This window comes from Giesbergeria anulus, assembly GCF_900111115.1.
Taxonomy (GTDB): Bacteria; Pseudomonadota; Gammaproteobacteria; order Burkholderiales; family Burkholderiaceae_C; genus Simplicispira; species Simplicispira anulus.
The window spans coordinates 288358-513960 of sequence record NZ_FOGD01000002.1; the positions used below are offsets into that span (position 1 = coordinate 288358).

Annotated in this window: 222 protein-coding genes, 3 tRNA genes and 5 pseudogenes (2 of these 230 cut by a window edge); 75 read left to right on the forward strand and 155 right to left on the reverse strand. The window is 58.7% G+C overall.

From position 1 onward, the window contains the following. The 5 genes and pseudogenes from BMX55_RS16915 to BMX55_RS05220 form a co-directional block, all read right to left on the reverse strand. Positions 1 to 748: pseudogene (locus tag BMX55_RS16915) on the reverse strand (methyl-accepting chemotaxis protein) (its annotated part extends 170 nt beyond the left edge of the window); the annotation flags it as partial. A gap of 465 nt (positions 749 to 1213) precedes the next feature. After that, positions 1214 to 1960 (reverse strand): annotated as a pseudogene (locus tag BMX55_RS16920) (PDC sensor domain-containing protein); the annotation flags it as partial. Between the two features lie 30 nt (positions 1961 to 1990). Beyond that, positions 1991 to 2917 (reverse strand): 2OG-Fe(II) oxygenase, encoded by a 927-nt coding sequence (locus BMX55_RS05210; RefSeq protein WP_245751291.1) that lies wholly within the window; start codon positions 2915 to 2917, stop codon positions 1991 to 1993. 19 nt (positions 2918 to 2936) lie between these two features. Then, positions 2937 to 3713 (reverse strand): peroxide stress protein YaaA, encoded by a 777-nt coding sequence (gene yaaA, locus BMX55_RS05215; RefSeq protein WP_091453938.1) that lies wholly within the window; start codon positions 3711 to 3713, stop codon positions 2937 to 2939. 144 nt (positions 3714 to 3857) lie between these two features. Beyond that, on the reverse strand, positions 3858 to 7037 hold the full coding sequence (locus BMX55_RS05220; protein WP_091453940.1) for an Rne/Rng family ribonuclease: 3180 nt from the start codon (positions 7035 to 7037) through the stop codon (positions 3858 to 3860). A gap of 586 nt (positions 7038 to 7623) precedes the next feature. On the opposite strand from BMX55_RS05220, the gene BMX55_RS05225 reads away from it, so the two are divergent. Beyond that, positions 7624 to 8676 (forward strand): RluA family pseudouridine synthase, encoded by a 1053-nt coding sequence (locus BMX55_RS05225; RefSeq protein WP_425432046.1) that lies wholly within the window; start codon positions 7624 to 7626, stop codon positions 8674 to 8676. Positions 8677 to 8766: 90 nt separating this feature from the next. On the opposite strand, the gene accD is transcribed toward BMX55_RS05225, so the two are convergent. The 14 genes from accD to grpE all read right to left on the reverse strand — a co-directional run bounded on the left by accD (position 8767) and on the right by grpE (position 25020). Then, positions 8767 to 9639 (reverse strand): acetyl-CoA carboxylase, carboxyltransferase subunit beta, encoded by an 873-nt coding sequence (accD, locus tag BMX55_RS05230; RefSeq protein ID WP_091453944.1) that lies wholly within the window; start codon positions 9637 to 9639, stop codon positions 8767 to 8769. A gap of 17 nt (positions 9640 to 9656) precedes the next feature. Continuing rightward, on the reverse strand, positions 9657 to 10466 hold the full coding sequence (gene trpA / locus BMX55_RS05235; RefSeq protein ID WP_091453947.1) for a tryptophan synthase subunit alpha: 810 nt from the start codon (positions 10464 to 10466) through the stop codon (positions 9657 to 9659). Beyond that, positions 10466 to 11734: a tryptophan synthase subunit beta gene (gene trpB, locus BMX55_RS05240; protein ID WP_091454869.1), complete on the reverse strand. Its 1269-nt coding sequence runs from the start codon at positions 11732 to 11734 to the stop codon at positions 10466 to 10468. The genes trpA and trpB overlap by 1 nt, the downstream gene beginning before the upstream one ends. Next, complete coding sequence (locus tag BMX55_RS05245; protein ID WP_091453950.1) at positions 11712 to 12461, reverse strand: phosphoribosylanthranilate isomerase; 750 nt, start codon at positions 12459 to 12461, stop codon at positions 11712 to 11714. The genes trpB and BMX55_RS05245 overlap by 23 nt, the downstream gene beginning before the upstream one ends. Before the next feature lie 10 nt (positions 12462 to 12471). Next, on the reverse strand, positions 12472 to 13290 hold the full coding sequence (gene truA / locus BMX55_RS05250) for a tRNA pseudouridine(38-40) synthase TruA (RefSeq protein ID WP_091453954.1): 819 nt from the start codon (positions 13288 to 13290) through the stop codon (positions 12472 to 12474). Positions 13291 to 13304: 14 nt separating this feature from the next. Then, positions 13305 to 16058: a motility hub landmark protein FimV gene (locus BMX55_RS05255; protein ID WP_342707672.1), complete on the reverse strand. Its 2754-nt coding sequence runs from the start codon at positions 16056 to 16058 to the stop codon at positions 13305 to 13307. A gap of 289 nt (positions 16059 to 16347) precedes the next feature. Further along, positions 16348 to 17457, reverse strand: a complete 1110-nt coding sequence (asd, locus tag BMX55_RS05260; protein ID WP_091453964.1) for an aspartate-semialdehyde dehydrogenase — start codon at positions 17455 to 17457, stop codon at positions 16348 to 16350. A gap of 239 nt (positions 17458 to 17696) precedes the next feature. After that, positions 17697 to 18767, reverse strand: a complete 1071-nt coding sequence (gene leuB, locus BMX55_RS05265) for a 3-isopropylmalate dehydrogenase (RefSeq protein WP_091453966.1) — start codon at positions 18765 to 18767, stop codon at positions 17697 to 17699. 42 nt (positions 18768 to 18809) lie between these two features. Next, positions 18810 to 19460, reverse strand: coding sequence for a 3-isopropylmalate dehydratase small subunit (gene leuD / locus BMX55_RS05270; RefSeq protein WP_091453969.1), 651 nt, complete (start codon positions 19458 to 19460; stop codon positions 18810 to 18812). A gap of 10 nt (positions 19461 to 19470) precedes the next feature. Beyond that, positions 19471 to 19596 carry an entericidin A/B family lipoprotein gene (locus tag BMX55_RS05275; protein ID WP_091453972.1) on the reverse strand — a complete coding sequence of 42 codons (126 nt, stop codon included), beginning with the start codon at positions 19594 to 19596 and terminating at the stop codon, positions 19471 to 19473. Positions 19597 to 19617: 21 nt separating this feature from the next. After that, positions 19618 to 21039 (reverse strand): 3-isopropylmalate dehydratase large subunit, encoded by a 1422-nt coding sequence (gene leuC / locus BMX55_RS05280; RefSeq protein ID WP_091453978.1) that lies wholly within the window; start codon positions 21037 to 21039, stop codon positions 19618 to 19620. Between the two features lie 127 nt (positions 21040 to 21166). Continuing rightward, on the reverse strand, positions 21167 to 22312 hold the full coding sequence (dnaJ, locus tag BMX55_RS05285; protein WP_091453982.1) for a molecular chaperone DnaJ: 1146 nt from the start codon (positions 22310 to 22312) through the stop codon (positions 21167 to 21169). Between the two features lie 91 nt (positions 22313 to 22403). After that, positions 22404 to 24380, reverse strand: a complete 1977-nt coding sequence (dnaK, locus tag BMX55_RS05290) for a molecular chaperone DnaK (protein ID WP_091453985.1) — start codon at positions 24378 to 24380, stop codon at positions 22404 to 22406. Between the two features lie 91 nt (positions 24381 to 24471). Beyond that, positions 24472 to 25020, reverse strand: coding sequence for a nucleotide exchange factor GrpE (grpE, locus tag BMX55_RS05295; RefSeq protein WP_091453988.1), 549 nt, complete (start codon positions 25018 to 25020; stop codon positions 24472 to 24474). Positions 25021 to 25251: 231 nt separating this feature from the next. Between grpE and rpsF the strand changes: the two genes are divergently transcribed. From rpsF to BMX55_RS05325, 6 genes are all read left to right on the forward strand, one after another. Beyond that, entirely contained in the window at positions 25252 to 25665 is a 414-nt protein-coding gene (rpsF, locus tag BMX55_RS05300; protein WP_091453992.1) for a 30S ribosomal protein S6, read from the forward strand. Between the two features lie 20 nt (positions 25666 to 25685). Then, the gene (priB, locus tag BMX55_RS05305; protein WP_091453996.1) at positions 25686 to 25976 is read left to right on the forward strand and encodes a primosomal replication protein N; all 291 of its coding nucleotides are present in this window, start codon (positions 25686 to 25688) and stop codon (positions 25974 to 25976) included. Positions 25977 to 25993: 17 nt separating this feature from the next. Beyond that, complete coding sequence (rpsR, locus tag BMX55_RS05310; protein ID WP_044397946.1) at positions 25994 to 26275, forward strand: 30S ribosomal protein S18; 282 nt, start codon at positions 25994 to 25996, stop codon at positions 26273 to 26275. A gap of 12 nt (positions 26276 to 26287) precedes the next feature. After that, positions 26288 to 26740, forward strand: a complete 453-nt coding sequence (rplI, locus tag BMX55_RS05315; protein WP_091453998.1) for a 50S ribosomal protein L9 — start codon at positions 26288 to 26290, stop codon at positions 26738 to 26740. An 83-nt stretch (positions 26741 to 26823) separates the two neighbouring features. Then, positions 26824 to 29295, forward strand: coding sequence for a replicative DNA helicase (gene dnaB, locus BMX55_RS05320; protein WP_091454000.1), 2472 nt, complete (start codon positions 26824 to 26826; stop codon positions 29293 to 29295). A gap of 15 nt (positions 29296 to 29310) precedes the next feature. Further along, positions 29311 to 30393: a GTP pyrophosphokinase gene (locus BMX55_RS05325; protein WP_091454003.1), complete on the forward strand. Its 1083-nt coding sequence runs from the start codon at positions 29311 to 29313 to the stop codon at positions 30391 to 30393. On the opposite strand, the gene BMX55_RS05330 is transcribed toward BMX55_RS05325, so the two are convergent. From BMX55_RS05330 to BMX55_RS05340, 3 genes are all read right to left on the reverse strand, one after another. Further along, entirely contained in the window at positions 30390 to 32240 is a 1851-nt protein-coding gene (locus BMX55_RS05330) for a PhoH family protein (RefSeq protein WP_091454009.1), read from the reverse strand. The two genes, BMX55_RS05325 and BMX55_RS05330, sit on opposite strands and share 4 nt — an antisense overlap. 134 nt (positions 32241 to 32374) lie before the next feature. Next, entirely contained in the window at positions 32375 to 32860 is a 486-nt protein-coding gene (locus BMX55_RS05335; RefSeq protein ID WP_091454013.1) for a peroxiredoxin, read from the reverse strand. Positions 32861 to 32975: 115 nt separating this feature from the next. Beyond that, positions 32976 to 33350, reverse strand: a complete 375-nt coding sequence (locus BMX55_RS05340; protein WP_091454872.1) for an Mth938-like domain-containing protein — start codon at positions 33348 to 33350, stop codon at positions 32976 to 32978. Between the two features lie 84 nt (positions 33351 to 33434). On the opposite strand from BMX55_RS05340, the gene BMX55_RS05345 reads away from it, so the two are divergent. Genes BMX55_RS05345 through thrC form a run of 3 tightly spaced genes read left to right on the forward strand, consistent with a single transcriptional unit; the run spans position 33435 to position 37468 of the window. Continuing rightward, the gene (locus BMX55_RS05345) at positions 33435 to 34664 is read left to right on the forward strand and encodes a pyridoxal phosphate-dependent aminotransferase (protein WP_091454017.1); all 1230 of its coding nucleotides are present in this window, start codon (positions 33435 to 33437) and stop codon (positions 34662 to 34664) included. 26 nt (positions 34665 to 34690) lie between these two features. Beyond that, entirely contained in the window at positions 34691 to 36025 is a 1335-nt protein-coding gene (locus BMX55_RS05350) for a homoserine dehydrogenase (RefSeq protein WP_091454020.1), read from the forward strand. Between the two features lie 15 nt (positions 36026 to 36040). Beyond that, positions 36041 to 37468: a threonine synthase gene (gene thrC, locus BMX55_RS05355; RefSeq protein ID WP_091454024.1), complete on the forward strand. Its 1428-nt coding sequence runs from the start codon at positions 36041 to 36043 to the stop codon at positions 37466 to 37468. A 12-nt stretch (positions 37469 to 37480) separates the two neighbouring features. On the opposite strand, the gene BMX55_RS05360 is transcribed toward thrC, so the two are convergent. Then, a complete protein-coding gene (locus BMX55_RS05360; RefSeq protein WP_091454027.1) occupies positions 37481 to 37810 on the reverse strand; it encodes a hypothetical protein in 330 nt (109 codons plus the stop codon). A 2-nt stretch (positions 37811 to 37812) separates the two neighbouring features. Continuing rightward, positions 37813 to 38067 (reverse strand): hypothetical protein, encoded by a 255-nt coding sequence (locus tag BMX55_RS05365; RefSeq protein ID WP_091454031.1) that lies wholly within the window; start codon positions 38065 to 38067, stop codon positions 37813 to 37815. 91 nt (positions 38068 to 38158) lie between these two features. On the opposite strand from BMX55_RS05365, the gene BMX55_RS05370 reads away from it, so the two are divergent. The 3 genes from BMX55_RS05370 to BMX55_RS05380 all read left to right on the forward strand — a co-directional run bounded on the left by BMX55_RS05370 (position 38159) and on the right by BMX55_RS05380 (position 39310). Then, entirely contained in the window at positions 38159 to 38389 is a 231-nt protein-coding gene (locus BMX55_RS05370; protein WP_091454034.1) for a hypothetical protein, read from the forward strand. Between the two features lie 63 nt (positions 38390 to 38452). Then, positions 38453 to 38529: transfer RNA gene (locus BMX55_RS05375), tRNA-Pro, on the forward strand. 226 nt (positions 38530 to 38755) lie between these two features. Beyond that, the gene (locus BMX55_RS05380; RefSeq protein ID WP_177172826.1) at positions 38756 to 39310 is read left to right on the forward strand and encodes a GNAT family N-acetyltransferase; all 555 of its coding nucleotides are present in this window, start codon (positions 38756 to 38758) and stop codon (positions 39308 to 39310) included. Positions 39311 to 39324: 14 nt separating this feature from the next. On the opposite strand, the gene BMX55_RS05385 is transcribed toward BMX55_RS05380, so the two are convergent. The 8 genes from BMX55_RS05385 to BMX55_RS05420 all read right to left on the reverse strand — a co-directional run bounded on the left by BMX55_RS05385 (position 39325) and on the right by BMX55_RS05420 (position 47837). Beyond that, a complete protein-coding gene (locus BMX55_RS05385; RefSeq protein ID WP_091454038.1) occupies positions 39325 to 39645 on the reverse strand; it encodes an integration host factor subunit alpha in 321 nt (106 codons plus the stop codon). Then, positions 39642 to 42089 (reverse strand): phenylalanine--tRNA ligase subunit beta, encoded by a 2448-nt coding sequence (gene pheT / locus BMX55_RS05390; RefSeq protein ID WP_091454040.1) that lies wholly within the window; start codon positions 42087 to 42089, stop codon positions 39642 to 39644. Before pheT ends, BMX55_RS05385 begins: the two co-directional genes overlap by 4 nt. Positions 42090 to 42146: 57 nt before the next feature. Next, on the reverse strand, positions 42147 to 43199 hold the full coding sequence (pheS, locus tag BMX55_RS05395) for a phenylalanine--tRNA ligase subunit alpha (protein WP_091454042.1): 1053 nt from the start codon (positions 43197 to 43199) through the stop codon (positions 42147 to 42149). Positions 43200 to 43305: 106 nt separating this feature from the next. Then, complete coding sequence (rplT, locus tag BMX55_RS05400) at positions 43306 to 43665, reverse strand: 50S ribosomal protein L20 (protein WP_091454043.1); 360 nt, start codon at positions 43663 to 43665, stop codon at positions 43306 to 43308. A 26-nt stretch (positions 43666 to 43691) separates the two neighbouring features. Continuing rightward, the gene (rpmI, locus tag BMX55_RS05405) at positions 43692 to 43895 is read right to left on the reverse strand and encodes a 50S ribosomal protein L35 (RefSeq protein WP_091454045.1); all 204 of its coding nucleotides are present in this window, start codon (positions 43893 to 43895) and stop codon (positions 43692 to 43694) included. Positions 43896 to 44058: 163 nt separating this feature from the next. Then, positions 44059 to 44670 (reverse strand): translation initiation factor IF-3, encoded by a 612-nt coding sequence (gene infC, locus BMX55_RS05410; protein WP_091454875.1) that lies wholly within the window; start codon positions 44668 to 44670, stop codon positions 44059 to 44061. A 76-nt stretch (positions 44671 to 44746) separates the two neighbouring features. After that, on the reverse strand, positions 44747 to 46666 hold the full coding sequence (thrS, locus tag BMX55_RS05415; protein ID WP_091454048.1) for a threonine--tRNA ligase: 1920 nt from the start codon (positions 46664 to 46666) through the stop codon (positions 44747 to 44749). Between the two features lie 202 nt (positions 46667 to 46868). Next, entirely contained in the window at positions 46869 to 47837 is a 969-nt protein-coding gene (locus BMX55_RS05420) for a chemotaxis protein (RefSeq protein ID WP_091454053.1), read from the reverse strand. Positions 47838 to 48151: 314 nt separating this feature from the next. On the opposite strand from BMX55_RS05420, the gene BMX55_RS05425 reads away from it, so the two are divergent. Both BMX55_RS05425 and BMX55_RS05430 read left to right on the forward strand, forming a co-directional pair. Next, positions 48152 to 48466, forward strand: coding sequence for a BON domain-containing protein (locus BMX55_RS05425; RefSeq protein ID WP_091454055.1), 315 nt, complete (start codon positions 48152 to 48154; stop codon positions 48464 to 48466). A 49-nt stretch (positions 48467 to 48515) separates the two neighbouring features. Further along, on the forward strand, positions 48516 to 48731 hold the full coding sequence (locus tag BMX55_RS05430; protein WP_091454065.1) for a CsbD family protein: 216 nt from the start codon (positions 48516 to 48518) through the stop codon (positions 48729 to 48731). An 82-nt stretch (positions 48732 to 48813) separates the two neighbouring features. On the opposite strand, the gene BMX55_RS05435 is transcribed toward BMX55_RS05430, so the two are convergent. From BMX55_RS05435 to BMX55_RS05450, 4 genes are all read right to left on the reverse strand, one after another. Then, entirely contained in the window at positions 48814 to 49038 is a 225-nt protein-coding gene (locus BMX55_RS05435; RefSeq protein ID WP_091454067.1) for a hypothetical protein, read from the reverse strand. Beyond that, on the reverse strand, positions 49035 to 49193 hold the full coding sequence (locus BMX55_RS05440) for a DUF3309 family protein (RefSeq protein WP_091454069.1): 159 nt from the start codon (positions 49191 to 49193) through the stop codon (positions 49035 to 49037). The genes BMX55_RS05435 and BMX55_RS05440 overlap by 4 nt, the downstream gene beginning before the upstream one ends. 34 nt (positions 49194 to 49227) lie before the next feature. After that, on the reverse strand, positions 49228 to 49467 hold the full coding sequence (locus BMX55_RS05445; RefSeq protein WP_091454070.1) for a hypothetical protein: 240 nt from the start codon (positions 49465 to 49467) through the stop codon (positions 49228 to 49230). Between the two features lie 134 nt (positions 49468 to 49601). Beyond that, a complete protein-coding gene (locus BMX55_RS05450) occupies positions 49602 to 50321 on the reverse strand; it encodes a Crp/Fnr family transcriptional regulator (RefSeq protein WP_091454072.1) in 720 nt (239 codons plus the stop codon). 159 nt (positions 50322 to 50480) lie between these two features. Here BMX55_RS05450 and BMX55_RS05455 point away from each other — a divergent pair, with 159 nt between their 5' ends. After that, positions 50481 to 50930 carry an HIT family protein gene (locus BMX55_RS05455; RefSeq protein ID WP_091454074.1) on the forward strand — a complete coding sequence of 150 codons (450 nt, stop codon included), beginning with the start codon at positions 50481 to 50483 and terminating at the stop codon, positions 50928 to 50930. A gap of 17 nt (positions 50931 to 50947) precedes the next feature. Here the strand turns inward: BMX55_RS05455 and BMX55_RS05460 are convergent, their stop codons facing one another. Then, complete coding sequence (locus tag BMX55_RS05460) at positions 50948 to 52000, reverse strand: adenosine deaminase (protein WP_091454078.1); 1053 nt, start codon at positions 51998 to 52000, stop codon at positions 50948 to 50950. A gap of 167 nt (positions 52001 to 52167) precedes the next feature. On the opposite strand from BMX55_RS05460, the gene BMX55_RS05465 reads away from it, so the two are divergent. Beyond that, a complete protein-coding gene (locus BMX55_RS05465; RefSeq protein WP_091454081.1) occupies positions 52168 to 54066 on the forward strand; it encodes an EAL domain-containing protein in 1899 nt (632 codons plus the stop codon). 20 nt (positions 54067 to 54086) lie between these two features. Here BMX55_RS05465 and BMX55_RS05470 read toward each other — a convergent pair whose 3' ends face one another. The 3 genes from BMX55_RS05470 to BMX55_RS05480 are packed head-to-tail and all read right to left on the reverse strand — an operon-like array spanning position 54087 to position 60119. Beyond that, positions 54087 to 55526 (reverse strand): efflux transporter outer membrane subunit, encoded by a 1440-nt coding sequence (locus BMX55_RS05470; RefSeq protein WP_091454085.1) that lies wholly within the window; start codon positions 55524 to 55526, stop codon positions 54087 to 54089. 3 nt (positions 55527 to 55529) lie between these two features. Beyond that, positions 55530 to 58784, reverse strand: a complete 3255-nt coding sequence (locus tag BMX55_RS05475) for an efflux RND transporter permease subunit (protein ID WP_091454088.1) — start codon at positions 58782 to 58784, stop codon at positions 55530 to 55532. Between the two features lie 12 nt (positions 58785 to 58796). After that, the gene (locus tag BMX55_RS05480) at positions 58797 to 60119 is read right to left on the reverse strand and encodes an efflux RND transporter periplasmic adaptor subunit (protein ID WP_091454091.1); all 1323 of its coding nucleotides are present in this window, start codon (positions 60117 to 60119) and stop codon (positions 58797 to 58799) included. 178 nt (positions 60120 to 60297) lie between these two features. Here BMX55_RS05480 and BMX55_RS05485 point away from each other — a divergent pair, with 178 nt between their 5' ends. After that, complete coding sequence (locus BMX55_RS05485; RefSeq protein WP_091454094.1) at positions 60298 to 60996, forward strand: TetR family transcriptional regulator; 699 nt, start codon at positions 60298 to 60300, stop codon at positions 60994 to 60996. Here the strand turns inward: BMX55_RS05485 and hflC are convergent. The 19 genes from hflC to surE all read right to left on the reverse strand — a co-directional run bounded on the left by hflC (position 60990) and on the right by surE (position 79660). Continuing rightward, on the reverse strand, positions 60990 to 61889 hold the full coding sequence (hflC, locus tag BMX55_RS05490) for a protease modulator HflC (RefSeq protein ID WP_091454097.1): 900 nt from the start codon (positions 61887 to 61889) through the stop codon (positions 60990 to 60992). The two genes, BMX55_RS05485 and hflC, sit on opposite strands and share 7 nt — an antisense overlap. Before the next feature lie 9 nt (positions 61890 to 61898). After that, a complete protein-coding gene (hflK, locus tag BMX55_RS05495) occupies positions 61899 to 63266 on the reverse strand; it encodes an FtsH protease activity modulator HflK (RefSeq protein WP_091454101.1) in 1368 nt (455 codons plus the stop codon). Positions 63267 to 63293: 27 nt separating this feature from the next. Then, entirely contained in the window at positions 63294 to 64451 is a 1158-nt protein-coding gene (gene hflX / locus BMX55_RS05500; RefSeq protein ID WP_483866617.1) for an HflX GTPase family protein, read from the reverse strand. Positions 64452 to 64502: 51 nt separating this feature from the next. Continuing rightward, positions 64503 to 64751, reverse strand: a complete 249-nt coding sequence (gene hfq, locus BMX55_RS05505) for an RNA chaperone Hfq (protein WP_091454108.1) — start codon at positions 64749 to 64751, stop codon at positions 64503 to 64505. 119 nt (positions 64752 to 64870) lie between these two features. Beyond that, positions 64871 to 66211 carry a ribosome biogenesis GTPase Der gene (der, locus tag BMX55_RS05510; protein ID WP_091454110.1) on the reverse strand — a complete coding sequence of 447 codons (1341 nt, stop codon included), beginning with the start codon at positions 66209 to 66211 and terminating at the stop codon, positions 64871 to 64873. A gap of 14 nt (positions 66212 to 66225) precedes the next feature. Then, positions 66226 to 67389: an outer membrane protein assembly factor BamB gene (gene bamB / locus BMX55_RS05515; RefSeq protein ID WP_281242821.1), complete on the reverse strand. Its 1164-nt coding sequence runs from the start codon at positions 67387 to 67389 to the stop codon at positions 66226 to 66228. Further along, a complete protein-coding gene (locus BMX55_RS05520) occupies positions 67386 to 68069 on the reverse strand; it encodes a YfgM family protein (protein ID WP_091454111.1) in 684 nt (227 codons plus the stop codon). The genes bamB and BMX55_RS05520 overlap by 4 nt, the downstream gene beginning before the upstream one ends. 15 nt (positions 68070 to 68084) lie before the next feature. Next, on the reverse strand, positions 68085 to 69416 hold the full coding sequence (hisS, locus tag BMX55_RS05525; RefSeq protein ID WP_091454113.1) for a histidine--tRNA ligase: 1332 nt from the start codon (positions 69414 to 69416) through the stop codon (positions 68085 to 68087). Between the two features lie 34 nt (positions 69417 to 69450). Then, on the reverse strand, positions 69451 to 70716 hold the full coding sequence (ispG, locus tag BMX55_RS05530) for a flavodoxin-dependent (E)-4-hydroxy-3-methylbut-2-enyl-diphosphate synthase (RefSeq protein ID WP_091454115.1): 1266 nt from the start codon (positions 70714 to 70716) through the stop codon (positions 69451 to 69453). Then, positions 70716 to 71672, reverse strand: a complete 957-nt coding sequence (locus tag BMX55_RS05535) for a helix-turn-helix domain-containing protein (protein WP_091454116.1) — start codon at positions 71670 to 71672, stop codon at positions 70716 to 70718. The genes ispG and BMX55_RS05535 overlap by 1 nt, the downstream gene beginning before the upstream one ends. Further along, positions 71665 to 72477, reverse strand: coding sequence for a type IV pilus biogenesis/stability protein PilW (gene pilW, locus BMX55_RS05540; RefSeq protein ID WP_091454118.1), 813 nt, complete (start codon positions 72475 to 72477; stop codon positions 71665 to 71667). The genes BMX55_RS05535 and pilW overlap by 8 nt, the downstream gene beginning before the upstream one ends. A 1-nt stretch (position 72478) precedes the next feature. Beyond that, a complete protein-coding gene (gene rlmN, locus BMX55_RS05545) occupies positions 72479 to 73618 on the reverse strand; it encodes a dual-specificity RNA methyltransferase RlmN (RefSeq protein ID WP_091454120.1) in 1140 nt (379 codons plus the stop codon). Between the two features lie 96 nt (positions 73619 to 73714). Next, positions 73715 to 74140, reverse strand: coding sequence for a nucleoside-diphosphate kinase (ndk, locus tag BMX55_RS05550; RefSeq protein WP_091454122.1), 426 nt, complete (start codon positions 74138 to 74140; stop codon positions 73715 to 73717). A gap of 97 nt (positions 74141 to 74237) precedes the next feature. Beyond that, positions 74238 to 75488, reverse strand: coding sequence for a pseudouridine synthase (locus tag BMX55_RS05555; protein WP_091454882.1), 1251 nt, complete (start codon positions 75486 to 75488; stop codon positions 74238 to 74240). A gap of 78 nt (positions 75489 to 75566) precedes the next feature. Next, positions 75567 to 76178, reverse strand: coding sequence for an SMC-Scp complex subunit ScpB (gene scpB, locus BMX55_RS05560; RefSeq protein ID WP_091454124.1), 612 nt, complete (start codon positions 76176 to 76178; stop codon positions 75567 to 75569). Continuing rightward, positions 76175 to 77215, reverse strand: coding sequence for an RluA family pseudouridine synthase (locus BMX55_RS05565; RefSeq protein WP_245751292.1), 1041 nt, complete (start codon positions 77213 to 77215; stop codon positions 76175 to 76177). Before BMX55_RS05565 ends, scpB begins: the two co-directional genes overlap by 4 nt. A gap of 19 nt (positions 77216 to 77234) precedes the next feature. Then, complete coding sequence (locus BMX55_RS05570; RefSeq protein WP_091454126.1) at positions 77235 to 78077, reverse strand: peptidoglycan DD-metalloendopeptidase family protein; 843 nt, start codon at positions 78075 to 78077, stop codon at positions 77235 to 77237. Between the two features lie 12 nt (positions 78078 to 78089). Then, positions 78090 to 78881 carry a protein-L-isoaspartate(D-aspartate) O-methyltransferase gene (locus BMX55_RS05575; protein ID WP_091454127.1) on the reverse strand — a complete coding sequence of 264 codons (792 nt, stop codon included), beginning with the start codon at positions 78879 to 78881 and terminating at the stop codon, positions 78090 to 78092. After that, a complete protein-coding gene (surE, locus tag BMX55_RS05580) occupies positions 78881 to 79660 on the reverse strand; it encodes a 5'/3'-nucleotidase SurE (RefSeq protein WP_091454128.1) in 780 nt (259 codons plus the stop codon). Before surE ends, BMX55_RS05575 begins: the two co-directional genes overlap by 1 nt. Positions 79661 to 79810: 150 nt before the next feature. On the opposite strand from surE, the gene BMX55_RS05585 reads away from it, so the two are divergent. The 4 genes from BMX55_RS05585 to BMX55_RS05600 all read left to right on the forward strand — a co-directional run bounded on the left by BMX55_RS05585 (position 79811) and on the right by BMX55_RS05600 (position 85024). Beyond that, positions 79811 to 81355: a GGDEF domain-containing protein gene (locus BMX55_RS05585; protein ID WP_091454130.1), complete on the forward strand. Its 1545-nt coding sequence runs from the start codon at positions 79811 to 79813 to the stop codon at positions 81353 to 81355. Between the two features lie 22 nt (positions 81356 to 81377). Further along, the gene (locus tag BMX55_RS05590; protein WP_245751294.1) at positions 81378 to 83246 is read left to right on the forward strand and encodes a gamma-glutamyltransferase family protein; all 1869 of its coding nucleotides are present in this window, start codon (positions 81378 to 81380) and stop codon (positions 83244 to 83246) included. A gap of 163 nt (positions 83247 to 83409) precedes the next feature. After that, on the forward strand, positions 83410 to 83709 hold the full coding sequence (locus tag BMX55_RS05595; protein WP_091454136.1) for an H-NS histone family protein: 300 nt from the start codon (positions 83410 to 83412) through the stop codon (positions 83707 to 83709). Positions 83710 to 83818: 109 nt separating this feature from the next. Next, positions 83819 to 85024, forward strand: coding sequence for an FAD-dependent monooxygenase (locus BMX55_RS05600; RefSeq protein WP_091454140.1), 1206 nt, complete (start codon positions 83819 to 83821; stop codon positions 85022 to 85024). Positions 85025 to 85052: 28 nt separating this feature from the next. Here BMX55_RS05600 and kynB read toward each other — a convergent pair whose 3' ends face one another. Genes kynB through BMX55_RS05620 form a run of 4 tightly spaced genes read right to left on the reverse strand, consistent with a single transcriptional unit; the run spans position 85053 to position 88140 of the window. After that, positions 85053 to 85679 carry an arylformamidase gene (gene kynB / locus BMX55_RS05605; RefSeq protein WP_091454143.1) on the reverse strand — a complete coding sequence of 209 codons (627 nt, stop codon included), beginning with the start codon at positions 85677 to 85679 and terminating at the stop codon, positions 85053 to 85055. Between the two features lie 8 nt (positions 85680 to 85687). Then, positions 85688 to 86008, reverse strand: coding sequence for a YkgJ family cysteine cluster protein (locus BMX55_RS05610; RefSeq protein WP_091454147.1), 321 nt, complete (start codon positions 86006 to 86008; stop codon positions 85688 to 85690). After that, a complete protein-coding gene (gene argF, locus BMX55_RS05615; protein WP_091454150.1) occupies positions 86005 to 86928 on the reverse strand; it encodes an ornithine carbamoyltransferase in 924 nt (307 codons plus the stop codon). The genes BMX55_RS05610 and argF overlap by 4 nt, the downstream gene beginning before the upstream one ends. 15 nt (positions 86929 to 86943) lie before the next feature. Then, on the reverse strand, positions 86944 to 88140 hold the full coding sequence (locus BMX55_RS05620) for an aspartate aminotransferase family protein (protein ID WP_091454887.1): 1197 nt from the start codon (positions 88138 to 88140) through the stop codon (positions 86944 to 86946). A gap of 229 nt (positions 88141 to 88369) precedes the next feature. Between BMX55_RS05620 and BMX55_RS05625 the strand changes: the two genes are divergently transcribed. Beyond that, positions 88370 to 88702 carry a DUF3579 domain-containing protein gene (locus BMX55_RS05625; protein ID WP_091454153.1) on the forward strand — a complete coding sequence of 111 codons (333 nt, stop codon included), beginning with the start codon at positions 88370 to 88372 and terminating at the stop codon, positions 88700 to 88702. 98 nt (positions 88703 to 88800) lie between these two features. On the opposite strand, the gene rpsT is transcribed toward BMX55_RS05625, so the two are convergent. Next, on the reverse strand, positions 88801 to 89100 hold the full coding sequence (gene rpsT, locus BMX55_RS05630) for a 30S ribosomal protein S20 (protein ID WP_091454156.1): 300 nt from the start codon (positions 89098 to 89100) through the stop codon (positions 88801 to 88803). Between the two features lie 86 nt (positions 89101 to 89186). On the opposite strand from rpsT, the gene murJ reads away from it, so the two are divergent. Further along, on the forward strand, positions 89187 to 90752 hold the full coding sequence (gene murJ / locus BMX55_RS05635; protein WP_091454890.1) for a murein biosynthesis integral membrane protein MurJ: 1566 nt from the start codon (positions 89187 to 89189) through the stop codon (positions 90750 to 90752). Positions 90753 to 90775: 23 nt separating this feature from the next. Here the strand turns inward: murJ and BMX55_RS05640 are convergent, their stop codons facing one another. The 3 genes from BMX55_RS05640 to BMX55_RS16550 all read right to left on the reverse strand — a co-directional run bounded on the left by BMX55_RS05640 (position 90776) and on the right by BMX55_RS16550 (position 93167). Then, complete coding sequence (locus BMX55_RS05640; RefSeq protein ID WP_425432047.1) at positions 90776 to 91837, reverse strand: AI-2E family transporter; 1062 nt, start codon at positions 91835 to 91837, stop codon at positions 90776 to 90778. An 81-nt stretch (positions 91838 to 91918) separates the two neighbouring features. Beyond that, a complete protein-coding gene (gene purM / locus BMX55_RS05645) occupies positions 91919 to 92965 on the reverse strand; it encodes a phosphoribosylformylglycinamidine cyclo-ligase (RefSeq protein ID WP_091454161.1) in 1047 nt (348 codons plus the stop codon). Between the two features lie 58 nt (positions 92966 to 93023). Continuing rightward, positions 93024 to 93167, reverse strand: a complete 144-nt coding sequence (locus tag BMX55_RS16550) for a hypothetical protein (RefSeq protein WP_218144460.1) — start codon at positions 93165 to 93167, stop codon at positions 93024 to 93026. Between the two features lie 49 nt (positions 93168 to 93216). On the opposite strand from BMX55_RS16550, the gene hda reads away from it, so the two are divergent. Genes hda through folK form a run of 4 tightly spaced genes read left to right on the forward strand, consistent with a single transcriptional unit; the run spans position 93217 to position 96737 of the window. Next, the gene (gene hda / locus BMX55_RS05650) at positions 93217 to 93912 is read left to right on the forward strand and encodes a DnaA regulatory inactivator Hda (RefSeq protein WP_091454164.1); all 696 of its coding nucleotides are present in this window, start codon (positions 93217 to 93219) and stop codon (positions 93910 to 93912) included. Positions 93913 to 93955: 43 nt separating this feature from the next. Continuing rightward, positions 93956 to 94657 (forward strand): histidinol-phosphatase, encoded by a 702-nt coding sequence (locus BMX55_RS05655; RefSeq protein WP_091454166.1) that lies wholly within the window; start codon positions 93956 to 93958, stop codon positions 94655 to 94657. After that, positions 94654 to 96225, forward strand: a complete 1572-nt coding sequence (gene pcnB / locus BMX55_RS05660) for a polynucleotide adenylyltransferase PcnB (protein WP_091454168.1) — start codon at positions 94654 to 94656, stop codon at positions 96223 to 96225. The genes BMX55_RS05655 and pcnB overlap by 4 nt, the downstream gene beginning before the upstream one ends. Next, positions 96222 to 96737 carry a 2-amino-4-hydroxy-6-hydroxymethyldihydropteridine diphosphokinase gene (gene folK / locus BMX55_RS05665; protein WP_091454171.1) on the forward strand — a complete coding sequence of 172 codons (516 nt, stop codon included), beginning with the start codon at positions 96222 to 96224 and terminating at the stop codon, positions 96735 to 96737. Before pcnB ends, folK begins: the two co-directional genes overlap by 4 nt. On the opposite strand, the gene BMX55_RS05670 is transcribed toward folK, so the two are convergent. Then, complete coding sequence (locus BMX55_RS05670) at positions 96712 to 96939, reverse strand: sulfurtransferase TusA family protein (RefSeq protein ID WP_091454174.1); 228 nt, start codon at positions 96937 to 96939, stop codon at positions 96712 to 96714. The genes folK and BMX55_RS05670 overlap by 26 nt on opposite strands. Before the next feature lie 17 nt (positions 96940 to 96956). Next, positions 96957 to 97862: a cysteine synthase CysM gene (cysM, locus tag BMX55_RS05675; RefSeq protein ID WP_091454178.1), complete on the reverse strand. Its 906-nt coding sequence runs from the start codon at positions 97860 to 97862 to the stop codon at positions 96957 to 96959. 41 nt (positions 97863 to 97903) lie between these two features. Between cysM and BMX55_RS05680 the strand changes: the two genes are divergently transcribed. The 3 genes from BMX55_RS05680 to BMX55_RS05690 all read left to right on the forward strand — a co-directional run bounded on the left by BMX55_RS05680 (position 97904) and on the right by BMX55_RS05690 (position 98818). After that, a tRNA-Leu gene (locus BMX55_RS05680) sits at positions 97904 to 97988 on the forward strand. Between the two features lie 177 nt (positions 97989 to 98165). Further along, on the forward strand, positions 98166 to 98588 hold the full coding sequence (locus BMX55_RS05685) for an Arm DNA-binding domain-containing protein (RefSeq protein ID WP_091454181.1): 423 nt from the start codon (positions 98166 to 98168) through the stop codon (positions 98586 to 98588). A 35-nt stretch (positions 98589 to 98623) separates the two neighbouring features. Continuing rightward, a complete protein-coding gene (locus BMX55_RS05690; protein ID WP_143059580.1) occupies positions 98624 to 98818 on the forward strand; it encodes a hypothetical protein in 195 nt (64 codons plus the stop codon). A gap of 1935 nt (positions 98819 to 100753) precedes the next feature. Here the strand turns inward: BMX55_RS05690 and BMX55_RS05695 are convergent. The 6 genes and pseudogenes from BMX55_RS05695 to petA form a co-directional block, all read right to left on the reverse strand. Next, a tRNA-Thr gene (locus tag BMX55_RS05695) sits at positions 100754 to 100829 on the reverse strand. 38 nt (positions 100830 to 100867) lie between these two features. Beyond that, entirely contained in the window at positions 100868 to 101392 is a 525-nt protein-coding gene (locus tag BMX55_RS05700) for a ClpXP protease specificity-enhancing factor (RefSeq protein WP_091454187.1), read from the reverse strand. A gap of 33 nt (positions 101393 to 101425) precedes the next feature. Further along, the gene (locus tag BMX55_RS05705; RefSeq protein ID WP_091454191.1) at positions 101426 to 102037 is read right to left on the reverse strand and encodes a glutathione S-transferase N-terminal domain-containing protein; all 612 of its coding nucleotides are present in this window, start codon (positions 102035 to 102037) and stop codon (positions 101426 to 101428) included. A gap of 122 nt (positions 102038 to 102159) precedes the next feature. Continuing rightward, positions 102160 to 102906 (reverse strand): annotated as a pseudogene (locus tag BMX55_RS05710) (cytochrome c1); the annotation flags it as partial. Between the two features lie 7 nt (positions 102907 to 102913). Continuing rightward, complete coding sequence (locus BMX55_RS05715; protein WP_091454194.1) at positions 102914 to 104329, reverse strand: cytochrome b; 1416 nt, start codon at positions 104327 to 104329, stop codon at positions 102914 to 102916. 11 nt (positions 104330 to 104340) lie between these two features. Further along, positions 104341 to 104940 carry a ubiquinol-cytochrome c reductase iron-sulfur subunit gene (gene petA / locus BMX55_RS05720; RefSeq protein ID WP_091454197.1) on the reverse strand — a complete coding sequence of 200 codons (600 nt, stop codon included), beginning with the start codon at positions 104938 to 104940 and terminating at the stop codon, positions 104341 to 104343. A 118-nt stretch (positions 104941 to 105058) separates the two neighbouring features. Here petA and mscL point away from each other — a divergent pair, with 118 nt between their 5' ends. After that, on the forward strand, positions 105059 to 105496 hold the full coding sequence (gene mscL / locus BMX55_RS05725) for a large conductance mechanosensitive channel protein MscL (RefSeq protein WP_091454895.1): 438 nt from the start codon (positions 105059 to 105061) through the stop codon (positions 105494 to 105496). 5 nt (positions 105497 to 105501) lie between these two features. Here mscL and pdxA read toward each other — a convergent pair whose 3' ends face one another. Then, complete coding sequence (gene pdxA, locus BMX55_RS05730) at positions 105502 to 106551, reverse strand: 4-hydroxythreonine-4-phosphate dehydrogenase PdxA (protein WP_091454200.1); 1050 nt, start codon at positions 106549 to 106551, stop codon at positions 105502 to 105504. Between the two features lie 2 nt (positions 106552 to 106553). Continuing rightward, positions 106554 to 107315 (reverse strand): Nif3-like dinuclear metal center hexameric protein, encoded by a 762-nt coding sequence (locus tag BMX55_RS05735; protein WP_091454204.1) that lies wholly within the window; start codon positions 107313 to 107315, stop codon positions 106554 to 106556. A 96-nt stretch (positions 107316 to 107411) separates the two neighbouring features. On the opposite strand from BMX55_RS05735, the gene BMX55_RS05740 reads away from it, so the two are divergent. Beyond that, positions 107412 to 108566 (forward strand): S1C family serine protease, encoded by a 1155-nt coding sequence (locus BMX55_RS05740; RefSeq protein WP_091454207.1) that lies wholly within the window; start codon positions 107412 to 107414, stop codon positions 108564 to 108566. Positions 108567 to 108575: 9 nt separating this feature from the next. Here BMX55_RS05740 and tatC read toward each other — a convergent pair whose 3' ends face one another. Genes tatC through galE form a run of 10 tightly spaced genes read right to left on the reverse strand, consistent with a single transcriptional unit; the run spans position 108576 to position 114645 of the window. Further along, positions 108576 to 109370 carry a twin-arginine translocase subunit TatC gene (tatC, locus tag BMX55_RS05745; protein WP_091454209.1) on the reverse strand — a complete coding sequence of 265 codons (795 nt, stop codon included), beginning with the start codon at positions 109368 to 109370 and terminating at the stop codon, positions 108576 to 108578. 54 nt (positions 109371 to 109424) lie between these two features. Next, positions 109425 to 109895 carry a Sec-independent protein translocase protein TatB gene (tatB, locus tag BMX55_RS05750; protein WP_091454212.1) on the reverse strand — a complete coding sequence of 157 codons (471 nt, stop codon included), beginning with the start codon at positions 109893 to 109895 and terminating at the stop codon, positions 109425 to 109427. A gap of 20 nt (positions 109896 to 109915) precedes the next feature. Then, the gene (tatA, locus tag BMX55_RS05755; protein ID WP_091454216.1) at positions 109916 to 110155 is read right to left on the reverse strand and encodes a Sec-independent protein translocase subunit TatA; all 240 of its coding nucleotides are present in this window, start codon (positions 110153 to 110155) and stop codon (positions 109916 to 109918) included. A gap of 43 nt (positions 110156 to 110198) precedes the next feature. Continuing rightward, positions 110199 to 110555, reverse strand: coding sequence for a histidine triad nucleotide-binding protein (locus tag BMX55_RS05760; RefSeq protein WP_091454219.1), 357 nt, complete (start codon positions 110553 to 110555; stop codon positions 110199 to 110201). A gap of 27 nt (positions 110556 to 110582) precedes the next feature. Then, on the reverse strand, positions 110583 to 111608 hold the full coding sequence (locus BMX55_RS05765) for a patatin-like phospholipase family protein (protein WP_091454222.1): 1026 nt from the start codon (positions 111606 to 111608) through the stop codon (positions 110583 to 110585). Then, positions 111601 to 111987 carry a DUF4870 family protein gene (locus tag BMX55_RS05770; RefSeq protein ID WP_091454225.1) on the reverse strand — a complete coding sequence of 129 codons (387 nt, stop codon included), beginning with the start codon at positions 111985 to 111987 and terminating at the stop codon, positions 111601 to 111603. Before BMX55_RS05770 ends, BMX55_RS05765 begins: the two co-directional genes overlap by 8 nt. Further along, positions 111984 to 112352, reverse strand: coding sequence for a phosphoribosyl-ATP diphosphatase (locus tag BMX55_RS05775; protein ID WP_091454898.1), 369 nt, complete (start codon positions 112350 to 112352; stop codon positions 111984 to 111986). Before BMX55_RS05775 ends, BMX55_RS05770 begins: the two co-directional genes overlap by 4 nt. Positions 112353 to 112370: 18 nt before the next feature. Then, the gene (gene hisI / locus BMX55_RS05780) at positions 112371 to 112760 is read right to left on the reverse strand and encodes a phosphoribosyl-AMP cyclohydrolase (RefSeq protein WP_091454228.1); all 390 of its coding nucleotides are present in this window, start codon (positions 112758 to 112760) and stop codon (positions 112371 to 112373) included. Between the two features lie 23 nt (positions 112761 to 112783). After that, on the reverse strand, positions 112784 to 113584 hold the full coding sequence (gene hisF, locus BMX55_RS05785; protein WP_091454230.1) for an imidazole glycerol phosphate synthase subunit HisF: 801 nt from the start codon (positions 113582 to 113584) through the stop codon (positions 112784 to 112786). A 50-nt stretch (positions 113585 to 113634) separates the two neighbouring features. Next, the gene (gene galE / locus BMX55_RS05790; protein ID WP_091454233.1) at positions 113635 to 114645 is read right to left on the reverse strand and encodes a UDP-glucose 4-epimerase GalE; all 1011 of its coding nucleotides are present in this window, start codon (positions 114643 to 114645) and stop codon (positions 113635 to 113637) included. 224 nt (positions 114646 to 114869) lie between these two features. Between galE and BMX55_RS05795 the strand changes: the two genes are divergently transcribed. The 8 genes from BMX55_RS05795 to BMX55_RS05830 are packed head-to-tail and all read left to right on the forward strand — an operon-like array spanning position 114870 to position 128604. Next, on the forward strand, positions 114870 to 117629 hold the full coding sequence (locus tag BMX55_RS05795; RefSeq protein ID WP_091454237.1) for a bifunctional glycoside hydrolase/polysaccharide deacetylase family protein: 2760 nt from the start codon (positions 114870 to 114872) through the stop codon (positions 117627 to 117629). After that, entirely contained in the window at positions 117595 to 121518 is a 3924-nt protein-coding gene (locus BMX55_RS05800; RefSeq protein ID WP_091454242.1) for a tetratricopeptide repeat protein, read from the forward strand. The genes BMX55_RS05795 and BMX55_RS05800 overlap by 35 nt, the downstream gene beginning before the upstream one ends. A 21-nt stretch (positions 121519 to 121539) precedes the next feature. Continuing rightward, entirely contained in the window at positions 121540 to 122091 is a 552-nt protein-coding gene (locus tag BMX55_RS05805; protein WP_091454245.1) for a penicillin-binding protein activator LpoB, read from the forward strand. Positions 122092 to 122103: 12 nt separating this feature from the next. Beyond that, positions 122104 to 123477, forward strand: coding sequence for a PelD GGDEF domain-containing protein (locus tag BMX55_RS05810; protein WP_091454248.1), 1374 nt, complete (start codon positions 122104 to 122106; stop codon positions 123475 to 123477). Next, complete coding sequence (locus BMX55_RS05815; protein ID WP_091454251.1) at positions 123467 to 124483, forward strand: hypothetical protein; 1017 nt, start codon at positions 123467 to 123469, stop codon at positions 124481 to 124483. Before BMX55_RS05810 ends, BMX55_RS05815 begins: the two co-directional genes overlap by 11 nt. Next, positions 124483 to 126030 (forward strand): GT4 family glycosyltransferase PelF, encoded by a 1548-nt coding sequence (gene pelF, locus BMX55_RS05820; protein ID WP_091454901.1) that lies wholly within the window; start codon positions 124483 to 124485, stop codon positions 126028 to 126030. The genes BMX55_RS05815 and pelF overlap by 1 nt, the downstream gene beginning before the upstream one ends. Continuing rightward, positions 126030 to 127403 carry an exopolysaccharide Pel transporter PelG gene (gene pelG, locus BMX55_RS05825; RefSeq protein WP_091454254.1) on the forward strand — a complete coding sequence of 458 codons (1374 nt, stop codon included), beginning with the start codon at positions 126030 to 126032 and terminating at the stop codon, positions 127401 to 127403. The genes pelF and pelG overlap by 1 nt, the downstream gene beginning before the upstream one ends. 40 nt (positions 127404 to 127443) lie before the next feature. Beyond that, positions 127444 to 128604 (forward strand): spherulation-specific family 4 protein, encoded by a 1161-nt coding sequence (locus tag BMX55_RS05830; protein WP_091454300.1) that lies wholly within the window; start codon positions 127444 to 127446, stop codon positions 128602 to 128604. Here the strand turns inward: BMX55_RS05830 and hisA are convergent. The 3 genes from hisA to hisB form a co-directional block, all read right to left on the reverse strand. After that, positions 128601 to 129344: a 1-(5-phosphoribosyl)-5-[(5-phosphoribosylamino)methylideneamino]imidazole-4-carboxamide isomerase gene (gene hisA, locus BMX55_RS05835; protein ID WP_091454304.1), complete on the reverse strand. Its 744-nt coding sequence runs from the start codon at positions 129342 to 129344 to the stop codon at positions 128601 to 128603. The two genes, BMX55_RS05830 and hisA, sit on opposite strands and share 4 nt — an antisense overlap. 104 nt (positions 129345 to 129448) lie before the next feature. Next, entirely contained in the window at positions 129449 to 130114 is a 666-nt protein-coding gene (gene hisH, locus BMX55_RS05840) for an imidazole glycerol phosphate synthase subunit HisH (RefSeq protein ID WP_091454306.1), read from the reverse strand. Then, the gene (gene hisB, locus BMX55_RS05845; protein ID WP_091454308.1) at positions 130114 to 130701 is read right to left on the reverse strand and encodes an imidazoleglycerol-phosphate dehydratase HisB; all 588 of its coding nucleotides are present in this window, start codon (positions 130699 to 130701) and stop codon (positions 130114 to 130116) included. Before hisB ends, hisH begins: the two co-directional genes overlap by 1 nt. Positions 130702 to 130820: 119 nt before the next feature. Here hisB and hisC point away from each other — a divergent pair, with 119 nt between their 5' ends. Further along, a complete protein-coding gene (gene hisC / locus BMX55_RS05850; RefSeq protein WP_091454310.1) occupies positions 130821 to 131894 on the forward strand; it encodes a histidinol-phosphate transaminase in 1074 nt (357 codons plus the stop codon). Positions 131895 to 131945: 51 nt separating this feature from the next. Here hisC and hisD read toward each other — a convergent pair whose 3' ends face one another. The 10 genes from hisD to BMX55_RS05900 form a co-directional block, all read right to left on the reverse strand. After that, positions 131946 to 133259, reverse strand: coding sequence for a histidinol dehydrogenase (gene hisD / locus BMX55_RS05855; RefSeq protein WP_091454313.1), 1314 nt, complete (start codon positions 133257 to 133259; stop codon positions 131946 to 131948). Between the two features lie 31 nt (positions 133260 to 133290). Next, the gene (hisG, locus tag BMX55_RS05860) at positions 133291 to 133956 is read right to left on the reverse strand and encodes an ATP phosphoribosyltransferase (protein WP_091454316.1); all 666 of its coding nucleotides are present in this window, start codon (positions 133954 to 133956) and stop codon (positions 133291 to 133293) included. Between the two features lie 3 nt (positions 133957 to 133959). Continuing rightward, positions 133960 to 135240 (reverse strand): UDP-N-acetylglucosamine 1-carboxyvinyltransferase, encoded by a 1281-nt coding sequence (murA, locus tag BMX55_RS05865; protein WP_091454318.1) that lies wholly within the window; start codon positions 135238 to 135240, stop codon positions 133960 to 133962. Positions 135241 to 135250: 10 nt separating this feature from the next. Then, positions 135251 to 135502: a BolA family protein gene (locus BMX55_RS05870; RefSeq protein WP_091454321.1), complete on the reverse strand. Its 252-nt coding sequence runs from the start codon at positions 135500 to 135502 to the stop codon at positions 135251 to 135253. 9 nt (positions 135503 to 135511) lie between these two features. Next, entirely contained in the window at positions 135512 to 136267 is a 756-nt protein-coding gene (locus BMX55_RS05875; RefSeq protein ID WP_091454323.1) for an ABC transporter permease, read from the reverse strand. Next, positions 136264 to 137184, reverse strand: coding sequence for an ABC transporter ATP-binding protein (locus BMX55_RS05880; protein WP_091454325.1), 921 nt, complete (start codon positions 137182 to 137184; stop codon positions 136264 to 136266). The genes BMX55_RS05875 and BMX55_RS05880 overlap by 4 nt, the downstream gene beginning before the upstream one ends. 63 nt (positions 137185 to 137247) lie before the next feature. Beyond that, a complete protein-coding gene (locus tag BMX55_RS05885; RefSeq protein ID WP_091454326.1) occupies positions 137248 to 137682 on the reverse strand; it encodes a DUF1841 family protein in 435 nt (144 codons plus the stop codon). Positions 137683 to 137709: 27 nt separating this feature from the next. Beyond that, complete coding sequence (locus tag BMX55_RS05890) at positions 137710 to 138348, reverse strand: trimeric intracellular cation channel family protein (protein WP_091454328.1); 639 nt, start codon at positions 138346 to 138348, stop codon at positions 137710 to 137712. Beyond that, the gene (gene trmL, locus BMX55_RS05895) at positions 138335 to 138829 is read right to left on the reverse strand and encodes a tRNA (uridine(34)/cytosine(34)/5-carboxymethylaminomethyluridine(34)-2'-O)-methyltransferase TrmL (RefSeq protein WP_091454330.1); all 495 of its coding nucleotides are present in this window, start codon (positions 138827 to 138829) and stop codon (positions 138335 to 138337) included. Before trmL ends, BMX55_RS05890 begins: the two co-directional genes overlap by 14 nt. Beyond that, the gene (locus tag BMX55_RS05900; protein ID WP_091454903.1) at positions 138736 to 139527 is read right to left on the reverse strand and encodes a ComF family protein; all 792 of its coding nucleotides are present in this window, start codon (positions 139525 to 139527) and stop codon (positions 138736 to 138738) included. The genes trmL and BMX55_RS05900 overlap by 94 nt, the downstream gene beginning before the upstream one ends. Positions 139528 to 139567: 40 nt before the next feature. On the opposite strand from BMX55_RS05900, the gene BMX55_RS05905 reads away from it, so the two are divergent. The 3 genes from BMX55_RS05905 (at position 139568) to BMX55_RS05915 (ending at position 143144) form a co-directional block, all read left to right on the forward strand. Next, on the forward strand, positions 139568 to 140482 hold the full coding sequence (locus tag BMX55_RS05905) for a methyltransferase domain-containing protein (protein WP_091454331.1): 915 nt from the start codon (positions 139568 to 139570) through the stop codon (positions 140480 to 140482). A gap of 8 nt (positions 140483 to 140490) precedes the next feature. Continuing rightward, a complete protein-coding gene (locus tag BMX55_RS05910) occupies positions 140491 to 141114 on the forward strand; it encodes an SCO family protein (RefSeq protein WP_177172827.1) in 624 nt (207 codons plus the stop codon). A gap of 191 nt (positions 141115 to 141305) precedes the next feature. Beyond that, positions 141306 to 143144: a putative bifunctional diguanylate cyclase/phosphodiesterase gene (locus tag BMX55_RS05915; RefSeq protein WP_091454334.1), complete on the forward strand. Its 1839-nt coding sequence runs from the start codon at positions 141306 to 141308 to the stop codon at positions 143142 to 143144. 43 nt (positions 143145 to 143187) lie between these two features. On the opposite strand, the gene BMX55_RS05920 is transcribed toward BMX55_RS05915, so the two are convergent. From BMX55_RS05920 to BMX55_RS16390, 5 genes are all read right to left on the reverse strand, one after another. Next, on the reverse strand, positions 143188 to 144198 hold the full coding sequence (locus BMX55_RS05920) for a Bug family tripartite tricarboxylate transporter substrate binding protein (protein WP_091454336.1): 1011 nt from the start codon (positions 144196 to 144198) through the stop codon (positions 143188 to 143190). A gap of 3 nt (positions 144199 to 144201) precedes the next feature. Next, on the reverse strand, positions 144202 to 145131 hold the full coding sequence (gene rpoH / locus BMX55_RS05925) for an RNA polymerase sigma factor RpoH (RefSeq protein ID WP_091454338.1): 930 nt from the start codon (positions 145129 to 145131) through the stop codon (positions 144202 to 144204). An 89-nt stretch (positions 145132 to 145220) separates the two neighbouring features. After that, complete coding sequence (locus BMX55_RS05930) at positions 145221 to 146321, reverse strand: hypothetical protein (protein WP_091454340.1); 1101 nt, start codon at positions 146319 to 146321, stop codon at positions 145221 to 145223. 72 nt (positions 146322 to 146393) lie between these two features. After that, positions 146394 to 147539, reverse strand: coding sequence for a signal recognition particle-docking protein FtsY (gene ftsY, locus BMX55_RS05935; RefSeq protein WP_091454342.1), 1146 nt, complete (start codon positions 147537 to 147539; stop codon positions 146394 to 146396). 54 nt (positions 147540 to 147593) lie between these two features. Further along, positions 147594 to 147755 carry a hypothetical protein gene (locus BMX55_RS16390; RefSeq protein ID WP_177172828.1) on the reverse strand — a complete coding sequence of 54 codons (162 nt, stop codon included), beginning with the start codon at positions 147753 to 147755 and terminating at the stop codon, positions 147594 to 147596. Between the two features lie 27 nt (positions 147756 to 147782). Here BMX55_RS16390 and BMX55_RS05940 point away from each other — a divergent pair, with 27 nt between their 5' ends. From BMX55_RS05940 to coaD, 4 genes are read left to right on the forward strand one after another with little or no spacing between them, the layout of a single operon-like run. Continuing rightward, on the forward strand, positions 147783 to 149237 hold the full coding sequence (locus tag BMX55_RS05940; RefSeq protein ID WP_091454344.1) for a M16 family metallopeptidase: 1455 nt from the start codon (positions 147783 to 147785) through the stop codon (positions 149235 to 149237). A gap of 18 nt (positions 149238 to 149255) precedes the next feature. After that, positions 149256 to 150605 (forward strand): M16 family metallopeptidase, encoded by a 1350-nt coding sequence (locus BMX55_RS05945; protein WP_091454346.1) that lies wholly within the window; start codon positions 149256 to 149258, stop codon positions 150603 to 150605. Further along, positions 150602 to 151279, forward strand: a complete 678-nt coding sequence (gene rsmD / locus BMX55_RS05950) for a 16S rRNA (guanine(966)-N(2))-methyltransferase RsmD (RefSeq protein WP_091454348.1) — start codon at positions 150602 to 150604, stop codon at positions 151277 to 151279. Before BMX55_RS05945 ends, rsmD begins: the two co-directional genes overlap by 4 nt. 26 nt (positions 151280 to 151305) lie before the next feature. After that, positions 151306 to 151806 carry a pantetheine-phosphate adenylyltransferase gene (gene coaD, locus BMX55_RS05955; protein WP_091454350.1) on the forward strand — a complete coding sequence of 167 codons (501 nt, stop codon included), beginning with the start codon at positions 151306 to 151308 and terminating at the stop codon, positions 151804 to 151806. Between the two features lie 140 nt (positions 151807 to 151946). On the opposite strand, the gene BMX55_RS05960 is transcribed toward coaD, so the two are convergent. From BMX55_RS05960 to gpmA, 3 genes are all read right to left on the reverse strand, one after another. Further along, positions 151947 to 152699, reverse strand: coding sequence for a HesA/MoeB/ThiF family protein (locus BMX55_RS05960; RefSeq protein ID WP_091454352.1), 753 nt, complete (start codon positions 152697 to 152699; stop codon positions 151947 to 151949). After that, complete coding sequence (locus BMX55_RS05965; protein ID WP_091454354.1) at positions 152696 to 154135, reverse strand: S41 family peptidase; 1440 nt, start codon at positions 154133 to 154135, stop codon at positions 152696 to 152698. The genes BMX55_RS05960 and BMX55_RS05965 overlap by 4 nt, the downstream gene beginning before the upstream one ends. A 121-nt stretch (positions 154136 to 154256) precedes the next feature. Further along, positions 154257 to 155000: a 2,3-diphosphoglycerate-dependent phosphoglycerate mutase gene (gene gpmA, locus BMX55_RS05970; RefSeq protein ID WP_091454355.1), complete on the reverse strand. Its 744-nt coding sequence runs from the start codon at positions 154998 to 155000 to the stop codon at positions 154257 to 154259. Between the two features lie 72 nt (positions 155001 to 155072). Between gpmA and BMX55_RS05975 the strand changes: the two genes are divergently transcribed. The 4 genes from BMX55_RS05975 to BMX55_RS05990 all read left to right on the forward strand — a co-directional run bounded on the left by BMX55_RS05975 (position 155073) and on the right by BMX55_RS05990 (position 157390). Then, positions 155073 to 155480 (forward strand): rhodanese-like domain-containing protein, encoded by a 408-nt coding sequence (locus tag BMX55_RS05975; protein WP_091454357.1) that lies wholly within the window; start codon positions 155073 to 155075, stop codon positions 155478 to 155480. A gap of 38 nt (positions 155481 to 155518) precedes the next feature. Further along, positions 155519 to 155779 (forward strand): glutaredoxin 3, encoded by a 261-nt coding sequence (grxC, locus tag BMX55_RS05980; RefSeq protein ID WP_091454358.1) that lies wholly within the window; start codon positions 155519 to 155521, stop codon positions 155777 to 155779. A 78-nt stretch (positions 155780 to 155857) separates the two neighbouring features. Then, entirely contained in the window at positions 155858 to 156325 is a 468-nt protein-coding gene (gene secB / locus BMX55_RS05985) for a protein-export chaperone SecB (RefSeq protein WP_091454359.1), read from the forward strand. Between the two features lie 54 nt (positions 156326 to 156379). Then, the gene (locus BMX55_RS05990; protein ID WP_091454360.1) at positions 156380 to 157390 is read left to right on the forward strand and encodes an NAD(P)H-dependent glycerol-3-phosphate dehydrogenase; all 1011 of its coding nucleotides are present in this window, start codon (positions 156380 to 156382) and stop codon (positions 157388 to 157390) included. Between the two features lie 22 nt (positions 157391 to 157412). On the opposite strand, the gene BMX55_RS05995 is transcribed toward BMX55_RS05990, so the two are convergent. Next, positions 157413 to 157667 (reverse strand): hypothetical protein, encoded by a 255-nt coding sequence (locus BMX55_RS05995; RefSeq protein ID WP_091454361.1) that lies wholly within the window; start codon positions 157665 to 157667, stop codon positions 157413 to 157415. 163 nt (positions 157668 to 157830) lie between these two features. Between BMX55_RS05995 and BMX55_RS06000 the strand changes: the two genes are divergently transcribed. After that, positions 157831 to 158367, forward strand: coding sequence for a phasin family protein (locus BMX55_RS06000; RefSeq protein WP_177172829.1), 537 nt, complete (start codon positions 157831 to 157833; stop codon positions 158365 to 158367). A gap of 18 nt (positions 158368 to 158385) precedes the next feature. Here the strand turns inward: BMX55_RS06000 and BMX55_RS06005 are convergent, their stop codons facing one another. The 8 genes and pseudogenes from BMX55_RS06005 to panC all read right to left on the reverse strand — a co-directional run bounded on the left by BMX55_RS06005 (position 158386) and on the right by panC (position 166270). After that, positions 158386 to 159246 (reverse strand): CheR family methyltransferase, encoded by an 861-nt coding sequence (locus BMX55_RS06005; RefSeq protein WP_091454363.1) that lies wholly within the window; start codon positions 159244 to 159246, stop codon positions 158386 to 158388. Next, positions 159246 to 159785, reverse strand: a complete 540-nt coding sequence (locus BMX55_RS06010) for a chemotaxis protein CheW (RefSeq protein ID WP_218144463.1) — start codon at positions 159783 to 159785, stop codon at positions 159246 to 159248. The genes BMX55_RS06005 and BMX55_RS06010 overlap by 1 nt, the downstream gene beginning before the upstream one ends. Before the next feature lie 15 nt (positions 159786 to 159800). Continuing rightward, positions 159801 to 161201: a methyl-accepting chemotaxis protein gene (locus BMX55_RS16925; RefSeq protein WP_425432052.1), complete on the reverse strand. Its 1401-nt coding sequence runs from the start codon at positions 161199 to 161201 to the stop codon at positions 159801 to 159803. 78 nt (positions 161202 to 161279) lie between these two features. Next, positions 161280 to 162281, reverse strand: a pseudogene (locus tag BMX55_RS16930) (MCP four helix bundle domain-containing protein); the annotation flags it as partial. 25 nt (positions 162282 to 162306) lie between these two features. Further along, positions 162307 to 164493, reverse strand: coding sequence for a chemotaxis protein CheA (locus BMX55_RS06020; RefSeq protein ID WP_091454365.1), 2187 nt, complete (start codon positions 164491 to 164493; stop codon positions 162307 to 162309). A 29-nt stretch (positions 164494 to 164522) separates the two neighbouring features. Beyond that, positions 164523 to 164675 (reverse strand): annotated as a pseudogene (locus BMX55_RS06025) (response regulator); the annotation flags it as partial. Positions 164676 to 164772: 97 nt separating this feature from the next. Then, positions 164773 to 165369 (reverse strand): pseudouridine synthase, encoded by a 597-nt coding sequence (locus BMX55_RS06030; protein WP_245751314.1) that lies wholly within the window; start codon positions 165367 to 165369, stop codon positions 164773 to 164775. A 43-nt stretch (positions 165370 to 165412) separates the two neighbouring features. Next, positions 165413 to 166270 carry a pantoate--beta-alanine ligase gene (gene panC / locus BMX55_RS06035; RefSeq protein ID WP_091454367.1) on the reverse strand — a complete coding sequence of 286 codons (858 nt, stop codon included), beginning with the start codon at positions 166268 to 166270 and terminating at the stop codon, positions 165413 to 165415. A gap of 189 nt (positions 166271 to 166459) precedes the next feature. On the opposite strand from panC, the gene BMX55_RS06040 reads away from it, so the two are divergent. Beyond that, on the forward strand, positions 166460 to 168004 hold the full coding sequence (locus BMX55_RS06040) for a methyl-accepting chemotaxis protein (RefSeq protein WP_091454368.1): 1545 nt from the start codon (positions 166460 to 166462) through the stop codon (positions 168002 to 168004). 23 nt (positions 168005 to 168027) lie between these two features. Here BMX55_RS06040 and panB read toward each other — a convergent pair whose 3' ends face one another. Further along, on the reverse strand, positions 168028 to 168903 hold the full coding sequence (panB, locus tag BMX55_RS06045; RefSeq protein ID WP_091454911.1) for a 3-methyl-2-oxobutanoate hydroxymethyltransferase: 876 nt from the start codon (positions 168901 to 168903) through the stop codon (positions 168028 to 168030). 112 nt (positions 168904 to 169015) lie between these two features. On the opposite strand from panB, the gene nadC reads away from it, so the two are divergent. Both nadC and nadA read left to right on the forward strand, forming a co-directional pair. Then, positions 169016 to 169882, forward strand: coding sequence for a carboxylating nicotinate-nucleotide diphosphorylase (gene nadC, locus BMX55_RS06050; protein ID WP_091454369.1), 867 nt, complete (start codon positions 169016 to 169018; stop codon positions 169880 to 169882). Beyond that, a complete protein-coding gene (gene nadA / locus BMX55_RS06055; protein ID WP_091454370.1) occupies positions 169883 to 171001 on the forward strand; it encodes a quinolinate synthase NadA in 1119 nt (372 codons plus the stop codon). Between the two features lie 5 nt (positions 171002 to 171006). On the opposite strand, the gene BMX55_RS06060 is transcribed toward nadA, so the two are convergent. Both BMX55_RS06060 and queE read right to left on the reverse strand, forming a co-directional pair. After that, positions 171007 to 171369 carry a 6-pyruvoyl trahydropterin synthase family protein gene (locus tag BMX55_RS06060; RefSeq protein ID WP_091454371.1) on the reverse strand — a complete coding sequence of 121 codons (363 nt, stop codon included), beginning with the start codon at positions 171367 to 171369 and terminating at the stop codon, positions 171007 to 171009. Positions 171370 to 171378: 9 nt separating this feature from the next. After that, complete coding sequence (gene queE / locus BMX55_RS06065) at positions 171379 to 172017, reverse strand: 7-carboxy-7-deazaguanine synthase (protein ID WP_091454372.1); 639 nt, start codon at positions 172015 to 172017, stop codon at positions 171379 to 171381. A gap of 146 nt (positions 172018 to 172163) precedes the next feature. Between queE and pabB the strand changes: the two genes are divergently transcribed. Continuing rightward, entirely contained in the window at positions 172164 to 173945 is a 1782-nt protein-coding gene (gene pabB, locus BMX55_RS06070) for an aminodeoxychorismate synthase component I (protein ID WP_091454373.1), read from the forward strand. A 44-nt stretch (positions 173946 to 173989) separates the two neighbouring features. Beyond that, on the forward strand, positions 173990 to 174397 hold the full coding sequence (locus BMX55_RS06075) for an ankyrin repeat domain-containing protein (RefSeq protein WP_091454374.1): 408 nt from the start codon (positions 173990 to 173992) through the stop codon (positions 174395 to 174397). Between the two features lie 15 nt (positions 174398 to 174412). Here BMX55_RS06075 and BMX55_RS06080 read toward each other — a convergent pair whose 3' ends face one another. The 5 genes from BMX55_RS06080 to BMX55_RS06100 all read right to left on the reverse strand — a co-directional run bounded on the left by BMX55_RS06080 (position 174413) and on the right by BMX55_RS06100 (position 177978). Continuing rightward, the gene (locus BMX55_RS06080) at positions 174413 to 174772 is read right to left on the reverse strand and encodes a 5-carboxymethyl-2-hydroxymuconate Delta-isomerase (RefSeq protein ID WP_091454375.1); all 360 of its coding nucleotides are present in this window, start codon (positions 174770 to 174772) and stop codon (positions 174413 to 174415) included. 18 nt (positions 174773 to 174790) lie between these two features. After that, positions 174791 to 175171: an aspartate 1-decarboxylase gene (panD, locus tag BMX55_RS06085; protein ID WP_091454913.1), complete on the reverse strand. Its 381-nt coding sequence runs from the start codon at positions 175169 to 175171 to the stop codon at positions 174791 to 174793. A gap of 17 nt (positions 175172 to 175188) precedes the next feature. Next, a complete protein-coding gene (nadB, locus tag BMX55_RS06090; RefSeq protein WP_091454376.1) occupies positions 175189 to 176769 on the reverse strand; it encodes an L-aspartate oxidase in 1581 nt (526 codons plus the stop codon). Positions 176770 to 176820: 51 nt separating this feature from the next. Continuing rightward, positions 176821 to 177690 (reverse strand): segregation and condensation protein A, encoded by an 870-nt coding sequence (locus tag BMX55_RS06095; RefSeq protein WP_091454377.1) that lies wholly within the window; start codon positions 177688 to 177690, stop codon positions 176821 to 176823. Between the two features lie 72 nt (positions 177691 to 177762). Continuing rightward, positions 177763 to 177978 (reverse strand): DUF3460 family protein, encoded by a 216-nt coding sequence (locus BMX55_RS06100; protein ID WP_091454378.1) that lies wholly within the window; start codon positions 177976 to 177978, stop codon positions 177763 to 177765. A gap of 46 nt (positions 177979 to 178024) precedes the next feature. Here BMX55_RS06100 and BMX55_RS06105 point away from each other — a divergent pair, with 46 nt between their 5' ends. The 12 genes from BMX55_RS06105 (at position 178025) to BMX55_RS06160 (ending at position 189995) form a co-directional block, all read left to right on the forward strand. Then, positions 178025 to 178537 (forward strand): outer membrane protein assembly factor BamE, encoded by a 513-nt coding sequence (locus BMX55_RS06105; RefSeq protein WP_091454379.1) that lies wholly within the window; start codon positions 178025 to 178027, stop codon positions 178535 to 178537. 323 nt (positions 178538 to 178860) lie between these two features. After that, positions 178861 to 179043, forward strand: a complete 183-nt coding sequence (locus tag BMX55_RS06110; protein ID WP_245751299.1) for a type II toxin-antitoxin system RelE/ParE family toxin — start codon at positions 178861 to 178863, stop codon at positions 179041 to 179043. Beyond that, positions 179030 to 179317: a helix-turn-helix domain-containing protein gene (locus BMX55_RS06115; protein ID WP_091454380.1), complete on the forward strand. Its 288-nt coding sequence runs from the start codon at positions 179030 to 179032 to the stop codon at positions 179315 to 179317. The genes BMX55_RS06110 and BMX55_RS06115 overlap by 14 nt, the downstream gene beginning before the upstream one ends. A gap of 51 nt (positions 179318 to 179368) precedes the next feature. Beyond that, positions 179369 to 179773, forward strand: coding sequence for an alternative ribosome rescue aminoacyl-tRNA hydrolase ArfB (arfB, locus tag BMX55_RS06120; RefSeq protein ID WP_091454381.1), 405 nt, complete (start codon positions 179369 to 179371; stop codon positions 179771 to 179773). Positions 179774 to 179877: 104 nt separating this feature from the next. Next, positions 179878 to 180795 carry an MBL fold metallo-hydrolase gene (locus BMX55_RS06125; protein WP_091454382.1) on the forward strand — a complete coding sequence of 306 codons (918 nt, stop codon included), beginning with the start codon at positions 179878 to 179880 and terminating at the stop codon, positions 180793 to 180795. Positions 180796 to 181019: 224 nt separating this feature from the next. After that, a complete protein-coding gene (locus BMX55_RS06130; protein WP_091454383.1) occupies positions 181020 to 182411 on the forward strand; it encodes a phenylacetate--CoA ligase family protein in 1392 nt (463 codons plus the stop codon). A gap of 315 nt (positions 182412 to 182726) precedes the next feature. Further along, on the forward strand, positions 182727 to 184541 hold the full coding sequence (locus tag BMX55_RS06135) for a PHA/PHB synthase family protein (protein WP_091454384.1): 1815 nt from the start codon (positions 182727 to 182729) through the stop codon (positions 184539 to 184541). Then, positions 184531 to 184959 carry a hypothetical protein gene (locus BMX55_RS06140; RefSeq protein ID WP_091454385.1) on the forward strand — a complete coding sequence of 143 codons (429 nt, stop codon included), beginning with the start codon at positions 184531 to 184533 and terminating at the stop codon, positions 184957 to 184959. Before BMX55_RS06135 ends, BMX55_RS06140 begins: the two co-directional genes overlap by 11 nt. An 81-nt stretch (positions 184960 to 185040) precedes the next feature. Beyond that, positions 185041 to 185820: an enoyl-ACP reductase FabI gene (fabI, locus tag BMX55_RS06145; RefSeq protein ID WP_091454386.1), complete on the forward strand. Its 780-nt coding sequence runs from the start codon at positions 185041 to 185043 to the stop codon at positions 185818 to 185820. A 53-nt stretch (positions 185821 to 185873) separates the two neighbouring features. Continuing rightward, positions 185874 to 187304, forward strand: coding sequence for a bifunctional enoyl-CoA hydratase/phosphate acetyltransferase (locus BMX55_RS06150; protein WP_091454387.1), 1431 nt, complete (start codon positions 185874 to 185876; stop codon positions 187302 to 187304). A gap of 9 nt (positions 187305 to 187313) precedes the next feature. Next, complete coding sequence (locus tag BMX55_RS06155) at positions 187314 to 188552, forward strand: acetate/propionate family kinase (protein WP_091454388.1); 1239 nt, start codon at positions 187314 to 187316, stop codon at positions 188550 to 188552. A 165-nt stretch (positions 188553 to 188717) separates the two neighbouring features. Beyond that, entirely contained in the window at positions 188718 to 189995 is a 1278-nt protein-coding gene (locus BMX55_RS06160; protein ID WP_091454389.1) for an MgtC/SapB family protein, read from the forward strand. A gap of 48 nt (positions 189996 to 190043) precedes the next feature. Here the strand turns inward: BMX55_RS06160 and BMX55_RS06165 are convergent, their stop codons facing one another. From BMX55_RS06165 to BMX55_RS06185, 5 genes are all read right to left on the reverse strand, one after another. Next, positions 190044 to 190772 (reverse strand): ABC transporter ATP-binding protein, encoded by a 729-nt coding sequence (locus BMX55_RS06165; RefSeq protein WP_091454390.1) that lies wholly within the window; start codon positions 190770 to 190772, stop codon positions 190044 to 190046. Then, positions 190769 to 191572 carry an ABC transporter ATP-binding protein gene (locus BMX55_RS06170; RefSeq protein ID WP_091454391.1) on the reverse strand — a complete coding sequence of 268 codons (804 nt, stop codon included), beginning with the start codon at positions 191570 to 191572 and terminating at the stop codon, positions 190769 to 190771. The genes BMX55_RS06165 and BMX55_RS06170 overlap by 4 nt, the downstream gene beginning before the upstream one ends. Beyond that, complete coding sequence (locus tag BMX55_RS06175; protein WP_091454917.1) at positions 191569 to 192669, reverse strand: ABC transporter permease subunit; 1101 nt, start codon at positions 192667 to 192669, stop codon at positions 191569 to 191571. Before BMX55_RS06175 ends, BMX55_RS06170 begins: the two co-directional genes overlap by 4 nt. 13 nt (positions 192670 to 192682) lie before the next feature. After that, positions 192683 to 193615, reverse strand: coding sequence for a branched-chain amino acid ABC transporter permease (locus BMX55_RS06180; protein ID WP_091454392.1), 933 nt, complete (start codon positions 193613 to 193615; stop codon positions 192683 to 192685). 66 nt (positions 193616 to 193681) lie between these two features. Then, positions 193682 to 194794, reverse strand: coding sequence for a branched-chain amino acid ABC transporter substrate-binding protein (locus tag BMX55_RS06185; RefSeq protein WP_091454393.1), 1113 nt, complete (start codon positions 194792 to 194794; stop codon positions 193682 to 193684). 155 nt (positions 194795 to 194949) lie between these two features. Here BMX55_RS06185 and dbpA point away from each other — a divergent pair, with 155 nt between their 5' ends. Genes dbpA through dtd form a run of 3 tightly spaced genes read left to right on the forward strand, consistent with a single transcriptional unit; the run spans position 194950 to position 197838 of the window. Further along, positions 194950 to 196356, forward strand: coding sequence for an ATP-dependent RNA helicase DbpA (gene dbpA, locus BMX55_RS06190; protein ID WP_425432049.1), 1407 nt, complete (start codon positions 194950 to 194952; stop codon positions 196354 to 196356). Positions 196357 to 196387: 31 nt separating this feature from the next. Next, positions 196388 to 197356, forward strand: a complete 969-nt coding sequence (locus tag BMX55_RS06195) for a cation diffusion facilitator family transporter (protein WP_091454394.1) — start codon at positions 196388 to 196390, stop codon at positions 197354 to 197356. After that, positions 197353 to 197838, forward strand: a complete 486-nt coding sequence (gene dtd, locus BMX55_RS06200; protein WP_091454395.1) for a D-aminoacyl-tRNA deacylase — start codon at positions 197353 to 197355, stop codon at positions 197836 to 197838. The genes BMX55_RS06195 and dtd overlap by 4 nt, the downstream gene beginning before the upstream one ends. Here dtd and gspD read toward each other — a convergent pair. From gspD to BMX55_RS06280, 16 genes are all read right to left on the reverse strand, one after another. Then, positions 197826 to 200321 carry a type II secretion system secretin GspD gene (gspD, locus tag BMX55_RS06205; protein ID WP_091454396.1) on the reverse strand — a complete coding sequence of 832 codons (2496 nt, stop codon included), beginning with the start codon at positions 200319 to 200321 and terminating at the stop codon, positions 197826 to 197828. The genes dtd and gspD overlap by 13 nt on opposite strands. Then, a complete protein-coding gene (locus BMX55_RS06210; RefSeq protein ID WP_091454397.1) occupies positions 200321 to 200974 on the reverse strand; it encodes a hypothetical protein in 654 nt (217 codons plus the stop codon). Before BMX55_RS06210 ends, gspD begins: the two co-directional genes overlap by 1 nt. After that, positions 200971 to 202326 carry a hypothetical protein gene (locus tag BMX55_RS06215; protein ID WP_143059582.1) on the reverse strand — a complete coding sequence of 452 codons (1356 nt, stop codon included), beginning with the start codon at positions 202324 to 202326 and terminating at the stop codon, positions 200971 to 200973. Before BMX55_RS06215 ends, BMX55_RS06210 begins: the two co-directional genes overlap by 4 nt. 51 nt (positions 202327 to 202377) lie before the next feature. After that, positions 202378 to 203319: a hypothetical protein gene (locus BMX55_RS06220; protein WP_091454399.1), complete on the reverse strand. Its 942-nt coding sequence runs from the start codon at positions 203317 to 203319 to the stop codon at positions 202378 to 202380. After that, the gene (locus BMX55_RS06225) at positions 203319 to 203978 is read right to left on the reverse strand and encodes a PilW family protein (protein WP_091454400.1); all 660 of its coding nucleotides are present in this window, start codon (positions 203976 to 203978) and stop codon (positions 203319 to 203321) included. The genes BMX55_RS06220 and BMX55_RS06225 overlap by 1 nt, the downstream gene beginning before the upstream one ends. Then, positions 203975 to 204484: a prepilin-type N-terminal cleavage/methylation domain-containing protein gene (locus BMX55_RS06230; RefSeq protein ID WP_177172830.1), complete on the reverse strand. Its 510-nt coding sequence runs from the start codon at positions 204482 to 204484 to the stop codon at positions 203975 to 203977. Before BMX55_RS06230 ends, BMX55_RS06225 begins: the two co-directional genes overlap by 4 nt. After that, on the reverse strand, positions 204441 to 204944 hold the full coding sequence (locus BMX55_RS06235) for a prepilin-type N-terminal cleavage/methylation domain-containing protein (RefSeq protein ID WP_091454405.1): 504 nt from the start codon (positions 204942 to 204944) through the stop codon (positions 204441 to 204443). Before BMX55_RS06235 ends, BMX55_RS06230 begins: the two co-directional genes overlap by 44 nt. Continuing rightward, complete coding sequence (gene gspG / locus BMX55_RS06240; protein WP_091454925.1) at positions 204941 to 205393, reverse strand: type II secretion system major pseudopilin GspG; 453 nt, start codon at positions 205391 to 205393, stop codon at positions 204941 to 204943. The genes BMX55_RS06235 and gspG overlap by 4 nt, the downstream gene beginning before the upstream one ends. A 16-nt stretch (positions 205394 to 205409) precedes the next feature. Beyond that, positions 205410 to 206618, reverse strand: coding sequence for a type II secretion system F family protein (locus tag BMX55_RS06245; RefSeq protein ID WP_091454407.1), 1209 nt, complete (start codon positions 206616 to 206618; stop codon positions 205410 to 205412). Further along, the gene (locus tag BMX55_RS06250) at positions 206618 to 208216 is read right to left on the reverse strand and encodes a GspE/PulE family protein (protein WP_091454409.1); all 1599 of its coding nucleotides are present in this window, start codon (positions 208214 to 208216) and stop codon (positions 206618 to 206620) included. Before BMX55_RS06250 ends, BMX55_RS06245 begins: the two co-directional genes overlap by 1 nt. 121 nt (positions 208217 to 208337) lie before the next feature. Then, complete coding sequence (locus tag BMX55_RS06255) at positions 208338 to 208658, reverse strand: STAS domain-containing protein (protein WP_091454411.1); 321 nt, start codon at positions 208656 to 208658, stop codon at positions 208338 to 208340. Beyond that, positions 208642 to 209286, reverse strand: a complete 645-nt coding sequence (locus BMX55_RS06260; RefSeq protein WP_091454414.1) for an MlaC/ttg2D family ABC transporter substrate-binding protein — start codon at positions 209284 to 209286, stop codon at positions 208642 to 208644. The genes BMX55_RS06255 and BMX55_RS06260 overlap by 17 nt, the downstream gene beginning before the upstream one ends. Before the next feature lie 35 nt (positions 209287 to 209321). Further along, positions 209322 to 210086 carry an MlaA family lipoprotein gene (locus BMX55_RS06265; RefSeq protein WP_091454417.1) on the reverse strand — a complete coding sequence of 255 codons (765 nt, stop codon included), beginning with the start codon at positions 210084 to 210086 and terminating at the stop codon, positions 209322 to 209324. Beyond that, complete coding sequence (gene mlaD, locus BMX55_RS06270) at positions 210086 to 210571, reverse strand: outer membrane lipid asymmetry maintenance protein MlaD (protein ID WP_091454421.1); 486 nt, start codon at positions 210569 to 210571, stop codon at positions 210086 to 210088. Before mlaD ends, BMX55_RS06265 begins: the two co-directional genes overlap by 1 nt. 39 nt (positions 210572 to 210610) lie before the next feature. Continuing rightward, positions 210611 to 211393 (reverse strand): lipid asymmetry maintenance ABC transporter permease subunit MlaE, encoded by a 783-nt coding sequence (gene mlaE / locus BMX55_RS06275; RefSeq protein ID WP_091454426.1) that lies wholly within the window; start codon positions 211391 to 211393, stop codon positions 210611 to 210613. After that, a complete protein-coding gene (locus BMX55_RS06280) occupies positions 211390 to 212232 on the reverse strand; it encodes an ABC transporter ATP-binding protein (RefSeq protein WP_091454430.1) in 843 nt (280 codons plus the stop codon). Before BMX55_RS06280 ends, mlaE begins: the two co-directional genes overlap by 4 nt. Before the next feature lie 138 nt (positions 212233 to 212370). Here BMX55_RS06280 and speD point away from each other — a divergent pair, with 138 nt between their 5' ends. Next, positions 212371 to 212781, forward strand: a complete 411-nt coding sequence (speD, locus tag BMX55_RS06285; RefSeq protein WP_091454434.1) for an adenosylmethionine decarboxylase — start codon at positions 212371 to 212373, stop codon at positions 212779 to 212781. 18 nt (positions 212782 to 212799) lie between these two features. Here the strand turns inward: speD and BMX55_RS06290 are convergent, their stop codons facing one another. The 9 genes from BMX55_RS06290 to aroB form a co-directional block, all read right to left on the reverse strand. Then, positions 212800 to 214374: a methyl-accepting chemotaxis protein gene (locus tag BMX55_RS06290; RefSeq protein WP_091454436.1), complete on the reverse strand. Its 1575-nt coding sequence runs from the start codon at positions 214372 to 214374 to the stop codon at positions 212800 to 212802. 123 nt (positions 214375 to 214497) lie between these two features. Beyond that, the gene (locus tag BMX55_RS06295) at positions 214498 to 214956 is read right to left on the reverse strand and encodes a cache domain-containing protein (RefSeq protein WP_091454928.1); all 459 of its coding nucleotides are present in this window, start codon (positions 214954 to 214956) and stop codon (positions 214498 to 214500) included. Between the two features lie 203 nt (positions 214957 to 215159). Next, on the reverse strand, positions 215160 to 216638 hold the full coding sequence (locus BMX55_RS06300) for a glutamate synthase subunit beta (RefSeq protein ID WP_091454440.1): 1479 nt from the start codon (positions 216636 to 216638) through the stop codon (positions 215160 to 215162). 45 nt (positions 216639 to 216683) lie between these two features. Beyond that, entirely contained in the window at positions 216684 to 221411 is a 4728-nt protein-coding gene (locus BMX55_RS06305) for a glutamate synthase-related protein (protein ID WP_091454931.1), read from the reverse strand. Positions 221412 to 221589: 178 nt separating this feature from the next. Then, positions 221590 to 222306: a transposase gene (locus tag BMX55_RS06310; protein WP_091454443.1), complete on the reverse strand. Its 717-nt coding sequence runs from the start codon at positions 222304 to 222306 to the stop codon at positions 221590 to 221592. Between the two features lie 33 nt (positions 222307 to 222339). Next, entirely contained in the window at positions 222340 to 223230 is an 891-nt protein-coding gene (locus BMX55_RS06315; protein ID WP_091454448.1) for a class I SAM-dependent methyltransferase, read from the reverse strand. Next, positions 223227 to 223853, reverse strand: coding sequence for a DUF1415 domain-containing protein (locus BMX55_RS06320; protein WP_091454454.1), 627 nt, complete (start codon positions 223851 to 223853; stop codon positions 223227 to 223229). The genes BMX55_RS06315 and BMX55_RS06320 overlap by 4 nt, the downstream gene beginning before the upstream one ends. Before the next feature lie 11 nt (positions 223854 to 223864). Continuing rightward, positions 223865 to 224512 (reverse strand): hypothetical protein, encoded by a 648-nt coding sequence (locus BMX55_RS06325; protein ID WP_091454457.1) that lies wholly within the window; start codon positions 224510 to 224512, stop codon positions 223865 to 223867. 46 nt (positions 224513 to 224558) lie between these two features. Next, positions 224559 to 225603: the 3' portion of a 3-dehydroquinate synthase gene (aroB, locus tag BMX55_RS06330; protein WP_091454460.1), read on the reverse strand. It continues 104 nt past the right edge of the window; only the last 1045 of its 1149 coding nucleotides appear in the window; its start codon lies off the right edge, out of view; it ends in the stop codon at positions 224559 to 224561.

Genomic DNA, 225603 nt, shown 5'->3' on the forward strand with positions numbered 1-225603 from the left:
CAGTGTGATGGGTGTTGAGCTTGAAAACGCCCACGGCCTGCACCAACTCCTGTGCTTGGCCCTTCAGGCTGGTGGCAGCGGCGGCCATCTCTTCAACCAAGGCCGCATTTTGCTGCGTTACTTGGTCCATCTGCATCACGGCATCACTCACTTGGCCCACCCCAGTACTTTGCTGCCCGCTGGCGCTACTGATCTCACCCATGATGTCGGTAACGCGCTGGATGGCACTGACCATCTCGGTCATGGTGCGCCCTGCCTGATCGACTTGGCTGGCACCCACCTCGACACGGTTCACGCTGGCGTTAATCAGCTCCTTGATTTCTTTAGCGGCATTGGCCGAGCGTCCGGCAAGGTTGCGCACCTCAGAGGCCACCACCGCAAACCCTCGGCCTTGCTCACCAGCGCGGGCTGCTTCTACCGCCGCATTGAGCGCCAGAATATTGGTTTGGAAGGCAATACCGTCAATCACGCTGATGATGTCGGCAATTTTGCGCGAGCTGTCATTGATCTCGCGCATGGTCTCAATCACCCGGTTCACGGCTTCACCGCCCTGCACCGCGACACTTGAGGCATGGCGGGCTAGCTCGTTGGCTTGGCGGGCGTGGTCGGCATTTTGTGTCACTGCCGAGCCTAGCTGCGACATGGAGGCCGCCGTTTCTTCCAGCGCACTGGCTTGGCTTTCGGTGCGCCCAGACAGATCGTGGTTGCCTTGGGCAATTTCGGTACTGGCAGTAGCCACGCCTTCAGCCCCTTGGCGCACTTTGGCCACCACACCGGCCAAGCCGTTTTGCATTTTTTGCAGTTGTGCCATTAAGCTGTCGTGGTCATGCGGGTGCACGGTAATCGGCTGGCTCAAATCGCCGTCAGCTACACGCGCAGCAATGGCTGTGGCGTGCTCTGGCTCGCCACCCAACGGACGCAACACCATGCGATCCAACGCTACGGCCAAGCCCACTGCCACCAACAGAATGCCCAACAGGCCCAGCCCAGCAGCCAGCCAGCGCTGCTGGTGGATTTTGTCCATGATTTCACTGTTAGGCACGCTAACAGCAAAAGACCAAGGCGTTTTGCTGGCCCCAATATGCAAAGGCATATAAATACGGGTTAGGCTCTGGTTCAGGCGCTCGCTGTGTACTTCAGTGCGCAACATCTGCCCTGCGGCAATAGCTGCTCGTGCTTGGTCGGTGTCGGCACCCTTAGCCATTTCTTTACCTACGTTGGCTGGGTCTTGGTCGGCCAAAAAGATACCTGTGTGCGACAGCAGGCTGGCGTAGCCGCTTTCAAAAATACGCACTTGCGAGGTGATTTTTTGCAGGCTCTCTAGCGTCAAATCGACCCCAGCCACCCCGACAAAGCGGCCATCTACCACAATTGGAACCACCAAACTGGTAATGAGCATTTCTTTGCCACTCACCACGTATTTGTAGGGCTCGATCAGCGTTTCTTCGCCGGTCTTTTTGGGCAGTAGGTAATAGTCACCAGCAACGGGCTTTTCATAATCCGTCAGCGGCTCCACAATCAACTGACCGCTGCCCCGGTTCCAGTAAGGGATGTAACGGCCTGTGGCATCGTGCCCCGGCTGGTTAACATATTCGCTGTCTTTGCCATCAAAAGCATTGGGCTCCCAGCCAGACCACACCGCGAGCAGAGAAGAGTTACCTGCCAACACCCCCTTGAGCAGCGCATCAGCACTGGCACGGTTGGCCAGTCCGGCAGTTTTGAGTTGCCCCAAACCATGGGCCAAGGTACGCGCTGCGTCCATGCCACGTTCTAGGTCTGTCGTCGCTTTGTGACCTTGGCTGGTAGCCAGCTCTTCGGTATAGCGCAATACGCCTTCGTGTTGGAGCTTGCCAGCTTGGTGTGCTAGCACAGTGAGTGTGAGGGCGTAGCCCAAAAACACAATCAGCGCTACCAGCAGCAACAGCCGGACGCGCAGGCTACTCTTGTGGGATGTGGGCATCTTTATCAACTCCGGTAAATCAACAATCAATCAGGTGAACTCGCGCTCACGCATCCATTTGGTGGCTATCCATTTTTCACCCGCCAGCACAGGGGCACCGCCGTGGAGGGTTCGCGTGGAAGGAACGGGTTGGGGGTAACTAAAAAATACTGCGTTACCCTTTTGCGCCGCCACGTTCAGGCCGATCTCTGGGAAGGTCGTACCCCCGCCTTGCTCTGGGGTGTTGAGGTACAGCACAAATGTGCCCACCCGCTGGCCGCCACGGGCCAAAATGCGCGGTGTGCCGGGCTGGCTGGGATCAAAATAATCGTAATGCGGTTTGTACTCTGCACCGGGGCCGTAGTGCAGCACCTGCACGCCCTCGCCGTTTTCTACCGGCCAATGGGCAATTTTGGCTAGCCGCGCTTCAATGCGCGCGATCAGTTCGCTCTCACCACGCTGGAAGAACATGCCATTGCTGGTGCGGTCGGCATTGATTTCTTCGCCGCCGGTTTGGGTGGCTACCGTCAGGGAACGGGCCATGCGTGGGCGCGCTGCCTCGATCAGGGCATCGCATTCTTCAGGCGAGAGCACATTGCCCAACACCACCACACGGGGCAAAGTGATGGACAGCAACACATCGACGTGGCGGTCGCCTGCATCCAAGCGTGCCGGTTCGCCTTGCAGAGCGGGTTCTGGCACAGCCGGGCTGGCGAGGGCGGTTGTGTCGCCAGTGCTACCGATGTCGCTCAAGTGCCCACGCAAGGTGTCTTCTAGGGCTTGCATGGCTACGGCTTCGCTCCAACCGGCCGCCGTCATGGCTTGTATCAGTGCCGGAGCACCAATGTTAGTTTGTGCTTGGCTGATGATCCAAGCGCGCAGCTCAGGCGTAATGGCCGGTGCAGCAACCACACGGGTGGCCGAGGTGGACGCGGAAGTAGTAGCAAAGGTTTCTTGTGCCATGATAGTTTCGCCCATGTAACATTCTCTTACATTCTTACATTTTGCGCCGCCGGAACACTAGCCGGTTTGGTTCCGAGGCATGTGGATCGAAGGCATAGCCTTCAGCACCAAAGCCTAGCAGGTCTTCTGGCTGGGTAGCACGCTGCACGATGGCATGGCGCGCCATCAGACCCCGGGCGCGTTTGGCATGGATACTGACGATTTTGTAGGTGCTGCCTTTCCACTCCTCAAACACACAATCGACCACTCTGGCTTGCAAAGCAGGGCCATCGACCGCCTTGAAATACTCTTGTGATGCCAAGTTGAGTACCACGGGTGCCGGATCACTGGCTTGCTCATTGCGCAAGTGCTTAGCAATTTTTGTACCCCAAAACTGATACAAGCTATGGCCGCTGGCAGTAGCCAAGCGCGTGCCCATCTCTAGCCGATAGGGTTGCATCCAATCTAGTGGGCGCAGTACGCCATACAGGCCACTGAGAATGCGCAGATGCTGCTGCGCCCATTGCAGATCAGCCGCTGGCAGGCTGCGCGCATCCAGCCCCTCATAGACATCACCATTAAAGGCAAGTATGGCTGGGCGGGCATTGCTGGCGCTGAACTGTGGCGACCAAGCGGCATAGCGGGCGACGTTGAGTGCGGCCAAGGCGTCGCTGATTTTCATCAGGGCAGCGAGGTCTTGCGGGGCCTTGGTACGCAGCAGCGCAATGAGTTCGGTGGTCTCTGGCAAAAAGGCGGGCAAGCTGTGCCCCAGCCCGGCGGGCACCGGGGTGTCGTAGTCCAGAGATTTGGCAGGAGACAGCAAGATGAGCATGGCTAAAGAAAGAAGAAATGGGCCGCAACAGAAAAGCGCCGGTCTGTAGGGCACAGACCGGCGCTGGGAAGGACGGTTCAAGTCGGCAAAGCAACAAACAGTGCGGGTGAACGCACTGTGCGCCTTGCCACTTGTGGGGCCGTTTTAGGGTTGGGTGGGCTGTTCTGGCTGTTGTGGCTGCTCACGCTCAAAGGGCAGCACCAACTCGCGCAAGTCGCGGCGGGTTTCTACCAGCACCAGCGGGCCTTCGTCTAGCAGCACCAGCGCCGGGCGTTGGCGCGGCACATGCACAGGACAAGGCTCGGCGGCAATAGCGGCCTGCACGGCAGCTACTTTGGCAGGGTCAGACTGCACCCATTGCAGCCCCACGCTCTCAGCCAAGGCCTGCATTTCACCCACTGGCAGCACAAAAGGCTGCACTGGCGCTGGGGCGCTGCTCTGGGCTGGCACCGAGATGGCTGCCGCAGCCACTGGGGTAGCGGCGGCAGGCTCGGCAACTACTGACACAAGCGCTACTGGCACAGGCGCTACTGGTGCAGGTGCTGCCACGGGGGCCGCTTCAACATGGTTGGCTGGTGCTACCAACGTGACCACTGCGGGCGTAGCCTCGGCTGCTGCCACCTCTGGCGTAGCTGGGGCTGGCTCGGCCACAGGCGGCACCGCTACGGCCACAGCAGGGGCTGGAGCAAAGTAGCTGCGGCGCACGGGCGGCTCGGTGCCTTCAGCGCTAGGAGCTTGGACGGGCAGGTCTTCGCTAGCGCTAGCAGCAGGTGCAGTGGGCTGCTCTTGGCGCTCTTGGCGCTCATCGCGTTCAGCACGCTCGCCACGCTCTGGGCGCTCACCACGCTGGCGGTCACGACCATAGCGGTCGCGGGAGCGGCGCTCGCGGCGCTCTTCGCTAGCCACAGCAGGTGCGGCGGTAGGTTCAGCGCGCTCATTGAGTGCCACCTCCGCCCCAGCGGCTGCTGGAGTCAAAGGCTGGCTCAAGTTGGCATCAGCGGTTTCAGTGATGCGCGCATTGCGCTCACGGCCTTCACCACGGGGGGGACGCTCGCTGCGTTCGCGGCGTGGTTGCTCACTGCGTTCACCACGGTCGGCGCGTTCGCTGCGTTCGCTATTGCGGGGTGGGCGTTCGTTGCGCGGCTCGTTGCCATTGGCCTCGTGGGGCTGCACAGACAGGTTGTGTGCCAGATCGGTGTCTAGGGCTTCGTCGTTGAGCGGGCGGTTGTCCGCTTCGCGGCCACGGCCTCGGTTGGCATTACGCGGCTCGCGGCGCTCGCTGTCAAAGCGCTGTTCGCGTTCGCTATCGCGTGGTGGGCGGGCCTCACTGTTGCGCTGGTCGGCACCGCGCTCATTGTTACGCTCTGGGCGCTCATGGCGGCGGGCGCTGTTGCCGTTGCGCTCGGTACGGTCTGTGCGCTCGTAGCGGTCATTGCGCTCGCCGCGCTCTGCGCCACGGCGTGGGCGGGCCTCGCCGGTGTGGTTGCGTTCGCTGCGCTCGTTGCGGCGGGCCTCGCGGGTGCTGGCCGGGGTGGGCGCGGGTGCCGCTACGGGGCGGCGGGCCACACGGCCAAAGCCAAACAAGCGCTTGAGCCAAGCAAAGAAGCCGCGCTCTGGGGGAGTGGGTGCTGGTGCTGGCTCAGGGGCCGGAGCAGCCGCCGGACGACCACCACGGGGAGGGCGGCTTTCGCCTTCGGCGCGGGGAGCCGCTTGCGGTGCGGGCGCATCGGGCAACACGCCACGAATCAGCGGTGTTTGCTTGTTGGTTGGCTCTTGCGAGCGACGTGTGACGGCGGTGGGGTCTTCAAAGTCTTCGGCCAGCTTGTAGCTAGGCTCGATACCATCCAAGCGCGGATCGTCGTGCTTGAGGCGCTCCAAACGGTAGTTGGGGGTTTCTAGCGTCTTGTTTGGCACCATCAGCACATTGACGCGCTGTTTGAGCTCAATTTTAGAAATCTCAGTGCGCTTTTCATTGAGCAAGAAGCTCGCCACCTCAACCGGCACTTGGCAGTGAACGGCGGCGGTGTTGTCCTTCATGGACTCTTCTTGGATGATGCGCAAAATTTGCAGCGCCGAGCTTTCGGTGTCGCGGATGTGGCCGGAGCCACCGCAACGTGGGCAAGGGATAGACGAGCCTTCAGACAAGGCGGGCTTGAGGCGCTGGCGGCTCATTTCCATCAGGCCAAACTTGCTGATGGTGCCAAACTGCACACGGGCGCGGTCTTGACGCAGTGCGTCGCGCAGGCGGTTTTCGACCTCGCGGCGGTTTTTGCTCTCCTCCATGTCGATGAAGTCGATGACGATCAGGCCGCCCAAGTCGCGCAGACGCATCTGGCGAGCCACTTCGTCGGCGGCTTCCAAATTGGTGCGCAGCGCCGTTTCTTCGATGTCGCCGCCCTTGATGGCGCGGGCCGAGTTGACGTCTACGCTGACCAGCGCTTCGGTGTGGTCAATGACGATGGCTCCGCCGCTGGGCAGTTGCACCGTGCGCGCATAGGCCGATTCAATCTGGTGCTCGATTTGGAAACGCGAGAACAGTGCGGCATCGTCGCGGTAGCGTTTCACGCGGCTGGCGTGCTCAGGCATGACGTGGGCCATGAACTGCTGTGCCTGCTCGTAAATGTCGTCGGTGTCGATCAGGATGTCACCGATGTCGGCATTGAAGTAATCGCGGATAGCGCGAATCACCAAGCTCGACTCTTGGTAAATCAGGAAGGCACCCTTGCTCGACTTGGCCGCGCCGTCAATGGCGTTCCAGAGTTTGAGCAGGTAGTTCAAGTCCCATTGCAGTTCTGGGGCTGTGCGGCCAATGCCCGCCGTGCGGGCAATGATGCTCATACCATTGGGGTAGTCGAGCTGATCCATCGCCTCTTTGAGTTCGGCGCGGTCTTCACCCTCAATGCGGCGCGAGACGCCACCGCCACGGGGGTTGTTGGGCATCAGCACGACATAGCGACCGGCCAAACTGATAAACGTGGTCAGGGCTGCGCCCTTGTTGCCGCGTTCTTCTTTTTCGACTTGGATCAGCAGCTCTTGGCCTTCGCGGATGACATCGTTGATGCGCGCTTGGCTGGGCGAGACGCCGGGGGCAAAGTATTGCTTAGAGATTTCTTTGAACGGCAAAAAGCCGTGGCGGTCTTCGCCGTAATCGACAAAGCAGGCTTCTAGGCTGGGCTCTACGCGGGTAACGACCGCTTTGTAGATGTTGCCCTTGCGCTGTTCACGCCCTTCGATTTCGATCTCGTAGTCCAGCAACTTCTGGCCATCAACAATCGCCAGACGACGTTCTTCGGGCTGGGTGGAGTTAATCAGCATCCGCTTCATGATGCGTTTCCTTTTTTTCTGCTGGGCAGCGCAGCACACCAACCTCAATGCTGGGTTGCTGCAGCCCGTGATTCCAAACAAACAACAGGCCCAATACGGGCCAACGATGCCTGGACTGACGCCTTGAAACGAAGGGAATTGCCGGGTATGCCAAAGGCCGCTGGGCTGTAGGTTAGCTCAGCGGGGGAGGCAAGGGCGCGTGGATGGGAGCGGGCCTGAGAATCTGTAGCTTTGCCATTGCAACAATGGCTGCTGGCGCAGGCAGGATGGGTACTGGCAGGCTGTTGTGTGCCCATAGCGGTGGCACGAGCCACCGCCCCAAGGTCTGTAACAACATCGCCAGCATCAACATGTTCGCTTTGATCCGCTGGCAGTTGCACCCCCGTGGGGTGAACTGCCAGATGGGGTATTCCGTATCTGTATTTCAATTGCGTCAGCCTGCCGTGCATCATGCGGGCCAAGGCAGGCGACGGGCCTGCGATTCTTGCGTGCATGACACCCGCTGGCATCGACCGGCCTGCGCGCGGGGAAATGGCCGTGTGGACTAAACTCCAGACGAATCAACCACTGACAAAACGCTGCGCAGGTGAACCAGATTATAGGCGGCAAAACCCCGCAACCCCGGCATATTGCCACCCCCTCCCAGAGCCCTGCTGGCGCTGCTGGCACGCAAGCTGTGCGCTTGCTGCTGGTCGATGCCGACTCCAGCGGCCAGCGGCTCGACAACTTTTTGATGCGCCACCTCAAGGGGGTGCCCAAAACCCATGTGTATCGCATCATCCGCAGTGGCGAGGTGCGTATCAACAAGGGCCGCGCCAGCGCTGACACCCGTGTGCAAGAGGGCGACAGCGTGCGTCTGCCGCCGGTGCGTGTGTCAGAAAAAATGGCCGACAAGGCGGCGCATCCAGCGCCAGCGCGCGAGTTTCCGCTGCTGCACGAGGATGAGCACGTCATCGCCATCGACAAGCCTGCCGGTGTGGCCGTGCATGGTGGCAGTGGTGTGAGTTTTGGCGTGATTGAACAATTGCGCCAAGCACGGCCCCAAGCCAAATTTTTGGAGCTGGTGCATCGCCTTGACCGCGAGACCTCCGGCATCTTGCTGGTAGCCAAAAAGCGCAGTGCGCTGGTGCATCTGCAAGACCAATTTCGCGAACGCGAAACCGGCAAGACCTATCTGGCATTGGTGCAGGGCACTTGGCCTGCCAAGCTCAAGGTGATTGACACGCCACTGCACAAATACCTGCTGCCCGATGGCGAGCGCCGCGTGCGCGTGACCACCCCAGACGACCCAGACGGCATGCGCTCGATCACGCTGGTCAAGGTGCGGGCTACGGCGGCGGCCCGGCCTGTGCAGGGCTTGCCCGCCATGAGCCTGTTAGAAGTGACCATTAAGACGGGGCGCACGCACCAAATTCGCGTCCATTTGGCATCGCAAGGCCACCCGATTGCAGGGGACGATAAATATGGTGATTTTGACCTAAACAAGCGCCTGCAAAAAGTGGGCTTGAAACGCATGTTTCTGCACGCTTGGCGCTTGCAGTTTACCCACCCGGCCAGCAGTGAGCGCCTGCAACTGTTGGCGGAGTTGCCACCGGAGTTGCTGGCTTTTGCGCCAACGTCAACGTCAACGTCAACGTAAACGTAAACCAAGACAGCATCACCCGGCACTAGGCGGGTGGATGCCACAGGCCCAACCGCCTGACCTTAAAAGCAGGTAAGGGGTGGTGCCTTATGCCACTGCGTCTGCTGGCAGCCGCTGCAACATGGCCAAGCTGCTGGCAATGGTGGCGCGCAAATCACGACGGTCGCAAATCAGATCGACAGCGCCCTTTTCTAGCAAAAACTCGGCGCGCTGGAAACCTGCGGGCAAAGTCACGCGCACGGTAGATTCAATCACGCGTGGGCCAGCAAAGCCGATCAGGGCTTTGGGTTCGGCAATGACCAAATCCCCGACAAAGGCAAAGCCAGCACTGACACCGCCCATCGTCGGGTCAGTAAGCACGCTGATATAGGGCAGGCCCTTTTTAGCCAGCCGGGTCAGGGCCGCATTGGTCTTGGCCATCTGCATCAGCGACAGCAGCCCCTCTTGCATCCGGGCCCCCCCGGTGGCAGTAAAGCAAATAAACGGCACTTTTTGCTCAATCGCGGTTTCGACGCCGCGCACAAAGCGCTCACCGACCACACTGCCCATGCTGCCGCCCATGAACTCAAACTCAAAGCAGGCTACGACCACATTGATGCTTTGCACGGCACCGCCAAACACCACCAAGGCATCGGTCTCGCCGGTGCTTTCTAAGGCTTCTTTGAGGCGTTCGGGGTATTTGCGGCTGTCTTTGAACTTGAGCGCATCCACCGGAATGACTTCTTGGCCGATCTCATAGCGGCCTTCGGGGTCTAAAAAGGCATCGAGCCGCGCCCGCGCACCAATGCGGTGGTGATGCTTGCACTGCGGGCAAACACACTGGTTGTGCTCTAAGTCGGTTTTGTACAGCACCGCATCACAGCTGGGGCACTTGATCCACAGCCCTTCGGGCATCTGGCGGCGCTCGGTGGGGTTGGTGGGCTGGATGCGCGAAGGCAGAAGTTTTTCTAACCAAGACATGGTTGCTTCCTTGGGGTTTAAGCGTCAAGGGCTTTGCGGATACCACGCATAAAGTCGATGATGATGGGTACGACTTTTTCGTAGGGCTGGTTTTCTAGCAACTGGATGATGCGCGTGCCAATCACCACGGCATCGGCCACCCTGCCAATGGCTTGGGCGGTGGCAGCATCACGGATGCCAAAGCCCACCCCGACGGGGATTTTCACATGCTCACGGATGCGTGGCAGCATGGCCTCCACCGCCGCAGTATCCAGCGCTGCTGACCCCGTGACGCCTTTGAGCGACACATAGTAGACATAGCCGCTGGCCACCCGTGCCACTTGGGCCATGCGCTCAGGGGTAGAGGTGGGAGCCAACAGGAAGATCAAATCCATGTTGTTGGCACGCAACTGGGCGGCAAACGCCTCGCATTCTTCAGGCGGATAGTCAACAATGAGGACGCCATCCACCCCCGCAGCAGCCGCATCGCGCACAAAGGCACCTTCGCCGTGGAGTTGGTCGTAGCGCTCTACCGGGTTAGCGTAGCCCATCAACACCACCGGGGTAGTGCGGTTGCGTTTGCGAAATTCGCGCACATGGCCCAGCACCTGCACCATACCCACGCCCAAAGCCAGCGCTTTTTCTCCGGCTTTTTGGATCACTGGGCCATCGGCCATCGGGTCAGAAAAGGGCACGCCCAGTTCAATCACATCGGCCCCAGACTCAACCATGGCGTGCATCAGTGCCGGGGTGATGTCGGCAAACGGGAAGCCTGCCGTAACGTAAGGAATCAGGGCCTTGCGGCCCTTGGCTTTCAATTGTTCAAACGTGGTTTGGATACGGCTCATTACTTGCTTTCTCCGCCCTTGACGCTCAGGCCGCGCATGGAGGGGCGGTCGTAAAAATCTTCTCCGGACAGGTCGGCCACGGTGCCAATGTCTTTGTCGCCCCGGCCCGACAGATTGACCAAAATGGATTGGTCAGGGCGCATGGTTTTAGCCAGCTTCATGGCATAGGCAAAGGCGTGGCTAGACTCTAGTGCCGGAATGATGCCTTCGGTGCGGCAGAGGTAGTGGAAAGCGGCCAGCGCTTCTTTGTCGGTAATGCCCACATATTCGGCGCGGCCCAGTTCTTGCAACCAAGCATGCTCTGGCCCGACGCCGGGGTAATCCAGCCCAGCGCTGATGCTGTGCGTTTCCATGATCTGGCCGTTGTCATCTTGCAAGATGAAGGTGCGGTTGCCATGCAGCACGCCAGAGCTGCCTTTTTGCAGCGAGGCCGAGTGCTTGGCCGTATCCAGTCCCTCACCGGCAGCTTCTACGCCAATCAGGCGGGTCTTTTCATAAGGGATGTAGGGGTGGAAAATACCCATCGCATTGCTGCCACCACCCACACAGGCCACCACCACATCGGGCTGCTCGGCGGCCATCTTTTGCTCGGCGAGCATGGCGGGCATTTGTGTCAGGCATTCGGTGCCGATCACGCTTTGGAAATCGCGCACCATCATCGGGTAGGGGTGTGGCCCAGCCACGGTGCCAATGATGTAGAAGGTGTTGTCTACATTGGCTACCCAGTCGCGCATAGCCTCGTTCAGGGCATCTTTGAGGGTTTTACTGCCCGACTCTACTGGCACCACGGTAGCGCCTAGCAGCTTCATGCGAAACACATTGGGGCTTTGGCGTTTGACGTCTTCAGCACCCATATAGACGATGCACTCTAGGCCATAGCGGGCGCAAATGGTGGCAGTAGCTACGCCGTGCTGACCGGCACCGGTCTCGGCAATGATGCGCGGCTTGCCCATGCGCTTGGCCAGCATGGCCTGCCCAATCACGTTGTTGATTTTGTGCGCGCCAGTGTGGTTCAAATCTTCACGCTTGAGGAAGATTTGCGCTCCGCCCATTTCTTGGCTGGTGCGGGCCGCGTGGTACACCGGGGAGGGCCGCCCGACGAAGTGGGCCAATTCGTAGTTGAATTCAGCCACAAACTGCGGGTCGTGCTGGTAGCGGGCATAGGCCTCGCGCAACTCTTGCAGCGCAAAGGTCAGGGTTTCGCTGGCAAAGCTGCCACCGTAACGGCCAAAGTGGCCAGAAGCATCAGGGTACTGGTAGGAAGCCATGAGAGGTATTTGCAAGTTGGGCATCGGCTGCACGCACGGCAGCGACGAAGCGATAAATCTTGTTGGCGTCTTTGACGCCCCGCAGGGGTTTGCCATCGGGGCCGTCTTGTTCGACGCCGGAGCTGACATCAACGGCCAGCGTTTTGCAACGCGGGCGCACCTGCACGATGCCATCGCTCACGTTTGCAGGCGTAAGTCCACCAGACAAGACGAGGTGAGCGTTGACGCTTGGAGGAAGGAGTGACCAATTGAATACCTTGCCGCCACCGCCGTAGCCGTCCACATGGGCGTCGAGCAAAATGGCCTGCGCTGGGGAATAGGAAGCTGCGTATTTTACGAGGTCAAACTGTGCCGCGTCATCGCCTAAGGGTATTCTGGCGGCACGAACAAAGGGCCTAGCACCATTGGCGGTGGCGGCCATGCAATCTGCCAACGATTCATCGCCATGAAATTGGGCCGTGGCCCCCGCGATGTGGGCACAAGCAGCCTGCACCTGCGCCGCAGACTCATTGACAAACAACAGCACTGGGGTGACAAAAGGCGGCAGGCGCTGGGCCAGTTGTGCAGCACGTTGCACGGTCACGGCTCGCGGGCTGGGTGCATAAAGCACAAAACCAATGGCATCGACGCCAGCGGCCACAGCGGCATCTACATCCTGCTCGCGCGTCAGGCCACAAATTTTGATACGGGTGCGGTGCAGCGCAGCGCGAGAAGCAGACAAAGTCATGGTGGCGCGATCAGGGAAGCCAATCAAAGGCGGGGGTGCGTTCTGGCAGGCCCCACACTGGGTCGTACACCGGCCCCAAAAAATACAGCCCATCGGCGGCAAAGGTGGGGGCCGCCACTTTGCGCGAGCGCGCCTGCAATACCTCACTGACCCAATGGGCGGGTTGGGTGCCACGCCCCACGGCCACCAAGCAGCCCATGAGGTTGCGGATCATGTGGTGCAAAAAGGCGTTGGCCTCGAACTCAAAACGCCAGTAGCACACCGGAATGCCCATGCCAGTGCGCCCGGCACCCATGAGCTGCTGGCTGATGTCAAGGCGGCGCAGGGTTTTCACCGGCGACAGCGCCTGACAAGCCGCTGCCCGAAACGAGCTGAAATCATGCTCTCCCAGCAACTGGGCGGCAGCTGCGCGCATGGCATCGCCATCCAAGGCATCAAACACCCAGCCCACGCGCCCAGCCTCGACACTGGGACGCACGGGCGACTGCAACAGCACATAGGCGTAACGCCGTGCTGTGGCACAGGCGCGGGCATGGAAAGCATCGGGCACGGCGTGCGCCCATTGCACGGCAATATCTGGTGGCAAAAAGGCATTACTGCCACGCACCCAAGAGGCGGTAGAGCGCTGCACGGGCGCATCAAAATGCACCACCTGCATCAACCCATGCACCCCGGCATCAGTGCGCCCAGCGCACAAAGTATGCACCGGCTGCGTCGCCAAGCGACTGAGCGCGGCCTCCAGCCGATCTTGCACTGTTTGCCCCGAAGACTGGCTTTGCCAGCCTTGATAGGCCTGACCGTTGTAGCTGACCCCTAGGGCCATTCGCATACCAGGCACGACTTTTAGGACAGATCAGCCAACAAACTTTGCGCCTTGGCCTTGAGCGCCCCAGACGATTCGGCAATCACCTCTTCAATCAGGGTACGGGCACCGTCGCTATCGCCAATGGCATTGAACTCTTCTGCCAAAGCGAGTTTGGTTTCTAGCGGGTCTTCCGATTGGCCTTCAAAGGGACCGTCTTGCTCTAAGGCTGCCACCGCTTCGTTGGTAGCAGTAGAGGCGGCGGGGGCTGGAGCCTCTGCCGACATACTGCCCAAATCAAAGTCCATCATTTGCGAATCAGTGGCTGGGGCGGTGCTGACTTCAAACTCTGGCAAGGGGGCTGGAGCAGGGCTGGCCTGCTCAGAAGGCATATCCAGCGAGAACTCTAGATCGGCCATAGCAGACGTGGCAGGGGCCGTGGGTAAGTCCAGCGCGGCGGGCGGTACTGGCGCAGGCGCTGGCACCGTAGGTAAGTCGGGCACATCCCACGACAAGCCCATATCTTGCGTTGCAGGCGCAGGCGTTGACACTGCTGGCGCTGACACCGGTGGCGGTGGCGAAACTGGCCCAGTATCTAGCATCGGCATGGTCAGTTCGGGCATCTCGGTGGCCGACGCGATAGCGGCGGCAAAGCCACCAGGGTCGGCTGCAGCATCTTCGGCGGGGGTGTCGTGCAGTTCGAGGTCGAGATCGAAATCGAGTTCAGGCGGCAACTGCCCGCCCACACCAGCGGGTGCTGCATCGCTCAAGCTACTGGCAACACTACCCACAACACCTGCTGCTGCACCAGCCAGTGCGGGCTGACCGCCGGGTTGATACATCGGATTGCCCGCATCAACTTCGCGGCCCAATTCGACCATCCGCTCCCAGTCCGGGCCTTGTCCTTTGGTCAATTGGTAGACGTCAGAAGCCACGGCTTGCAGAGCCTTACGATCGTGGCGCTTGGCATAAATTTCACCCAATTTCGTGTGGATGGCGATGCGCTCAGGGGTATGGCGCAAGGCTTCTTTGAGGATTTCTTCAGCCTGCAAATCACGGCCATAAGCCAGATAGACATCGGCCTCGGCTACCGGATCAACATCACCACCAGCGTCAAGCTGGCTGGGGCTGTAAGACATGGACGAAGATGCGCCGGTGCTGGACTGCGCAGCACCGGTGGTATCGACCTGTTGGCCGCCGCTGGTATTGAAGAAAGAATCGGGCTGGAGCTTGCTTTCAAAGAATGAGCTGTCCACCGACTCCTTGGCTTTACGCTTTTGGATGACGCGATAGGCGCCGTAACTGGCCAGCAAAGCCAGTATGCCAATACCACCCAAGGGCACCAGCGGATCTTCTAGCAGGCCACTGATGAAACTGGACTCCTCTGCGGTAGGCGCTGGTGTGGGGGCAGGGGCTGGCGGAGGTGGTGCAGGAGCCTCAACTGGTGCCGGTGCAGGAGTTTCTGCTGGTGCAGGAGTAGGTGCTGGCTCCGGCGCTGGTGCAGGAGTAGGTGCTGGTTCGGGCGTTGGGGCAGGAGCAGGGGTTTCTGGCACTGGCGCAGGAGCGGGTGCTGGTTTTTCTGCCGCTGGAACTGGGGCTGGCGCTGGCTTGGGTGCCAGTGCAGGGGCAGTGATATCGGCGTTGAGCTTGTTCAAATCCTCGATGTTCTTGGCAAGCTCTTGGGCACGGGTGCTAGCCTCGCTCTTTTGCTTGGCTTGCGCTAACTTTTCTTCTGCGGCTGCCTTTTGCGCGCTCATAGCCCCCTTAGACAGCGTGAGCTTGTCGGGTGCGGCATTGACGGAGCGCTTGTCTTCGACGCGAGTTTGCACTGCCCCGGTGGCCGAGCGGTCTGCGGCAGCCACTTGGGCCACTGGCGCAGTGGCGGCCAAGCGGCGGCGGAACTCATTGAAATCACGGCTCTGCGCCGCCATGATCTGGCGCGCTTGGGCTGGTGGCACGGTTTGCGCCTGCTCGGCATTGGGCACTTCTAGCACAGCCCCTGCCTTGAGGCGATGGATATTGCCTTGCGCAAACGCCTCTGGGTTGGCCCGCAATAGGGCCACCAACATCTGATCGAGTGAGACACCGGCGGCACGACGACCCTCGGCAATGCGCCCGGCGGTGTCTCCAGGACGCGCCTTGACCGTCATGTGATCGGCAGTAGGCCCGGCAGCAAGAACAGCTTCGCGGGGGGGTAATGTGGTGCGCGTGGTGCGCGGCGCTGGCGCTGTTACTGGTGCTGGCTCAGGGGCAGCTACTGGTGCTTGCGCTGCGGGCTGTGCTTGGCTAATTGGTTCAATCTCCACCGGGGCTGGCACTGTTGGCGTGGCCGTCGGTGCAGATGCAGATGCAGGTGCAGGTGTGGGCACTGGAGCGGGCGCAGGCGTAATTTGTGGCGCTGCAGCCAAAGTAACCGGCGCACGGCGCAACGCTGGCGGATCAAACAACATGGTGTAGCTGCGCGTGATGCGCCCAGTACCCCAAGAGGCATCAATCACCAGATCGACAAACGGGTCATTCACAGGCCGGTCGCTAGACAGCTGTAACACCATGCGCCCGTTGGCGCGGCGCTCCAGCCGCACACGCATTTGCGTGACGACGGGGGAGTATTCCATGCCCTGACTGCGAAAAATCTCTGCGGCGGCTGGACTAGCACGCAGGGTATCGGCTTCGGCGGGACTGATCTGGGGCAGTTCGATCTCAGCGCGCAAAGGCTCGCCCAGGGCGGACTGCACTGTGATTTGTCCTAGGGCCAGAGCCGAAGCGTCAGCGGCATACAGGCCAAGGGTCGCCACGACCGCTCCTGCCAGCGCAGAGTATTTCCAACGATGCATGGTTGCTATCAACTGATAAGAAAAGAGAGGCCCGATCAAGCGGACTTGCAGACAAGAAAAACTAGCGCTTGTGCCACTTGGAGAACGATCAAAACACCATAGCAGCAATGCCTTGGCCTGACAAGAACAGCTGCGTTTTACGCTGGTCTGGGTCTATCAATCGCGCCCCGTGGCACCCGGTGTGTTGTCCCCTGACAACGGGGCGTAATCGGGTGTTTCCAATGGACACACCCGGTTTTGAGTCCGCCGATCAGGCAGCCAGCAAAATACGCAACATGCGACGCAGCGGCTCGGCAGCACCCCACAGCAGTTGGTCGCCAATCACAAAAGCCGACAGGTACTCAGGCCCCATGTTGAGCTTGCGCACCCGACCCACACCCACTTGCAGGCCACCAGTGATGGAAGCGGGGGTCAGCTCCTTGACGGTGATAGCACGGTCATTGGCTACCCACTTCACCCAAGGGTTGCCGCCTTGGATGATGGCTTCGATCTCAGCCAGTGGCAGGTCTTTCTTGAGCTTGAGCGTCAGGGCCAAGCTGTGGCAGCGCATAGCACCGATACGCACGCACAGGCCATCGACGGGGATGGTGGCTTCAGTGCCCAAAATCTTATTGACTTCGGCTTGGCCCTTCCACTCTTCTTTGGATTGGCCGTTAGGCAGTTGTACGTCAATCCAAGGGATCAGGCCACCGGCCAATGGTGCGCCGAAGAACTCGGTGGGCACATCTTCACGGATGGTCTTAGCGACTTTGCGGTCGATGTCCAAAATAGCCGAAGCGGGGGTAGCCAGCTCATCAGCCACCGCCGCATGCACCACGCCCATGCCTTTGAGCAACTCGCGCATGTGGTTGGCACCACCGCCCGAAGCGGCTTGGTAAGTCATGGAGCTAACCCATTCCACCAGATCGGCCTTGAACAGACCGCCCAAACCCATCAGCAAGATGGAGTTGGTGCAATTGCCGCCAATCCAGTTCTTGCCGCCTGCGGCCAGTGCCTTTTGGATCACGTTGTCGTTGACGGGATCGAGCACGATGACGGCATCTTGCTCCATGCGCAGCGAAGAGGCCGCGTCAATCCAGTGGCCTTGCCAGCCTGAAGCGCGCAGCTTAGGGAACACTTCTTTGGTGTAGTCGCCACCTTGGCAGGTAATGACGATGTCGCACTGGGCCAGTGCAGCGATGTCATTGGCATCTTGCAGCGCAGTGTGTGCCTTGGCTTGCGCTGGGGCCTTGCCGCCTGCGTTGGATGTAGAAAAGAAGATGGGTTCAATCAGGTCGAAGTCACCCTCGGCCTGCATACGATCCATCAACACCGAGCCGACCATACCGCGCCAGCCGACCAAACCTACCAATTTGCTCATTTCAAGCCCCTTCGATGATAAAAAACGTTACCACACCGTAGGGGCTGATCGGTTGCCCGGCTCGTCTGGCCGGGAAGGGGCGCACGACGATACCGGAGCTGGATCAGCCCTTAATGGTCGTGGTTTTGGTGATGGTTGCGCGCACGGCCCCGCCTGCCATGATGGCAGAGGCGTTGTTCAGCAGGAACTGGCGGGCGGCAAACATAGCTTTTCATTGTAGCGGATGACTGGCCTACAAATCAGCCCAATGCCTTGACCACTGCATCGCCCATCTGCACAGTGTTGACCTTGGTGGTGCCTTCACTGTAGATGTCGCCGGTGCGCAGCCCTTGGGCCAGCACGGCTTTCACGGCGTTTTCAATGCGGTCAGCCGCTTCGGGCTGTTTCAGGCTAAAGCGCAGCATCATGGCGGCGCTCAAGATGGTGGCCAGCGGGTTGGCAATGCCCTTGCCTGCGATGTCGGGGGCACTGCCGTGGCTGGGTTCGTACAAGCCTTGGCCCTTGCTGTTGAGGCTAGCCGAGGGCAACATACCGATGGAGCCGGTGAGCATGGAAGCTTCATCCGACAAGATGTCGCCAAACATATTGCCTGTGACCAACACGTCAAACTTTTTCGGCTCTTTCACCAGTTGCATGGCGGCGTTATCGACATACATGTGATCGAGGGCCACATCGGGGTACTGTTGACCGATTTCGGTCATCACATCCTTCCAGAGTTGGAAGGTTTCGAGCACGTTGGCCTTATCGACGCTGGTCACGCGCTTGCTGCGCTTTTGCGCGGCTTGGAAAGCAACGTGGGCGATGCGCTCAATCTCAGGGCGCGAGTAGCGCATGGTGTCAAACGCTTCTTCGGCACCGGGAAAGTGGCCATCAGTGGCAATACGGCGGCCACGGGGCTGGCCGAAGTAAATATCGCCGGTCAACTCACGGATGATGAGGATGTCCAAGCCTGCCACCAGTTCGGGCTTGAGGCTGGAGGCGTGGGTGAGCTGCTCGTAGCAAATGGCGGGGCGGAAGTTGGCAAACAGACCCATCGCCTTGCGCAGGCCCAAAATGGCTTGCTCGGGGCGCAGCGGGCGGTCGAGTTTGTCGTATTTCCAGTCACCCACAGCGCCAAACAAAATGGCATCGGCTTCTTGCGCCAGCTTGAGGGTGGATTCGGGCAGCGGGTGGCCTGCCACCTCGTAGGCAGCACCGCCGACGGGGGCGGTTTCCATCTCAAACTTCAAATCCAAGGCATTGAGCACCTTGACGGCTTCAGCGACGATTTCGGTACCAATGCCGTCACCCGGCAACACTGCAATTTTCATAATTCGCTTTTCTTTGGAAGATTGAATATCTGTGGCGGACGTTTAAGCCACCATGGTGTGGGCCAGCCAAGGCTTGGTCGCCAAACGTTCGGCCTCAAAGGATTTGATCTTGTCGGCATGGCGCAGGGTCAGGCCAATATCGTCAAAGCCGTTGAGCAGGCAGTATTTGCGAAACGGCACCACATCAAACGGGATTTCTTCGCCTTGTGGGCGCACGATGACTTGACGCTCCAGATCAATGGTGAGTTGGTAGCCAGTAAAGGCAGCCACTTCATCAAACAACTGCGCCACCGTGGCTTGGGGCAGCACGATGGGCAACAAGCCATTCTTGAAGCAGTTGTTGAAGAAGATATCGGCAAAGCTAGGCGCAATGATGGCGCGAAAGCCATACTGCTCCAGCGCCCAAGGGGCGTGCTCGCGGCTGGAGCCACAGCCAAAGTTTTTGCGTGCCAACAAGACGGAAGCACCCGCATAACGCGGCTGGTTGAGCACAAAGTCGGGGTTGGACTGGCGGCTGGCCGGGTCTTGGCCCGGCTCGCCGTGGTCAAGGTAACGCCATTCGTCAAACAAGTTCACGCCAAAGCCGGTCTTTTTGATCGACTTGAGAAACTGCTTGGGGATGATGGCGTCGGTATCGACGTTCTCGCGGTCCATCGGGGCCACGATGCCTTGGTGAAGGGTAAATTTTTGCATGGGAAGCCTTTTACTTGGCGGCGCGTTCAATAGCGGAACCGGCTTTGCCGATATCTTGGCCCACACCCTTGACGGTGTTGCAGCCAGTCAGCACAAAGGCCAGCGACAGGGCGATGAAAGTGGCAATTTTTTTCACGACAGTGCTCCTGCGGGGCTATCAAGCAAACGTACGAACATCCACAAAATGCCCGTGCACCGCAGCGGCAGCCGCCATAGCGGGGCTGACCAAGTGGGTACGCCCCCCCGCGCCTTGGCGGCCTTCAAAATTGCGGTTGCTGGTGGAGGCGCAGCGCTCGCCCGGCTCTAAGCGGTCGGCATTCATCGCCAAGCACATCGAACAGCCTGGCTCGCGCCATTCAAAACCGGCAGCCTTGAAAATCTCGTGCAACCCTTCGCGTTCGGCCTGCTCTTTCACCAGCCCAGAACCAGGCACCACCAGCGCCTGTTTCACGTTCTTGGCTACTTTTTGCCCCAGCTTTTTCACCACGGCAGCGGCTTCGCGCATGTCTTCGATGCGGCTGTTGGTACAAGAGCCGATAAACACCTTATCGACAAAAATATCGTTCAGTGGTTTGCCCGGTTGCAGGTTCATGTACTGCAAAGCACGCTCGATAGCCCCGCGCTTGTTGGCATCTTTTTCTTTGTCGGGATCGGGCACGATGGCATCAATGCCCAGCACCATTTCGGGTGAGGTGCCCCAAGTCACTTGCGGCACGATGTCTGCGGCATTGAGCGTGACCACGGTATCAAACTGGGCATCGGCATCGGAGTGCAAAGTCTTCCAGTAAGCCACGGCCTGATCCCATTCCACGCCGGTGGGCGAGAGCGGGCGGCCTTTGACGTAGTCGATGGTTTTGTCGTCCACAGCTACTAGCCCGGCGCGCGCACCGGCCTCAATCGCCATGTTACACACCGTCATCCGGCCTTCGATGCTCATGGCGCGGAACACCGAACCGGCAAATTCAATCGTATAGCCAGTGCCACCAGCGGTACCGATTTTGCCGATGATCGCCAGCACCACGTCTTTGGCAGTCACGCCCTTGGCAAGTTGGCCATCCACCTGCACCAGCATGTTTTTGGCTTTTTTGGCCAGCAGGGTTTGCGTAGCCATGACGTGCTCGACTTCACTGGTACCAATGCCGTGGGCCAACGCACCAAAAGCACCGTGGGTGGAAGTGTGCGAATCACCGCACACCACCGTCATGCCCGGCAAGGTAGCGCCATTTTCAGGGCCAATGACGTGGACGATGCCTTGGCGTTGGTGCATGAACGGGAAAAAGGCCGCCGCGCCCGACTCGGCAATGTTGGCATTCAGCGTGGTGATCTGCTCTTTGCTGATGGGATCGGTAATGCCGTCGTAGCCCAACTCCCAGCCAGTGGTGGGGGTGTTGTGGTCGGCAGTGGCCACAATGGAGCTCACGCGCCAAACTTTGCGCCCGGCTTGGCGTAGGCCCTCAAAAGCCTGTGGGCTGGTCACTTCATGTACCAGATGGCGGTCGATATAAAGAACAGCGGTGCCGTCTTCTTCGGTATGGACGACGTGCTCGTCCCAGATCTTGTCGTACAGGGTGCGTCCCATGGTGGTCTCTTTGCGTTCAGGGGGGAGGGTGATTTTAGGCTGGGCCAGCCAGATATGTCTGGTAGCAATGAAAGAACCGCCTGGGCTAGGCCGCAGGCGGTTGTCGTTGGCGCTTTAAGGCAGCAGATCAGCTAAAAAAACTTTTGAGCTTGTCCGTCCAGCTCTCACCGCTGGGGGAGTGGCGCGCACCGCCCTTTTTCAAAGACTCTTCTAGCTCGCGCAGCAGCTTGCGCTGGTGCTCGGTCAGCTTGACGGGCGTTTCTACTGCAATATGGCAATACAGATCGCCGGGGTAGCTAGAGCGCACCCCCTTGATACCCTTGCCCCGCAGGCGGAACTGCTTGCCCGCTTGGGTGCCTTCTGGGATGTCGATAGCCGCTTTGCCTGCCAGCGTCGGCACCTCAATCTCACCACCCAAGGCTGCGGTGATAAAGCTGACGGGCACTTGGCAATGCAGATCGTCGCCATCGCGCTCAAAGATGTCGTGCTTTTTGAGGCGAATCTCGATGTACAAATCGCCCGGTGGGCCGCCATTGGTGCCCGGCTCACCATTGCCTGTGCTGCGGATACGCATACCATCGTCGATACCCGCAGGGATTTTGACTTCCAGCGTCTTTTGCTTTTTCAGCTTGCCCTGACCGTGGCAAGAGGTGCAAGGTTCTGGAATGATCTTGCCCGTGCCCCGGCAGTGTGGGCAGGTTTGCTGCACACTGAAGAAGCCTTGGCGCATTTGCACCACCCCTGAACCGCTACAGGTAGAGCAGGTCTTGGGGCTGGTGCCGGGTTTGGCACCGCTACCGTGGCAGGTGTCACAGCTCTCCCAAGCAGGGATGCGAATTTCGGCATTCTTGCCACGGGCCGCCTCTTCCAGCGAGACCTCCATGGCATAGCTCAGATCGCTGCCCCGATAGACTTGGCGTCCACCCGCACCACGGCCACCACGTCCACCGCCTTGGTTAAACATGTCGCCAAAAATATCGCCAAAGGCTTCGGCAAAACCACCAAAGCCCTCAGCACCGGGGCCACTGTGGCCCCGATTGGGATCAACCCCGGCATGGCCGTGCTGGTCGTAAGCGGCGCGCTTTTGTGCATCCGAGAGCATCTCGTAGGCCTCTTTGACCTCCTTGAACTTCTCTTCTGCGCCCTTGCTGGCCTCACCCTGGTTGCGATCCGGGTGGTGTTTCATCGCCAGCTTGCGATACGCCTTTTTGATTTCTTCATCGGAAGCGGTTTTTGCCACCCCGAGGATTTCGTAAAAGTCTCTTTTCGACATAGATAGGTACCCGGTTGGAACAGGAACGCCGCGCCGGACTCCCCGGTGTAGGAGCCTGGCGCGGCGGTATGGGTCAGCGCAAGCGCTACCCTTAGCCCTTCTTGACTTCCTTCACCTCGGCGTCCACAACATTGTCGTCATCGGCAGGCTTGGCCGAAGAAGCATGGGCACCATGCCCACTGTGTCCACCGTGGGCACCACCTGCGCCCGCCTCGGCACCCGCAGCTTGCGCTGCCTGTGCGGCTTGCTCATTGGCATACATTTTCTCGCCCAGCTTCTGGCTGGCAGCCATGAGGGCCGTAGTTTTTTCGTCGATAGCGGCCTTGTCTTCACCCTTGAGCGCATCTTCCAAGGCTTTGACGGCAGACTCAATCGCGCTTTTTTCGGTGGCATCAAGCTTATCGCCATGCTCGACCAAGCTCTTGTTGACGCTGTGGACGGCGGCTTCACCTTGGTTGCGTGCTTGCACCAGTTCTAGCTTGCGGTGGTCTTCAGCGGCATTGAGTTCAGCATCTTTGACCATTTGCTGGATTTCTTCTTCAGAAATACCGGAGTTGGCCTTGATGGTGATTTTGTTTTCCTTGCCGGTGGCCTTGTCTTTGGCGCCGACGTGCAAGATGCCGTTGGCATCAATGTCAAACGACACTTCGATCTGTGGCACGCCACGGGCCGAGGGAGGAATACCTTCGAGGTTGAACTCACCCAGCAGCTTGTTGCCCGAAGCAATTTCACGCTCGCCTTGGAACACCTTGATGGTCACGGCAGGCTGGTTGTCATCCGCCGTAGAGAAGGTTTGGGCAAACTTGGTCGGGATCGTGGTGTTCTTGCTGATCATCTTGGTCATCACGCCGCCCAGGGTTTCAATACCCAAAGACAACGGAGTCACGTCCAACAGCAGCACGTCTTTGCGATCACCCGACAGCACTTGGCCTTGGATGGCAGCACCCACGGCCACGGCTTCGTCGGGGTTGACGTCTTTGCGGGGTTCGCGGCCAAAGAATTCTTTGACCTTCTCTTGCACCTTGGGCATACGGCTCATGCCGCCGACCAAAATCACGTCTTGGATGTCGGCAACGTTGATGCCTGCATCTTTAATAGCCATGCGGCAAGGAGCCATCGTGCGCTCGATCAGCTCTTCCACCAACTGTTCCAGCTTGGAGCGGGTCAGCTTGATGTTCAGGTGCTTGGGGCCAGAGGCATCGGCAGTGATGTAAGGCAGGTTGATGTCGGTGGCTGCTGAGTTGGACAGCTCGATCTTGGCCTTTTCTGCTGCTTCTTTCAGGCGTTGCAGGGCAAGCACGTCACGCGACAGATCGACGCCTTGGTCGCGCTTGAACTCAGCGATGATGAAGTCGATGATGCGTTGGTCAAAGTCTTCACCGCCCAAGAAGGTGTCGCCGTTGGTGGACAGCACTTCAAACTGCTTTTCGCCATCGACATCGGCAATTTCAATGATCGAGACGTCAAAAGTGCCGCCGCCCAAGTCATAGACGGCAATTTTGCGGTCGCCCTTTTCGGTTTTGTCCAAGCCAAAGGCCAGCGCTGCGGCGGTGGGTTCGTTGATGATGCGCTTAACATCCAAGCCCGCAATACGGCCAGCGTCTTTGGTGGCTTGGCGCTGCGCGTCGTTAAAGTAAGCTGGCACCGTAATCACGGCTTCAGTCACAGTTTCGCCGAGATAGTCTTCGGCGGTTTTCTTCATCTTGCGCAGCACTTCGGCGCTGATTTGTGGCGGGGCCAGCTTTTGGCCGCGCACTTCGACCCAAGCGTCGCCGTTGTCGGCGCGTGCAATGGTGAAGGGCATCAGGTCGATATCCTTTTGCACTTCTTTCTCGTCAAACTTGCGGCCAATCAGGCGCTTGGCAGCGTAGATGGTGTTTTTAGGGTTGGTGACGGCTTGGCGCTTGGCCGAAGCACCGACCAAAATCTCACCGTCTTCTTGGTAGGCAATGATGGAAGGCGTAGTGCGTGCGCCTTCGCTGTTTTCAATCACTCTGGTGGTGTTGCCGTCCATGATGGCAACACAGCTATTGGTGGTGCCCAAGTCGATACCGATGATTTTTGCCATGATTTCTCTCTCCGCGATCTAAGTAAAATTATTGAATGCGTCTAACGTGTGGCCTGTTGACAAGGCTTCAAGCCGGACAGGCCCACTTTTTTTATTTGGGTGCCGTGACAGTGACCAATGCCGGGCGCAGAATGCGGTCAGCAATCACATAGCCCTTTTGCAACACCGCCACCACCGTATTAGGCTCCTGTTCTGCCGGAACCACGCTAATGGCTTGGTGGAAGTTAGGATTGAATTTTTCGCCTGCTGGGGGGTTGATGGCTACCACCTTGTTGCGCTCTAACGCGGCGGTCAGTTGGCGCAAGGTGGCATTCGAGCCTTCGCGCAACTGCTGCGCCGTGGCGTTGGGCAGAGCCAGCGCCGCATCCAAACTATCACAGACGGGCAGCAGGCTCTCAGCAAAGCCCTCAATGCCAAATTTGCGTGCTTTGGCAATCTCTTCTTCGGCGCGGCGGCGGGCGTTTTCGGCCTCGGCCTTGGCGCGCAAAAACTGGTCGGCCAAATCGGCACTCTTGGCCTTGAGTTCAGCCAGCTCGGACTGCAAACGCGCCATCTCGTCAGAGGCATTGGCGGCCAGCGCGGCCTCGATCTCTTCGGGAGCGGGGGCTACGGCAGGAGCAGAAGTGTGGTTTTCAGACATGTCGGAAACTCTGGTAGAAGAAACTGATAAAACAGTGTGCCCTGCACAGATGGGGCGCTTACCACCCATTTCAAGGGCAGCGGCGCATCACAGGTTTGGGCTACCTACCCCAAATTGGGCAGAATGGCTTGCCAAGTGTACAGGTGCGCTGGCCTAGGGCTATAATCTTGGGTTTTGCCTTGCCACACTGCTACAGGCGCAGCAGGTGGTTCTCATCCAGAAGGAGTATGCATGCGTCATTACGAAATCATTTTGTTGATCCACCCGGATCAAAGCGAGCAGGTTCCTGCCATGCTCGAACGTTACAAGGGCATGATCGTCGCTGGCGGCGGTCAAGTTCACCGTGTTGAAGATTGGGGCCGCCGTCAACTGGCTTACCTGATCAACAAGCTGGCCAAGGCCCACTACCTGTGCGTCAACATCGAAGCTGACCAAGCTGTGATGGCCGAACTGGAGCACGCCTTCAAGTTCAACGATGCCGTGCTGCGTCACCTCACCGTGCAAAAGAAGAAGGCTGAAACCGGCCCCTCTTCGATGATGAAGACCGTTGAGCGCGAAGAAGCCCGCAAAGCCAGCCAAGCCGAATACGCTGCTGCTGGTGAACGCGCTGAGCGTCCAGACCGCGCAGAGCGCACAGAGCGCTAAGCCCTAGGCCTGCCACCGGAGTGGAAAACCGCGTCGCCCTGACTGCCTGTATCGCCGAGGCCGAGCCTTTGCGATTCACGCCTGCCGGACTGCCCGCCATTGCCCTGCGTCTGGAGCACAGCTCGCAACAGCAAGAGGCCGGTCAGCCCCGCGAAGTCAAGGCCAGCATGAAGGCTGTGGCCTTTGGCACCTTGGCCGAGCAATTGGCTCGGCAGCCTGTAGGTAGCCTTTGGCAGTTCAGCGGTTTTTTAGCCACTCCGCGCAACGGCAGGCATGTGGTGCTGCACGTTCAGGATATTCAACAAAACTAATTTTCAAGAGGTCCGCAATGGCCACGTTCAAGAAATTCAACAAAGACAAGCGCCCCAAGCGCAATACCCAATCGCTGCTGTTCAAGCGCAAGCGCTTCTGCCGCTTCACCGTCACTGGCGTCGAAGAAATCGACTACAAAGACGTGGACACCCTGCGTGACTTTATTGCTGAAAACGGCAAGATCATTCCCGCACGCCTGACCGGCACCCGCGCCATCTACCAGCGCCAGCTCAACACTGCCATCAAGCGCGCCCGCTTCTTGGCCCTGGTGCCTTACAGCGACCAGCACAAGATCTAAGGAGCACAACCCATGCAAATCATCCTGCTCGACAAGGTTGTGAACCTCGGTAACCTCGGTGATCTGGTCAAGGTCAAAGACGGTTACGCCCGTAACTTCCTGATCCCCACAGGCCGCGCCCGCCGCGCCACTGCTGCCGCTAAGGCCGAATTCGAAGCCAAGCGCGCCGAACTCGAAAAAGCTGCTGCTGAAAAGCTGGCCGCTGCTCAAGCCGAAGGCGAAAAGCTGGCTGGCAAGGTATTCAAGCTGACGCAAAAGGCTGGCGTTGATGGCCGTCTGTTTGGTTCTGTGACCAACCACGACATCGCCGACGAGCTGAATAAGCAAGGCTTTAAGGTGCTCAAGTCGCAGATTCGTCTGCCCAACGGCCCCATCAAGACCATTGGCGACAACACTGTCAACGTGGCCCTGCACACCGATGTGGTGGCAGAAGTTACCGTGTCGGTGTACGGCGAAACCGCCTGATAGCGCCCTGCGCTGCCTAGCAACCGCCTTCGGGCGGTTTTTTGTTTTCCCGTTAGCATCCCCGGCTTGCTCCAAGGAACCCGATGTCTTCTGACCCCTTCATGCCTATGGATGGTGGCTTTGCCCCCTACGATGACCGCGAGCTTTCGCAACTGCGCGTGCCGCCCCAATCCATCGAGTCAGAGTCCAGTGTGCTGGGTGGCTTGTTGCTGGACAACAATGCTTGGGAGCGGGTAGGTGATCTGTTGATGGAGACCGATTTTTACCGCCACGATCACCAGTTAATCTACTCCAGCATTGGCAAGCTCATCAACGAGAACAAGCCCGCTGACGTCATCACGGTGTATGAAAAGTTGCAAGGCATCGGCAAAGCCGAAGAGGTGGGCGGGCTGACCTATCTGAACAGCTTGGCGCAGTACGTACCCAGCGCCAGCAACATTCGTCGCTATGCCGAAATCGTGCGCGAGCGCTCCATTTTGCGCAAACTGGTCACGGCCAGCGATGAAATTGCCACCAATGCCTTCAACCCCCAAGGACGTCCAGTAGAAAAAATTCTGGACGAGGCCGAGCAAAAAATCTTCAATATCGGTGAAGAAGGCTCGCGGATGAAGCAGGGCTTTCAGCCGATGGAGCAGTTGGTCAGCACCCTAATGGGGCGCGTCCAAGAAATGGCCGACAACCCCAACGATATCACCGGCGTAGCCACTGGCTTTATTGACCTTGATCGCATGACTTCGGGGCTGCAAGCCGGGGACATGGTGGTGCTGGCAGCGCGGCCCTCGATGGGCAAGGCACAGCCACTGGATGCCCAAGTGCGCACCCGCACCGGCTGGAAGGCGATGGGCGACCTAGAGGTCGGCGACGGGCTGGCCTCAGTGGATGGCCGAGCCTCTATCGTTACGGGTATTTTTCCGCAAGGAGTGCGACAGGTCTATCGCCTGAGCTTCTCGGACGGGCGTAGCGCCGAAGCCTGCGCCGAACATTTATGGCGCGTGCATTGCCGACACTGGCAAGCTGCCAAAGTACTCAGTACCGCTGACATCATGGCGTTGCTGGAAAAAACCCGCTACCAAGGGCGCTTATGGATAGATACGGCCAGTGGTGATTTTGGTCACCACGATCCCTTGCCCATCGACCCGTGGGTGCTAGGGGCTTTGTTGGGTGACGGTAGTTTGACAGGTACTGGCACGGTACGTTTTGCCACGGCCTCGCCCCAGATGTTGGCAACCCTAGAGGCCCGTGTCGGTGCCGACATGACCGTGACCCATGCGCAAAACTATGATTACCGCATCGTGCGCCAAGATCGGGGCCACGTGCTGGGGTTGCAAGGCGCACAGGCCAACCCCTTGCGGGTGGCGCTAGAGAGCCTACAGCTGTGGGGCTTGGCCAGCGATGCCAAGTTTATTCCGCGTCTGTATCTGGAGGCCCATCGGGCCGCCCGTTTGGATGTATTGCGTGGCTTGCTCGATACCGATGGTTGGGTAGAGCGCTGGGGCAGCGTGCGCTTTTCTACCGCCAGCCCCCAATTGGCTCAGGATATGGCCGAACTGGTGCGCTCGCTGGGGGGCTGGTGCTCCATCAGCAGCAAAACGCCACATTACCGCAACAGCCACGGCCTGCGGGTGCCAGGGCTACCCGCCTATATTTGCCACATCGCCCATCCGCAGCCACGCTCACTGTTTCTGTTGTCAGAAAAACAGGCACGCTTGCCGGTAGAGCGCCAACGGGCCAAGCGCCTCACCATCACTGGCATTGCTCCTAGCCGCGAAGCACCATGCCAGTGCATTGCCGTGAGCCACCCAGAACACTTGTACATCACCAATGACGATGTAGTCACGCATAACACCGCCTTTGCTGTGAACATTGCCGAGCATGTAGCCCTGCACGAAGGGTTGCCGGTAGCCATTTTCTCGATGGAAATGGGCGCTGCCCAATTGGCGGTACGGATCGTAGGCTCCATTGCCAAGGTAGATCAATCCCACCTGCGCAACGGCAGGCTGACCACCGACGAATGGCCGCGCCTGACCGAAGCCATCGAAAAACTGCGCAATGTATCGTTGCATATTGACGAAACCCCCGGTCTGACCCCGTCAGAGTTGCGCGCCAATGCCCGGCGCTTGGCGCGCCAGTGTGGCCAGTTGGGGCTGATTGTGGTGGACTATTTGCAACTGATGAGCGGTTCGGCAGGCTCGCAAGGTGAAAACCGCGCCACCGAATTGGGCGAGATTTCGCGCGGCCTCAAAATGCTGGCCAAGGAGCTGCAATGTCCGGTGATTGCGCTGTCACAGCTCAACCGCAGCGTAGAGACGCGCACCGACAAGCGCCCGATGATGTCGGATTTGCGCGAATCGGGTGCGATTGAGCAGGATGCAGACATCATCATGTTTATCTACCGTGATGACTACTACAACAAAGACAGCAAAGAGCCCAATGTGGCCGAGATTATCATTGGCAAGCAGCGCAATGGCCCTACCGGTACCGTCAAGCTGTACTTTCAAAAATCCCAGACACGCTTTGAAAGTCTAGCTACGGGTGCCAACGACGGCGATTACTAAGCACGGAGCACAGCCATGCCCTCCTTGGACTTTGAGCTCGAAGAAGCAGCCTTTCACGGCTTTCATGCCCAGCACCGCCAAGGCTTAGAGGCCGCCTTGGCGCAATACCTCGCCACACTGACCGAGGCGCTGGCCCAAGCCGGCGGCATTGAGGTGTCACGGATGGAGGGCCGCATCAAAGACAAAGCCGAGTGTGTGCGCAAGTTCTCGCGCAAATACCGCACGGCACTAGAAGAGAGCAACACCCCCTACACCATCGCCGCCTACATCAGCGACCTGATTGGCGTGCGCGTGGTGTGCCTGTACGAAGACGAAATTGACAAAATCACGCAGGCCGTGCGCCAGCATTTTGAGGTCATTGAGGTCACTGACAAAACCGCTGCCGTCGAGGGCACCGAAAGCGCCTTTGGCTACAAGGGCTTGCACCTCGATCTCAAGCCACGCTGGAGCGCAGAGACGGCACCCCTACTGCATGGCCTGCCGCTGGCCGCCTACCCGTTTGAGCTACAAGTACGCACCATTGTGCAAGACGCTTGGGCGGTGCTAGACCACAAAATCAAATACAAAAAGTCGATTCCGGGCGCGCTCAAGCGGCGCATCAATGTGCTGGCAGCGTTATTTGAACTGGCCGACCGCGAGTTTCGCCAAATTCGCGACGCCACCGAGGCGCAACTGCTGGCAGCCCCAGACGACACCGAGACCACCACCCCCGCCGCGCTGGCGCAGGAGCAAACGCCGGTGGTCAGCAGTGATCTGAACGCCTTCACCTTCCTGAAAATCGCCAGCCACTTTTTTAACGACTACAGCTTTGAGCCGCGCCGTGTGGACAGCTTTGTGGCTGATGTGCAGGGCTGGGCACCCGGCATCACGCGCACCGGCTTTAACACCCTGCTGCGCGAGAACATCGGCACCGTCAAGCGTTACAAGCAGTACATCGAAGAGCAGAGGGGCGGGCGTAAGCTCAACCCCTATGCCGTGATGCGCCACAGCCTGTATCTGGGCAACAAGGAGCAGTTTGCCGCAGCGCTAGGCCGTTTTGCCTGCGACACTTTTGAGGCCTGGCTGCGCGAATACAAGCCCGCTACCGGCCCCAGTTAGAGCACGTCGCTGGCAAAATCGGCCAAGCGTGAGCGCTCACCACGGGCCAGCGTGATATGGCCGCTGTGCGGCCAGCCCTTAAAGCGATCTACCGTGAAGGTCAGACCCGACGAGCCTTCGGTCAGGTACGGGGTGTCAATCTGCGCCAAGTTGCCCATGCAGACAATTTTGGTGCCCGGCCCGGCGCGCGTAATCAGTGTTTTAAGTTGCTTGGGGGTCAGGTTTTGCGCTTCGTCGATGATGACGTACTTGTTCATGAACGTGCGCCCACGCATAAAGTTCATACTCTTGATCTTGATACGGCTGCGGATCAGCTCATTGGTAGCAGCGCGGCCCCATTCGCCAGGGTTGCCGCCTTCGCCCTTGGCCAAGAATTCGAGGTTGTCGTCCAAGGCCCCCATCCACGGCCCCATTTTTTCTTCTTCGGTGCCGGGTAAAAAGCCGATGTCTTCGCCCACGCTCACGGTGGCACGGGTCATGATAATTTCGGTGTAGCGGCGCTCATCAAGCACCTGCGTGAGGCCAGCCGCCAAGGCCATCAGCGTTTTGCCGGTGCCTGCGGTACCCGTAAGCGTGACCAGATCAACTTCGGGGTCCATCAGCAGATTGAGGGCAAAGTTTTGTTCGCGGTTGCGGCTGTTGACACCCCACACCGCATTTTTAGCATGAGCGTAGTCTTTGAGCGTGCGCAGTACAGCGGTTTTATCGCGGATTTCTGTGACGCGCGCATACAGGCTAGGCTCGCCGGGGGCCTCAAAATAGACAAACTGGTTAATCATCCACTGCGCCACCATCGGGCCACTGACGCGGTAGAAAGTGTTGGGGCCGCTTTGCCAACTCTCAACCGCCTTGCCGTGGCGGCTCCAGAAATCAGCAGGCAAGGCCAAGGCACCAGAGTAGAGCAGGTCGTCGTCATCCAGCGCCTTGTCGTTTTGGTAGTCCTCAGCGGGCAAACCCAACGCACGCGCCTTAACCCGCATGTTGATGTCTTTGGACACCAACACCACCTCACGCGGAGCGTGCAGTTTGCGCAGTGCCTCTACCACGCCCAAAATCTGGTTGTCGGCCTTGCCTTGGGGCAGGCTGGTGGGCAGTTGGTAGTCGAGCGCCGAGGTCTGGAAATACAAATGCCCAGTGGCTCCGCGCTGACCGGTGGAATCGAGCTTGAGCCCTTGTCCAATGTCTGCACCTTGGGCCGCAGCCAGCCCGTCCAATGAGCGGCTGACTTGGCGGCCATTACGCGCCACTTCGGTCATGCCCTTCTTGTGCGCGTCCAGCTCCTCCAACACGATCATCGGCAGGTAGATGTCGTGCTCTTCAAAGCGGAACAGGCTGGTGGGGTCGTGCAGCAGCACATTGGTATCGAGGACGAACAGCTTGGTCGGGCCGCTGCTGCTGCGCACCGCCTTGCGGCTGCGGCTGCGCTGGCGGCTCTGGGGGGCTACCGCTGCCACGGCAGGGGGAACCACTACCACAGGGGCAGCACTGGCCGGTACAGAGGCCGCCACTGCGCTTACCACCACCGGTGGTGTAGCCGCTGGCGTGCTTGCTGGCACGGCTGCCACGACCGACACGGGAGCTTGCACCAATGCCGGTGTTTGCACACTGCGGCGGTTGCTGGTCACGGCAGGCACTGCCGCTGGAGCATCGCTTCGACGCCGCCCGCCTTTGCGCGAGGCGGTCGTTACCACCACGGTATCCACCAATGCGCTAGCCACAGCAGTGGCTGGCGCAGCCTCATAGGGTGCAGATTTTTCGGTGGCACTGGCTTTGCGGGCTACAGGCTTGAATGCCTCAGGGGGCAATTGGGCGGCGCGCCGGGTGGGTGCGGGGGGCAAAGGTGGCATGGGCAAAGACCTCAATCAGGCAAGTTCAGAAAGCAAAAAGCCGCCGGGAAACCCAGGCGGCTTGGTGGTCAGAAAGGAGCTTCGCGGAGTTCAGCGGCATTGATCCATTATGCACGCCAGCGATGCCAGTGCAATCAAGCGGCTTTTTTCAGCGCCTTGAGCGATTTGACGGCCTTGAGCACCTCTTCGACATGGCCCGGCACCTTCAGGCCGCGCCATTCGTGGGTCAGAATGCCGTCTTCGTTGATGAGGAAGGTGCTGCGCTCAATGCCCTTGACCTTCTTGCCGTACATGATCTTGTTTTTGACCACGCCAAACATGTGGCACATTTTTTCTTCGGTGTCAGCGATCAGCTCAAAGGGCAGCTCTAGCTTTTCACGAAACTCGTCGTGCGACTTCATGTTGTCGCGCGAGACGCCAAACACCGCAGCGCCCGCTTTGACAAAGTCTTTGTACTTGTCGCGGAACTGCATCGCTTCGGTGGTGCAGCCGGGCGTGTTGTCTTTGGGGTAAAAATACAAAACCATAACCTGCCCGTGATGCGAGGTATTGGTGACCTTGATGCCGCCAGTAGCGTTGGCTTCAAATTCGGGGAGGGGCTTGTTGACAACGATCGCCATATAACTGCAGTCTCTCGGGAGTGTGGTCGTTGGAAGCCGGAGGAACGGATGTGTTGTTCTTGATTGCCTCCGACCGCAACCCGCGATTTTACCCCGAAACGGTTTTTGCTCTGTTTTAGGCCGTTTCTAACAGCAGCGCAGCCACCACATTGCGGCCTTCACCAGCCAAAATGTTGTAGGTGCGGCAAGCCGCTTGGGTGTCCATCGTTTCCAGCCCGATACGCCGGGCCATTAGGGGCTGCAACCACGCTGGCGGCACAAAACGGTTGCGCACACCGCTGCCAAACAAGATCAGTTCAGCCTCTAGCTCGGCCAGTGGCGCAAAGTGGGCGGCAGTCAGGTCCTCAAAGCGGGTGCAATCCCAAGGCAGGCGCAGGCCATTTGCCCCCAGAATCAGGCTAGAAGTCACTTTGTCTGGCCCTACGTTGATCCAGCCGGGGCCGTAGCCGGTAATGCTGTGAATGCTGTGGCGATCGGGCTGAAATTTCATGGCGGTGGCGTACTGCGTTCGCAGGTGCAAGAGGTGGCGGAACTGTGTTCAAATTATAGGTTTCGCCCTGCTGCCCTTGCTGCCATGAAATCCATTCGCAAATCTGCCAAGCTCGCCAACGTCTGTTACGACATCCGAGGCCCGATCATGGACGCGGCCAAGCAGATGGAAGAAGACGGCCACAAAATCATCAAGCTCAACATCGGCAACTTGGCGGTGTTTGGCTTTGATGCCCCCGAAGAAATCCAACAGGACATGATCCGCAACCTGCCCAACTCGGCAGGCTACTCCGACAGCAAGGGCATTTTTGCTGCGCGCAAAGCGGTGATGCACGAAACCCAAAAGCAGGGTGTCAAGGGCGTGACCCTCGATGACATCTACCTAGGCAACGGTGCCAGTGAGTTGATCGCCATGGCCACCAACGCGCTGCTCGACACCGGCGACGAACTGCTGCTGCCCGCACCCGACTATCCGTTGTGGACGGCTTGCACCAGCCTCTCAGGTGGCACCCCCGTGCATTATTTGTGCGAAGAGGACAACGGCTGGATGCCCAGCTTGGACGACATCCGCGCCAAAGTCACACCACGCACCAAGGGTATTGTGGTGATTAACCCGAACAACCCTACGGGTGCGCTGTATTCAGACGAGTTGCTCAAAGGCATTGTGGCCATCGCCCGCGAGCATAACTTGGTGATTTTTGCCGACGAGGTCTATGACAAGGTGCTCTATGACGGCATCAAGCACACGCCACTAGCCAGCCTGAGCGAAGATGTGCTCACGCTCACCTTTAACTCGCTGTCCAAAAGCTACCGCTCCTGCGGCTACCGTGCAGGCTGGCTGGTGGTGTCGGGCGATAAAAAAGCCGCCAAAGACTACATTGAGGGCCTGAACATGCTCTCCAATATGCGCTTGTGCGCGAATGTGCCCGGCCAATGGGCCATCCAAACGGCGTTGGGCGGCTACCAAAGCATTAACGATCTCGTCTGTGAGGGTGGCCGCCTGCGCAAACAGCGCGATTTGGCCCATGCGCTCATCACCGCGATTCCGGGTGTCAGTTGCGTCAAACCACAGGCCGCGCTGTATATGTTTCCGCGCCTTGATCCGGCCATTTATCCGATCCAAGACGATCAGCAGTTCTTTTTGGAATTGTTGCAAGAAACCAAGGTCATGCTGGTGCAAGGCACAGGGTTTAACTGGCCTGCACCTGACCACTTCCGCATCGTGTTTTTGCCGCACGAGGCCGATCTGCGCGAAGCCATTGGCCGCGTAGCCAAGTTCTTGGAGCAGTACCGCAAACGCCATGGCACCGAGTAACCCTTCTTTTTATTGAGTAAATTTTTATGAAACCTATTCAAGTTGGCCTGCTGGGCATCGGCACCGTCGGTAGCGGCGTTTTTAACGTACTGCAACGCAATCAAGAAGAAATCAGCCGCCGCGCTGGCTGTGGCATCCAGATCACCATGGTGGCTGATCTGGACGTAGCACGCGCCCAAAGCGTGGTGGGCGAAGGCGTGCAGGTGGTGAGTGATGCCCGCGCCATCATTGCCAACCCCGATATCGACATCGTGGTCGAGCTGATTGGCGGCTACGGTATTGCCAAGGCGCTGGTGCTTGAAGCCATTGCTGCAGGCAAGCATGTGGTGACGGCCAACAAGGCCCTGCTGGCCGTGCATGGCACGGAGATTTTTGCTGCCGCCTCTGCCAAGGGCGTGATGGTGGCCTTTGAGGCCGCCGTGGCCGGGGGCATCCCGATCATCAAGGCGCTGCGCGAAGGCCTGACGGCCAACCGCATCCAGTGGCTGGCAGGCATCATCAACGGTACCACCAACTTTATCCTGAGCGAGATGCGCGACAAGGGCCTAGACTTTGACGTCGTGCTGAAAGAAGCGCAACGTCTGGGCTACGCCGAAGCTGACCCGACTTTTGATATTGAAGGCGTGGACGCCGCGCACAAGGCCACGCTGATGAGCGCGATTGCCTTTGGTATTCCGGTGCAGTTTGACAAGGCTTATGTTGAAGGCATCACCAAGCTGGGCGCTGCCGACATCAAATACGCCGAGCAACTGGGCTACCGCATCAAGCTGCTGGGCATCAGCAAGCGCACTGACAAGGGCATTGAGTTGCGCGTCCACCCCGCCCTAGTGCCTGCCAAGCGCCTGATTGCCAATGTCGAAGGCGCAATGAATGCCGTGGTGGTGCATGGCGATGCCGTAGGCACCACGTTGTACTACGGTAAGGGCGCGGGTTCCGAGCCTACCGCCAGCGCCGTGATTGCCGACTTGGTGGATATTGCCCGCCTGCACACCGCAGACCCACACCACCGCGTGCCGCACTTGGCCTTCCAATCGCATACGCTGGATGCCGCAATGGACAGCCTGCCAGTGCTGCCGATGAGCGAAGTGGTGACCAGCTACTACCTGCGCCTGCGCGTGGCCGACCAAGCCGGTGTGCTGGCCAAGGTAACGGGCATTTTGGCAGGTGCCGGTATCAGCATTGACGCCATGCTGCAACGCGAAGCCGATGAAGTGGGCGGCGAAGGCTCGACGCAAACCGACCTCATCATCCTGACCCACGACACCCGCGAAGGCACCATGAACGATGCCATCGCCCAGATGCAGCAGCTCCCTACGGTGCTGGCCAGCATCACCCGCATCCGCAAAGAAGAGCTGAACTAAGAGCGAGACACTGCCATGCTGTACCTCTCCACACGCGGCCACCCCGACCGCAAGCATTTTTGCGACATCCTGCTCGAAGGTTTGGCCCCCGATGGTGGCCTGTACCTGCCCGAACACTACCCCCAAGTGGACGACGCCACGCTCACGCGCTGGCGCACCGTTTATCACAAACAGGGCTACTCTGAGCTGGCGTTTGAGATTTTGTCGCTCTACATTGACGACATCCCCGCTGACGACCTGCGTGCCCTGTGCCACAAGACCTACACCGCTGCCGTGTTTGGCACCGGCGAGATCGTGCCGCTGCGCCACATTGAAAACAGCCTGTGGCTAGAAGCCCTGTCCAACGGCCCAACGCTGGCCTTCAAAGACATGGCAATGCAACTGCTAGGCAATCTGTTTGAATACGAGCTCAAGCGCCGGGGCGCACAGCTCAACATTCTGGGTGCTACCAGCGGCGACACTGGTAGCGCCGCAGAACACGCCATGCGCGGCAAAGAGGGCGTGCGCGTCTTCATGACCAGCCCGCATGGCCGCATGAGCGCCTTCCAGCAAGCGCAAATGTTCAGCCTGCAAGACGAGAACATCCACAACATCGCCATTGAAGGCGTGTTTGACGACTGCCAAGACATCGTCAAAGCCGTCAGCAACGATTTGGAGTTCAAGCGCAAGTACAAAATTGGCACCGTCAATTCCATCAACTGGGCACGTCTGTTGGCCCAAGTGGTGTACTACTTTGCCGGTTACATCCAAGCTACCGAGAGCAACGACCAAAAGGTCAGCTTTACCGTGCCCAGCGGCAACTTTGGCAATGTTTGTGCCGGGCATGTGGCACGCATGATGGGCCTGCCCATCGACACCTTGGTGGTAGCCACGAACGAAAACGATGTGCTCGATGAGTTCTTCCGCACCGGCGTGTACCGCGTACGCGCCAGCGCTGATACGCATGAGACCTCCAGCCCATCGATGGACATCTCGAAGGCCAGCAACTTTGAGCGCTTTATTTTTGACCTGCTGGGCCGCGATGGTGCGCAAGTACAAGCGCTGTTTGGCGATGCTCTGAGCAAAGAAGGCCGTTTTGACCTCAGCGGCCACCCCGCCTTTGCCCAAGCAGCGCAGCGCTACGGTTTTGCCAGCGGCAAGAGCACCCATGCCGATCGCTTGGCCACCATCCGCGACACATACGCCCGTTTTGGCATGACGATTGACACCCACACGGCTGATGGCGTGAAGGTGGCACGCGAGCACCGCTGCCCCGGCATCCCGATGCTGGTGCTAGAAACGGCCTTGCCCATCAAGTTTGCCGAGACCATTGTCGAAGCCTTAGGCCATGCGCCTGAGCGCCCCGCCAAGTTCTTGGGCATTGAAGATTTGCCCAAGCGCGTGCAGGTGATGCCTGCCAACGTGGAGCAAGTTAAAGCCTACATCGCCCAGCACTGCGATTGAATGGGATTGAACTCAGCAGGACGGCGCTTGCGCCGTCAGCTCGGGGCACGGCCACTCTAGCAACTCCGCCAGCCGCGTGACGATCCAAGTAGCTTCGGCCACTGAAACGCTCGCATCAGCAGCGCACAGCCCAGCATAGATGCGGCGCAATACCTCAAATTCTGACGGCACTTGCAACTGGTACAGCGTTTGCGCCTGCCCCACCAAGTGCCCGGCCAAGTCTTCACACAGCTCGTAACGCTCTCGCACCAAGGCGGTGCGCTCACGCAGGCGGCCACGGGCATCGCTGTACAGAGCGATGAACGATGGCGGGACAAAAATTTGGTTCTCGATGTCGGACATAGTCAATCGGGGGTAAACAGGCGCTCAAAGCGGGCTAGATCGGCGGGCAGCTCAAACGTGACCAACTGGCCCATTTTTTGATCGGCCAAGCGGCAAGCCGCAAACAAGGTGGCGGCACCGGCTAGGTTGTAATCTGGCAGGTGGATAAGCGCATAGGGGTAGGGCAAAAACAATTCGTGGACGAATATGGTGTTGCTGCTATTGCGCGGCGATGGATAGAGCTGGTAGGTGGCAGTAGTGATGGTAGAGGTAGCCATAGCGTGCCAATGGGCGTTAAAGAGGCGTTAAAGTGCAGCCCATGCTACCGGCATTTGCGCCGGACTTGCACAACAGCAAAGAAAGACAACGATGGCACGGGGAAAAAATGAATGGGCGACCAAGGTGTTTACACTGGTCAAATCGGGGCAACTGCCTGCGGCGGTGGCACAAATCAAGGTAGCGCCTACGGTGGCCGACCTGACCCGGCTGCAAACCCTGCTGGCCGCCTTGCCACCCACGCCAGCGCAAAAGCAACTGGACAAGGTGGTGGAGGAAGAGCGGGCCATGCTGGCTGCCCCGCGCCTGCACCGCTCGCCTTGAATGTGTAGAAAATTGAGCACCTTCTTGAGATGATGGTGTTTTCAGGTATATAATTCAAGTCTTCGGTGTGTGGCGCAGCCTGGTAGCGCACTTGCATGGGGTGCAAGGGGTCGAAGGTTCGAATCCTTTCACACCGACCAACAACCAGAACAAAGCCGTCCAACCTAGTACAGGTGGGCGGCTTTTTCATTGGGTGCATGCATTAGCCACTGTGCAGGCTAGGCTAAGAACACCAAGGCTGGCGGCTTTCACACAGTACCCGCTGCAATCCCCGACTGGCAAGCTCTTTAGACACCCGTTGAATGCAAAAAATACAGCGCACCACCAGCATGTATTAGCAGCGCCATGCGCCATGAATGGAGAAATATGCGTTCATTGAACTTCAAGGCAGCCACGCTGGCCGACCTCGACCGGATCATGGAACTAGAGGCCGCAGGCTTTGACCCCGGACACTGGGAAACACGGCAGGTCTATGCCCAGCGCATAGAGGTCTTTCCCGAAGGCTCTCTGCTAGCCTTTCACGAAGGAGAGAGCATTGGTTGCGTTTTCTGCGAGATGTGGCATGAAACGAGCGATGGCCCGGTACAAGCGGAACACTTTACCCTAGGACACGATATTCTTGAGCGCCACGACCCGGTGCATGGCAACACGCTGTATATCGCCTCCATGGTGCTAGATCCAGCGCTGCACGGGCGCGGCTGGAGCCAGCCACTGTTGCAGGGCTGCCTAGCACAGCTGGCCTCAGCCTATCCCCGGCTGCGCTCGGCGCTGCTGTTGGTCAATACCAATTGGACAGCAGCCCGGCGCACCTACACAGCGGCGGGCTTTCAGGAAGTGGCGCAGTTTCCGGGATTTTTTCAGCCCAGAGCACGGCCCGCCGAAGACGGCATCGTCATGCGCAGTCTACTGCTGCGCCCCTGACACTTGCCGGATGCTCAAGAAGCGGCGCGGGTCTGCACCAACGCTTTGAGCTTGCTGCTGGCGTGGAAAGTCACCACACGCCGCGCCCGGATGGGCGCTGGCTTGCCGGTGCGCGGGTTGCGTCCGGGGCGGGGTGGCTTATCACGCACCTGAAAATTGCCAAAACCCAGCAACTTGACCTCGTCTGCGGCCACCAGATGTTTGGTAATCAAGCCAAAGAAGGCATCGACGAGCTCTTGGATTTCGCGCTTGTTCAGCACGACTTCCTCTTGGAGCAGATCAATGAGCTGGGCCTTGGTCAGCACCGGGGCGGTGCTTTGTTCGGTATTGCTCATACCCGCAGCTTTGCGCCAGTTTGTTCGGCCAGTTGGGCCACCACAGCAGCCACGGCGGCTTCGATCTCGGCATCGGTCAGGGTGGCCTCGCCACTGCCCAAGGTCAGGCGCACGGCCAAGCTCTTTTCGCCCACGGCCAGCCCAGTGGCTGGTGCGGCCTCTGCGCCCTTGACGGGCTTGGGACGATAGACATCAAACAGCACGGCTTGGCGCAGCATGTCGGGCGACACGGCGGCTTCAATGGCAGCCATGAGTTGGGCATGGCTGACCTGTTCGGCCACGACCACGGCCAAATCGCGCTGCACGCTCTGGTGCTTGGGCACAGTTTTGAATTGGGGTACGCTGCGTTGCAGCACGGCGTCCAATTCCAACTCGAACAAGATGGGGGCTTGGGGCAGTTCCCACGACTGACGCCACTGGGGATGCAGTTCACCGACAAAGCCAATCGCCCGGCCAGCCAGCAACACACGGGCGCAGCGGCCTGGGTGCATAGCGGGGTGGGTGGCTGGCTCAAACTGCGCCTTGAGCGGGGCCAGCAGGGCCTCGACATCGCCTTTGGTGTCAAAGAAATCTACCGTTTGCTCTTTGCGGCCCCATTGCAGGCTGTCCGATGGGCCAAAGGCCAAACCGGCTACGCGCATGGGTTGGTCAAAGCCTTCGACGGTGTTGTCGCTGTTGGGCACGGCGGCATCGCGCAAGAACACCCGGCCCAGTTCAAACACGCGCACGCGCTCGGCGCGGCGATCGACATTGAACTTGAGCACCTGCAACAGCGAACCCAGCAAGGAGGAGCGCATCACGCCCATTTGGCTGGCAATGGGGTTGAGCAGCTTGATCGGCTGGACATTGCCTGCCAGCTCGCGCTCCCAGCGCTCTTCAACAAAGCTGAAATTGATGGTTTCTTGGTAGCCCAGCGCTGCCAGTTCGCGGCGCACAGCAAAGGCGCTGCGGCGGTTTTCGGCACGCAACTTGGGGGTGATGGGGGCCAGCGGCGGTGTGGTGGGCAACTGGTTGTAGCCGACCATGCGGGCCACTTCTTCGATCAGGTCTTCTTCGATGGTCAGGTCAAAGCGGTACGAAGGCGGCGTGACGGTGAGCACGCCATCGCCCTCTTGCACTGGCAGGCCCAAGCCCCGCAAAGCGTTGGCGCATTGCTGTTGCGTGACGGCCATGCCTAGCACTTTGGCGCAGCGCGCTACGCGCAGGGTGACGGGGCTGCGCTCAGGCAGGGCGGTTTGCTGGTCGTCGATGGGGCCGACTGTGGTGTCGGGGGTGCCACAGACGTCCATCACCAACTGGGTGATGCGCTCAATGTGCTCTACCGTGTATTGCGGATCGACGCCGCGCTCAAAACGGTGCCCAGCATCGGTAGAGAAGTTATAGCGGCGCGAACGGCCTGCAATAGCTTTAGGCCACCAGAAGGCGGCTTCGATGTAGATGTGGTGCGTATCGTCAGAGACAGCAGTGGCATCGCCACCCATGATGCCTGCCAGCGATTCGACTTGGCTATCGTCGGCAATCACGCCCACTTGCTCATCGACGGTGATGGTGTTGCCATTGAGCAGCTTGAGCTGTTCGCCGGGTTGGCCCCAGCGCACTTGCAGGCCACCGTGGATTTTGTCTAGATCAAAAATGTGCGAGGGGCGGCCCAGCTCAAACATGACGTAGTTAGAGATATCCACCAGCGGCGAAACGCTACGCTGACCGCAGCGGGCCAGCTTGTCCACCATCCACTGTGGCGTTTGGGCGCGGGTGTTGACGTTGCGCACAATACGGCCACTGAAGCGGCCACACAAATCAGGCGCTTGCACCGACACCGGCAGTTGGTCTGGGATGCCAACAGCCACGGCGGGAAACTCGGGTTGCAACAGCGGCGCGCCAGTGAGGGCGGAGAGTTCGCGGGCAATACCAAACACGCTCAGACAGTGGGCCAGATTGGGCGTGAGCTTGAGCGTGAGCAGGGTATCGTCGAGCTTGAGGTACTGGCGGATGTCTTGGCCGACCGGGGCATCCAGCGGCAGCTCCAGCAGCCCGGCGCTTTCTTCGGAGATTTGCAGTTCTCGTGCCGAGCACAACATACCTTGGCTCTCAACACCGCGCAGCTTGCCCAGTTTGATGATAAAGGGCTTGCCATCTGCGCCGGGGGGCAGTTCTGCCCCAACCAAGGCACAAGGGATTTTGATGCCGACGCGGGCATTGGCAGCACCACAAACGATATTGAGCAGCTCGCCCTGTCCGGCATCGACTTGGCAGACGCGCAGGCGGTCAGCATTGGGGTGCTGCACGGCCTCTTTGATTTCCCCGACCACGATGCGTGTGAACGGCGGTGCCACGGGCTGAAGTTCTTCGACTTCGAGGCCAGCCATGGTCAGCGTTTCGGCCAGTTGGGCCGTGGTGAGCGGGGGATTGCAAAATTCGCGCAACCAAGATTCGGGGAATTGCATAGTCAGACTCGGATACTTCAGGGGCCGGGCAGGGGAGCTGGAGGGGCTGGGTTCGCTTTATTGGAACTGCGACAGGAAGCGGATATCGCCGTCAAAGAACAGGCGCAGGTCATTGACGCCGTAGCGCAGCATGGTTAAACGATCCATGCCCATGCCAAAGGCAAAGCCGATGTACTTTTCGGGGTCTAGGCCCATATTGCGCACCACATTGGGGTGGACTTGGCCGGAACCGGCTACTTCGAGCCAACGGCCTGCCAGCGGGCCGGTTTGGAACTGGATGTCGATTTCAGCGCTGGGTTCGGTAAACGGGAAGAAGCTGGGGCGAAAACGCAGCACCAGATCATCGCTCTCAAAGAAGGTGCGGCAAAAATCGGTAAACACCACCTTCAGGTCTTTGAAACTGACGTTCTCGCCAATCCACAGCCCTTCACATTGGTGGAACATGGGCGAGTGCGTGGCATCGCTATCGACGCGGTAGGTGCGGCCCGGCACAATCACACGGATTTCGGGCATGGATTGGCCCGCATCAATCAGGGCGCGGTGCTGCTTGACGTGCTGCACGGCATGGCGCACCTGCACCGGGCTGGTATGGGTGCGCAGCAAATTGGGCGCTGTGGCCGAACCGCCTTCGACATAAAAAGTGTCGTGCATGGAGCGGGCGGGGTGGTCTTCGGGGGTGTTGAGCGCCGTGAAGTTAAACCAGTCGGCCTCAATCTCAGGGCCTTCGGCCACGTCAAAGCCCATCGAGCCAAAAATGCTTTCGATGCGCTCTTGGGTCAGGGAGACGGGGTGCAAACCCCCCATGCCGCGCTGGCGACCGGGCAGGCTGACATCGAGTGCCTCGGCCTTGAGTTGGACTTGCAACTCTGCGTCGGCCAGCGCTTGGCGGCGGGCGGTCAGGGCTGCTTCAATGGCCTGTTTAGCCACATTGATGGCTGCGCCGCGCGATTTCTTTTCTTCTACCGACAGCTGCGCCATGCCCTTCATCAGCTCAGTGATGCGCCCGGCCTTGCCCAAAAATTGGGCCTTGGCATTTTCTAGCTCGGCGGGGGTGGCACTTTGCGCGAACAACTGCTGTGCGCTTTCGACCAGAGAGTCCAACTCGTTCATTTTTTTCTGCTCTTGAAAAGGCACAAGGGCTAGTGCTTTGGCAAGCTCTAGCCCTTGTGGTTAGTGCGCTCACAGCTACTGCGGGCAGTAGCTACGGCTGTGAAACTCAAGCAGCCAGCTTGGCCTTGACTTGTTCCACGATGGCGCCAAAGGCGGCCTGGTCGTGCACGGCCAGATCGGCCAGCACCTTGCGGTCGATTTCGATAGCGGCTTTTTTCAGGCCGTTGGCGAATTGGCTGTAGGTCAGGCCCAGTGCACGAGCACCGGCGTTGATACGGGCAATCCAGAGGCGACGGAACACGCGCTTTTTGGCGCGGCGGTCGCGGTAGGCGTATTGGCCGGCCTTCATCACCGCCTGTTTGGCGATGCGATAGACGTTACCACGACGACCACGGAAACCCTTGGCCAGTTTCAGAACCTTTTTGTGACGGGCATGGGCCGTTACACCACGTTTGACGCGAGGCATGTGTTTACTCCTTGTTCGTCAGTGAATTACAAGCCGCACTTGGGCAGCATTTGCGCCATGTGACCCATATTGGTCTCATGAACGGCAGCCACACCACGCAACTGGCGCTTGTTCTTGGTAGTCTTCTTGGTCAAAATGTGACGCTTGAAGGCATGACCGCGCTTGACGGTACCACCTGGACGAACGCGAAAGCGCTTTTTAGCGCTGCTCTTGGTCTTCATTTTGGGCATGTGAATGCTCCTTTGTTTGTGCTCGTGAGGCGTTTGCAAACGGACTTGCAAACTTGTTGGCCCCGAGACACTTCTAAATGGCAGGCCAAGCCTGCCGCAAAGGGTGCGCTAGGCGCGCCCTTTGGTTTCCTGCACCAGCTTGCGCCAGTGCGGGCAATAGGGTTTAGTGGGCAGCGTCTGCGCCGCCGTCGGCGGGTTTAGCGCCGCCACCGCCACCAGCTTTTTTGCGCGCCGGAGCGATCATCATGATCATCTGGCGGCCTTCAAGGCGGGGGAACTGCTCGACCAAGATGGTATCGGCCAAGTCATCGCGCAAGCGGTTGAGCAAGGCCAAGCCCAGTTCTTGGTGGGTGATTTCACGGCCACGAAAACGCAGCGTGATTTTGCACTTGTCGCCATCGGCCAGAAAACGACGGATATTGCGCAACTTGATGTTGTAGTCGCCGTCATCGGTGCCGGGGCGGAACTTGACTTCCTTGATTTCAATGACCGTCTGCTTGGCTTTGGCTTCAGCAGCACGCTTTTGCTCTTGGTACTTGAACTTGCCGTAGTCCATCAGACGGCACACCGGCGGGTTGGCCGTGGCGGCAATTTCTACCAAGTCCACATCCAACTCGCCTGCCATGCGCAGCGCTTCCATCAGGCTGACTACGCCCAAGGGCTCATTTTCAGGGCCGGACAGGCGCACTTCGGGGGCCGCGATTTCGCGGTTGAGACGGTGCTTGCGCTCTTCGCGGTGGCGACGATCACGAAATTCAGTAGCTATGGCTATCACCTTCAATCAAAATGCTACGAAAAGCGTAGCGGCTTTCAAGCAGTCAGCAAGCGCCACGCCGTGATTTTATTAAAAATCACTGTTTAGCGACAACGGCTTGGGTGATGAGTTCAATGAACGCATCAACCGACATGACACCTAGGTCTTTATTGCCCCGGGCACGCACTGCGACTGTACCGGCTGCACGCTCCTTATCGCCAGCGACAAGGATGAACGGCAACTTCTGCATAGAATGCTCGCGTATTTTATACGTAATCTTCTCGTTACGAAGATCTGTTGCCACACGCAAGGGGTGTTGGGGCAGTGCTTTTTGCAAACGCGCCGCTACTTCACGGCAATAATCGGCCTGATCGTCGGTGATGTTGAGCACCGCCACCTGCACCGGGGCCAGCCACGTAGGCAGGGCACCGGCGTGTTCTTCGATCAAAATACCGATAAAACGCTCTAAGCTGCCCACAATAGCGCGGTGCAAAATCACTGGGCGCTTGCGTACACCGTCTTCGGCCACATACTCGGCATCGAGGCGCTCGCTCAGGTTAAAGTCCACCTGAATCGTGCCGCACTGCCATTCGCGGCCAATGGCATCCTTGAGCGTGTACTCAATTTTCGGGCCATAAAAGGCACCGTCGCCCTCCGAGATCACAAACTCGCAGCCCGAATGGCGCAGGCTGTCCATCAGCGCTTGCTCGGCCTTGTCCCACAACTCATCGGAGCCAATGCGCGCCGCTGGCCGGGTCGAGACTTTGTACAAAATGTTGGTAAAGCCAAAGTCGGCATAGACTTGCTTGAGCACCTTGGTAAAGGTGTCGCACTCAGGCAAAATTTGGTTTTCGGTGCAAAAGATGTGGCCATCGTCTTGCGTAAAACCGCGCACACGCATGATGCCGTGCAAGCCACCCGAAGGCTCGTTGCGGTGGCACTGGCCAAACTCGCCGTAGCGCAGCGGCAAGTCGCGGTAGCTCTTGATGCCTTGCTTAAAAATCAGGATATGGCCGGGGCAGTTCATCGGCTTGAGCGCGTAATCGCGCTTTTCCGACTCAGTCACAAACATGTTGTCGCGGTACTTGTCCCAGTGGCCCGTTTTTTCCCACAGCGTCTTTTCCAAGATTTGTGGGCCTTTGACTTCTTGGTAGCCATTTTGGCGATAGACGGTGCGCATGTACTGCTCCACCTCTTGCCACAGCGTCCAGCCCTTGGGGTGCCAAAACACCAAACCGGGGGCGTGCTCGTCCATGTGGAACAAATCGAGCTCGCGACCCAACTTGCGGTGGTCGCGCTTTTCGGCTTCTTCTAGGCGGGTCAGGTACTGTTGCAGCTCGTCTTTGCTCGTCCAAGCCGTACCATAGATACGTTGCAGCATCTCATTGTGGTGATCGCCGCGCCAATAGGCACCCGCCACCTTCATCAGCTTGAAATGCTTGAGTTTGCCGGTGCTGGGCACGTGCGGGCCACGGCACAGGTCTTCAAAATCGCCTTCGCGGTACAGGCTCACGTCCTCATTGCTGGGGATGCTGGCAATCAGCTCGGCCTTGTAGTTCTCGCCCAAACCCTTAAAGTAAGCCACCGCCTCGTCGCGCGGCAGCACGCGGCGCACGATAGGCTCATCCTTGTTTGCCAACTCGCTCATCTTCTTTTCGATGGAGGCCAAGTCTTCTGGCGTGAACGGGCGCTTGTACGAAAAATCGTAATAAAAGCCGTTGTCGATCACCGGGCCAATAGTGACTTGCGCCTCAGGAAACAACGCCTTGACCGCGTAGGCCAACAAGTGCGCAGTAGAGTGGCGAATCACTTCCAAGCCATCGGCGTCCTTGGCCGTGATGATAGCCAGCGGGCTGTCTTGGGTGATTTGATAGCTGGTATCCACCACTTTATCGCCAATTTTGCCCGCCAATGCCGCCTTAGCCAGACCGGCACCAATCGAGGCTGCGACTTCGGCCACCGTCACCGGGCCGGGAAATTGACGTTGCGAGCCGTCAGGAAGCGTGATGTTCAACATGGGGCAATGGAAAAATAAAAACGCGGCTCTGGGGCCGCGCTAAAAAACAAGAAAGAAAACCGGTGCAGGCGCGAACTGCCGCCCATCAATGGGCAGAAACCAACTCCGTGGTTGTCGTTCGCGGTGTCATAACCTAAGCACCTTTCTTGCACTGAAAAAGGAGAAATCGAAGCCTCCATTCTCCCATAAAACCCAGCGGCCTTTATTTGCTCCGGGCTGGCAATACGCCATGCAAGGTGGCGGCCAAGTCTTCGGCAGAGAACTTAGCCACATAACCATCGGCCCCCACGCCGCGCACATGGTCTTCGTTGGCCGAGCCTGACAGCGAAGAGTGAATCACCACCGGTAGCCCCTTAAAGCGGATGTCACCCTTGATGTTGCGTGTCAAGGTAAAACCATCCATCTCTGGCATTTCCAGATCGGTGAGCACCAAGCACACCTTGTCCATGATGGTTTTGCCTTGGGCAGCAGCCTGATCGGCCAACACCTGCAAGCGCTCCCAAGCCTCTTTGCCTGTTTTAACCATCTCATAGGGCGCATGCAGATGCTGCAACTCTTGCTCGATCAAGGTGCGGGCAACAAAAGAATCGTCGGCGGCCAAAATGATAGTGCCTGGTTTGATATTCAGGTCTGAGCGGGGCCGTTGCGCCTCATGTTGGGTTTGCTCTTGTGGCGAGACCATCTGCAAAATGGCTTCGACATCCAGCACTTGAGCCAAGCGCGTGCCATCGGTGTTGCCATCGAGCCGTGCGATGCTCGTCACCAGCTTGCCAGCAGCACCACTGCTCTCGGCTGACAACACTTGGTTCCAGTCCAAGCGCACGATGTCTTCTACCGACTCCACGGCAAACGCTTGGGTGGTACGAGCAAACTCCGTCACCAACATGATGTTCAAGCCAGTAGCGGGCTTGCAGCCCACAATGGCGGGCAAATCGAGCACCGGGATGACCTGGCCGCGCAAATTGACCACCCCCAAGGAGTGGGCAGTGCCCCCGGCAATCGGGGTAATGCTGGGCATGGCCACAATCTCGCGAATTTTGAACACATTGATGCCAAACAGCTCTGATTGCCCCAGCGCGTTATCAGTCCCTAAACGAAACAGCAGCAGCTCAAACTTGTTGGAGCTGGTGAGGTTGGTCCGCTCATCAATCTCGTGTTGTACAGATTTCATTGAATATCCTTTACGCGGAGTCTCGCGCTGGCAAATTCTAGGTTCTGGCGCGCAGTTGTACGAGACCGATTGCAACAAAAAAATCCTTTGAAACATTTCAAAGGCCACTGGTGCGTGAGCACAGTTTACTTGCAGTACCAGCGCAGCGTCATAAGCAATACCTCTATGTTCGCTAACGCACGGACAACAACGGGCCTAGAGAACTACCCTGCCAGCATCCGTACACTCTTTCTGGAGGCATACCAGTCCATGCCTTGGGGGTGGCGGTTATTTACGAGCCGACACTCGTCAACGACTACGACTGGAGCATCTCTATGATCATTCGCCCCTTCCTTGCTGCCGCCCTTGCCGCAGTGGCCCTGCTCAGTGCCACCGGCTGCGCCGTTGGCCGTGACCAAGAAACGGTTGGTGCCTACATCGACGACGCTGGCATCACCACGATAGTCAAGTCACGCCTGTTTGAAGACAAACGGGTAGCTGGCACCTCCATCAGCGTCGAAACTCTCAACGGCACTGTGATGTTATCGGGTTTTGCCAAGAATGCAGAAGAGAAAAGCGTAGCCGAACACATTGCCCGCCAAGCCAAGGGCGTGCGCTCGGTCAAAAACGAGATTGCCATCCGTCCCTGACACCGTTTTTTAGCAGCGTCCACATCACCACACACACAAGGAGTTCACTATGAACTGGGATCAAATCAAGGGCAATTGGAAACAAGTAGCTGGCAAAGCCAAAGAACAATGGGGCCAGTTGACCGAAGACGATCTGGACATCGTTGCCGGACGCCGTGAGCAGCTCGCGGGCAAAATCCAAGAGCGCTACGGCATTGCCAAAGAAGACGCAGAAAAGCAACTGGCCGACTGGGAACGCAAGGCCAGCGAGTCTTGGTTCAAGTAACTAACCTGCTAATCCATCAAAGCGGCCCCTTGGGGCCGTTTTGCTTTGCACCTATCGCCAGCCCATCGCTGGTAACGCTACCTCACCTCAACGCATGCGCGGCTCTCCCGGTCGGTTGACAGTGAACACCGCCTCCGGTGCTTTGGTCATTAAAACCAAAATGCTCAAAATTGCCGATTTCGCGCTCACTGGTAAAGAAACTCCCGCCAGAGCCCTTGCTTTCAAAAAAGTTGACTTGCGCGCTGGCTTGTTGGGTGGCCAGAGCTACCACGGTGAGGGCGCATGCAGTCTTGAATACGTCTTTCATAAACGCCCTGTCAACAGCATAATGAGGATGACCACCACCACCACACTCAACAAGCCACTGGGGCCATAACCCCAGCCACGGCTGTGCGGCCAAGAAGGAACAACGCCGATCAGCATCAAGATCAGCACAATCAACAATAGGGTACCCAAGCTCATAGAGTGTCTCCTTGCATTGGTAGGTGAAGAACGCTCAATAGGGGGGCGCTGCTGGCGGGGCCACGATCACTGTGGTGCTTTTTCCAGATTGTCCGGTGGCACCTTGCGCCCCCGGTTTGCCATCCGTGCCACTGACTCCCTTGGGCCCAGCAGGGCCGGGTACGGCTGCCGGGGAGGCAGCAGGAACTTGGATCACCACGGGCGGCGGCTTGTCGCCACACGCCACCAAGCCCAGCGTCAGGAGCAGCACTGCTGCCAGTGAAAGGGGAGTCATTCAGGATCCTTTGAACCTAACTGGGAGCACCCAAAACGGCACCTCCGAAGGCTTGAAGGCTAGACACTCACCCCTTATCGGTCGGTACGCTAGCGAACACAGTCCGCTTTTTACCGTGCTTGTAGCCGCTGAGGCTATTGCGCCAGCATTGCTGGCAGCAGCCGGTCGTACTCGCGCTTGACCACGGCATAACACTCGCAGGTGCGCAGTTCAATCCCCTTGCGGTCAAGTACCGTGATACGTCCGCGTGCATAGCGGATCAGGCCCGCCGCTTGCAGCCGGAGCGCCGCTTCGGTCACGCCCTCGCGGCGCACCCCCAGCATATTGGCCATTAGCTCTTGCGTCATCACCAGTTCATTGCCTTGTAGGCAATCCATACTAAGCAGCAGCCAGCGACACAATTGCTTGTCTAGCGAATGGTGCCGGTTGCACGCTGCTGTTTGCGTCATTTGCGAAATCAGCGCTTGGGTGTAGCGCAGCAGCAGCCGCATAAAGGGGCCGGACAGATTGAACTCATTTTTAATTCTTTGCGCATTGAGCCGCATCCCCATCCCAGCGCTTTGCACCACGCCTCGGCTGGGGGTGGTGTCGCCGCCCAGAAACAGTGAGACACCAACCACGCCCTCGCGGCCAATCACGGCAATTTCTGCCGAAGCGCCACTTTCCATGACATAGAGCACCGACACAATGGCGGTGGTAGGAAAGTAGGCATAGGCCATCGGCTGCCCAGACTCATAAAGCACCTGCCCCAGCGGCAATTCCACAGGCTCCAGAAAGTGCCCTATGCGCTGCCATTCGATATCGGACAGCGCGGCAAGCAAATGGTTAGCTTTGGAATGGTTTATCTGGAGCATGGAGCCTTTTTGGTGATGTGGTGGGGCGCAAATGTCTGCAAACCTACCTTACACAGTGCTCGCAGCACGCTGCCCTGAATGTTGCATTGTGCGCGCTTTCGTGGGGCTGCGCACAGACCAAACCGCGTACTATTCCAAAACCACTGCAGGAGTCCTACCATGCCGATGTTTGTCGATACCTCGCCGCCGGGCCAATGTATTTTTTGCCGCCTCGTGGCCGGAGAAATCCCCGCCGCCCGCGTCTATGAAGATGCACTCACCATCGCTTTCATGGACATCGGCCAAGTCAACCCCGGCCATGTGCTGGTGGCTACCAAACGCCATGCCGCCACCCTACTGGACATCACCCCCGAAGAAGCCGCTGCCGTGATGCAAACAGCGCAACGCGTGGCCAGTGCCATCCAAGCCACTTTTGACCCGCCCGGCCTCACGCCGCTGCAAGCCAATGGCCGTGAGGGCGACCAGACGGTGTTCCACTTCCATTTGCATGTGGTGCCGCGCCACGCGCAAGACGGTATCGCACTAAGCTGGCCGCGCAAGAACCCCGATGCTGCCACCTTGCAAGACTATGCTGCACAACTGACTCGCGCCATTGCGCCCACACCTTGAACGGCAGCGGTACCGGCTCAATAGTCGTGCTCGACAAAGAGCTCAAACACCTCTTTGAGCCGGTGCTGCCACAGGCGCTTGTCGGCCTCGGGCGCAAAGCTGGCCTCAAAGCTGTTGCTAGCCAACTGATAGGCATGGCGGGCCGTCATATCAGTGGCCGCAAACACCTGCACCAAGTTGTCGTTGAGGTAGCCACCAAAATAAGCCGGGTCGTCAGAGTTGACCGTCGCGCACAAGCCCGCCTCTAGCAACTGGGGCAGGTTGTGGTCTTTGAGGTTAGGAAACACACACAGCTTTTGGTTCGATAGCGGGCACACCGTCAGTGGAGTGCGGTTTTGTGCCAGCCGTTGCACCAGTGCCACATCGTGCAGGGCTTGCACACCGTGGTCAATGCGCTCGGCCCCCAGCACATCAAGCGCACTCCAAATATAGGCTGGTGGCCCTTCTTCGCCCGCATGGGCCACCACATGCAGCCCCAACTCGCGGCAGCGGGCAAACACGCGGGCAAACTTTTCTGGCGGATGGCCCACCTCGCTGCTATCCAAGCCCACACCAATGAACTTGTCTTGCCACGGCAGCGCCTGCTCTAGTGTGGCAAAGGCATCTTCCTCGCTCAGGTGGCGCAAAAAGCACAAAATGAGCGTGGCGCTGATGCCCGACTCGGCCCGTGCATCTTGGCAAGCACGGTGCAAGCCGTGGATCACGGTTTCCATCGGCACACCGCGCGCAGTGTGCGTTTGCGGATCAAAAAAGATTTCGGCGTGAACCACGTTGTCTTGCACGGCACGGGCCAGATAGGCACGGGCCATGTCGTAAAAGTCCTGCTCGTGCAACAGCACACTGGCCCCAGCGTAGTAAATATCCAAAAAACTCTGCAAATTGCTAAAAGCGTAGGCGCTGCGCAGCGCCTGCACACTGGCATAGGGCAGGGTGACGCCATTGCGCTGGGCCAAAGCAAAAATCAACTCTGGCTCTAAGGAGCCTTCAATGTGAATATGCAGCTCGGCCTTGGGCATGGCACGCAGCAACTCCGGCAAACGGGCGGCAGATACAGGGGGAATCTTGAACATGATGAACGTCTCCTTTGTGCCAGCTTACTGCCAATCGCTACCGAGAGAAACCGTCATAGTTTTTATTGCTTTTTCGGCTTTTAGTTTGCGCCATTTTGGTGTAATAGCACTGTCACTCAAGAACGCTAGGCTCGGTGCATTCTCCCTCATGCACAGGACATCAGCACATGCCTTTGACCGCTTCTATAGCCTGCGAAAGAGTGCTTACCACCCTGTCACCGGCCCTGCGCCAAGGTCAGGGCTTGCTGGCCAAGCTGGTGCGTTCGGGCCAACTGCACTGCGTTTTTCAACCATTGGCCGATTTGCGCTCAGGCACCATCTACGCCCATGAGGCACTGATTCGCGGCCCCGAAGGCACCGCTTGGCACACCCCCGACACCTTGCTCGATCTTGCCCGGCGCGAACATTTGTTACAAGATTTTGAGATCTTTTGTGCCTACACCGCCTTACAGGAGTGGGGAGCCTCCGGCGCAGATGGGCGCGTGTTTGTCAATATCAGTGCCGATGCGCTGGTGCAGGCCCTGTCGTTGTCGGGCACCCAAGGGCTGGTCGGTATGGTGCGCAGCTGGGGCGTCAAGCCGCGCATGGTGGTGCTAGAAATCACGGAACACGAGCGCGTGGGCGATATGGCCCAATTGCGCCACGCCGTGCAAAACGTTCATGCCGCCGGAATGCGGCTGGCCTTAGATGATTTTGGCGATGGGCGCTCTAGCCTGCGGGTGTGGTCTGAGATCAAACCCGATTTTGTGAAAATCGACAAATACTTTGTGCGCGACATCAGCGCCCAGCCGCAAAACCTGCAAATGGTGCAGGCCATCAAGGGCATCGCCCAAGTATTTGGCACCACACTCATTGCCGAGGGCATAGAAACCCCCGCCGACTTGCGCGCCATTCGCGATCTAGACATCACCTATGGTCAGGGCTGGCTGCTGGGCCGTCCGGCCCGCCAAGCGGCCCACGCCCTGCCCACTTTGGCGCAAGAGATCTTGCAAGACCAGCGCGTGGCCGTGTTGCCCCATGCAATGCAAACACCCACCCCGGCTGGCGTGCTGCGCCATATCTCTGTAGTGGCTGCCCCCACCTTGATGCCCGACACCGAAAATGATGCCGTAGCAGCGTGCTTCAAACAGCACAGCCACCTGCACGCACTGGCCATTGTCGAGGACGAGCGCCCCATCGCACTCATCAACCGCCAAAGCTTCATGACCAACTACGCCACACTGTATTTTCGTGAACTGCATGGCCGTAAATCGTGTCTGGCCTTTGCCAATCTACAACCCAGAGTGGTAGAGCGCGACTGCGATGTCGCGCAACTCCTAGGCATCCTGACCTCACAAGACCAGCGCTATTTGAACGATGGCTTTATCGTGACGGACAATGGCCGTTATGTCGGCCTAGGCACCGGCGAGCAACTGGTGCGCGCCGTGACGGAAGCACGGGTAGAGGCCGCCCGCCATGCCAACCCCCTGACCTTCTTGCCCGGCAACATCCCCATCAGCCAGCATATCCAGCGCCTGCTCGACCACCATGTGGCCTTTGTGGCTTGTTATGCCGATCTGAACCATTTCAAGCCCTTCAATGACCAGTACGGCTACTGGCGCGGCGATGAAATGATCCGGCTGCTGGCACGCGTCACCACCAGCCATGCCGATGCCGAGCGCGATTTTGTCGGCCATGTGGGCGGCGATGATTTTTTGCTGGTGTTCCAAAGCCCCGACTGGCTAGCGCGCTGCCACGCCATCGTCAGCGAGTTTGCCCAAGAAGCACGTAAATTGTTTGACCCGGAAGCACAACGGGCCGGAGGCATTCAGGCCGAAGACCGGCATGGTGTGCTGCGTTTCTTTCCCTGCACCACGGTCTCGGTAGGGGCTACCTGCATTGCCCCCGGCCAGCTCACCCAAGCCGAAGATGTGGCCAACCTAGCGGCAATGGCCAAGCACGAGGCCAAGCGCAGCACCCTGCCGGTGGTGGTGCATGGTGGCGGCCAGCGCCCCCACCCACACCTGATGGCCGTGCCACGTAGCACCGACCTAGATGCTGCCCCACGCGAGGCATTGGTCGCCTGAGCCTCTGGGGCTTGCCCCCCCTATCGGGCAGTGGCGGGTGCCGCCTCCGGGGCTTTCCACCCCCCACCGATGGCCTTGTACAGGGCAATCTGGTTTTGCCGCTGTGCCAACTGGGTTTGTGCCAGAGCCTGCTGGCTGGCAAACAGCGTGCGCTGGGCGTCGAGCACCTCTAGGTAATTGGCAACACCATTGCGATAGCGCAAATCGGCTAGCCGAAAGCGCTCTGTCTCTGCCTGTGCCTGCTCTTGCTGCGCCTGCAACTGTGGCCCCAGCGTGGCAAAACCGGCCAGTGCATCGGCCACCTCACGGAAGGCCGTTTGGATAGCTTTCTCATACTGTGCCAGCGCCAAGTTGCGCCCCGCTTGGGCAGCCTCCAGATTGGCCTGATTGCGCCCTGAATCAAAAATAGGCAACAGCGCCTGCGGTGCCAAAGTCCAACCCCAAGAACCGCTTTCGAATAAACCTGACAGCGCGCCACTGGCAGTGCCTGCACTGGCCGTCAGCGCAATGCGCGGAAAGAAAGCCGCACGGGCTGCGCCAATATTGGCGTTGGCAGCCAGCAATTGCTGCTCAGCAGCCCGAATATCGGCACGGTGTATCAACAAATCAGAGGGCAGCCCCACTGGCACCTCGCGCAATACCGGCGCGCCCAGCGTACCAGCACCCGACTCCAACAACGCTTCAGGCGGGGTGTGGCCCACCAACTGAGTCAGGGCATTGATATCTAAGGCGCGCAGGCGCTGCTGCTGGGCCAAGGTAGCTTTGGCCGACGCCAACAAAGACTGGGCTTGGCGCACATCCAACGCTGAAGTCACGCCACGCTCAAAACGCAGGTGCACCAGCCGCAAAGAGTCTTCGCGCGTAGCTAAGGTGTGCTGCGTCAGGGCCAACAGTTCGTTGTTGGTTTGCAAACTCAGCCACGTGCTAGCCACCGAGGCCACCAAGCTAGTCTGCACCGCATTGCGCGCTTCTTGGGTAGCCAAAAATTGCGCCAGCGCCGCATCCTTCAGACTGGCAATACGGCCAAAGAAGTCGATTTCCCACGATGTCAACAGCAAGCCTGCGGTGTAAGCACTGCTAATGTTGCCACTGCCGTCGGTTTTGGGCTGGCGGTTACCTGTGACCCCGGCGTTGATGCTCGGGAGCTGATCCGCGCTACGAATCTGGTATTGCGCCCGCGCCTGTTCGATATTGGCCACGGCCACATGCAAATCGCGGTTGTGCTGCAAGGCCAGCGCCACCAGCTCGCGCAAACGGGTATCGGCAATAAAGTCTTGCCATGCGGCAACATCTGCTGCCGCAGGGGTGTGGGTAGCGATGGCGGTGCCCTGTGCCGGCCACTGCGCCGCCACGGGAGCCTCCGGGCGCACATAATCTGGCGTCATGGAGCAGCCCGCCAGAGACAAGACGGCCAGCAAGCTAGCCCAAGCCAAGGGCCGGAAAGAAAAATTCAGCGGCATGGTTCAGTGCTCCTTGTGATTGATAGCTGGATGTTGCCCTTGGTGCAAGGCACGTTTTTCTGCTTCAGACAAACCTTCTTCCGCTTGGGCCAAGAAGGCAGCGCCTGCTTCGGCAGTGATACCTGCCTCTTCGGCATGGTGCTTAAAGCGCTCGCGCTGGCGCTCGCTGTCCTTAAACAGGCTGCGCACCACGACAAAGAAAATCGGCACCAAAAACACCGCCAACACCGTGCCCACCAACATACCCGAAATAACGCCGGTACCAATGGCACGCTGGCTGGCCGAGCTGGCCCCGGTGGCCATCGCCAATGGCACCACACCCAGCATAAAGGCCAACGAGGTCATGATGATGGGGCGAAAGCGCAAATGCGCAGCCGCCAAAGCTGCCTCCAACACGCTCTCGCCTTGGGCTTGCAAGTCTTTGGCAAACTCAATAATCAAAATCGCATTTTTGGCCGATAAGCCAATAATGGTGATAAGGCCCACTTGGAAATAAACGTCGTTGCTCATGCCGCGTGCGCTCACGCCCAGCAGCACCCCCAACACCCCCAACGGCACCACCAAAATCACGGCCAACGGAATCGACCAGCTCTCATACAGCGCCGCCAGTGCCAAGAACACCGCCAAAATAGCAAAACCGTACAAAATGATGGCTTGCGAGCCAGCCAGCTTTTCTTCGCGCGATTGGCCTGTCCACTCAAAGCCAAAACCCGGTGGCAACTGGGCGGCAAAACGCTCCATCTCGGCCATGGCGTCGCCCGTGCTGTAGCCCGGTGCCGCACCGCCAGAGATACGCATGGCCGGATAGCCGTTGTAGCGCACGGTTTGCATAGCCCCTGAAATCCAGCGCGTGCTAGCAAACGCCGACAGCGGCACCGCTTTGCCCATGTTGTTCACTGCTGTGAGTTTTAAGATGTCTTCAGGCTGCATCCGCTCTTTGGCCTCGGCCTGCACCACCACGCGCTGCAAGCGCCCAGCATTCGGAAAATCATTCACATAGGCCGAGCCTAACGCCGTAGAGATGGTGCTGTTGATGGCCGCAAAACTTACCCCTTGGGCATTGGCCTTGTCACGGTCAATATCTACCTGCAACTGGGGCGCATCCTCTAGGCCATCGGGGCGCACGCCCTCCAACACCTTGCTTTGGCGCGACATACCTAGCATTTGGTTGCGCGCCGCTACCAGCGCATCATGACCATTACCGCCACGGTCTTGCAAGCGGAAGGTAAAACCCGAACTGGTGCCCAGTTCTGGAATCGGCGGCGGATTGAGCGGGAAGATAAAAGCATCGCGCACGCCCATCAAAGCACCCATCGCCCGCTTGGCCAGTGCCTCGGCGCTGTGCGCCTCACCGGGGCGCTCGGCCCAGTCTTTCAGCGTCACAAACGACAGGCCCGCGTTCTGGCCTTGTCCAGAAAAGCTAAAGCCCAGCACCGCAACCATGCTTTTCACTTCGGGCTGCGCCAGCATAAAGGCTTCTACTTTTTCTGCCACAGCGCGGGTACGCTCTTGCGTCGCCCCCGGTGGCAACTGGATATTGACCAGCACATTGCCTTGGTCTTCATTGGGCAAGAAAGAGGTAGGCAAGCGCAAATACAGCACCCCCACAGCCGCCACCAGTGCCACATAAATCACCATCACCCGGCCCGAGCGGCGCAGCAATTTGGCTACCCAGCCCTCATAACCTTTGGTACTGCGGGCAAAGCCCCGGTTAAAGGCTCCAAAAAAGCCGGTTTTGGCATGGCCGTGGCCTGCTTTGACCGGTTTGAGCAGCGTGGCACACAGCGCGGGCGTGAGTGACAGCGCCATGAAAGCCGAGAAGGCAATAGACACCGCCATCACCGCCGAAAATTGGCGGTAGATATTGCCCACCGAACCGGCAAAAAAGGCCAGCGGCACAAACACCGCAATCAGCACCACCGTAATGCCGATGATGGCCCCGGAGATTTGGCTCATCGCTTTGCGCGTGGCCTCTAGCGGCGACAAGCCCTCCTCGCCCATGATGCGCTCAACGTTCTCCACCACCACAATGGCATCGTCCACCACAATGCCGATCACCAGCACCATGCCGAACATGGTGAGCACGTTGATGGAGAACCCCATAGCCAGCAGTGCGCCAAAGGTGCCCAGCAGTGCCACCGGCACCACAATGGTCGGAATGATGGTGTAGCGGAAGTTCTGCAAGAACAGGTACATCACCAAAAACACCAGCACAATGGCTTCGAGCAGCGTCTGCGCCACCTGCTTGATGGAGATTTTGATGAAGTTCGAGCTATCGTAAGGAATAGACCACACTACGCCGGGTGGAAAAAACTTTTCCAACTCTGCCAGCCGCACCTTGACAGCCTCTGCCGCCGCCAAGGCATTGCCCGACGGCGACAACTGCAAGCCCATACCAGCGGCGGGCTTGCCATTGAGCCGTGCGCTGGTGGCGTAAGACTGTGACCCCAACTCAATGCGCGCCACATCCTTCAGGCGCACCGTAGAGCCATCGGCATTGGCGCGCAGCACAATGCTGCCAAATTCTTCTACGCTGCTCAGTTGGCCGGGCACCACCACCGTGGCCGAAATCGTTTGGCCCACCATGTGGGGCAATTCACCCAAGCTACCCGCAGACACTTGGGCATTTTGTGCTTGGATAGCCGCCGCCACCTCTGCTGCCGACAGGTTGTAACCCTGCAACTTGGCCGGATCGACCCACACACGCATCGCACGCTCGGAACCAAACAACTGCACTTGGCCGATACCCGGCAGGCGTTGTAACTCTGGCACCACATTGCGCGAGGCGTAATCGCTCAAGGCCGAAACATCCACCTTCGGGTCATTGGACGAGAGCATGGCAAACAGCAAGAAGTTGGAGCGCGCCTTGTCCACGCGCACACCTTGCTGGTTAACCACCGCAGGCAGGCGCGGCGTAGCGCGCGACAGGCGGTTTTGCACTTCCACCTGTGCCAGCTCGGCATTGGTGCCCGGCTCAAAGCTCAAAGTGATGGTGCCTGAGCCATTGGCTTGGCTCACGGTTTCGACATAGGCCAAACCGGGCGCACCGTTCATCTCGCGCTCAATCACCGCCAATACACTGTCTTCCAGCGTCTGGGCCGAAGCACCGGGATAGGCCGCCGTGACCACGATGGTGGGCGGTGCCACTGCCGGGTACTGGGCAATGGGCAGCTTGGTGATAGACACCGCTCCCAGCACCATGATAAACAGGGCAATCACCCACGCAAAAATGGGCCGGTCGATAAAAAATTTAGCCATACCGTAGGCTCCTTACTGCTTGGCGGCACTGGCCGCTGCCGCTGGTGCTGGTGCTGCTGCGGAAGCAGCCTTATCGGTAGCTGGTGCTGGTGGCTGCGGCGCTGCGGGCTGGCCACCCAGTGCCTGCCACGGCACCGCCTTGACAGGGGTGCCCGGTGGCAACATTTGCAGCTTCTGGAAGCCATCGACCATCACCTGCTCACCGGCCTTCAGGCCATCTAACACTACCCATTGGTTGTTACGGGCGGCACCCACCTTCACGCTGCGTGGCACCAGTTTGCCCTCGGCAGTAACAATCGTCACCTTGTCGCCTTGCTGGGTGCGCGTGACCGCCTGCTGCGGCAGCGTGATGGCATCAGACACTTGGGCTTGCTCTAAGCGCACACGCACATACAGGCCGGGCAGCAACTCCCCCTTGGGGTTGGGCACTTCGGCACGCAGGGTGATTTGGCCGGTAGTAGCATCCACCGTCAAATCAGAGAACAACAGCTTGCCCGCCAAAGGATATTCACTGCCATCATCGAGCACGACACGGATACTGGCGGCATCCTTGCCCCCTGCGCGCTTGAGCTGCCCCGACTCCAAGGCGCGGCGCAGTTTCATCACCTCGGCAGCAGATTGGGTAAAGTTGACATACACCGGATGAATCTGCTGAATCACCGCCAGCGGCGTGCTCTCACCCTGCCCCACCAAGGCCCCCTCGGTCACCAAAGCCCGGCCAATACGGCCCGAAATCGGTGCAGTTACGCTGGCATAGCCTAGGTTGATCTGTGCCGTCTGCACTGCTGCTTGGCCTGCTGCCACATCGGCACGCGCTTGCTGATGCCCAGCCACGGCATTGGCATACTCTTGCCGACTCACGGCATCAGCCTCCACCAGTGGCTGGTAGCGTTCGGCCAGCGCTGCTGCTTGGCTCAAGTTGGCTTGTGCCCGTGCCAATTGGGCTTGGGCCGTTTGCAAGGCAGCTTGGTAGGGGGCGGCATCAATGGCAAAGAGCGGCTGGCCCTGTTTCACCTCAGCACCTTCGGTAAACAAACGCTTTTGCACAATACCTGCGGCGCGCGCCCGCACCTGAGCCACCCGTGAGGCTTCTAGCCGCCCCGGCAGTTCTGTTACCAGCCCCACATCGCCCAAGGCGGCCGTTACTACCCCGACTTCTGGGGGTGGCATCTTGCCTGCCGGGCCGCCCGGCCCCGCAGCGGGAGCCTCTGGCTTACCGCAGCCCGCCAACAACAAAGCAACGGCCAGCCCAGCAGCACTGGCAGCACGAAAAGACCCGCGATGCCAGAACGGCGCAGGAGAAAAAACAGTTTGGGAAGGGCGCACAGCAGGCATGGCAGGAATCCTTTGGGGGAAAAAGGCAGTGCAAGCAAAAAATACCCACCATCTTGGCAAGGTAGCACACGCACTGCACTGTCCTGAGTCCGCAGGACAGTCAAAGAAGGAAAGCAGTATACATACATTCTCGAATGTATGTATAGTGCAACCTTTGCCCTTGACATGGAGATAATTGATGGCACGACGCACAAAAGCCGAGGCGCAAGCCACCCGCAACAGCTTGCTCGATGCCGCAGAACAACTGTTCCAAACCAGAGGGGTCTCGCGCACCTCGCTCAATGACATTGCCACCGCAGCAGGCACCACCCGTGGGGCTATTTACTGGCATTTCAAAGACAAGGCGGATTTGTTCAATGCCATGATGGAGCGGGTCACTCTACCGCTAGAGGAAATTCACGCCCAAGCCAGCGCCATGACCGATGGCCATGCGCTGGGCCAACTGCGTACCGCCCTGCTCAATGCCTTGCATCTGATTGCCACCGATACCGCCACACGGCGGGTGTTAGAAATTGCCACGCAAAAAATCGAACTGACCAACGAGTTGGTGTCCGTACAAGAGCGCCGTTTGCACTCACACCGGCGATGCGTCGAGCAAAACCAATTGGCCTTGGCCTCTGCCAGCAGGGCAACGCAGCAGCCATTGACGATTCCTTTGGACACAGCAGCCATCGGCTTGCAAGCCCTGATTGAGGGGCTGGTGCAACGCTGGTTACTCGACCCACAAGCGTTTGACTTGGAACAGACGGGCCAACAAACCATGGATGTTTACTTGGCCGGACTGGGCTTACCCATCAAACACTTGTCCCCAATAAAAACCCCCTGCCTATCACACAGATTGGCAGGGGGTTTGGGGGAAACACTCAAAGCTCAGTGACGTGCTGCACCGGCCCCGCCACCACGAAACACCTTAAAGAATTCTGATGAATTGGGGTCAAGCAGCAGCACATCGCTCTTCTTACTAAAGCTAGCCTTGTAGGCATCGAGGCTGCGGTAAAACTGCGCAAACTGCGGGTCGCGGCCAAAAGCCTCGGCATAAATGCGCGCAGCCTCGGCATCGCCCTCGCCCTTGACCTTTTGTGCGTCACGGTAGGCATTGGCAATGGTGATTTCGCGCTGGCGGTCGGCATCAGCGCGGATTTTTTCGCCCTCAGCAGCCCCTGTAGAGCGCAACTCGTTGGCAACGCGCTTGCGCTCAGCCTCCATACGGCGGTACACCGACTCAGTGATGGACTCAACATAATCGACGCGGGTAATGCGCACATCGACCACATCCACGCCCCAAGGCTTGGCACCGCCCCGCACCGACTCCAGCACCTCGCGCTTGACATCAGCCATCAACTGCTCACGCTTGGACGAGAGCAACTCCTTGACTGTGCGCTTGTTGATTTCTTCTTGGAAGGCATTGCGCACCACCCGATTGAGCTGGGTGGCCCCGGCGTTTTCGTCCAGCCCGACATTGCGGATGTATTCGGATGGCTCGCTGATGCGCCAGCGCACATACCAGTCAATCACCACCCGTTGCTTTTCTGCCGTCAGCATGGGTTCGGTGTCGGTGCTGTCGAGCGTGAGCAGGCGCTTGTCAATGTAAGACACATTCTGAAACGGTGGCGGCAGCTTAAAGCTCAGGCCCGGCTCAGTAATGACTTCCTTGATCTGGCCCAAGGCATAGACGACACCAAACTGGCGCTGGTCTACGACAAACAGCATAGAGTTAGCCAAAGCTAACAAGGCAAAAATAAAAGACGCAAAAAATCCAACGCGATTCACATCGTTCTCCTAGCGGACTTCACGGTCACGCGTGCGACTGTTGTCGCGGGTGCGCGAATCCACCGGCACATGCGTCGCTGGTGGCGAGGCAGGTGGGGTGGCGGCGGGTGCGCCCAGCAGGTCGGTGGCAGAAGCCACATTCCCCTGCAAAATCTTCTCCAGCGGCAAATACAGCATATTGCCCCCTTGGCGTGAATCCACCACCACCTTGGTCACATTGCTGTAAATTTGCTGCATCGACTCCAGATACATGCGGTCGCGAGTGACTTGCGGGGCCTTTTGGTACTCTGCCAACACAGCGCTAAAGCGCTGTGCATCGCCTTGGGCTTGAGCCACAATGCGGGCCTTGTAGGCATCGGCTTCTTCTTTCAGGCGCGAGGCCGACCCCACCGCCCGTGGAATCACATCATTGGCATACGCCTCGGCCTCGTTCTTGGCACGCTCGCGCTCTTGGCCCGCCTTGAGCACATCATCAAAGGCCGATTGCACCTGCTCTGGCGGACGCACGCCACCTTGCTGCAAATTGATGCCCACAACCTCCACGCCCACTTTGTAACGATCCAAAATGGTTTGCATCAGGGCACGCACGCGGGGAGCAATCTGGTCGCGCTCTTCGGCCAGCGCCGTGTCCATGCGCATTTTGCTCACCACTTCGCGCACCGCTGTTTCGGCAGCTTGGATCACGGCATCTGCCGGATTTTTGCTTTCAAACAGCCAAGCCCGCGCATCATTCAAGCGGTATTGCACAGCAAATTTGATCTCGACGATGTTTTCGTCTTCGGTCAACATGGCCGATTCACGCAGACCTGTGGACTTGATAATCGTATCGCGCCCAACATCAGTAGACCGAATTTGGGTCACAAACACCAGTTCATGGCGTTGCACCGGATAAGGCAAACGCCAGTTAAAACCGGCCCCCACGGTACTGTGGTACTTGCCAAACTGGGTAATCACGGCCTGTTGGCCTTCTTGCACAATAAAAAACCCTGTGCCCAGCCAGATCAACACGGCAATGGTGGCAATCACGCCGATACCCAAGCCGGCACCCTTCATATCGGGGGGAGTATTGCCGCCATGATTGTGACCGTTGCCCGCGCCACCGCCTTGTTTCTCGCCAAATAAACCGGCCAGCTTGCGATTGAGGTCGCGCCACAACTCGTCCAAATCAGGTGGCTGCCCGGCTTGATTGCCCGTATCACGCCCACGCGGGGGTGCGGGGGGTTGCGGCTCGGACGGGGGGCGCTTGGGCTCAGGGGCCTGCTTGTCATCCGCCGAGTTGTTATCACCACGCCCCCAACGGGGATCATTGAGATTGAACATCCCACGCAAGCGCAGCAACCAAGGTGCCCGGCCACGGAGAGAAGAGGGTTGGTTCATGCAAAAATTCTCTGCTTCTGATTTCGGTTAGCTTAAAACAACGCTGCCATCGGGTGCATCCAGCGGCGGGTGCGAAGCATCGGCTGGAGCCGTCGTGCCAGTTAACGCGACCATCATCGCGGCCAGTTGGCTGCGCAGGCCCGCCAACCCAGCCCCTGTGCGCGCACTGACAAAAACTCTGGGCGTCTGGCGGCCATCGAGTTCATAAACATCTTGCCACTGCACAGGCTGTTGGCCATCGGGCAGCACATCTGCCTTATTGAACACCAGCAATTGCGGTATATCGCTGGCACCAATTTCTGCCAGCACCCGCTGCACTTGCGCAATTTGTTCTGGAAACTTGGGGTTAGACGCATCAATGACGTGCAGCAGCAGGTCGGCGTCAATCGCCTCTTGCAACGTGGCTTGGAAGGCATCGACCAAGCCGTGCGGCAAGTCTTTGATAAAACCCACCGTATCAGACAAAGAAACGGAACGCTCTAGCTCACCAATATAGAGCTGGCGCGTGGTGGTATCTAAGGTGGCAAAAAGCTGATCGGCTGCGTAGGCTCTGGCCTTGACTAGCGCGTTGAACAGGGTTGATTTGCCGGCATTGGTGTAACCCACCAACGACACATTAAAGGTTTGGCGGCGCTCACGCTGACGCCGCTGCGTCGTGCGCTGGCGCTTGACCTTGGACAGGCGCTCTTTGAGCCGCTTGATAGACTCGCCAATCATGCGCCGGTCTAGCTCAATTTGCGCCTCGCCGGGGCCACCACGCGCACCAATGCCGCCGCGTTGCCGCTCTAAGTGCGACCAGCGGCGCACCAAACGGGTGCTCAGGTAATTGAGGCGCGCCAACTCGACCTGCAATTTGCCTTCGTGGCTGCGGGCGCGCTGGGCAAAAATTTCTAGGATCAGAAAGGTGCGGTCGTTGACGGGCAACTCTAAGTGGCGCTCCAGATTTCTCTGCTGCGCCGGGCTGAGGGCTTGGTCAAACAATACCTCGGCAGCGCCGTGCATCTGCGCCAACAGACGAATCTCGTCTGCTTTGCCACTACCCACAAAGAGTGCAGCATCCGGTGCCTTGCGCTTGCACACCACAGAGGCCACCGGCTGCATACCTGCCGTTTGCGCTAGCAGGCCCAACTCTTCAAGTTGGGCATCAAAATCGGCTGCACCAAAATCTACCCCAACCAACACCACAGGTGTTGGCTCTGGTTGCTTGTTGTTATCTGATGTCAAATGAGGCCACCATCAAGCCGACTCCGGCTCGACATTTTCAGCAATAGAGAAGTTCACGGCACGCCCCGGAACGATGGTGGAGATGGCGTGCTTGTACACCATCTGCGTCACCGTGTTGCGCAGCAGCACTACATACTGATCGAAAGACTCGATCTGGCCTTGCAGCTTGATGCCATTGACCAGATAAATCGATACTGGCACATGCTCGCGCCGCAAGGCATTCAGAAACGGATCCTGCAAAATTTGACCTTTGTTGCTCACGATATTCTCCGTGTTAAAAATAAAATGGAATGGAATGATAGTAATGGGAAGCAACCTTTACTAGGTTGCCCCCTCGACCGACAGGGTTGCAGATCCGATCCGCAGAAAAACCAGCAAGATCAAGAATCGGTGTTGGCATAGGGATTTTTAGAAGTTTTCATCTCTATGCGCAGTGGGGTACCCACCAAGTTAAATTCTTTACGGAAACGCCCCTCTAGGAACCGCTTGTAAGCCTCGGTGACATGCTCTAGAGAGTTGCCATGCACAATGATGACTGGCGGGTTCATGCCCCCTTGGTGGGCATAGCGCAACTTGGGCCGGAACATGCCTGCACGCTTGGGGCTTTGGAACTGTACCGCCTCTAGCAATAGGCGCGTCAGCACTGGGGTTGGCATTTTGCAGGTAGCCGCCTTGTGCGCTTGCAAGATAGCGGGCCACAGCGGGCCCAAACCTTGGCGCTTGATGGCCGAGATAAAGTGCAGCGCCGCAAAATTGAGAAAGCCCAGTTTGGACTCAATGGCGCGCTCTACCAACTGACGTTGGTAGGCATCCAAGGCATCCCATTTGTTCACGGCCAGCACCACAGCACGGCCACTTTCTAAAATGTAGCCTGCAATATGGGCATCTTGATCGGTCACGCCTTGGGTAGCATCGAGCAGCAACAGCACCACGTTGGCCGAATCAATGGCCTGCAAAGTTTTAACCACCGAGAACTTCTCGATGGCTTCAAACACTCGGCCTTTGCGGCGCAGGCCCGCTGTGTCAATCAGTTCAAACTTTTGCCCGTCGCGCTCAAAGGGCACCGAAATGGCATCGCGGGTGGTGCCGGGCATGTCAAACGCCACCAAGCGCTCTTCACCCAGCCAAGCATTGATGAGGGTGGATTTACCCGCATTGGGGCGACCTGCCACCGCCAACTTGATGGTTGGCTCTGGCTCGGCTTCGGCCTCGCCATCAGGCTCTTCTAGGTGCAAGCGCTCTAGCGCCAGCTCAACCAAACCGCGAATGCCTTGGCCGTGGGCAGCAGAGACAGGATAGACCTCACCCAACCCCAGCTCGTAAAACTCGGACAACTGCACGCCTTCGAGCATGCCTTCGGCCTTGTTAGCCACCAGCAGGCATTGCTTGCCCAAGCGGCGCAGGTATTGGGCGATGTCGTGGTCTTGGCCAGACAGGCCCGCACGGGCGTCCACCACAAAGACCACCACATCGGCTTCGGCCACGGCCTGCTGGGTTTGGCGGGCCATTTCACGGTAAATGCCCGAAGAGGCATCAGGCTCAAAGCCCCCGGTATCAATGACGATATATTCGTGTTTGCCTTGCTTTCCAGTGCCGTAGTGACGGTCGCGCGTCAGGCCAGCAAAGTCGGCCACGATGGCATCGCGGGACTTTGTCAGGCGGTTGAAAAGGGTAGATTTGCCCACATTGGGACGCCCTACCAGGGCAATGACTGGTTTCATTAAAAACTTATTTTTTATTCGGGACGGAAGCCGTAGATTTTTCCTGCCAGCGTCGTGACCACCAAGGTGTTTCCGGCCACTACGGGCTGCGCCGAGATGCCGGAGTCATCGGTGGTCAAACGGTTGAGCAGGCTGCCGTCGGTTTTGGAGAGGAAATAGAGGTTTCCGGCACTATCGCCTACCACTACGGAGCGGCCCAACACCAACGGCGCGGACAGCTTGCGATACTTGAGTTGCTCGGAAGACCATTGCGGTGAACCGTTGCTACGGTTCCAAGCGGTGACGATACCATTGCTTTCAACGCCGTAAAGCGACTGCGCATCGCCATTGACGCCTTGCATTCCTTGGGATTTTTGCGTCCAAAGGATTTTACCGTTGCTGGCATTGAGGCAACCGACCGCCGACTGAAAAGCCCTGGCGCACACCACGCCATTGCTTTTACTGACTGGCCCGACCACATCGACCAAGCGTTCGATTTCATTGGTGCCACGGGGAATCGACAATGGCGACTCCCACAACACCGTGCCGGTATCGGGCTGAACACCGGCCAAACGCCCATAAATGCCTACCAGCAGGGTGTTGTTGATGGCAGTGAGCACGCCTGCTTGGCGCAGTACCAGATTCTCACTAGAGTTGGCTGGCGTTTGCACCCAAAGTTGGTGGCCCGAACCGGCGTCCAGTGCCAGCAGGTTACGGTCTGCGGTGAGCACAAACACCCGCCCGCCCGCCACCAACGGCGGCGTAAACACTGGTGCATTGAGGCGCTGACGCCATTTTTCTTGCCCGGCTACCAGCACAATCAGTTCATTGTGGGCCGACACCACCGCAGCCACATCACCATCGGCACCGACACCGGCGGCCAGTGGCTCTTGCAATGCACGGTGCCACAACGGACGGCCTGTGCTGGCATCAAGAGCGGTTACTTCACCATCGCTGGACGCCAGCGTGAGGACTTGGCCCTTGGCCTGCATCGACAGTGGCGGTTTAAAGGCAGTACCGACTCTGGCTGTCCAAGCCTGTTGCACCCCCAAGAGTGGTGCATTGAGCACCACTTCTTGCGGTTTGTTTTCAGGGCTAGAACTCCAAGAGGAGCAAGCACTGACCAGCAACGCCGCAGCCATCGCGGCTAACAGACGCGACGGGCGGCCAAAACCACGTAGATAGATGCTATTTTTCACCCTGGGCCTCCTTTATCCGACGAAGCCACTGCCGTGCTGTCGGGGTTAAATCCTAAAGCGTTGAGCTTGAATGCAACCAGACGCTTGAACTCAGGATAGGCTCCCAGTTTGTCATGGGCTTTGCGATACTGCTCCAGCGCTTCAGCGGGTTTTTGTTGCAGTATGCGAATGTCGCCTTGGCGATCAGCCACAATGGCCTCAAATTCTGGTGGCACTGGCGCAGACAACTGCTTGAGCGCATCGTCATAGGCCCCTTTTTCTAGCAGCAGGCCCGCCAAACGCAAACGTGCAATGGCTTTTTGGCCCTCATCGGCACCACTTTGCACCACCCACAGCAGGGCCTCCTCAGACTTGGCGGCGTTCTTGTTGTCTTGCCAAGCCTTAGAAGCCAGCAGACCGGCTTGCACCGATTGCTGGGTGCTGGCATATTTGTCACGGATATCTTTGAACGCCTGCTCTAACTTGGCATCATCTTTGGCCCGGATGGCTGCGTTCAATTCTTCCTGCAAAGCTGCAGCTTGCATAGACTGGCGGTTTTGCCAAAATTGATAGCCATTCCAGATGGCTATCGATCCAAAAACGAGCAGCAACACCGAGCTGATCAGATTGCCCCAAGTATTCCAAAAATGCTTGAGCTGGTCTATTTGCTCTTGTTCTTCAAGATCGAGGTGGTTTGCCATGAGGTGAATCCGAATTTAGGGGGTCGATTTTAGGATGGCCGCCCACTCGCTCACTTGGGCCATGGCGTATTCTTGCTGCTGGCCTTGGCCATCGCGCAGGGACTTGACGGTGACGCAACCACGAGAGACTTCATCCTCACCAAAAATCAGCGCATAGCGGGCACCACTGGCATCGGCCTTTTTAAATTGTGATTTCATGCTGCCCATGCCCTCACCCGCTTGGGTGGGAGTGTGCATTTGCACCGAAGTTCCTTGGGCGCGCAATGGTTGTAGCACCCTAAAAGCCGCTGGCAACACACTGGCGCTGGGCAAGATAGCATAGACATCGGGGGCCACCGGCGACGGGGCAGCACCTTGCTCTTTGAGCAGTTCTAGCACCCGCTCTACCCCCAAAGCCCAACCGACTGCCGGTGCGGGCTTGCCGCCAATTTGCTCAATCAGGCCATCATAGCGCCCGCCCCCGCAAATGGTGCCTTGGGAGCCAAGCTGCTCGGTGATGAATTCAAACACCGTCAGGTTGTAGTAGTCCATGCCCCGCACCAAACGCGGGTTGATTTGCCAAGCAACGCCAGCGGCATCCAAAATCGACTGCACGGTGTGCAAATGCGCCAATGAAGCCTCGCCCAGAAAATCAAGCAGGCGCGGCGCGGCCTCTACCAAGTCTTTCATGGCCGGATTTTTGGTATCCAAAATCCGCAAGGGGTTGCTGTGCAAACGCCGACTGGCATCTTCATCAAGCTGATCGGCGTGGGCCTCAAAATAGGTGATGAGTGCAGCACGGTGGGCCTTGCGCTCTTCGGGCTGGCCTAAGCTGTTGAGTTCTAGCCGGACGTTGGTCAGGCCCAGTTCTTTCCAGAGCGCATCAGCGAGCAAAATCAGTTCGGCATCAACCTCGGCCCCCGGAAAACCCAGAGCCTCTGCGCCAATCTGGTGGAACTGGCGATAGCGCCCACGCTGGGGGCGCTCGTGGCGAAACATCGGCCCCATGTAGTACAGGCGCTTGCCGCCTTCGTACAGCATGGTGTGCTCGACCACGGCGCGCACCACGCCAGCGGTGCTTTCGGGGCGCAGGGTGAGCTGCTCGCCATTGAGACGGTCTTCAAAAGAGTACATCTCTTTTTCGACGATATCGGTCACCTCACCCAAGCCCCGAATGAACAGGCCGGTGTTCTCTAGGATAGGGGTGCGAATGTTTTGGTAGGCAAAGCGCGCCATCAATTGGCGCACCTTGTCTTCTAACCATTCCCATTGTGCAGAATGGGGTGGCAGGATGTCATTCATGCCCTTGATGGCTTTGATTTTTCCAGCTTTGGTCACAGTCTTATTGTTTTCGGTACTCACACGCATCTCTCATCCATAAAAACCAGAATCTGCCACCGCTTCAGGCACCAAACCGCTGGGCTACATAGTTGTCCACAATTTGCTGAAACTCGGCAATGATCTGCCCGCCGCGCAGGGTAGTGACTTTTTCGCCATCAATAAACACCGGGGCAGCAGGGGCCTCACCCGTGCCGGGCAAGCTGATGCCGATATCGGCATGTTTGCTCTCACCGGGGCCATTGACGATGCAACCCATCACCGCCACCTTCAGGGTTTCGACCCCACGGTATTGCGAGCGCCACGTGGGCATCTGCTGGCGCAGGTAGTCGTCAATTTGTTTAGCCAACTCTTGAAACGTGGTGCTGGTGGTACGACCACAGCCGGGGCAAGCGGTAACACTGGGGTTAAACATGCGCAGGCCCAAGGCCTGCAAAATCTCAGACGCAATGACCACCTCTTGGGTACGCGACTCGCCAGGCTGCGGCGTTAAAGAGACACGAATGGTGTCGCCAATGCCCTCTTGCAGCAATACTGACAGCGCCGCCGCAGAGGCTACCGTGCCCTTGGTGCCCATACCGGCCTCGGTCAGACCCAAATGCAGCGCATAGTTGCAACGGCGGGCCAACTCGCGGTACACCGAGATCAAATCTTGCACGCCGCTGACCTTGCACGACAGGATGATTTGCTCACCAGGCATGCCCATTGCCTCAGCCGATTGTGCCGATTGGATGGCCGAGGTAATGAGTGCCTCGTACATGATCTGCTTGGCATCACTGGGTACGGCACGCTGGGCGTTCTCGTCCATCAGCCGGGCCAGCAACTCTTGGTCTAAGCTACCCCAATTGACGCCAATGCGCACCGGCTTTTGCCAGCGCATGGCGGCCTCGATCATTTGACCAAACTGGCGGTCACGCTTTTCGCCCTTGCCCACATTGCCGGGGTTGATGCGGTATTTGGACAGGGCCTGCGCACAGGCAGGGTAGTCGGTGAGCAGAGTGTGGCCGTTGTAGTGGAAATCACCAATCAACGGTACGTCAATGCCCATGCGGTCAAGCTGTTCGCGCACGTAAGGCACGGCGGCGGCAGCTTCGGGGGTATTGACCGTGATGCGCACCAGCTCGGAACCGGCTTGGGCCAGCTCTTTGATTTGGATAGCCGTGCCAATGGCATCGACGGTATCAGTGTTGGTCATGGACTGGATGCACACCGGCGCATCGCCACCGATACGCACTTCGCGTGTGCCCCAAACTACCTTGGCTTGGTGGCTGCTGCGTGCCTTGGGCGCAGCAACAGGAATAGCATCTGTACTTGGTTGGAAGTCTTGCATTACTTCACCTCAAATCGGGCTGTGTTTTCGCGGGTGATAGCAGCGAGTTCAAAACGCTCACCCCGAATATAGACATCAGTGACGTCGGCACGGCCCACGCGCACCGACAGGGGTGGCTCGTGGGACACCGTGACGCTCTCGCCTGCACCCAAGGTACGTTGCAACACGGTCGTTCCCTTGGCATCGCGCACCTGAATCCACGAAGAGGCTTTGGCACTGAGTACCAACAAACCTTGGGGAGGCTTGGCTACCAACGATGCACTGGGTGCTGGCGCTGGCAACACTGCGGCTGACGGCTGCTGTGGTTTGGTTTCTAAGGGTACTGGCGGCAATACCGCCGGAAGTGGCGCATTACCCAGCACGGGCACAGAAGCTGACGGGGGCGTAAGCGGCACGGTGGCAGGTGTGGGGCTACTCACTGGGGGCGGCAGGGGAGCCACTGCTGCTTCGGCCTTATTTTCTTCTGGCACCGCAGCGGGCACCGGCACAGCAGCTTCTTCTTCAGGTTCTGACGCCAGCTTTTGCGGCAGAAAAAGCACCACCAAAGCCCCCAACAACAAGGCGACGATGGCTAAAGTAACCCATTTTCCACCCAGCAAGGTCAACAGCGAGCGGCTGCGCTCGTCCCGTAACCGGGTATTGATACCTTCACTGTGGGCTGCCAAACGTGGCTGCAATCCGGGAGGCATGGCCGCAAGGATGGGTGCCGGATCAATTTTGAGCGCTCGGCAAACACTGCCTGCAAAGGCACGAACAAAATTGGCATCAGGAAACTGCGCAAAGTTGTCTGCCTCCAAGGCTTGGAGCTTGGGTACCGACACTTTGAGCGAAGCGGCCAGGACTTCAACATGCAAACCCTGTGCCTGACGTGCTTGGCGCAACAACGCGCCTGGAGAAACAAAAGATGCCGCTGGGGCGTCCGGCACCACAGCCGAAGAGTTAGGCAATTCACTCATCAAAGCGACCTTTATCGTATAGGGCCTGCTCGGCGGAGTCAGGGAAACGCTTACGCAACTGATCGGCCAGTTGCTTCATGGCCACCATGTTGCCCAAAGCGCGCTCGACCTTAACGCCCAGCCACAATGTTTCTGCATTGGACAGATCGCTGTTGTTCAAGCGACGGATATAAAACTGGGCGCGCACCAGCTCCTTGCGCTTAAACAACAGGCTGGACAAGTGGTAAGCGACCACCGGATTGCCGGCATCAAGCTCGTAGGAGCGCATCAGTGCCTGCTCGGCGGCAACGTCATCACCAGCACGGGCATGGCACAGACCTTGCGCCATCAGGGTTTTGCTGCGGGCCATGTAAGCAGGATTGGTAAGCACCTGCAAAAAAATCTCATTGGCCTGTGGATACCTTTGTTGCACGCAGAGCAACCAACCACGGTTGTGCAGCACACCAGAGTCGGCGGGACGCAAATCTAACGCACGCTGAAAGCTGGCATCAGCTTGGGCATAGTCATTGAGCCGCATGTGAATCAGGCCGAGTAGGTTGTAGGCATCGGCATAGGACGAATCAGTGGCCAGCGCCTGCTTGGCCTCGTCCAAGGCCACCGAAGTCTGACCAGATTCAAAATAATTGGCGGCCAACTCTAACCGGATGCGGGCGCGGCGACGCACATCAGTCTCTTGTGCCGACGAGATCGGATCACTGCCGTTGCCCAATGTGCCGGTGGCACAGCCCGACAGGCCACCGAGACAGCACAGCAACATCCCGACACCTGCCCAATAGCGGCCTTTTGTCGTCAGACCTAGGGGCATATCAAGGCTTCTCCGGCCCGGGGGCTACTGGAATCAGTGGGATGGTGCGCCGCTGGGCCATGCGCTCAGTGGCGCGGGTGCGGTCTTGCACCTCACCGGCCAATTGGCCGCAGGCGGCATCAATATCATCGCCGCGTGTTTTGCGCACCGTGGTGATGATGCCCGCATCATTGAGCAACTTACCAAAGGCCAATACCTGCGGCTGTGCCGAGCGCTGCAAGCCCGACGCTGGAAAGGGATTAAACGGAATGAGGTTGAATTTGCACCAAGCCCGACCGTGGGCATAAGAGCGCACCAGATCGATCAATTGCTGGGCGTGCTCTGGCTGGTCATTGACGCCATCGAGCATGCAGTATTCAAAAGTGATGAAATCGCGCGGGGCGTGGGCCAGATAGCGCACACAAGCCTGCATCAATTCATCGAGCGGGTATTTGCGGTTGAGCGGCACGAGGTTGTCGCGCAAAGCATCGTTGGGGGCGTGCAAAGAGACGGCCAGTGCCACGGGGCAATCTACGGCCAGCCGGTCTATCATGGGCACGATGCCGGAGGTAGACACCGTCAGACGGCGGCGCGAGAGACCATAACCGTGGTCATCGAGCATGGCGCGCAAGGCCGGTAGCAGAGCGCCATAATTTTGTAGCGGCTCGCCCATGCCCATCATCACGACGTTGGAAATCACCCGCTCTGACACGCCCAAACGCTGGCGCAAGGTGTGCTCGGCAAACCAGAGCTGGGCCAAAATTTCGGCGGTGCTCAGGTTACGGCTAAAACCTTGGTGTCCGGTGGAGCAAAAACGGCAGCCCACAGCGCAGCCCGCCTGTGAAGAAACGCACAGGGTGCCCCGGTCGTCTTCGGGGATAAACACGGTCTCAACGGCGTTGCCTGCACCCACATCAAACAGCCATTTGACGGTGCCATCGGCAGATTGGTGCTCACTGACCACAGGCAGGGCGCTGATGTGCGCGCAGGTGGCCAGCTTTTGGCGCAGCGATTTGGCCAGATCAGTCATCTGGTCAAAACTGCTGGCACCACGCTGGTGAATCCAGCGGAACAATTGGGTGGCCCGAAAACGCTTTTCGCCCAACTGCTCACAAAAAGCGGTCAGGCCTTCAAGATCAAAATCCAGTAGATTGGTGTTCATGTCTTTGCAAAAACGCTTTCGTGCTTGCCCCCACACACGGGCTGGTCATAAATCCGTACGGCGCTGAATGCCAAGCCCGGTATGGGGTACGCCATTTCAGCGCGAGAAAACGTTCAGGCCAGCGAAGAAGAAAGCGATTTCGACGGCGGCGGTTTCGGGGGCGTCAGAGCCGTGCACGGCGTTGGCATCGATGCTGTCAGCAAAGTCGGCGCGGATGGTGCCAGCTTCAGCCTTCTTGGGGTCGGTAGCGCCCATCAGTTCACGGTTTTTCAGGATGGCGTTTTCTCCTTCCAGAGCTTGGATCATCACGGGGCCGGAGATCATGAAATCGACCAGATCCTTGAAGAAAGGACGCTCTTTGTGCACAGCGTAGAACTGTTCAGCTTCGAGGCGCGACAGGTGGGCCATACGGGCAGCGACCACTTTGAGGCCAGCGGCTTCAAAACGGGCGTAGATTTGGCCGATGACGTTCTTAGCAACTGCGTCGGGCTTGATGATGGAGAGGGTGCGCTCGATGGCCATAGGATTTCCTGATGAAATAAGAGTGGATTTAAGAATTTGTCTCTGCCAAAGCAGAAACAAAGCTTTTGATTCTAACCGGCTGTGTTGGCCGCTGGGCTTAGCGGCGGCCCCGTGTGCCCGTGCCACGGCTGGTGCGGCGCTGCTCTTGGCGGTGGCGTGAGAGGCTATCGGTACCAATGTAGCCGACCGAGGTTTTCATCGGGTCGGGCTGGGCGTTGGCAGGCTGGCGCGCGGGGCTAGGCTTGTCAGGATTGGCCGCAGGCAGGCGACGTCCCATAAAGCTGCGCTGGGCTGGTGCATGAGGCTCTGTTTTTTGTTCTAGTTTTTTCAGGCCGGTAGCTTGCAGCAGGGCGTTGATGTCGCGCTCATCCAGCTCTAGCCAAGCGCCGCGCTTGAGACCGCGTGGCAGCACCATCGCACCATAGCGGATACGAATCAGGCGGCTGACGGCATGGCCCACGGCCTCTAGCATGCGGCGCACTTCGCGGTTGCGGCCTTCAGAGATGGTGACGCGATACCAGCAGTTGGAGCCTTCGCCGCCACCGTCTTCAATCGAGCCAAACGAGGCCATGCCATCATCGAGTTGCACACCGTCGAGCAGGCGCTGCTTTTCTTCTTTGCTCAAGGCTCCGAGCACGCGCACGGCATATTCGCGCTCTAAGCCAAAACGCGGGTGCATGAGTTGGTTGGCCAACTCACCAGAGCTGGTAAACAGCAGCAAGCCCTCGGTATTCAAGTCGAGGCGGCCCACCGATTGCCATTTGCCCTGCATGAGGCGCGGCAACTTGCGAAACACCGTGGGGCGGTTTTGCGGGTCGTCTTGGGTCACGACTTCGCCCACGGGCTTGTGGTAGGCAATCACGCGCGGTGGCGGTGGGTCGATACGGTAGCGGATCGGCTTGCCATTGAGCTTGACGATATCGCCATACTGCACCCGTTGCCCGATATGGGCAGGCTCGTTGTTGACCGAGATGCGCCCTTCCAAAATGAGCTGCTCCATCTCTAGCCGCGAGCCCATACCGGCTTGGGCCAACACTTTGTGCAGTTTGGGCGTTTCTACTTGGGGCAGCAAAACCCGTTTGGTGGGCAGCACCACCTCGGCGCTGGTCTCATCGGCATCAAACTGGCCCGAAACCACGTCGGCAAATTGGTAGCCCTCGGCTTCTGCGGCCAAAGGGAGCGGTGCCGGAGTTGCCTTTTTGGGGGCTGTGCCAGGGCGGCGCTGCGCGGTAGCACCATTGCGCGCTGGACGCGCTTTGCCTGCGGGGCGCTGGGCAGCGCCTCGAGCTGGCTTACGGGGCTGGCCCGGTTGTGCGGCATCACCGCCGAAAGGAGTTTCTGGGTTCATGGATATTTTGCGCAAGGCCAAAGCATTGCCGGAGATAGACAAAAAAAGAATAGCGCCTTTATGCCCGGTGCCTGATGGCTAGTGGACTTGCGGCGATATAGGCGTCATCGTGGGCAAACCATCGTCTGGCACCACCGACGCTAGGGTTTGCAAAACTTGCAAGGCACCAGACGGCTCCGAGGGGCTTTCTAGTGCCGGTAGCTGACTCAGGGACTGTAGCCCCAGATCATCAAGAAACTGGCGGGTAGTAGCCAGCAAGGCCGGGCGGCCTGCGGATTCGCGGTAGCCAATGGCTTCTACCCAGCCACGGTCTTCCAATTGCTTGATGATGAGGCTATTGACGGCAACACCCCGGATATCTTCAATATCGCCGCGCGTGACCGGCTGGCGATAAGCAATGATAGCCAAAGTTTCTAGCGCAGCACGCGAATAGCGGCTGGGCTTTTCGGGTTGCAACCGATCAAGAAACTCGCGCATCTGCGGCCTGCTCTGAAAACGCCAGCCCGAAGCCACCTGTACCAACTCTAGGCCGCGCTGTTGCCAGTCTTGTTGCAACTGTAGCAGCAGCGATTTGAGGGTGTCAGCCCCCAAAGCGCCGTCAAACAAGGCCCGCAACTCACGCAATTGCATGGGTTGGCTGCTGCACAACAGCACAGCTTCGAGAATCCGTTTGGCGTCCGCCGTATTCATGGCTTGGGTAAATCGGGATTGTAGCCCAGCCCCCACAAAGAGAGGGCTTGCTGCATATCGACAGGCAGTGGCGCACGCAAATCGAGCGCTTGGCCCGTGCCGGGATGGGTGAAGGCCAAGCGAAAAGCATGCAGGGCTTGGCGCTGCATTCCAGCACCTTCGCTGCCGCCATACAAGGCATCAGCCAGCAAGGGGTGGCCGATATGCGCCATGTGCACGCGAATTTGGTGTGTGCGCCCAGTATGCAAAGTGCATTGCACCAAACAGCCGGCATCCGCCTTGGCCAGCAATTGCACATCGGTTTTGGCCGTTTTCCCGGCATGGAGGGCCAAATCAACCACCGCCATACGCAGGCGGTTGCGCGGATCGCGGCCTATGGGGGCGTTCACGCTGCGCTGGGCCGCACCTTGCCAAGGCCGGTGCGCCAGCGCCAAATATTGGCGGCGCACCTCACGGGCAGCAATCATTTGCACCAAGGCATCCATGGTGCGGCGGTTGCGTGCCACCACCATCAGGCCACTGGTGTCTTTGTCCAGCCGGTGAACGATGCCTGCGCGCGGCATCAGGCTAGCCTGGGCATCACGGGCCAACAAGCCATTGAGCAGGGTGCCCGTCCAGTTGCCAGGGGCGGGATGCACCACCAGCCCGGCGGGTTTGTGCAGCACCAATAGGTCTGCATCTTCATAGACCACCTCTAGAGCCATCGGCTCAGGCTTGAAGGCTTGGCTTTGCAGCGTAGCCCGCATCTCTAGCAAGACTTGATCGCCCACCTTGATGCGCTGAGCTGCCTTGCTAGCCACTGCACCATTGAGCCGCACAGCGCCCTGCTCTAGCAGTTGTTGCAGATAGCTGCGCGAGAACTCTGGCACCGTGTCGGCCAAGGCACGGTCTAGGCGCTGGCCATGCTGGGCCAGCCCCATGCTCAGGGTGCGCAGTTCTGCTTCTGGCGCGACATCGGTGTCAAAATCAAACTCGGAAGAGGCGTCGGGCAACCCCGGCACTTCAGGCACCGGGGATGAAGGCAGTGTCGGCTTCATGAAACGGGTAGACCACTGCTCAACGGTTGGGCAGGTAACGCGATGGATCAACCGGCTTGCCCTGACGCCGGATTTCAAAGTGCAGCTTAACGCGGTCGGCATCGGTGCTGCCCATTTCGGCAATTTTTTGGCCCTTGCGCACCGACTGGTCTTCTTTGACCAGCAGGGTTTGGTTGTGGGCGTAGGCGGTTAAAAAGGTGTTGTTGTGTTTAAGGATGATGAGGTTGCCATAACCACGCAAACCAGCACCCGCGTACACCACCCGGCCATCGGCAGCAGCCATGACCGGATCACCAGCTTTGCCGCTGATGTCATAGCCTTTGTTGCGCGCCTCGTCAAAACCGGCCAGCAAAGAGCCACTGGCGGGCCAGATAAAGCCGACATCATCATCGCCACCGGATGCGGCGGGCGCTGGCTTGCTGACCACGGGTGCTGGGGTGGCCGCAGGCGCTTTGCTGTTGCTGGCCCCCGGTGCAATCACAGTGGTGACGACGGGGCGCGTGGTAACCACCGCCGGACTGTCAGGGGGAACGACGCGCAACACCTGCCCGACCTCAATCAGGTTGGGGTTATCGAGGTTGTTCCAGCGGGCCAGGTCTTTCCAGCTTTGGCCGCTTTCTAGGCCGATGCGGATCAGGGTGTCACTGGGTTTGACGGTGTAGTAACCGGGTTTACCGGCGTTTTCTGCACCGGGCAAGGGCTTGTCCGCAACGAGCACAGTGCCCGGCTGAGTGATAGCTACTCCGGCGGAGGTTCCCCGGTCTTCGACGGGTGCCTTGGTGAGCCGAGTGCCACAGCCAGAGAGCACCACCCCCGCCAGCGCCACAGAACCCCAGACCTTCAGGCCACGCGATACCAACATAAATCAATCCCTTTAGGCAATGCCTGATTTTAGAGGGACAAAATGCACCGACTCCAGAATGCTTTTTTTTAGCCCTTGGGGGGTTTTGTCCACTACCAGTAGCACCTGCTTGCCACCAGAGACTACGGTGGGCGCTACCAAGCGTCCGCCTACGGCCAGTTGTTCGCACCAGCTAGCGGGCAGGACGTCACCACCAGCAGCAGCAATAATGCCTGCATAGGGGGCCCCCTTGGGGTAGCCCAGCATACCGTCGCCCAACATCAGATGCACATTCATGAGCTGCATGGGGCGCAAATTGACGCGGGCGCGCTCGTGCAGGCCGCGCAAGCGCTCCATAGAATACACCTCACGGGCTAGGCGACTGAGCACAGCGGCTTGGTAACCGCAGCCGGTGCCTATCTCTAGTATCCGCCCTAGACCACCGGCAGATTTGGCGATTTCGGCCCCCAACAGCAGCTCGGCCATACGCGCGACAATGCTGGGTTTAGAGATGGTCTGGCCCAACCCGATGGGCAGGCTGGTGTCTTCGTAGGCTTGGTTGACCAGTCCGCTATCAACAAAACGGTGACGCTCTACCGCACCCATGGCTTGCAACACTGGCACAGAACTAATGCCGGCAGCGGCCAGCCTTTGTACCATGCGGGCGCGCACTGCTGCCGAATCCCTGCCCACCCCCACCGGGGTGGCCAAGAGCGGCAGGGCCGCCCCTGGCTTGCGCGGTGCTGGTGCAGGCACCGCTGCCGGTGTGTTACCCGAGAGCTGCGCAATACGGGCAGGAAACCCAGGCCGACGTGGCTGCTGCATCAGTCCCCCTTGTCTGGCGTGGCCGCCACGGGTGCCATTGCAACCGCTTGCCAAGCACCTAAGTGCTCGTAATCGGTCAAGTCCACGCGCAATGGCGTCAGGGAGACATGACCTTGTGCTGTGGCATAAAAATCAGTGCCTTCGCCGTTGTCTTTGGCAGCACCGGCACCACCAATCCAGTACATGGTCTCGCCACGCGGGCTTTGCTGGGTAATGACGCGCTCTGCTGCATGGCGTCTGCCCAAGCGACACCACTGCGCCGGGCGCAGCGCCTGCAAAGGCAAATTGGGAATGTTGACATTGAGCAACCAAGGCTCCAAACCGATGCGCTGCTGCGCTTGCAACTGCAACACGATCTGGCGGGCCTGTTGGGCCGCTGCTTCTAACTCGCCCCAACCTTTGTCTACCTGCGAGAACGCAATGGAGGGAATGCCAAACAAATAGCCCTCCATGGCTGCGCCCACAGTGCCAGAATAAATGGTGTCATCGCCCATGTTGGCCCCATTGTTGATGCCCGATACCACCAAATCGGGCCGGTAGCCGAGCAAGCCCGTCAGAGCAATATGCACACAATCAGCAGGGGTACCATTGACATAGCGAAACCCATTGGCCGCTGTGTGTACGTACAAGGGCGAATGCAGCGTCAGGGCATTGGATTTGGCACTGTTGTTGTGTTCTGGGGCCACCACCTCGACATCGGCCACAGCAGACAAGGCCGCATGGAGCGCCACAATGCCAGGGGCTTGGTAGCCGTCGTCGTTAGAAATAAGAATTTTCATGGCGGATAAGCTGGGGCAGAGTGACACCAATTGTAGGCGGCCCGTGTGGTAGGGTAACGGCTTGCAGCAACAGTGCTTTGCAAATGGGCAGTTTGTCTGCCACACTCGCTGGCCCTGCTGCCCCACTTTTCTTTGTACCGGTGCCCTGCTATGGCGCAACGCCCCCCTTCGGATATAGCGCGCGAAACCCTCAAACAATTGGCGGTGCGCCGCCTGTCGCCTACACCTGCCAATTATCAAGCACTGTATGACGAGATTGCAGAAGTGCGCTCGCCAGTGCCCTTTCCTGAAGGGCCACTGCGCTATATCCTGCGCGTTATTCCGGGGCAGACCCCAGCGCAAAAACGCCTGCTAGAGCAGTTTGAGTCTGCCGTAGCCCTGCACGATTGGGTCGGACTGCAAAATGTGCTGGTAGCCTATGCCAAGCTGGGCTTGCACCCCCTTGAAGCCAGCAACGCCGAGCCGCCACCGCCACCAGGCACCACCACCGCACTGGCCGTGGTACTGCCCAACGAGCTGGCAGAACAAATCGCTCGCATGGTCGAATACACACTTCCAGCACTAGACTCTGAGGACGCACGCGTACACATGCTGGGCGAGCAGTTGATTCAATTTTTGCGCCAGCCCCAGCCCCCGGCCAGCACGGCACAGCTCATGTTGGCCAACTTTAGCTACCGGCTCTCTTTTGCCACCGAAGACCAAGCCGCCATCCGCAGCACTCTGCTGGAGCTGCTGCACATGATTTTTCAGAACATTGCTGCCCTCAGTAGCGATGACCAATGGCTGACGGGTCAGGCCGAAGCGCTGATAGCCGCTACCTCACAAACTCTGTCACTGCGCCGCTTAGATGATGTGCGCCTGCGGCTCAAGGATGTGATTTTTAAGCAAACTGAGGCCAAGGGCCGCATGGTAGAAGCCCAAGAGCAAATGAAGGAGCTACTGGCGGTGTTTATTGACCGGCTAGCCACCTTTAGCCAAAGCAGTGGTCAATACCAAGAACAGATCGAACGTTGTGCTGCACAATTGGAGAAGGCCACGGCACTGCACGAGATTACCCCGGTGCTCAAAGAAGTGATGGCGGCCACCCGGTCACTGGCACTCGATAGCCGCGTGGCCCACGGCGAGCTGTCCGATCTGCGCCAGCGCACCGAAGAAAAGCAAGCCGAAATGGCCCGACTGCAACAAGAGCTCGATCGCGTCAGCGCCCAAGCCCGCCACGACCCACTCACCGGCACCCTCAACCGTAAAGGACTCGATGAGGTCATGGAGCGCGAGTTGGCCCGTGCCCGTCGCCAAGGCACTCCGCTGTGCTTTGCCCTGCTTGATGTAGACAACTTCAAACAGATCAATGACACCCTTGGGCATGAGACTGGGGATGCCGCACTGGTGCATCTGGCCGACGTGGTGCGTGAAGTGATGCGCCCCCAAGACATGCTGGCACGTTACGGTGGCGAGGAATTTGTGCTTGTGCTACCAGACACCACCCTAGTGAAAGGTATGGATGCTATGCAACGCCTGCAACGCGAGTTGAGCACCCGGTTTTTCTTGCAAGGGCCAGAAAAAGTATTGATTACCTTCAGTGCTGGAGTGGCAGAAATCGAGAGTGGCGAGACCAGCACTGAGGCCCTGCGCCGCGCCGATCAGGGTATGTATTTAGCCAAGCGCACAGGCAAAAACCGGGTCATGGCAGCCTGAACAAAGCCACGCCTCCTTTGCTATGTCCATAAGCCATACTTTGCCAAGGGCGCAAATGGTATGGCGGCGCACCCTCACCACGCTGGCGGTGGCTAGCAGCATGGGGCTGCTGGCTTGTGCTGGTTTGCCCCAACGCAGCCCAGACGGCGGCCCGGCCCCGTTGCAGCCTGAAGCCGCCTCAGGCTATACCCCCAAACCCGGCTGGGCCTATCCGCGCTTTGCCGTGGCAGCAGCCCATCCCTTGGCCGTACAGGCGGGCCAACAAATGCTCCAAGCCGGAGGCACGGCAATAGATGCTGCCGTGGCGGTACAAATGGTGCTGTCACTGGTAGAACCCCAATCGAGTGGCATTGGCGGCGGTGCCTTTTTGCTCTATGCCGATGGAGTGCAGGTACAAGCATACGATGGCCGTGAAACTGCTCCAGCCGGTGTGCATGAGCGCTGGTTTTTACGCCCAGATGGTCAACCACTGGGGTTTCATGATGCCGCAGTGGGAGGCCGAGCAGTGGGGGTGCCCGGCATGGTGCGTATGCTAGAGCTAGCGCACCGCGAGCATGGTCGCTTACCGTGGGGAGCGTTGCTACAACCAGCCATTGCACTGGCCGAGCAGGGCTTTGCCATTGGCCCCCGTTTGCACCAACTACTGGGACAAGATCGTTTTTTAGCCCAAGACCCGGTAGCACGAGCCTATTTTTATGATCCACAGGGCCTGCCTTGGCCCGTAGGGCATGTGCTGCGCAACCCTGAACTGGCCGTGGTGTTGCGGGCCGTGGCCCAACACGGGGCACAAGCCTTGCACGAGGGGGCCATTGCCCAAGCCATTGTGGCCAAGGTGCAAAGCCACGCCCACAACCCCGGCACCCTCAGCCTGGCCGATTTAGCGGCCTACCAGCCGCGCAAACGCCAAGCCCTGTGCAGTAACTACACAGCGCAAACGCGCAGTTATTGGCTCTGTGGCTTTCCTCCACCCAGTGCGGGCGGCATCGCAGTGGGGCAAATTTTAGGCATCCTGCAACACACCGCCGCTGCCACCATGCCATTGCAAAATGGTGCTCCCTCAGCGCAGTGGTTACACCACTACCACGAAGCAGCCAGACTGGCTTGGGCCGACCGGGCGCTGTATGTTGCAGACCCAGACTTTGTCCCGGCACCAGCTAGCCATTGGGCCAGCCTACTGGAGCCCAGCTATTTGGCTGAACGCGCCCGCCTGATTGGCCCACAACCCATGAAAACTGCGCCCGCAGGACAACCAGCCAGCACCAGCACAGCCCGCTACGCGCCAATGCCTGAACAAGCAGAATATGGCACCAGCCACATCAGCATTGCCGACGCTGAGGGCCACACTTTGGCCATGACCAGTTCTATTGAAGACCAATTTGGTGCCCGCCAGATGGTCAGTACCAACCACCAGCGCTTGGGCGGGTTTTTGCTTAATAACCAACTGACCGATTTCAGTTTTACGCCCACAGATATCAACGGACAGCCGATTGCCAACCGCATCGAACCGGGCAAACGACCGCGCTCTTCAATGGCCCCCACCTTGGTGCTTGACGCCCAGAGCGGTCAGGTACTGGCCAGTGCCGGTAGCCCTGGTGGTGCCCTTATCATCCATTACACCGCCAAGGCCCTGCACGGTATGTTGCAGTGGGGCTTGTCACCACAGCAAGCGATTGACCTGCCCAATTTTGGCACCTTGGGCGGGCCTTTATTACTAGAAACCGGGCGTTTTGACACCAGCACGCTGCAAGAACTGCAAACCCACGGTAGTCCATTCAAGTCCACGCCGATGACCAGCGGTTTGCATATTTTGCACCGTGGTCAATCCAATGGCCAGCCAGTATGGCAAGGTGGTGCAGACCCGCGCCGTGAAGGTATTGTGTTGGGCAATTGACCCGTACACACACCTCTTTACAGTTTGTACACACATACACCTTGTGGATGCAGGAACCGGGCATATATCCATCGAGATCCTGTGTATTTGAATGGGTTTATGGTGCAAGGCGCACACTTACGATAATATAATGGCTTCCTTTTAATCCCTTATTGCAAACATCATGTCCAATTACAAAGAACTCCTGAAGAAACGCGACATTCTTGAAGCCGAAATCCAAGAAGCCCGTCGTGCTGAGTTGGGTGCAGCACTGCAAACCGTGCGTGCTTTGGTGAATGAATTCCAATTGACCGAAGCGCAAGTTTTTGCTGCTCCACGTGGCCGTGGTGCGCTGCCTGGTGCCAATGCTGGCACCAAAGTAGCCCCTAAGTACCGTGATCCAGCTACTGGCCAAACTTGGACTGGCCGTGGCAAGGCCCCGAAATGGATTCAAGGCCAAAACCGCGAGCAATTCGTCATTTAATAGCCTGCCAGCCCTGTCCACTTGAGCGGATAGGGCTGTTTTTTCTCCAGTGCCCGCATAAAAATCCTACCAGCACATACAACACACACCCGTGTGGACTCAATTTGGCATGAGAAAACAAGTCTTGATTGCCGGTGGGGGTATTGGCGGAATGGCATCTGCACTGGGGGCTGTGCGTGCTGGCTGGGATGTTCGTTTATACGAACGCGCTTTGACATTCACTGAAGTGGGTGCCGGTGTGCAACTGGGCCCGAATGTCGTGCGTTGTTTACAAGCCTGGGGATTACAACAGGGTTTGCAAGCCGTAGCAGCATTTCCTGATCGTTTACAGGTACGCAGCGCACTCAGTGGCCAAACTTTGGGCACGCTGCCACTAGGCACGCAAACCATACAGTCTTATGGTGCCGCTTACGCGACCATTCACCGTGCTGATTTGCACCAGTTATTGCTAGATGCTGTGCGCACTTGCTCTGAGGTACAACTCAATCAAGGCATCGCTATCGACAGCTATACCCAATCCGATAGCGTAGTACTGGTACGCACCAGCCAAGGTAAAGATATTGAAGGTGATGCACTGATCGGTGCCGACGGCGTACGCAGCCGTATCCGCACCCAATTACTGGCCGATGGCCCACCGCGCAGCACCGGCCATTTGGCCTACCGAGCACTAGCGCGCCAAGCTGCCTTGCCCAAACGCCTGCGCACCCAGCAAGTCACTGCTTGGCTAGGCCCACGTTTGCATGTCGTGCAATACCCGGTACGTCGGGGAGAATGGCAAAATCTGGTGGTCATTGTGCAAGGCCCGGCCCCCGATGATCTGGAGCACTGGAACCATGCCGCCAACGCGGCTGATTTGGCCCAAGCCTTGGCCGGAACCTGCACCGCCTTACAAGACATCATTCGTGCTGTGCCCGCCACCGGCCAAGGCTGGCGGCTCTGGCCCTTGGCCGACCGCCCCCCGGTGCGCCATGCCGACCAAATGGCACAGGGGCTGATAGCCTTGCTGGGCGATGCCGCCCACCCTATGCGCCCCTATTTGGCGCAAGGCGCAGGCATGGCTATTGAAGATGCAGTGCAACTACAAAATGCGCTATCCATGCACGACCTCGAAGTGTCCTTGCGTCTGCGCCGCTATGCGCTCAACCGCTGGCAACGCAACGCACGGGTGCAGGCACGCTCGCAGCGCAATGGGCGCATTTTTCATGCCACTGGGCTGGTGCGCTGGGGGCGTGATCTGTCAATGCGCCTCTTAGGTGAGCGCCTGCTAGATGTGCCTTGGCTCTACAGCGGCGGCCCGATGCAACACCATTTCTAAGGGCTTAGGGCCGTTATCTTTATTGGTATCAGGCAAGGCTACGCAACACAGCGCGCACTGGCGAGGCATCGGCCTGTGTCAAGCGCAAGGGCAGGGCAATCAGCTCATAGTCGCCCTCTGGCACCGCATCGAGCAGCAAGTTTTCTAGCACACGCAGGCCACGCCGCCACAGCACTTGGTGGCAGGGCAATAGAGCGCTGTCTGCCAAGTCCACGCTGGCGCTATCGGTGCCCACCAACAACACACCGGCATCAGCCAAGCGCTCTAACGTGTCTGGCGCAAAGGCTGTTAAGCACGCATCCCACTGCGTCGGGGCTTGATGGTAGGTGCGCACCAACACACGCGGAGGCAAATCAACCAGCGCATGGGCCAAATGCTGCCACTCAATGAACGGGCCACAGGCCATCACATGGATGACGCGGCACGGCCCAATAAAAGGCTCCAGCGCCAGCAGGCCCACGGCAGCGCCATCGACGGCATAGTGCAAAGGAGCATCAGCATGGGTGCCGACATGCGGTGACAGGGTGATGGCGCTGAGATTGACCGGGCCATCGTCGGGCAGGCGAGCGCACCAGCGCTGCGTATAAGCCACATCACCCGGATACACCGGGCTACCCGGATGCACCGGGGCCGAAATATCCCAGAGCTGGCGCATGGCGTGCGTTAAAGCACCGGCCCTTGCAGCGCGGGCAAGCCGTGGCGCTGGCGGGCCTTGTCACAGGCAGGATCACCCGCCGCAAACTCGCGGCAAGGTGACGGACGCCACTCGTAAATGCCGCAGGCCACTTTTTCACCAATCTTGCCCGTCAAGGCAACGCAACGCACCCGCAAATGATCCGTGCCGCGCATCCGACAGAGGGTGTCGGTAATGGTATCGGCCAAGCCATCAGGCACCTTGCCACCGCGCTCTTGCAGCTCGTATACCGAAAAATCGACACGAAAGCTAGCGCAGCAAGCCCCGCAACTCAGGCAAGGATGGCTCATGCGCTTTGGCGTCCCAGCAGCAGATACTCCATCAGGGCCTTTTGCGCATGCATACGGTTTTCGGCCTCATCCCAGACCACCGATTGCGGGCCATCAATCACCTCTGCTGTCACTTCTTCGCCCCGGTGGGCAGGCAGGCAGTGCATAAACAGGGCATCGGGCTGGGCCAGCGCCATCATCTCGGCATTGACGCACCAGTCGGCAAAAGCAGCCTTACGCGCTTCATTCTCAGCCTCGTAACCCATGCTCGTCCAGACATCAGTAGTCACCAAATCAGCGCCCCGGCAGGCATCGAGCGGGTTGCTGAAAAACTGGTAACTGCCCGCGCTGGCACCACTGGCTCCCATCGCCAATTGCTCATCCACTTCGTAACCACGCGGCGTACTCACATGGACTTTAAAGCCCAACAACTGCGCCGCCTGCAACCAGGTATTGGCCATGTTGTTGCCATCACCCACCCAAGCCACGGTTTTGCCAGCAATGCTGCCCCGGTGCTCAATAAAGGTGAAAATATCGGCCAAAATTTGGCAGGGATGAAACTCATTGGTCAGACCATTGATAACCGGCACGCGCGAGTGTGCGGCAAATCGCTCGATTTTTGTCTGCTCAAACGTGCGGATCATCACCAAATCGACCATGCGGCTAATCACGCGCGCTGAATCCTCAATCGGTTCGGCCCGACCCAACTGGCTGTCGCCAGTGGTCAAATGCACCACACTACCACCGAGCTGGTACATACCGGCCTCAAAACTGACGCGGGTGCGGGTGCTGGCCTTTTCAAAAATCATTGCCAGCGTGCGATCGACCAGCGGGCGGTGCTTTTCGTAGGCTTTGAACTTGTGTTTGATGAGGGCGGCACGCTCAAACAGGTAAGCGTACTCGTCGGCGCTCAAGTCGTTAAATTGCAGGTAATGTTTCATCAGATTTGCGCGCTTTCAGGCAGCCAAGAAAGCCTTGACCAACGGGGTCAGTAGGGCGACGATCGAGTCCGCTTCTGCCTCGGTGAGGATCAGTGGTGGCACCAAACGGATCACGCTGTCAGCCGTTACGCTAATCAGCAGACCCGAATCCGCTGCCACCCCGACCAAAGCACCGCAGGGCTTAGCCAACTCGACACCAATCATCAGGCCCATGCCGCGCACGTCAGTGACACCCTCGACATGGCCCAGCGCTTGTTGCAGGCTATTTTTGAGGTAAGCGCCCACTTTGGCGGCGTTGTCTAGCAAGCCCTCTTCTTCAATGATGCTCAGGGTCTCTACACAGGCGCGCATGGCCAGCGGATTGCCGCCAAAGGTACTGCCGTGGTTGCCCGGCTGCAACACATGGGCTGCCTTAGGGCCGGCCACCAATGCACCCACAGGCACACCAGAGCCTAGACCCTTGGCCAACGTCATCACGTCGGGCACGATACCGGCCCACTGGTGGGCAAACCACTTGCCAGTGCGGCCCACACCGGTTTGCACTTCGTCAATCATCAGCAGCCAGCCGCGCTCGTCACAAAGCTGGCGCACCTGTTGCAGGTACTCTAGGCGCATGGGGTGCAGGCCGCCCTCGCCCTGAATGGTTTCCAAAAATACCGCCGTGATGTTCGGATTACCTTCGGTGGCCTTTTTCAGTGCTTCAATGTCATCCTTAGGCACGCGGATAAAGCCTTCGACCAGCGGCGCAAACCCAGCTTGGATTTTGGGGTTGCCGGTGGCCGACAGCGTGGCAATGGAGCGGCCATGAAAGGCTTTCTCATAGACCACCACCTCAGCGCGCTCAATGCCCTTGTCGTGGCCGTATTTGCGCGCCATTTTGAGCGCTGCCTCATTGGCCTCTAGTCCAGAGTTGCAAAAGAAAACATTGCTCATGCCAGTCAATGCGACCAGCTTGGCAGCCAGCGTCTCTTGGTGTGGCACATGATAGTAGTTGGAGGTGTGGATCAGCTGCGTGAGCTGTTCTTGCAAAGCAGACACCAGTTTGGGGTGGTTGTGCCCCAAAGTATTGACGGCAATACCCGCCAGTGCATCCAAATACAATTTTTCATTCACATCCCAAACATGGCAGCCCTGGCCGTGCGAGAGCGCAATGGGCACACGGCCATAGGTGTTCATCACGTGGGGCGAGGTGGCCTCAATGAAAGCGGTCATGCAGAAATCTCCAGACAGGGCAGACAACGGGCCGCAAGCCTTTGCAGCCCCAAAGAACGCTGATTCTAGTGGCGCAAAATGTCTGGCACGGCTGTTGCGTGCAATCTGACCCATCAGGACGGTGCGGTGCAAACGCTTCACTCTTATACAAGAGTTAGAATCACGCACCACGCCACCCCCCCCCGCAGCGATCCTGCCCTGGCCGTTCCACTACCCTTGCTTTACCCAGATGGCTTCTCCTTCCACCCAAGAGGTTTTCATTCAGGGCATCACCCACAGCGGAAAAACCTTTCGTCCCAGCGATTGGGCCGAGCGCCTCGCAGGCGTCATGGGCCAGTTTCGCCCTGGCGGTGCCCAGCCCGGTAGCCACCTCAGCTATTCTCCTTGGTGCGTGCCCACCGTGATCCACGGTGTCAAATGTGTCATTGTCAATCGTGCCTTGCGCGACCACGAGCCTATGGCTTGGGACTTTGTCATGAACTTTGCACGCGACAACGATTTACAGGTGGCCGAGGCTTGCCTGCTACCCGACCCGCCCCCCGCTGCTGCCAAGCGCCCATAAAAAAACCGCCCAAAGGCGGTTTTTTCATTTTGCGGACAGCGCACCCAGTGCAAACGGCAGACGGGCTTAGCCCATCCGTGCGATTTGCCTGAAGAGGCTCAGGCGGCCAGTGCCAGGGCCTTGACCTTGGCAGACAGACGGCTCTTGTCGCGAGCGGCCTTGTTCTTGTGGAAGATGCCCTTGTCGGCCACGTTGTCCACCACAGATTGCATCTTGGCAAACAGTTCGGCAGCCTTGGTCTTGTCGCCAGCCAGAACAGCCTTTTCGACGTTCTTGACAGCGGTACGGTATTTGGAACGCAGCGAGGTGTTGGCTGCGTTCAGTTTGGTGTCTTGGCGGACGCGCTTGCGGCCAGATGCCAGACGGGGGTTCTTTTTCTTGGGTTTAGCGGATGCCATTGTGTGTATTCCTTGTGTTCGAGGATGATGCCAGCAAAGCCCACGATTGTAGCCCATTGCCCCCTGCCAGCGCATACACTGGCGCGGTGTCACTGCTCAAATCCGCCTCCACCGTTTCCCTGCTCACCCTGGCCTCGCGCGTTACGGGGTTGGCACGCGACCTCATCATGGCCTCGATGTTTGGCGCTAGTGCGCTCACCGATGCCTTTAATGTGGCCTTTCGCATTCCCAACTTGTTTCGGCGCTTGTTTGCCGAAGGGGCTTTTAGCCAAGCCTTTGTGCCGGTGCTGGCTGCGGCCAAAACCCAGCATGGTGAGGAGGCCACCCGCCTGCTAATCCACCATGTGGCTACCGTACTGGCGTGGATACTGGTGCTGACTTGTATTTTGGGTGTGGCCGGAGCGCCCATTTTGGTCTGGATGCTGGCCAGCGGCTTGCGCCAAAGTGGCGAAGGTTTTGATGCCGCAGTCCACATGACGCGCTGGATGTTTCCGTACATTGGCTGTATGTCGATGGTGGCACTGTCTGCCGGGGTGCTCAACACTTGGAAGCGCTTTGCCGTGCCAGCAGCCACGCCAGTACTGCTCAATCTGTGCATGATCGTGGCCGCTTGGCTGGGCGCACCACTGCTGGCCGCTCGCGGCATCGAACCCATTTACGCGATGGCAGGTGGGGTGATGGCAGGCGGTGTACTGCAACTGGCGGTGCAGGTGCCTGCGCTGCACCGCTTGGGTCTACTGCCGCATATCGGCCTGACATGGACAGCCCTGCGCACGGCTTGGCAAGATGCCGATGTGCGCCGCATATTGCGCCTGATGGCACCGGCTCTGCTGGGGGTAGGGGTGGCCCAGATTTCGCTGATGATTAACACCCAAATTGCCTCTTATTTGGCACCGGGCAGCGTGACTTGGCTGTTTTATGCCGACCGGCTGATGGAGTTTCCCACCGCCCTGTTGGGCGTAGCCTTGGGTGTGGTGCTCACGCCACAATTGGCCGCTGCCAAAGCAGCCGGTGATGCCGAGCGTTATTCGGCCATGCTCGATTGGGGGCTGCGCATTGTGCTGTTGCTGGCGGTACCCTGTGCCATTGGATTACTGGCGTTTGCCCGCCCGCTGGTGGCTACGCTGTTTCACTATGGCGCGCTGCAAGACAGTGATGTGCAACAAATTGCACTGGCCCTGACCGGCTATGGTGCGGGGCTGCTAGGGCTGGTAGCCATCAAGGTGTTGGCCCCCGGCTACTATGCCAGCCAAGACATTCGTACCCCAGTGAAGATCGCGGTGGTGGTGCTGGTCATCACCCAACTGCTCAATGTGGCCTTGGTGCCTTGGCTGGCCCATACAGGTCTAGCACTGTCGATTGGGCTGGGGGCGTTGGTCAATGCCCTGTGGCTGCTGCTGGGTCTATTGCGCCGAGGCAGCTACCGCCCCCTGCCCGGCTGGGGCCGCTACGCCTTGCAGGTGGGCACCGCCAGCATATTGCTGGCCGCCTTTTTACTGTGGGGAGAAGCGCGGTTTGATTGGATTGCCCTGCGCAGCCACAGTGGGGAGCGAGTGGGCCTATTGGCCTTGCTGCTGTGCGCGTCGGTGGGGCTGTATTTTGGCGTGCTGCGCTTGGCAGGTCTGAATTTGCGCCAAACGCTACGCCGCTGAACGCAGCGGGCAAAGGATCTTTGCTAAACCAGTCTGGCGGTGCTCAATTCTTTTTTCAGATAGGCATAAAACAAGGGGGCAGCCACCAACCCTGCCGGGCCAAACACCGCCTCGGCAACAAACATCACGCTCAAGAGCTCCCAAACACCCATGTGGGTGCGTTGGCCCACCACCTTGGCGTTAATCACGTATTCGGCCTTGTGAATCAACACCAAAAAGCCCAAACAAGCCAAAGCTGCCACAGGCGAGACCGACAAGCCCACCACAGTGATAATGGCGTTGCAAAGCAAATTGCCCACAATCGGTACTAGCCCGGCGATAAAAGTGATGGTGATCAACACTGGGGTATAGGGCAATGCCATATCCCAAAGTGGCAACACCACCAGCAAGAAAATAGCCGTCAGCAAGGTGTTAAAGGCGGCAATCCAGAACTGTGCCGCCACAATCTGCCTAAACGCATCGCCAAACAGGGCAATGCGCAACACCAGCTCTTGGGCCAAAGGGCCTCGCACGCCATGAATGTGGCGCACCGCCGCCAAAGCACCAATCAACATCCCCACATAGGCAAACAGCAAACCGCTCAACCAAACCCGCCCAGCCAGCGCCAGTGCCCCTGCTTTAGCCCCCAAATAGCTGGCAATCGCCCGTTGGATTTCCTGCGCCCCAGCGGGCAACTGTTCAGCCATATCGTGGGGCAACTTTTCGCGCAACTCCAGTACGGTGCGTGCCATGTAATCGAGCAGTTCACGGTACTGCTGCGGGGCTTCGACCAGATAACCGCGTGAGTGTGATAACCCAAGCCCCAGCAAGGCCAGCGGTGACAACATCACCAGTGCCGCCGCCAGCACCTGTGCCCAGCGGGGCACACCGGTGCGCCCCGGCACAGGGCGGGCCAACAGGGCAAAACGCGGGGCCAGCCAGCGGGTGAGCAAAAACCCAAGGCAAACACACAACAGCCCCGGCAATAGGCCACGCCACATGATGAGCAGCAAGGCTGCCGCCATCAGCAGATAGCTACTGAGCACCACCCCCGGCGGGCTGCCTTGTTGTGCAGCAAAAGGAGGCGCTGTGTCGGCAGAGGACACTAAGGCCGGAACAGGGGGCGGCGCAGCAGAGTGCGCAGCCGTGGGTGGCGGCCATTCCATAAGGGGTGAATAAGCCCTAAATTAGCGCACAACCACGGCAGCGCCTTCACCACGCGGCGCGATAGCACCGATGGTAAAGACCTGCTCGCCCGCAGCGCGCAAGGTAGCGGCAGTAGCCTCGGCCTGTTCTGCCGCCACCACCACCACCATGCCAATGCCATTGTTGAAGGTGCGGTTCATCTCGATATCGTCAATGCCCGCCGTGGCCTGCAACCAAGCAAACAACTCGGTTTGAGGCCAACTGCCCTTTTGCAGGTGCGCTGCGGTGCCTTCGGGCAGCACACGGGGAATGTTTTCGAGCAGACCGCCACCCGTGATGTGGGCCAGCGCCTTGATGGGGTGTTGTGCCAATGCTGCCAGCACGTTTTTCACATACAGGCGGGTGGGTTCCATGATGGCCTGCTTGAACGGCTTGCCATCCAAAGTGGCAGGGGCATTGGCCCCGGCACGTTCAATGCACTTGCGCACCAAACTGAAACCGTTGGAATGCACGCCGCTGGAGGCCAGCCCCAACACCACATCGCCGGGCTGCACGCTCTGACCCGTCAAAATCTTTAATTTTTCTACGGCACCCACCGCAAAACCGGCCAAATCGTACTCACCAGGCGGGTACATGCCGGGCATCTCGGCGGTTTCGCCACCAATCAGGGCGCAACCCGACAGCTCGCAGCCCTTGGCAATGCCACCAACGACCGCAGCGGCGGTATCTACATCCAACTTGCCACAGGCAAAATAATCCAAAAAGAACAAAGGCTCGGCACCTTGCACCAGCACATCATTGACGCTCATGGCCACCAAATCGATGCCCACGGTATCGTGCATGTTCCACTCAAAGGCCAGCTTGAGCTTGGTACCGACGCCATCGGTACCCGACACCAACACTGGTTCTTGGTAGCGCTTGGGCACTTCAAACAGAGCGCCAAAGCCACCAATACCGGCCAGCACGCCCTCGCGCATGGTCTTTTTGGCCAGTGGCTTGATGCGCTCGACCAGCGCGTCGCCAGCGTCAATATCGACGCCAGCATCTTTGTAGGAAAGGGGAGTAGGATGGAGTGCAGAGGAGCTCATGGCGGGCGTGGCACGGATCAGCGTGCTAACAGACTAAAATTTGCGCAGATTCTACGGGCTACGCGTGCAGCGCTGTCCAAAGTTGCCCTAAGGGGCGTGCGGTCAACAGCACTAGCCAGCCTGCAACCGCCGCCCACCACAGGCTGTCAGCTTTGCTGGCCGCTACACTGCTCTCGTCACTTTGCCCGCTGATCCATGCCACGATTTGCTACCCTTTCATGTGCCATCCCGCCTGTGCCGGGGCTACAGCCATGAAGCAGCTTGCCTTGGACATCGGTTTAGCGCCCATGCCCACGCTAGAGCGCTTTTTTCCCGGCCCCAATGCAGCGGCCCTAGAGCACCTGCTGCAATCGGTGCATAGCAGCGCCAGCGATGCCCATTCGCCCGTGCCTACGTACCTCTGGGGCGAGCCCGGCAGTGGCAAATCCCATTTGCTCAAAGCCGTGCGTGAAGCCCTGCGTGAGCACGGGGCCAGCGTAGGCTGGCGCGATGCCCGCAGCAAATATGCCCCGGCTTTTGATGAGCGCTGGACAGCGGTCATCCTAGACGACGTACACCTCTACAGCACCTCGCAACAGGCTGTAGCCTTTAACTGGTTTATCAACGCCATGAGCCCAGCCAACGGCGTGCCGCGCTGGGTGCTGGCCGCTGGCAACCTGCCACCATCAGACTTGCCCCTGCGCGCTGATTTGCGCAGCCGTTTGGGCTGGGGCGATGTGTTCCAGTTGCACCTGCTAGACGAAGCCGAACGGCGCTTGGTGCTGCGCCAGCAGGCCGAAGCACGCGGCGTGACGCTGGGGGGCGATGTGGTGGACTACATGCTGCGGCGCTTCTCGCGCGACTTGGGCAGCCTGATGCAACTGCTAGACAAGTTAGACCACCACGCCCTGCGCACCCAGCGGGCCATCACCATCCCGCTGCTCAAGGACATGCTCGACACCGAATGACGAGCCAGTCCATTTTTTCTATTTTCTCTCTGCTTCGAACCGCATGACCCTTGATTCCCCGGCATCGCGCCCCCGGCTGGCCCTGTTTGATCTGGACCATACCCTGCTACCCCTTGATTCTGATTACGAATGGGGCGAATTCACCACCCGTATCGGCTGGACGGACCCGCAAGAATTTAGCCGCCGCAACGCGGAGTTCTACGCCCACTACCAAGCGGGCACTCTGGACATCCACGACTATGTGCGCTTTGCCACCGAGGCCGTGCGCCGCCAAGGCCCGCAAGCGGCAGAAGCGGCCCATGCCCGCTTTATGCAGGAAGTGATTGCACCAGCTATTCGTCCGGCGGCCCTAGAACTGCTGCGCCAGCACCAGCAGGCAGGCGACCGAGTCATCATCATCACCGCCACCAACGAATTTGTTACCCGCCCGATTGCCCAAGCATTGGGCGTACCAGAGATTTTGGCCACCGACCTCGAACGCGGTGCCGATGGCTGGTTTACCGGAGAAATCCGGGGCGAGCCCAACATGCGCGAAGGCAAAGTGCGCCGCATGGCCCAATGGCTGGCGGCACAACAGCTGGGCTGGGACGATGTGTACAGCACCTTCTATAGCGATTCCACCAACGACATCCCCCTGCTGGAACAGGTGAATGCGCCTGTGGCGACCAACCCCGATGCCCGCCTGCGCGCCTTGGCGCAGGAACGCGGCTGGCGCACCCTTGACCTGTTTACGGCCCAACCATGATTAAAAAATTTATCGACAAACTCATCGCCAAGGCCAACCCTGGCGCCCGCCGGGCCGCACCCCGGTTTGGCCAACGGGTGGACGTGCCGCCCGAAGTGCATGGGATTGACCCTGCACTGGTGGACGAACGCGCTGCTGATGTGGTGCGCGTGCTCAAAGATGCTGGCTTTGAAGCCTATATCGTCGGTGGTGCCGTGCGCGATTTGCTGCTGGGCCTCAAACCCAAAGACTTTGATATCGCCACCGATGCCACGCCCGAAGAGGTCAGAGGGCTGTTCCACCGTGCTTTCATTATTGGCAAGCGTTTTCGCATCGTCCATGTCGTGTACGGCCACGGCAAAGAAAGCGACGTAATTGAAGTCTCGACCTTCCGCGCCTTTTTGGACAACAGCGCCGCAGAACAAGTCAGCGGCAACGAGAAAACCAGCCGCCGGGCGCTGGCCGGAATGCAGCACGCCGTCGATGCCAGTGGCCGCGTGCTGCGCGACAACGTTTGGGGGCCGCAGGATGAAGACGCCACGCGACGCGACTTCACCCTCAACGCCATGTATTACGACCCCGAAACCCAAATTCTGGTCGATTACCACCACGGCATTGACGACGCCAAAAAGAAACTACTGCGCATGATTGGCGACCCGGCTACGCGCTACCGCGAAGACCCGGTGCGCATCATCCGGGCCGTGCGCTTTGCTGCCAAGCTCAGTGATTTAGGTTTTGCCCTAGAACTCAAAACCGCTGCCCCGTTGGTGCAATCGCAGCAACTCCTGGCTGACGTGCCCCAAAGCCGCATGTTTGATGAAGTGCTCAAGCTGCTGCAAACCGGCCATGCCTTAGCCACCATTGAGCAGTTGCACAAACTGGGGCTGGCGCACGGCATTTATCCCTTGCTAGATGTGGTGGTAGAGCGCGCCGATACCGATTTTGTCCATGCCGCCCTCACTGACACCGACCGGCGCGTGCGTGAAGGCAAGCCCGTGGCCCCCAGCTTCTTGCTGGCTTGCGTACTTTGGGAAGATGTGCGCAACAACTGGAACCGGCGCTTGCAGGCAGGTGAGTTGTCTCTGCCCGCCTTGTACGAGGCCATTGACGACACCCTCAACCTGCGCATTGGTGATATTTCAGGCCGGGGCAAACTGGCTGGTGATATGCGCGAGATTTGGATCATGCAGCCGCGCTTTGAACGGCGCACAGGCCGCGTGCCCGACAGCATGGTGACGCAATTGCGTTTTCGCGCCGGGTTTGATTTTCTTTGGCTGCGTGCTGAAGTGGGCGAGGTCGATGAAGCCTTGGCTGAATGGTGGCAAGAGTACAGCACCGCCGACGAGCAGCGGCGCTACGACCTGCTAGAGCAAGCCCGCGAAGAGCAAAAAGCCTTACAACGCGCCAAACAACCCGTGGTGCGCCGCATCCCCAAAACCAACGCCACCACGACAGCAGAAACGGCAGCCACCGGGCCAGCCCCTGCCGGCGATGCCGCCAGCGATACAGCACCCGCCAAGAAGCGCCGTCGGCGCAAACGCAAGCCCGGCAGCACAGACGGTGCCCCGGCTGGCCCTATCGAACCATGACCGCCCCTGAAGCCACCCCAGCATGGCTGGGCCTAGGGGCCAACCTCGGTGACGCGGTAACGACGCTGGGTTGGGCCTTAGAACAACTGCACACCCGGCCCGGCCTGCAAGTGCAGCGCATCTCGTCGCTGTACCGCAGCGCCCCGATTGATGCCAGCGGCCCCGACTATGTCAATGCAGTGGCCCAAGTAGCCACTACCCTGGCACCACAAGCCCTGCTAGAGGCCCTACAGGCCCTAGAACAGGCCGCAGGGCGCGAGCGCCCCTACCGCAACGCCCCACGCACGCTGGACTTGGACATTCTGTGGTTTGGCAAGCAGCACATCAGCACAAACACCCTTACTGTGCCGCACCCGCGCATTTACGAGCGCGCCTTTGTGCTGCTGCCCTTGGTGGAACTGGTGCCCGAACGCATCAGCGCAGCGCAATTGCAGCGCGTGCAAGACCAGCGCATTGAGCGCATCGAGCACGCTAGGTGGAGGGTGCCTAGCGGCGGCGCAGAACGTGGATGAACTCATCCCCCACCGTCTCTTGCTCGACCAGCTCATTGCCCGTTTGTTTGGCAAAGGCTTTGAAGTCGCGCAAAGAGCCGGTGTCGGTGGCACGCACCTTCAGGAGCTGGCCACTTTCCATGTCGGCCAGTGCCTTTTTGGCTTTGAGAATCGGAAGCGGGCAATTGAGGCCACGCGCGTCAACTTCTTTATTCGTCAGCATCTGCAATACCTTCTGCGTTAAGCAGGAAAAACCCCGGTAGAAAGATAGCGGTCGCCCCGGTCACAAACCACAAAAACAATCGTGGCATCGCGCTCGCGGGCGGCGATTTGTTGTGCCACCCAGCAGGCCCCAGCGGCAGAAATACCCGCAAAAATACCTTCTTCGCGGGCCAAGCGGCGGCACATTTCTTCGGCATCCTCTTGGCTGACCAAGAGCAGCTCATCCACCGCAGACGGTTCGTAAATGGCGGGCAAATACGCCTGCGGCCACTTGCGGATACCCGGAATGCGCGAGCCCTCTTGCGGCTGCGCACCAATGATCTGGATGGCAGGATTTTTTTCTTTCAAAAAGCGCGATACGCCGGTGATGGTACCGGTGGTACCCATAGCGGAGACAAAATGCGTGATCTGCCCTGCTGTCTGCTCCCACAATTCGGGGCCGGTGGTTTCGTAGTGGATGCGTGGATTGTCGGCATTGGCAAATTGATCCAACACCACCCCTTTGCCTTGCTGCACCATGCTGTTGGCTAAGTCACGGGCGTACTCCATGCCGCCGCTTTTAGGTGTCAGCACCAGCTCAGCACCAAAAGCCTTCATGGTTTGGGCGCGCTCAATGGACAAGTCTTCAGGCATGATGAGCACCATGCGGTAGCCCTTGATGGCCGCTGCCATCGCCAAGGCAATACCCGTGTTGCCGGAAGTAGCCTCGATCAGGGTATCGCCGGGCTTGATCGTGCCACGCTCTTCAGCGCGGCGAATCATGGACAGCGCTGGCCGGTCTTTCACCGAACCAGCGGGGTTGTTGCCCTCTAGTTTTCCCAGTACAACATTGCCACGCTCTGCGTTAGCCTGTGCGGCAATGCGCTGCAAGGCCACCAGCGGGGTGTGGCCGACAGCATCTTCAATGGTTGGATATTTTTTCATGGGCATAAATGTGCCATAATTCAGTCCTAGACAAATTACCCGCCCGGGTGGTGAAATTGGTAGACGCGCTGGACTCAAAATCCTGTTCCGAAAGGAGTGCCGGTTCGATTCCGGCCCCGGGCACCAAATGACAATATCAGGCTATGTCAGGCCACTTCAAAAGCCCCTTACCTCATAGGTACAGGGGCTTTTCTGTTGCTTCACGTCACTTCACAGGGCACCATGACATCGCGGTATTTTTACGGTACTTATTACGGTACCCGGTAGATACCGCGCTTTCAGATACCGTAAGGAGCGCAGACCGTGGCACTAAACGACACCTTCATCAAGAACAGCACCAAGCACAGCGGCAAACCGGCGGGCGATAAACACAGCGATGGTGGGGGGATGTTCCTGCACGTCAAAGCAGCGGGCAAATACTGGCGCATGGACTACGCCATCCACGGCAAGCGCAAAACCCTGTCCATTGGTGTCTATCCTGCTGTCTCGCTGGCACAGGCCCGCAAAGCCCGCGATGATGCCAAGGCCCAATTGGCCCAAGGCGTTGACCCCAGCACCGCCAAGCGCGAAGCCAAGGCCACCAGCGCCAGCGCTGCACAGAACACCTTTGAAGCGGTGGCACTGGCATGGCTCAAAAGCACTTCGGCCAAACGCACCCAGCCCGTGGCCTGTACGCTCCTGTGGCGCAACACCAGCCGCCGCACCCGATCAAACACACATGATTAGCTGATGGCGCAGTCAAAATTGAAGCGGGCGGCAACGTGCTAACACTGATGCCACTAGAGCACAAGACGCTGGTGCGGATGCTGGGGGGAGTGATGGCCGAGGCGATGCAGATGGCAGCCGAGTCAGCAGCGCTATCCCAACTGGCAGTGCAGGGGGCGCAGATTGCCCGCCTTGCACAGCGCCTTAACGAGCGCCACAGCCGCAAGCAGGTAGAAAAGCGTAGGGGCTAAGGGGCCTAACGATTCACACTATCAGCCCGGCCACTGTGGTCGTGATGACCACGCAGATGCACTACGTACGGCAAGCATATTCATAACGACAATGGTTGCTGGCGCTGGGTGTGGATGGAGGTGTGGGAGAAATTTCCCGCATCTTGGCCGGGATTGCCAGCCCGGCGCTATTTATTAAATAGCATGAATGAATACAAGCGTTTGCGTAGTATCCAAGGGCAAGGTATACAATTCGCAATCCATAGAAAAGCGCATTTGAAGGATGGTTACCAAGTCAGTTACCAGCCAAACAGCACTTTTTGAGCTGGTGCGCAGCAAAACCGCTATTCAATCTGTAACCACTGGAATCCTGGTGGTTTGGCGCTGATGCACCAAGACTCGGGGATGATGATGCTACGCAAGGCCACGGTACGCACGGAAAGCGCTATTTCTGAGCGCGTACTTTGGTTAGTGCTGAGCAGGTTAGCGCCATGGTTAACGCAATTTAAGGCGTTAACCAAAGTGGGTTTGCTCTAACCGCCAAGCGGTGGTCTAGCCCAAGCGCACCAGAACGCAACAGCCCAGATGCAGCAAAACGCAGCACGCCCAAGGGGTAGCCGGAAATTAGCCAGTATGCAGGCAGCAACCAACCCAACAAGTTTGTCTTTGATGCGTAGGCGCAGGGTTTTGGTGCAGTCCATGCTGTGCATTATCAATTGGACATCCAAGAGTAGCAAACACCCATGAGGATGCTTACGGCATCCGCGCTCTCAACCTCGGGCTGAACCCCGAGGCTTCCCGCGCACTTGGTGAGAGAATGGCCCGCGAAAGCAGAGAGTACATAGCTAAACTACCATGGTGGCGACGGTGGATGTACCGGACGCTTGAGGATCGGTTGACAGATTGACTCTTTGTGAGGAGGCGCCAGCTTGGTTTGCAAACCGGCTGTGCAATGGCCTGGCCCAACACGCGCACCACATAGCCCGCCACAAGAAAATCTGGGAGGTGCCTTGATCCCGCTGCTGTCGCGAACTTCGCGGAACCTGCATCTAGTACCCACGACGATGTTTCAAAGTCCTCTGCTCCAATGTATCCGATGACGCTGAACTTTGACTTCTACCATCGGTGGCAGTGAGAGCCAACCTTGCAAAATTTTTGCAGAGTCACTGCGGCACTGACCGGCCAATCCAAGCGCCGCACAGAAGTTTGGAGCGGTTTGCACCCGAAGCCTTCGCCAGATTAGAGCTTGGAGAACTATGGCGCCGATGATGAAGATCAACAGGAGACTCAAGTTGCGGCGTCACCCAGAATTTGGGTAACGTGCTTTGTCGCCTACCTGCTTGCTCAACTCGACGACAACGAAAAACGCCAGTCATTGCAAGAAGCGAGGAGACTCTAATTGCCCTTGGGCGGCACGAGTGCCACCATTACCTCAAGCCAAGCGACCGGCGTTAATGAAATCATACGCTCTGAGCGCATGGTTATCGAATTGGCTAAACATCAGCCAATGTGGTGCTGGCTGGAGATGGTTCACTTTTGAGCCATACCCTACACCGGACACCGAAGCAGGAATTCCTGCTTCGAGCGTGCTGCGTGCTAGGTGCTGGCGCTGCTGTCCGCTGTAGCATGCATGCAACAGACCCCAGCAAGGTAGCTGGAAATTTTCCCTGCTATGCCACGGGGAAAAATCCCGCATGTGACACCACTACAAAAACCATAGCTATCAAAGCACACACACTCAGGAGATACTTTTCTTTTTTACGGTAATTTTGCCATTTTTAGGCCATTCTCATAGGAGAGTTCAATTCCGGCCGCGTCCATTTGCTCAACTGGCAATAGGGTCTTTTTGTGTTGTATCGAGGTCTGCCATCAGAGCGTTTTGTTTTTAGTCGGTGTGCGCATCAATAGCAAAAGCAAAAAAGCCACTTGTCACAGTGAACAAGTGGCTTTGAATGCTGGTGCCGATTGTCGGAATCGAACTGACGACCTACCGCTTACAAGGCGGGTGCTCTACCAACTGAGCTAAACCGGCTAAGCTGAAATTATAGCATTAAAATCTACTACTCAATTTTATTTCACACGCTTGAGCGCAGGGCGTCCGCTGCCCGTAGGAGGACGCGGTGGCTCATCATCGTGCAGCCCCAACGCCGCATCAGTGGACACCAGTTGTATGATGCGATCAGCATCTGCCGCTGGATGGCTGGCCACATCGGCCTCAGACAAGGCTTTAGAGATAGAAACCAAGGCATCTGTAGCCTCAGAGCTGTCCTCATCGACTGGGTGGGGAAAAGCCATTCCTTGCCCGTTCTCACGCGCGTAAATAGCCACCACACGCTCCACAGGCACCATGATGTCACGCACCTTGCCCGCAAAACGGGCCTTGAACTCAATGTAGTCATTGCCCAGCAAGAGCCCACTGGTGGCATCCAAGCCCACATTGAGCACAATCTCCCCGTCCTTCACATACTCGCGCGGCACTTGGACAGAAGAGTCCACACGTACGGCAACGTAAGGCGTGAACCCGTTGTCAATGCACCATTCGTGCAAGGCACGGATCAGGTAGGGGCGCGTGGTGGTGGGTTCCTGTGCGTTCATGGGCTTGTGGCAGTGGATGAAGAAGGTAGAAAATTACTTGCGCATGACTTTTTCTGAGGGCGTCAACGCCTCAATATAAGCTGGGCGCGAGAAGATACGTTCAGCATACTTGAGCAACGGTGCCGCGTTCTTGCTCATTTCAATGCCGTAGTAGTCCAAGCGCCAAAGCAGCGGCGCAATAGCCACATCCAGCATAGAAAAGCTCTCGCCCAGCATGTATTTGTTCTTCAAAAACACTGGGGCTAACTGCGTCAGGCGGTCGCGGATATGGGCGCGGGCCTTTTCCATCGCCTTCTCGTTGCCCTTGGTGGCACGAGACTCCAGCGTGTTGACATGAACGAACAGTTCTTTCTCAAAGTTGAGCAAGAACAAACGCACACGGGCGCGATCTACCGGGTCGCCGGGCATCAGTTGGGGATGCGGAAAACGCTCATCAATGTATTCGTTGATGATGTTCGATTCGTACAAAATCAGGTCACGCTCGACCAAAATCGGCACCTGACCATAAGGATTCATCACGCTGATGTCTTCGGGCTTGTTGTACAAGTCCACATCGCGGATTTCAAAATCCATACCCTTCTCAAACAACACAAAACGGCAGCGGTGGGAAAAGGGGCAGGTCGTACCCGAGTAAAGCACCATCATGGCAAGGAACTCCTAAAAATAAAAGAGTGGAACGCATAGTGCGCCCACTCTGAAAAAGATGCGGCCACGCCGCTAGGGCGTGGCGTGGCAGGCACAACAGCTTACTTCACGTCTTTCCAGAACGCAGCGTTGAGCTTCCAAGCAGCCACACTGGCCAAGGCCAAGAAGGCCAACACCCAAATGCCAAGGTTAACGCGCTTCTTCTGCGCTGGCTCACCCATCCATTGCAGGTAGCCAACCAAGTCACCGATAGCCTCATCGTATTGTTCGGGCGTCATCGTGCCAGGGGTAATGGTTTCCCAGCCCTTGTGCACCTGCACAGTTTGGCCGTGGCTTTCTTGCTGCTCGAACACAGCGTGGCGTTGGCCTTGCAACTGCCACAGCGCATGCGGCATACCCACGTTGGGGAAGGCCAGATTATTCCAGCCCGTAGCCTTGGCTTCGTCACGGTAGAAGGTGCGCAAGAAGGTGTAGAGATAATCAGACCCGGTACCACCAGCACCAGCACGCGAACGAGCGATGACGGTCAGGTCGGGCGGATTGGCACCAAACCATGCCTTGGCTTGCTTGGGATCAATGGCGGCCTTCATGGTTTCACCGATTTTGTCGGTGGTGAACAGCAGGTTTTCTTTAATCTGCTCATTGTTCAGCCCGATGTCATTCAAGCGGTTGTAGCGCATGAACGCAGCCGAGTGGCAGCTGACGCAATAGTTGACAAATAGCTTGGCACCATTTTGCAAAGCACCTTGATCGTTGATGCGGTTGGGTGCCTTGTCCCAAGCCATACCACCGCCAGATGCATGCGCTGCACCGGCCACCAAGCCCAAAGCAGCGATGAACGAGAGAAGGATTTTTTTCATGGTATTCATCTCCAGCTCAATGTGCAGCAAAGGTCACGCGGTCAGGCACGGGCTTAGGCTCGCCCAAGCGGCTCCACCAAGGCATGAGCAGGAAGAAGCCGAAGTAGAACAGGGTACCGACTTGCGACACACGTTCGCCGATGGGCGAAGGTGGTTGCACGCCCAAGTAAGCCAGCACCACAAAGTTGACGACAAACACGGCATACACATACTTGTGCCAGCTTGGACGGTAGCGGATGGACTTGACGGGGCTGTGATCGAGCCAAGGCAGACCAAACAGAATCACTACTGCACCACCCATAACCACCACACCCCAGAACTTGGCATCGATGGACAACATCATGGCTACCACCACCACGGCAGCACCCAAAATGCCAACCTTGATGAAAGCAGGCAGCTTGCACTTGAGCACAGCCAACAGAGCACCAAGCGACACGCAGGCGATCAGCACATACATCATCTCAGTGGTGATAGCGCGCAGCATGGAGTAGAACGGCGTGAAGTACCAAACTGGTGCAATGTGCAGTGGTGTTTGGAACGGATCGGCAGGAATAAAGTTGTTGTATTCCAAGAAGTAGCCACCAAACTCAGGGGCGAAGAAGATCACCGCTGTGAAGGCCATCAAGAACAGGCACACCCCCATGATGTCATGCACGGTGTAGTAGGGGTGGAAAGGCACGCCGTCGAGGGGGTGACCATTGGCATCCTTAGGCGCGTTGGGGCCTTTGATTTCAATACCGTCAGGGTTGTTAGAACCCACATCGTGCAGGGCCAACAAGTGAGCAACCACCAAGCCCAGCAGCACCAGTGGCACAGCAATGACGTGGAAGCTGAAGAAGCGGTTGAGCGTAGCGTCAGACACCACGTAGTCACCACGGATCAGCAGGGCCAGATCGGGGCCAACAAAGGGCACAGCAGCAAACAGGTTCACAATCACCTGAGCGCCCCAGTAGGACATTTGGCCCCAAGGCAACAGGTAGCCCATAAAGGCTTCAGCCATCAGTGCCAAGAAAATGGCACAGCCAAAAACCCAGACCAGCTCGCGTGGCTTGCGGTACGAGCCATACATCAGGCCCCGGAACATGTGCAGATAAACCACCACAAAGAAGGCCGATGCCCCAGTGGAGTGCATGTAGCGGATCAACCAGCCCCAAGGCACATCACGCATGATGTATTCCACAGAGGCAAATGCTTTGTCAGCATCAGGCTTGTAGTGCATCACCAAGAAAATGCCGGTGACAATTTGGATCACCAGCACTAGCAGCGCCAATGAGCCAAAGATATACCAGAAGTTGAAATTTTTCGGAGCGTAATACTCCGACATGTGCACGCGGTAGGCGTCAAAAGCAGTGGGAAACCGGTTTTGAAACCAGTTGGTCAGCTTGGCACCGCCCGAGGCGTTGGGGGAAATTTCCTTGAATTCGTGAGCCATGTCGTTGTTCCTCAGGCCTTCTTATCTTCACCGATCAGGATCTTGGTCTCTGACAGGTACATGTGGGGAGGCACTTCGAGGTTGTCGGGTGCAGGCTTGTTTTTGAACACGCGGCCCGCCATATCGAAGGTAGAGCCGTGGCAGGGGCACAAGAAGCCACCCTTCCAATCGGCGGGCAGTGAGGGCTGGGCACCAGTGACAAACTTATCGGAAGGCGAGCAACCGAGGTGGGTACAAATGCCCACCGCCACGAAAACTTCAGGCTTGATAGAGCGGTGGCCGTTGCGAGCGTACACCGGAGTGAATTCAGCCGGTTTGCGCTCAGACTTGGGGTCAGCCAGCTGGTCATCAATCTTTGGCAAATCAGCCAACTGCTCTGGGGTGCGCCGGACGATCCAGACGGGCTTGCCGCGCCACTCGGCGGTCATTTTTTCACCGGGCTTGAGGGCGGAGATGTCCACCTCGACTGCAGCACCGGCTGCCTTGGCTTTTTCGGAGGGCTGAAAAGTACTCACGAAGGGGACGGCGGTTGCCAAGCCGCCCACCGCACCCGCGCAGCCGGACGCAATCAGCCACGTCCGCTTGCTGGAGTCGATTGGAGTGTCACTCATGGGGATCCTCGATGAACATCGCTAGTATTGGGGGTTTAGCCTCAAATTGTAGCGGACTACGTAGGGGTATCCCGCAGCCGCGACACTGCGGGCTTTAACCTTGGGCAAGGAGATGAACGTGGGAATGGTGCAAGAATTTAGAGAATTTGCCATCAAGGGCAATGTGATTGACTTGGCAGTGGGCGTGATTATTGGTGGGGCTTTTGGCAAAATTGTCGATTCAGTGGTGGGCGATCTCATCATGCCGGTGGTAGGGCTGGTGTTTGGCAAGTTAGACTTTTCCAACCTGTTTGTCGCGCTAGGCCATGTGCCCGAAGGCACGGCCATGACGCTGGACGCGCTCAAAAAAGCTGGGGTACCGGTGTTTGCTTATGGCAGCTTCATCACCGTGGCAGTCAATTTCTTTATTCTGGCCTTCATCATTTTTATGATGGTCAAGCAGATCAACCGGCTGAAACGCAATGCCGAAGCCGCACCAGCCGCTCCGGTGGCTCCCCCCCCCACCCCCGAAGATATTGTGCTGCTGCGCGAAATCCGCGACAGCCTCAAGCGCTGATCGCGCTACGACAGCCGTTTGGCCATGCACACAGCCTCAATCAGACTGGCCGCGTCGGCCACGCCCTGACCGGCAATATCAAAGGCGGTGCCGTGGTCGGGGCTGGTGCGTACCAGTGGCAGCCCTAGGGTGACATTGACGCCTTTATCCACCCCCAAATACTTGACGGGAATCAAGCCTTGGTCGTGGTACATGGCTACCACGACATCAAACTCGCCGGGGTGCGCGGGCGTTTGGCGGGCGCGCATAAAAATGGTGTCTGGTGCAAACGGGCCTTGGATGTTCATCCCTTCGGCGCAAGCCGTGGCAATGGCCGGGGCAATGGTGTCAATTTCTTCGCGGCCAAACAAGCCACCCTCTCCGGCGTGGGGGTTGAGTCCGGCCACGGCAATGCGCGGCACGCGCCCCAAGCTGCGACTCAAGGCATGGTGGGTGATGCGCAGGGTTTGCAGCACGTTGTCGTAAGTGACGGCAGCAATCGCCTCGCGCAGGGACACATGGATGCTGACCAGCACGGTGCGCAATTCGTCATTGGCCAGCATCATGCGCACCGGCATATCGGCCAACGCCACACCCGCATGGGCTGCGGCTTGCGCTTGGAGCAGTTCCGTATGGCCGGGAACATCGACCCCAGCGGCATGGAGCGCCTCTTTGTGCAGCGGTGCCGTTACCAGCCCTGCAATCTGACCATGCAAGGCCGCTTGGGCGGCCCAGAGCACGCAGTCAGCCGCCGCACGCCCAGCAGCGGCGCTGATCTGCCCAAAGGGCTGTGGGCTGGGCAGACCGGGTAGTGGCAACACGGGCAAGCAACGCCGTGGCACCTCCAGGGCTTGGGCTGGATACGCAATCAAGGCCATGGGCAGCGATGGCAGGCCGGGGCGCAGCACACAGGCGGCGGCACGACGCAGAGTAGCGACATCGCCAACAACAAAACAACCTTGGAGTTGCTCAGGCGCATCGCGGAAGGCTTTGGCAATAGTTTCTGGGCCAATGCCCGCAGAATCGCCTTGGGTGATGGCCCAAACACGGGGCACAGTGTTGGTGTTGGTATTCATGCTCAGGCCGGGTTATCGATGTCAATAAAGTAGTGGTCTAGCCCGTATTGCTCGGCCAACTGTGCAGCCACAGCAGGGGCACCATAGCGCTCAGTGGCATGGTGACCAGCGGCAATGAAGGCCACACCACATTCACGAGCAAGGTGCATCTGCGGCTCGGAAATCTCTCCCGTGATAAAGGCATCGGCCCCGGCAGCAATGGCAGCCTCAAAATAACTTTGGGCACCACCACTGCACCAAGCTACTTTGTGAATAAGGCCAGACCCATCGCCCACCAACGTCACAGGCCGCTCTAGCGCGGCCTCAACGTGTGCCGCTAGAGCGTGGGCACTGGAAAAAGTGCAGCCATCGTCGCGCTGGCCCAGCCAGCCCAAAGACTGCTCGCCAAAACAAGCCTCTCCCTGCAAGCCCAGCACACAGGCCAGTTGGGCGTTGTTGCCCAAGGTGGGATGGGCATCAAGCGGCAGGTGGTAAGCAAAGAGATTGATGTCGTGCGCCAATAGCCGTTGCAGGCGCTGCTTCATCCAGCCCGTGACGCGGCCATCTTGACCACGCCAAAACAAACCATGGTGGACAAAGATGGCATCGGCGCGGGCCTCAATGGCAGCATCAATCAAAGCTCGGCTGGCAGTGACGCCACTAACAATGCGCTCAATCTGTGCCTTGCCCTCCACTTGTAGGCCGTTGGGGCCGTAGTCCTTGAAACGTTCGGGTTGCAGCAACATATCCAGAGACTGCCGCAGGGTGTCGCGAAAAATGCTCATACGCCCATTGTCGCGCCAATAGCCGGTGTTGGCACCATGGCGTACTGGTTCACAATCGCCACTTGCCTCTTTTGGGCCTATTTTTTCTGATTGCTCATGAAACGCTTCTGGCTGATTTTTTCCCAGGCGGTGACGGTATTTGTCGCCGCCTATTTTGTCGTTGCCACGCTGCAACCAGATTGGCTGGCGGCGGGGGCTAGACGCTCTGGCGCTGGCGTGACGTTGTTTGAGGCGGCTCCGATCAGCGATCCTGCACGCCCGGCCCCCGGCAGCTTTAGCCCGGCGGCGCGCAAGGCCGCGCCAGCGGTGGTCAGCATCAACACCAGCAAGGCGGCAGTACGCCATCCGCGCAGCAACGACCCTTGGTTTCAGTTCTTTTTTGGCGATCAGCAGCAAAGCCAGCCCCAAACCGGGCTGGGCAGCGGCGTCATCATCAGCCCCGATGGCTACATCCTGACCAACAACCATGTGGTGGAAGGGGCCGACGAGATCGACGTCACGCTCACTGACAGCCGCCGCGCACGCGCCCGCACCATTGGCACCGACCCCGATACCGATTTGGCTATCCTGAAGATTGAATTGGACAAGCTGCCAGTGATTGTGCTGGGCAATTCGGATCAGTTGGCAGTGGGCGATCAGGTGCTGGCGATTGGCAACCCCTTTGGCGTGGGCCAAACCGTGACCAGTGGCATTGTCAGTGCGCTGGGCCGCAGCCAGTTGGGTATCAACACCTTTGAAAACTTTATCCAAACCGATGCCGCCATCAATCCCGGCAACTCTGGCGGAGCGCTGGTGGATGTGAACGGCAATCTGCTGGGCATCAACACTGCCATTTACTCGCGCTCAGGCGGCAGTATGGGGATTGGTTTTGCTATTCCGGTATCCACAGCCAAAATGGTGCTCGATGGCATCGTGAAAGACGGGCAGGTAACGCGCGGCTGGATTGGTGTCGAACCCAACGAGCTATCGCCCGAACTGGCCGAAACCTTTGGCGTTCGGGCCAGTGAGGGCGTGATTTTGACCGGGGTGCTGCAAGATGGCCCAGCAGCACTGGCCGGTATACGCCCCGGCGATGTGATTGTGCGCGTGGACGATAAAGCCGTGACCAATGTACCCACACTGCTAGCCACCGTAGCCTCGCTCAAACCGGGAGCACCTGCCAGCTTTCAGGTGCAGCGCGGTGATCGAATGCTAGAACTGGCCGTGACCCCCGGCGTGCGCCCACGCCTGCAACGGGCGCTGCGCCGCTGAGGCACAAGATCAAGAGGAGGCGGCAGGGGGGGTGTCGTCTTCTGCTGGGGCTTGGGTGTGGCGGATAAAAATCTGTGCAGCCCAAATACCCAATTCATACAGCAGGCACATGGGGATAGCCAGTGCCAACTGCGACACCACATCGGGTGGCGTGACGATGGCGGCAATCACAAAAGCCAGCACAATAAAGTAACCGCGAAACTCCTTGAGCTTGGCCACACTGACCACGCCCATGCGCGCCAGCACCACCACGGCAATTGGCACCTCAAACGACAAGCCAAAGGCCAAGAACATGGTCAAGACAAAGCCCAGATAAGCCTCAATGTCAGGCGCAGCCGTGATACTTTTGGGGGCAAAGCCTTGGATAAAGGCAAACACCTGCCCAAAAACGAAAAAGTAGCAAAACGCCACGCCCACCAAGAACAAAAGGGTGCTGGAGATGACCAACGGCAACACCAGTTTTTTCTCATGCGAATACAGGCCGGGTGCCACAAAGGCCCACACCTGCCACAGCACCATCGGTAACGCCAACAAAAAAGCGGCCATGAGCAAGATTTTGAGTGGCACCATAAACGGCGATATCACCGAGGTGGCAATCAACGTGGCCCCTTTGGGCAAGTGCGCCACCAGCGGCGCGGCCAACCAGTCGTACAGCGTGCCGGGGCCGGGGAAAAAGAACAAAAAGGCCGCCGCCACCAGCACGGCTAGCAGGGCCTTGACCATGCGGTCGCGCAGCTCTACCAAGTGCTGCACAAAGGGCTGTTCGGTGCCCGCGAGTTCGTCTGTGGAGGATGGATCGGACATGTGTAGGGGCGGCGGGAAACTAAGCCCGCCCGCGCCGCGCCAAGCGCTGCGGCATCAGTAAAACCGGGGGGAAGGACGGTGGCGCGCTACCCGCGCTGCACCAGACTGTACCTTGGTGCGTACACCTTGGCGAGATTTGTACCACTGCGGCATGGTGCCCCGCTTGAGACGCCAGTTTTTGCCGGGATGGCGGTAGGCTGGCACCACCATGCTACTGGCCGTACTGTCTGCGCCCAAGGCATCAAAGCGGGTGGCATCGGCCCAATCTTGCTCAAAAGCACTGGTTTGGCTGTGGATGGAATGCTCCACTTCGCGGGCGGCACCCTCGACCGTTTCTTTCATTTTGCGCAGCTCATCCAACTCCATCGAGCGGTTGACCTCGGCCTTGACATCAGACACATAGCGCTGCGCCTTGCCCAGCAAAGTGCCCACGGTGCGCGCCACACGCGGCAGTTTTTCAGGGCCAATGACGATCAGCGCCACGGCACCAATCAAGGCCAGTTTGGAAAACCCGATATCAATCATGCCATTGCCACCTGAAGGACTCAGGCCTTGCGTTTGGCTTCGACATCAATCGTCGATTTATCTACTGCTGCACTGCTAGCTACTTGGCCGGAGGGCGGGGGGGCAGCGCCATCAGCGGTGCTGCCGTCTTTCATGCCATCTTTAAAGCCCTTGACGGCACCACCCAAGTCGGAGCCAATGTTTTTGAGCTTTTTGGTGCCAAACACCATGACCACGATCAGCAGCACAATCAGCCAGTGCCAGATGGAAAACGAACCCATGAAAATCTCCTAAGCGATGCGCTTCATTGTAGAGGTGGGGGTATCAGCCCTTGAGCCAAGGACGCGGGCCACCCATGATGTGCAGGTGCAGATGGTGGATTTCTTGCCCGCCTTCAAGCCCCGTATTGACCACCACACGAAAGCCCCCATCAGGATAGGGGTTGCAGCCCTGCTCTAGCGCCAAACGTGGTGCCAAAGCCATCATGCGCCCCAGCAGGCCCGCATGTTCCGGCTGCACCTGTGCCATTGACGGAATGTGCAGCTTGGGCACCAGCAAAAAATGCACAGGTGCCCAAGGATGGATGTCGTGGAAGGCGAAAAGTTCTTCGTCTTCGTAAACTTTGCGTGACGGGATCTGCCCCGCAATGATTTTGCAGAAAAGGCAATTCGGATCGTGCATAAGAGCGCTCTGGAAAAACAGGTGGGTTTAGCTGGCGGGTGCCAATTGGAAACTAGAACGCAGGCCAATGTCAGTGCGGTGATCTTGCAGCCATTGCAGGCCTACCGTGCGGCCCAAGGCGAACAGCTGGCGCATAAAGCCTAGGTCGGCGCGTGTTTTGCCCGCCAAACCAAAATCGGCCAGCACGGCACCACCATCAATGCGGTGCATATACACCTCTTTAAAGTTGCCGGTGTCGATCTTGCCCTCAGCGCGCAGCCGATGGGCAAACTCTAAGGAACGCAACTCGGCCAGCAAACCGGCATTGAAGGTGATTTCGTTCACGCGGTCAGTGATTTCGGGCACTGTGGCGGGCACGCGCAAATGCTCCACCGGGTTGATTTGTACCAGCAAAATATCGCTGCTTTGGGCGCTGTAGATCAAGGGGTAAAGCGGCGGATTGCCCGAATAGCAACCATCCCAGTAAGCCTCGCCATTGATCTCTACCGCTTTGAACACCAAAGGCAGACAGGCCGAGGCCATCACGGCATCTGCCGTAAGACGATCGCCAGAAAATATCTCACCCTGCCCCGTGCGCACATTGGTGGCACAGACAAACACCTGTGGCGCGGCTGTGGAGGCAGCCAACAACTCAAAATCAACTTCGCGCTGTAGCAACTGACGCAAAGGGTTGATATCGAGCGGATTGGCCTGTGCTGGTGCCAGCCACGGCGTCATCATGGCCAGCCCCGGAAACACCTGCGACAGCGGCGCACCCCAAGCCAGATTGCCCAAGGCCCCGGTGCCCTCCCACAGGCGGGTGAGGGTAGCGCGGGCCAGATCAGCACCGGCTTGGCGCACATCTTGCGGGTCTTGGTATTGCTGCGCCGCTTGGGCAAAGCCGTGGGCCACGGCCACGGCATTCATGGCACCCGCACTGGTGCCACTGATGCTATCTAACTCAATCTGACCATCTTCGAGCAAGGCATCGAGCACTCCCCAAGTCAGGGCACCGTGGGGGCCGCCTCCTTGCAAGGCCAAATTGATCCGTTGCGGTGTTCGGGACTCAGTCATACAGTTCTTGTCCCTTGTTCATAGCCACCATGCCGCGCACGATGCGGTAGAGAAACCACAGCGAGATCAGCGCCCAAGCAATCCAGCCCGGAAAGAAAAACAGCAACCACAGCGGCGCTGTGAGCACATAGAGCACCCCAGCCCAGAGCACGGTACGGATGCGCCAAGAAAAATGGCTGGCCTGCCAAGTGCCCTCGGCATCACCTTTTTTTACCAAATCAATGATGAGCGCGATGACGAGCAGGGCAGCACCGGGCTGCGCCCCCGGAATCACTGCCCCCACCGCCACCACCAAATGCAGCAGGTAACTGGCCCAGCCCCAAGCCATCAGGCCACGGGCTTTTTCTTCGTTGCTCTGCGCATCAAAAACATCGCTCATGGCGCTGCCTGACGCTGGGCTTTTTCTTGCAGGCCACTGGTGCCCTCGCGGCGCTCCAACTCCGCCACCACATCCACCGGAGACAAATCGTAGTGGGCCAGCGCAATCATGGAGTGAAACCACAGATCGGCCACCTCGTACAGCAACTTGGCCTTGTCGACACCATGATCGACGTCTTTGGCCGCCATCACCACCTCGGTGGCCTCTTCACCAATCTTTTTCAGAAAGGCATCGGGGCCTTTGTGCAGCAAACGGGCGACGTAGCTTTTTTCTGGATCGCCGCCATGCGCCGGCTTGCGGCTCTCGATCACCGCAGCCACACGGGCCAGCGCGCCCTCGACAGAAGAATCATCAGCACAGGACATGGAGCCAACCTCTTTCACTTATTTGTAGATGGATTCGGGGTCTTTGAGCACCGGATCGACCGGCTGCCAATCACCATCACGCAGCACGCTGTAAAAACAACTGTGCCGCCCAGTGTGGCAGGCAATGCCCGGCTCATGGCCCTGCTGCGTGACTTGCAACAAGATGACGTCGTTATCGCAGTCAATGCGGATGTCGTGTACCGTTTGCACATGGCCGGACTCTTCACCCTTAAACCACAGTTTGCCGCGTGAACGGCTGAAATACACGGCACGACCCAACTCGGCGGTTTTTTGCAGCGCCTCGCGGTTCATCCAAGCAAACATCAGCACGTCACCCGTGCCACGCTCTTGCGCAATCACGGGCACGAGGCCCTGCGCATCCCATTTGACTTGTTCTATCCAGTTCATCGTGCGATTGTGAACGATTACGATTACAAGCGCACCGGAATACCACGGGCCGCCATGTGCTGTTTGGCCTGTTGCACGGTGTATTCACCATAGTGAAATATGCTGGCGGCCAGCACAGCATCGGCGCCGCCTTGTTGCACGCCATCGGCCAAATGGTCGAGGTTGCCCACGCCGCCAGAGGCAATGACGGGCACGGCCACGGTATCGCTCACGGTGCGCGTCAGGGCCAAATCGAATCCGGCCTTGGTGCCGTCGCGATCCATGCTGGTGAGCAAAATCTCGCCTGCACCACGCCGGGCCATGTCCGCCGCCCATTGCACCGCATCTAGGCCCGTGTTTTTGCGGCCACCGTGGCTGTAAACGTCCCAACCCATACCGACGGGCTGACCATTGGCACCGAGACGGGCTTCGTCTTGGGGCGTGCGGCGTTTGGCATCAATGGCTACCACGATGCACTGGGCACCGTACTTGGCCGAGGCAGCGTTGATAACGTCAGGGTTGGCAATGGCCGCCGAATTGAAGCTGACCTTGTCGGCCCCGGCGTTGAGCAGGCGGCGCACGTCTTCTACCGTGCGCACGCCACCGCCCACCGTGAGAGGAATAAACACTTGGCTGGCTACGGCCTCAATGATGTGTAGGATCAGGTCACGACCATCGCTGGTGGCAGTGATGTCTAGAAAGGTGAGCTCATCGGCCCCTTGGGCGTTGTAGCGCGCGGCAATTTCTACCGGATCGCCTGCATCGCGCAGTTCAACAAAATTAACGCCTTTGACGACACGGCCTCCGGTGACGTCAAGGCAGGGGATGATGCGTTTGGCAAGCATGGCGCGGTAAATGTAGCAATGGAGAACAAGCGCAGGAAGATACCACGCGGCTAGGCCACACTGCGGGCCTCACCGTTCTGCCAGCGCCAAGCATCTTGGCACATGCGGTCAATGCCATGCTGGGCTTTCCAGCCCAATAGCTGTTGTGCCAAGCTGGGGTTGGCCCAACATTGGGCCACATCGCCGGGGCGGCGGCCCACGATCTGATAGGGGATGGAGCGACCGCTGGCGCGCTCAAAGCTGTGCACCATCTCTAGTACCGATACCGGACGCCCTGTGCCTAGGTTGACAGTCAGTAAGCCGGGATGCTGGCGCAGATAACGCAGGGCAGCCAGATGCCCTTGCGCCAAGTCGGCCACATGGATGTAGTCGCGCACGCCGGTGCCATCGGGGGTGGGGTAATCGTTGCCATAAATGCTCAGACAACTGCGCTGGCCTGCGGCCACTTGGGCCACATAAGGCAACAAGTTGCCGGGTACGTCTTGCGGGTCTTCGCCGACCAGGCCACTCTCATGGGCCCCCACCGGGTTAAAGTAGCGCAGCCGAGCGATGTGCCACTGCCCCGGCTCTGCGGCATCCACATCAGCCAACACCTGTTCCATCATCAGCTTGCTCCAGCCGTAGGGGTTGGTGGCCGAGAGGGGAAAATCCTCACCAATGGGCAGGGTGGCCGGTTCACCATACACCGTGGCCGAAGAAGAAAAAACCAAAGTGCGCACCTGCGCCTGCTGCATGGCCTGTAGCAAGGTGATGGTGCCCGCCACGTTGTTTTCGTAATAGCGCAAAGGGGTGGCTACCGATTGCCCCACGGCCTTGAGTGCCGCAAAGTGGATGACGGCATTGATCGGGTATTGGGCCAGCAACTGCGCCAGCAAGGCAGCGTCGCGCACATCCCCCTCAATGCACACAGGCACCGCACCGATAATGCGCCCCATGCGCTCCAGCACCGAGCAGCGGCTGTTGCTGAAATTGTCCAGCATCAAAAAAGGCAAGCCCGCTTGCGCCAATGCGATGCAGGTATGCGAACCGATAAAGCCAGCCCCCCCTGTGACCAAAATCATGCCGTTGCACCCATTAGAAATAGCCCCGCCCCCGAACTAGCGCCACAACCACAGCCGCTTGGACACTTTAAAACAGCCACTGGCGCATAAATTTTAGCTAATGTTAATTATATTTAGATAGCATTTGTCTATAATTGAATTTAAAAACAACTGTATTACAGGTTTCACGTTCTGTGCCCAAACTCGTCTCTCTGCTGCTGTGGACTCTGGGCATTTTGTTATCTATGCCAGTCCATGCTTTGCCCGCAGTGGCCTTGCATTACGGTGCAGCAGCCCCGCTGAGCGATCTGAAAGTATTTGACATCGTGGTGGTAGAGCCAGACCACGGCCATGACCCCCTGCTACACCAGCGCAGTGACAGCCAGTTGTACGCCTATGTGTCGGTGGCAGAGGTGCAACCGTCACGCAGCTACTACCAAGACATTCCGGCGGCTTGGAAGCTGGCCCGCAATGGTGATTGGCAATCGGACGTGCTAGACCAAACGCCCGCAGACTGGCCTGAGTTCTTTGCCAGCCGGGTGGTGGCCCCGTTGTGGGCGCGCGGCTACCGTGGCTTCTTTCTGGACACGCTTGACTCTTACCGCCTAGCGGCCCAATTTGATGAAGCCGCGCAACAAGCGGGGCTGGTGCGGGTGATCGAGACGCTGCACCAACGCTTTCCGGGCATCCGCCTGATTTTGAATCGGGGCTTTGAAGTTGTGCCTCGCGTACGCGACAAAATTGAGATGGTGGCCGCCGAATCTTTGTTCCGAGGCTGGAATGCCAACAAAAAACGCTATGAAGAAGTCCCGGCGGCCAGCCGGGAATGGTTGCTAGGCCAATTGCAAACCATCCGACAGCAACAGGGCCTGCCGGTACTGGTGATCGACTATGTGCCGCCACAAGACCGCGCCTTGGCCCGTGCCACGGCCACCCAAATTCAGGCCCTGGGGTTTATTCCTTGGGTGAGTGATAGCCAATTGCACACCATTGGGGTAGGCAACATCGAATTGCTGCCCCGGCGTGTGCTGGTACTTTATGACGGCGACGAGACCGTCTCCCTCAACTACACCAACGCCCACCGCTACCTGCACATGCCGCTCAACCACATGGGCTACATCGTGGAGTATGCCGATACCAAACAGCCTTTGCCCCAAGGCATTTATCGGGATCGCTATGCGGGTGTGGCTACTTGGTTCTCAGGCTTTGTGCCTGCTGCCAAGGGCAAAGAGTTGAGCCGTTGGCTGCTGGCCCGTGCGAGTGAAGGCATGCCACTGGCTTTAGTTGATGATTTTGGCTTTTTGCCCGACCGCAGTTGGGCCGAGCAGCTAGGGCTGCAAGTGGGCAACCTTGGTATAGAAGGCAGGCTACAGACCGTGCGTCAGCACCCAATGATGGGGTTTGAAATTGCCCCCCCAGTGCCGGGCCGTGAGTATGAGCCGGTGCGCTTGGTCGGCAAGTCAGCGGCGCAAGCTACCCCGCTGCTAGAGCTGCAAGATCAGCGCGGACAACGGGTGGTGGCCGGTGCCATCATGCCTTGGGGTGGCTTTATGCTCGACCCGTTTGTGCTAGTCGCACTGCCAGGCACCGAACAACGCCGTTGGGTGATCGACCCCTTTGCCTTTTTGACCCAAGCACTGCGTTTGCCGCCCATGCCAGTGCCCGATGTCACCACCGAAAATGGCCGCCGCCTGCTGATGGCGCACATTGATGGTGATGGCTTTCCATCTCGGGCTGAAATGGCTGGCAACCCCTTGGCCTCTGAAGTGCTGCTCAAGGAGGTACTGCAAAAGTACCGTATTCCACACACCATGTCGGTGATTGAAGCTGAAACTGCACCCGACGGCTTGTACCCACAGCAAAGCGCCCAGATGGAAGACATTGCCCGGCGCATGTTCCGGCTGCCCCATGTCGAAATAGCCAGCCACAGTTATAGCCATCCTTTTTTGTGGAACCAAGAAGTGAAACATGGCGTGTTCTTGGAAGAAACCCAAAAAGACTACCACCTAGAGTTGCCGGGCTACACTTTCAGTTTAGAGCGCGAGATTGTCGGCTCAGTCAACTACATCCAGCAACGGTTGGCACCGGCGGGCAAGAAGGTACAAATCATGCTCTGGACAGGCGATACTGCCCCCAGTGGTGAAGCGCTGGCCATTGCCCACCGTGCTGGGCTGCTCAATATGAATGGGGGCGATACCTTTATCAATCGCAGCCAATCTTCGTTGACCGCCGTGCGCAGCCACGGCATCCAAAAAGATGGCTACATCCAGGTATTTGCGCCCATCACCAACGAAAATATCTATACAAACCTCTGGCAGGGGCCTTTCTATGGTTTTGAACGGGCCATTGAAACCTTCGAAATGACCGGCCAGCCACGGCGCATCAAAGCGGTAGATATTTATTACCACACCTACTCGGCCAGCAAGCGGGCCGGGCTTGAGGCGCTGCACAAAGTCTATCGTTGGGCCTTAGCGCAGCAGCTGCATCCAGTGTTTACCTCAGAGTACATTCGCAAAGTGCAAGATTTTTATGGTTACGCTGTGGCCCGTGATGGGCAAGGCTGGCGTGTGCGTGGCGGTGATGCCTTGCGTACTTTGCGCCTGCCTGCCAATTGGGGTGCGCCCGCACTGGCCCAAAGCCAGCATGTAGCTGGTTACCGCGAAGGCACCGAAGGCACCTACCTGCACCTGACAGGCAGTAGTGCCCACATCCAGACCCTAGAGAAAACAGCGCCCCCTCCACCTTTGCGCCCCTTCTTGTACGAAGCCAATGCACGCCTGAAAAAGTGGCAGGGCAACCCCCAGGCCACACAAACCGCATTCACCCTACAAGGCCATGTACCACTGCAATTTAGCCTAGGCCACAGCAGCCACTGCCAAGTGCGTGCTGGGCAGCGGCTACTGGCCCCCATCCGCACCACCACCACACCTGCAGGTGCCAATGTCCAGATGTTTGAGTTAACCGCGACCCATGCCGAGCTCCAGATCGTCTGTCCAAGCCACTGAGCGGCCTTTGCTGGCCCCTTACTGGCTGCTGCTGCTGTTAGCCACCATCGTGGGCGCTGGCCTGTGGCTGCTCTATCCTCGTCAGGATCTGGAGCGCCGTCTCAGCCAAGCAGGTGACCAATCGGCCCTGTCCACCAGCTACCTGCACAACCTGCTGCGCAGCGACGCCAACAACCCGCAACTGCGTCTGTTATTAGCCAAAGAACAGGGTCATGAAGGGGCCATCAATTCGATGAGCGAGACGCTCAGACCGGCCCTCACGTCCGACGATCCCACCCTACGCCGCCAGGCCCTCTGGCTAGTGTGGGAAAGCACCTATCGCACCTACCAACAAACCCCCAGCCAAGAAACCACAGTCCGCACCCAATGGCAGGCCACGTTGGTAGAGCAACTGCATACTTTGGTACACGAGAGCTGGCCCACAGAGCAACTACAACTCTTGACCCAACAAGCATTGGACTTGGAGCAGCAAACGATTGCCATCACGCTGCTGCGCCAGCAGGCCGTACAGCAGCGCCAGCCAGACAAGGCAGCACGGCTGTACGTACAGGCTGCACAGACTGCATTGGCCCATTCCAATTACGCGGCGTGTGCCCAGTTGTACCTATTGGCCCGCCAAGCTACACCAAATGGCCCACAGGCCAAGCCGTATTTTCGGGCGGCCATCGCTGCCATCCAGTCGAGCGGACAGCCAGTGCAAGCGCTGGAACTGGCAGAAAGAGAATTGGGAGCGCTGCACAGCGACAGCGAGATCATTGAGCTGCTGGTACAACTGGCGCGCGCCGCAGGCCGCCCCGACATTGCAGAGCGTTATGTCAAGCAACTGCTGCAACTGGCCCTTTTGCAGCAATGGCAAACCAGCCAGTGGGCGCAAACGCTGTTGCCGTCTCCGTTACAAGCTGTCGCAGAGCGACGCATGGCAGCTCTGCAAGCCGCGCCGCGCTATGAGGATCGGGCCTATCTGCTCGATCCATCCTTGTTGCAACACCCAAGCCATGATGCCGCCCAAAGCGCATGGCAATCCTTGCCCGTCAGTCAGAAATCTCCCCCGGCAGTGGCCCCCGGACTGCCCTTTGACGACAAGGTTTACACCCTAGGCTACCAAGTATTCTTAGAAAACAAAAACCTAGAAGATGCTTGGCGCGTGGCCAAGGCGGCGGTGCAGCAGGCCCCGCAGCTCATCATCTGGCATGAGCGGCTGGCCCAAGTCTCTGAATGGACTGGCCGCTTGGAACTGGCGCTACCACACTGGCTGCGGGTAGCCCAACAGACACAAAGCCCAGTGGCTTGGCAGGCCGTGCTGCGTTTAGCGCCCGGCCAGTTTGATGATGCTGCACTGGTGGAAGCACTGCGTTACGAGCTACGCCGCAAGCCCGGCCAGCCCACTTTGCTGCAAGAGTTGGTGGATGCCTACGAGCGTTTAGGCTCGCCCCAGCCTGCGCTCGATTACCTGCGCCAGCAGCCTGCCACCCCCAAAACCCTAGAAATGCTGGCTAACTTGGCCAAACGTGCCGGAGACCTCGACTTGGCCTTGACCAGTTGGCAACGCCTGTTTACCGATCCCACCCAGTTAACCCCCACGCTGGCCATGCGGGCCGCTGTATTGGCCCTGTTGCGTGGCCAAGCTGCCCAAGGACTGGCGTGGCTGGAAGCGGCACAAAAGAAGATCACGCCCAACACCACAGACAGCGCAACCTTCTGGCGACTCACGGCTCAGATGGCACAAGACCAGCAACGAGACCTCTTGGCCGTGCAAGCGTATCGCCAGTTGTTGGAAAACAAGGCTGCTGATGTGGGAGACTTTGATGCCCTGATTCGGCTGTTGCAAACCCACCAACCGTTGGAGGCAGCAGAGGTAGCACTGCTAGCTTGGCAACAACTCGATCAGCCCCGCCACCTGATACTGGCTTTGGGCATTTATGCCAGCCTCAACCAGTGGCGTGATGTGCAACAGGTGCTCCAAAAACTAGACCCCACACCCCAAGCACAGCGACGCGCCTTGCACCGCTTGCGCCAAGAGCCAGAGTTTTTGCGTTTGGCCGGGCTTTGCTACCAAAACACCGGCCGCCGCGCCCAAGCGCGCCAGTATTACGAAGCTGGACTCAAACTGGCCCCACAGTCAGCTGCCATGCGCCATGCTCTGCTGTGGCTGTTTATTGAGAGCAACGATGCCGCCGCTTTGCGCGACCTGCTAGGCCGTTACGAGGCGCAATGGAGCCAAGACAAAGAGTTGCACGACGCACTGGCGTCGGCCTACCAATCGCTGTCGCTGCCCGCCATTGCCTTAGAGCGCTACTTGCAACCGCGCATTCAGGCCCACCGCAATGACCTGCTCTGGCTGATGAACTATGCCGATGCGCTAGACCAAAACCAGCAATCTGACCGTGCATGGCGTCTGCGTCGTGATCTACTTAGCCAAGAATGGCAAAAGGCTAACCGTGATGTCAGCACCACCCCATCAAGGGCGCGCTGGTTAACCGAAGAAGGCTTGAACACCACCCGGCGGCTGGCCCGCGCCCGCCTGCAACTGACGCAACGCCCCGGCGATGCCGGTTTGGCTACCCTGCGCGAGCTGCTGCGGCTAGACCGTGATGCCCGCAATGGTTTATCCAATGCCGCCGCAGAAACCGCCATTGGCTGGTTGCAAGATGCTGGTGAATACACCGCCGAACGGGGCTTTTTGTGGCAGCAATACGCGCGCAGCCACAGCGTACAGGCCAACCGGCCCCTGTGGGCAGAAATCACAGTAGCCTTGGCCGAGAAAGACAAGCCCGCCACTGGAGAATTGCTCGAAATTTTTGACGAACGCCTGCAGCGCTACGACCGGGTCAATGCCGCTGTGGCGGTGGGCAATGTGCGCTTGGCACAAAGCGCCGCCTTTGAGACCCAACACAACCAGCCCGACGATAACCCGTTGCACCAGCAACTGGCCGAGAACCTATTGGCTTTTAGCCCCTCTGGCACTGGTAATGTCGCTTCGCGCCAACTCGACCGGCTAGAGGAAAAAGAAACCCAAACACAGCTGCACTATCCATTGAGCCCAGCCCTGTCTTTGGGACTCAAAATGTTGCATACCGAACGGCAGACCACCGGGCGAGAAGGTCTGCGCGAGCTATCACAAGAACGTGCCAATTACGGCAGCTTGCGCTGGCAGCAGCGCAGCGGCAGCTCTACCCAACTGCAACTGGGCTGGCGCGAAAGCCTTGCCCACTCTACGCCGTGGCAACTTGAGCACCTGCAGCGCCTCGACAATCGCCTGTCATTGCACCTAGACTGGGGCCAGCAACTACCCACCCAAGAAAGTTTGGCCTTGCGCACAGGTGGCATGAAAGATCGCCTAGGCGTGGGTATGCGCTACCAAGCCACAAGGCTCGACCAAGTCACGCTGAACCATTGGCGCGAAAAATACCAGTGGCAAACCAGCGCAGAAGTGGGCAATGGGCAGCATTCAGCCCTCAGTTATACCCACAACTACCGCTTAGACACACCCACCGTGGATGTGGGCATTTTTTGGTCTAGCCACAGTTACGACCGGCGCAACACAGACGATTTTTCTGGCCCAGATCGTGCCTTGATCCGCAACCAGCCGCCCAGCCTGAGCAACGCAGAACGAGGCCCCTTGCTGCCCGATAATTTCCAGTTTTACGGTGTGCAACTGACCACCAACCTGCGCTTTGAGCACGACTACATCCGCGCTTTTGCGCCTATGGTCAGTGTGGCACCCACTTGGCACAGCCGCCAAGGGCTGGGCTACAGTTTGCGCCTAGGCTTGGCTGGTAGCCTGCTGGGTGCCGATCACTTGGGTTTGGTGTGGAGTGCAGGCAAATCTGGCTCACAAACCCCTGGACTGAGCCAAGAAGTGCAATTGAACTATCGCTATCATTTTTAACCGTTATCCCTGCAAGGCTCCATGATCCGTCCATCCTTTTTTTTGCGCGTCCTCCAATGGCTGCTGGTTACCACGTTACTGGCTAGCTTGGTAGCTTGCTCCACAGTAGACCACGGCAAGGCACCAACACTAGAACGCGGAGCAAGCTGGGTAGTGCTGCCGTTTGCCAACCACACAGAGACCCCGCTGGCTGGCAACCGTGCCGAAGCGGTGGCGTTGGCTCTATTACAGGCGCAAAACATCGGTCAAATCAAGCGCTACCCCGGCAGCGTGCAACAAGAAGCCCTGTTTGATGGCACAGAGAGCAAACGCCAAGAAGATGCCTTGGCTTGGGCGCGTGAGCAAAACGTGCGTTACGCCTTAACCGGGGCAGTCGATGAATGGCGCTACAAAGTCGGGGTAGACGGTGAACCCGCCGCTGGCGTCACCTTAGAAATTGTAGATGTCAGTAGCGGCGATACCCTGTGGAGCGGCACTGGTGGCAAAAGTGGCTGGAGCCGCGAAGCTCTGTCTTCAGTAGCGCAAAAACTCATCCGCGAACTGCTGCGTGCAGGTTTGGCTAGTGTGCATTGATTGACCTTGTCCATGTCTAGCGCCAGTGGCAATACACGCCATCAGGAGCCATCACCACGCCCCCGCACACACGTCAGTAGTAGATTTGGCGGCTCCCCCTTGGGCAAGTTGGCCCCCACCGGCACACAGCCGTGGATTGTGCTGCTCGAAGCCTTGTTGCTGCCCGCCTTGGCGTTGGTGCTTGGCTGGTGGCTCAACCCCCAAGACCCGCTGTGGATCAATGCTGATTTTCAATGGGCTTGGCTCGCTCCAATGGTGGTAGCACTGCGCTATGGCCCCCTGACGGGTTTGTTATCTGTCGGTGCCTTGTTGGCAGGATGGTGGCTATTGCAGCAAGGGCGCTACGAGCAGTTTCCGCAGGTATTCTTTTTGGGTGGCCTGATTTTGGTCATGCTGGTGGGCGAATTTTCGAGCCTGTGGGTAGCGCGTACCCGACGCGCCGAAAGCATGCAGCACTACCTGCACCAGCGCATGGAGCACCTGATCCGGCAGTATTACCTGCTACGCCTGTCGCACGACCGCCTAGAGCATGAGTTGATAGGCCGCCCCATGTCGATGCGCGACGCCCTCAAAACGCTGCGTGGCTTGGGCAGTACCCAGTCCGACGCCCAAACCTTGCTAGACCTGCTATCGCAATACTGCCAAATCAGTGCAGCCGCTTTGTACAGCATGCAAGGCGAGCAACTGGATACACAACCCTTGGCCAGCATGGGGGCTCCTAGCGCTTTAGACACCAATGACCCCTTGGTGCGCCAAGCCCTAGAAACACGCAAACTGTGCCACGTCGTGCAAACCTTAGCACTCAAGCAGCAAAGCCAATACCTCATCACAGCACCGCTACTGGATTTGGGTGGCGAGATCTATGGCCTGCTGGTGGTAGATGACATCCCATTCTTTGCGCTACAAGAAGAAAATCTACAAACCATCAATCTTCTGCTGGGCTACTACACCGATGGATTGACCACCCAAGCGCTGGCACAACCGTTGTTGCAACACTGGCCCGACTGCCCGGCTGAATTTGCCTTTGAAATGCAGCGCCTGTGGCATATGCACGAAACCACCGGGGTACCCAGCATGGTGGTAGCGTTAGAGTTCACCCCCACAGCCATTGAGCGCGATTTGCCGCAACAATTGCTGCGCCTGCGCCGTCTGATGGACGAGACTTGGCTGATAGAAGGCCCAAGTCGGCAACTGCTGGCGGTGCTAATGCCTTTGGGCGATGCGGCCACCGCCGAAGGCTTTTTGGCCCGGCTAGAAAACTGGATCCATCAAAAAGCAAGCACTTCTCTGGCCGATGCGGGTATTTTTCCGCACCAGCTGCCCCTGAGCCAAACCCCTCCCCTCGCGCTGCTGCAACGCCTGCACGAAATCGCTGATGCTCAATAGCAAGCTTGGACTCTCGGCGGTACTGATGGAGCTGTCTGCTTGGAGCGGCCCGGTGCTGCTGCATGACCAGTCTGATACCGCACTAGCCAGCTACCTGCTGCTGCATGCTGTGGCCAGCACCTTGTTGGCCCTATTTACACTGCCTTTGCTGCCCAAAGAACAAACCCAACCGCGCAGCGCCGTCTTGGCCCTGATGGTACTGTGCAGCTATGCCGTGCCACTGGTGGGCTTTATCGGGGTTTTGGCAGCGGTACTGATTTTGCGCTACCACCGCCCCACGCAAACCTTGACGCTGTTTGAGTCTTTGCAACTGCCTGAGTTTGACCAGCACCAGCGCCTCACAGGGGCCTTTCGCCAAACGGGCCTAGGCTCGTTTCTGGGCAACCGCGACGTGCCCATGACCTCGCGCATGCGCGCTATGGTGTCACTCCAACACGTATCGGGGCGCGTCGCATCCCCCTTGCTACGCAATGCACTCAATGACCCCAGTGAAGATTTGCGCCTGCTGGCCTACGGCATGCTCGACAGCCTAGAGCAGCGCATCAGCCGGGCTGTAGACGAAGAGCTGCAAGCCCTGCGCATTGCCCGCGCCCGAGAAGGCACCGCCCGCCCCGGCCCCAGAACGCTCAAAGCGGTGCAGCACCTGTCTGATCTTTATTGGGAGTTCATCTACCAAGACTTGGCCCAAGGCGATCTGCGCGACTACGCCATTGCCCAATCGCTGCACTATTGCGATGAAGTCTTAAAACTGCAACCCAAAAATGCGCCACTGTGGCTGCGCAAGGGCCGCTTGCTGCACTCTCTGCGCCGCTTTGATGAAGCCGCACTAGCCTACCAACGCTGCGTCAGGCTGGGGCTGCCGCCCACACGGGTACTACCCTACCAAGCCGAACTGAGCTTTGAGCGCCGCGACATCGTGCGCACCTATATGCTCATCGCGCAACTGGATGCCGGCGATTCTCTGCCCCGACTGCGTCCCATCATCGACTATTGGAAAACCTGCTGATGGACACCCCGCGCAAGCCTCCCAAGGCTCCCAGCGCCGACATCGCCCTGCTGCTAGAAGGTACCTTTCCTTACGTCAGTGGCGGGGTATCGAGTTGGATCAACCAAATCATCCGGGCCTATCCTGAATACCGCTACGCCATTGTGTTTTTGGGCAGCCGCCGCGCAGACTACAAAGGCTTTAGGTACGAGCTGCCCGCCAACGTAGTGCACTTTGAAGAGCACTATCTATACGACGACCTGGTAGCACCGGGCCTGCCTGCTCCTCGGTCTGGCAGCCCACTGGCCTTTGAGATGATGAGCGCGCTGATCGAATCCTTGCGCCAAGGAGATGCCAAGCGCACCCTCACCTTGGGGCTGCTGCGCCATCTGGTGCGTGAAATCATGCCCGACGGCCAACTCCAGTTGGACGATTTTCTCTACAGCGAGCTGTCTTGGCAGCTGCTGTGCGACACCTACCGGCGCTACTGCACCGACCCATCGTTTGTCGATTATTTTTGGACGGTACGGATCATGTTTCAGCCGCTGTGGCTGCTGGCGCGCATTGCCCACCAATTGATTCCGGTGCGGGCGCTGCACAGCGCCTCCACGGGTTACGCTGGCTGCTTGGGGGCCATGCTGCGCCAGCGCCGTGGCCTACCACTGATCTTGTCTGAGCATGGCATTTACACCAAAGAGCGCCAAATCGACCTGCTCAAGAGCGAGTGGATTCGGGACAACCGCAACGTCTTCCAGCGCGACCCCACCGAGCTATCCTATTTTCGCCAAATGTGGATTCGCTTTTTTGAGTGGATGGGCCGTTACTGCTACGAAGCCGCCAACCCGATCATTGCCCTGTACGAAGCCAACCGTCTGCGCCAAGTACAAGATGGTGCCAAGCCTGAGCGCACCTCTAACATCCCCAACGGCATCAACCTAGGGCGCTTTGCCCCACTGCGTGCGCAGCGGCCCGCCACGCCGCCGCCCGTGCTGTGCCTGATTGGCCGCGTTGTCCCCATCAAAGACGTCAAAACCTTTATCCGCGCCATGCGCCGGGTGGTCAATCAATTGCCCCAAGCCCAAGGCTGGATTGCTGGCCCGGCAGAAGAAGACCCCAGCTACGCCCAAGAATGTGAAAACTTGGTGCAAAGTTTGGGCCTACAAGCCCAAGTGAAGTTTCTTGGTTTTCAGAAAGTGGAGGCACTGATGCCGCAAATTGGGCTGGTGGTGCTCTCCTCCATCAGCGAAGCCCTGCCCTTGGTGATTTTGGAAGGCTACGCCGCAGGCGTGCCTACCGTCTCCACCGATGTCGGCTCGTGCCGCCAATTGATTGAGGGTCTAGACGCTGAAGATCGCGCCTTAGGCCCCAGTGGGGCCGTAGTCAACATTGCCGACCCCCAAGCCTTGGCCGATGCCTCCATTGCCCTGCTCACCGATACACCGGCATGGACACGGGCCAGCACCGCCGCCATTGCCAGAGTAGAGCGCTACTACACCGACGAGATGATGTTTAGCCGCTACCGCAAAGTATATGAACAGGCGCTGCAAGACCCCAAAGGAGCGCGCTGATGGCGGGCATTGGGTTTGAACTGCGCCGCCTGCTGCGCAAAAACACCCTGCTGGGTTTGGCGCAGGCCTATACCTATGCAGGCGTGATTGGCTCTGGCCCGTGGATTTTCTCCATTGTGGGCATTTTGCTGGTCGGGATTTTCAGTGCCAGCGTGGTCGTGCCTTCTTTTTTGGTCACACAGTTTCAAACCTCCGTAACCTATCTGGTAGCCAGCAGCTTGGTGTTTACCGGCTTGGTGCAGCAGGCCTTTACCCGCTTTGTCTCAGACCGCTTGTTTGAAAAGCGCCAAGAACTGATTTTGCCCAACCTGCACGGCCTGCTGCTGGTAGTGATGGGTGCCGCCTGCGTGCTGGGCACGGTAGCCCTGTTTTGGCTGCTCCCCGGCGAGCGCCTGCTCTACCGCTTACTGATGCTGGCCGGGTTTGCCACCATGTGTGCGGTTTGGGTGCTCACGGTGCTGCTCTCGGGCATGAAGCACTACAAAGCCATCACCCTGCTGTTTGCGGGTGCCTACACCCTGATTGTGATTGCCGCACTGCTGCTGCGGCCTTGGGGGTTAGAGGGCCTGCTGGGCGGCTTTTTGCTGGGCAATTTGGTGCTCATGGCGGGCATGTGGCTGTTTATTGTGCATGACTTCAACCCCTCAGGGCCACTGATTGCTTTTGACTTTGCCCGGCGTGAACTGTGCTACCCCTCCCTGATAGCCGTGGGCTTTTTGTACAACTTTGGCATCTGGGTCGATAAGCTGATGTTTTGGTACTTTGAACCCACATCCCAGCAGGTGATTGGTAGCTTGCGTGCCTCGTTGATTTACGATTTGCCAGTATTTTTGTCGTACCTGTCCATCATTCCGGGCATGGCGGTGTTTTTAGTGCGCATTGAGACCGACTTTGTCGAGTTTTACGACAAGTTTTACGATGCCGTGCGCGGCGGCGGCTCGTTGGAATACATCGAGTCTATGCACGATGAGATGGTCTACTCCATCCAACAAGGCTTGGTAGAAATTGCCAAAATCCAAACCTTGGCCGTACTGGTCACGTTTGTGGCTGGCCCCGTGATCTTAGAGGCCTTGGGCATTTCACAGTTGTACCTGCCACTACTGTATGTGCAGGTGATAGGGGCGGGCTTGCAAGTGGGGCTGATGGCGGTACTGAATGTGTTTTTTTACCTAGACCAGCGCCGCATTGTGCTGTGGCTATGCGCGCAAGTGGTGCTACTCAATGTGGTACTGACCGGCATGAGCCAATACTATGGAGCCGCCCTGTATGGCTACGGTTTTACACTGGCCATGCTCATCACGCTGCTGACCGGGCTGGTTTTACTCACGCGCCAACTTAACCGTTTGGAGTATCAAACTTTTATGCTCCAGTAGCATACAGGCCCGATCCCCTGTTGAATCTATAGCCCAGACCATGCTGCCATTTTCTGCCGTGCAACGCACTCCCATTTGGCTCTGTGCCAGCTTACTGGCCGCCTGTGGTGGCGGCTCAGGCACTGCCCCCAGCATAGCCGTGGAAGTGACCGCCCCCAGCGCCCAAGCACCGGTGCTAGAGCTGCAAACGCCACTGCCCGTGGGGGCGACAGTAGAACTCGATGCCATGCCTGCCCCTGATGCCACCCTAGTGCATTTCAGCAGCTCTGCGGGTTTATTGTCACCAGCCACCGCATCTACCCACCAAGGGCAAGCTAGCAGCTCTTTGCTTGGCACGGTGCCCGGACAACACACCCTGCGGGCCGAGGTCGAGGTGGCTGGGGTACGCGCCACAAGCAGCACACAAACCTTCTATTTGCGCCAAACGCCGGTGCCGCTAGAGGTGCTGGTGCCTGCGTATTTTTATCCATCCACAGGTTCGGACTGGACATTGCTAGCCTCCAGCGTGGCCGCGCTGCCCGGCCTGAAAGTTACGGCCATTCTCAACCCCTCCAATGGCATTTTTACCAACGCCAATAGCCGCTATCTAGCAGCGGGGCGCGATTTTGTGCATGCGGGAGGACAACTGCTGGGCTATGTACACACCAGCTATGGCAGTGGCGAACGCACCCTGGCCGACATCAAAACCAATATTGATCGTTATCTAGAACTGTATGGCCGCGAGTTAATCAGCGGTATATTTTTGGATGAAATGAGCAACAAAGGCAGCACACTGGAGTTTTACCAGCAGTTGTACCGCTACATCAAGGCCAAAGACCCCAGCTTGCGTGTCGTTGGCAACCCCGGAACCATACCGGCCTCAGAGTTGGCAGCCACCGCTGACGCCCTGATTACCTTTGAAGGCCAAGCGGCAAATTTTGCCCAGTACGATCCGCGCAAAACGGGCGGCTGGCTTTACACCTTAAGCAACAGCAAACAAGGGGCGCTCATTCACACTGCCAGCACTTGCACCGCGATGCAAGCAGCCCTGCGTACAGCAGCCACAGCGCAAAGCAACAGCGGCTTGGTGTATGTCACCCACCGCCCATACGATTACGCCAGCAATACCGGTAATCCTTGGGCCAGCCTGCCCAGTTACTGGGCCAGCCTACTGAGCAGCGTTCATGCCCTCAACCAAGGCCAGCCCTTGCCCAACTGTTAAGCCAGGCTCAGTTCGTCAGCGCGCGCTTGGGCGGCTTCAAAATCGAGGTCGCCAGAGTAAATGGCGCGGCCACAAATCACGCCCTGCACGCCTTCACTTTCAACGGCGCACAAAGCATCGATGTCGGCCATGCTGCCCAAGCCACCGGAGGCAATCACCGGGATAGTCACGGCTTGGGCCAACCTGACTGTGGCCTCGACATTGATGCCTGAGAGCATACCGTCACGGCCAATGTCGGTGTAGATGATGGACTCTACGCCCCAGTCTTCAAATTTTTTCGCCAGATCGGTGACGTTGTGGCCGGTCAGTTTGCTCCAACCATCGGTAGCTACTTTGCCATCTTTGGCATCCAAACCCACAATGATGTGGCCGCCAAAGGCGGTGCAGGCATCTTTGAGAAAACCGGGGTTCTTGACGGCAGCGGTGCCAATGATGACGTAGCGCAAGCCACCATCAATGCAGCGCTCGATAGTGTCCAAGTCACGAATGCCGCCGCCAAGCTGCACCGGAATATCGTCCCCCACCTCACGCAAGATGGATTTGATAGCCGCCAGATTTTGCGGCTTGCCAGCAAAGGCACCATTGAGATCGACCAGATGCAAACGGCGCGCACCCGCATCAACCCAGCGGCGGGCCATCGCTGCCGGGTCTTCACCGAAGGTGGTGGATTGATCCATATCGCCTTGTTTCAGGCGTACACAGTGGCCGTCTTTGAGGTCGATGGCAGGTATGAGCAACATGGTGGGTTTGGCAAGAAAAGGCGGCCATCACAGCAATGGCCTGAACAAACAGAAAACGTGACAAAAAATACGGCAACACCTTGGAGGAGGGTACCGACCGGAGCTTAGGGGTTCCAGTGCAGAAAATTGCGATAGAGCTGCAAGCCCTGATCGGCACTCTTTTCTGGGTGAAATTGTGTCGCAAAAATATTATCGCGTGCAATGGCGGCGGCAAACCAGCCGCCGTAGTCGGCCTCGCCTGCGCAATGCTCAGGGTTTTGGGGCCGGGCGTAGAAGCTATGCACGAAATAGAAATAGCTGTTGTCTGGCACGCCTTGCCAGACCGGATGCACCGCGCCAGCATGGCTCACTTGGCGCACTTGGTTCCAGCCCATTTGTGGCACCTTGTAGCGGCTGCCATCGGCTTGGCTGCGGCCTTGCAAATCAAACTTGACCACTTCGCCCGGAATCAACCCTAGGCCGGGGGTATCACCCTCGGCGCTGTGGTCAAGCAGCATTTGCATACCGACGCAAACACCAAACAGCGGCTTGCTGGCGGCGGCCTCTAATACCGATTGGCGCAGGCCCGATTGGGCCAGCTCACGCATACAGTCGGGCATCGCGCCTTGGCCCGGCAGCACGACGCGCTGGGCAGCGCGCACTTGTTCGGGGTTGGACGTGACCTGCACCGTCCAGCCACTGCCTTGGGCAGCGGCTTGCACAGCTTGCGATACCGAGCGCAGATTGCCCATGCCGTAATCGACTACGGCGACAATTTTCTGAGCAGTCATCACAAAGAACCCTTGGTGGAGGGGATGGTGCCTGCGGCACGCGGGTCTAGCTCTAGTGCAGCGCGCAAAGCACGGGCAAAGGCCTTGAAAATGGTTTCGCACTGGTGGTGGGCATTGACGCCCTTGAGGTTGTCAATGTGCAGCGAAACGCCCGCATGGTTGACAAAGCCTTGGAAGAACTCAAACACCAATTGCGTATCGAGCTGGCCCAGCATACCGCTGGTGAATTTGACATCCATGTGCAAACCGGGGCGGCCAGAAAAATCCACCACCACGCGGCTTAAGGCCTCGTCCAGCGGCACATAGGCGTGGCCGTAGCGGCGAATGCCTTTTTTGTCGCCCACGGCTTGGGCAAAAGCCTGCCCCAGCGTGATGCCAATGTCTTCGACGGTGTGGTGGCCGTCAATGTGCAAGTCGCCTTGGCACTGGATGTCCAGATCGATCAGGCCATGGCGAGCAATCTGTTCGAGCATGTGGTCAAGAAAACCAATGCCACTGTGCAGTTGCGATTGGCCTGTGCCGTCTAGATTGAGACGCACAGTAATTTGGGTTTCCAGCGTATGGCGGGTAACGTCGGCTTGACGCATGTCGTGGGGCACTCGTTCAGGGGTGATGGAAAGCTGGGCATGATAGCATCCAGCGCCTGAGCGGCAGCCCCTGTCCCTGTCTGTTACAACGCTGCCGCCCCTCCTTGGGAAGCTACTGTATGAGCCGTTTTTGGAGCGCCGTTGTTCACGGCCTGACCCCTTATGTTCCGGGCGAACAGCCCAAAATTGACAATCTGGTCAAACTCAATACCAATGAGCATCCCTATGGCCCCTCGCCACGCGCCTTAGAGGCCATTCGCAGCGCCACCAACGACAGCCTGCGCCTGTACCCCGACCCCAATGCCGATGCCCTCAAAGCCGCCTTGGCCCAGCGCCACGGTGTGCAGCCCACGCAGATTTTTGTGGGTAATGGTTCGGACGAAGTGCTGGCGCACGCCTTTATGGCCCTGCTCGACCACGAGCGCCCACTGTGGTTTCCCGATATTACTTACAGCTTTTACCCGGTGTATTGCGGCTTGTATGGGGTGGCGCACAAAACCATCCCACTGACCGAAGACTACGCCATCCGCGCTGACGATTATTTGCCGCAGGGCCACGACAAGGCCGGGGCCATCATCTTCCCCAACCCCAACGCCCCCACCGGCTGCTTGCTGCCCTTGGCCGAGATTGAGCGCATCGTGGCGGGCAACCCCGATGCCGTGGTGCTGGTCGACGAAGCCTATGTCGATTTTGGCGGCGAGAGCGCTATCGCCTTGGTAAACCAATACCCCAATCTGCTGGTGGTGCACACCTTCTCGAAGAGCCGCTCTTTGGCCGGGCTGCGCGTCGGCTTTGCCGTGGGCCACCCAGCACTGATTGAAGGGCTGGAGCGGGTAAAAAACAGCTTTAACTCCTATCCACTAGACCGGCTGGCCTTGGCCGGTGCCGTGGCCTCGGTAGAAGATGAAGACTACTTCCAAGACAGTTGCCGCAAAGTGATTGCCACCCGCGAGCAATTGGTGGCTGATTTAGCCACTTTGGGCTTTGAGGTGTTGCCGTCGGCAGCCAACTTTATCTTTACCCGCCACCCGCAGCATGATGCCGCCACGCTAGCCGCCGCACTGCGCCAGCGGGCCATCATCGTGCGCCATTTCAAGCTGGCGCGCATTGACCAGTTTTTGCGCATCACCATTGGCACCGATGCGCAATGCGCCGTGCTGGTGGCGGCACTCAAGGAAATTTTGGCAGCTTGAACGCCCCGCACGCCCACGCACAGCAAAAAGCCGCACCCTGTGCGGCTTTTTTTATTTCAACCGCATTTCGGCGGCACGGGCATGGGCTTGCAAGCCCTCGCCATGCGCTATCACTGAGGCAATCTGACCCAAGGTTTGCGCCCCTTGCTCGCTGACCTCAATCAGGCTGCTGCGCTTTTGGAAGTCGTACACCCCCAGCGGTGAACTAAAACGCGCTGTACCCGATGTAGGCAGGACATGGTTAGGGCCAGCGCAGTAGTCGCCCAAGCTCTCGCTGGTGTAGGCACCCAGAAAGATCGCACCGGCGTGCTTGAGCAGTGGCTCCCAGCGGTGTGGCTCGTGGCTAGAGACTTCTAAATGCTCTGGAGCAATTTGGTTGCTGATGGCACAGGCTTCTTCCATGCTGCGCGTGTGGATGAGCGCACCACGGCCATTGAGGCTTTTGGCGATAATCTCGGCCCGTGGCATGGTGGGCAATAGGCGGTCAATAGCCTCTTGCACAGCATCCAAATAGGCGGCATCGGGGCTGAGCAAAATGGATTGGGCTAACTCATCGTGCTCGGCTTGGCTGAACAAGTCCATCGCCACCCAGTCGGGCGGCGTCGTGCCATCGGCCAGCACCAAAATCTCGCTGGGGCCAGCAATCATGTCGATGCCCACAGTGCCAAAAACGTGCTTTTTGGCACTAGCCACATAGGCATTGCCGGGGCCGGTGATTTTGTCTACCTTGGGCACGGTTTCAGTGCCATAGGCCAAGGCGGCCACGGCTTGAGCACCGCCAATGGTAAAAGCCCGCGTCACGCCTGCCACATAGGCGGCGGCCAGCACCAGCGGGTTCTTTTCGCCACGGGGGGTGGGCACCACCATGATGATCTCGGCCACGCCCGCCACATGGGCCGGAATGGCATTCATCAGCACGCTAGAAGGGTAAGACGCCTTGCCACCAGGCACATAAATGCCCACACGGTCGAGCGGCGTGACTTTTTGGCCCAGTAGGGTGCCGTCTTCGTCGCGGTAGCTCCAGCTTTCACCACTGGCCTTTTTTTGCGCCTCGTGGTAGCGGCGCACGCGGGCGGCGGCCTGCTGCAAGGCCGTGCGCTGTGCCTCTGGCAAGGCGTCAAAGGCGGCCTTGAGTTCTTCTTGGCACAGTTCTAGCTCTGCCATGCGGGTGGCAGATACGCCGTCAAAGCGCTGCGTGTATTCGAGCACCGCCGCATCACCGCCTTGGCGCACATCGGCCAAGATGTCAGCCACCCGCTGCTCAATGGCGGCATCGGTGTCGGCAGACCAATGCAGACGGGCAGCAAAATCGGCGGCAAACGAGGCGCTGTCGGTGCGCAAACGAACGGGGGTGGCTTGAATCATGGGATATCGTCCTGATGAGGGCTGGGCCGTGTTATACCTGCGCCGGAATGGCAGAGGCAAAGCTGTCAATGATGCGCCGCAGCGGGGCCATCTTGAGCTTGAGCGCTGCTTGGTTGACCACCAGATGCGAGCTGATGTCCATGATGCGCTCTACCTCGACCAAGTGGTTGGCTTTGAGCGTGTTGCCGGTAGAGACCAGATCGACGATGGCATCGGCCATGCCCGTCAGGGGGGCCAACTCCATGCTGCCATAGAGCTTGATCAGATCAACATGTACGCCCTTGCTGGCAAAAAATTCACGGGCAATGGCGGTGTATTTGGTAGCCACTTTCAGGCGCGAGCCTTTTTTGACCGCTTGGGCATAGTCAAAACCAGCACGCACCGCCACACTGACGCGGCATTGGGCAATGCGCAAATCCAGCGGCTGGTACAGGCCAGAGCGGGCGGAACCACCCCATTCGGCGCTGTGCTCAATCAGGGTATCTTTGCCACACACGCCCATATCGGCACCGCCATGCTGCACATAGGTGGGTACATCGCTGGCGCGCACCATGACCACGCGCACATCGGGCTGGTTGGTAGGCAAAATCAGCTTGCGCGATTTTTCGGGGTCTTCTAGTACCGTGATGCCAGCGGCAGCCAGCAGAGGCATGGTTTCATCAAAAATGCGGCCTTTGGACAGGGCAAGGGTAATCATCGCTCAAATTCTTTCTATGTCAGCACCCAAGGCGCGCAACTTGGCTTCCATGCAGTCGTAGCCACGATCAAGGTGATAGATACGATCTACCATCGTCTCACCCTCGGCCACCAAGCCAGCGATGACCAAGCTGGCCGAAGCGCGCAGATCGGTAGCCATCACCGTAGCACCCGACAGCTTTTGGCCTCGGTGGCCCAAGCCTTCAATCACAGCGGTGCGGCCATCAATTTGGATGTGCGCTCCCAGACGCAACAGCTCATTGACGTGCATGAAGCGGTTTTCAAAAATGGTTTCGGTGACGGTGGCCGTGCCTTGGGCCACACAATTGAGCGCCATAAACTGCGCCTGCATATCGGTGGGAAAGCCCGGATACTCAGTGGTGCGAAAACCCTGCGCCTTCAGGTAGGCACCACCAGGGCTGCGCACGCGGATGCCACTGGGTGCAGCCTGCACATCCACCCCAGCATCGCGCAGTTTGTCAGTGACAGCATCCAAATGATCGGGGCGGGCGTGGCGCAGCACCACATCACCACCAGCAGCGGCGACAGCACACAAAAAGGTACCGGCCTCAATGCGGTCGGCCACCACTTGATGGGTGCAGCCATGCAGGCGTTCTACCCCTTGGATACGGATACGGCTGCTGCCGTGGCCCTCAATCTTAGCCCCCATGGCGATGAGCATTTCGGCCAGATCGACAATTTCTGGCTCTTGAGCGGCATTTTCTAGCACCGTCTCGCCCTCGGCTAGGGTGGCAGCCATGAGGAAATTTTCGGTACCAGTCACCGTCACCATGTCGGTGGTGATGCGTGCGCCCTTGAGGCGGGTGCGGCCTTCGGGCAGGCGCGCAATCATGTAGCCGTGCTCGACCACAATCTCCGCGCCCATCGCTTGCAAGCCTTTGATGTGCTGATCGACCGGGCGCGAACCAATGGCGCAACCACCGGGCAGCGACACGGTAGCCCGGCCAAAACGCGCCAGCAATGGCCCCAGCGCCAGCACCGAGGCGCGCATGGTTTTGACCAGCTCGTAGGGCGCTTCAGGGTTAGACAGCGCCCCAGCATTAATCTGCACACCGCTGTGGTGGTCACGCTGGGCAGTGACGCCCATGTTGCGGATCAACTTGAGCATGGTGGCCACATCTTGCAGATGCGGCACGTTGTTGAGCTGTACCGGCTCTGCTGTGAGCAAGGCGGCACACAGTTCAGGCAGTGCGGCATTTTTAGCGCCAGAGACCACCACTTCGCCCTCTAGGGGGCGACCACCGCGAATCAGGAGTTTGTGCATGGTCAAAATCTCAGGTGCCCGATGCCGATTGAGCAGCCCACTCGGCAGGGGTGTAGGTTTTCATGGACAGGGCGTGAACCTCGTCCGTTTGCAGCTTGCTGCCCAGCGTGGCATACACGCGCTGGTGGCGGGCAATGGCGCGCTTGCCCTCAAATTCGGGCGAGACGATGGTGGCGTACCAGTGGCGGCCATCGCCCTCGACGCTCAGGTGCTCACAGGACAGGCCTGCGCTAATCAGTTGCTGGAGTTGGTCAGCGGTCATGGAGAAATCTCAGTTGCGGATTTTGTAACCTGTGCGCAGCAGGTGCAGGGCCAGCGCGCTCACGGCCAGCCAAGCCACACCCACAATGCCCAAGCTGAGCCAAGGAGAGACATCGCTCTGGCCGAAAAAGCCATAGCGAAAGCCGTCAATCATGTAGAAAAATGGGTTGAGGTGGCTCACCTGCTGCCAAAACGATGGCAGCGAATGAATGGAGTAAAACACGCCCGATAGAAACGTCATGGGCATGATGACGAAGTTTTGGAACGCGGCCATTTGGTCAAACTTGTCAGCCCAAAGCCCAGCAATCAGGCCCAAGGTGCCTAACAGTGCAGCGCCCAATATGGCAAACACGGCAATCCACAGCGGTGCCGCAAATTCTGGCGTAGCAAAGCCCAGCGTGACCAAAAACACGCCCACGCCCACCACCAAACCGCGCACCACCGAGGAGCCCACATAGGCCACAAACCAAGCCCAGTGCGACAGCGGCGTGAGCAGCAAAAAGACCACATTGCCCATGATTTTGCTTTGCACCAAGCTCGAGGAGCTGTTGGCAAAGGCGTTTTGCAGCACGCTCATCATCACCAAGCCGGGCACCAAAAAGCTGGCGTAGTCGATGCGGTCATACACTTTGACGTGGTCTTGCATGACGTGACCGAAGATCAGCAGGTACAGGGCTGCCGTGAGTACCGGGGCCGCGATGGTCTGGAAGCTCACCTTCCAAAAACGCAACACCTCTTTATAAAAAAGCATTTGCCAGCCGGTCATGCGGCACCTCCGGTGGTGTTGGCAGCCATGACACTGAGGAATACATCCTCCAAGTCCGCGCGGCGGATTTCTACGTCTTGTACCTGCACGTTGGCCTCGCGCAAAGAGGCCAGATGGCGCTCAATGTCTTGGGCGTCTTGGGCGACCATTTGCACCACACGGCCCGTAATGCGTGCTTGCGCTGCCAGCGCTGGCGGCAGGGTATCGTCGGTTTTGAACACCAGCACATTGCCCGATACCGCTTTGAGCAGCGCCGAAGTGTCATCGAGTGCCACCACCTGCCCGCTCTTGAGCATGGCAATGCGGCCACACAGGGCCTCGGCCTCGTCCAAATAATGGGTGGTCAGTAGCACCGTGTTGCCCTCTTTGTTCAGGCGGGCGATAAAGTGCCACAGTGTTTGGCGCAGTTCTACATCCACGCCTGCCGTAGGCTCATCGAGCACGATGATGGGCGGCTTGTGTACCAAGGCTTGCGCCACCAGCACGCGCCGCTTCATGCCGCCCGAAAGCTGGCGCATATTGGCATTGGCTTTTTCGGTCAACCCCAAGCTGTGCAAGAGCTCATCAATCCAGTCGTCGTTGTGCTTGACGCCAAAATAGCCCGACTGAAAACGCAGGGCCTCGCGCACGTTAAAAAACGGGTCAAACACCAGTTCTTGCGGCACGATGCCCAGTTTGCGCCGCGCCGCTGCGTAGTCGGCTTGAACATCGCTACCCTGCACCAGCACCCGGCCACTGCTGGCGCGGGCCAGCCCAGCCAAAATGCTAATCATGGTGGTTTTTCCAGCCCCGTTGGGGCCGAGCAGGCCAAAAAACTCGCCTTCCTGAATGTCTAAGCTGACGTTATTGAGCGCGTGGAACGGCCCTTGGGCCGTGGTGTAGGTCTTAGAGACCGATTGAAAAGAGATAGCTGGCATGGGAGTGGGCGATTTTACGGCCACCCCGATCACCGTGCAGGTGATACGGTTGGGGCGGCGGGTTTAGTCGCGGGTGGCGCGGCGCTGCACCGCAGCCACATAGGCATCGCCATCGGGCGGGCGGCCTGAGCGCTGGCTGTCCCACAGCATTTGCCCTAGGCACTCCATCGCGGCGTGGTGGGCATCGTGCAAAGAGTCTAGCCGCTTGGTCAGCAACTCCACCGCTTGGCGAATGCCCCGTGGCTGGTCAATGCTGCACTGCTCGCTGATCGACAGGTGCATCGACAGGTGCAAAAAGGGGTTGGTTTGCTCAGGGGTTTCGTCGTAGTTGCGCGCCAAGGCTACATCAACATCGGCCAAATCAGCGTGGTATTCGGGGTGCTCGGCGATCCACAGGCTAGCCAGGGTTTCTATGGCTTCCATCGGAGCACCGTTTTGGGCTTTGGCATGGGCAGCGCAAAAAAAGCGCCGCACATCGGCTTGGGAGGGATTGAACATGGCCGCAAGCGTAGCACGCACCAGCGCTTAAACACGCCAGATAGGCAACTGCCAATTGCGCCACAGCGCCAGCCCGCGCAGCCCTGCCGTGACTACCACGCAAGCCAGCAAAGTGAGCCAAGCTGGGGCCTCCAATTGGCGCAAACCTATATCGGCCCAGCCGCCCACAAAGGCACACAAAGCGTAGGGCCGGTGGTCATTAAATGCTTGGGGAATCTCATTGCACAGCACATCGCGCAGCACGCCGCCAAACACGCCGGTAATCAGCCCCATCATCACCGCCACCAGTGCGGGCATCTCGGCAGCACAAGCCACATCTACACCCACCGCCGCAAACAAGCCCAAGCCTATAGCGTCGGGCAGCAGCATGGCGCGCTCGGTGGGCTGAAAGTGGTGCTGACGCATAAACAGCATGGCTACAGCACACAGGGCCAAAATGCCCCAGACAAAGCCCACATGGCGCACCCAAAAGAAGGGCCGCTGGTCAAGCAGCAAATCGCGCAGCGTACCACCACCAAACGCCGCAACAAAGGCCACGACACACACGCCCACAATGTCCAGCCGCTTGCGCGCGGCCATGATGACGCCCGACAAGGCAAAGGCGATGGTGGCTGCTACCTCTAACAAATAGCGCAGCAGCTCAAAGGGGGTTTCAAACCAGCTCATGGCTTGCTTTCACCGCTGTATAGGCAAAACCATGCTGCCGCCAAGCTTCAAACACCGTCACGGCTACAGCATTGGACAGATTGAGGCTGCGCTGGCCCGGCACCATCGGCAGGCGCAAGCGTTGGGCGGGGGCAAAGGTCTCGCGCAGCTCTGGGGCTAAACCACGGGTTTCGGAGCCAAACACCAGCCAATCACCGGGGGCAAAAGCTACCTCATGCACCTGCTGCGTGCCACGGGTGGTGAGGGCAAACATACGCGCCGGATCAGGCTGGGCCTGTTGCAAAAAAGCCTGCCAATCGGCATGGCGCAATACTTGGGCGTATTCGTGGTAGTCCAACCCAGCGCGGCGCATCAGGCGGTCTTCCATCGAAAAGCCCAGCGGCTCAATCAGATGCAAGGTGCAGCCAGTGTTGGCCGCAAGGCGGATGATATTGCCCGTGTTGGGGGGGATTTCGGGCTCGACCAGAACGATATGAAACATAGCGCGTATTGTATATGCGCGGCTCCAGCCTCACGCAACACCGTAGCTGCCGTGTGCAAGGTGGTGCCAGTAGTCATCACATCATCGAGCAGCACAACACGCTTGCCCTGCACCTGCAGCTGGCGCTGTGGAGCCAGCGCAAAGGCCCCTTGCAGATTGTCTAGCCGCTGCGCTCGGCCCAAACTGCTTTGCGCGGGGGTGTCGCGCACGCGCAGCAGCAATTGGGCATCTACCTTGTTGGGAGCCAACGCCCGTGCCAGCAACAGCGTTTGATGAAACCCTCGGTTGCGCAGCCGTTGTGGTGATAAAGGCAGTGGCAGTAAGCAGTCGGCAGCCTCTAGTGCTGGTTCAGCCCACGGGGTACTGCGCAACAACAGCGCCAGCGTGCGCGCCCAGCCCGGATCACCGTGGAATTTATAAGCGCTCAGGATGCGCTCCCACGGAAAACCGTAGTCCACTGCCGCGATACAAGCATCCAGCGGTGGCGGCTGGCGCACACACTGCGGGCAATGCACCACGCCTGCGGCTACAGGCAATGCGCAGCTGCGGCAGCGCACACAGGGGCGCGCAAAGCGGGCCACGCAATCCTCGCACAGACGCTGTGCAGGCCAAGCGTGGCAAACTTCGCACTGGCTGGGAATGCCCGCCAGCAGCCGCTGCCATGCCGGGGAAACCTTGGCAAAAAACGGGTTGGTCATGATGGTGTCCAATATACGCGCTGCTTTTTTCTGCCTGCCCATGCCATCGTCCCCTACCCCAAGTACCTCCCCACCCACTATGGACCCCGTGGCCGCTGCCCGCTGGCACCACGCTGCTCCTGCGCCCTCACCTTGGCTGCATGAAGAAGTGGCCCGGCGCATGGAGGGCCGCCTGCAATGGATACGCCAGCCCCCCGCCAGTTGGTGCCACTGGGACCCGGTGCGCGGTGGCCTACAAGCCCATGCCCTGCTGCGCCAGCGCTACCCCGATGCCCTGTGCCACGTTTATGAAACCACACCAGCGCACCAAGCCACAGCCCAAGAAGCCCTCACACCCCCTTGGTGGAGCGCTGCCCGCTGGAAAGGCGGGGCCACCCAGTTTGGCCCACCGCCCGAAGGGGCGGTGCAAATGCTCTGGGCCAATATGGCCCTGCACATGCACAGCCAGCCGCAAGAATTGCTGGCGCAGTGGCACCGCACCCTAGGCGTAGATGGCTACCTGATGTTCTCTTGTTTGGGGCCAGACACCCTGCGTGAACTGCGCACCCTGTACGCCGCTTTGGGCTGGCCCAGCCCCAGCCACCAATACACCGATATGCACGACTGGGGCGATATGCTGGTGCATACCGGCTTTGCCGAGCCAGTGATGGACATGGAACGCATTACCCTGACCTTTGCCAGCCCACAGCGCCTGCTGCAAGAGCTACGCGAACTGGGCCGCAACCTGCACCCGCAACGCTTTGCCGCCCTGCGCGGACGCGGTTGGCACGGGCAACTGCTAGAGCAAATCACGCAACGCCTAGCAGTACCCAGCGAAGACGGCCAGTTAGCCCTGACTTTTGAAATCATCTACGGCCACGCCTTTAAACCGGCCCCACGCGTGCGTGTGGCCAGCGAAAGCGCCGTCTCTTTGCAAGATATGCGCGCCATGCTGCGCGGCAGCACACCATCCTAATCACCACCATGCTCAAAAGACAATTCCTGCGGCGCTTGGGTGCCACCACGCTGGCCATCAGTGCCGGTAGCCTGCTCAGTGCCTGCTCCAAAGAGGGCCCTACCTTCCGGGGCGTAGATATTTCTGGGGCCGACTACGCCCGCGACTTTGCCCTGACCGACCACCACGGCCAGCTGCGCCGCTTGCAAGACTTTCGCGGCAAAGTGGTGGTGGTTTTTTTTGGCTACACCCAATGCCCAGATGTTTGCCCCACCTCGTTGCAAGAACTGGCCCAAGCCAAAGAGCTGTTAGGCAAAGATGGAGAGCGCTTACAAGGCATTTTTATCAGCCTAGACCCAGCGCGCGACCAACCCGACATGCTCAAAGCCTACATGGCCAATTTTGACCCCAGCTTTCTGGCCTTGCGCCCCACGCCAGAGCAACTGCCCGCCCTGACCAAAGACTTCAAAATTTATTACAAAAAGGTCGATGGCCCCACCCCCACCAGCTACACCTTAGACCACTCTGCGGGCAGCTACCTGTACGACACCACTGGCCAATTGCGCGTCTATGCGCGCTATGGCAGCGGTGCCCAAACCTTGGCAGCCGACGTGCGCAGCTTGCTACAAGCAGAAACATCTGCACGCCATTGAATTACTAAGTTACGTACTTATTGCCGACTACATCACATTCACGTTCAATAGATGCAAAGATAAGGGATTACCCTATAGTGCTGTCATCAAACTTGCTTAAAGTGAAGGCAGTATGACCACCCCCCGTGGCCAGTGGGCTGCAGAAAAAGTGCTCTGTTGGCGATGTTTCTGCAGGATAGGAGCCGCAACCAATGCATTCTTTTGATCTCCCCGGGCTTCGCGAAAGCCCCAGCACCACCACAGCCTCCAAGCGTTGCCCGTTCCACCACGGCAGCACCCCCGCACCCCTCTATGCTGAGGGCTTGCGCGAGGTGCCTCATGGTTGGCTAGAGCAGGTGGCTATGCAGGCCGCGCCCGACGGCATCTTGCTGGTCGATGCCGAAGGCATCGTCATCATGGCCAACCCGGCCATTGAGATCATCTCTGGCTACCGCACCGATGAACTGATCGGCCAGTCGGTCAGTCTGCTGCTTGCACCCCATTTAAGTGCCAAGCATGCACAGCAAATGCGCAGCTACTTTCAAAACCCGACCCGCCGCCCGATGGGCATGGGATACGACCTATGGCTGCACCGCAAAGACGGCGCACTCATTTCTGTAGATGTAGCCTTAGGCCACTCCGAGGCTTATGGTGGGGCCGCAGTGGCTTTTGTGCGCGATATTTCTGAGGTCAAACGCCTACAAGCGCAAACCTGCTACCAAGCTACCCACGACAACCTAACCGGCTTGGTCAACCGCTGGCAATTTGGCCAGCGGCTAGAGCAGGCTATCCAGAGCAGCACTCAAGAGGGCCAGCCCTTTGCCCTGCTGCTGCTTGATTTGGATGATTTCAAGGCCATCAACGATGGCTACGGCCACGCTGCAGGCGATCAAGTGCTGGTCGAGGTAGCCCGCCGCCTCAGAACCGTGCTGCGCGCCAGTGATGTGGTGGGCCGCTTGGGCGGCGATGAATTTACCGTCCTGCTGCCCACACTGAGCCAAGAACAAGAAGCGATAAGCACAGCTACCAAACTGCTAGAACTGCTGCAAGAGCCGTACCGGGTACAAGGCTTTGAGCTGACCTGTGGTGCCAGTGCTGGCATTGCGCTATTCCCGCACGATGCCCGCGATGCCGAAACCCTCATGCGCTATGCAGACATGGCCATGTACCACTCCAAAGGCCGGGGGCGGGGCCACTACGCCCTGTATGCACCACCCATGGGCGAAAAAATGGCCGAAAAAGTGCTGCTGCACGACCGGCTCAAGCTGGCGCTGGCCTACGGCGGCTTGTCATTGCACTACCAGCCGCAGGTGGATGTGTTCAGTGGCGAGGTGGTGGGTGCAGAAGCCCTGCTGCGTTGGACAGATCCCACCTTGGGCGAGGTACCACCCTCGCGCTTTATTCCAGTGGCCGAGGCTACTGGGCTGATTTTGCCGCTAGGGCTGTGGGTACTCAATGCCGTGTGTCAGCAAATCTTGGTGTGGCAAGAAGCAGGCACACCGCTGCGCGTGGCTGTCAACGTGTCGGTGCTGCAATTGCAACAACCCGACTGGCCCGATCAGTTGCAAGAAGTGCTGCAGCGCCACGGTGTGCCAGCACATCTGCTAGAGCTAGAGCTGACCGAATCCGAGGCCATGGCCGACCCAGTGCTGGCGCATCAATCGCTAACGCGCATCAAGGCGCTGGGTATCAGCGTCACCTTAGATGATTTTGGTACCGGCTACTCCTCACTGGCTTATCTGCAACAACTGCCCATTTCGCGCATCAAAATCGCCCGCAATTTTATTGAACCCATGCTCAAAGGCGACAGCCAAGCTGCCTTGGTACGGGCAGTGATTGATCTGTCGCACACCCTAGACATGACTGTGGTGGCCGAGGGCGTAGAGTCTGCGGAGCAACTGCGCCGCCTGCACCGCTATGGCTGTGACATTGTGCAAGGCTGGCTGTACGCCAAGGCCGTGCCCGCCCAAGAAATGCCACGCTGGATGGGCACACCTGTATTGTTTGCCGCGCTGTGCGCTGCGGCCAGTTGCCCCATGCCCACGCTTTAAGAACGGGGTTGGCAGGCTGATGAGCACGCCACACTCCTTCGCCTTACTCAATCCGGATGCCAGCCGAGGCAATCACTCCCCCAAACAAGCGGGTATCGGCTGCTATGCGCCGCGCCAACCCTTCAGCGCCTGTACCTGCCACCTGCCAGCCTTGGTGAAACAGCTTCTCTCGCACATGCGAGTTGCGTACGATCTGGCTGCACAGTACCGAAAGTCGTCTCAACACTGGTGCGGGCAAGGAGCGCGGTGCAGCCAGCGCATTCCAGATTTCTAATTCAAAACCGGGCACTCCTACCTCTGCCAAACTAGGGGAATGCGGTACCAAAGTGCTACGCCCTAATGAACTGATACCAATGACCCGCAACTTGCCTGCCCGCTCTTGAGCAGCGGCCATGGCTGGGGGCAACAGCGCCAGCTGTATTTGCCCTGCTATCAAAGCTTGGATAACTTGCGGATTGCCCGGATAAGGCACATGCACCGGTGCCATGCCAGTTTTGGCTTTGAGCAGCTCCATGCCAATGTGGGCGACTGTGCCCACCCCCGGTGTACCGTAGTTCCAAGCGTCTCTTGCTTGGCGGGCCGATGCAAAAAACCCCACTGCTCCAGCCCCTGGGGCGTTGGCAGGTACTGCCAACGCCAGCGGTGCCATACCAATCAAGCTGACCGGAGCCAAATCTTGAATGGGGTCGTAGCCCAATTGGGGATTGAGTAAGCGTGCAATGGTCATGTTGCCATTAATCATCACACCCAAGGTATGGTGATCGGTGGCATGGGCCACCGCTTGGGCGGCGATGTTGCCACCAGCACCTACACGATTTTCTACAATCACTGGCTGGCCCAGCGCCTGCGCCAAAGGCTCAGCCAAAGTGCGCGCCACCAAGTCTGGCGAAGATCCGCCAGGAAACCCCACAATTATCTTGATGGGCCGAGTAGGCCAATCTGGCATTGCTGGAGAAGCCACCGACTGCGCCAAAGCCGCCGTAGTGCTACCGCCAACGCTAGCTGCCAAAGCCCCAACCAAGACGGTACGTCGGTGCAAGAGACAAGAACTCATCGATTAGACGTAAGCGCTCAAGGCTTTACGCATCTTTTTCATGGCTGCCACTTCGATTTGGCGGATACGCTCGGCGCTGACGCCATACACCGCCGCCAGTTCGTGCAGCGTCATGCCGCCAGAACCATCGTCATTGACCTTGAGCCAGCGCTCTTCTACGATGCGGCGGCCACGCTCATCGAGCGAGGCCAAGGCAGTGGCAATGCCGTCGCTAGCGAGCATATCGCGCTGGTGCGACTCAATCACGGCGGTAGGCTCGTGCGAGGCATCGGCCAAATAAGCAATAGGGCCAAAGGCTTGTTCACCATCGTCTGGTGGAGATGGGTCGAGCAGCACATCACCGCCAGACATGCGCGTTTCCATCTCAATCACTTCTTCACGCTTGACGTGCAATTGGCTGGCTACTTGGTCAATCTCAAGGTCAGACAGGCTGTTGCGGTGCGTGTCTTGGGCGTCGGTTTTAAAACCTTGCTTCATGGAACGCAGGTTGAAAAACAGTTTGCGCTGCGCCTTAGTGGTGGCTACCTTGACCATGCGCCAGTTCTTCAAAATATATTCGTGGATCTCTGCCTTGATCCAGTGCATGGCGTAGCTGACCAAGCGCACGCCCTGATCGGGGTCAAAGCGCTTGACGGCCTTCATCAAGCCGATGTTGCCTTCTTGGATCAGGTCGCCGTGGGGCAGGCCATAACCCAAGTATTGGCGAGAAATAGAAATCACCAGCCGCAGATGCGACATGACCAGCCGTCCTGCGGCCTCCACATCGTTGTGCTCGCGCAAACGCCGAGCGTAACTTTGCTCTTCCTCGTGGGTGAGCATGGGCAGACGGTTGGCCGCCGAGATGTAGGCGTCCAGATTGCCCAGCGACGGCACCACCGCCCAAGGGTTGGTTGCTGCCAAAGCCGCCGTTGCAGATCCAGATGAGAGTGTCATTCCAGAAGTCCTTTTTTCCAATTTCTTGATATTAGCACTCTGTTGGATAGAGTGCCAAGATTGGAAGTTCCCGACCCTAGAACAAAACTTCAGACGCTCAAATCGACGTGTTGCACCGTGCCCGCACTGCCGTCTTCTCTCAGATAGACACTGCTGGCGCGCACTGTGCCCAAGCTCTGCTGCTGACTGCCGCGCAACTCAAATGGCGTACTAGCTGAAGGGGTATAAAGCGCGCCCACGCCCACTTCTTGCAGGGTTTTGAGGCTGCCACTGCCATCGGCTTGGGGTGTCCAAACGCGCAACTGGGCAAAGGCGGGGTCGGTCTCATCGATCCAGCCATTGCCATCGCTATCGAGCTGGGCCAGCTCGGCAAAACCTTGGCCGGTGTTGGGGCCAAACAGCTCGCTGCCGTTGTCAATACTGCCATTACCGTTGCGGTCTAGCGCTAAGTAGCCCCGGTTGCCTGCCAGCATGGGTATTTGTTCGGTCGTGCCATCGGCATCTAGATCGAAAGCAAAACGCTGCTCTTGCAACTGCGCCGCTGTGCCATCAAAGTTAATCACCAGTGGGTCTTGCTGTTGCACCGCTGCTGCACCGCCGCGCACCACGGTGCTCGATTCAAAACGGAAGCTGCGCTGCATTTCTAGGCGCAAAGCAAAATTGATTTCGCGGCCATCGCTGGTATGCACCGTGCCCTCAGCGGCAAAGCGGGTGCTTTCGGCTTCTTCATAAACTTCGGTTTTTTCATAAACCCAGCCTAGCCTTGCAGGTGCCTCTGGGGCTGGTGCTGCTGTGGTGTCGTCTGCCACGGCAAAACGCACCCTGCCCTGACCGGCTGGCGCTTGGGCCGTGGGCGCATCGGCATCACCATAAATGCGGACGGTCTGGCCGGTAAGGCGCTCAATGAGATCGCGCAAGGCCACCAAGCGCGGCGGCAACTGGGCATTGCGTTCTTCTTGCGAGCCAGAGACTGGATCGATTTCGGCGCTGGCATCAGGTGCAGGGCGGCGCGGGCGCTGCATTACCGCTGGGGCTGGTGTAGCCACCAAGGGTTGCGCAGCGAGCGGCAAGTCTGGCAGGCGGGTAGCCACCGGCACACCGCTGCTGATGCGCAACCGCTCGGTGCTGGTTTGGGATTGGCTGGCGCGGTGCTGCGCTTGCAACTGCACCTGCGAGGTTTGAATCTTCATAACCGGGCACCTCTGTGAAGGATATACCCAGTTATCGACGCAACATAATCAGCGCTTGAGCACTGTTACCTTTTAAGACAAGAGTGCTTGGGCAAACTCGCGGGCATTAAAGGTTTCTAGGTCTTCTAGTTTTTCACCCACGCCAATAAAGTACACCGGCACCGGGCGCTCTTGGGCAATAGCTGCCAGCACACCGCCTTTGGCTGTGCCGTCGAGTTTGGTCACGATCAAGCCGGTCAGTTGCAGCGCATCATCAAAGGCGCGCACTTGCGCTAGGGCGTTTTGGCCGGTGTTGCCATCAATCACCAACAGCACTTCGTGCGGGGCAGTGCCATCGGCCTTGGTCACTACGCGCTTGATTTTTTTCAGTTCTTCCATCAAGTGCAGTTGCGTGGGCAAGCGCCCAGCGGTATCGACCAGCACTACATCTTTGCCACGGGCTTTACCAGCGGTGACAGCATCAAAGCTGACGGCGGCAGGGTCGCCACCTTCTTGGCTCACGATTTCGACCAAATTGCGGTCAGCCCACACGCCCAATTGCTCGCGCGCTGCGGCGCGGAAGGTATCGGCAGCGGCCAACAAGACGGAAGCGCCTTCTAGCGCCAAGTGCTTGGTCAGTTTGCCAATCGAGGTGGTTTTGCCTGCGCCATTGACGCCCGCCACCATGATGACGGTGGGGGTGTGCTGGCCGATCACCAGCGGTTTTTCTAGCGGTGTGAGCAGTTCGGTCAGGGCATCAGCCAACAGCGCTTTGACAGCGGCGGGGTCGGTGGTTTTGCTGTCTTTGACGCGGCGCTTGAGATCGTCTAGCAGCCATTGCGTGGCTTTGACGCCGGTGTCGGCCAGCAACAGGGCTTCTTCAAGCTCCTCGTAGAGGGCTTCGTCGATTTTGGTGCCGGTAAACACGGTGGCAATACTGCTGCCGGTTTTGCGCAACCCAGCCTTGAGCTTGTCCATCCAGCCTTGGCGTTCGGGCTTGGCGGTGGGTTCGGGGGCCGAGGTTAATGGCGATGCGGCTACCGGCAGCGTGCTGGCCTCTGGGGCTGGCTCTACGGCAGGGGCGGCGCTGGCTTTGTTGGCAAAGGGGTTGCGTAGCCAACTGCGTTTGGCTTCTGTGGCCTCAGCGGAGGGCACTGGCGGGGCAGAGGCGGGCGCAGCGGCAGCCTCAGGGGTGGGCACTACGGGTGCCGGGGGCTTTTTTTTGAAAAAACTGAACATTGCGGGGTGATATGAGCCTGTGCGGTCGGGCGATAGTGGTGAACGGGCACCACTTTAGCGCCAAGCGATGATGCCACCGATGGTAGTGGCTTGGGCACGGCCTTTAAAGTCGGCCTCAATGTGCATTTTGCTCAACGATGAGAGACGCGTATGGTTGCCAGTGGCAAAAACAAGGTCAATCAAGGCAAGTGCAGCGGCCTCGGGTGCAGGGAACATTGCTTAGTTCTTAGAATCAAGCGATCCATGAAACACGTCCTCCCCCTTTTCGGCCTCTTGGCCTGTTTTGCAGCCGGAGCACAAGATCCGGCCCCTACCCAGCCTGTGGCTTCTAACGCTACACCGGCAGCCCTGCCTACCAGCACCACAGCCAGCCCGGTACAGCAGTTCACCCTGCGCAACGGCATGACGCTGATTGTGCAAGCCGACCGGCGCGCACCCACGGCGCTGCACATGGTCTGGCTACGCGTGGGCGCGATGGACGAAGTGGACGGCACCTCAGGCGTGGCCCATGTGTTAGAGCACATGATGTTCAAGGGCAGTGCCAAGGTAGCCCCCGGAGATTTCTCACGCCGCGTAGCGGCATTGGGTGGACAAGAGAACGCCTTTACCAGCCGCGATTACACCGGCTACTACCAGCAAATTCCATCGGACAAGCTGGCGGCAGTGATGCAACTAGAGGCCGACCGCTTTGCACACAACCAATGGCCCGATGCAGAATTTAAAAAAGAACTAGAGGTGGTGAAAGAGGAGCGCCGCCTGCGCACCGAAGACAAACCCCGCGCCCTGCTGATGGAGCAACTGTATGCCACGGCTTTTAACGCATCCCCCTACCGGCGGCCCATCATTGGCTGGATGAGCGATTTGGACTCGCTCACCGCCAACGATGTGCGCCAATTCCACCGCCAATGGTATGTACCGGCCAACGCCGCTGTGGTGGTGGTGGGTGATGTCGATGTGCAGCAAGTGCGCCAACTGGCCGAAAAAACCTATGGCCGCATTGCGGCCCGTGCCGTGCCCACACGCAAGCCGCGCACCGAACCGGCGCAACAGGGCTTGCGCCGGGTAGAAGTCAAAGCCCCCGCCGAGCAAGGTTATGTGGCGCTGGGCTTTAAGGCCCCGGCATTGCGCCAATTAGACGCGCAAGCCATGACCGATGGCGACCGCGATGCCTTGGCGCTGATCGTGCTATCGGCGCTGCTCAGTGGCTACGATGGTGCCCGACTAGAGCGCGCCCTCAGCCAAGGGCCACAACGCGTTGCTGATGCTACCCACAGTGGCGCGGATGTCATGGGCCGAGGCCCCGGCTTGTTCGTGTTGCTGGGCGTGCCTAGCCAAGGCAAAACCGCACAACAGGTAGAAGACGCCTTGCGCGCCGAACTGGCCCGTGTGGCCCGCGATGGCGTCAACAGCGCCGAGCTAGAGCGCGTAAAAACACAATGGATGGCCAGCACCATCTACGAACGCGACTCACTGCAAAGCCGGGGGCAAGATGTAGGCAGCTCATGGGTACAAGGCTTGCCACTGGATGCCGAAGACCGGCTACTGGCCTTGCTGGGCACCGTAACGCCCGCGCAGGTGCAAGCCGTGGCGCAACGCTATTTTGTCGATGAGCAACTCACCGTAGCTACCCTGATCCCGCAGCCGCTAGACACCCAGCGCAAACGCGCACCCGGCCCGGCCCTCAGCACCCGCCATTAACGCTGCACCAAAACCCCTATGTTGATCTTCAAAAAATATATCGCCCGCACCTGTGTGCTGGGCGCTGGCTTGGTTTTGTCGGTGCAATCTGCTTGGGCACTCATCCCCATACAGCACTGGCAACAGGCCAATGGTGCCCAAGTCTGGTTGGTAGAAAGCCCCGCCATTCCGATGGTGGATGTGCAAATCCATTTTGATGCGGGTGGGCGGCGCGACCCTGCCGATCAGTCCGGGCTGGCTCAAGCAGTTGCGGGTATGGTAAGTAAAGGCGTGCGCGCCGTGGGCGAAGCCCCAGCCTTGGACGAAAACGCCTTGGGTGAGGCTTGGGCCGATTTGGGGGCCAGCCTGAACATCAGCGCCAGCGAAGACGCCTTAGCCTTCGGCCTGCGCTCTTTGACCCGCCCCGAACTACTGAACAAAGCGGCGCAGCTAGCAGCACGCCAACTGGCCGAGCCCGCTTGGCCGCAAGACATCTGGCAGCGCGAACGCCAGCGCTGGGGCGCAGCCCTGCGCGAGGCCCGCACCCGCCCCGGCACAGTGGCCCACGAAACGTTTGAGCAAGCCGTCTATGGCAACCACCCCTACGGCTACCGCGTGACAGATGACACGCTAGCGCGTATCGACGTGGCCGATATGGCGCAATTCCACAGCCGCTACTTGCAAGCCTGCAGCGCCCGCGTGCATATCGTCGGAGCCCTGACCAAGCCCCAAGCCGAAACACTGGTGCAGACTTTGCTGGCCCGCCTGCCCGCGCCAGCCCAATGCGACCCCCTGCCTGCCGTGGCGGAAGTTACGCCACTGACCACACCCACGCAGCAAAACATTGCCTTTACCTCGGCCCAAGCCCATGTGTTGATCGGTCAACCCGGCTTTCCCCGGAGCGACCCCGACTTTTTGGCACTGCTGGTGGGCAACCACATTTTGGGCGGCGGCGGTTTTGTCTCGCGGCTGATGGAAGAGGTGCGCGAAAAGCGCGGCCTGAGCTACAGCGTCTATAGCCAATTTGCCCCCAGCCTGCACGCCGGTGCCTTCACCATCGCCCTGCAAACACGCCCAGACCAAGCCGACCAAGCCTTGCAAGTAGCACGCCAAGTGCTGGCCCGCTTTGTGGCCCAAGGCCCTACGCCCGCCGAATTGCGCGCCGCCAAAGACAACCTGATTGGTGGCTTTGCCCTGCGCATCGACAGCAACCAAAAACTGCTAGGCAATGTAGTCAACATTGCTACCCACGGCTTGCCACTGGACTACCTAGAGCACTGGCGCGAGCGCGTGCAAGCCATCACCATCACTGACATTAAGGCCGCTATGCAACGTAAATTACAACCAGAGCGCATGGCTACGGTCATCGTGGGAGGCCAGCAGCCATGAGCCGCCGCCGCCTCACCCCCGCACAGGCGCAAGCCGCCCTGCGCGCCCCCGCCCCAGCACCTGCCGCCCCCACCAGCAAAACCGTGCCTGCACCCCGTAGCAAACCTGCCCCCGCCGGAGCCGGTGAAGTGCGCATCATTGGCGGCCAATGGCGACGCACTCGGCTGCCGGTAGCCACCAAGCCCGGTTTGCGCCCTACGCCCGACCGGGTGCGCGAAACCCTGTTTAACTGGCTAGGCCAAGATCTGAGCGGCTGGCGCTGTTTGGATGCCTTTGCAGGCACCGGCGCGCTGGGGCTAGAGGCTGCCTCACGCGGAGCCTCCAGCGTACAACTGATTGAGCAAGACGCCGCCTTGGTGGCCCAGCTCCAAATTCTGTGCCAACGCCTACAAGCCAGCACAGTGCAAGTGCGCCGGGGCGATGGCGTGGCCCAACTGCGGCAATGCCCACCCGCCAGCCTCGATCTGGTGCTGATCGACCCCCCCTTTGACAGCGACCTGTTCCAGCCCGCCCTGCAAGCCGCCGTAGCCACCTTGGCACCCCAAGGTTTTATTTACTTAGAGGCCCCCACCGCTTGGAGCGATGCCGCCCTAGAGCCGCTGGGCTTGGCGCTGCACCGGCACCTGCGCGCCGGGGCCGTCCATGCCCATTTGCTGGTACTGCGCCAGCCATAAACCACCCCATCACCGGAGACACCTCTATGGCAAACGACATTCTGGCTATTTACCCCGGCACTTTTGACCCCATCACCTTGGGCCACGAAGATATGCTGCACCGCGCCGCCCGCCTGTTTGGCCGCGTCACAGTGGCGGTGGCTATCGCACACCACAAAAAAACCATGTTCACGCTAGACGAGCGCCTGCACATGGTGCGCGAGGCTGTCAAAGACTACCCCCACATCCAAGTCGAACCCTTTGAAGGGCTAGTCACAGAGTTTGCCGCCGCCAGTGGCGCGCAAGTCATGGTGCGCGGCCTGCGTTCGGGCACTGATTTTGATTATGAATTTCAACTCGCGGGCATGAACAGCGCCCTGCGCCCTGAAATAGAAAGCGTGTTTTTAACCCCCAGCACCCCCTACCAGCACATCAGCAGCACTTTGGTGCGCGAGATTGCCATGCTGCGCGGCGCTGTGGCGCAGTTTGTCTCGCCCGCTGTGCATGAGCAGTTGCTGCGCAAGCTCAACCCAGCAGCCAACGCATAAACTCCAAAATCGGGTGACTAGTGCTGGTTCTCGTGCACGCTCATGAAGGCATCGACCACCTCAGGCACCAACTGGCTGCCGCGCCCTTGTTGGATTTCATGGGTTGTTGCAATACCTTGCAAAATTTGAGATGACACCGGCTAAGTCGCGCTTGCGCACACTTCGCACTCTGGGTTGTGCGGCACCCTGAGGCTGCGCCACTGCATAGAGCGGGCATCGAGCATGAGCAACCGCCCCGCCAGCGAGGAGCCAGTGGCACACAGCAGCTTGAGGGCTTCGGCGGCCTGCATGGCCCCGATAATCCCTACCAAGGGTGCCAGCACCCCCATCGTGGCACAACGCAGGTCTTCAAATTGGGCATCAGGGGCAAACAGGCAGGCATAGCAGGGCGATGCCGCTTGGCGCGGATCCACTACGGTAATCTGCCCCTCCCACCGGCTGGCAGCCCCTGCCACCAAGGGTACGCGCTGGCGCACACAGGCAGCATTGATGGCATGGCGGGTGGCGTAGTTGTCACTGCAATCGAGCACTACGCTGGCTTGGCCTACCAGCTGGGCCAGCAAGGCTGCATCAGCACGGGCCTGCACCGCAGTAACCTGCACCTGCGGATTGACCTCGTGCAGCGCCTGCGCCATCGACTCCACTTTGGGCAGGCCTACCCGCGCCGTGGTGTGGGCAATCTGGCGCTGTAAGTTGGTCAGCTCTACGGTATCGTCATCGACGAGCGTGATGTGCCCCACCCCTGCTGAGGCCAAATACAGTGCTGCCGGTGAGCCTAGGCCCCCGGCACCGATCACCAGCGCATGGGCAGCCAAGAGCTGCTGCTGGCCCTCTATGCCCAAACCATCGAGCAGAATGTGGCGCGAGTAGCGCAACAGCTGCTCATCGGTCATGGCGTTTCTTTTTTCTCGTCCTTGCGCTCGCTTTGCGTTTTGCTCACCAGCACCGGCTGGCCGCGCAGTTGCTTAATCGCTTGCAACAGTTGGAAGTCTTTCTCGGAGCCAAATTCAGGCAGTTTGCGCTCGGTCAGTGGCTTTTTGGCTTCTTCTTCGAGGCGCTTGCGCGCTTCCTCGCGGGCCTGTTCGCGGACTTCGTCTTTTTTCTCAGCAGTTTGGCCGTTGCCTAGGTGTTTTTCGAGGTCAGCCTCGCGGGTACGCAGCGCGGCAAACAAGTCGCCCTCGGCGGTTTCGTCGAGCATGACATCGGGCACGATACCCTTGGCTTGGATGGCTTTGCCGCTGGGCGTGTAGTAGCGCGCCGTGGTCAGCTTGATGCCGGTATCCGGCCCCAAGGGGCGCACGGTTTGCACCGAGCCTTTGCCAAAGGTTTGGCTGCCCATGACGGTGGCACGTTTGTAGTCTTGCAGCGCACCGGCCACGATCTCACTGGCCGAGGCCGAGCCTTCGTTCACCAGCACCACCAGCGGCACGGTTTTCAGAGCCACCGGCAGGCGCTTGAGCGGATCACCACTGCCCCGACGCGCATAAAACTCAGGCGATGCCTTGTAAATGGCCTTGCTCTCGGCCAGTTGGCCGTTGGTAGAGACCACCGTGACATCCGAAGGCAAGAAAGCTGCCGACACCGCCACCGCTGCATCGAGCAAGCCACCAGGGTCATTGCGCAGGTCGAGCACCAAGCCCTTGAGGTGCGGGTCTTGCTTATACAACTCTTCGATTTTGCGCACAAAATCATCGACGGTGCGCTCTTGGAACTGGCTCAGGCGAATCCAGCCGTAGCCGGGTTCGATCATTTTGGCTTTGACCGATTGGGTCTTGATTTCTTCGCGGGTGATAGTCACCGGGAAGGTACGGGCCTCGTCTTTGCGCAAAATCATTAGCGTGACTTTGGTGCGTGGCTCGCCGCGCATTTTTTTCACGGCATCGCTCAGGGACAAACCCTTGACGGCGGTGTCATCAATTTTGGTAATCAGGTCGTTGGTTTTGAGGCCAGCGCGAAAAGCGGGCGAGCCTTCAATGGGCGAGACCACCTTGATGAGGCCGTCTTCTTGGGTGATTTCAATGCCCACACCGACAAACTTGCCCGTGGTGCCTTCGCGAAATTCAGCGAACGATTTTTTATCGAAATACTGTGAATGCGGATCAAGGCTGGCCACCATGCCAGCGATGGCATCGGTAATGAGCTTTTTATCGTCCACTGGCTCGACATAGTCGGTCTTGACCAAGCCAAAGACAGCGGACAGTTGCTGAATTTCTTCCAGTGGCAGCGGCGACATGGCACCGCGCGCCATGGTTTGTAGCGACACCGTGGTCAGCGCCCCGGCGACCACGCCTATCGACACCCACCCTGCAATTTTGAGTTTGTGGCCCATAGAACACACCTTTACCGTTTCAATCATTCCCTTGGAGGGGCCGCGCCTGCACCAGTTCCCGGTGCAGACACTTTACTTATATGCTTTGTGGATGGAGCCGCTGCGAAAGCAACCAGTTTTTTTATGCTTTGCCTTGCGAAGCCACAGCGGCAGCGGCCTTGGCTGCTGCCTCAGCATCGCCCAGATAGTAGTTGCGGATGGGCTTGAGGTTTTCATCCAGTTCATATACTAGCGGAATACCGTTGGGAATGTTGAGCCCCACAATATCTTGCTCAGAGATGTTGTCTAGGTACTTGACCAAAGCCCGAATGGAGTTGCCGTGCGCCGCCACCACTACACGCTGGCCGCTTTGGATGGCTGGAGCCATCACTTCGTTCCAGAACGGCAGCACACGGGCCACGGTGTCTTTGAGGCATTCGGTCAGCGGCACTTGGTCAGGCGTGAGTGCGGCGTAGCGGCGGTCATCGCGCTGGCCTCGGGGGTCGTTTGCTTCAAGGGCGGGCGGGGGGGTGTCGTAGCTGCGACGCCAGATCAGCACCTGCTCATCGCCATACTGCTGTGCCATGTCGGCTTTGTTCAAGCCCTGCAAAGCACCATAATGGCGCTCGTTCAAGCGCCAGCTTTTTTGCACCGGCAGCCAAGTGCAATCCATCTCATCTAAGGCATACCACAGGGTGTGGATGGCGCGCTTGAGCACGCTGGTGTAGGCCAGATCAAACTCGTAGCCTTCGGCCTTGAGCAGTTTGCCCGCCGACATGGCCTGCGAAACGCCCGTGGGGGTCAAATCGACATCAGTCCAGCCGGTGAAGCGGTTTTCAAGGTTCCAAGTGGATTCGCCGTGGCGGATCAGAACGAGTTTGTGCATGGTTTCCCTAGAGAGAGCAGGTCAAAACCGTACATTCTAAAATTGTCGCTGTTTGCTAACCCAAGGAATAACGTGAATTTCATCGTCGAGAACTGGTATTTGATCCTTCTGGCCGTGGTCTCCGGCGCTATGTTGCTGTTGCCCGCCCTGCAAGGCGGGGCCGGTGGCCTGAGCACGGCAGCAGCGGTGCAGCTCATCAACCGCGAAAAAGGCGTGCTCATTGATGTCTGCGGCGCCGATGAATACGCGGCCATTCATGCCGTGGGTGCCAAAAATGTGCCACTGGCAGACCTAGAAAGTCGCCTGCCTGCGGTCGCGAAGAACAAGGCCCTGCCACTGGTGCTGGTGTGCGCCCGTGGCAGCCGCGCCCAGCGCGCTGCAGCCGTGGCGCAAAAGTTGGGCTACACCAATGCCCAAGTGCTGGCAGGTGGACTCAAGGCTTGGCAAGATGCGGGGCTGCCGGTAGAAAAGAAAGCCTAGCCGTCTCTTCTCCTAGCCAGCCATCAAAAGGACACACCATGCAAGCCGTCAAGATGTATACCACCGCCGTTTGCCCCTATTGCATCCGCGCCAAACAGTTGCTCAAAAGCCGAGGGGTAGAGCAGATTGAAGAAATCCGTATCGACCAAGACCCTGTCGCCCGCCAGCAGATGATGGAGCTGACTGGGCGGCGCACCGTGCCACAAATTTTTATCGGCAGCACCCATGTGGGTGGCTGTGATGACCTGATCGCACTCGACGGCCAAGGCGGCCTGCTACCCCTGCTGGGCGCTGCATAATCCACCTACCGTGTGCCCGCTGTGGGAGCCACTCCCCGGTGGGCTTTTTCATGTACCTATTGCAGAAAGACTTTTGCCATGAGCGATCAAGCTAACAACCCCGTATTCCAAATTCAGCGCGTTTACCTCAAGGATGCTTCTTTAGAGCAACCTAATTCGCCCGGCATTTTGCTCGAGCAAGAGCAGCCCAGCGTGGATATTCAATTGGGCGTAGAAGCCACCCCCGTGGCCGAAGGCATTTTTGAAGTAGCCGTGACCGCCACGGTGCAAACCAAAGTCAAAGACCGCACCGTGTTTCTGGTGGAAGCCAAGCAAGCCGGTATTTTTGAAATCCGCAATATCCCTGAAGAACAAATGGGCCCCATCATGGGTATTGCCTGCCCGCAAATTGTTTACCCTTATCTGCGTGGCAACGTGGCCGACCTCATCACCCGTGCAGGCTTTCCGCCCGTGCATCTGGCAGAAATCAATTTCCAAGCCATGTACGAGCAGCAACAACAGGCCCAAGTAGAAGGCCAAGCGCCCTCTACCTTGCTGCCACAGTAATCTTTTGTCCAGAGGGCACCTGCGGCACACCCGCCGGGGTGCCCGCACGCCATCATGAAAATTCTTGTACTTGGTGCCGGTGCTTGGGGCACTGCTGTGGCTATCAGTGCGGCCCAGCATCCAGCAGGCCATGCCGTCACGCTGTGGACGCGCGATGCCCACCAGTGTGCCGATATGCTGGCGGCGCGGTGCAATACCCGCTATTTGCCCGCTATCGCCCTGCCCGCTCCCTTGGCTTTGGCCGATGGCCCAGTGCAGGCGCAATGGGCAGGTGCTGATTTGGTTATTGTGGCCACGCCCACAGCAGCACTACGCAGCCTGCTCACACAGTTGCGTGACTGCCCTGCCCCAGTGGCTTGGCTGTGTAAGGGTTTTGAAGCGGTACCGGCAGGCTCCAATGCTTTTGGCCTGTTGGCGCATGAAGTATGCGCCCAAGTAGCACCCCATTTGCTGTCTGGGGCGCTCAGTGGCCCCAGTTTTGCCCAAGAAGTAGCGCGCGGCCAGCCTACGGCCTTGGTGGCCGCCAGCGAGCACGCCAGCGTGCGTGACGCCTTGGTACAAGCGTTGCACAGCCCCAGCCTGCGTGTGTATGCCAACGACGACATCGTGGGCGTAGAGGTAGGTGGTGCTGTCAAAAATGTACTAGCCATTGCCACCGGCCTGTGCGATGGCTTGGCGCTGGGCCTCAATGCCCGTGCTGCACTCATCACACGCGGTTTGGCCGAAATGACCCGCCTAGGGTTGGCGCTGGGCGCACGAGCTGAGACCTTTATGGGGTTGTCTGGGCTGGGTGATTTGGTGCTCACGGCCACTGGCGATTTGTCGCGCAACCGCCGCGTCGGCCAATTGCTGGCCCAAGGGCAAAGCCTAGAGCAAGCGGTTAACTCATTGGGCCATGTGGCCGAGGGTGTTTACAGCGCCCGCACTGTGGTGCAGCGCGCCCGCCATATGGGCGTAGAAATGCCGATCAGCGAGGGCGTGGTGGCTTTGCTCGATGGCCTACTGCGCCCCTTGGACGCAGTGTCTATCTTGATGGAACGCGACCCCAAACAAGAATGCGTATAAATCAGCAATCCCAGCATGCACCTCAATGCTGCTGCAATTCCTCTACATAGAGAGCGCTGGCCAAAATTTTAACCTTGCTGGCATAGTAGCGGTCTAAACGCCATTCTTTGATAATCTCGACTGCAACTTCAAAGTTTTTATAATCCAACTCATAAAGACGGTGCAGATTGAAATTGGTATCTTTTTCCAATGACAGCACCAGCTCAGAGAAAATGGAGGCAGCAACAGAATCTATTTCTCGTTGAATGATTTTTTGCGCTTTTTTGATGGCAATCATTGTGAATCCTTACAATTTTTCATGCAGATGAGAAATTTGAACATCCCGCAACAATTCTAGCAGCATTCCTTGCATATGCTGCAGCGCAACATATCATCTTGTCATTCATATAAATGTCACATTTGACTTTTACATTGGGCACTTACCCTTACCAAGGATGACCATGTTGCCCACTGCACGTCCGTTTTTTCTTTCGTCTGATCCGTTTGAATTTTTTCAGCAGCTCACACGCCAAACCTGTGAAAGCATGGTGCAAATTTCTACGCTCAATGTGCAAACCACACAGGCGGCCTTAGGCACACAAACACAGCATTGGACCAAACTGCTCCAAGTGCAACGCCCCGAAGAGTTAAGCGCTTTACAGGCCGATGTGGTGCAACCGCTCGCTAAGCAAGCCAGTCAGTACGGCCAGCAGCTCTACCAAATTGCCAACGATCTGGGGCAAGCCTGGCAAGTGCAGCCCAAGGCGGGGCTGGGTGATGTGTCTAGCCAGTGGGAGCGGATGCAAAGCAACATGGACAAAATGCTCAAAAATATGCCCGTGGCCGCCCAAGCCCTCAGCGCCAGCGTTAAAAACCGCTTGGCTTCGGCCAACGAGGCCGTCAGTGCCATTCAGCAAGTTGTGACCCAAGCGAACAACGCCACCCAAGCTAACCTGTTGGCCGCAGTGGAAAGCACAGCACACCCCGAAACGGCCTAAGCGCCTACCTTCCCCCCGTCAGGCTCCAGCTCTGGCGGGTGGCACCGGGGTTTGGCGGCGGTAAATACTGGGCAACTCCTGCACCAAAGCTTGGCTCACGCCCTTGAGGGATTCAGAATGGCCCACAATGAGGTGGCCGCCCTCGCGCAAAAACGGCAGCAAGTTGGCAATCACCCGCTTTTTGGTTTCTAAATTGAAATAGATCAGCAGGTTGCGGATAAAAATCACGTCAAACAAGCCTGTAACCGCTGTCGGGGCCAACAGGTTGCAATGCAAAAATTGCACGCGCTGGCGCAGCTCTTTACTCACTAACAAGGTGCCATCTTGCTGACGTATGCCTTTGCGGCAGTATTTTTTCAGTAAGGGCAACGGAATGCCCTCCGTGCGCGTCATCGGGTAATGGCCGCCTTGGGCGGTGGCCAGCACCTTGGTACTGATGTCGGTGCCCAGCACCTCCCACGGGCGCTTGCCCAAAGTCTCGGCCAACACCATGGCCACGGTGTAGGCTTCTTCGCCACTAGAGGCAGCAGCGCTCCACACCCGAAACGCCCGCTTGCCCTCGCAGCGGTGCTGCTCGGCCTGTTGCTGCAAAAAATCAAAGTGCTTAGGCTCACGGAAAAAATACGTCTCGTTGGTGGTCACCAAGTTGACCATTGCCTGCAACTCAGCGGCATTTTTACCTTTGCTCAGGTAGTCAAAATACGCACTGAAGCTGTGGCAGCCCAGCGCCTGCACGCGCCGCGCCAGCCGCCCCACCAACAAGTCTTGCTTGGCCTCTGACAGGCTGATGCCCGTCATCTTGAAGATCAGCCCCTGAAAGCTGGCAAACTCTTTGCGCGTGAGCCGAGTCACCAGTGGCGGCAGCGGTGCATGGGGCATCAGCGCAACGCCCCCATGATCGCTACCTCTGGCAGCCAAAGCACGCGCTCTAGCTGGAGCAGCACCACAAACTGCCCACCGATACGGCCCATCGCTTGGACAAAATCGGGCCGCATGTGGGTACCAAACTCCGGGGTGGGCACTTTGTCGGCCTCTGGTAGCTCTTGCACCTGAGACACCGCATCTACCACCAGCCCCATTTTGTAACCACGCGGCAGATGCTCGGTGCTCTCCAACTCAACAATAACGATGCAGGTTTGCTCCGTTACCGGGCCAGCGGTGCGCCCCAACCGCACCGCCAGATCAATCACTGGCACCACGGCCCCACGCAAATTGATAACCCCCCGGATCAGTGGTGGCACCAGCGGCACGGTGGTCAGGTCGCGGTATTGCAGGATTTCGCGCACGCTGACCAAGCCCATGCCAAAACGCTCTGCACCTAACTGCACCATCAAATACTGCGACGCGGGCACGGGCACGGCCTCCACCACCGACTCAGTGGCTGTTGCCAGCCCCGGCGCGCCTGTTTGCATCAGCATAGGGTCACTCCAGCATCAAAACGCAACAAAATCGACCTCATCAGCGCTACCAATCGTCAGCTTGGGCGAGTTCAGTGCCGGTGACATGGCAAACAGGCTGGCGGCGGGCGACAGGCGGGCCATCTTGGGCTGGGGTGGCGCACTCCAGCGGCTGGGGCCACCGTCTCTGTCACTGACCTGAAAAAATGCCATCACTTCTTGCAGATTGGCCGCCTGCGAGGACATCTCTTCGGCGGTGGCCGCCAGCTCTTCGGAGGCACTGGCGTTTTGCTGGGTAATCTGGTTCAGCTGGCCCATGGCAATGGTAATTTGACCGGCACTGGTGCTCTGCTCTTGCGAGGCGGCGGCAATCTCTTGCACCAGATCAGCGGTTTTTTGCGTAGTGGGCACAATCTCATCCAGCAAAGCCCCGGCACGCTCGGCCATGCTGACGCTGTTGCCCGCCAATTGGCCGATTTCTTGTGCTGCCACTTGGCTGCGCTCGGCCAGCTTGCGCACCTCGGCGGCCACCACAGCAAAGCCCCGGCCATGCTCACCGGCACGGGCGGCCTCAATGGCGGCATTGAGCGCCAACAAGTTGGTTTGGTAAGCAATGTCGTTGATGATGCCAATTTTGCGGGCAATTTGCTGCATGGCACCCACGGTTTCACTCACGGCTTGGCCGCCTTCGGTAGCGCGCTGGCTGCCTTGGGCAGACATGCCATCGGCCACCTTGGCGTTGTCGGTGTTTTGTTGGATTGAGGCGGCCATCTGGTTCACGGCTGCCGAGGTTTGCTCCACCGAGGCCGCTTGCTCGCTAGAGGCTTGGGCCAGCGATTGCGAGGTGGCCGATACCTGTGCCGTGGCCGAGACCAAATTGGCGGCGGTGGTGTTGACCTCGACAATCGCCTGCGAGAGTTTTTCTACCGTGTTGTTCACCACTTCCTTAAAGTCGCGCAAATCGCCCCGGTAGTCGCCCTTCACTTTGCGGGTCAAGTTGCCACGCTCCATCTCTTTGAGCACCGCCACTGCCTCATTGACTGGCAGCACAATGGCGTCCAGCGTTTGGTTAATGCCCTGCACAATTTTGCGGAAATCCCCTTGGTGGTGCACCGCATCAGCACGGGTAGAAAGCTGGCCCTGCGCAGCAGCATCGGCCAGCATGGCGGCATCGGCTACCAGTGCCTGCACGGCGTCAATGCAGGTGTTGAGGTTGTTTTTCAGGGTATTAAAGTCGCCTTGGTAGGCATCGGTAATGCGCGCCGGAATAGCCCCGCGTGCAATATCGTCTACATAGCGCGCTGCCACGCCCAAGGGGCCAATCACGGCATCCAAAGTCTGGTTAACACCTTCGACGATTTTGCGGAAGTCCCCTTGGTGTTTAGAGGCATCGGCACGGGTGGCCAGCTTGCCTTCTACGGCGGCCTTGGCCAACACACCAGCATCGGCCACCAAAGCATTGACGGCATCAATGCAGGTGTTGAGGTTATTTTTCAGCGCATTAAAGTCGCCTTGGTAGGTGTCGGTGATGCGTGCGGGCACATCGCCCTTGGCAATGCGCTCCACATGGTTAGCAGCCATGTTCAGGGGGCCGATCACGGCGTCTAGGGTCTGGTTAACCCCTTGGATAATCTGGCGGAAATCCCCTTGGTGGCGGCTTTCATCGGCACGGATCGAGAGCCTACCCTCCACCGCCGACTTCACCAGCAATTGCGCATCAGCGGCCATGCTGTGTACTGCACCGTGCAAGGCACGCATGGCTTGGGCGAGTTGGCCCACCTCGTCTTGGCCCTGCAAGGTGATGCGGCTGCTAAAGTCGCCTTGGGCCATTTGCTCAACACTGTGCAAAAGTTGGCGCGTGGGCACAGTGACGCTGCGGGTAATCAGCACCCCTGAGAGCACACTGAGCAGCGCCGCCAAAGCCCCCAAGCCCAGCAGCAGCCATGCTGTATCGTGGGCTTGCTGTGTGGCCTGTGTGCCAATTTGCTTGGCGGTATGCGTGACCAAAGCAATCAGGCTGTCCATGCTTTGCACGTAGGCATTTTGTGCTTCTAAGGCTGGGCCTAAGGCCTCTACCGCTGCCTCTTCGGGTTTGTTGGCACGCAGCAGAACCACCACCCGCTTTTGCGCCTCACGGTAGGTTTTGCGCGCATCGGCCACTTTGGCCAGTTGTTGTATGGTTTTTGGCTGATGCAGCAAGCCCTCTAGCTGCTGGTAGCGGTCGTTGATCTTTTCGCTGATGGGTGCTAGTTTTTCTAGCTGGTTTTGCATGTCGGTATCGGCACGCAGCATCGCATAGATGATGGCTCCATTGACAGTACGTGCATACAGGTTGATCTGATCAATCATTTCATTGGCTATAACAACTTGGGCTAACTGCTCAGTAGCCAAGGCATCTACATCTTTGCTGATAGCGCCGATACGGCCTACGCCCACGGCCACAATGGCGATCAAAAAAGCCAAGGCGGCGGCAAAGGCCAGTCCTAGCCGCGTTCCGATCTTGAGGTTTGCGAACATATAAGCGCTTTCTTGGTTAGATTTTTTATGCAGTAGCTACCGTGCTAAGGAGCTGGGGCACATCCACAATCAGGGCGACACGGCCTGTGCCCAAAATAGTGAAGCCGCCCATACCGGGCAGGCCGTCAAACACCGGCCCCAGTGGGCGGATCACGGTCTGAAACTCGCCTTGCAGGGCATCGACAATCAGGCCAGCGCGGTGCGAGCCGCAGCGCACTACCACCACGTTTTCGCGCACGGGCGGCTCTTGCCCCACCATAAAATCAGCGGGCACGCTAGGCAGTTCGGGCAGGCCAAACCAAGGCCGCAGCCGAATGACGGGCAGCAGGGCATCGCGCAGGTTGATGTGCTCGTGAGCGTCTTGCAGCGCCTGCGCGGGCAGCTCGACGCACTCTTCCACCATGTCCAGCGGAATGACCAAGCTGGACTCGCCCACCGTGACCAAAAAACCATCGATGATGGCTAACGTGAGCGGTAAACGGATGCGGATGCGGGTGCCTGCCCCCTCGACGCTGTGCAACTCAATGCTGCCGCGCAAGGCGCTGATGTTGCGGCGCACCACGTCCATCCCCACGCCGCGCCCAGACAGGTTGTTGACCTGCTCGGCGGTAGAAAAGCCCGGCTCAAAAATAAGCTGATGGATGTCGTGCTCAGTCAAGGCTTGGTCGGGCCGCACCAAGCCGCGCTCAATCGCCTTGCGCAAGATGCGCTCTTGCGACAGCCCGCCGCCATCGTCGGACACTTCAATCAGGATACTGCCGGAGTCGTGGCAGGCGTGTAGCCGCACCCGGCCTTGGGCTGGTTTGCCACAGGCGACACGCACGGCCACGGGCTCGATGCCGTGGTCAATGGCGTTGCGCACCAAGTGGGTGAGCGGGTCGCCAATTTTTTCGATAACGGTTTTGTCCAGCTCAGTATCGGCACCGCTGATGTCTAGCGCAATGTCTTTGCCGATCTCTTGCGAGACTTCGCGCACCACGCGCTGAAACTTGTTGAAGGTGGCACCAATTTGCACCATGCGCAATTGCAAGGCCGAACCGCGCACCGACTCCACCAAGCGCGCCAGCACCGAGGAGATTTCTTGCAACTGCGGCAGCCCACTTTGTGCCACCGCCAAGTGCATACCGGCACTGGCAATAATCAGCTCGCCAATCAGGTTGATGTGCTCGTCCAAGGTATCGGCATTGACGCGAATCAGCGTGGCGGCCTCGCTATTTTTGGCCGCTGGGGCTGGGTATGGCTTGTCCGGCGTAGGGGCCTGGGCTACAGGCAACACTACGGGCGCAGCAGGCACCACGGGTGCAACAGGCGTGGCAGCGGGCCAAAGCTGTGCCCGCTCCTCTGGGGTCAGGCTGCCACAGGCCACCAAAGCATCGGCCCAAGATGCTGCCCATTGCGCTGGGCCAGGCAGCACGGCGTAATCAGCCAAGGGGCTGTGCGGCGGCACGATGTGTACCTGCGCCATGTCTTGCACAAACTCGAACACGCTGACAATGGCTTTTTCACCCAGATCGCTGTGGTAGCGGATGGCAAAACCGAGGTAGCAAGCCTCCGGGTCTAGCTCGGCAACGTCGGGCAGCTCATCGGCCAAGGTGGCTACGCCCACGATGCGGCCTTGGCTGCCCAAGCAGTGCAACAGCGCCAGCGGCTCCATGCCATCGCGCAACATGTCGCGGCCACAGCGCAAGGCAATGTGCCAGTCACTAGTGGCGGCCAATGGCCCAGAGGCGGCAGGGCTGGCAGCGGGCGGTGCAGGCGGGGCCAACTGGCTGGCCGGGGGAGATGCGGGGGCAGCAGAGGCCTGCACGGCGGCCTGTTTGTCTGCACTGGCCGTTTTTTGCAAGGCCAGTATCAGCACCTCACTGTGGGCATGGATGGCAGCGGTAGGCACTGTACGCTGCTCGGCATGGTCAACCAACGCACCAATGTGGTCACGCACCTGCAACAACAGGGCCAGCAACTCGCGCGAAAGTGGCTGCTCACCGGCACGCACCCGATCGAGCACATTTTCGGCATGGTGGGTAAAGGCCACCAGATACTCTAGGCCAAACAGCCCCGCCGAGCCTTTGATGGTGTGCGCCGCTCGAAAAATGGCATGGATCAACTCAGAATCGGTCGGGGCTTGCTCCAACTGCAACAGTGCGTGCTCCATGCCCTCCAACAGCTCGCGGCTTTCAACAATGAATGTCTGAAGGATCTCATCAAGATTCATGATGAACGAACAGCCTTCAAGGAGCATCTAATCACCAAATGGATTTTTTTGCCATCCAGATGACCCAGCGCGTCTTGGCTACCACTGGCTTCTATGACCTCCAAGCCTGCACCGCGCAGGGCGATGCGTACCACTTGCCGCAGGGAGGCTGAGTCGTCAACGATCATGATGGTTTTGGCCACAGCGCGTTCCAATCAAAGGGTGGATGTATCTCTCTTTCCAAGATACCCAGCCTTTGTGACACTGGTATGGCCCACCCGCTAGGGGGTGCAGCAGGGGCTAGGAGAACGCCGCTGCCGTGAGTGTGGCGGGCACTTCGCGCCACTGGCCGGGGGCCAGATCGTCCAATGCCCACGGGCCAATACGCACACGCACCAGCCGCAGCGTAGGCAAGCCCACCGCCGCCGTCATACGGCGCACTTGGCGGTTGCGACCTTCACGAATCACCAACTCTAGCCAAGCGGTAGGAATATGTTGGCGAAACCGCACCGGCGGCTTGCGCTCCCACAACGCCGGAGGCTCTAACGCCCGCACTTGCGCGGGCAGGGTAGGGCCATCGTTGAGCAACACGCCCGCGCACAACTGTTGCAATTGCGCTTCGGTAGGCGTGCCTTCTACCTGCACCCAGTAGGTTTTAGCCAGTTTGTGCCGAGGGTCGGCAATGCGCGCTTGCAGGGCACCATCGTTGGTGAGCAACAACAGGCCCTCGCTGTCTCGATCCAAGCGGCCTGCCGGATACACACCGGGCACAGCCACAAAATCTTTCAGCGTGGCGCGGCCCTCGCCACCGCTGAACTGGGTGAGCACATCAAACGGCTTATTGAGCAGCAACAGGCGCGGCTGTACTGGCGCGGGCTGCGGGCTGCGGCGCGCCAGTTGCGTGGGTCTGCCAGCGCTACTGCTGCGCTGCCATTGCGCTTTAGATTTCAAAGTTGTCGATCAACCGCGTATTGCCCAAGCGGGCCGCGCCCAACACCACCAAGGCACCAGCGCCATCACCTGCTTGGGGCAGCTGCAAATCACTGCGGCGGCGCACCGTGAGGTAGTCGGGCTGCCAGCCGCGTGCGCCCAGCGCTTGCATGGCTTGCGCCTCTAGGGCAGCACATTGTTCGGGCAAGGCTTGGGCGGCGGCCACGGCATCGCGCCCCAAGGCTTGTAAGGCCAGCGAGAGCTGCACCGCCTCGGCGCGCTCGGCCTCACTCAGATAGCCGTTGCGTGAACTGAGCGCCAGCGCGTCAGCGGCGCGTTGCGTCTGACCAGCCACCACATCGATTGGCAAGGCAAACTGCTGCACCATGCGCCGCAGCACCATCAGCTGCTGGTAATCTTTTTGGCCAAACACGGCCACGCCCTGTGATTTGCCCGCAAACACGGCGCTCAACAGCTTCATCACTACGGTGCAAACACCGGTGAAGAAACCGGGGCGAAATTGCCCTTCCAAAATGTCAGCCAGTTGCGGGTCAGGCTGCACCTTGAAGGTTTGTGGCTGCGGGTACAAATCCGACTCGCGCGGGGCAAACAACACATCACAGCCCGCGGCTTGGAGCTTGGCGCAATCGGCCTCCCAAGTGCGCGGGTAGCTGTCAAAGTCCTCATGCGGCAAAAATTGCAAGCGATTGACAAAAATGCTCACCACCGTGGCATCGCCCAGTGGCTTGGCTTGGCGCACCAGCGCGATATGGCCGTCGTGCAGATTGCCCATTGTGGGCACAAAAGCGGGCTTGCTGTACGCCGCCAAAGCGGCGCGCAGTTCGGGAATGGTATGGACGATGTGCATAAGAAAAAGGGCTGAGAATCCGGCAGCAACCAGCCCGCCGGTAAGGTCAATAGTTAATTTGCATTGACTATTACATTTCGATACACCGTGGTACGCTTACTGCCTTTTCAGACGGACGGGATGTGCTACATCGGCCAATGTGCCGCTACGCCTGAACATGCTAATTTTACGTGTTAAGGGAAATCACTTATGGAAGCATTCCAACTCACCTCCATCAAAGCAAAACTCATTGGCCTGATCGTTGCCATTTTGATTGCGTTGTCCACCTCGGTGCTAGTGATGGATGCAGCAGCGGCGCGGGCACTAGAGCAGACCATACGCTCAGTGGCCGCCTATGAATCAGGTATCAAGCTGGCCTTGGAGTGGAAAGGGCTGATCGGCAACAACCTACAGCGGGTAGTTGCGATTGCCGTGAGTTCAGACGAGAACGTAGCCAAAACCTTTGGCTCTCAAATCAAAGCCACCATTGAAGAAATCGGCAAGGTTCACGAGCGCATCGTGGCCGAAACCCAAGATGAAAAAGCCAAAAAAGCCCTGCTCCAAGTTCATGCCTTCCGCCAGCCCATCTTGGCGATGGTGACCGAGATCAATGCACTGAAAAAAGAGCAGAAGTTTGATGAGGCCCGCTCCTTGGCAACCAGCAAGCTCATGCCGATCAGCCAGAACTACTTGGAATCGCTCCAAGCCTTTATTAGGGTGCAAGAATCGCTGCGCGATCAAGCCCGTGATGATGGTTTTGCTTCTGTTGAACGCGCCCGTATGTTGGGGGGAGTGGCTATTGCCGTAGTGCTGGGTTTGAGCCTGTTGGCAGCATGGTGGATGGTGCGCTCAATCACCGATCCGCTGGCCCGTACGGTAGAGCTAGCGCAGACCATTGCCCGTGGCGACCTCAGTGCCAGCCTGCAATCGCAGCAACAAGATGAAATCGGCCAGCTTATGAATGCTGTGGGCACCATGAACCACAAACTGCGCGAGCTGGTATCGCAAGTGCGCTCTGGCACCCAATCGGTCACTGCGGCCTCGACTGAAATCGCCCAAGGCAATCTGGACTTGAGCCACCGTACCGAACAGACCAGCAGCAACTTGCAAGAAATGGCCGTTGCCATCGACGAGTTGACCCGCATCGTCACCCAATCGACCGACTCTGCCCAACGGGCGGCCCACTTGGCCCAAACCGTCTCTAACTCTGCCAATCTGGGCGGTGACGTAGTAGCCAAAGTGGCAAAGAACATGTCGCAAATCACCGAGCATTCCAAGCACATTGGGGATATCGTCGGCATCATTGATGGCATTGCCTTCCAGACCAATATCTTGGCACTCAATGCTGCGGTCGAGGCGGCACGGGCCGGTGAGCAAGGTCGAGGCTTTGCCGTGGTGGCCTCTGAGGTGCGTACCTTGGCCCAACGCAGCGCCCAATCGGCCAAAGAAATCAAAGAGTTGATCCAAGCATCTGAAACCTCGGTGGGGGTGGGTGCCACGTTGGTGGGCCAATCTGGCGATGTGATGCGCGAGATGGTGCAAGGCGTACAACAGGTCAGCCAGCTGATTGCCGAAATCGCGGGCATGGCGCAATCCCAGCGTGACGGCATCAGCCAAGTACAAATGGCAGTGGGCCAGCTTGACCAAATGACGCAGCAAAATGCCGCGCTGGTCGATGAGTCTGCAGCCTCGGCCCACTCTATGAATGAGCAGGCACAAAAGCTCTCTAGCTTGGTCGGGCAGTTCCGCCTATAAGGCCCACCACCGCCCAGTGCCGCTTACCAAGCGTGCCGGGCATTGTCTGGAAAGGTGCCTGCCTTGACGGCGCGCACATAGGCTTCCATTGCACCACGCACGCTGCCTGCATCTTGCATAAAGTTGTGGACAAATTTGGCCATCTTGCCCAAATTCATGCCCAGCATGTCGTGCAACACCAGCACTTGGCCCGCCGTGCCATTGCCCGCACCGATGCCAATGGTGTGGCAGTGCGCAAGCTCTTGCGTCAGTTCGGCTGCCAGCTGCGCGGGCACCATCTCTAGCACTACCATCGTGGCCCCAGCGTCTTGCAAATCGAGCGCGTGGCGGCGTAGGGTTTGCGCTGCTTGGTCGCCCTTGCCCTGCACGCGGTAGCCACCCAAGGCATGCACCGTTTGCGGTGTCAGGCCCAAATGGGCGCAGACCGGAATGCCGCGCTCGACCAAAAAACGCACGGTCTCAGTCGTCCAGCCACCGCCTTCGAGCTTGACCATGTGGGCACCGGCGTGCATCAGCGCCGAGGCACTGCGCATGGCCTGCTCTTTCGATTCTTGGTAGCTGCCAAAGGGCAGATCACTCACCACCCAGGCCGTGCCCTGCACCCGGCGCAAGCCACGGGCTACGCTGTCGGTGTGGTAGATCATGGTCTCTAGCGTGACGCCCACGGTGCTGCCCAAGCCTTGGCAGACCATGCCCAAAGAATCCCCCACCAGCAAGCACTCGACGCCAGCGGCATCGGCCACAGCGGCAAAAGTGGCATCGTAAGCCGTGAGCATGGTGATTTTGTCACCCGCCTCGCGCATCTGTTGCAGGCGCGGCAAACTGACCGGGCGGCGCTGGGGCAACGGCGAAGCCGGGGGCAAGGTGCCGTAAGGGGTGGCAGAGGCAGCAGAGGGCATGGCAGTTTCAGTCATTGAGCCAACTCGCAAAATCCATAAAAGGGCCAAAGTGTAGCCCCGCACTGCGCAACCCGCACAGCACAGGCAATGAAGCCGCTATGCTTATCACACTATGACCTATCTCAACGATGAAACCCGTCAGGCGCTGCACAGCCAAGTGCTGCTGGATGTAGCCCGTGCATTGCAAGAAGACGTGGGCAGCGGCGATTTAACGGCGGCCTTGGTAGCCCCCCAGCGCCGCGCCCGTGGCCGCATTTTGGCCCGCGAAGCGGCGGTGATTTGCGGTGCCCCTTGGGCCGAGGCCGCCTTTCGTGCCCTAGACCCCACCGTACAACTGCATTGGTGCGTGGCTGAAGGCCAGCGCTGCGCCCCCGATGAAGTGGTGCTGGAATTCGAAGGCAATGCCCGCGCCCTGCTCAGTGCCGAGCGCACCGCCCTCAATTTCTTGCAATTGCTGTCGGCGGTAGCCAGCAAAACTGCCACTTATGTCGAGGCAGTGCAAGGCACCCGCGCACAGATTGTCGATACGCGCAAAACCATTCCCGGCCTGCGCTTGGCACAAAAATACGCCGTGCGCGTGGGCGGTGGCACCAACCACCGTATTGGCCTGCACGATGCCGTGCTGATTAAAGAAAACCACATTGCCGCTGCGGGTGGTGTCACGCCGGTGCTGCAAGCCGCACAACAAACAGCCGCTCGCGCCCAGTTCATTGAAATCGAAGTAGAAACGCTGGCGCAACTAGAAGAAGCCTTGGCCGCTGGTGCCAAGATGGTGCTGCTGGACAACATGCCCAAGGCGCAACTGCACGAGGCCGTACGCATCAATGCCGGGCGGGCGATTTTGGAAATCTCTGGCGGCGTGACGCTGGAGGGTCTGCGCGCCTTGGCCGAAACTGGCGTCGATCGTATCTCCATTGGCGGCCTGACCAAAGATGTCAAAGCCACCGATTTTTCTATGCGTTTGCAGGAGCTTGCTTAAATGACCACCCCTGAAGCCCTCAAAGACGTTGAATACGAACAGCCCAGCGAAGGCACCGTCTGCGCCACCAAGCACGTTTGGGCGCGGGTGCCTGCCGAGCCAGCACCAGCAGAACGCGTTGCGCTGAAAGACAAAATCCGCCGCCTGCTTAAAGAAAAGAACGCGGTATTGGTGTCGCACTACTATGTGCATCCCGACCTGCAAGACTTGGCCGAAGAAACTGGCGGCCTTGTGAGCGACTCGCTAGAAATGGCCCGTTTTGGCCGCGACCACGCTGCGCAAACCTTGGTGGTGTCGGGCGTGCGCTTTATGGGCGAGACGGCCAAAATCCTCTCGCCAGAAAAAACCATCCTGATGCCCGATCTGGATGCCACCTGCTCGCTCGATTTGGGCTGCCCAGTGGATGAATTTAGCGCTTTTTGCGATGCCCACCCAGATCGCACCGTGGTGGTGTATGCCAACACCAGCGCCGCCGTCAAAGCGCGTGCTGACTGGCTGGTCACGTCCAGTTGTGCGCTTGACATCGTGCGCGCCCTCAAAGAAAAGGGACAAAAAATCCTCTGGGCACCTGATCGCCACTTGGGCGACTACATCCGCCGCGAAACCGGCGCAGACATGGTGTTTTGGAACGGTGCCTGCATCGTCCACGACGAGTTCAAAGCCTTTGAGCTACAAGAGCTGAAACAGCAACACCCCCAAGCCAAGGTGCTGGTACACCCCGAATCCCCCGCCGAGGTGGTGGCACTGGCCGATGCTGTAGGCTCAACCTCGGCCATTTTGCACGCCGCCAAAACGCTGGATGCCCAAGAGTTCATCGTCGCCACCGACAACGGCATGATGCACAAGCTGCGCACGCTCAACCCCGGCAAGGTGTTTTACGAAGCGCCCACGGCAGGCAACAGCGCCACCTGCAAAAGCTGCGCCCATTGCCCGTGGATGGCGATGAACAGTTTGGCTGGCGTCGCGCAAGTGCTAGAGAGCGGCAGCAACGCCATTGAGGTCGATCCGGCCTTGATTCCACGCGCCCGCCTGCCAATTGACCGGATGCTGGCCTTTACCGCCGCACTGAAAAACGGCCAGCCTACTGCTGGGCTAGTGCCGAATATCGGGGCGGCCTAAACGGCTTATAAATCCAGCGTACAGCTATCGCCCACTGCGTCGCGCCACACGCGCACACGGCTGGGCGGTGGTTGCATATCGGCCAGCGCGTTGGCAATAAACAAGCACAGGTTCTCTAGCGTGGCTGGCCCCAAGTTGGGCACTTCATCGAGCAAATGGTGGTCTAGCTGCTCGCGCAGGGCGACTAGCCGCTGGCGCACATGCCCCAGATCAATCACCATGCCACTGACAGGGTTGCGGGGGCCAGAGATAAACACTTCGGCGTGGTAAGTATGGCCGTGAATACGGCGGCTGCCTTCGGCCTCAATCTCGCGTTGTAAGGTGTGGGCGGCGTCAAAGAAAAAACGTTGGCTAACGGTCAATTGCATGGTGGGGCCTCAACGGATGCCGGTGAGTTTGTGGGTTTGCAGGCTCAAACGCCAAGCGGGGCGTTGCAAGCAGGTATCAATGCACAGGGCAATATGCTGTGCCTGTTGTGCATTATCCAAGGGCTGCAAAAAGCGGTGCGCAAATTGGCCCGTGCTTTCGAGCAGGTCTAAATCCAGCCCCGGCTGCGGCCACACCACTTTCAACTCTTGGCCCTGCTGTTGCACCCAGGTGGTACCAGCTTTGGGGCTGACACACAGCCAATCAATGCCCGGCGGTGCCAGCAAGGTGCCATTGGTTTCTAACGCAATCCGAAAGCCTTGCGCGTGCAGAGCGTCGATCAGGGCGGTATCTACTTGCAGCAGTGGCTCGCCGCCGGTGAGCACTACGAGGCGGTGCTGCTTATCGCCCGCTGGCCACAGCGCAGCAATTTGCTCGGCCAAGGCCATCGCACTGTCAAACTTGCCGCCCAAAGTGCCATCGGTGCCCACAAAATCGGTATCGCAAAAGCGACACAAGGCGCTGGCACGGTCTGAAGGGCGGCCACTCCAGAGGTTGCAGCCAGCAAAGCGGCAAAATACGGCGGGCAGTCCGGCTTGGGCACCTTCGCCTTGCAGGGTATAAAAAATTTCCTTGACGGAGTAGCTCATGGGGGTGGGGTAATGTCGGGCCGGGAACGATACTAGGGGCGTGCGAGTCTATGCGATGCTGCCATTCAAGATACCACCACCAGCGCTAAGCCCCCATAAGATACGCGACGAGCCTCCTTTTGTTTCCATCCGATCCTCCTCTTTCCATGCCAGTGCGCCTGACCGCCCAGCTTGATTTTTCTGACCCGCACGCTGGCCCCGACGCCCCCCGGCTGCGCCACACCTTTGGCACGCCCCGGCAGGTATTAACAGCGCACACGTGGGCAGAGGTGCCCACCGTGCTCGATAGCGTGCAAGCGGCTGCCGCAGCGGGTGCTTGGTGCCTTGGCTATCTGCGCTACGAAGCCGCAGCCGCCTTTGATACAGCCCTGCGCACGCACCCAGCCGATGGCCCGCTGGCTTGGTTTGCCCTGTACGATCAAGCCTTGCCTTGGCCCGACAACGCCGAGACAGTGCCAGCCCCCCGCTTGCACTGGCAGCCAACGCTAACGCGCAGCGCCTTTGATACAGCCCTGCACCAGATCCAACAGGCGATTGCCAACGGCGAGTATTACCAAGTCAACTACACCGCGCCCATGCTGGCCCGTATCGAGGATGATCAAGCAACCGCAGCCCCGGCTCTGTTTGCCGCCTTGCAACGGGCACAACCGGGAGGCTACGCTGCCTATCTGGACACCGGCGATACGCAGGTGCTTTCGGTATCACCCGAACTGTTTTTTGATTGGCACTGCCACACCGATAGCGGGCAGATACTCGCCCGCCCGATGAAGGGCACCGCACCACGCGGCAGCACGCCAGAGCAAGACGCTGCCCAAGCCACTGCTTTGCGCACCAGCCCCAAAGAACGCGCAGAAAACGTCATGATTGTGGATTTGCTGCGCAACGACCTCTCGCGCATTGCCAGCCCCGGCAGCGTACAGGTACCCCAGTTGTTCCACACCCAAGCCCTGCCCGCTGTTTGGCAGATGACGTCGGATGTGCAAGCCCGCACCCGTGCAGGTACCACGCTGGCACAAGTGTTTGCAGCGTTGTTTCCGTGTGGCTCCATCACTGGAGCCCCCAAAGTGCGGGCTATGCAGGCCATTACTGCATTAGAGAGCGGGCCACGGGGCATTTATTGTGGCGCGCTGGGCGTGGTGCGCCCAGATACAGCGGGTGGCATCCGGGCCACCTTCAATGTACCGATCCGCACAGTAGTGCTCCAAGGCGGCCAAGCCCGCTGCGGTATTGGCAGCGGCATTACCGCCAGTGCCCAAGCCAGTGCAGAATGGAATGAATGGCGTCACAAACGCGCTTTTGTGGAACAAGCAAGTATGCCTTTTGATCTTCTGGAAACCCTAGCGCTAGAGCAGGGCCAATGGCGCTACGGTGCCCACCACTTGGCACGCTTGCACAGTGCGGCCCAGCATTTTTCTTATCCTTGGGATATGGCCCGCGTGCAGCAATGCCTCAACGACTTGGCCCAAACCCACCCCCAAGGTTGCTGGCGTGTGCGCCTGCTACTGAACGCCAGCGGCCAGCCCAGCGCCCAAGCCTTTGCACTGGAACCCTCTCCAGTTCAGGTACGCTTGCAACTGGCTGCCCAGCCGCTGGCTGAGGCGCATGGCCCCTTTGTTCGACACAAAACCACCCGCCGCGTACATTACGAAGCGTTTGCTCCCAGCACTGCCGACATTTACGACACCGTGCTTTACAACCAAGAAGGCGAAATTACCGAATGCACCCGGGGCAATGTGGCTATGCTGATCGATGGACAATGGGTCACGCCTGCGCTGCACTGCGGGCTGCTGCCCGGTGTCGGGCGGGCGGTGGCTCTGCATGAAGGACGTCTGCGTGAGGCCGTAATACGGCTAGAAGACATGCCAAAGATACAAGCCTGGGCCTTTATCAACAGTCTGCGCGGCTGGATCAGCGCCCAACTGGCCTAAACCCGTGAACAAGCGATCACAAAAGAAGATGCAGGGAGACAGGCATGGATGACTTCGGCGAATACACCAAAGCGCTCATTATCATGGGCATGATTACCGTTTCGGTGCTGGTGTGGTTTCTGGTGGCCTCCATCGCTGGAGAAGTGTTTGACCACAAAAAAACCGCGCCCTCGGACGAGCCAGAAGTGGAAACACCTCCTACCCCCGAACCTGCTGCCACCCCTGTCGCAACGACAGTGCGGCCCGCACTCGACCGCACACCCGCCGATCCGCGTCTGTTGGCAGCGGTGTCGGCGCGCAACTGGGCAGCGGCAAACCAATTGCTACGTGCTGGCGTCTCTCCACGGGGAATGGATACCCAAGGCAATTCGCTTCTGACTTTGGCGCAGAAGAGGCAGGACGAGCAAATGGTGCAACTGCTCAAATCGCATGGGGCCAAGCACAGCGGCTAGGCCCCTGCACGCAGCTTACAGGCGGGTTTTGATGTAGGAAGGCCGATCCATATCGACAATCTCGACGCTCAACTGCACCAACACGCCCTCAGGCTGGGGTGTCAAGCGGCGCAACACATCAACAATGCGCTGCGAAAAATCGAGCTTGGCCTCAGGGCTGCGGCCCGACAACAGTCGCAATTGGGCATGGACAAAAGCACGGCCCGTGGTTTGGGTGCCTACCGCGTAAGACGCATGGGCCACGCAGCGGCTCTTGAGCTCAATCTCATCAGGAATTTCTGGGCTAGCGGTGACGGTCTGGTTTAGCTCGGCCAACATTTGGGCTTCAGGAAAACCGCTCAGGTTGGCAGAATATTCAACAATCAAGTGGGGCATGGTGGGCTTTCAGGCTGCTTAGAGTTGCTGGGTAGGCACATGGTGGCGCAGTTCGGTCTGGCGGTTGTTGTCATCAACAAACACCAGTTCTGGCTCGTGCGTTTTAACGTGATCTTCATGGACTTGGGCAAAAGCAGCAATGATGAGCAAATCGCCCACACAGGCGCGGCGCGCTGCCGAGCCGTTGACCGAGATCATGCCACTGCCGCGTTGGCCCTTGATGGCATAAGTGACAAAGCGTTCGCCATTGTCGATGTTCCAGATATGGACTTGTTCGTTCTCGGCAATATTGGCAGCATCGAGCAAGTCTTCGTCAATGGCGCAGGAGCCTTCGTAGTGCAGCTCGCAATGCGTGGTTTTAACGCGGTGGATTTTGGATTTGAGCAAGGTACGGAACATGGTGGATACGTCCAATTTCAGTGGGTAAGGGGAGGAACAAGAATGGTGGGAGCCGCCGGTGCGGCCAGACTGGGGTAATCACGGCTGTAATGCAAACCCCGACTTTCACGGCGCATTTGCGCCGAACGCACAATCAGGTCAGCCACCTGCACCAGATTGCGCAGCTCCAGCAGGTCGCGGGTGACATGAAAATGGGCATAAAACTCTTGGATTTCAGCTTGCAACAGCCGGATGCGGTGTGCAGCCCGCTCCAGCCGCTTGTTCGTACGCACTATGCCCACATAGTCCCACATAAAGCGGCGCAGCTCATCCCAATTGTGCGAGATGACCACGGCCTCATCGGCGTCTTGCACGCGGCTGTCATCCCAGCGCGGCAGCGCCGGAATCAAAGAGCGTGGCGCGGCAGCAATGGCTTGGGCAGCGGCACGTGCAAACACCATGCACTCTAGCAATGAATTGCTGGCCAGCCGGTTGGCACCATGCAGGCCGGTGCAGGCGGCCTCGCCCACAGTGTAAAGACCGGGCAGGTCAGTGCGCCCAGCCAAGTCGGTCAAGACACCGCCGCAGGTAAAGTGGGCGCTGGGCACCACCGGAATCGGGTCTTTGCTGATGTCAATGCCCAACTCGGCGCAGCGCGCCAAGATGTTGGGGAAATGCTCTTGCAAAAACGCCGGGCTTTGGTGAGAAATGTCTAAATACACGCAATCGAGGCCGTGCTTTTTCATCTCAAAATCGATGGCACGGGCCACGATGTCACGCGGGGCCAGTTCAGCGCGCGGGTCGTGCGCCAGCATAAAGCGCGTGCCATCGGGCAACTTGAGCTGCCCGCCTTCGCCACGCACGGCTTCGCTAATCAAAAACGATTTAGCGTGTGGGTGGTAGAGGCTGGTAGGGTGAAACTGGATGAACTCCATGTTTGCCACCCGGCAACCCGCCCGCCAAGCGGCAGCAATGCCATCGCCAGTAGAGGTATCGGGGTTGGTGGTGTACAGGTACACCTTGCCTGCGCCGCCGGTAGCCAACACCGTTTGTGGCGCACGGAAGGTAATCACCTCGTCGGTTTGCTCATCTAAGGCATACAGGCCCAAGCAGCGCTGCCCGGCCAGCCCTAGCTTTTGGCTGGTAATCAAATCGACCAACGTATGGTGCTCAAACAGCGTGATGCCCGGCGTGGCCCGCACCACATCGATCAGTGTTTCTTGCACGGCAGCACCCGTGGCGTCGGTGACGTGGGCAATGCGCCGAGCGCTGTGGCCGCCTTCACGCGTCAGGTGCAACTGCTCACCTTCGCGGGTGAAGGGCACACCCAACTCGCGCAACCACGCAATGGCCGCTGGCGCGTTTTCGACCACAAAGCGCGTGCTGGCTAAATCACACAAACCGGCCCCGGCCACCAGCGTGTCTTCAATGTGGGCGGCAAAGCTGTCGCTGTCAGACAGCACCGCCGCAATACCCCCCTGCGCCCACGCGCTGGAGCCATCGTGCATGGTGCGCTTGGTAATCACTGCCACGCGGTGGGTGGCGGCCAGATGCAAGGCGGCAGACAAGCCCGCCAGACCACTGCCCACAATCAGAACATCAAAATCGTGTGAAGCCATAAAGAATAGGAATAAAAAAAGAGCACCCACCAAGGGCACGGCATGGAGGCATCAGACGGGCGTATAGGCCAACCTGACATAGATGGGGGCAAAGGCTTCGGCCTGCGTGATCTCGATCAGCGTTTCTTTGGCTAATTCCAAGAGGGCAATAAAAGTCACCACCAGCACGGTGCGGCCTTGGGCCGGATCAAACAGTTCTTCAAACTCGACAAAGCGCCGCCCTTGCAAGGCGCGCAGCACTTGGCCCATGTACTCGCGCACGCTTAACTCTTCGCGCGTGATGCGGTGGTGCTGCACGAGGGTGGCACGCCGCAAAATATCACGCCACGCCGTTTGCAAGTCCGCCACACACACATCGGGCAGGCGCTGTTGCAGGTTTTGCCCCACTACCACCTGCGCCACCCAAAAGTCGCGCCCTTGTTGCGGCGCTTGGCCCAACTGCACGGCAGCGCCCTTGATCTGCTCGTACTCTAGCAAGCGGCGCACCAATTCGGCGCGGGGGTCGTCCACATCGTCACAGCTGTCGGCCTTGCGCACCGGCAGCAACATGCGCGATTTGATCTCGATCAGCATAGCGGCCATCAGCAGGTACTCGGCGGCCAGCTCCAGGTTGCGGCTGCGAATCTCTTCGACATAGGCCAAATACTGGCGCGTGAGCGCCGCCATCGGGATGTCGAGGATATTAAAGTTTTGCTTGCGGATCAGGTACAGCAGTAAGTCCAGCGGGCCTTCAAAGGCATCAAGCATGACCTCCAGCGCATCGGGCGGGATGTACAAATCCGCTGGCAAGGCAAACAAAGGCTGACCATACAGGCGCGCCAAAGCCGAGCTGTGGCTATCTACAGGCTCTACAGATACAGCAGCACCTGCCAAGGCCACTGGGGGCTGCTTGGCAGGCGTATTGGCAGGGATACTGCCCATTATTGGCTCATGCCTTTATCGCCTTGAGCGCTGGGGGCCGTTGCCAAACCAGTGCCAGCGACCATGCTGTGCTTACAAATCCTTGCTGGGACTGGCTTGGTAGGGATAGGGCTTTTGCGCCACACGGCCAGCGTCGTAGTCTTGCCAGAGATCGCGGTCTACCTGCTTGTCCCACAGCAGGGCACGGCCTGCCACCTGCTGGACATCCAGCTCGGGGCGCTGCGCTTTGAGCTGGTTGATGAACTGTGTCGCGTCGGACATATAGTGGGGGCGGGCAAAGATGGACATGGACTGGGTTAACCTCTCTGGCCGCAATTTTACCGGGGGATGCGCGATGCCGTCTTTGAAACACCTTGCCAGCCGCTTTGCTATCGCTTGCGCCCTGCTCGCGCTAAGTGCCTGCGACCCCCAGCGCATCAGCGAACTGGAGGAGGGGCTATCAACCGAAGTGGATGTGCGCGACCGCTTTGGCGTGCCCGATCAGGTGTGGGACGACGGCGGCGGCAGCCGGACGCTGGAATACAACCGCCAGCCCGCTGGCCTGCGCAATTACATGATTACCATTGGCCCCGATGGCAAGATGAGCGCGCTGCGCCAAGTGCTGACACCAGAGAACTTTGCCCGCATTATCCCCGGCATGGGCATGGACGAAGTGCGCAGGCGCTTGGGCAAACCGGCCAAAGTCACGCCCTTGGCGCTACAAAACGAAACGCACCACGATTGGCGTTTTTTGGAACCACCGACGAATACGACGATGATGTTTACGGTGGTGGCAGATCGGCAACTGCGGGTGCTGCGTACGCAGGTTGGGCCTGATCTAAATATGCAACAGGGTGGGGGGCGGTGAGAATGGGCAAATCGGTGGTTTGAATGGGAGGTGCTTTTTCCAATGGTGTAGGTCGGGTTACGGACTTTTTTACGCTCAAAATGTCTCGATGACAATCACTCTGAAGGACGGGGTTTGACATACATTTTGATTACGCACCGGCATAAATAACAAATTTGTTATTATTAAAATCATGCCGTACGCTATTCAATTTTATGATGCCACTGTCCAAGGGCAAGTGCTGGCCCTACCTTCTACGCTGCTGGCCCGTTACATTGTCTTGGAGGATCGCATGGTGAATTATGGCCCCCATATGGGCCTGCCACACACCAAGGCGCTGGGCGATGGCTTTAGAACTACGCCTCAAAGGCGCTGAGGGTATCGCCCGTGTGCTGTACTGCACTTTATTAGTCGGGCAGCGCATCGTGGTGTTGCACAGCTTCATTAAAAAAACCGACAAGATCCCAACCAAGGAATTGGCGGTGGCCCACAAACGCTTAAACGAGATTAAAGATGCTCACCCATGAACAACTCAAGGCCCAAGCACTGAAAAACCCAGCTGTGCGCGCAGAGTACGAACGCCTGCAACGCGAAGAAATGCCCATGCTCGATGCCATTCTCAAAGCTCGGCACGAGGCGGGCTTAACGCAAGCCCAAGTGGCAGAGCGCATGGGCACTAAGGCCCCTGCTGTGGCCCGTTTGGAGGCTTCGCTGATCAGTGGCAAGCATTCACCATCATTGGCTACGCTGCAAAAGTATGCGGCTGCATTGGGTAAACGGGTACAGGTTCAATTGGTTTAGTGGTTATCTGACCCCAATTTTCTTCTGACCGTTAAGTTTCTCAAATCCTCTATGCCACATGCCATTTATCTTCATGAAGTAGAGTTCAGCGCAGTGCGCTCCCAAGGGCCGGGCGGTCAAAATGTCAATAAGGTCTCTAGCGCCATTCATTTGCGCTTTGATATTGGCCGCTCCTCCCTTGCCCCAGCGGTGAAAGAAAAACTGCTTCGGTGGCAAGATCACCGCATCACCAAAGACGGCGTTATCGTCATCAAAGCGCAATCTTCGCGCAGTCAAGATCAAAATAAGGCAGAAGCCCTAGCGCGCCTTGGCGAGCTGATCGCCCAAGCATCGTTAGTGCTGCCGGTACGTCGGCCCACCAAGCCCACTTTTGCCTCCAAGCGGCGGCGACTCGAAGGCAAGTTGCTTCGCTCTGGTATCAAATCGGGCCGTGGCAAAGTAGATATTTGTATGTAACGCGGAGGGCTGGCCGCCCCTGCACCAAGGTTCTAGCAAACTGCTACCATGCGCTGAAAACCCGTCTACAGCGGGGCACATCCGACTTGAGACCGCCTACTTCCATGCCCTTGCTACCACCAGAAATGACCGTCATGGAACGCGGTTGGCTTTCAGCCAACACTATCGTGTTTACGGGCGGGCCTTGCGGCCCTGTGGTGGTCGATACTGGCTATTGCACCCATGCGGAACAAACGGTGGCTTTGGTGGCACACACGCTACAGGGCCAAGCGTTAGAGCGGATTGTTAACACCCATTTGCACAGTGACCACTGTGGCGGCAATGCCGCCTTGCAACAGCATTGGCCCCAAGTGCAAACCGCCATTGCGCCCGGATTGGCAGCCGCTGTGGCGCATTGGGATGCCCATGCCTTGAGCTACACGCCCACGGGCCAAGAGTGTCCGCCCTTTCGTTACGATGCCTTATTGCAGCCGGGCCATGAAGTTTGGCTGGGCGAGCGCCCTTGGCAAATCCACGCCGCGCCAGGCCATGACACCCATGCCGTCTTGTTGTTTGAACCGCAGCAGCGCATCCTGATCTCAGGCGATGCCCTGTGGGAAAACGGGTTTGGCGTCGTCTTTCCAGAGCTTGATGGTGAGGCAGCCTTTGCAGATGTGGCAGCCACCTTAGACCTGATTGCTGATTTGGCCCCGCACACCGTAGTGCCCGGACACGGCCCCGTGTTTCAAGACACGCCCCGCGCTCTAGATACCGCTCGCCGCCGTCTTGACACATGGGTGCGTGATCCGCTCAAACATGCGCGCTATGCCGCCAAGGTACTGCTCAAGTACAAATTGCTAGAGTGGCAACAGACACCCGTGAGTGTTTTGCAGCACTGGTTTGCCCACACCCCGTATTTTGCCCAGCTCCATGCGGCCTATTTTGCCGAGCTGCCGTTGCCAGCGTGGTACCACAGTTTGGTCGATGATCTGGTGCGCTCTGGTGCAGCCCGTCGGCAAGAGCAGCACCTGTACAACGTTTAAGACCCCCGCAGACTATCGGGCCAGTGGGCTGCATCCGCAGTTTTTTCCCTCAAATGGTGCCTGCTCCTTCTATGATGGCTACCGATGGTGGTGCATAGCACCGCTTTCGTTGTTCAAGCATTCAAGATAGCCCACAAAGAAAGGATGCGGGAGAGGGTCGTGCTGTGGCACGATGCGCTATCCACCCTAGGCATTTGCTGCCGGGGCGTCCCGCGAGTCACCAGATGCATACTGTGTTCGACCCGCTGCGCCTGTCCTCGATCTCCATGGACGTCATGGCTGTGAACCGGGGTACACCGCAAGGTATTGTCCAGCGCCAGCAGGCCCGTTTGGCCCAGTTGTTGGAGGCCACCTTGCGCGGCTCGCGCCTGTACCGCTCACTATGGCCTGCTGGCACCACCGCCAACACGCCACTAGAGCAGCTGCCCATGGTCACGCGCGGCCAACTCATGGCTAATTTTGACCATTGGGTCACTGATCCACAGATCAACCTAGAGGCACTGCGCCAGTTTACTGCCGACCCCACGCGCATTGCCCAGCCTTGGCTGGGACGCTACATGGTCTGGGAGAGTTCAGGCACCAGCGGGGAGCCGGGTATCTTCGTGCAAGACGTAGCCACCATGGCCGTCTATGACGCCCTAGAAGCCCTGCGCCGCTGCGCTACCCGGCCTTTGGCGCGCTGGCTCGATCCTTTAGGCCTGACCGAGCGTATCGCTTTTGTCGGGGCCACGGGCGGACACTTTGCCAGCTATGCCTCGGTGCAGCGCTTGCGGGCTATCAACCCGGTGTTGTCTAGCACCATGCGCAGCTTTTCTATCCAAGTACCTACCCACATGCTGGTAGCCCAGCTCAATGCCTTTTCGCCTTCGGTGGTGGTTACTTATCCCACAGTTGCGGCTTTGTTGGCCGATGAAGCCCGTTCTGGTGCCCTACGGGCACGCCCGCGTGAAATCTGGACGGGCGGGGAGTCATTGAGCCCAGCAGTACGCACCCACGTGCAGCAAACCTTAGGCAGTCTGGTGCGCAACAGCTATGGCTCCTCAGAGTTTCTGGCTATTGGCTGGGAATGTGCACATGGCCACATGCACGCCAACACCGATTGGGTCATTTTGGAGCCGGTGGACGAGCATTTCCGTCCGGTGCCGCCGGGGCACCCCTCTTGCAGCGTGTTACTCACCAATCTGGCCAACCACGTCCAACCCTTGGTGCGCTACAACCTCAGTGACCACCTGACCCTGCACCCAGAGCGCTGTGCTTGTGGCTCACCATTGCCGGTCATTACGGTGCAAGGACGCCGTGATGAGCCATTGATCATGGCAGGTGCTAACGGCCAACCTGTGACGCTGCTGCCCTTGGCCTTGTCCACGGTGCTTGAAGACGAAGCTGGGGTATTTGACTTTTATTTGCACCAATTGGATGACACCACCTTGGTGCTGCACATCCCCCTTGAGGGAGAGGCTGGACGGGCCGCTATGGTCAGGGGTTGTGCCGCCCTGACGGCATTTGCCATAGCCCAAGGTGTCACGGCGATTGAGGTGCGTGCCGAGCTAGGCCAAGCCGTGCCCCGTGGCCGCAGCGGCAAAGCCTGCCGTATCACGGCCTGTATTGCCGACTGATCTCTCCTGATCTTTTTTCCTTTTTACCTTGTGACAGTACGGTGCCACCCCTTTGCGGGTGCCACTGTGCTCTTAGTGTTGCCCGTTGTGGGTGCAGCATTGTCATAGAACACTCATTTCTTTGTCATGGCTTTGTCGTGATCGGTGGCTTATTATCTGGTCACAGTGATTGGGGCATGGATGGTGTCAAAGCAGTGTCACATCGGGGGGATTTTAAAAACCACCGGGTTCTTCACACGCTAAACGATATGTCAGTCATAAATGAAGTTTGGCATACTGCCTTTTTTGTAATGTATTGAGCCTGAAGGATTTGCAATGGATAAAGCTAATGCCTCCTGTGTGCCGTTTGAACGTCAGCGCGAAGCTACCAAAGCGCTAGATGAGACGTTCCACGGTTTTCTGACACGCAGCACAATGGGCCTATCCCCCATTGCACTGGCGCTGGCAGCTGCTGATTGGGCCATGCACTTGGCCGCCTCTCCTGGCCGCCAGCTGGTGCTGGGCCAGCGGGCGCTGGCTTTGGGCCAACAAGCGCTGGCCAGCGCTGTGGCGCCCCCAGAGGACGAGCAAGGCCAGCCTATGGTCGATAACGACAACCGCTTTACCGATCCAAGCTGGCGTCAGTGGCCGTTCAGTGCACTCAAAGAAGGTTACAAAGCCAATAGCGCTTGGTGGCGCGAGGCGGTGCAGGTCGATGGCATGTCCCGCCACCACAGCCACATGGTGGAGTTTTTTAACCGCCAGATCATGGACACCTTTACCCCGTCCAACTGGTTATTGACCAACCCAGAGGCCCTGCACAAAGCCCAAGAAACCCAAGGCCAGAGCTTGGTACAAGGTTATGAGCATTTTGCAGACGACATGCGCAAGGCCGAAGTGGCCCGCAGTGCGCCCGAAACACTAGAGCCACTCACCTTTGCTGTAGGCAAGGATGTAGCCATCACACCCGGCAAGGTGGTGTACCGCAACCACCTCATTGAGCTGATCCAATACAGCCCAACCACTGACAAAGTCTATCCAGAGCCGTTGCTCATCGTGCCTTCGTGCATCATGAAGTACTACATTTTGGATTTGTCGCCGTCCAACTCGATGGTGCGCTACATGGTGGGCCAAGGCTACACCGTGTTCATCATCTCTTGGCGCAACCCCGACGCCTCCGACCGCGATTTGGGTATGCAAGACTACCTGCACATGGGCGTGATGGATGCCTTGGCTGCCATCAAAGCGCGCACCGGCGCACCGCGTGTCCATGCCTTGGGTTACTGCTTGGGTGGCACCTTCATGGCCATTGTGGCTGCTGCGATGGGGCGCCACACCCGCATGGCCCAAAACTCTGGCAATGCCCGCCGCCGTGCCGAAGACCACCCAATGGATCGTCTGCCTCAGCTGGCCACCGTCACGCTGCTGGCGGCGCAAACCGACTTTACCGAGCCTGGTGAAATGGGAGTGTTCATTGACGATGAACAGCTCAAAACCCTGCGCCAGCAAATGGATCGCAAGGGCTATCTGCCCGGCAGCGCGATGGCCGGTTCGTTCCAGTTCCTGAATATGCGCGAGCTGGTGTTTATGCGCAACACGCGCCGCTACCTGCTGGGCCAAGATGAGGCCGACTTCGATCTGATGAGCTGGAACGCCGATCTGACCCGCCTGCCCGCGCGGATGCACTCGGAGTACCTATCCTCGCTGTTCCTGAACAATGCGTTGGCTACCGGCAAATACCGGGTGGGTGGTCAAGCCGTTGCCCTGATGGATATTCATGCGCCCATGCTGGTGGTGGGCACCACGCGCGACCACGTCTCGCCTTGGCGCTCGGTGTACAAAATCCATTTGCAAACCGACACCCACGTTACCTTTGTGCTGGCCGCTGGCGGCCACAATGCCGGTATCGTCTCGGAGCCGGGGCGTCCACGGCGCAGCTACCAGATCAACAGCATTGAAGACAACCAAGGCTGGACAGAGCCTGATGAGTGGCTGGCCAACGCCCCCACCCGCCAAGGCTCGTGGTGGGAAGCCATGGATGCGTGGCTCAAAGAGCGCTCGGGTGCGCCCGTGGCACCGCCCGCTATCGATCCTGCCAACGTACTCTGTGATGCCCCCGGCGAGTATGTGATGGTGCGCTATGTCGACTGAGGAGATTCATCCCTCTGACGCCCACCTGACCGGCTATTTGCAGCGCATGAGCGAGTCGATTGAATCGATCAATGCGCGCATTGCCCGTTTGGCCACCACGTTAGACATCAATCTGCAAAACGAGAGCGAACTCAACGACGTACTCACCCAAAACGATGAGCGACCGCCCCCGGTCGAGCGGCGCAAACCCGGTGCAGCCCGCACCGGCATGAGCCCAGAGCGGCGCAAATCCCATTTGCGCCAAGAGCTTCGCGCCTTGCTCGTGCTGCGCTATGGCGTAGCCACCCGTTACGTGGAGCAGGTGGGGGTAGATACCACCCGCCACATTTTGGTCAGCGCCCAAGACAAACTCGAACGCGAGGGCTTCAAGCCCGGTGCAGCCGGGGTTGACTTGCGGCGTGTATTCAGTGGGCATTAGCCCTTTTTTCTGGCACACCTTGTGCTTTGCCAGCAGACGCAGCGCCGCTGTGCCTGGCTTTTCTTTGGAGATTTTCCACCCATGACGCTCAACACATCCTCTTTCGGTCTGGCAGGCAAAAAAGGTTTGATTCTCGGTGTGGCCAACAACAGCAGCATTGCTTGGGGTTGCACCCAAGTCATGCACCAGCTTGGTGCTGATCTGGTGGTCTCCTGCCTGAACGAAAAGGCCCGTCGCTTTGTCGAGCCACTGACCGATCCTTTGGGCGTGGAGCTGGTCAATTGCAACGTCGAGGGCGAAGGCGAACTCGAAGCCACCGTGGCGCGTGCTGTAGAGCGCTTGGGACATCTGGACTTTGTGGTGCACTCGATTGCTTGGGCACCACTGGAAGACCTGCACGGTGATGTGATTGACAGCTCCAGCGAGGGCTTTGCCCGCGCCATGAATGTCTCTTGCCACTCCTTTGCCCGTTTGGCCAAACTGTGCGCGCCGCACATGCGCAATGGTGGCGCGATGCTGAGCATGACCTACCTCGGTGCCGATGAGGCCGTGCCCCATTACGGCCTGATGGGGCCAGTGAAGGCTGCACTCGAATCCCTGACGCGCTATATGGCGATGGAACTGGGCCCTCAAGCCATCCGCGTTCATGCTGTATCGCCCGGCCCCATCCTGACCCGTGCCGCCTCCGGTATTGCCAGCTTTGACGACCTGATGGCCCACGCCGCTGAGAAGTCTCCACTCAAGCGTCTGGTCAGACTGGAAGAAATCGCCAATCTGTGCGCCTTCCTGTGCTCGGACGCTGCCTCGGGCATGACCGGCCAGACCATCTATGTCGATGGTGGTTGCCACGCGATGGCCTAAACCGCGCCTTGCGCCCCGATTGGCTGTCTTTAAATTTCAAGGATTTTTGCACTATGAACATGGCAACCCCCACCGCTGAATGGATGGAAAACGTCACCTTTGACGAGATGAGCGTTGGCCAAAGTGCCCGCTTGGTGCGCACGGTCACGCAGGCCGACATTGAAGCCTTTGCCGCCGTGTCCGGCGACATTAACCCGGCCCACCTGAACCCCGAATACGCCGATGCCACCATGTTCCACGGCGTGATCGCCCATGGCATGCTGGGCGCAGCGCTGATCTCGGCACTGTTTGGCACTCAGTTCCCCGGCCCCGGCACCATCTACTTGGGCCAAGAGCTCAAGTTCACCAAGCCAGTGCGTATTGGTGACACGCTCACCGTCAGCGCCACCGTGTCCGAAAAAGACGACGAGAAAAAGCGCGTCAAAATGAGCTGCCTGGTCACCAACCAAAAGGGTGAAACCGTGCTCAAGGGCGATGCTAATTTGATGCCGCCCACCACCAAGGTGCGGGTGGAAAAAATCAACGCACCACAAATCCAACTGTTTGATCCTGAAGCGCGCTTCAATGAGCTGCTGGCCCGCGCCGAAGGCTTGGAGGCGGTGCGCTGCGCGGTGGTGCATCCCTGCGATGAAGGCTCGCTCAGTGGCGCGATGGACGCTGCCCGCCACGGCCTGATCGTGCCGGTGCTGATTGGCCCCGAAGCCCGCATCCGCCAACTGGCTACCCAGTTTGAGATTGATCTGACGGGTGCTGAAATCATCTCGGTCGAGCACAGCCACGCCGCTGCTGAGTTGGCCGCCAGTATGGCCGCCAAGGGCCAAGTGGAAGTGCTGATGAAGGGCAGCTTGCACACCGATGAGCTGCTGCACGCCGTGCTGTCGCAGCCCAGCTTGCGCACAGGCCGTCGCATGTCGCATGTGTTCCGCTTTGATGTGCCGCTGTACCCCAAGCCGCTGCTGATTACCGATGCCGCTTTGAACATCGAGCCTACGCTGGCCGAGAAAGTGGACATTATCCAAAACGCCATCAATTTTGCCCATGTGATGGGCGTAGCCAACCCCAAAGTGGCTATTTTGGCCGCCGTAGAAACAGTCAGCCCCAATATGCGCTCGACGCTGGATGCAGCGGCGCTGTGCAAGATGGCCGACCGGGGCCAAATCAAGGGCGGTGTACTCGATGGCCCCTTGGCTTTTGACAACGCCATCTCGCCAGAAGCTGTGCAAATCAAGCATATCCAATCGCCGGTGGCAGGCCACGCCGACATTTTGGCCGTCCCCGATCTGGAAAGCGGCAATATGCTGGCCAAGCAGCTCGAATATCTGGCCGGTGCCTCCGGTTCTGGTTTGGTGCTGGGTGCCCGTGTGCCAATTGCCCTCACCAGCCGCGCCGACGGCCCCATGAGCCGCGTGGCTTCGGCCCTGCTGGCGGTGTTGGCTGCCCACGCGGCGCGCGCAGCCAAGGCCGCTTCTATTCCTACTGCTTAAGGTCGTCTTATGGCTATTCTTGCTGTAAATGCGGGGTCATCGTCGCTGAAGTTCTCTTTGCATCCATTACAAGATGGCGGCAAGGTGCAGCCCAGCGTACTTAACGGCTGTATCGAGGGCCTAGAGCCGGGCGGTACACCGCAAATGGACTGGACTTTTGCCGGCCAGCGCCACCAAGAAACCATCACCACGCCCGGCGAGTCGTCCTTTCAGCGTGCGCTGGCCCGCCTGCGCGTGCTACTGGGCGAGCTGGAAGGCGCGCCCACCATCAAGGCGGTGGCGCACCGGGTGGTGCATGGCGGCCAAGCGTTCAAGCAGAGCGTGGTGGTGGCTGGCACCGTGCTAGAGCAGCTCGAAAGCCTGAACTCGATGGCACCACTGCACCAGCCGCACAACTTGGCCGGTATCCGCTCGTTCCAGCAGGCTTTCCCCAACCTGCCGCAGGTGGCCTGTTTTGATACGGCCTTCCATACCAGCTTGCCGGATGTGGCCAGCGCCTTTGCACTACCGCAATCGCTGACCGAACAAGGCGTGCGCCGCTATGGTTTTCATGGGTTGTCTTACCACTACATCATGGACACCCTGCTAGAGCAATCGCCCCGCGCCACAGGCCGGGTGCTGATGGCCCACTTGGGCAACGGTGCTAGCCTGTGTGCTGCTGTGGCTGGGCGCAGCTGTGCCACCACCATGGGCTTCTCGGCTCTGGATGGCTTGATGATGGGCACCCGCAGTGGCACATTGGATGCCGGTGTGCTGCTGTACCTGATGGAGCAGGGCTGGGACCACGACCGCATCCAAAAGCTGCTCTACAAGCAAAGCGGCTTGCTGGGCGTGTCGGGCATTTCTGCCGATATGCGCCGCTTGCGCGCCGATGGCAGCGAGGCCGCACAGCGCGCCATCGACCAGTTCACTTACCGTGTAGTGCGTGAATCGGGGGCCTTGATTGCCAGCATGGGCGGCTTGGATGTGCTGGCCTTCAGTGGCGGTATTGGCGAGCATGATGCCGTGCTGCGGGCACAGGTGTGTGAGCGCTTGGGCTGGCTGGGGGTGGAAATTGATGCTGGCCGCAATGCTGAAGCCACGCGCGATGCCATCAGCGCCATCCATACGTCCGGCAGCAGCATGGAGGTGTGGGTGATTCCTACCGATGAGGGTCGTGTGGCTGCCCGCGAGGCCGCTACCCTGTTGCACCAAGGTGACGATGAGCCTGAACAGGCACAGGAGCTGGCGCTAGAAGGCATCGAGTAAGCCCTCAGGGGTGCTCTAGAGGCCGGGATAAGGGTGATTACCACCTCTATCCCGGTTTTTTTTTGCTGTGTTGGATATACGATGGCACGTGCCTGTCGCTGTCGTAAAGTCCATAGGCTGTAGTAGCAGACGGGGCCTGAAAAAACATAGCAAAGGAGAGACTCCATGGACGCATCGCGATTTTCAGGCGACATGTCAGCCCTGAGCGGCTTGGCAGTAGCGCTGGGCTGTGGTTTGCTCATGGGCATTGAGCGCGAGCGCCGCAACAGCGTGGCCTCAAAACAGGTGATGGCGGGGATGCGCTCGTTCGCATTGGCCTCCCTCACAGGGGCCTGCGCAGCCTTTTTAGACTCGCAAGCCCTGATGGCTGTGGGAGCAGCCTTTGTGGCACTCATCAGCGTGGTGGCCTATGCCTACGACCGCTCTGACTCCCCAGGCATCACCACCGAAATCGCCCTATTCATGGCCTACCTGATTGGCGTACTGGCGGTACAGGCTCCCATGTTGGCCGCCGGGCTAACGGTGATGGTGACGGGGCTACTGGCCGCGCGAGACTCACTGCACCAATTTGCCCGCGACTGGCTGCGCCCCGGCGAGGCACAAGGCGGGCTGATTTTGGGCGCATTGGCGTTGTTGGTGATGCCCTTGGTGCCCGACCGGGCGTTGTGGGGGCCGGTGCTCAACCCCCAACTGGTGATGAAGCTGCTGATTGTGCTGCTGCTCATCCAATCCTTGGCCCACGTGGGGCGGCGCTTGTTGCAGGCGCGCCAAGCGGTAGCCTTGTCGGCACTGGCCTCAGGCTTTGTCTCTAGCACTGCCACCATTGGCAGCTTGGGTATGGAGTTACGCACCACACAGGGCTCGCCCAAGCTCCAAGCCGGGGCGGCTTTACTGTCTTGCGTGGGCACCACCACGCAAATTTTGATTATTGGTGGCACCATCGAGCCTGCTTGGATTATGCCGCTGTGGCTGCCTGCCCTATCGGGCAGTTTGGTGGCTGCGCTTTGGGGCGGTTGGATGGTGTGGCGCTACGCGGTTCCTGCTGGCAGTGAGGCAGCAGGTGCCAAAACCCCCGATACCAAGCTGTTTCGCCTGCGTGATGCGGCGCTGATCGTGTTGCTGCTCACAGCTATTCAGGCCGGTGTGCATGGCTTGCGCCTGTGGCAAGGCGAGGCTGGGGTCATGGCCGGCACCTTGGTGGCAGCACTGGCCGATATTCACGCCGTCACGGCGGCGCTGCTGACCATTGGCATGCCCGGCACCAAAGAAGCAACCAACATTGTCTGGGCGCTGGGGGCGGCGATGGTGGTGCATGCCTTTAGCAAAAGCACGGTGGCTTGGGCCAGTGGCGGCTGGCGTTATGCGCTGGCGCTGGCGCCTGGGCTGTTTGCCCACACCTTGGCGTTTGTGGGCATCTTGATGCTGCTGACGCTGCGCAGCTGAACGGAGCTGCCGCTTTTTTCTGGGCAAGGCGGTACTTTTTCCGCCTTGCTACAGTTCACCCAGATAGGCTGAACGCACTTTCGGGTCGGCCAGCAGCGCTTGCCCAGACCCAGTGAGTGTGATGCGGCCAGATTCCATCACATAGGCGCGCTGTGAAAACTCCAGCGCCAAAGTGGCGTTTTGCTCTACCAGCAAAATCGTGACCCCTTCGGCAGCCACCGAGCGAATCACCTCAAAGATTTTTTCTACCACCAGCGGGGCCAGCCCCATCGACGGCTCATCGAGCAGCAACAAACGCGGGCGTGACAGCAAAGCGCGGCCAATGGCTACCATTTGCTGCTCGCCGCCAGAGAGCGTACCCGCCACTTGGTGCAGCCGCTCTTTGACCCGTGGCAGCATGGTAAACACCCGCTCCATATCGGCCTCAATGGCGGCGGCAGCATCGCGGCGCGCATAGGCCCCCATGCGCAGGTTCTCTTCTACCGTCAGGCGGGTAAAAATGCCACGGCCTTCGGGCACCAAGGCAATGCCTTGGCGCAAACGCTGGTGGGTAGGCAGCCGCTCAATGGCAGCGCCCTCGTAATGCAAACGGCCTTGGGTTAAGGGCAACAAACCGGCAATGGTGTTGAGCGTGGTGGTTTTGCCTGCCCCATTGGCACCAATCAGCGATACCAGCTCGCCGTGGTGCAGCACCAAGTCTATGCCTTTGACGGCCATGATGGCACCATAGGCCACATGGGCATCTTGCAATTGCAACAAGGGCTGCTGCTCGTTCATACGCTGGCTCCTGTGTCTGCCGCTGCCGCTGGAGGATGGCTAGGCCGTCCCAAGTAGGCGGTAATGACGGCCTCGTTTTGCTGCACCGCCGCCGGGACATCCTCGGCAATCTTGGTACCAAAATCCAATACCGCAATGCGGTCACACAAGCCCATCACCAGTTTGACGTCGTGCTCAATCAACAGCACCGTCATGCCATCGTGGCGGATGGTTTGTACCAGCTCGCGCAGCCGGGCGGTTTCGGTGGCGTTCATGCCTGCCGCCGGTTCATCCAAGGCCAGCAATTGCGGCTCGGTGGCCAGTGCGCGGGCAATTTCTAGGCGGCGCTGATCGCCATACGATAAATTGCGTGCAAGGGTGTCGGCAAAGCGCTCAATGCCCACATATTTGAGCAGTTCGTAAGCGCGCTCGGTAATCAGGTCTTCTTCCATGCGGGCAGCGCGGGTTTGCCAGAGGATAGAGAACAAATTGGCACGGGTACGAATATGGTGCCCAGTCATCACGTTCTCTAGCGCCGTCATTTCACGAAACAGGCGGATGTTTTGAAAGGTGCGTGCAATACCTGCCGCCACGATTTGATCGGGGCTGCCCACAGGCAACTCGGTGCCATTGAACACCAGCTCACCGCCATCGGGCGTATAAGCGCCGGTCAACACATTAAAGAAGGTGGTTTTGCCTGCACCATTGGGGCCAATCAAGCCATAGATTTCACCCTTGCGGATGGTGAGCGACACCTCCGACAGCGCTTGCAAGCCACCAAAGCGCTTGGTAATGTGGCGCGCTTCGAGCAAAGAGATCATGGCGTGCCCTCCTTGCCCAGCACCTGCTGTGGGCGCGAATAGCGGCTATACGACGGAATCAAACCCGCCGGACGCCACAGCATCATGCCAATCATCGCCAGCGAGAGCAGCAACATCCGCAGCACCTCTGGGTCAAGCAGCACCTGATTGAACACCGCCTGCTGCACCGGCACGGCCAAGTGGCGCAAAATTTCTGGCAGAAAACTCAGCAGCAAAGCACCAGTAATCACCCCCGCCAGATTGCCCATGCCACCAAACACCACCATCGTCAGCACGGCAATCGACTCCATCAGCGAAAAGCTCTCTGGCGAGACAAACCCCTGAAAGGCCGCAAACAACCCACCGGCCACGCCGCCAAAGGTAGCCCCCATACCAAAGGCCAGCAGCTTCATGTTGCGTGTGTTGATGCCAATGGCCTTGGCTGCCAGCTCATCATCACGGATAGCAGCCCAAGCCCGGCCCATGCGCGAGACCTGCATCCGCTGCACCAGCACGATGGACAGCACCACACAAATCAGAAACACGTAGTAATACAACAACAAAGAGTGGATGGTGATGCTCTCGCCAATCTTCAAGGGCCGCGAAATATCCCAGCCAAACAGCACCAGCGGGTCAATCATGTTGATGCCTTGGGGGCCATTGGTGATGTTGATGGGGTGGTTCAAGTTGTTCATGAAGATACGAACAATCTCGCCAAACCCCAGCGTGACGATAGCCAGATAGTCGCCCCGCAACCGCAGCGTCGGCAAGCCCAGCACCACCCCGGCTAGTGCGGCAAAACAAGCTCCCAGCGGCAGCACCACCCAAAACGGCCAGTGCAAATCAAACTGTGGTGAGCCTAAAAAGGCAAAGGTGTAAGCCCCCACGGCATAAAAGGCGATGTAGCCCAAATCGAGCAGGCCCGCAAACCCCACCACCAAATTGAGGCCAATCGCCAACATGACATAGAGCATGGCAAAGTCGAGCACCCGCACCCAAGTGCGGCCAAACAGCAGCGCCAGCAGCGGCGCGCCCAGTGCCAATGCCAGCAACAACCAGCGGGCAGCCGCCGGGTTGCGCTTGCCAATCCAAGGCAGGGCCAGAGCAATATCGTTCATGGTGTGTGGCCCCTCAGGCGCGGTCGGCCACGCGCTCACCCAGCAAGCCCGTGGGGCGGAAGATGAGCACGATGCCGAGAATAATGAAAGCAAAAATATCTTGGTAGGCGGAATTGAGGTAGCCAAAAGTCCAGTCGCCGATATAGCCTGCGCCAATCGACTCCACCAGCCCCAGCACCAAACCACCCACCACGGCACCAGCCAAATTGCCAATGCCGCCCAGCACCGCTGCGGTAAACGCCTTGAGCCCCGGAATAAAGCCCATTGCGTAATGGGCCACCCCATAGTTGGCCGAATACATCATCCCGGCAATCGCTGCCAGCGCCGACCCCAAAATAAAGGTGATGGAGATGATGCGGTTGGTATCTACCCCCATCAGGCTAGCGACACGGTGGTTCTCTGCCGTGGCACGCATGGCCCGACCCAACGAGGTTTTATTTACCAAAAACAGCAACCCCACCATCAGCGTGGCCGATACCAGCAAAATGATGATTTGCACTGGGGTGATAAACACCCCAGCCACCGGTTGCAAGGGCGTACTCGACACCAACGACGGAAAGGTGTGGTAGTTGCGCCCCCAAATAATCATGGCCAGCGTTTGCAGCAGAAAAGACACCCCAATGGCCGTAATCAGCGGTGCCAAACGCGGCGCATTGCGCAAACGGCGGTAAGCGGTGCGCTCAATGGCATAGCCCAAGGCCATGCACACCGCCATCGCCACCAGCAAGCCGATCAGCAAGGTAGGTATGGCCCCCAGCCCCGGCGCATGGAGCAGCAAAAAATTGACGGTGGAGTAAGCCACCAAGGCTCCCACCATCAACACGTCACCATGGGCAAAGTTAATCAGGCCCAAAATGCCGTAGACCATCGTGTAGCCTAGGGCAATGAGCGCATAAACACTGCCCACCACCAGACCATTGACAATTTGCTGGAGCAGGGTTTCCATCAGTGCATCTTTAACAAGGCTTGCGAAACCCGGCAAGCCGGGTGCGTGATTCTCTGAGAAGGCAGATTACGGCAAAGGCTCCCACTTGCCCGCCTTGAGCTGGTACACCGTCACAGCGCCGTCTTTGATGTCTCCCTTGGCATCAAAAGCCACGGTGCCAATCACACCGGGAAAGTTAACCTTGCCCAACTGGGCCGTATATTTAGCAGGTTCGGCAGAGTTGGCCGCCTTCATGGCCTCGATCAGGGCCGAAGTGGCATCGTAGGCATAGGGGGCATAAATTTGCACGGGCGCATTAAAGCGCTTGCTGTAGCGGGCATTAAAGTCTTTGCCGCCCGGCATCTGCTCTAGCGGCAGGCCCGGCTGGGTGCAGTAGGCATTGGCACTGATGGCGTCGCCCGCCAGCTTGATGATCTCGCTGGTGCAACCACCATCGCCAGTGATGAACTTGGTGTTCAGGCCCAACTGCTTGATCTGCTTGAGCATCGGGCCGCCTTGGCTGTCCATGCCGCTGTACACAATCACATCGGGGTTTTGTGCTTTGACGCGGGTCAGAATGGCTTGGAAGTCGGTGGCCTTGTCGCTGGTGAACTCACGCCCGGTCACGGTGCCGCCGTTGGCCTTGACGGCTTTTTCCACCTCGTCGGCCAAGCCTTGGCCGTAGGCGGTACGGTCATCAATGATGGCAATTTTCTTGCCCAGTTTGGTGGCTGCATATTTGCCAATAGACAGGCCCTGTTGCACATCATTGGCAATGGTGCGGAAGGTGGCCTTGAAGCCTTGCTGGGTCAGCTTGGGGTTGGTGGAGGCGGGAGAGACTTGGGGCAGGCTGGCATCGTTGTAGATGCGCGAGGCCGGAATGGAGGCTCCAGAGTTCAGGTGGCCCACCACGCCCTTAACGCCACTATCGGCCAGCCGCTGTGCCACGGTGGTAGCGGTGCGCGGGTCAGCTTGATCGTCTTCGGCTTGCAGTTCAAACTTCACCTTCTTGCCTGCCAGAGTCACGCCTTTGGCGTTGTACTCTTCAATCGCCAAACGGGCACCGTTTTCGATGTCCTTGCCCAAGTGGGCTTGGCTGCCTGTCAAGGGGGCGGCCACCCCAATTTTGACGACTTCCTGTGCTTGGGCTACCGAAGTGAGCAAACCCAAAATGGCGATGGAGACGAGACTACGCTTCATGAATATTTCCCCTGAATCAAGATCAATGGTGAATGAAAGCTGTACGCAAAAAGCACCCTCAACGGCAGCGTCGAGGGACGCTCAGACTATACGCAAAAACCATGCCTTACCTATGGATTTTGTAGCAAGGGTATGCCCTGAGCTTGGCACCGATAATGGCCCCCATGACTTCCACCGCCGCGCACCGCGCCACCGACTTCAGCGCCTTGGCGCTCAGCCCGGCCACCTTGGCCAATCTGCAACAACTGGGCTACTTGCAAATGACCCCAATCCAAGCGGCCAGCCTGCCTGCCGCCTTGCAGGGGCAAGACCTGATTGCCCAAGCCAGCACCGGCAGCGGCAAAACCGCCGCTTTTGGGCTGGCTCTGCTGGCCCGGCTCAATCCGCGCTGCTTTGGCGTGCAAGCTTTGGTACTGTGCCCGACGCGCGAGCTGGCCGACCAAGTGAGTGCAGAAATCCGCCGTTTGGCCCGTGCCGAAGACAACATCAAGGTCGTCACGCTGTGTGGCGGCGTGCCGCTGCGCGGGCAAGCGCAAAGCCTATCGCATGGCGCGCACATTGTGGTGGGCACACCGGGGCGCGTCATGGATCACCTAGAGCGCCAAAATCTGTCTCTGGATCAGCTCAACACCTTGGTGCTGGACGAAGCCGACCGAATGCTGGACATGGGCTTTTTTGACGATATTGCCACCGTGGCCCGCCAATGCCCCAAAGTGCGCCAGACGCTGCTGTTTTCGGCCACCTACCCCGAAGGCATTGCCAAACTCAGCCAGCAGTTCATGAAAAACCCGCAGCAAATCACCGTGCAGGCGCAGCACAGCGCCAGCAAAATTGACCAGCGCTGGTTTGAAGTGAAAGAAAGCCAGCGCTTGCACGCCGTAGGCCAGTTGCTGGCGCATTTTCGGCCAGAGTCCACGCTGGCGTTTTGCAACACCAAGCAGCAATGCCGCGATTTGGTCGAGGTATTGCAGGCGCAGGGTGTGGGCGCACTGGCCCTGTATGGCGAGTTAGAGCAGCGCGAGCGTGACCAAGTGCTGGTGCAGTTTGCCAACCGCAGTTGCGCGGTGCTGGTAGCCACCGACGTGGCAGCACGCGGCTTGGACATTGCCCAGTTAGCGGCTGTGATCAACGTCGATGTCACGCCCGACCCGGAGGTGCATATCCACCGCATTGGCCGCACGGGCCGGGGCGATGCCGAAGGCTTGGCGCTCAATTTGGTCAGCATGGACGAGATGGGCAGCGTGGGCAAAATCGAAGTATTGCAAGGCCGCCCCTCCGAATGGACACCGCTGGCCGAACTCACCCCTGCCCCCGGTGGCCCGCTGCTGCCCCCGATGGCCACGGTGCAAATCATTGGCGGGCGCAAAGAAAAAATCCGCGCTGGCGATGTGCTGGGCGCTCTGACCGGCGAGATGGGCTTTACGCGCGAGCAGGTGGGCAAAATCAACGTCAATGAGTTCTCGACCTATGTGGCGGTAGAGCGGGGCATTGCCGAGCAGGTAGTGCATCGTCTCAACACAGGTCGCGTCAAAGGTAAGAGCGTTAAGGCACGGCTGGTATAAGACTCGTCTGTTCAACGATTCTTCACGGCCCATGCCTACACCTCCACCATCATCGAGCGCACTGCCCGCTTGGATGACACCACGCAATCTGCTGTGGGCCTCTGTGGGCATGGCCCTGACCACCATGGCCCTCAAAACGATGGCGTGGTACATCACCGGCTCGGTGGGGCTGCTCTCGGATGCGATGGAATCGGTGGTCAATCTGGCCAGCGCCATGTTTGGCGTAACGATGGTGACGCTGGCGGCCCAGCCTGCCGACGACAACCACCCCTATGGGCACCACAAGGCAGAGTATTTTTCCTCCGCCTTTGAAGGGATGCTGATTTTTGTCGCCGCCGGAGCCATTTTGTGGACGGCCATAGAGCGCCTGCTCGCACCGCAGCCGCTGGAGCAAGTGGGCTGGGGGTTGGCGCTATCGGTGTTTAGCTCACTGCTCAATGGCGGCTTGGCTTGGGTGATGCTGCGCGCCTCACGCCAGCACCGCTCCATCGCTTTAGAGGCTGATGCGCGCCATTTGTTCACCGATGTCTGGACTTCCGCCGGGGTCGTGTTGGGTTTAGGTGCCGTGGCCCTGACCGGCTGGAACTGGCTTGACCCCGTGGTGGCTATTGGTGTGGCCCTCAACATCTTGCGAGAAGGAGCACATCTGATCTGGCGCTCCTCGCAAGGCCTGATGGATGAAGCGGTGGAACCAGACGTGCGCGACACTATCCAGCAAACTTTGACCACTTTTTTACACCAACACAATGCCAGTACAACACCATCGGGTTGTGTACGCTTTGACCACATCACCACGCGCATGGCAGGCCAGCGCCGTTTTGTCGATTTGCATATGCACATTCCCGGCCATTGGACACTCAGCCATGCCGCCGAGCTGCGCGGCCAAGTAGAACAGGCACTGATGGCGGCTGTGCCCGGCTTGCGCACCACCATTGAGCTGCTGCCTTGTAATGTTGAAGCCTACCTAGACCCGGTAGCTGCCCCGGAGTCCCATCCATGATCAGCCTGTTACAGCGCGTGCGCCAAGCCCATGTCGAGATTGAGGGCCAAGTGGTAGGCCAAATTGGCCCCGGTGTGCTGGTGCTGCTGTGTGCCGAGCGTGGCGACAGCCCCGCCGAGGCCCAAAAATTGCTGACCAAGTTGCTCAAACTGCGCATCTTTAGTGATGAGGCAGGCAAGATGAACCGCAGCGTGCAAGATGTGCAGGGTGGCTTGCTGATCGTGAGCCAATTCACGCTGGCCGCCAATACCAGCGCCGGCAACCGGCCCAGCTTTACCCAAGCGGCAGCCCCCGAAGACGGGCGGCGCTTGTATGACTATTTTGTCGCCCAAGCCCGCGCCCAGCATCCACTGGTGCAAACGGGCCAGTTTGCCGCCGATATGCAAGTGCATTTGGTCAACGATGGCCCAGTGACCATTCCGTTGCGCATCGCACCCACGGCCCTACAAACCGCAGGGATGGGGGCCGCTCAGTTGGCGTAGTACGATGGCTGCGCCACCGATTGCGGCTTGGCCGTAGGCAGCTCAAAGGCACCGGCAGGCAAAGCATCGCTGTTCAGCGCCGGGGTGGTGGTATTGCCCAGCAACATACCGCGCAGCTTTTGCAGGCTTTCTTGGAACGAGCCGGTCAGGCGCTCGCCCTCGGCGCGGCTGGTCACAATGTAGGGCGTGATGGTGATGAGCAGCTCGGTTTTGTCGCGCACCTTTTTGGTCGAGCCAAACAAGCCGCCCAAAATCGGGATATCTTTAAAACCCGGCACCCCAGTGCTGGTGTTGTTGCCTTTGCTCTGAATCAGGCCCGCCAGCATGATGGTTTTGCCGTTCTCAATGGTCACATCGGTGGTCACTTTGCGCTTAGAGAAGCTCGGATACTCTGAGCCCCCAGTGGAGACAGAATTGCCCAAGCTGCTCACTTCTTGCGCAATGCTCAACGACACATTGCCCGAAGCGGTAATGCTGGGCTTGACCTCCAGCAAAATGCCGGTGGGGCGGTACTGCACCGAGTTGGAGGTGGAGAACGAACTACCACTGAGCAAACTGCCACTGCTGGGGGTAGACACCGTTTGCGTAATCACCGGAATCTCATCGCCCACTTCTACCTTGGCAATTTTGCCGTCGCTGGCCAGCACATGGGGCGTAGACAGGATGTTGACATCGGTATCTTGGCCCAACAAATTGAGCATACCAATCACCTGCCCAGCGCTGCCAAAAACAGCATAGTTCAGGCCAGTGCTTGAACCTGTTACCGCAGGTGTCGCCCCACCGGGACTACTAACACCGGGCTTAATAGCCCCCTCCAGCCCGACAAAGCCCGGCCAGCTCTTGCCGTTGCGCGACAACGCCGATTTGAGCCACCACTCCACACCATATTGCAGGGTATCGGTGAGCGTCACTTCGGCCACCATCACCTGAATCAGCACTTGGCGCGGCACCGAGTCGAGGCGCTCTAGCACCTTGCGAATCTGCTGATAATCTTGTGCTGAAGCACGGATGATGAGCGAGTTGGTCACATCATCGGCAATCACCTGCACCGAGCCACCCAGCCCGGTGCCTGTCCCGGTGCTACCGGGTGTGCCGGGCACGTTGCTGCCGCGCTCAATGGTGCGTGTGGTGCCTGCCGCCGCTGTATTGGCTGTACTGGCTATTGTTCCCCCCAAGCCCCCAGCGCCACCACCACCGCCGGCACTAGAGCTACCAAAAGCCGAGCTGTTGGCCGATGGCAAGGTCGAGGCCCCGGAGTTGCTGGCTGCCGGTGCAGCGGCCCCACCAAACAGTTGCTGCAAAATGCCCGACAGATGCTGGGCATTGCTGTTGACCACCGGATAAACGTGCACATAGGCCCCCAAGCCATTGCGTGGCTCGGTATCTAGCGTTTTTGTCCACTGCTCGGCGGCCTGCATCAGCTTGTCGTTGGCCGTGGCTACCAAGAGGGCGTTCATGCGCACCACGGGCAGAACATAAACCTTGTTGGCATCCGTGCCCGCCCAGTTAAACAGGCCGGAGGTTTTAAACAGGCCATCAATCTCCTTGGCCATATCGTTGGCCTCGGCGTGCTCTAGCGGCAGCAGCTTGATCTGGACATGGTTGAAGTAATCCACATCCAGTGTTTTCACCATATCGACAATTTTGTCTACGTTGGCCTGCCGGTCGGCCACGATCAGGTGCTTGTTGGTCGGATCGTTGGTAATGGCCGCCTGTGACCCGACAAAATTGCGCAGGGTATTGACAAGCTGGTTGGCTTGCACAAAACGCAGCGGAATGATCTGCATCACCACCGAGCCTGCACCTACGCCTTGGCCGCTCAAAGAATCACGCACCGCCGCCGCATCGCGCAGCACCTTGTAGGTCTTGCCTTGGCGCACGATGGCAATATTGCTGGTAGACAAGGCCGTCTCTAGCGCGCTAAAGATGTCGGCCATGCTGATGGCCCCGGTGCTCTTGAGCGTAATACGGCCCTGTACTGACGGATCAATGATGTAGTCGAGCTTGAGGATGTCGCCCAGCACCACCTGCAACACGTCGTAAATGTCGGCGTTGTCAAACTTGAGCGTCACGCCGGGGTTGGGGGTGTTAGACAGCTCGGCACCTGCATTGCCGGTAGGCGCTGCGGTTCGAGCTGGCGGCACAGGCGTGGCAGCAAGGGCTGGAGTGGCAGCCAGCGGCTGAGTAGCTACGGGCGTTGGTGCTGCCGGTGCGGGTGCTGGGGCCACTGGCGCAGGTTTAGCTTTGTTGAGTAGTGTAGACAGCGTGGTTGCACTAGCAGCCGTGGGTGCAGTGGCATCTGCTGCTGGCGTTGGCGTTGGCGCTGGTGCCGGATTGGCTGCCTGCATGGGCAGGCCGGTAAACGGATTGACCATGACCGGCGGCTGCTGCGCCAGCACGCTAGGAGCCATCAAGGCCACGCCGGGCACCAACAGACTGGCAAGGGCGATTTTGCGCAGCATGAAAGAGGGTAGTTTGTTCATTATTGTGGCTTACGAGAATTCGGAAGATCGCGGTTGTTTTTGGCAGTGGCTGCGGCTGCGGCTACGGTTTCCAGCGCGGCTGGCATGGGTTTCATGTGCAGGCTGGTCAGGCGCATGGTGATATCGAGCTGCTGGCCGCCGCGCTGTGGGTCGGGCACCACCTTGAGCTCCAGATTTTCGATGCCCAGCGTCTTGGGCGCTTGGGCCAAGGCCGCTTGCAGGCGGGGCAACTGCTGCGGCACCCCCTGAAAATGGGCAGTCAGGGAGATACGGTTTACCACCGTATTGACCGGCTTGTCTTGCAGGTCGGTGAATTGCACGCCATCAAAATACAGCGATTGCAGCATAGGCTGCAACTGGCCCTGCATGGCTTGCAGCGCCTCTTGCGCGTTAGCGTGGACAAAGACCTTTTGCTGCACAGTCTGAAAATCAGCGTTTAGCTTGTCATGGCTAGCCACGATTTTTTCGTTCAGTGCGAGGATGCTTTCGTTGTTTTCTGCCGTCAGTTGCTGATCGACCACTTCTTCGCGCTTTTCAAGATAAGGCCCCAGATGCTCATCGAACAAAGAGGCCAGCAGCAGTACAACCACCACCGGAAAAGCAAAGTATTTGATGCCGTGTTCACGGTACACACGTTGGGCCGCACGTTTCATGGTTTTGCCTTTTCTGGCTCGGTGGGTTTGGCCTCGGCGGCGGGGGCAGGTTCAGGCGCAGGTGCTTGTTTAGCGGCCTGCATATGGATGGCAATACTTTGCTCAGCCAAAAACTCAGGCACGGGCATCTCGGTAAAAGGCTGGTACTGCGGCAAAGGATGCTCGCGCAGCCACTGCACAGCAGCTTCATCGCCAGTGCCTGCCAAGGCCACGTCTTTTCCATCCAAGCGCAGGTAAAGCAGCGCTGCTGGGGGTGGCGGAAACACGGCCAGAACGTCAGGCAGGGCCGCTGCGGCTTGGCTGTCTTTGTCCAGTGCCTGGGCGGCATGCACCACATCGGCCATCCACAGGGTTTTGGCCTTGAGCAGCTTGGCCGCTTCTACCTTGGGGGCTTGCTTGCGCAAATCTTCGTGAGCGTCTTCGATTTGGCGCTCTAGCCGTCCATCGTGCCACAGCATGGTGCCCAAGGCTGCCAGCCCCAGCACTGCCGCCGCCATGCTCCAAATGTTGATTTTTTGGATCAACTCGTTGTGCGTGGCTTGCAGCACGATGCCCTCTAACCCAGAGCGCCAAAGCTGCTCTAACAAGGGGGCCGGCGGCTGTACAGGCAAGGCCTGCGCAGCATGAGGCCAAGCCTCTTTGGCAGGCAGCTGTGCAGCAGGGGCCAACAATTGCACGCCCCCCTTGGCAGCCTCCCTCTGGTTTTCAGGCAAGCTGGCCAGTTCGATCTGTAGCAGCCCGGCCAAACCATCGCCCAGCGCCGCAGACTCAACCACGCGGCTGCGCAAAATGGCCCCACTGGGGGCAAAAATATGCAAGAAATAATCGTCTTGCGCACCCTCTAACACCAAGCTGATGTGCTTTTTGCTGCGCGCGCACAGGGGTTGGAACAGTTGTGCCCGGGCAAAAAGCTCTACCGCCCGCAGTTGGCAGGCGCTACTGATACGCTCAATTTCAGTAGCCCAATCTTTGTGCATCCAAAGCAGGGATTTTTCCTCCTCTGGGCCAAAGCGGTCTGGTTGTGTGAGCACGCTGCCCGGCGCAAAGGGAAGCAGGGCACCCGGTTCTGCCAGCGCAGTCGCTGGCATAGGCGGCAAGACGCCCAGAATGTCGCCCGCCAACACCCAGTACACATCGCTGCGGGCCGGAATCTGCCAACTCTGGCAGCACTCCTTCAAGGCTGCCTGTACGCGCTGGAGATAGTCATCACCCTCAGGCAATGGTGTTTGGTGCGCATGGGCCTGCTTCCAGCCCAGCCAGCCGCGCTGAAAGTGCAGCACCTGCACACCGTGCGGAGAAAGAGAGACGAGCAGTTGGTGTCGCCGTGAAGGAGAAGTAAACCGGTTGCGCATGGGGTAAAGCGTCACAATCCTAAAAAATAATCGTCAATGGCCGTGCTGACCTCAAAACGGTAGGCTGCGTTCTGTCCATTGGTCCAGCACCTGCAAAGCCCCATTCTTTTTGCCCACCGTGGCCCGCAAAATGCTGCTACCAGCTACCGGTTTGCTACGCTGCGGATAAGCCCGCAACAACCACACCGGGTTGTCCGGGGTGGCTGCTGTCAGCCCCGTGCCCTGCAACCATGCCTGAAACTGCACCGGCGCAACCGAGCCAGCGCGCCGCCATTGGCCCAGTTGTTGCAACTGCGCATCTGTGGCGTTGCCCAGCACCGCAAACAGGGGCAGCGGCGTTAAGTCTTTATCCACCTTTTTGTGGCCTGACCCAACCACCAGCCAATGCTGCAAGCCCTGCACGGCCCCAGCCACGGTGGTAGTAGAGACCATTCTGCGCGGAATCTCTGGCCAATCGAGCAATTCTTGCAGACTGGCAAAGCCAGCACCACCACGCATGCGGATCAGCTCTTGCTTGAACTCCACCAAGCGGGCGGCCAAAGTTTGTGCAGCCAGCGGTGTCGGGGCCCCCAGCAGCAAGAACAGGCGCTCCCACTCTGGTGCCGTGAGTGTATTGGCATCAGGCAGGCCGAGGGCCTCTTGCACCTGCACCTCGATGCGCCGCTTGGCCACCGTGACGGTATAGGGCTGGGGGGTAGGCCGCCAAAACTGCCCATTGCGCAGCAGTTCATCTTTCGGGTCAAGCTGCAAACTATTGACCGCGTCAGTGAGGGCCAATTGGGCAACAGCATACTGCACAGCCCCGTGCAGGGCGTAGTTTTCTTGGAGCAAGTCTTTTTCGCGGGCCAGCAACTGGGTATCTAGGCGCAGCGAGGCACTGACTCCCAGCACCAAGGTAGACACCACCGCCAGCAGCCCCAAGGCGAACAACAAGACATAGCCGCGCTGGCGCGCACCGGGGCGGGGGTAAGGTAGAGGCAGTAAAGGCGGCATCAGCGCGCTCCATCCCGGTCTGCGCTATAGACCACTGGCGGCACATCGGCGTGCAGGCCCGATAGTGCCAGCCGCAGCAAAGCGGGTGGCGGTTGGGTGGGTTCCCAGCGTTTCACCCAACGCGGCTCTGGCTGGCCTTGCGCGTTCAGGCCCTGTAGTAAAAAGGAAAAAGCACACACCTGCAACTGCGCGGCCAGCACCGTTTGCGTGCCCTCTTCGGTTTTGGGGGGCGGCGGCAAACGCGTTGTGGAGGCACCCACTGGCAGGGGTGGAGGCAGGGGCTGCACCTGATAAAGCAAAGACCAGCCGCGCCCACCCGCAGATGGCTCACAACGGTAACGCACCCGTGCCAGCGGCAGCGGTAGCACAGCAGCCCCCTTGGGCAACTGCAAGGGATGCACGGTGTCAAACTCCAGCACCGCACCGTCTGAGGCCACGCGCAGGCCACGCCCAGCCCACTCGTGGCGCAAAATGCGTTCCACAGCGCGTACGCTGTCACGGGCTTGGGTGCGGCTTTGGTTGCGGGCATAAAAATCTGACGACATAGACAGCGCCACCGTACCCACCATCGCCACCAATGACGACAAAGCCAGCGCCACAATCAGCTCCAGCAAGGTAAAACCCTGCTGCCGTGGCCCAAGATGCTGCAATCGCTTCATGGCTTTATTGGAGCAGGTGGCGCTGGAGTGGCTGGGCTGGCCGCCGCTGGGGCAGCACTATCCAAGCGATAGGTACTAAGCCGGTACGACTGTGGTGCCCCTTTCGGCCCCCAAAACACCTCAATTTCCACCTCTTGCAATTTTTGCGTAAAGCCAGTGAGCCGGGCCATCTGGCGGGGCTCTAACAGGGGCACCGGGCGTATTTGGATACGGTAGCCCAAGTCGATGCCCGCAAAGCGTTCTTCACCGGCATCGGTAGCCAGCACATAGTCGGGGTGTTTGAGCACTTCATCGAGCTTGGCGCGGGCCAAGGCCATCGCGGCGGCGTGGGCACTGGCTTTGCCATCGAGCTGCGTGCTGCCAGAAATAGCGGTGAAGGCGATAGCCAGCCCCACACTGAGCAGCACCATCGCTACCAGCACCTCCAGCAGGGTAAATCCGTGCTGGGGGCGATGGCGGGGTTTAGGGGGCGGCTGCCACCCAGTCTTGTCGTTCGATACGGCCACTGATTTTTGCCAAATGAAAAATTTGCTGCATTCCCGTAGGGGTGCGGATCAAAAAACGGGCCTCAGACAGGCTGCCATCGGGATAGAACACCAGCGCTAGGCTAGAAGCCGCCACATCAGAGGAGACCGAAGAGGCGGGACGAAACTGGTAACGCGGTGGCAATTGGAGCACTGGGCGCTGCTCTTTGGCCGCTACTTGCTGCACGATAGTGCCGCGTTGAAAATCCACCAACGCCTGCACGGTGGCACCACCCAACACCGCTTTGTTGCGCAAGCGCTTGAGTTCTAGTTGCGTCCGGTCAATCCAGTGCCGTTCGTTGGCCCGCAAAGCCATCTGATCGACTGACACAATCGCCAGCCCGGTACCAATGCCAATCAACACCAGCACCAGTAGCAGTTCCAGCAGCGTAAAGCCTAGGGATGAATGCTTGGCCGGTGCGTGGCGTGCCAAGCGGCTCATTCCCAGCTATGGATGTCGGTGTTGTCGCCACTGCCCCCTTCTTTGCCATCAGCGCCCAGCGAGGACAGCTCATAGTCGGCTTTTTCGCCCGGCGCTTTATAGACATAAGAGTTGCCCCAAGGGTCTTTGTCCACGCGCTTTTTCAGGTAGGGGCCGCGCCACTTCAGGGCTTCAGCGGCATCAGCAGGCTTATCAGACAAGGCGCGGATACCTTGTTCCGTGCTGGGATACTGCGACATATCCAGCCGGTAGGTATCGAGCGCCGCACCCACCATCTCGATTTGGGTGCGTGCTGCCTTGATTTTGGACGAATCGAGCTGTCCAAACAGCCGTGGCCCCACCAGCGAGGCCAGCAGGCCCAAAATGACCATCACGATCAGCAGCTCGATCAGCGTAAAGCCGCGCGAGCGACGCCGAGAGTAAGACAATTTTTTGTTTTGAAATAGCATGTGTACCAAAGCCCGCTCACATAGGCATGTCATTGATCGAAAAAATAGCCGTTAGCATCGACACCACAATGCCGCCAATCAGGCCGCCCATCAGCAAAATCATCATGGGCTCAAACAAGGCCACCAGATTGCGCGTGGCTTTTTGGATGTCCTTTTCGTACTGGTCGGCTACTTTAATCAGCATGGTGTCTAAGGCCCCCGATTCTTCACCCACGGTGGCCAATTGCCCCAGCAGTTTGGGAAAGAACGGATCAGCGCGCACCGGCGCTGACACGCCCCGCCCTTCTTGCACCGCACGCACCAGCCGATCCAGCGCTTTGCGCAGCGGGATATGGTCGGTCAACTCGCGCACGATACGCATGCCGGTGAGTATCGGAACCCCACTGGACAGCAGAGTTCCCCAAGTACGGCAAACATGGGCCAATTGCACCTTGAGTAGCAACGGCCCCAGCACCGGTAGGCGCAGCAGGACTAGTTGCCAGCGCTCGCGCCACAGCTCGTCGCGCAGAGCCATCGTAAAGCCCACTACCGCCAGCACCAGCCCAATGACAAAGAAAATGCCATAGGTTTTGAGAAACTCGCCAATGCCAATCAATACCGCTGCGGGCAGGGGCAGGGCTTGGTTCATGTCAGAAAAAATCTGGCCAAACTTGGGCAGCACAAACACCGTCAGGCCCAGCAAGGCGCTCATGCCAAACAAAAATAGCAAGATCGGGTAGATGGACGACGTGACCAAAAACGAGCGAAACTCCATGCTGCGGGTATAAAACTCCACCAAACGGCGCATCACCACCGGCAGCACGCCGCCTTCTTCACCGGCACGCACCATGTTGATATACAACCGTGGAAATACCTTGGGATGCAGCATGAAGGCATCGGCCAAGGTGTTGCCCTTTTCTACCTCTAGCACCACCTGCTGCATCACGGCACGAAAATGGGCCTGCTCTAGGCTGCCCGTGCTGATGTGCAGCGCCCGGTCTAGTGGCAAGCCCGCATCGAGCAAAGTGAGCAATTGTTCCGTCATGGCCAGCACATGCTTGATGCTGACTCGCTCTTGGCCCCAACGCCCAGCGGTGGAGCCGGTGCCGGACGATGGCGTGGCTACTGGGCGCTCTGGTGCGGGGGTGGGCTGTGCTGCCCCGGCAGGCCGGGCGCGCGCGGGCACGGCTGCCGCAGCAGACGGCACATCCTTATCCGCAGCGCTGGGGCTTGGGCGTGGCCGCACTACTGAATCTCCTGCCGCGTCACGCGGGCCAATTCTTCTAGCGTAGTGATACCCGCCAGCACCTTGCGAATGCCATCGGCACGCATGGTACGCACGCCCTGCTCTTGCGCTTTTTTGCGCACGCCTTCAGCGGAGAGCTTTTTGATAATCGCCTCTTTGATGGCCGTGGTCATGGGCAACAACTCGTAAATGCCGGTACGCCCGGTGTAACCCGATTGCCCACAATGGCTGCAACCCCGGCCATGAAACAGTTGTGGCACCTGATCGGCAGAGACCCCTTCTTCGGCCAGAAACAACAAATCGGCCTCAGTGGGAGGAGTGGCCTCTTTGCAGTGTGGGCAAATCATGCGCACCAAGCGCTGCGCTACGATCAGCACAACGGAAGAAGCAATCAGGTAGCTTTCTACCCCCATGTCCATCAAGCGGTGCGCTGCGCCAAAAGAATCGTTGGTGTGCAGGGTAGAAAATACCAAGTGCCCAGTGAGCGCCGACTGGATGGAGATTTCAGCCGTTTCTTGGTCGCGGATTTCGCCTACCATGATGATGTCTGGGTCTTGGCGCACGATAGAGCGCAGGGCACTGGCAAAGGTCAGGCCAATTTGCGCTTTGACCTGAATTTGGTTAATACCATCAATTTGGTATTCCACCGGGTCTTCTACGGTGATGATCTTGTTTTCTGGCACATTCACGCAGCCCAGCGCCGCATACAAAGTGCTGGTCTTGCCGCTGCCAGTGGGGCCAGTCACCAAAATCATGCCGTGCGGCTGTGCAATGGCCTGCTCCAAGGCTTGCAGGGTTTCATCGTCCAGCCCCAAAGACTCTAGCCCCATCAGGCCCGGCCCTTGGTCTAGCAAGCGGATCACCATGCTCTCACCATACACCGTGGGCACGGTAGAGACACGCATATCCACTTGCCGCCCAGCCACTTCCATTTTCATGCGACCATCTTGGGGCAGGCGGCGCTCGGCAATGTTCATTTTGGCGCGCAGCTTCAGGTGCGAGATGGCCGGGGTGTACATACGCCGAGGCGGCGGTTCGGACTCGCACAACACGCCATCGACCCGGTAGCGCACCCGAAACTGCTGCTGGGAGATTTCAAGGTGCAAGTCAGAAGCCCGGCGCTCCACCGCCCGCAGCAGCAGAGCTTGCACCAAGCGCACCACAGGCGCATCTTCGGCCAGTGCCTTGAGGGTTTCTAGATCGTCGTCGGGGCTGTCGCCGCTGCTGTCTACCTCGGCTTGGGTAAAGGCATGGGCGTCAGAGCTTTCTGGGTTATAGACTTGGGCCAACTGGGTGGCAATCCAAGCCTTGGGGGCCAAAGATAGTACTACTGGGGCGGTAAAAAACTGCTTGAGCGCATCGAGCGCAGCCATGCGTACAGGCACAGCGCTGACCACTTGCACCGCCGCAGCATCCACTGACAGCGGCAATAAACCGTTGGCACGCAAAAACTCCGGTGACAGTCCGGCCACGGGCAGTATCGGCACGGATTGGAGTGCGGCAGTATCGAGCACTGGAGCGCGCAGATTGCGGGCAAACTCGGCCAGAAGGGGGGCCTCCGCAGCGTCCGTTGCGGTGCCGGGGGGATGGCTGCTCATATTCAAGGAAGTGGGGATGTTCTGCCAGAGGCTGCCTTGCCACGGCCCTAGGGGTACCGGGGCGGCCAAATAAAGGGACTGAGACCACCACCGCTAGGCGCTGCGATGGCTGGTCAGCCTGCTATTCTACCGATTCAGCTTTGGCAAGCCCCAGCAGGCCATCCACCCCATAAAGTACCGCCATGCGCCCCAGCGCAGCAGGCAAGCCCTGCACCTGCAAAGACCGGCCTTGCCCCAACACGGTGCGGCGGCATTCGAGCAGCACCGCCAAGGCTGACGTGTCAAACTGGCGCAGCGCCGAGGCATCGAGCACCAGTACGGCATCGGTGTGCGTGGTAAAGGCTTGCTGCAAACGCGCCAAAGTGGCCGCAGCTTGCGGGTGGGTTAACTCCGCTGGCAGGGCCAAGGCCGGAGCTCCGGGGGCGTTAACGCTTGGCGGCATTGCTCAGGTTGCGCGCAGCCAGCGATTCAATCAGGCCATCGACACCCTTGGCATTGATCTCTTGGCCAAACTGGGTGCGGTAGGTATCAACCAGCCAAACGCCCAGCACATTGAGGTTGTAGATTTTCCAGCCTGCCCCGACGCCGGGGGTTTTTTCGAGCCGGTAGTCCAACTGCACCGGATCGCCTCGGCCCCGCACTTCAGTGCGTACCAGCACATCTTTATCTTCCGGTGCGGCGCGCAGCGGTTTGACGGTGACGGTTTGGTCATTGACTTGGGTGAGCGCACCGGCATAGGTACGCACCAGCAGGGTTTTAAATTCTTCTTGCAAGCGTTGTTGTTGTGGCACGCTGGCTTGACGCCAGCCGGGGCCGACGGCAGCCGCCGTCATGCGGCGAAAGTTAACATTGGGCATGATGGTTTTGTCCACCAGCGTGATGATCTTGTCGATCTCACCGGCCTTGATGCTTTTGTCGGCGCGCAAGGCATCGAGCATCTCGGTAGAGAGGCGGCGGATCAGGGCGTCTGGGGCTTCATCATCAGCGGCATGGGCAGCAGGCAAGCCCGCGCCCATCATCCATAGGGCCAGTGTGGTGGCGGCCCAGCGGCCTAAAAAACGTCGTTGCATAAAATTCCTTTGAAACATCAGGGCGCGTGCCGGGCTTATTGTTCAGGCTCTGGGGGCAAGCTACCGTCGGAGCCGCCCTCTGCTGCAGTGCTAGCACTGGGGCCTGCACCTGCACGCTGGCTGCGTACCCGCAAAAACACATCGCGGGTAAAGCTGTATTTGTCTAGGGCTGCGCCATCGAGTACCTCGCCAGCGCGCAAAAAATTGGCACGGGTATCGACCAAGCGCAGCGCGTATAGGCTGTTGCGCGTAGCGATGTCATTGACGCCACTGAGCAGATTGCCTTGGCTATCGACCGGCAGGGCCAGCGTGTCACGCACCGTCGATGGCCCCAGCAGCGGCAACACCACATAGGGGCCAGATGGCACCCCCCAGTGGCCCAAGGTAAGGCCAAAATCTTGTTTGTGCCGCTCCAGCCGCATCTCGCTGGCAATATCGAGCACCCCCCCCAAGCCCAACATAGTGTTGATGCTAAAGCGGAAAAAGCTACTCATGGCTGCCTCACCACGCAATTGCAGGGTGTTGTTGACGAACGACCACGCATCACCCAAATTAGCAAAAAAGTTGCTGACGCCGGTACGTGCCAACGCGGGCACCGCCTGTTGGTAGCCGGTGGCCACTGGCTTGAGCACCGCCTCATCTACCACCTCATTAAAGCGGCTCATGCTGCGGTTGTAAGGCTCGAACGGGTCTTGTGGATGGGCTTGTGGGCCTGTAGCGCAACCGGCCAGCATCCAACTAGAGACGACCAAAACGGCAGTGAGGCGACGGGCCATGACAGGCTGGAAAGAGAGATTCATTATTTTTTACCGTCTGTGGGGGCAGGCTCGGATTCTGCGGCTTTGTTAAACAGCACTTGGCCGATCAGGTTTTCTAACACGATAGCCGATTGGGTAGCTGTGACCACATCGCCATTGACCAAAGTAGCCTCATCAGCACCTGCCTCGATACCGATATATTGCTCACCCAGTAGCCCGCTGGTCAAAATTTTGAGCGAGCTGTCTTTGGGAAAGGCGTAGCGTTTTTGCAATACCAGCGTGATCTGGGCCTGGAAAGTTTTGTCGTTAAAGGTGACGGATTCAACCCGGCCCACCACCACCCCAGCGCTACGCACTGCCGCTTTGGGCTTGAGGCCGCCGATGTTATCAAAGCGCGCCGTAACGCGGTAGCTGGACTCAAAATTGAGCGTGAGTAAATTGGCCGATTGCAGGGCCAAAAATACCAGCCCAAGCACCCCCAGCATGACAAAAAGGCCGACCCAAACATCGTTCTTGGATTGCTGCATTATGATTTTTCTCTCTTGTACCGCCCGCCGTAGCGGGCGTCAAATACTGAACATGGCGGCTGTAAGCACAAAATCGAGCGCCAGCACGGCCAACGAAGCCATCACCACCGTGCGCGTGGTGGCCAGCGAGACGCCCTCAGGCGTGGGCTTGGCGGTATAACCTTGGAGCAGGGCCACAAAGGTGACGGTAAAGCCAAAGGCCACACTTTTAATCACACTATTGCCCAGATCACTAAACACATCCACACCGCCTTGCATTTGGCTCCAGAAGGCACCAGCATCTAGGCCGAGCATAGGCACAGCCACGGCCCAACCGCCCATCACGCCAACGGCATTGAACACCAGTGACAGCAACGGCATGGCAATCACGCCACCCCAAAAACGCGGGGCCAAAATGCGCTGCACTGGATCAACGGCCATCATCTCCATGGCGCTGAGTTGCTCCCCGGCACGCATCAGGCCAATTTCAGCGGTGAGCGAGGTGCCAGCGCGCCCGGCAAACAGCAGTGCGGTAATCACCGGCCCCAGTTCACGCAATAGGCTCAGAGCCACCAACTGGCCCAATGCCTCGGTAGAGCCAAAGTCTTGCAAGGTGTAGTAGCCCTGCAAGGCCATGACAAAACCCACAAACAGGCCAGACACCGCAATGATGGCCAGCGAATAATTACCCAAAAAATGCACTTGGTCGCGCACCAGCCCAGGGCGGGCAAAAGTGGCGGGCAACAATTGCAACAAGCGCCCGAACAGCCGAGCACCTTGGCCGATAGCGGCCAACTCGCGGCGCACAGCCAAGCCGACAGTGGCGGGGTGGTACCAGCTCATGGGTGGCCTCCGCCTGTACTGATGGGGCCAAAATCTTGCTCCACCTCTGGCCCCGGATAATGGAACGGCACGGGCCCCGTGGGCAGCGCATGGACAAACTGGTGTACCAGCGCATCGGTGCTCTGGCGCACTTCGTCGGGTTTGCCTTGGGCGGCAATGGTGCCCGGCCCCAAAATAATAACGTGGTCGGCGATTTGGAAGGTGATGTCTACATCGTGCGAGACGATGATGGTGGTCAGGCCCATCGCATCGTTAAGCTGGCGAATCAACTGCGCTGCCGTACCCAAAGAAATCGGGTCGAGACCAGCAAAAGGCTCGTCGTACATCACCAGTTCCGGGTCAAGCGCAATGGAGCGCGCCAAGGCTACCCGCCGCGCCATACCGCCAGAAATTTGTGCAGGCATCAAATCGCGAGCGCCGCGCAGGCCCACGGCATGGAGCTTCATGAGCACAATGTCGCGGATCAGCAGCTCGGACAAATTGGTGTGCTCGCGCAACGGAAAAGCCACGTTGTCAAACACCGTCATGTCGGTAAACAATGCACCAAACTGGAACAGCATCCCCATGCGCCGACGCGCAGCATACAAGGCCGCTGTGTCCATACGGCCCACATCTTGGCCGTCAAACAGCACCTGCCCTTGCTGGGCTTTTTGCTGGCCGCCAATGAGGCGCAGTACCGTGGTTTTGCCACCACCTGAGGCTCCCATAATGGCCGTGACCTTGCCGCGTGGCACTGCCAACGACAAGCCGCGCAAAATAGGCCGCTCGCCATAGCTGAAATGGACGTCGCGCAGCTCGACAAAGGGGGCAACAGAAGAAGGTGGAGAAGATGAAAGCATGGAAAGGCAGCACGCAACCCGCCATGATAGGCGCTAAAGGCTGGCCCTGTGGTGTATTAGGTTTATCCCGTAGGCGGTTTGGCTATGATGCGCAGCCTTCGCCAGTGTCCGCCCGCAGGCTGTGAAAGAGATTTTTGCATGCCCCATGCCTTGCCCCTTGTTTCGCCTGTTGCTCCGCCCACTCCAGCCCACACCAGTGGCCTGCACCTGATGGCAGACCTGCATGGTTGCCAAGGCGATAGCCGCCTGATGCACGATGCCACCTGCCTACAAGCCTTTTGCCAAGCCAGCGTAGCACAGGCTGGCTTGACTGCTGTGGGCTGCTTGTTTCACCATTTCGGTGAACAAGGCGGCGTCACGGGCGTGGTGGTGTTGGCCGAGTCACACCTGTGCATCCACACTTGGCCTGAGGCCGCCTATGTCACGCTGGACGTTTACGTGTGCAACTATTCCAGCAACAACCAGCGCAAGGCCGAACAACTGTTAGCCACCTTGCAGCACGCCTTTCAGGCCAGCGATGCCCGGTTGCACCGGGTTGAGCGCCGCTAACACTGCAAGCAGGCGCGCCTAGGTCAGAGCGCGCACATGGCCCCGGCTATCGTGCAAGCGAAACACGCTCACCACCTGGGTCAGGGTATCGGCTTGGCTGTGTAGGGCGTCGGCAGCGCTGGCGGCCTCTTCTACCATCGCGGCATTTTGCTGTGTGGCCACTTCCATCTGCTCAATAGCCATATGCACCTGCTCAATACCTGCGCTTTGCTCGGCACTGGCAGCGGTGATCTCGCCCATGATGTCGGTGACGCGGCTGATGCTGGCCACAATCTGCTCCATCGTGTGACCTGCTTGCTCTACCAGATGGCTGCCAGTCTCGACTTTATCGACCGAATCGCTAATCAAGGTTTTGATCTCTTTGGCCGCTTCAGCACTGCGCCCAGCCAAGCTGCGCACCTCAGAGGCCACCACGGCAAAACCCCGGCCCTGCTCACCGGCACGGGCCGCCTCTACCGCCGCATTGAGTGCCAAGATGTTGGTCTGGAAAGCAATTCCATCAATGACGCTGATGATGTCCACAATCTTTTTGGATGAGGTATTGATGGAGCGCATGGTATCGACCACCTGTGCCACCACGTCGCCACCTTGGGTGGCCACCTGCGAGGCCGATTGCGCCAACTGATTGGCTTGGTGGGCATTGTCGGCATTTTGCTTGACGGTGCTGGTCAGCGTTTGCATGGAAGATGCCGTTTCTTCTAATGAAGTCGCCTGCTGCTCGGTGCGTACCGACAGCTCGGTGTTGCCTGCGGCAATCTGGCTCGATGCCGAGGCAATGGTATCGGTGCCGATGCGCACCCGCTGCACCGTATTGAGCAAGCTGGCGTTCATGTCTTTGAGGGCCTGCATTAGCTCGCCGGTCTCATCGCTGGACTCGACCACGATCTCCATCGTCAAATCACCACTGGCAACATGGCGCGCCACCTCCACGGCTTTGCGCAGAGGGCGGGTGATGCTGCGGGTAGTGCCCCAAGCCAGCAAACCGCCCAAGAGCACCGCTACCACCGCTGCGGCATACAGCAATTGGCTTAAACGGTGACTGGCCGCCTCGGCTTGTGCCCGCATTTGTTGCTCGGCCGTTTGTTGCCGTTGCACCAGCTTATTGATCTCCACCAGCACTTGCCGGTAGATAGGGTCCACCTGATTAGCGATGGTGCGAGCCACCCCCTCGGTATCAAAGGCCAAGGCTTGACCAATAGCTTGGGCAGTGGGGGCTTCTAGGCTCTTTTCTAGCTGGGTAATGCGGCTGAAGATGGTTTTTTCTTCTTCAGTAGCCCCTAATGCCATTAGTTGCTCGCGGGCTTGGGCAAACAGCTTCCACTGCTCTTTAAGCTGTGCCTCTTCTTTATTCATCCCCGCTACTTCGCTGTGCAGGCCAATACTGCGGATGGACACCACCCCTTCAAGCTGCGCCGCCTTCATGGCAGTAGTCCATTGGAGCTTGGCGCTGGCTAGCTCCAAACCTTGGAACAACTGCTCTTGGTTACGGGCATTACTGGTATTGACCAGTGCCACCACGGCAATCAACAGGGCCAAGACAATACCAAAGCCGACTTTTAGGCGCGTGCCGATACGCAGATCATTGATCTTCATATTTCAATCCACGCCCCTACTGGAGCGCTATCAAACCACAGCGGGCTTGAGGTAAGGTGCAATAGTGCAATAGTGCCGACCTATGCCACCGCAGTGCAGTGGTGGCATGGAGGAAAGAAAAATTTACTTGTAAATACCAACACCAATCAACACGTCGTCAATCTTTTCGACATAAGTAGATTTGGGTTCAACCACTTTAGTGATGGCATTGGGCCATTTGTAATCTACCCAACCCTTGCCGCTTTTCTGTGCGGTTTCAACAAAACTCTTGACGATGAACTTACCATCAGCGTCTTTAATTTCTAGCAGGTTTTTACCAATCAGCTTGGCGTTAGAACCGTGGCATTTGTTATTGCCCAACATGTCGTAACACATGACATACAGGTCTTTTTGTACAAAGGCACCCTTGGGGTTGTTGAATTCAGCAAATGCTTTTTCTTGTCCGCTCGACTTGATGAGGGCAACGCCCTTCTTGACCATCGCCATGGCCTCTTCTGCGGTGCCCTTGTCAGAAGCTACTGCACCAAAAGCCAGAGTGAGTGCTGTCATACCCACTGCGATCTGCTTGAACACGGTTTTCATAAAAATATCTCCTTTTTTTTTGATTTCAGATACTGCCATTGGGCACTATCTTGTGCCGGTTTTATGCCAAAGCAATGACAAAATCAATGGCACCGCCCCCAGTATCACACTGCGGCCTGTCACCAAATTGACGCACTGCACAAAAAAGCCGCCCTCACTTGCATGGGCAAGCACGGGCGGCTACAGCAAGTCGGTGTACCAGCTTAACGTGGCAGGCTCGATTGGCCCATCAAGAAGCTATCGACAGCGCGTGCCGCTTGGCGGCCTTCGCGGATGGCCCACACCACCAAAGATTGGCCCCGGCGGATGTCACCCGCAGCAAACACCTTAGACACACTGGTGGCATAGCCGCCCTGGTCTTCGGTGCTGGCACGGGCATTGCCACGGGCGTCTTTGTCAATGCCAAAGGCATCAAGCACGGCGGCCACGGGGTTCACAAAGCCCATCGCCAGCAACACCAAGTCGGCTTGGTAGTGCTTTTCAGTGCCTGCAATTTCAACCAGCTTGCCGTCTTTGAACTCGACTTGTACCGTGGTCAAGCCCTTGACCTTGCCCTTCTCACCGATAAATTCTTTGGTGGAAATGGCAAATTCGCGCACGCAGCCTTCGTCGTGGCTGGAGCTGGTACGCAGCTTGAGCGGCCAGTAAGGCCAAACCAGCGGCTTGTTTTCTTGCTCAGGTGGCATGGGCATGACTTCAAATTGGGTCACGCTAGCCGCGCCGTGGCGGTTGCTGGTGCCAACGCAGTCGCTGCCGGTGTCGCCACCGCCAATGACGATAACATGCTTGCCATCGGCACGCAGTTGACCCTTGAGCTTATCCCCGGAATTGACCTTGTTTTGCTGGGGCAAGAACTCCATCGCAAAGTGGATGCCATCCAAGTCGCGGCCCGGCACGGGCAGATCGCGCGATTGTTCGGCACCACCGGTTAGCAACACGGCATCAAACTCGGCCTGCAATTGCGCTGGGCTGATGGTTTCTTTGGCCCAGTTGGTGACTTTGGAACCTTTGCCCATGCCTTCTTTGGGGTCGGCCACCAGCACACTGGTGCGGATGGTCACGCCTTCGGCTTCCAATTGCTTGGCGCGGCGGTCGATGTGCGACTTTTCGAGCTTGAAGTCAGGAATGCCGTAGCGCAGCAGGCCACCGATGCGGTCGTTCTTTTCGAACAAGGTCACGTCGTGGCCGACGCGGGCCAGTTGCTGCGCTGCCGCCATGCCAGCGGGGCCAGCACCCACCACTGCCACTTTTTTGCCAGTTTTTTGCGCGGCGGGCTGGGGTTGCACCCAGTTGTTTTCCCAGGCTTTGTCGATGATGGCGTGTTCAATGCTCTTGATGCCAACAGGGGCATCATTGATATTGACGACACAGGCCGCCTCGCAAGGGGCCGGGCAGATGCGGCCCGTGAACTCCGGAAAGTTGTTCGTGCTGTGCAACACGTCAATGGCGTTTTTCCAGTCGCCACGGTACACCAGATCATTGAAGTCTGGAATGATGTTGTTAACGGGGCAACCGTTGTTGCAGAACGGGGTGCCGCAATCCATGCAGCGTGCGCCCTGCACCTTGGCCTGTTCGGGGGCCAAGCCGATGACAAACTCCTTGTAGTTTTTGAGCCGCTCCGGCACGGGCAGGTAGCCCTCTTCGATGCGGTCGTATTCCAAAAAGCCAGTAGTCTTTCCCATGATGAATCTGTCCTTGAATCTGTGTTCGCGTGAAAGGCAGGGCGCTTACTTGGCGGCCACTGCGGCGGCAGGAGCAGCAGGCGCGCTGGCGGCGGGCGTTTCCTTGGCGCTACGGGCATAGATCTCGCCCAGAGCACGTTGGTACTCGGTTGGGAACACCTTGACAAACTTGGCGCGGGCATCGGCCCAGTTGTCAAGCAGGTCGCGGGCGCGTTGCGATCCCGTCCAGCGGCTGTGGGCTTCGACCAAATTGCGCAGCAGTTGGTCATCGCTTTGGCCCTTGTGCCAGATGCCGGGGCTGACGCTAGCGACAAACTCGTCGTGGGGCAGCACTTTTTCTAGCTTGACCGAGGCTTTGTTGCAGCGCTGGGCAAATTGGCCGTCTTCGTCATAGACGTAAGCGATACCACCGCTCATACCCGCAGCAAAGTTGCGGCCTGTTTTGCCCAGCACCACTGCCGTGCCACCCGTCATGTATTCGCAGCCGTGGTCGCCCACGCCTTCGACCACCGCTGTGGCACCCGACAGGCGCACCGCAAAGCGTTCACCGGCTACGCCGCTGAAGAAGGCTTCACCGGTGGTGGCACCAAACATCACGGTGTTACCGACGATGGTGTTGCGCACCGCTTCGCCACGGAACTCGTGGCTGGGGCGTACCACCAAGCGGCCACCAGAGAGGCCCTTGCCGGTGTAGTCGTTGGCTTCGCCGGTCAGGTTGAGCGTGATGCCTTGGCACAGGAACGCACCAAAGGATTGGCCGCCCGTGCCTTCAAAGTGGATGCGGATGGTGTCATCGGGCAGACCTTCAGGGTGTACCTTGGTCACAGCACCAGAGAGCATGGCACCGACGGAGCGATTCACGTTGCGCGCCACTTCCATGATGCGCACCGGCTCACCCTGCTCAATAGCGGGCTTGCAGCGTTCGATCAGCTTGACGTCGAGGGCCTTCTCCAGCAAGTGGTCTTGCTTGGTGGTGTGGTAACGGGGCACGTCGGCAGGCACGGTAGGCTCGGCAAACAGACGCGAGAAGTCGAGGCCCTGTGCCTTCCAGTGTTCCACGCCCTTGCGGGTGTCGAGCAAATCGACGCGGCCAATCAGATCGTCAAACTTGCGGATACCCAGTTGGGCCATGAGCTGGCGCACTTCTTCGGCAATAAAGAAGAAGTAGTTGACGACATGCTCTGGCTTGCCGGTAAACTTTTTGCGCAGCACCGGGTCTTGCGTGGCCACACCCACCGGGCAGGTGTTGAGGTGGCACTTGCGCATCATGATGCAGCCCTCGACCACCAACGGTGCGGTGGCAAAGCCAAATTCATCGGCACCCAGCAGGGCACCGATCACCACGTCGCGGCCAGTCTTCATTTGGCCGTCGGCTTGCACGCGGATGCGGCTGCGCAGACGGTTGAGCACCAAGGTTTGTTGGGTTTCAGCCAAACCGATTTCCCACGGGCCACCGGCGTGCTTGATGGACGACCAAGGCGAGGCACCAGTGCCACCGTCGTGGCCGGCAATGACGACGTGGTCGCTCTTGCACTTGGCTACACCCGCAGCCACCGTGCCCACGCCCACTTCGGACACCAGCTTGACCGAGATGTCGGCGTGCGGGGCCACGTTCTTCAGATCGTGGATCAGCTGGGCCAAATCCTCAATCGAGTAGATGTCGTGGTGCGGTGGGGGCGAAATCAAACCAACGCCGGGTACCGAGTGGCGCAAGAAGCCGATGTAGTCAGACACCTTGCCACCGGGCAACTGGCCGCCTTCACCGGGCTTGGCCCCTTGGGCCATCTTGATCTGCACTTGGTCAGACGAAGACAGGTACTCTGCCGTGACGCCAAAACGCCCCGAAGCCACTTGCTTGATTTTGGAGCGCAGGCTGTCACCAGCTTGCAGTTGGATGTCGGACTCGACCTTGTCGGCACCGATGATGGAAGCCAAGGTTTCGCCTTGCTGGATCGGGATGCCCTTGAGCTCATTGCGGTAGCGCTTGGGGTCTTCACCGCCTTCGCCGGTGTTGCTCTTGGCACCAATGCGGTTCATGGCCACAGCCAAGGTAGCATGGGCTTCGGTAGAAATCGAACCCAGCGACATCGCGCCGGTAGCAAAGCGCTTGACGATTTCGGTGGCCGGTTCCACTTCTTCCACCGCAATTGCTTTGGCCGGATCGCACTTGAACTCGAACAGGCCGCGCAGCGTCATGTGGCGCTTGGTCTGGTCATTGATGAGTTGTGCGTACTCTTTGTAGGTGCTGAAGTTGCCGGAACGGGTGGAGTGTTGCAATTTGGCAATCGCATCGGGTGTCCACATGTGCTCTTCGCCACGGGCGCGCCAAGCGTATTCACCGCCAGCGTCGAGCATGTTAGCCAACACCGGATCATCACCAAAGGCGGCGCGGTGTGTGCGAATGGCTTCTTCGGCAATCTCAAAGATGCCAATGCCTTCGACGCGGCTGGCGGTGCCAGTGAAGTATTTGTCTACGGTCTCGCTGTTGACGCCCACGGCTTCAAACAGTTGCGCGCCGCAGTAAGACATGTAGGTGCTCACGCCCATCTTGGACATGATCTTGGACAGGCCCTTGCCAATCGCCTTGACGTAGTTGTAGATGGCCTTGTCTGCCGACAGATCGCCACCCAACTCTTGGTGCAGCTCGGCCAGCGTTTCCATCGCCAGATAGGGATGGACGGCTTCAGCGCCATAACCAGCCAGCACAGCAAAGTGATGCACTTCACGCGCGGTGCCGGTTTCTACCACCAAGCCAGCGCTGGTGCGCAGGCCAGCACGCACCAAGTGTTGGTGGATGGCCGACAGGGCCAGCAGGGCTGGAATAGCCACTTGCGTCGCCGAGAGCTTGCGGTCGCTGATGATGAGGATGTTGGCACCGCCCTTGATCTCATCGACGGCCTGCGCGCACAACGAGGCCAACTTAGCTTCTACGCCTTGCTTGCCCCAGTCCAGCGGGTAAGTGATGTCGATGGTGGCGCTCTTGAACTTACCGTGCGTGTATTTTTCGATATCGCGCAGCTTGGCCATGCCTGCAAAGTCCAGCACCGGCTGGCTCACTTCGAGGCGCATCGGTGGGTTGACTTGGTTGATGTCCAGCAGGTTGGGCTTGGGGCCAATAAAGCTGTTGAGCGACATGACGATGGCCTCGCGGATCGGATCGATCGGCGGGTTCGTCACTTGCGCGAACATCTGGCGGAAGTAGTTGTACAGCGGCTTGTTTTTGTCCGACAACACCGCCAACGGGCTATCGTTGCCCATCGAGCCGGTGGCTTCTTCGCCGTTCTGGGCCATGGGGGCCAGCAAGAACTTGATGTCTTCTTGGGTAAAGCCAAAGGCTTGCTGGCGATCCAGCAGAGCCAGCTCGGAGGCGGCGGGCTGCACGTCAGCGGAGGCCTCTAAGGCGTCGAGCTTGATGCGCAGGTTCTCAATCCACTGCTTGTAGGGCTTGGTGTTGACGATGTTGGCTTTGAGCTCATCGTCTTCAATCAGGCGGCCTTGCTCCAAGTCGATCAGCAGCATTTTGCCCGGTTGCAAGCGCCACTTGCGCACGATTTTGCTGTCGGGCACTGGCAGCACGCCCGCTTCAGAGCCCAAGATGACCAAATCATCGTCGGTGATGCAGAAACGCGAGGGGCGCAGGCCGTTGCGGTCTAGCGTGGCACCAATTTGGCGGCCATCGGTAAAGACGATGGAGGCTGGGCCGTCCCAAGGCTCCATCATGGCAGCGTGGTATTCATAGAAGGCGCGGCGGCGCTCATCCATAGACTCATGCTGTTCCCAGGGTTCGGGAATCATCATCATCACCGCTTGGCTGATGGGGTAGCCCGCCATAGTCAGCAGTTCGAGGCAGTTGTCGAAGGTGGCGGTGTCGGACTGACCGGCAAAGCTGATGGGATAGAGCTTTTTCAGGTCTTCGGCCAGCACGGGCGAGGCCATCACGCCTTCGCGGGCCAGCATCCAGTTGTAGTTGCCGCGCACGGTGTTGATTTCACCGTTGTGGGCCACATAGCGGTAGGGGTGGGCCAGCGGCCACTCAGGGAAGGTGTTGGTAGAAAAGCGCTGGTGAACCAACCCAATGGCCGAGACGCAACGCTCGTCGGCCAAATCTTTGTAATACACGCCCACTTGGTCGGCCAGCAGCAGGCCCTTATAGACCACGGTGCGGCTGCTCATGCTCGGAACGTAGTATTCCTTGCTGTGTTGCAATTGCAGGGCTTGGATGGCAGCGCTGGCCGTTTTCCGGATGACAAACAGCTTGCGCTCTAACGCGTCTTGAACGATGACGTCATTGCCCCGGCCAATAAAGATTTGGCGCAGCAGCGGTTCTTTTTCGCGCACGGTGGGGGACATGGGCATGTCCAAGTTGACCGGCACATCGCGCCAACCCAGCAACACTTGGCCTTCGGCCTTGATGGCGCGCTCCATCTCCTGCTCGCAGGCCAGACGGCTGGCGTGCTCTTTGGGCAGGAAGATCATGCCCACGCCGTATTCGCCAGCGGGGGGCAGCGTGACGCCTTGCTTGGCCATCTCTTCGCGGTAGAGCTGGTCAGGGATTTGGATCAGTATACCGGCACCATCGCCCATCAATGGGTCGGCACCCACGGCACCCCGGTGGTCAATGTTTTCCAGAATCTTCAGGGCTTGGGTCACGATGTCGTGCCGCTTGATGCCCTTGATATGGGCCACAAAGCCGAGGCCGCAGGCGTCGTGCTCTTGGGCCGATGAGTACAAACCGTGTTGTTGCAGATGCTGGATTTCGGCAGCCGTGGTCATTGGGCGCATTCCTCATTATTTTGGCAGGGGTGTGTAGGGTAGTGCAATGCAGCAAAACCATGCAAGCACTTTAATTGGGGTCAGATTCTAATTATTAAAAAAAAACGACAGTTCTTATTTATTTGGGGACGCATCAAATACCATAGCGTCATTCTATGGTTTCATAAGATTTTGGGCGTTACTTTGTTCCGTCTGCTAAGGTCGGTCTGACCGATAGGCGCGGTCGGCCTGGCTGAGCTTTGGTCACACGACGCGGCGACTTTTTTTGCAATTGCGCCACAAAGTGCTCGCTGCCCAAGGCCCAGCCCTTCAGTGCAGCATCGCTCAGGGCAGCTTGCGTATCAGCATCTAACCCAGCCTGCACCAAGGCACTGTAGGCCGCCTCACGGGCAAACGGGGTATTGCCCAGCAGCCAATACAGAGGATGCGCCGTGACCAGCTTATCTTGGCGCAGTCCTGTGTAATGGTTGTGACTAGACCAAGGCCAATCAGCAGGCTGCGCCAGCATGCCTGCACGCACTGGGTTCAAATCGATATACGCCATACAGGCAAGCAAATACCGTTCCGACTCAATGAGCGTAGCTCGGTAGCGGCCCTCCCACAGGGTGCCACTGCGGCCATGCCGGTGATTAAAGTAGCGCACATAACTGCGGCCCACCGCCTGCATCATTTTGGGTAGTGCCTCGGCAGTGGTGGGCGTAGCCAGCAAGTGAAAATGGTTATCCATCAACACATAGGCATGCAGAGCCACCGCACATTGCCGGGCGCTATCGGCCAGCAAAGCCAACATGCGCTCAAAATCTTGCCGGTCGATAAAGATCGGCTGGCGGTTGTTGCCACGCTGAATGATGTGGTGCGGGTAGTCCGGCAGAGTCAGGCGGGGGAGGCGGGCCATGAGGGAGTCAGAATAATGCGAATCTGACCCCGATTATTCCACCCCAAAGCGGGCTCCCAGACCCTGTTCTAATCCGAACTCTTGCAAAATGGCTCGCAGCCGCTCGGCGGCACTGCGCTTTTTCTGCCCGGTATAGCGGGCAATAATGAGCTCGTTTTTCATGCTGTGCTCCCAGCCTACCAGCTCAGTCACAGTGACTTGGTAGCCACTGGCCTCAAGGTGTAGGCAGCGCAGCACATTGGTGATTTGGCTGCCCAACTCGCGTGTGTGCAGCGGGTGCCGCCACAACTCGGCCAGTGGCGTGCGCGTTAGTTGCAACGCCTTGCCTTGGCGCAAGCAAGCGGCCACCTCGGCCTGACAACAAGGCACTAGCACCATCGCCCGCGCCTTCTTTTGCAGGCCAAAGGCAATGGCATCATCAGTGGCAGTATCGCAAGCGTGCAAGGCCGTGACTATGTCGATACTACGTTCGGGCAGTTCTGCGGCCTCGGTGCTATCAGCCACCGACAGGTTGAGGAACGACATGCGCTCAAAGCCCAGCCGCTGGGCCAACAAACTGGACTTTTCTACCAACTCGGCCCGCCACTCAATACCGTAGATATGGCCGCGCCCCAGCGCCTTGAAATACAAATCGTACAGAATAAAACCCAGATACGACTTGCCCGCGCCATGATCGGCCAGCGTGGGCGCATGGTCGTTCTGCGAAAACTCTTGCAACAGCGGCTCAATAAATTGAAACAGGTGGTAAACCTGTTTGAGTTTGCGCCGCGAATCTTGGTTCAGCTTGCCCTCGCGCGTCAGGATATGCAGCTCTTTGAGCAACTCCACCGACTGGCCGGGCCGCAACTCTTGCAACACCGCCGCCTCGGCGCTGGCTTTGGGGGCAACCACCTGCCGTGGGCTGCGGGCCTGTGGCTTGCTCATGCTTTGTCCTTGTCACTACTAGGCTGGTCGTGCTGCATCGGACAGCGTGCGCCCACATCTAAGGCTTTCCAGCCCTCTGGCCCCAGCTTGCGCAACACTTCCATATTGCGCTCATAAATCATTTCGGCCTCTGGAAAGGCTTCTACCGCTGCATCCAAACTCTCTTCGCGGATCAAATGCAAGGTGGGGTAGGGTGCGCGATTGGTGGCATTGGTGATGTCATCCAGCACTGTGCCATCAAACTGAAACTGTGGATGAAAGCTGGCAATTTGCAAAATTCCGCCCAAATCCAAGACGTCAAGCATCTCGTCGGCCAACTCCAGAAAATCATTGAAGTCTAAAAAATCTTCCATGCAATCCGGCACCATCAGCAGCGTGGTATCGCGCTTCTCAGGCGAGGCTTCGGCCAGCGCTTCCAACTCGCGTTGCAAATCTTGCAACAAGCCACGCCCGTCGGTGGCATGGCTGACGGCATAATGAATTTGCCCTTTGACGTGCACACCCTTAGCAAAGGGGCACAAATTAAGATCAATAACGGCACGCTCTAGCCAGCGCACCATGTCTTGCACCACGATGGCATCACGGGCTACAAGATCAACAGAAGAAACAACAGACTCAGACATAAGCAGCCCTATTAAAGAAAACGGCTAGGCTGCTGCACTAGCAGCTTGGCCAACTCATCCATCAAACCCACCGTCACTTTAGCCGCTGGCCAGAGAGCATCTTTAACACTGAACCCTGATACCGTCACCAGCCGGAACGCCACCATCCCTTGGTCGTGGTTAGGGGTGATGGTGACATAGCCACGCGCCTCGGTTTGGTACTCAAATCGGTAGGCTTGCAAGGTGTTCTTTTCGGGGTGGCGTATATCTTGGCGTTCGTGCGGTACGCTGGCAGCTTGCAAACTGGCTTCCACCCGTTGCAAGTCCGGCGGAAAGTTCACTGTAATCGTGCCACTACGGTTGCCGCCGGGCTTGGGTTGCAGCTTCCAGCCGATGGCAATATAGTCAAACACCTCGCGATCACGCAGTTTTTTCTTGCGCGCATCGGCCCGAAACTCTACCAACTGCATGGCAGGCCAAGCAGTTTTGCCATCCAAAGACAGCACCGGGCCATCGGGCAGCAGCACATTGAGTTGCGGTGCCAATTCTTGCAAATAGCGCCATGCTTCTTTGCAGGCCGATTCGGTGGCTTGGGTGTTTTGTTCCACGCCTTGGATGTGTTGCTCGCGTTGGCTTTGCACCGCGCTGGCTTGCGATTTCAATTGGCTTAAAAAGCTCATGGCAGTTATTTTCTACATGGGTTTATCTTCAGCACCGCCAGCACCTTTAGGCACAGCAGGCGTCAATCACTTCACGTACCAAGATATCGGGCGCAGCACGCATCACCGCTTGGCCCGGCCCGTCGATCAGCACAAAGCGGATTTCACCGCCTTCGGCTTTTTTATCGACACGCATCCACTCCAAATAGCGTCCGGCATTGTCCGACGCATCCAGCACCGGGCCGCGCACAGGCAGGCCAGCGCGTTGTACCAAAGCCGTGAGGCGCGCAACAAAGGCGGTATCCACCAGCCCCAAACGGCAGGACAGTTCTGCTGCCATCACCATGCCTGCACCCACGGCTTCGCCATGGAGCCAAGCGCCATAGCCCATACCGGCCTCTATCGCATGACCAAAGGTGTGACCAAAATTAAGAATAGCGCGCAGGCCCGATTCGCGCTCATCTTGGCCCACCACCCAAGCCTTGATCTCGCAACTGCGACGCACAGCATAGGCCAGCGCCTCAACATCACGGGCTAACAGGGCGTCGATATGGGTTTCTAGCCAGTCCATAAAAGCCATATCGGCAATCGGGCCGTATTTGATAACTTCCGCCAGACCGGCGCTCAATTCACGCACAGGCAGGGTATTGAGCGTAGCCAAATCACACAGCACCAAGCGGGGCTGGTAAAAGGCACCAATCATGTTTTTGCCCAGCGGGTGGTTGATAGCCGTTTTACCGCCCACCGAAGAATCGACTTGGGCCAGCAGCGTCGTAGGCACCTGCACAAACGGCACGCCGCGCATATAGCTGGCCGCAGCAAAGCCGGTCATGTCACCCACCACGCCGCCGCCCAAGGCAAATAGCACCGTTTTGCGGTCACAACCGTGGCCGAGCAGGGCATCAAAAATCAGGTTGAGTGTTTCCCACGTTTTGTATTCTTCGCCATCGGGCAAAGTGACCAAGTAGACGTTGGCATAACGCTGCTGCAATACGGCGTGCAAGCGCTGTGCATACAGCGGTGCCACGGTGGTGTTGCTCACAATCAGGGCACTGGCAGCAGCAGGGAGATCGGCATAAAAAGCCGGTTCGTCGAGCAGACCGGTACCGATG

Excerpts from the sequence above, each read along its gene's own strand:
- BMX55_RS05210 (WP_245751291.1), bottom strand. The coding sequence starts at position 2,917 with ATGGGCGAAACTATCATGGCACAAGAAACCTTTGCTACTACTTCCGCG.
- yaaA (WP_091453938.1), bottom strand. The coding sequence starts at position 3,713 with ATGCTCATCTTGCTGTCTCCTGCCAAATCTCTGGACTACGACACCCCG.
- BMX55_RS05220 (WP_091453940.1), bottom strand. The coding sequence starts at position 7,037 with ATGAAGCGGATGCTGATTAACTCCACCCAGCCCGAAGAACGTCGTCTG.
- accD (WP_091453944.1), bottom strand. The coding sequence starts at position 9,639 with ATGTCTTGGTTAGAAAAACTTCTGCCTTCGCGCATCCAGCCCACCAAC.
- trpA (WP_091453947.1), bottom strand. The coding sequence starts at position 10,466 with ATGAGCCGTATCCAAACCACGTTTGAACAATTGAAAGCCAAGGGCCGC.
- trpB (WP_091454869.1), bottom strand. The coding sequence starts at position 11,734 with ATGGCTTCCTACCAGTACCCTGATGCTTCTGGCCACTTTGGCCGTTAC.
- BMX55_RS05245 (WP_091453950.1), bottom strand. The coding sequence starts at position 12,461 with ATGACTTTGTCTGCTTCTCGCGCTGCGCTGCACCGCACCCGTATCAAA.
- truA (WP_091453954.1), bottom strand. The coding sequence starts at position 13,290 with ATGCGAATGGCCCTAGGGGTCAGCTACAACGGTCAGGCCTATCAAGGC.
- asd (WP_091453964.1), bottom strand. The coding sequence starts at position 17,457 with ATGAGCAAATTGGTAGGTTTGGTCGGCTGGCGCGGTATGGTCGGCTCG.
- leuB (WP_091453966.1), bottom strand. The coding sequence starts at position 18,767 with ATGAAAATTGCAGTGTTGCCGGGTGACGGCATTGGTACCGAAATCGTC.
- leuD (WP_091453969.1), bottom strand. The coding sequence starts at position 19,460 with ATGCAAAAATTTACCCTTCACCAAGGCATCGTGGCCCCGATGGACCGC.
- leuC (WP_091453978.1), bottom strand. The coding sequence starts at position 21,039 with ATGGGACGCACCCTGTACGACAAGATCTGGGACGAGCACGTCGTCCAT.
- dnaJ (WP_091453982.1), bottom strand. The coding sequence starts at position 22,312 with ATGTCGAAAAGAGACTTTTACGAAATCCTCGGGGTGGCAAAAACCGCT.
- dnaK (WP_091453985.1), bottom strand. The coding sequence starts at position 24,380 with ATGGCAAAAATCATCGGTATCGACTTGGGCACCACCAATAGCTGTGTT.
- grpE (WP_091453988.1), bottom strand. The coding sequence starts at position 25,020 with ATGTCTGAAAACCACACTTCTGCTCCTGCCGTAGCCCCCGCTCCCGAA.
- rpsF (WP_091453992.1), top strand. The coding sequence starts at position 25,252 with ATGCGTCATTACGAAATCATTTTGTTGATCCACCCGGATCAAAGCGAG.
- rpsR (WP_044397946.1), top strand. The coding sequence starts at position 25,994 with ATGGCCACGTTCAAGAAATTCAACAAAGACAAGCGCCCCAAGCGCAAT.
- rplI (WP_091453998.1), top strand. The coding sequence starts at position 26,288 with ATGCAAATCATCCTGCTCGACAAGGTTGTGAACCTCGGTAACCTCGGT.
- dnaB (WP_091454000.1), top strand. The coding sequence starts at position 26,824 with ATGTCTTCTGACCCCTTCATGCCTATGGATGGTGGCTTTGCCCCCTAC.
- BMX55_RS05325 (WP_091454003.1), top strand. The coding sequence starts at position 29,311 with ATGCCCTCCTTGGACTTTGAGCTCGAAGAAGCAGCCTTTCACGGCTTT.
- BMX55_RS05330 (WP_091454009.1), bottom strand. The coding sequence starts at position 32,240 with ATGCCACCTTTGCCCCCCGCACCCACCCGGCGCGCCGCCCAATTGCCC.
- BMX55_RS05335 (WP_091454013.1), bottom strand. The coding sequence starts at position 32,860 with ATGGCGATCGTTGTCAACAAGCCCCTCCCCGAATTTGAAGCCAACGCT.
- BMX55_RS05340 (WP_091454872.1), bottom strand. The coding sequence starts at position 33,350 with ATGAAATTTCAGCCCGATCGCCACAGCATTCACAGCATTACCGGCTAC.
- BMX55_RS05345 (WP_091454017.1), top strand. The coding sequence starts at position 33,435 with ATGAAATCCATTCGCAAATCTGCCAAGCTCGCCAACGTCTGTTACGAC.
- BMX55_RS05350 (WP_091454020.1), top strand. The coding sequence starts at position 34,691 with ATGAAACCTATTCAAGTTGGCCTGCTGGGCATCGGCACCGTCGGTAGC.
- thrC (WP_091454024.1), top strand. The coding sequence starts at position 36,041 with ATGCTGTACCTCTCCACACGCGGCCACCCCGACCGCAAGCATTTTTGC.
- BMX55_RS05360 (WP_091454027.1), bottom strand. The coding sequence starts at position 37,810 with ATGTCCGACATCGAGAACCAAATTTTTGTCCCGCCATCGTTCATCGCT.
- BMX55_RS05365 (WP_091454031.1), bottom strand. The coding sequence starts at position 38,067 with ATGGCTACCTCTACCATCACTACTGCCACCTACCAGCTCTATCCATCG.
- BMX55_RS05370 (WP_091454034.1), top strand. The coding sequence starts at position 38,159 with ATGGCACGGGGAAAAAATGAATGGGCGACCAAGGTGTTTACACTGGTC.
- BMX55_RS05380 (WP_177172826.1), top strand. The coding sequence starts at position 38,756 with ATGCGTTCATTGAACTTCAAGGCAGCCACGCTGGCCGACCTCGACCGG.
- BMX55_RS05385 (WP_091454038.1), bottom strand. The coding sequence starts at position 39,645 with ATGAGCAATACCGAACAAAGCACCGCCCCGGTGCTGACCAAGGCCCAG.
- pheT (WP_091454040.1), bottom strand. The coding sequence starts at position 42,089 with ATGCAATTCCCCGAATCTTGGTTGCGCGAATTTTGCAATCCCCCGCTC.
- pheS (WP_091454042.1), bottom strand. The coding sequence starts at position 43,199 with ATGAACGAGTTGGACTCTCTGGTCGAAAGCGCACAGCAGTTGTTCGCG.
- rplT (WP_091454043.1), bottom strand. The coding sequence starts at position 43,665 with ATGCCTCGCGTCAAACGTGGTGTAACGGCCCATGCCCGTCACAAAAAG.
- rpmI (WP_091454045.1), bottom strand. The coding sequence starts at position 43,895 with ATGCCCAAAATGAAGACCAAGAGCAGCGCTAAAAAGCGCTTTCGCGTT.
- thrS (WP_091454048.1), bottom strand. The coding sequence starts at position 46,666 with ATGTTGAACATCACGCTTCCTGACGGCTCGCAACGTCAATTTCCCGGC.
- BMX55_RS05420 (WP_091454053.1), bottom strand. The coding sequence starts at position 47,837 with ATGAAATCTGTACAACACGAGATTGATGAGCGGACCAACCTCACCAGC.
- BMX55_RS05425 (WP_091454055.1), top strand. The coding sequence starts at position 48,152 with ATGATCATTCGCCCCTTCCTTGCTGCCGCCCTTGCCGCAGTGGCCCTG.
- BMX55_RS05430 (WP_091454065.1), top strand. The coding sequence starts at position 48,516 with ATGAACTGGGATCAAATCAAGGGCAATTGGAAACAAGTAGCTGGCAAA.
- BMX55_RS05435 (WP_091454067.1), bottom strand. The coding sequence starts at position 49,038 with ATGAAAGACGTATTCAAGACTGCATGCGCCCTCACCGTGGTAGCTCTG.
- BMX55_RS05440 (WP_091454069.1), bottom strand. The coding sequence starts at position 49,193 with ATGAGCTTGGGTACCCTATTGTTGATTGTGCTGATCTTGATGCTGATC.
- BMX55_RS05445 (WP_091454070.1), bottom strand. The coding sequence starts at position 49,467 with ATGACTCCCCTTTCACTGGCAGCAGTGCTGCTCCTGACGCTGGGCTTG.
- BMX55_RS05450 (WP_091454072.1), bottom strand. The coding sequence starts at position 50,321 with ATGCTCCAGATAAACCATTCCAAAGCTAACCATTTGCTTGCCGCGCTG.
- BMX55_RS05455 (WP_091454074.1), top strand. The coding sequence starts at position 50,481 with ATGCCGATGTTTGTCGATACCTCGCCGCCGGGCCAATGTATTTTTTGC.
- BMX55_RS05460 (WP_091454078.1), bottom strand. The coding sequence starts at position 52,000 with ATGTTCAAGATTCCCCCTGTATCTGCCGCCCGTTTGCCGGAGTTGCTG.
- BMX55_RS05465 (WP_091454081.1), top strand. The coding sequence starts at position 52,168 with ATGCCTTTGACCGCTTCTATAGCCTGCGAAAGAGTGCTTACCACCCTG.
- BMX55_RS05470 (WP_091454085.1), bottom strand. The coding sequence starts at position 55,526 with ATGCCGCTGAATTTTTCTTTCCGGCCCTTGGCTTGGGCTAGCTTGCTG.
- BMX55_RS05475 (WP_091454088.1), bottom strand. The coding sequence starts at position 58,784 with ATGGCTAAATTTTTTATCGACCGGCCCATTTTTGCGTGGGTGATTGCC.
- BMX55_RS05480 (WP_091454091.1), bottom strand. The coding sequence starts at position 60,119 with ATGCCTGCTGTGCGCCCTTCCCAAACTGTTTTTTCTCCTGCGCCGTTC.
- BMX55_RS05485 (WP_091454094.1), top strand. The coding sequence starts at position 60,298 with ATGGCACGACGCACAAAAGCCGAGGCGCAAGCCACCCGCAACAGCTTG.
- hflK (WP_091454101.1), bottom strand. The coding sequence starts at position 63,266 with ATGAACCAACCCTCTTCTCTCCGTGGCCGGGCACCTTGGTTGCTGCGC.
- der (WP_091454110.1), bottom strand. The coding sequence starts at position 66,211 with ATGAAACCAGTCATTGCCCTGGTAGGGCGTCCCAATGTGGGCAAATCT.
- BMX55_RS05520 (WP_091454111.1), bottom strand. The coding sequence starts at position 68,069 with ATGGCAAACCACCTCGATCTTGAAGAACAAGAGCAAATAGACCAGCTC.
- hisS (WP_091454113.1), bottom strand. The coding sequence starts at position 69,416 with ATGCGTGTGAGTACCGAAAACAATAAGACTGTGACCAAAGCTGGAAAA.
- ispG (WP_091454115.1), bottom strand. The coding sequence starts at position 70,716 with ATGCAAGACTTCCAACCAAGTACAGATGCTATTCCTGTTGCTGCGCCC.
- BMX55_RS05535 (WP_091454116.1), bottom strand. The coding sequence starts at position 71,672 with ATGAGTGAATTGCCTAACTCTTCGGCTGTGGTGCCGGACGCCCCAGCG.
- pilW (WP_091454118.1), bottom strand. The coding sequence starts at position 72,477 with ATGCCCCTAGGTCTGACGACAAAAGGCCGCTATTGGGCAGGTGTCGGG.
- rlmN (WP_091454120.1), bottom strand. The coding sequence starts at position 73,618 with ATGAACACCAATCTACTGGATTTTGATCTTGAAGGCCTGACCGCTTTT.
- ndk (WP_091454122.1), bottom strand. The coding sequence starts at position 74,140 with ATGGCCATCGAGCGCACCCTCTCCATCATCAAGCCCGACGCAGTTGCT.
- BMX55_RS05555 (WP_091454882.1), bottom strand. The coding sequence starts at position 75,488 with ATGAACCCAGAAACTCCTTTCGGCGGTGATGCCGCACAACCGGGCCAG.
- scpB (WP_091454124.1), bottom strand. The coding sequence starts at position 76,178 with ATGAATACGGCGGACGCCAAACGGATTCTCGAAGCTGTGCTGTTGTGC.
- BMX55_RS05565 (WP_245751292.1), bottom strand. The coding sequence starts at position 77,215 with ATGAAGCCGACACTGCCTTCATCCCCGGTGCCTGAAGTGCCGGGGTTG.
- BMX55_RS05570 (WP_091454126.1), bottom strand. The coding sequence starts at position 78,077 with ATGTTGGTATCGCGTGGCCTGAAGGTCTGGGGTTCTGTGGCGCTGGCG.
- BMX55_RS05575 (WP_091454127.1), bottom strand. The coding sequence starts at position 78,881 with ATGCAGCAGCCACGTCGGCCTGGGTTTCCTGCCCGTATTGCGCAGCTC.
- surE (WP_091454128.1), bottom strand. The coding sequence starts at position 79,660 with ATGAAAATTCTTATTTCTAACGACGACGGCTACCAAGCCCCTGGCATT.
- BMX55_RS05585 (WP_091454130.1), top strand. The coding sequence starts at position 79,811 with ATGGCGCAACGCCCCCCTTCGGATATAGCGCGCGAAACCCTCAAACAA.
- BMX55_RS05590 (WP_245751294.1), top strand. The coding sequence starts at position 81,378 with ATGTCCATAAGCCATACTTTGCCAAGGGCGCAAATGGTATGGCGGCGC.
- BMX55_RS05595 (WP_091454136.1), top strand. The coding sequence starts at position 83,410 with ATGTCCAATTACAAAGAACTCCTGAAGAAACGCGACATTCTTGAAGCC.
- BMX55_RS05600 (WP_091454140.1), top strand. The coding sequence starts at position 83,819 with ATGAGAAAACAAGTCTTGATTGCCGGTGGGGGTATTGGCGGAATGGCA.
- kynB (WP_091454143.1), bottom strand. The coding sequence starts at position 85,679 with ATGCGCCAGCTCTGGGATATTTCGGCCCCGGTGCATCCGGGTAGCCCG.
- BMX55_RS05610 (WP_091454147.1), bottom strand. The coding sequence starts at position 86,008 with ATGAGCCATCCTTGCCTGAGTTGCGGGGCTTGCTGCGCTAGCTTTCGT.
- argF (WP_091454150.1), bottom strand. The coding sequence starts at position 86,928 with ATGAAACATTACCTGCAATTTAACGACTTGAGCGCCGACGAGTACGCT.
- BMX55_RS05620 (WP_091454887.1), bottom strand. The coding sequence starts at position 88,140 with ATGACCGCTTTCATTGAGGCCACCTCGCCCCACGTGATGAACACCTAT.
- BMX55_RS05625 (WP_091454153.1), top strand. The coding sequence starts at position 88,370 with ATGGCTTCTCCTTCCACCCAAGAGGTTTTCATTCAGGGCATCACCCAC.
- rpsT (WP_091454156.1), bottom strand. The coding sequence starts at position 89,100 with ATGGCATCCGCTAAACCCAAGAAAAAGAACCCCCGTCTGGCATCTGGC.
- purM (WP_091454161.1), bottom strand. The coding sequence starts at position 92,965 with ATGAGCTCCTCTGCACTCCATCCTACTCCCCTTTCCTACAAAGATGCT.
- hda (WP_091454164.1), top strand. The coding sequence starts at position 93,217 with ATGAAGCAGCTTGCCTTGGACATCGGTTTAGCGCCCATGCCCACGCTA.
- BMX55_RS05655 (WP_091454166.1), top strand. The coding sequence starts at position 93,956 with ATGACCCTTGATTCCCCGGCATCGCGCCCCCGGCTGGCCCTGTTTGAT.
- pcnB (WP_091454168.1), top strand. The coding sequence starts at position 94,654 with ATGATTAAAAAATTTATCGACAAACTCATCGCCAAGGCCAACCCTGGC.
- folK (WP_091454171.1), top strand. The coding sequence starts at position 96,222 with ATGACCGCCCCTGAAGCCACCCCAGCATGGCTGGGCCTAGGGGCCAAC.
- BMX55_RS05670 (WP_091454174.1), bottom strand. The coding sequence starts at position 96,939 with ATGCTGACGAATAAAGAAGTTGACGCGCGTGGCCTCAATTGCCCGCTT.
- cysM (WP_091454178.1), bottom strand. The coding sequence starts at position 97,862 with ATGAAAAAATATCCAACCATTGAAGATGCTGTCGGCCACACCCCGCTG.
- BMX55_RS05700 (WP_091454187.1), bottom strand. The coding sequence starts at position 101,392 with ATGAACGCACAGGAACCCACCACCACGCGCCCCTACCTGATCCGTGCC.
- BMX55_RS05705 (WP_091454191.1), bottom strand. The coding sequence starts at position 102,037 with ATGATGGTGCTTTACTCGGGTACGACCTGCCCCTTTTCCCACCGCTGC.
- BMX55_RS05715 (WP_091454194.1), bottom strand. The coding sequence starts at position 104,329 with ATGGCTCACGAATTCAAGGAAATTTCCCCCAACGCCTCGGGCGGTGCC.
- petA (WP_091454197.1), bottom strand. The coding sequence starts at position 104,940 with ATGAGTGACACTCCAATCGACTCCAGCAAGCGGACGTGGCTGATTGCG.
- pdxA (WP_091454200.1), bottom strand. The coding sequence starts at position 106,551 with ATGAATACCAACACCAACACTGTGCCCCGTGTTTGGGCCATCACCCAA.
- BMX55_RS05735 (WP_091454204.1), bottom strand. The coding sequence starts at position 107,315 with ATGAGCATTTTTCGCGACACCCTGCGGCAGTCTCTGGATATGTTGCTG.
- BMX55_RS05740 (WP_091454207.1), top strand. The coding sequence starts at position 107,412 with ATGAAACGCTTCTGGCTGATTTTTTCCCAGGCGGTGACGGTATTTGTC.
- tatC (WP_091454209.1), bottom strand. The coding sequence starts at position 109,370 with ATGTCCGATCCATCCTCCACAGACGAACTCGCGGGCACCGAACAGCCC.
- tatB (WP_091454212.1), bottom strand. The coding sequence starts at position 109,895 with ATGATTGATATCGGGTTTTCCAAACTGGCCTTGATTGGTGCCGTGGCG.
- tatA (WP_091454216.1), bottom strand. The coding sequence starts at position 110,155 with ATGGGTTCGTTTTCCATCTGGCACTGGCTGATTGTGCTGCTGATCGTG.
- BMX55_RS05760 (WP_091454219.1), bottom strand. The coding sequence starts at position 110,555 with ATGCACGATCCGAATTGCCTTTTCTGCAAAATCATTGCGGGGCAGATC.
- BMX55_RS05765 (WP_091454222.1), bottom strand. The coding sequence starts at position 111,608 with ATGACTGAGTCCCGAACACCGCAACGGATCAATTTGGCCTTGCAAGGA.
- BMX55_RS05770 (WP_091454225.1), bottom strand. The coding sequence starts at position 111,987 with ATGAGCGATGTTTTTGATGCGCAGAGCAACGAAGAAAAAGCCCGTGGC.
- BMX55_RS05775 (WP_091454898.1), bottom strand. The coding sequence starts at position 112,352 with ATGTCCTGTGCTGATGATTCTTCTGTCGAGGGCGCGCTGGCCCGTGTG.
- hisI (WP_091454228.1), bottom strand. The coding sequence starts at position 112,760 with ATGAACTGGATAGAACAAGTCAAATGGGATGCGCAGGGCCTCGTGCCC.
- hisF (WP_091454230.1), bottom strand. The coding sequence starts at position 113,584 with ATGCTTGCCAAACGCATCATCCCCTGCCTTGACGTCACCGGAGGCCGT.
- galE (WP_091454233.1), bottom strand. The coding sequence starts at position 114,645 with ATGATTTTGGTCACAGGGGGGGCTGGCTTTATCGGTTCGCATACCTGC.
- BMX55_RS05795 (WP_091454237.1), top strand. The coding sequence starts at position 114,870 with ATGCCAGTCCATGCTTTGCCCGCAGTGGCCTTGCATTACGGTGCAGCA.
- BMX55_RS05800 (WP_091454242.1), top strand. The coding sequence starts at position 117,595 with ATGCCGAGCTCCAGATCGTCTGTCCAAGCCACTGAGCGGCCTTTGCTG.
- BMX55_RS05805 (WP_091454245.1), top strand. The coding sequence starts at position 121,540 with ATGATCCGTCCATCCTTTTTTTTGCGCGTCCTCCAATGGCTGCTGGTT.
- BMX55_RS05810 (WP_091454248.1), top strand. The coding sequence starts at position 122,104 with ATGTCTAGCGCCAGTGGCAATACACGCCATCAGGAGCCATCACCACGC.
- BMX55_RS05815 (WP_091454251.1), top strand. The coding sequence starts at position 123,467 with ATGCTCAATAGCAAGCTTGGACTCTCGGCGGTACTGATGGAGCTGTCT.
- pelF (WP_091454901.1), top strand. The coding sequence starts at position 124,483 with ATGGACACCCCGCGCAAGCCTCCCAAGGCTCCCAGCGCCGACATCGCC.
- pelG (WP_091454254.1), top strand. The coding sequence starts at position 126,030 with ATGGCGGGCATTGGGTTTGAACTGCGCCGCCTGCTGCGCAAAAACACC.
- BMX55_RS05830 (WP_091454300.1), top strand. The coding sequence starts at position 127,444 with ATGCTGCCATTTTCTGCCGTGCAACGCACTCCCATTTGGCTCTGTGCC.
- hisA (WP_091454304.1), bottom strand. The coding sequence starts at position 129,344 with ATGTTGCTCATACCTGCCATCGACCTCAAAGACGGCCACTGTGTACGC.
- hisH (WP_091454306.1), bottom strand. The coding sequence starts at position 130,114 with ATGACTGCTCAGAAAATTGTCGCCGTAGTCGATTACGGCATGGGCAAT.
- hisB (WP_091454308.1), bottom strand. The coding sequence starts at position 130,701 with ATGCGTCAAGCCGACGTTACCCGCCATACGCTGGAAACCCAAATTACT.
- hisC (WP_091454310.1), top strand. The coding sequence starts at position 130,821 with ATGAGCCGTTTTTGGAGCGCCGTTGTTCACGGCCTGACCCCTTATGTT.
- hisD (WP_091454313.1), bottom strand. The coding sequence starts at position 133,259 with ATGATTCAAGCCACCCCCGTTCGTTTGCGCACCGACAGCGCCTCGTTT.
- hisG (WP_091454316.1), bottom strand. The coding sequence starts at position 133,956 with ATGATTACCCTTGCCCTGTCCAAAGGCCGCATTTTTGATGAAACCATG.
- murA (WP_091454318.1), bottom strand. The coding sequence starts at position 135,240 with ATGCACAAACTCCTGATTCGCGGTGGTCGCCCCCTAGAGGGCGAAGTG.
- BMX55_RS05870 (WP_091454321.1), bottom strand. The coding sequence starts at position 135,502 with ATGACCGCTGACCAACTCCAGCAACTGATTAGCGCAGGCCTGTCCTGT.
- BMX55_RS05875 (WP_091454323.1), bottom strand. The coding sequence starts at position 136,267 with ATGACCGGCTGGCAAATGCTTTTTTATAAAGAGGTGTTGCGTTTTTGG.
- BMX55_RS05880 (WP_091454325.1), bottom strand. The coding sequence starts at position 137,184 with ATGCCAGCTATCTCTTTTCAATCGGTCTCTAAGACCTACACCACGGCC.
- BMX55_RS05885 (WP_091454326.1), bottom strand. The coding sequence starts at position 137,682 with ATGTTCAATCCCTCCCAAGCCGATGTGCGGCGCTTTTTTTGCGCTGCC.
- BMX55_RS05890 (WP_091454328.1), bottom strand. The coding sequence starts at position 138,348 with ATGAGCTGGTTTGAAACCCCCTTTGAGCTGCTGCGCTATTTGTTAGAG.
- trmL (WP_091454330.1), bottom strand. The coding sequence starts at position 138,829 with ATGTTTCATATCGTTCTGGTCGAGCCCGAAATCCCCCCCAACACGGGC.
- BMX55_RS05900 (WP_091454903.1), bottom strand. The coding sequence starts at position 139,527 with ATGACCAACCCGTTTTTTGCCAAGGTTTCCCCGGCATGGCAGCGGCTG.
- BMX55_RS05905 (WP_091454331.1), top strand. The coding sequence starts at position 139,568 with ATGCCATCGTCCCCTACCCCAAGTACCTCCCCACCCACTATGGACCCC.
- BMX55_RS05910 (WP_177172827.1), top strand. The coding sequence starts at position 140,491 with ATGCTCAAAAGACAATTCCTGCGGCGCTTGGGTGCCACCACGCTGGCC.
- BMX55_RS05915 (WP_091454334.1), top strand. The coding sequence starts at position 141,306 with ATGCATTCTTTTGATCTCCCCGGGCTTCGCGAAAGCCCCAGCACCACC.
- BMX55_RS05920 (WP_091454336.1), bottom strand. The coding sequence starts at position 144,198 with ATGAGTTCTTGTCTCTTGCACCGACGTACCGTCTTGGTTGGGGCTTTG.
- rpoH (WP_091454338.1), bottom strand. The coding sequence starts at position 145,131 with ATGACACTCTCATCTGGATCTGCAACGGCGGCTTTGGCAGCAACCAAC.
- BMX55_RS05930 (WP_091454340.1), bottom strand. The coding sequence starts at position 146,321 with ATGAAGATTCAAACCTCGCAGGTGCAGTTGCAAGCGCAGCACCGCGCC.
- ftsY (WP_091454342.1), bottom strand. The coding sequence starts at position 147,539 with ATGTTCAGTTTTTTCAAAAAAAAGCCCCCGGCACCCGTAGTGCCCACC.
- BMX55_RS16390 (WP_177172828.1), bottom strand. The coding sequence starts at position 147,755 with ATGTTCCCTGCACCCGAGGCCGCTGCACTTGCCTTGATTGACCTTGTT.
- BMX55_RS05940 (WP_091454344.1), top strand. The coding sequence starts at position 147,783 with ATGAAACACGTCCTCCCCCTTTTCGGCCTCTTGGCCTGTTTTGCAGCC.
- BMX55_RS05945 (WP_091454346.1), top strand. The coding sequence starts at position 149,256 with ATGTTGATCTTCAAAAAATATATCGCCCGCACCTGTGTGCTGGGCGCT.
- rsmD (WP_091454348.1), top strand. The coding sequence starts at position 150,602 with ATGAGCCGCCGCCGCCTCACCCCCGCACAGGCGCAAGCCGCCCTGCGC.
- coaD (WP_091454350.1), top strand. The coding sequence starts at position 151,306 with ATGGCAAACGACATTCTGGCTATTTACCCCGGCACTTTTGACCCCATC.
- BMX55_RS05960 (WP_091454352.1), bottom strand. The coding sequence starts at position 152,699 with ATGACCGATGAGCAGCTGTTGCGCTACTCGCGCCACATTCTGCTCGAT.
- BMX55_RS05965 (WP_091454354.1), bottom strand. The coding sequence starts at position 154,135 with ATGGGCCACAAACTCAAAATTGCAGGGTGGGTGTCGATAGGCGTGGTC.
- gpmA (WP_091454355.1), bottom strand. The coding sequence starts at position 155,000 with ATGCACAAACTCGTTCTGATCCGCCACGGCGAATCCACTTGGAACCTT.
- grxC (WP_091454358.1), top strand. The coding sequence starts at position 155,519 with ATGCAAGCCGTCAAGATGTATACCACCGCCGTTTGCCCCTATTGCATC.
- secB (WP_091454359.1), top strand. The coding sequence starts at position 155,858 with ATGAGCGATCAAGCTAACAACCCCGTATTCCAAATTCAGCGCGTTTAC.
- BMX55_RS05990 (WP_091454360.1), top strand. The coding sequence starts at position 156,380 with ATGAAAATTCTTGTACTTGGTGCCGGTGCTTGGGGCACTGCTGTGGCT.
- BMX55_RS05995 (WP_091454361.1), bottom strand. The coding sequence starts at position 157,667 with ATGATTGCCATCAAAAAAGCGCAAAAAATCATTCAACGAGAAATAGAT.
- BMX55_RS06000 (WP_177172829.1), top strand. The coding sequence starts at position 157,831 with ATGTTGCCCACTGCACGTCCGTTTTTTCTTTCGTCTGATCCGTTTGAA.
- BMX55_RS06005 (WP_091454363.1), bottom strand. The coding sequence starts at position 159,246 with ATGCCCCATGCACCGCTGCCGCCACTGGTGACTCGGCTCACGCGCAAA.
- BMX55_RS06010 (WP_218144463.1), bottom strand. The coding sequence starts at position 159,785 with ATGCTGATGCAAACAGGCGCGCCGGGGCTGGCAACAGCCACTGAGTCG.
- BMX55_RS06020 (WP_091454365.1), bottom strand. The coding sequence starts at position 164,493 with ATGAATCTTGATGAGATCCTTCAGACATTCATTGTTGAAAGCCGCGAG.
- panC (WP_091454367.1), bottom strand. The coding sequence starts at position 166,270 with ATGCACATCGTCCATACCATTCCCGAACTGCGCGCCGCTTTGGCGGCG.
- BMX55_RS06040 (WP_091454368.1), top strand. The coding sequence starts at position 166,460 with ATGGAAGCATTCCAACTCACCTCCATCAAAGCAAAACTCATTGGCCTG.
- panB (WP_091454911.1), bottom strand. The coding sequence starts at position 168,903 with ATGCCCTCTGCTGCCTCTGCCACCCCTTACGGCACCTTGCCCCCGGCT.
- nadC (WP_091454369.1), top strand. The coding sequence starts at position 169,016 with ATGACCTATCTCAACGATGAAACCCGTCAGGCGCTGCACAGCCAAGTG.
- nadA (WP_091454370.1), top strand. The coding sequence starts at position 169,883 with ATGACCACCCCTGAAGCCCTCAAAGACGTTGAATACGAACAGCCCAGC.
- BMX55_RS06060 (WP_091454371.1), bottom strand. The coding sequence starts at position 171,369 with ATGCAATTGACCGTTAGCCAACGTTTTTTCTTTGACGCCGCCCACACC.
- queE (WP_091454372.1), bottom strand. The coding sequence starts at position 172,017 with ATGAGCTACTCCGTCAAGGAAATTTTTTATACCCTGCAAGGCGAAGGT.
- pabB (WP_091454373.1), top strand. The coding sequence starts at position 172,164 with ATGCCAGTGCGCCTGACCGCCCAGCTTGATTTTTCTGACCCGCACGCT.
- BMX55_RS06075 (WP_091454374.1), top strand. The coding sequence starts at position 173,990 with ATGGATGACTTCGGCGAATACACCAAAGCGCTCATTATCATGGGCATG.
- BMX55_RS06080 (WP_091454375.1), bottom strand. The coding sequence starts at position 174,772 with ATGCCCCACTTGATTGTTGAATATTCTGCCAACCTGAGCGGTTTTCCT.
- panD (WP_091454913.1), bottom strand. The coding sequence starts at position 175,171 with ATGTTCCGTACCTTGCTCAAATCCAAAATCCACCGCGTTAAAACCACG.
- nadB (WP_091454376.1), bottom strand. The coding sequence starts at position 176,769 with ATGGCTTCACACGATTTTGATGTTCTGATTGTGGGCAGTGGTCTGGCG.
- BMX55_RS06095 (WP_091454377.1), bottom strand. The coding sequence starts at position 177,690 with ATGGGCAGTATCCCTGCCAATACGCCTGCCAAGCAGCCCCCAGTGGCC.
- BMX55_RS06100 (WP_091454378.1), bottom strand. The coding sequence starts at position 177,978 with ATGTCCATCTTTGCCCGCCCCCACTATATGTCCGACGCGACACAGTTC.
- BMX55_RS06105 (WP_091454379.1), top strand. The coding sequence starts at position 178,025 with ATGCCGTCTTTGAAACACCTTGCCAGCCGCTTTGCTATCGCTTGCGCC.
- BMX55_RS06110 (WP_245751299.1), top strand. The coding sequence starts at position 178,861 with ATGGCTTTAGAACTACGCCTCAAAGGCGCTGAGGGTATCGCCCGTGTG.
- BMX55_RS06115 (WP_091454380.1), top strand. The coding sequence starts at position 179,030 with ATGCTCACCCATGAACAACTCAAGGCCCAAGCACTGAAAAACCCAGCT.
- arfB (WP_091454381.1), top strand. The coding sequence starts at position 179,369 with ATGCCACATGCCATTTATCTTCATGAAGTAGAGTTCAGCGCAGTGCGC.
- BMX55_RS06125 (WP_091454382.1), top strand. The coding sequence starts at position 179,878 with ATGCCCTTGCTACCACCAGAAATGACCGTCATGGAACGCGGTTGGCTT.
- BMX55_RS06130 (WP_091454383.1), top strand. The coding sequence starts at position 181,020 with ATGCATACTGTGTTCGACCCGCTGCGCCTGTCCTCGATCTCCATGGAC.
- BMX55_RS06135 (WP_091454384.1), top strand. The coding sequence starts at position 182,727 with ATGGATAAAGCTAATGCCTCCTGTGTGCCGTTTGAACGTCAGCGCGAA.
- BMX55_RS06140 (WP_091454385.1), top strand. The coding sequence starts at position 184,531 with ATGTCGACTGAGGAGATTCATCCCTCTGACGCCCACCTGACCGGCTAT.
- fabI (WP_091454386.1), top strand. The coding sequence starts at position 185,041 with ATGACGCTCAACACATCCTCTTTCGGTCTGGCAGGCAAAAAAGGTTTG.
- BMX55_RS06150 (WP_091454387.1), top strand. The coding sequence starts at position 185,874 with ATGAACATGGCAACCCCCACCGCTGAATGGATGGAAAACGTCACCTTT.
- BMX55_RS06155 (WP_091454388.1), top strand. The coding sequence starts at position 187,314 with ATGGCTATTCTTGCTGTAAATGCGGGGTCATCGTCGCTGAAGTTCTCT.
- BMX55_RS06160 (WP_091454389.1), top strand. The coding sequence starts at position 188,718 with ATGGACGCATCGCGATTTTCAGGCGACATGTCAGCCCTGAGCGGCTTG.
- BMX55_RS06165 (WP_091454390.1), bottom strand. The coding sequence starts at position 190,772 with ATGAACGAGCAGCAGCCCTTGTTGCAATTGCAAGATGCCCATGTGGCC.
- BMX55_RS06170 (WP_091454391.1), bottom strand. The coding sequence starts at position 191,572 with ATGATCTCTTTGCTCGAAGCGCGCCACATTACCAAGCGCTTTGGTGGC.
- BMX55_RS06175 (WP_091454917.1), bottom strand. The coding sequence starts at position 192,669 with ATGAACGATATTGCTCTGGCCCTGCCTTGGATTGGCAAGCGCAACCCG.
- BMX55_RS06180 (WP_091454392.1), bottom strand. The coding sequence starts at position 193,615 with ATGGAAACCCTGCTCCAGCAAATTGTCAATGGTCTGGTGGTGGGCAGT.
- BMX55_RS06185 (WP_091454393.1), bottom strand. The coding sequence starts at position 194,794 with ATGAAGCGTAGTCTCGTCTCCATCGCCATTTTGGGTTTGCTCACTTCG.
- dbpA (WP_425432049.1), top strand. The coding sequence starts at position 194,950 with ATGGCCCCCATGACTTCCACCGCCGCGCACCGCGCCACCGACTTCAGC.
- BMX55_RS06195 (WP_091454394.1), top strand. The coding sequence starts at position 196,388 with ATGCCTACACCTCCACCATCATCGAGCGCACTGCCCGCTTGGATGACA.
- dtd (WP_091454395.1), top strand. The coding sequence starts at position 197,353 with ATGATCAGCCTGTTACAGCGCGTGCGCCAAGCCCATGTCGAGATTGAG.
- gspD (WP_091454396.1), bottom strand. The coding sequence starts at position 200,321 with ATGAACAAACTACCCTCTTTCATGCTGCGCAAAATCGCCCTTGCCAGT.
- BMX55_RS06210 (WP_091454397.1), bottom strand. The coding sequence starts at position 200,974 with ATGAAACGTGCGGCCCAACGTGTGTACCGTGAACACGGCATCAAATAC.
- BMX55_RS06215 (WP_143059582.1), bottom strand. The coding sequence starts at position 202,326 with ATGCGCAACCGGTTTACTTCTCCTTCACGGCGACACCAACTGCTCGTC.
- BMX55_RS06220 (WP_091454399.1), bottom strand. The coding sequence starts at position 203,319 with ATGCCGCCTTTACTGCCTCTACCTTACCCCCGCCCCGGTGCGCGCCAG.
- BMX55_RS06225 (WP_091454400.1), bottom strand. The coding sequence starts at position 203,978 with ATGAAGCGATTGCAGCATCTTGGGCCACGGCAGCAGGGTTTTACCTTG.
- BMX55_RS06235 (WP_091454405.1), bottom strand. The coding sequence starts at position 204,944 with ATGAGCCGCTTGGCACGCCACGCACCGGCCAAGCATTCATCCCTAGGC.
- gspG (WP_091454925.1), bottom strand. The coding sequence starts at position 205,393 with ATGCTATTTCAAAACAAAAAATTGTCTTACTCTCGGCGTCGCTCGCGC.
- BMX55_RS06250 (WP_091454409.1), bottom strand. The coding sequence starts at position 208,216 with ATGAGCAGCCATCCCCCCGGCACCGCAACGGACGCTGCGGAGGCCCCC.
- BMX55_RS06255 (WP_091454411.1), bottom strand. The coding sequence starts at position 208,658 with ATGCCGCCAAGCGTTAACGCCCCCGGAGCTCCGGCCTTGGCCCTGCCA.
- BMX55_RS06260 (WP_091454414.1), bottom strand. The coding sequence starts at position 209,286 with ATGCAACGACGTTTTTTAGGCCGCTGGGCCGCCACCACACTGGCCCTA.
- BMX55_RS06265 (WP_091454417.1), bottom strand. The coding sequence starts at position 210,086 with ATGAATCTCTCTTTCCAGCCTGTCATGGCCCGTCGCCTCACTGCCGTT.
- mlaD (WP_091454421.1), bottom strand. The coding sequence starts at position 210,571 with ATGCAGCAATCCAAGAACGATGTTTGGGTCGGCCTTTTTGTCATGCTG.
- mlaE (WP_091454426.1), bottom strand. The coding sequence starts at position 211,393 with ATGAGCTGGTACCACCCCGCCACTGTCGGCTTGGCTGTGCGCCGCGAG.
- BMX55_RS06280 (WP_091454430.1), bottom strand. The coding sequence starts at position 212,232 with ATGCTTTCATCTTCTCCACCTTCTTCTGTTGCCCCCTTTGTCGAGCTG.
- speD (WP_091454434.1), top strand. The coding sequence starts at position 212,371 with ATGCCCCATGCCTTGCCCCTTGTTTCGCCTGTTGCTCCGCCCACTCCA.
- BMX55_RS06290 (WP_091454436.1), bottom strand. The coding sequence starts at position 214,374 with ATGAAGATCAATGATCTGCGTATCGGCACGCGCCTAAAAGTCGGCTTT.
- BMX55_RS06295 (WP_091454928.1), bottom strand. The coding sequence starts at position 214,956 with ATGAAAACCGTGTTCAAGCAGATCGCAGTGGGTATGACAGCACTCACT.
- BMX55_RS06300 (WP_091454440.1), bottom strand. The coding sequence starts at position 216,638 with ATGGGAAAGACTACTGGCTTTTTGGAATACGACCGCATCGAAGAGGGC.
- BMX55_RS06305 (WP_091454931.1), bottom strand. The coding sequence starts at position 221,411 with ATGACCACGGCTGCCGAAATCCAGCATCTGCAACAACACGGTTTGTAC.
- BMX55_RS06310 (WP_091454443.1), bottom strand. The coding sequence starts at position 222,306 with ATGGCCCGCCTCCCCCGCCTGACTCTGCCGGACTACCCGCACCACATC.
- BMX55_RS06315 (WP_091454448.1), bottom strand. The coding sequence starts at position 223,230 with ATGAGCAAGCCACAGGCCCGCAGCCCACGGCAGGTGGTTGCCCCCAAA.
- BMX55_RS06320 (WP_091454454.1), bottom strand. The coding sequence starts at position 223,853 with ATGTCTGAGTCTGTTGTTTCTTCTGTTGATCTTGTAGCCCGTGATGCC.
- BMX55_RS06325 (WP_091454457.1), bottom strand. The coding sequence starts at position 224,512 with ATGAGCTTTTTAAGCCAATTGAAATCGCAAGCCAGCGCGGTGCAAAGC.